Genomic DNA, 230,686 nt, shown 5'->3' with positions numbered 1-230,686 from the left:
GCTCAAGGTGATGTATATGTTATGGCTCCATCCTGTGTGCCCGCTGTACCAGGTGAAGATAATGGCGCTATTTTAGATGGCGATATGTTACATAAGCTACAAGCTAATCCACGTATTTTAGGATTAGGTGAAGTCATGGACTGTTATAGTGTTATCAATAGTGATCCTTACATGATGAAAAAGTTAGATTACTTTAAAGATACAATTATGGATGGACATATTATTGGACTTTCACCAGAGCAAGTAGCAAGTTATCGTTTGGCAGGCATTACTACAAATCATGAATGTATTTCCTACAAAGAAGCAAAAGAGCAAGTTAAAAATGGTATCTATGTATGGATTCGTGAGGGCAGTGCGGCTCATAATCTAGACTCCATTGTGAAAGGGCTCGTAGAAGAGCAAGGGAATACGGAACGTTATGGTTTCTGTACAGATGATAAACATATTGAGGATATTCGTTCAGAAGGCCATATCAGCTATAATATTCGTCGTTCTATTGAACTGGGACTGACACCAATCCAAGCTTATAAAATGGCCTCCACTCATCCGGCATCATGCTACGGTTTGAAACATTTAGGCGCTATTGCACCCGGCTATAGTGCTAATCTTGTAATTCTTAATGATGAACAACGCGTAGATATTCACGAGGTGTTTTATAAAGGAAAAATGATTGAACGTGTTCTCGTAAGAGAAGAGAAGGTTGTACCAGCTGAATTACTGCATACGATTAATATAGGTACTTTCACAAAGAATAAATTAGATGTTTTTGTTGAAGGTCCGCAAGCGATTATTAATATCGTACCTGGGCAAATAGTTACACAAAAAACTGTTGAAGAGGTTCCTGTTGAAAATGGACTGTTCAAGCCTAATGCTGAGTACAATAAAATTACTTGTATCGAGCGGTATAAAGCATCTGGTAGAAATGGTATTGGTATTTTGAAAGGCTTCAATTTAAAAAATGGTGCTATTGCGTCATCCTTTGCACATGATTCACATAATCTGATTGTTGTTGGCGACAACGATGCAGATATGATGGTTGCTATTGAGCGTATTCGCGAAATTGGCGGCGGATATGTCATTGCTAGTAAAGGCAAAGTAGTAGAGGAACTAGCTCTTGAAGTAATGGGCTTAATCACAAATCGACCTCACGAAGAAGTAGATGCAAAAGTAGCTAAGATGAAAGATATTGCTTACGGTATGGGCGTGCCGAAAGGCCTAGATCCTTTTATTAATTTGAGTTTCCTTGCATTAACTGTAATTCCAGAAATTAGAATCACTACTACAGGTGTGATGGAGTTCTAGTGTTAAGTTTAATGAAAAGCTAATATAAAAAGGGGCTGTAACAGAATGTGGTTTTACCACATTCTAGTTGCAGTCCCTTTTGCTTTTATCCTTGAAACAGGATGAGTTTATTTAATTATAGCAAGCCTTGATTTTCCATCATATCTTTAATATCAAGTATGGTAGATTTACATACTACATCATAATCTAATGAACCAAGGAAGTCTGCAAATTTAGTGTCATCTTCATTTTTACAGTTTCCATATGGAATTTTACCAAATTTTTGATATGGCTCTAGAATGCGATTTCGTCTGTGCTTCCACGTATTATAATAAGGACCTTTGAATTTAGTCATAAAACCATTGCTATCGACTAATACAAAGCCTTCAGATTCATGGCATGAATTTAGTTCCTCATTTATAATGTCTTGGAGCTCATCCATGGTAGAAATTTGTTGAACTGTTTTAACAATGGAAATCAAGTCAGTGTCATATTTTTGTAAAATTGTATATAGTTCAGCTAATTTTTCTCTAGAGAATGGGACATCTATATGCTTACCATTTACGTCTAGAGTATTTTGAATCATATCAAGCACATAGAGATGGTCTTGGTCGTATTTAATGATATGAGTATCCTCTTGACTGATGACTTCAAATATCATGGAGCAGTTATTACGTGCTAATAAATCTTTGATTTTTGCTTGTAGATTTTCAGGTAATCTATGGAATAGTTTTTTAAATAAATCCACATGTATACCCTCTGTTGTAGATTTAGAGGCAAATACTAATTCTTCGTTGATAACGCCAAGAATAGCAAGGTAACCATTTTCTTTAGTTCTAATTTCAACTGGGAAAGAAAGAGTATTAGCTAGATTATCTAACTCTGTTTCTGGGCGTTCACCAAGATTAAAGAATTTATTATAACTACGTAATTTCACATCTCCTGTAATTCGATCCACAAATAATCCACGAGCGTGTACTGTACTTTCATTCCATAATCGCTTATGGAATACACGAGAGGTAAAGTTCAAGGAATATAGGTTAGGGAAACACTGTTTTACTTTTACTAATTTTGAATTGCCAATAATATTAATATCTTCATTTTGTGTGAAGATGATGTGTTGTGTCATATTTTGGAATTCATGGCGCATATAATCTTTATCATATACATCGTTTTTTATTCCATTTTTTGTGAAAGTATTTGCAGTGATATCGATGTATTTTAGTTCTCCACCAAATTCTACTTCTCCTTCCAAACAGAAGGAGTACTTTCCATCTGGAACACCACGATGACCGTGAATTTGAATGAAGTCCTGACACATGCCTTGTTCGTAATTAGTATCGTAAATATTAGCGATATTTGTTTCGTAAGCTCCAAAACCATTAATAAATGTTGAGGTGGCTATGAAGGTCATATTAGGCACATAGGAGATACCACCATGGGAAACTAAATATTTTTTGCTATGAAAGCTAAAAGGATAACATTGACGAAGTGATTTATAAAAGAGTCGCAGTTCTCGTTGAAGTGATTCCACTTCTTTTTTCGTCATATCCTTTACGATAGGTGCTACCACATCTTTTATAAAGCGTTTAGAACGATCTAAATTTGTATGAAATGCAAAGTTTGCAATATGTCGCTCGTGATTGCCTTCTAACATAATTGTATTAGGGAATGCGCTGAGACGCATCATTTCGTACATCATTTCTTTGTTTTCAATACCGCGTTCTAAATAGTCACCGCAGAAGATGTATAATGTTTTTTCATCCCATGGTGTAATAGTTTGTTGTAATGCGGTGTAGCAACCGTGAATATCACCGATAACACGCACTCGATCATATCTATTTGTTAGATTAACCGTAAAGTAATTGTTGATTTCATCAATAGAGTTAATTTTTTTACAAAACTTTGGTAATGTACTTGTTTTAATCATTTTGTACATACGATGAATGACTTGCTCTGGCACTCGTTTGTAATCGACGCGAGCCGCATTACGGGCCAAGCAATCCTCTAAGGATGTATCTGGTTCATAGTAATATACAGTATATTTATATTTGTTAAGCAATTCTTTGTAAGCATTAACAGCTTTAGATGTAGTGTGGGTAGCATCTAAGACGACAAAGTCGCCATTGATCATTCGTTTTTCTAAACAATCTAGTAGGAGCTTCCATGCTGGACCATTATCCTCTTGTGAAATATACCAGCCATTCTCACCAAGGGAAGGGCTACGTAAAAGCATACGGAAATGATCGGCTTCAAGGGTGTAAGCCTCAAGATTGTTATCACGAATCCACTGAGACTTACCACTAGCAGGAGCACCACGCATTAATAATAGTGTTCTCATAGTAATAGTCCTCTAATCTGCCCATAGGGCGTAATAATATATCTGTATAACAAACGAAAAATATTTTATGATTAAATAGAAAAGGCCATAAAAAAAACAGTCTCAACGGATCCCCGAGAGACTGTCTTGCTTGCTTTTAAAATTATAAAGCGTTTACTTTAGCTGCAAGATTAGATTTTTTGCGAGCTGCAGTGTTTTTATGAAGTACACCTTTGGAGGCTGCTTTATCAATTACGCTAGTAGCATGAACAAGTGCTTGTTTTGCTTCTTCTACTGCGCCTGCTTGAACAGCTTCAACGGTTTTACGAGCTGCTGTACGAATTTGAGATTTTACAGCGGCATTTTTCGCACGACGTTCAGCATCCGTTTTTACGCTTCTAATACTGGATTTAATGTTTGGCAATTGAGTCACCTCCTTAAAAATCGTTTCTTATACCTGAATGATTATATCATACCAAATATTGATACGCAAGGACTTTTCAGCCCAATATTTTCCTTAATGACATGATTTATAAAACATATTCTACTGTTTATTTATGAAAGCATATATGTGGTTTTTAAAATTAAATTAATCATTCATTTTATAGTGTAACAATATATTAATTTTTATTTATGAAAGTTAAAAGGGTCCTTATGTTATAATGAAGAATAGAATTAAGTGAGGTGTCTTATGAAAAAATTAATGATTATAGATGGCAGCAGTTTGTTATTTCGCGCATTTTTTGCATTACCACCGTTGAAATCCGCTTTAGGAACACCAACGAATGCAGTATATGGCTTCTTAACGATGCTCATTAAATTGTATGAAGAAATTAATCCTGACTATATTGCCGTAGCTTTTGATAAAGGTCGTCAAACATTCCGTACTGAAATGTATAGTGAATATAAAGGAAATCGTCCAGATGCACCTGAGGATTTGCGTCCACAATTTACTTTAATTCAAGATGTATTAAAAGCATTGGGTATTTGTGTCATCGAAGAAGAAGGCTTTGAAGGGGATGATATTCTTGGATCTTTAAGTAAAAAGTTTGGAGCCCCTGAAATGGCTGTCCAAATTATTACAGGTGACCGCGATAATTTACAGCTTGTAACAGAACATAGTCATGTGTTCTTAACTAAAAAAGGTATTTCTGATATGTTAGAAGTTACTCTAGATAATATGGAGGAGCTTTATGGTTATGGTCCTGATAAGGTTATCGAAATGAAGGCGCTTATGGGTGACTCTTCCGATAATATTCCAGGTGTACCAGGCGTAGGTGAGAAAACAGCGCTTAAATTAATTACCGAATATGGCAATCTTGAATCTGTATACGAACATATTGAAGACATTTCTGGTAAGAAATTAAAAGAGCGTCTCGTAGAGAATAAAGAGTTAGCCTTTTTATCTCGTGAATTAGCAACAATAAAAACAGATATGGAGTTATCTTATAAAGTAGAAGATTTTGTACAAAACTTCCATACCTCTGAAGTACAGCCTTTATTTGAAACTTTAGGCTTCACTAAATTAACACCTCGCATTGTTCAAGTAATGGGGGGCGAGGAAGCAGCTTTTGGAGATCCAGGCTCATTATTTGCACCACAAGAGGAGATTTCCTTAGATGATTTAGCAGATGCTAAAGTATTAACAGCCGACTTCTATAAAGATAAAACGGTAGCAGTACATGTTATATTAGATGGAAAAACACCATTTAGAACGGTAACGAATACGTATCTATCTAATGGTGATACTATTGTAAAAACAGACGATACTAAAGCTGTTTTAGCTGTTTTACAAGGTGCTAAAGCCATCGTTACAACTCAGACCAAGGAGATTATCGAAGCCTTTGGTGCAGATGTGCCAGCTGAGATTTCTTTATTTAATGCTGATAAAACTGCTCGTGTTCACGATATGTCTCTCATTGCGTATTTATTAGATCCTACGCGTACTAATCATGGATATCTATATCTAACTGAGCGCTTCTCTGTACCTAGCATTGCTAGCGGTAGTGTAGATGTAGAATGCGTATCCATGGTGAAAGCATTACTCGCCATGAACGAAGCAGCTTGTGAATCTGCTCGTCGTGAAGAGTTATGGTCTTTATATGAAACGATTGAGTTGCCTTTGATTCATACTTTAGTAGTGATGGAAAAGAATGGTATCTATATCGATACAGAGAAGTTAGCGGAAACAACAACTCGTTTTAAAGAGGAACTAGCCCAAGTACAACAAGAGATTTATGAATTAGCTGGAGAAAATTTCAATATCAATTCACCTAAACAATTGGGTGTAATCTTGTTTGAAAAGATGAACTTGCCAATCATCAAGAAAACTAAGACCGGCTATTCTACAGATGCGGAAGTACTGGATATGCTTCGTCACGAAAGTCCGATTGTTGAAAAAATCTTGGCATACCGTTCTGTTGCTAAATTAGTATCTACCTATTGTGAAGGTTTGGCAGTTCTTATCAATGATAAGACTCGTCGTATTCATACGACTTTCAATCAAATGGTTACGGCTACAGGTCGACTTAGCTCATCTGATCCGAACTTGCAAAATATTCCTGTTCGTACCGAAAAAGGCCGTGAAATTCGTGCCTTATTCTATCCGGGTGCTGGATATGATACATTGGTGAGTGCCGATTACTCCCAAATTGAGTTGCGCATTTTAGCCCATTTATCTGGCGATGAAGCATTGATTAAAGCCTTCGTAGAAGGCAAGGATATTCACCGCTTTACTGCGGCAGAGGTGCTTGGTAAAGCTCAAGATGATGTAACTAGCGAAGAACGTTCTCATGCGAAGGCTATTAACTTCGGTATTATTTACGGTATTTCTGACTTTGGTTTATCTCGTGACCTTGGTATTACACGTGGTGAAGCTAAAAATTATATTGATCTTTATTTTAGCCGTTACCCTAAGGTTAAAGAGTATATGGATCGAATGGTTCAAGAGGCTCATGAAACAGGGAAGGTTCACACTATGTTTGGTCGTCAACGCGAGTTACCTGATATTAATAGTCGTAACTTTAACCGTCGTTCTTTTGCTGAACGGACCGCAATGAATACGCCAATTCAAGGCACTGCCGCAGATATTATTAAGTTAGCCATGAACCAAGTGGAGCAAAAATTAGAAGAACAAAACTTTAAGTCTCGACTTTTATTACAAGTACATGACGAACTAGTGCTTGAAGTAGTGAACTCTGAATTAGAAGCTATAGAAGAATTATTGCGTAGTACAATGCAATCTGTTGTAGAGCTACAAGTACCTCTTATTGTAGACGTACATCATGCAGAAAACTGGGCATTAGTAAAGTAATATGTGTTTATAATTAATAGAAGGTATATATGTTTAAAATTGGCTTAACTGGTGGCATTGCATCTGGCAAAAGTACAGTTCTTACATATTTTAAGGATAAAGGTATACCATATATCGATGCTGATATTGTGGCTCGTGAAGTTGTAGAGCCTGGTACAAAAGGGCTAGAAGCAATTGTAGCTGCATTTGGAACCGATGTATTGCACGATGATAGGACATTAAACCGAGAAGCATTAGGGGCTATTATCTTTCACAATGAAAAAAAACGCCAACAACTGAATGGTTGTTTAAAAGAGCATATTCAAAATCGAATCATGGAGCTCACAGCTCATTATGAGGCACTACATACACCAGTTTTACTATATGACATTCCCTTACTTATCGAAGGAGAGTGGTATACCATGATGGACGAGGTGTGGCTCGTATATGTGAATGAGTCAACTCAAATTGAGCGCTTAATGAATCGCAATGGATTTACCAAAAAGGATGCATTGGCTCGTATTAAGAGTCAAATGCGTCTTGATGACAAACGGACTTATGCGGATGTAATCATTGATAATAATGGTACACCTCTGGATTTAAAGGAACAATTAGATACCATCTGGAATGAGCGTATCGAATCAGCTCTATAAGAAAATTGATAATTGCCATTTTATGTGTCAAATTTGGTATATAAATAATAGTAATAAATGGTATAATAAGCCCATAAAACTTAGCATGATATTAGTTTAGCATTTGTTATATGTTAGATTTTGATGACTATTTTCAGTTTGTATGTAGAAAGGGGGATATATGAAACGTGCAACGGCAACGGCACTATCCTGTGTCGTACTAGGATGGTTTTATTTTACATATCTAGATGACCATTTCGCGCGTCAAATCGCGTATCCCTTTAACTATAAAGAGGAAGTTATAGCCGCAGCTGAGAAAGAGCAGGTACCTCCGTCTTTGGTGGCCAGTGTTATCTTAGCTGAAAGCAAGTATAAAAACACAGCGGAGTCTGAAACTGGTGCGCTTGGATTGATGCAACTCATGCCAGATACAGCTCGTTGGGTGGCACAACAAGTTGGGCATGGCAATTATACAGATCGTCAATTAAAAGAACCTACTATAAATATTGAGCTAGGTACTTGGTACCTAGGTCATTTGCTGAAGGAGTTTAATGGGGATCAAGTACTAGCATTAGCTGCTTATAATGCTGGTCGTGGTCATGTAGAATCGTGGATTCACGAAAATAACTGGAATGGAATGGTTGATACGATTCCGTTTCCTGAGACTCGTAGCTATGTAAAAGCAGTCTTACAGTATCAAGAAAGATATGAGGCATTATATGGAAACGATTATTGAAGCTTGTAAAGCCTTAGACTATTCCTGGTTGCCTCAATCTATTGAAGGCTTTACACTAGTTACCTCTACTGAAAGTGACTATACAAAGTTAGCTAATCGTATTAGTGCTGGTGAAGACGTATTGAAGGTACCTATTTTCCACTATCAAAACGATTTGGGATGGCGTTGGTCTGCCTTATATGATAAAGAGGTAGAGGACTATACAGTACATATAGAAATGCCACTATTTTCCTTTGTGGACATTTCTTTTGTGCGAGCCGATTTAGAGACTTTTTGGACAGGGCTACAAGAACGATGTGTAAAAGGGTTAACCAATATGTTAATAGAACCTGCTAATAACTTTACCTTTACTTATCGTCGCCGAGGGATTCCTGAATGGGACTTCTCACAAGTTATGCCTGAAGAGTTAGAAGGTTTTGTACGCGATATTGATCCAGCCCATGCGATTCGCATGATTAATGGGTCTTTTATCATCGGCGAATACCGTAAGATGGATGAGTGTACAGGCTTACTATTGTATTATAATGAATTGCGTGATGAATACTTTGCGGAACTTCGTTATAAAAGCTATCCAGAAATTGACCATCATTTAGATGCAAAAAATCTAGATGATTTAGCAGTGCTATTGCGTGAGCATTTAGGTGCGATACTAAAAGGCTTGAATGAGCGCGTTGATTAAAGTTTGGATAGATTTAATTATGCTATTTTTTGTCATTTTTTGTTTTTATAGAATGACTTATGTGGGATTGGTTTCTTTAATGCCCATTAGAAAGCGTAGAATTTGTATATACATAGTAAATGTGATATACTAAATATGACTTTTATATAAATCTTTTAAAAGAGTGGGCTTATGTCCACTCTTTCATTTATGATTAGCTCAATTTTAGAGTATTTAGAATCAAGAGATATATACAAGATGTAGTAACTAAGGAGGCGATGGCTATGAAAAGAGAAGCAGTGGAGGCGTTTGTATCCTCTGTAGTTGAAGGTATTATAGCCGGCACCAATATGGAACTCGTCGATGTAGACTTTGTACGTGAACGGGATTGGTATTTACGTGTCTACCTTGATAAACCAGGTGGTGTAGATTTGGATGACTGTCAGTTGGTGAGCGAAAAATTAAGTGCTGTCCTCGACGAAAAGGATCCAATTACGGAAAACTATTTATTGGAGGTATCTTCTCCCGGTCTTGATCGAGTTCTTAAGAAAGACAAGGACTTAGTTCGCTATAATGGCCGTGATGTAGATATTCAGTTGTTTAAGGCTATTAATGGCAGTAAACAATTTACTGGTGCATTACAAGGTTTTACAGACACAACTATCGAATTTACTATCAATGGTGAAAGCATGACATTTGAACGTTCTACCATTGCACAAATTCGATTACATCTTGATTTTTAATATATGGAGGCATACGAGTGAGTCAAGAATTAATTCAAGCGGTAATGGTGCTTACAAAGCAAAAAGGTTTTGCTCCTGAGGTTATTTTTGAATCCTTAGAGGCTGCATTGTTGCAAGCATATCGCAAAGAACCAACATCTAACCCAGATGCGTACGTTGTGATTGACCGCGAAACAGGCGTTTATAAAGTAATGGCTAAAAAACAAGTTGTGGAAACTGTTGAATTACCTGAAACAGAAATCAGCTTGTTGGACGCTCGCAAAAAAGATAAACGTTTTGAGATTGGTGATGTAGTAGAAGTAGATGTAACTCCTGCCAACTTTGGCCGTAGTGCTGCCCATACTGCTAAACAAATGCTCATTCAACGTTTAAAAGAGGCTGAGCGGAGTGTAGTATACGAAGAGTATTACAGCCGTGAAGGAGACATCATCACTGGCGTTATTACTCGCGTTGAAGGTAAAAATGTATTTATCAATCTTGGTAAAACGGAAGCGATTTTGCCTCCAACTGAGCAAATTGTTACTGAAACATACCGTGAAGGAGATCGTATTAAATGCTATATCGTAGAGGTTAAGAAAACTACGAAAGGCCCTCAAATTATGATTTCTCGCACACATCCAGGTTTATTGAAACGTCTATTTGAGCTAGAGGTTCCAGAAATCTTTGAAGGCGTAGTAGAGCTTAAGTCTGTAGCTCGTGAGCCGGGGATGCGTTCTAAAATCGCTGTATATAGTCGTGATGAAAATATTGATCCTGTAGGTGCTTGCGTAGGTCCTAAAGGGCAACGTGTACAACATATTGTTGATGAATTACACGATGAAAAAATAGACATTGTAAAATGGGATGAAGATCCAGCAATTTACATTGCTAACTCCTTAAGCCCTGCGAAGGTTGTATCGGTAGATGTAAGCGAAGAAGAAAAATCTTCATATGTAGTAGTACCTGATTACCAATTATCTTTAGCTATTGGTAAGGCTGGTCAAAATGCTCGTTTGGCGGCTAAGTTGACTAACTGGAAAATCGATATTAAAAGTGAAACTCAAGCTGCTGAAGAACCTTTTACAGGTTTCGGCAATGCTGAGGATGGTGAATAGTCATGAAACCAAAATCCCAACCTATGCGTACTTGCGTAGGATGTGGTGAACCTAAGGCAAAACGAGAATTGATTCGCTTAGCCTTGAGTCCTGACGGCAATATCACTATTGATCGCAGCGGTAAAGCACCAGGACGTGGAGCTTATTTATGTGAATCCATGTCATGTTTTGAGCAGGCCTATAAGGCAAAACGATTAGAACGGTCCTTAAAGCATAGCGTATCTAAAGAGATATATGAAGCGTTACAACGTGATTTACAAGAGAATGAGTAATCACTGATATACATGAATGAAGATAAAATTTTAAATCTCTTAGGCTTAGCGCAACGAGCAGGAAAAGTTATTTCTGGTGATTTTATCGTAGAAAAAGCTATAAAGAGAAAGGAACCGAAATTAGTACTTCTCGCTAGTGATTGTGCAGCCAATAATGAAAAGAAATATACTCAATTAGCAGAAACCCATCACATTCCACTTCACAGTATTGCCGATAAAGAGGCTTTAGGCACGGCCATTGGTAAGGAAGTTCGGGTAGTAGTCGCCGTACTAGATGATGGATTTGCAAAGGCATTACTTAAAGAGATTGATCGATAATAAGGGGGTATGTAGATGTCCAAAAAACGCGTTCATGAAATCGCCAAAGAGTTCGGCGTTGAAAGTAAGCAGGTCATTTCTATCTTGCAACAACATAATATTAATGTTACTAAAGCAGTTAATTCTGTAGATGATTCAGGTTATGAAATTGTAAAAAAACAATTAGGTAAAAAATTTGAAGCTCCTAAAGTAGCACAAAAAAAAGAAAAAAAGGTAGAATCGAAATCTGCTCCAACTGCAGCTCATAAACAAGAAGCTGCATCACATAAACAACAGCATTCAAATCGTTCTAACGAACAGAAAAAAGATAAACACAAACAAGCTGGTCAAAAACAAGACGATCAATCTAAACAAAAGGACCATAAAAAAGGCAATGTCCGTCATGTACAAATCTCTGAGCCTACACGCAAATCCGATGGTAAGCAACATGGTGGAGACCGTGCTAACAATCGCCCTAATAATACCCGCAATAATGATAACCGTAATAACGGTCGTTCTAATGATGTGCGTAACAATGACAGTCGAAACAACGATAATCGTAATAGCGACAACCGCAATAACGATAATCGCAATTCTAATAATGATCGCCGTAACAAGAAAAATAAAAAAGGTGGTAATAATCGCCCCCAATCCTTGTTATCTACATCTATGCAAAAAAAGAAAAATCGCGTAAAACATCGTAACGAGCAGTACCTACAACAAAAAGCAGAAGCTGAACGTAAAGCTGAAGCAGCAATTGCTACAGAAATTGAATTGAGCGGGCCTCTAACTGTTAAAGACTTAGCTGAAAAAATGGGTCGCGAAGTATCTGAAATCATCAAAAAATTGATGCTTTTAGGTGTTATGGCCAGCATTAACCAAGAGGTTGATGTAGATACAGCTACTATCGTGGCTGAAGAGTTCGGTGTAACTGTAACTGAAGTAGAACCTGAAGAAGACCCTACAGATGTTATTGAAATTGAAGATGCACCAGAAACATTAAAACCACGACCTCCTGTAGTAACTATCATGGGTCACGTTGACCATGGTAAAACATCCTTGTTGGACGTAATTCGTCAAACTAATGTAACAGCTGGCGAAGCTGGTGGTATCACTCAACATATTGGTGCGTACCAAGTTCGCTACAAGGATAATAAAATCACATTCCTTGATACACCAGGTCATGAAGCATTTACTGCTATGCGTCTACGCGGTGCGAAATCTACGGATATTGCAGTTCTTGTAGTCGCTGCCGACGACGGTGTAATGCCGCAAACTATCGAGGCTATTAATCATGCGAAGTCTGCAGATGTACCTATTATTGTAGCCATCAACAAAATGGATAAACCAGGTGCTAACCCAGATCATGTTAAACAACAATTGTCTGAACATGGCCTTTTACCAGAAGAATGGGGCGGCGATGTCATCATGGTTCCTGTATCTGCTAAACAAAAACAAGGTATTGAAGACTTACTTGAAAATATTTTGCTTGTAGCAGAAGTTATGGAATTGAAAGCGAACCCTAACCGTAAGGCATATGGCGTAGTTATCGAGGCTCAACTTGATAAAGGTCGTGGTGCTGTATGTACTGTCTTGGTACAAAAAGGTTCTCTTCGTGTAGGTGATACAGTACTTGCTGGTACTGCATACGGTAAAGTACGTGCCATGACAAATGAGCGCGGTGAAAAAGTAAAAGTTGCTCGTCCGTCTATGCCGGTAGAAATTTTGGGCTTCTCCGAAGTTCCACAAGCCGGTGAAATTATAAATGGTATGGATGACAACGAAGCACGTGCAATTGCTGAAAAACGTATTGCTAAGCAACGGGTTCAAGAATTGCAAGCTACACATAAAGTTACATTAGATGATATTTTCAACCAAATTCAACAAGGCGAGTTGAAGGATCTTAATATTATCATCAAAGCCGATGTTCAAGGTTCTGTAGAAGCATTGCGTCAATCGTTAGAAGGCATCAAAAATCCTGAGGTTCGTATTGTTATTGTTCATGCTGCAGTAGGTGCTATTAATGAATCGGATATCATGTTGGCATCTGCATCTAATGCGATTGTAATGGGCTTTAATGTACGCCCTGATGCTAATGTTCGACGTGCAGCGGAACAAGAAAAGGTTGACTTGCGTACATATCGTGTAATTTATGATGCTATCAATGACGTTGAATCTGCTATGCGCGGTATGTTGGCGCCTCAATTTAAAGAGGTTGTCGTAGGTCGTGCAGAAGTGCGTCAGGTTATTTCCACACCAAAGGCTATTGTAGCTGGCTCTTATGTAACAGAAGGTCGTATTACTAACGACTCTGAAGTTCGTTTAATTCGTGACGGCATCGTTGTATTTGAAGGTAAGGTTGATTCTTTACGTCGATTTAAAGATGAAGTTAAGGAAGTTAAAACATCCTTTGAATGTGGTATCTCCTTAGAAGGATACCGCGACATCAAGGAAGGCGACGTTATTGAAGCTTACTTGATGGAAGAAATTGCACCTCAATTATAGGAGGTTTATATGAGTGATGTTCGTGTCAGAAAATTACAAGAATTTATCAAACAAGAGGTAAGTCAAATGTTGATGCGCGGATTGAAAGATCCGCGTATCGGCTTCACTACTATTACCGATGTTCATGTAACAGGTGATTTACGTGAAGCTACGATTTATGTCTCCTTGTTTGGTTCCGATAAGGAAAAAGAAGATACCCTTATCGCATTAAAGCATGCGGCTGGACATATTCGTACCGAGCTTGGAAAGGTACTTAAATTGCGACATATTCCTTCTATCACATTTGATAAGGATACGTCCTTGGACTATAGCATGCATATTGAATCCCTTTTGAACGAAATTAAAAAGGACGAAGAAACAAATTAAAACAGAGGATACAGAACATGAGTAAGATTACTATTAATCAATTACATATGGCTCTGTGTGAAGCTAATTCTATTATGCTAACCGTCCATGTTAGACCTGATGGCGATGCTATCGGATCCATGGTTGCCTTTTACGAAGCCCTTGTGGGGCAAGGTAAAACTGTATATATGGTAGTAGATGATGTAGTTCCTGAGAAGTACTCATTCTTACGGTATACGGACCACATCCATGATGTCGCCTATTTTGAAACTAATCCAGTTGATATTGATATGCTAATGGTTTTGGATGCTAGCACGTATGAGCGAATTGGCAAAGTAGGTGCACTCTGGAGTGCACCTATTTTTAATATAGACCACCATATTTCTAATACGGAATTTGCGGATTATCTATATTTAAAGCCTGACTTTGCTGCTACTGGTGAAATTGTTACCGACTTATGTACAAAATGGAATTGGCCTATCACTGAGTCTATGGGTATCGCGTTATATATGGCGATAGCTACGGACTGCGGTTTCTTTAAGTTTAGTAATACTACGGCGAATACCCTTGAGATGGCTGCTAAATGTGTAGCTGCAGGGGCTAGACCAAATGTTATTTCTGAAACCATTGAAGCCGTATCTGCCAGTCGCTTAGAATTAACAAAACAAGTTATGCAAACTATCGAGTTTCATAAAAATAATACAGTGGCCACTATCGAGCTAAATCGTGATGCCATGAACATTCTTGGCGATGATACAGATGGTTTTGTAGACATTATTAGAAATGTTGATACTGTAGATGTGGCAATTTTATTAAAAGCAGAAGCTGATAATAGAACACGTGTAAGTTTACGTTCTAAAGGTATTGATGTGAACGCTGTAGCAAGCCATTTTGGTGGAGGTGGTCACATTCGTGCTGCTGGGTGTACTATTAATTTGCCGTTACAAGAAGCAAAACAGGCTCTCATTGAGGTGATTTAACAATGGATGGCATTTTATCATTTTTAAAACCTCCTGGTATTACGAGCCATGATGCCGTTGCTATTTGTCGTCGTATTCTAAAGGAAAAGCGCATTGGTCATAGCGGTACATTAGATCCTATGGCTTATGGTGTATTGCCTGTGTTTCTTGGCAAGGCTACGCGCCTTATAGAATACACCGAGGATTTTGATAAAACCTATGTAGCAGAATGTAAATTGGGTACTTTTACAGATACTGAAGATAGCTCAGGACAACCTGTATTGCCAGATAATGATATGCTATTGCGAGATGGTATTGTATTGAATCGAGCTATTCAATCTACAGAAATCTCAGCAACTATGGTTAAACCAGGCTTTGAAGAATTGGTTAGTATTTTGAAAAAATTTGCTGGCGTTCAGGACCAAAGACCGTCTAAGTATTCTGCCATTAAAGTAAATGGTATTCGAGCTTATGAATATGCTCGTAAAGGTATTCCTGTGGAGCTACCATTACGCCAAATTCATATTAAAAATATTGAGCTCATTGCTTATGGATTCCCTTTTTTCACGATTCGTGTGACATGCTCAGGGGGGACTTATATTCGCTCATTATTACGCGATATTTGTATTGCTTTAGGTATACCTGGTACGATGACTTCTTTGGCACGTACTCAAGTAGGGCCTTTTGACATCGGTTCCGCTAAGATGGCTGAAGAGATAATGCTACATGGTGAAAGCCTCTTGTTACCAACGGATGCGGCGGTTTCTCATCTTTCAAAAGTGACTGTAAATAGTGTACAATTAAGGATGATGGTGCAAGGGAAGGAATTACCTATTGAAAGGGAATTTTCTTTTACCGAACCAGATAATTTTTATAGAGCCTATGGACCTCTTGGTTTCATAGGTATTATGAAACGAACAAACCACTCATTAAAGGTGGAAAAAAATATTTTTATTGAAGGATAAGTATGAAGCAAATACATTCGTTTGATGAACTACGTCAAATCAAAGATACAAAAGTATATGCCCTTGGTACCTTTGATGGCATTCATCGAGGTCATCAACGAGTTATACGTAAGGCTGTTGAAGAGGCTACATCAGTCAATGGCGTAAGTATCATCATTACCTTTGAACATCATCCGTTGACTATATTACATCCAGAACGAGTACCTAAACGGGTGATTCAAGAAGAGATTATGGATACTGTGCTAGGAGAGCTCAAAGTTGACTATATTTTACGGTTACCTATGACTGAAGCATTATTAAAAATGACTGCAGATGAATTCTTACATGTTCTCTGCAATGATATGAATGTGGAAGCTATTGTAATTGGTGAAAACTTTACATTTGGTGCAAAGGGGCTGGGCAATCCAGAATATATGAAAAAAGTGGTAGCGGATAAGAATATACGAGTTCTTGTACAGCCTTTATTGCCATGTGATGGTCGTAGTACACCTATTTCTAGTACAGAAATTAGAAAGGCTATTCATGAAGGACGTTTAGAGGATGCAAATCATTGGCTAGGTAGGCCATTCCAGTTTAAAGGAACTGTGATTAAAGGTGATCAACGGGGACGCACATTAGGATTTCCAACATTAAATCTATTACTTCCTAATGAAATGGCTACACCTCCAGATGGAGTCTATGCTAATCGTGTATGTATTGGTGGTATTTGGTATGATGGGGTAGGCAATATTGGAGATAATCCAACCTTTAGAAATCAGTACCATAGATGTGAAGTACACGTTTTTAACTTTGACCAGGATATATATGGAAAAGAAGTGATTGTACAGTTCATTTCTTATATTAGAGGAGAAGTTAAATTTAATAACTTACAAGACCTTATCGATCAAATGAAGGTAGATGAAGAACAGGCTCTAGCTATTTTAGCTAATGCATAAAAAGGGGGTTCTCATGGATATTAAAGAAGCTCGAAAACAGATAGATAGTATTGATTCTGTATTAGTTACGGAGTTTGAAAAGCGACTCACATTGATTAAAGAAATTGGTAAATATAAGGATGAACATCATTTACCACTTATTGATGAAGAACGGGACGAAAGTATCATTGCTTTACATACTCAAAATTGTAAAGATAAAGTTTTAGCACCTTATGTTGAAAATTATATAAAAACCGTCGTTTCTATGAGTAATGAGTTCTTAAAAGAACACATGCATAAGCATATTTTTCTCATTGGTATGCCTGGCGCAGGTAAGACTACTGTTGGTAAGGTTCTAGCTAAAGAGTTGGGGCGAGATTTTTTTGACTTAGACCAAACGATTCAAGACAAAGTGGGTAAATCTGTTCAAAATATCTATATTTACGATGGTAAAGATGCTTTCAGTGAATATGAATATGCTACAATTAAAGAATTAATTCATAATAAACCATCTGTCATTGCTACAGGTGGCGGTACGGTTACCTATAATAAAACTGTTAAATTGATGCGCAATAATGGTCTTGTTGTATTTGTTAACCGCGATGTAAATCATATTTTAGATGATTTGGATCTAGAGATTCGTCCGCTTGTAAAAGAAAGTATCGAATATATTTTTAATGTATATGAAGAACGATATCCTTTATATGAAAAAGTAGCACATATTAAAATTGGTAACGAAGGCAGTATTACCGATGCAGTGCAAGAAATTATTGAAGCCTTGCCGAATACGGAGAAATAATGGACGCCATACGAGGATTTGTATACCGAACTATATATGAGAATACACAACGTACATATTGCGTGTTTATCCTAAAAGATTATAATGAGGAATACATTACTTGTACTGGCAAATTTGAGTCTCCTAAAGAAGGGGAAGACATCGAAGTACGGGGCCGCTATGTAGAACATGAAAAGTACGGCCGCCAATTTGATGCGAGCAGTGTTGAAAAGTTAAAACCTGATAATATGGGTGCTGCCAAGACTTATTTGTTGAATCTAGGAATAAAAGGTTTTGGTGAAAAATCCGTAGAGAAGGTACTAGAGTATTTCGGTATTCGTATTTTAGAAATTTTACGGGAAGAACGTCCAGAAGAGATTAAGGATGTTCCAGGTCTCCGAAAGAGTGTTAAGGATGAATTATTTAATACCTTACTTGGTGAAGGTATTTTATCCGATTTAAATCATTTTTTTGAAAGTCATCACATTTCATCGAAATGGAGTCGCATTGTATATACCTATTATGGTGTGCAGTCAGTTGCAGTTATAGAGGATAATCCTTATACATTATTACGTGTAGCACCGGATATGCTCTTTGGTACGGCCGATACACTAGCAGAACATCTTGGTATTAATGGTAGTGATACACGCCGTTTAGAGGCTGGTTTAGAATGGATTCTACGTAGTTTAGATAATCAAGGTCATACATGTTTACCAGTAGACCAACTTATCGGTCGACTTGACGATTTATTACAAACTGATGTAGATGATATTGCGAACTTTATTGAAAGTTTGCTGGAACAAGGTGCACTGTATAGTACGTATTATGAAGACATCTTATATATCTATCCGCCAGAGATGTATGTTTCTGAAGTGGAAGGGGTCCACTATACTCGTGAGTTTCTATTACAAGCTGATCCAATAGCATTAGATATTTCTAGTTTTATTGAAAAGTTTGAACGAGACAACTATATTACCTTTGGTGATGCTCAAAAAGAAGCTATACAGCTCTCATTTTTTGAAAAGTTTTCTCTTATAACGGGTGGTCCTGGTACAGGTAAAACAACTATCATCAAGGCGCTAGTAAAAGGTTTCCAACTCGGTGGATTGGGGCGCATTATACTTTGTGCTCCTACGGGACGTGCTGCAAAGCGTCTGACCGAGGCCACTGAGTTTGAAGCTACTACAATTCATCGTCTATTGGTACCTGTTCAAGGTAGTGACTCCTATGACTTTACAAAGAATGAAGATGATCCTCTAGATATAGATGTCATTATCATCGATGAAGCATCTATGCTTAATGTGCGTTTATTCTATTCTTTGATGGCTGCTATTCCAAAGGAAGCCCATGTCATTATTGTGGGTGACGTAGATCAATTACCACCTATAGGTGCTGGGTTCGTATTAAAAGATTTATTAGATAGTGATTGTGTGCCCTATACACGACTTAATCAGATTTATCGTCAAAGCTCTGGTAATACTATCGTTGAAAGTGCTTACGCAATTAACCGTGGTGAAATGCCTAACCTGAAAGGTGTGAGCGAAGAGTTTTCTTTTATTCCTGTTAAATCTTATGATATGATGATGAAAGCCATCATTGATGTATATAAACGTGAACAAGAGACGATAGAGGATGAATTAGATATTCAAATTATTTCTCCTATGCGCCGTGGTGAAGCAGGTAGTACATTGATATCACAATATGTACAACAAGCTGTAAACCCTCCAGACAGCTATAAGGGAGAAGTTCGTGTCAATGGCATTACGTATCGCGTTGGGGATAAGGTTATTCAAATTCTCAATGATTATGAGTTAGAAGTGTTTAATGGCGAAATTGGCGTTATCTATGCTATTACGCGGACCGATATTTGTATTCGATTTATCCATAAAGAGGTTCGTCTACCTATCGATGAAGCACATATGATTATGCCTGCTTATGCTATTACAGTTCATAAGAGTCAAGGTAGTGAGTACGGTGTAGTTATTATTCCATTTGTTCCACGTTATGGTGGCATGTTACAACGTAATTTGTTGTATACTGCTGTTACACGGGCAAAGCGTAAAGTAATCATCGTTGGTACTACGAGCGCAGTTGAACGTGCTGTGCGTACTGTTAATGCCGATGAACGTTACACATTGTTTAAAGAACGACTACAAGGGAGATGTGATTCGTAATGAGTCTTTGGGATTTCCTATTTCCACCTGTATGCCCTCACTGTGGTGCACCTGTGGCAACACAAGGGGATTGGTGTAAAGCTTGTTTTACAGATTTATTACATATTCGTCATATACCACATAAATTTTTACACTATGTAGATGATGTATGTGTGTTGGCCGAATATCGTGGTGGTCTAAAGTCTATGATTTACGATGTAAAATTTAATGAAAAAAAGGAGCAGTCCAAAGGGGCCGCTCCTTTTTTAGTATCGTACAACTTTTACATGAAATATAATGAGTCTAACATTGTGAACAGTAATTGTAAAATTATGTATGATTATATTGTTCCCGTACCATCTAGCGAAAAGAAAAAAGCTAAGAGAGGATATAATCAAGTAGATTTATTCTTTCTTGAATGGGCTCATTCTTTATGGGAGATAGATAGAAAAAATTTTAAATGGTTAGATTGTATATACAAGTTTGATACTTCTCGAGATATGTGGGGATTAACAAATAAAGAAAGACATCAAAATATTGATGATGCTTTTGTTATACGCGCCGATTACAAGGATATTGATTTGACAAATAAGAATATTTTAATCGTAGATGATATATATACTACAGGTGCTACAATTGAAGCCGTAGCAAAAGTCTTGCAAAAGCATAACGCTTTACGCGTTGATGCCCTTACGCTAGCTAGTGGTAGTTTCTAATCTTTACTATTAAATGTAGGAATATAATATTTGATTTTATAGTAGCATTATAAAATGTATTCATATCAAATTATGGCGATAATGTTTCTAAAAGAAATAGTTAACTTAGTATATAAAAAAGCGTTCACCTGAAGGTGAACGCTTAATTAACATATTAGCCAAGCACATCAATAAATGCTTTAACTACATCAGGATCAAAGAGGGAGCCAGATGCACTAAAGAGTTCTTCTTTTGCTTTAGCTTTTGTTTTTGCCCAAAATTCAGTAGAAGGATTAACTGTTGTATCATAGTAATCTGCTACAGCAATAATTCGAGCTCCTAACGGAATATTGGCACCACGTAAATGTTTGGGATAACCAGAACCATCCCATTTTTCATGATGATAACGAATATAAGGTAAAATTTGTTGGCAGCAAGGATAGTTTTCAATCATATTGGCACCACTTGCAGCATGTTGTTTATACTTAGACATTTCTTGCTTATTAAGATATGGAGATTTTTGGATTAATGCATTAGGAACCATTAATAGACCCACGTCATGAAGTAGAGCTGCGTGACGAATCTGTTCAATTTCATTTAATGGTAAACCCATTTTAGCTGCGATGCTAACAGCATAGTTTGAAACCTGAATAGAATGTGTATAGAGATGATAGCTTTTCATTTGTATCATCTGTAAAAGTTGTGCGCTTATGGCTTCTAAACTGTCTTTCTCCAGTTCATACAAACCTGATGGTTGCATCAATGATAACATAAACATAATAAACCCCTCTAACTAACAAACTGAACATATGGTACAACCCCTCGTACTTATGTTCATATCGTACAACTTTAGGCCGTTCTAATTTAACAGTATAAAAATTATACACCATAAATAATTTTTTGTGTATGATACGTATGTTCTTACAAATATGTTGTATTCATATTTGGCATACAAAAAATAATTGACAATTTAAGAATCCACTAGATATGGTACTTAAAAAATGTGATTTTAGAAATATTAAAATATTATGAAGAATATTTTAGGTTTTCTATTCCAATTTTCTATACATCAACAAATAGGGGTTGCAAAATTTATTCTCATTGTTCTAAGAATTATGCGATAGTATGTTTGGTAAAAAAATTATGTTTGGCTACTTAACTATATAATCAAAAATTTTTAAAATAATAGTAAAACTAGACATGAATACTGTTATTCTTTATAATACGTCTATACGGGTCTGTGGTTGAAAGTCGAGGCTAGTCGCAGGCAAAACGATCCACATAAGCAGCCCAAAGGGTTGTGAGCATGGTGCGGCTTAGGTGTAAGTCCTGCCGATAAAATCGAGAGAGGTAGTAGTGGGGAGTCTTGGACTTATGAGCGAACCTTCCAGCAGGCGAGTGTGGGGGCAAAGACCAGGTCAGCCGTATAGGGGCACATGAGGCTTTTCTCATGTGCTTTTTTTATACAGTTGTATATTATAAAATCTATAGAAAACCACTAACTATGGGAAAGTTTTTATACATAACTGTAATATTTATACAAATAATGTATAAACTTAAAATATAAATATAGCGATTTTGCGATTGTATCTAAAATTATATACAAAATTATTGACATAATTATACTTAATCTATATACTATTATAAAGTAGTAGTAAGTTAAATAATGAGGTTGATAATATGTTAAATAGCAAAGTAAAAAAAATAATTCTTGGCGGTTGTATGTTAGTGATGGCTGCTTCTTTAGTTGGTGGATGTGGTTCTTCTAATCAACCTACATCTAATAAACTTGTCGTTGGCACTAATGCTACATTTGTTCCATTTGAGTTTAAAGATGAAAAAACTCAAGATTATACAGGTTTTGATATTGAATTGATTCGTGCGATCGGTAAGCGTATTAATAAAGATGTAGAGCTAAAAAATGTAGCTTTTGATGCTTTGATTCCAGCTTTGAACACACATGATATTGATGTTGCTGCATCTGGTATGACTATTACAAAAGCGAGAAGTGAAAAAGTATTATTTTCTTCTCCTTATTATGAAAATGCCTTAGCAGTGGTATATAAAGATGGAACGGCTGTGAATTCTCTTGATGACTTAAAGGGTAAAAAAATTGCAGCCCAATTAGGTACTACTGGTGCAGATTTAGCTCATAAAATTGAAGGTACTACTGTAAAAGAATTTGACCATAGTAATGAAGCTTTGTTAGAATTACAAAATGGTGGAGTAGATGCAACTGTAATCGATTTACCTGTAGCTCAATATTACAGTACTAAGCATCCTGACCAACATATGAAATTTATGGCATATCCAAATACTAAAGAATATTTGGGCTTAGCAATTAATAAGGATAACAAAGCATTGCAAGAAGAAATCAATAAAGCAATTGCTGATATGAAGGCTGATGGGGAATTTAATACATTATATAAAAAATGGTTTAATGTAGATGCACCTGCTGATATGCCAGTAGTTTTAGAATTTAAATAATAGGAGAGATTATGAGTTTTAATTGGGGGTTAATTGCGGATAATTTACCGCTCTTGCTACAAGGTGCTCTAGTGACTGTAGAAATTACAGCCATGTCTGTAGGTTGTGGTTTTTTTATCGGTCTTTTAGTATCTTTAGCAAATTTATCTAAATTTAGATTAGTTAGATTGCTTGCAAAATGTTATGTAGATATCATTCGTGGTACACCATTACTGGTGCAAATTTTCCTAATCTATTTTGCCTTGCCTATGATTACAGGTCAACGGATTGATCCATATATTGCGGCTGTTACCGCATGTAGTATTAACTCTGGTGCTTATGTATCTGAAATTTTCCGTGCTGGTATTCAATCTATTGATAAAGGTCAAATGGAGGCCGGTCGTTCTCTTGGTTTAACTTGGGGACAAACCATGCGTTACATCATTATGCCTCAAGCTTTTAAAGCAATTATTCCTCCGTTAGGGAACGAATTTATTGCCATGTTGAAAGATTCCTCTTTAGTTTCTGTTATCGGTTTCGAGGAGTTGACACGTCGTGGTCAATTAATCATTGCTAAAACCTATGCATCCTTTGAAATCTGGGGTACGGTTGCTGTGATTTACCTTATTATGACAGTGACTATCTCACAATTAGTTGGATATCTTGAAAGGAAATATAGCATTAAATGATTAAATTAGAAAATGTACATAAATCTTTTGGTAAAAATGAAGTACTAAAAGGTATTAATTTACATATTGAACAAGGTCAAGTTGTTGTAATCATCGGTCCTTCTGGTTCTGGTAAAAGTACGGTACTGCGCACTATGAACTACTTGGAGGAACCTACATCTGGTAAGGTTATCGTAGATGGCATGGATCTTTCTGATAAGAAAAAGTTAAATGACGTTCGTGCTGAAGTAGGAATGGTTTTCCAAAACTTTAATTTGTTCCCACATATGACGGTTATGGAAAACCTTACCTTAGCACAAACTAAGGTTCGTAAAACATCTATGGAAGAGGCTAAGAAGATAGGTCAAGCTTTACTTGATCGAGTAGGTTTGGCGGATAAAGCCAACGCATACCCTGATTCTTTGTCAGGGGGTCAAAAGCAGCGTGTTGCTATTGCTCGCGCTTTAGCTATGAAACCAAAAGTAATGCTTTTTGATGAACCTACTTCAGCTCTTGATCCTGAAATGGTTAGTGAAGTGCTAGATGTTATGAAGTCTTTAGCTGAGGAAGGTATGACGATGGTCATCGTTACTCATGAAATGGGCTTTGCGAAAAAGGTAGCGGATAGAGTGTTATTTGTTGATGGTGGATTGATTTTAGAAGATAATACACCTGAACGCGTATTTGATGCACCTACCAATGAAAGAACAAAATCATTCTTAGATAAAATTTTGTTAGATTAAATAATATAATTATAGGAAGCAAATTCTAGAATTAGAAATTGCTTCCTGTTTTTTTACATTAAATTTAACCTATCTATTTATATTATATATGTATAGCTTAATATCTATTAATATATTTGATAACCTTTAGAGTGAATTTATTAATTATAAAGAGTTTGTATAAAGATTTACAGGGTAGATTAATCTGAAAAACACGATTATTGCTATAAATATTTGTGATATAACAATAATTTATACAGTCATTTTTAAAAACAATAATTTTTAATTCACATATTTTTATGATTATAAAAATATACAATTAATTTATAGGGCTTATATAATTATTTATGACATGTATAGATATAGGGATTTTTGAGATTTACAGCAAATGATATTCTTATTTCTAGTGTTTGTATATTCATTAAAAATGTAAATATTGTTGTTTGATATTTTATACATGCTGTGTTATGATACACATATAGAGCAAGACAGTAAGACAATATATATATTTTTAGGAGGATGTTACCATGTTAGGTAAAGTAAAATGGTTCAGCGCAGAAAAAGGTTATGGTTTTATTGAACGTGAAGACGGTAGCGATGTATTTGTACACTACTCTGCAATCCAAGACGAAGGTTTCAAATCTTTGACTGAAGGTCAAAATGTAGAATTTGAGATTGTTGATGGAAACCGTGGACCTCAAGCCGCTAACGTTGTTAAAGCGTAACTACATACCAAAAAAATTATAAAAACAATATATAATTGGACCCCGATAGTATATACTATCGGGGTTTTTTGATTTTCTATATACATTTTATACATAATTCTACAAAAAATATAAAATTTTTAGATAAAAAAGAAGGAGTTTTACAGTTAGATGTAGAAATACTAAATATAACACGAGAGATAAGGTTATATAATACCACACACTCGCATCTCGTGGATGATTTTTAGAAAGGGTGTTGACTTATGAAAGTAGCAATTAGAGGAAAAAACATTGAAGTGACAGATGCCTTAAGAGCATATATCGAAAAAAGATTGAGTAAATTGACTCGTTACTTCGATGATGAGTTAGATGCACAAGCGGTTTTATCCGTTGTAAAAGATAAATCTACAATTGAACTTACATGTTTTGTTGATAAAATCGTTCTTCGTGGTGTGGAAACTAACGATGATATGTACGCAGCTATTGATTTAGTAGTAGATAAAATTGTTCGTCAAATCCATAAATATAAAACTCGTTTAGCTAAACGTTTCAAAAAACAAGAAGCTTTCCATCCTGAAGCTTTGGCAGCTCCTGTGGAAGAAGAAACTATTGAAGTTGTAAAACGCAAACACTTTGTTGTGCGCCCTATGGATGTTGAGGAAGCGATTTTACAAATGAATCTTATTGGTCACGATTTCTTTATGTTCTTTAATGCTGAAACTGAAGCGATGAACGTTGTTTATCGTAGACATGATGGTTTCTATGGTTTGATCGAGCCAGAACTTCAATAATATATAATGTCGGCTGAACTTAATCCTAACTCCTTTCTACTTTAAATCAGCCGATTATTATATTAAGGTGGATGACTTAAAATAGTCATCCACCTTTTTTGCAAAAATAATACTATAAATAATCTTGAAATGCCTTGAATTCTTTGACTATTCAAGGCTTTTTCGTTATAATAAGTTAGATAAAATAATGTAAGATGTCCCGTAGAGGAGTGATTTGTTTGTTAAGCTTTTTACAAAGGCTATTAGGCAATAATAACGCAAAAGAAATTAAAAAAATGCGTGCTATTGCAGATCATATTAATGAAATTGAACCTAATTATATTAAATTAAGTGATGCTAACTTAGTGGCAAAAACTGATGAGTTTAAACGTCGTTTACAAAAAGGGGAAACGTTAGACGACCTATTGCCAGAAGCATTCGCTGTAGTTCGTGAAGCATCTAAACGCGTTTTAGGCATGCGTCATTTCGATGTACAGTTAATGGGGGGCATTTGCCTGCATAATGGTAATATCGCGGAGATGCGTACTGGTGAAGGTAAAACATTAGTAGCTACATTGCCTGTATATTTGAATGCATTGACCGGTAAGGGTGTACACGTTGTAACAGTAAATGATTATTTGGCGACTCGTGATAGCGAGCAAATGGGACGTTTATATAATTTCTTAGGACTTTCCACGGGTCTTATTGTGGCTAATCTTGACTTTAATCAACGTAAAGAAGCCTATGCGTGTGATATTACATATGGTACAAATAATGAGTTTGGTTTTGACTATTTACGGGATAACATGGTAACCGATGTTGTTCAAATGGTACAACGACCATTGAATTATGCCATTGTGGATGAAGTAGACTCCATTCTTATTGATGAAGCAAGAACACCATTAATTATCTCAGGCCCTGGTCAACGTTCCACTGATAATTATTATAAATTGGCTAAAATTGTTCCTCACCTTATAAAAGATGAAGACTATGTTATCGATGAAAAACAAAAAACTATTGCCCCTACAGATTCTGGTATCGCAAAGGTTGAAAAAATGCTTGGCGTTGAAAACCTATATGATGCAGAAAATATCGAGTTGAATCATTTGCTTGGTGCTTCTTTACGTGCTTATGCTATGATGCATCGTGATACTGATTATGTGGTTAAAGATGGTGAAGTTGTTATCGTCGATGAGTTTACGGGCCGTTTGATGTTTGGACGCCGTTATTCTGATGGTTTGCATCAGGCTATTGAGGCTAAAGAAGGTTTGAAAGTTGAACGCGAAAGCCAAACTTTAGCATCTGTCACATTCCAGAACTATTTCCGTATGTATGATAAATTAGCAGGTATGACAGGTACTGCTAAAACAGAAGAAAAAGAATTTATCGATATTTATGGATTAGAGGTTATACCAATTCCACCGAATAAGCCTTTAATCCGGATGGATTTGCCAGATCAGATTTTTAAAACTAAAGCTGCTAAATATCGTGCCGTAGTACGTAATGCAGTAGAACGGCATCAAATAGGGCAACCTATTTTGATTGGTACTACATCTATTACACAGTCTGAAGAACTTTCAGATATGTTGTTGCGTGCAGATGTACCTCATAAAGTATTGAATGCTAAACATCATGAACAAGAAGCAGAAATCGTTGCAGCTGCTGGCCAAATGGGAATGGTAACAATCGCTACTAATATGGCTGGTCGCGGTACAGATATTACTCTTGGTGAAGGTGTGCCAGAACTAGGTGGTTTAGCAATTTTGGGGACAGAACGCCATGAAAGCCGACGTATTGATAATCAATTACGCGGACGTGCTGGTCGTCAAGGGGATCCTGGTTCTTCTCAATTCTTCTTATCATTAGAAGATGACTTAATGCGTATCTTTGGTGCTGACAATATTACAGGTATCATGGATAAACTTGGTATGGAAGAGGATGAACCTATCGAGCATTCTTTGATTACTAAATCTATTGAACGTGCTCAAAAGAAAGTAGAGGATCATAACTATAATATTCGTAAATATGTACTTGAGTATGATGATGTTATGAATCAACAACGTGAAGTATTATACGAACAACGACGCCGTATTTTACGTAACGAATCCTTGCGTGAAACAATTAATGAAATGATTGACAAGCTTGTTACCGAATCTGTAGATGCTTATGCTGATGAAAAGCTCTATCCAGAAGAATGGGATTATGAAGGTCTCTATAAACATTTAAGTCAATATTTCTTAACAGAAGAGATTATGTCTTCTCAAGATATGGAAGAATATAGTCGTCAAGACTTATTAGAACGCTTATTAGAAATTGCTCATGAAGAGTATCAAGATCGCGTTGATATGCTTGGAGAGGCTATGTTTAGTCAACTTGAAAAGGCGATTATGTTGCGCGTTGTTGATAATAAATGGATGGAACATTTGGATAATATGGATATGTTACGAGAAGGTATTGGCCTTCGTGCATATGGTCAAAAGAATCCGTTGGTAGAATATAAGTTTGAAGCTTTTGATATGTTCCAAAACATGATTGCAGCTATTCAAGATGAGACAATCATGGCATTATACAAAATTCGTGCACAATTGATTCAAGAAATCGAAGAACCAGTTGATCACTTAGAAGGTGCACAATCCCATCATGAAGATGTGTTGGAGCCACAAAACATAGATTAAGATTTGTGAATGGCACGTTGCTCAAAGGGATTTCCACTGGGCAACGGCCATTTTTCTATTTTGTTAAGGTAATAGTTTATTGATGTAATAGACTAATTAACTAAAGGTGGTGAACATAAATTGTTAGAAGATCTAAAACCGATTATTTCTAATTTAGAAGAACGTATTTATGGGATGAGGGATTCACTTTAACATCGCTCAAAAGGAAGACCGAATATTTACACTTGATGTACAGATGAGTGATCCTACATTTTGGGATAATCCAGATAAAGCTCGTGAGATTTCTCAAGAGGCCACACAATTAAAAAATGCTGTAGAAAGCTATAAGCAACTTGTTAGTGATATTGAAGATGCTAATGTGATGCTTGAAATGGCTATAGATGAAGATGATCTCTCCATGGAGAGTGAAATCAAGGAATATGTTAAGCAAATAGAAGAAACCTTGGAAAAGCAAGAAGTACTTTTATTGTTAAGTGGTGAATATGATGCAAATAATGCTATTTTAACATTTCATGCCGGTGCTGGTGGGACTGAGGCACAAGATTGGTGTTCTATGTTAATTCGCATGTACTTGCGCTGGGCTGAAAAATCTGGCTTTTCCATCGAGTTAATGGATGAACAACCTGGTGATGAAGCAGGAATAAAATCTGCTACATTCCTTGTTAAAGGTGAAAATGCCTTTGGTTACTTGAAGTCTGAGAAAGGTGTACATCGTCTCGTTCGTATTTCACCATTTGATGCTGCGGCTCGACGTCACACATCATTTGCTGCTGTCGATGTAATGCCTGAAATCGATGATACTGTGGAAATTAATATCGATATGAAAGACGTTCAAGTTGATACATATCGTGCTAGTGGCGCTGGTGGTCAGCATATTAATAAAACCGATTCTGCTGTTCGCATGACACATAAGCCGACAGGTATTGTAGTACAATGCCAAACACAACGTTCTCAAATGCAGAATAGAGAACAAGCTTTACGTTTGTTACGGGCGAAACTATTTGAGTTAGAGCTCGAAAAGCAAGCTGAACTTAAAGAACAGATTGGAGGTACCTACCAAGCAATTGAGTGGGGTAGTCAAATTCGTTCCTATGTATTCCATCCATATAATCTTGTTAAGGATCATCGTACTAGTGTAGAAACTGGTAATGTTCAAGCTGTTATGGATGGCAACTTAGACCCATTTATCGAAGGTTTCTTAAAAAAAGAGGCTAACTTAACAATTTAGGAGATACTATGAAAAAGTTTTTACTATTCCTATTAGTGCTAATTATTGCTCTTGTAGTGGCATCCCAATTTTTATTACCATCTTTTATTGGCTCTCGTATTGAAAGTCAATTAAATGAAACATTGAAACCAACGGCTCAAACAGTAAATGTTGAGGCTCAACCTGCTTTCAAAATTTTATATGGTGAGGTGGATCGTGTTTATGGCACTTTGGAGAATATTAAACTGGGTAAATTGAATTTTGCTAGCTTCCGATATGATGCTAAACAAATTCTTGTTAATCCAATTTCTTTATTAGCTAGTCAACAAATTGATATCGTTAGTGTTGGGACTGCTAGTATTGATGGGACTATTAATAAAGCTGATTTAGCGACTTTCTTAAGTAATGAAGCAGGTAGTGATATTCAAGACGTACAAGTTGACATTAGTAAAGATAATATCAGCCTAACCGGTAAAATGAATGTAGGCATGGTGTTTAAAGGAGATGTTAAATTAGATGGGAATTTAGAATTAAAGGGCAATACATTATTGTTTTCACCTAAAAAGTTCACCATAAATGGTGCTACAATTCCTGGTATGACATCTAATGTGTTAGAAAGTACTCAAATTTATGACTTCAACAATTTTCCAATTCCTGTAAAAGCGGAAAGTTTGACTGTTGATAATGGTGAAATTCTCATTAAAGTTAAACCTGTACTCAACTAGAAAGGATTTGTCGTGAATCATCGGAACACACAAAAAAGTAAGTACTCATGGATTCTTATACTTTGTATTATTATAGGTCTTTTATCTTCCTTATACTTAGTATTTGAACGCCATCAGATTGAGAAATCTCAAAATCATATTGAAAATATTGTAGACTATGATGCAGTTTTACGAGCCAGCGCCTTTGAAAAGCGTAGTCAACAAGAAGCTTTTGATGCATTACGTAATGCTGGTGTGACTGCTTTTGCTATTTATGATCGCACGTTAGAAAAAGCAAAAGATGCGGGCCAAGTTAAAGTATTAAGCTCTGAAGAGATGGACTCTGTTCGTGTTAATGGCGCTGCGATTAAACCTGGGGCGACTTATGTGGCATTAATTTCAGGTAAAGAAGGTTATTATAAAGAAATTCGAGAGGATTTATACCACCGTATTGGCAAGGACAAGGTGAAAGAGCTTAATACAAGTATTGGTCCTGTTCTTGAATTGTATGGTGCAACAGCAGATAGCTATGCAAAGATGAATCTTGGTATTTCAAAGTTGCAAGCACAAGAGGTTGCAGATCGTGGTTTCAATGTTATCGTTCGTCCAACAAACTATAGAAACATAACATCTGAAGATATTCAATATGTATTTAAACGACTTGAAGGCATTCCTCATGTAACAGGGATGATTTTTGCTGGTAAAGAAGCTCTAGGTGCACCTAATTTAACGGATGAAACATTAGCATTACTAAATAAAAACCATATTACACTAGTTGGTATCGAAGCTGTAAATCAGTTGCAGTATGAGCCACAACAAGGTTTCTTGGAAATGGCGGCCAAAAATAATTATAGTGTAGGTCGTGTGTATACTATCGCTAAAGAGGAGTTAAAGAAAATTACCCCTGAAGAAGCGGCACAACGCTTTTACATTAGTGATATAGAACGAAATATTCGTTTTAACTTGTTTCCGATGTATGAAACAGGTATAAATAATGAAACTGTTTTACAGACTACAATCAACTATATTAATATAGCTACAGAGAAATTGGCTGTAAAAGGTTATGAATTTGGTCCAGCGGATATTTATCCTGCTTATACACCAAATCCATTATTAGTAGTTATTACAATGATCGGGGCTATCGCACTTTTTGTATATGTTCTACAAATGATGCTACCAATGTCTAAGCATACGCAACTTGTGGCCTTTTTTGGCATTTCTTTGGCATCCATTGTTGTATTTATTCTTACAAGTGGTACCTTAATTACTCAAATATGGGCTCTATCTAGTGCTATTATGGCTCCTGTAGGTGCTATGATACGCTTGATGGAAGAGTGGCGCCGTTATGATGGTGCACGTCCATTAGGTGCCATTAAGTCTACTATTCTTGCCTTATTATACCTTGTAATTGCTGCATTATTTGCTGCTATTGGCGGTATGTATATCGCATCTTTATTGGGCAATACGAAATTCTTTATGGAGTTTGCTCTCTTTAGAGGTGTTAAGTTGACCTTTGTTCTGCCAATTATTTTAGTTATTATTGCGTACCTTCAACGATTCCCATTGTGGAACGGCCGCATGATTAATTCCAAAGAAGAAGCGAAAACATTTGTAGTGGAATTCTTAACTATGGATGTTAAATTATATGTATTCTTTATAATAGCAGCACTTGGTGGCGCAGTATGGGTATTTGTTGGCCGTAGTGGACACACTGCAGGTGTTCCTGTACCAGGCTTTGAACTTATGCTACGTCGTTTTCTTGAAAATGCAATGTATGCGAGACCGCGTGAAAAAGAGTTCATTATTGGTCATCCTGCTTTAATGTTAGCTACCTTTGCGTTCATGCGTAAGTGGCCTACAGTAATTCATTTCTTATTAACTCTAGCTGGTGTTATTGGCATTGCTTCAATGGTTGAAACCTTCTGTCATCTTAGAACGCCAGTGTTCATGTCCATCATGCGTGGTTATGATGGTTTGTTAATTGGCGCCCTTTTTGGAGTGCTTCTTATCATCGCAGTACGGTTTATGATGTACGTAACACAATGGTTCCAAGCTAGGGAGGTTGACCATGAGTAATATTGTTATCTCTGGTTATTATGGCTTTGGTAATGCTGGTGATGAGGCTATGCTTTGTGCTATTATCGATGCTATTCGTAAAGAAGAGGCTGACGCACATATTACTGTAATTTCTGGTAATCCTAAAGAGACTAGTAAAAAGCATAATATTAATGCTGTAGGTACATTCTCTGCATTGGGTATCTTAAAAGCAATTGCTCATTCGGATCTTGTTATTAGTGGTGGTGGTAGTTTATTACAAGATGCTACTAGTATTCGCAATACTTACTATTACTTAAGTATTATGGCGCTAGCAAAGTTGCTTGGGAAAAAAGTAATGCTATACTCCCAAGGTATTGGTCCTTTAAATCGTTCATCAACACGTCGTGCCGTTGGATTTGTATTGCGTTTTGTAGATACTATTACAGTTAGAGATTCTATTTCAAAGGATGAACTAGTTTCTTTGGGAATTGAAGATGTAGAAGTTACTGCAGATGCGGTATTGGCCATGCAACCAGCAGATCTTTCAATTGGCTCTCATATTCTGAAAGGGTATATATCTAAAATATCTGAAGCAGATGAACAACGTAAACGAATTGGTGTGGCGGTTCGTAGTTGGAAAGAGGATACAGAGTATAGAGAATCCTTAGCTAATGTATTGAGCAGATTACAAGAACAAGATAATGTGGAAATTATCTTTATCCCTATGTCACATCCTGAGGATACAAAAGAGGCTAAGATCATTGCCAGCTATATGCCGAATGGCGCTATTGTGCTAGAAGGTCCGTTCTCTACAGAGCAACAAGTGTCATTATCTGGAAATGTGGACCTCATGATTGGTATACGTCTTCACGCTTTAGTTTTTAGTTCTTTAATGGGAAAACCAGTTATTGGTATTTCCTATGATCCTAAAATTACAAGCTTTTTACATATGATTGGTCAAGAGCCTATTGGCACAATGACTCATTTGCGTGAAGAAGCCTTATATCAATGGTGTCATAAATTGTTGAATTCTCGTGAGGAGTATCAAGCATCTTATGATCGCATTGAATCATTGCGTGTAGATTCCCAACGCAATGCAGAAATTGCTATTTCATTACTTAAAGATTATTAATATATTGGATTTTATCCAGAAAGTGAGGTCTCTATGGCTACATTAACACAAGATGTTAAACAATTAGTTCAAGAGAAGGCAAAAGCTATTCGCGTTGGTATTGTACAGTCTGTAACGGCAGCGAAATCCGGTCACCCAGGTGGTTCATTATCCATCGCCGATGTGATGGCCTTGTTGTACTATGTTGAGATGAATGTAGATCCAGCAAATCCAAAAGCTCCTAATAGAGATCGTTTTGTCCTTTCTAAAGGTCATGCAGCGCCTGCACTATACGCTACATTGGCTGAAAAAGGTTATTTCCCTAAAGAAGAACTCTTGAACTTACGTAAAATTAATCATATGTTACAAGGCCATCCTGATATGAAACACACACCAGGTGTAGATATGTCTACAGGTTCTTTAGGACAAGGCATTTCTGCAGCTTGTGGTATGGCATTGGCAGGCAAAATTGATAATGCAGATTACCGTGTATACTCTATTCTTGGTGATGGTGAGCTTGAAGAAGGTCAAGTGTGGGAAGCTGCAATGTTTGCTGGTTTTTATAAACTGAATAATTTGACAGCTTTTGTCGATTTTAACGGTCTTCAAATTGATGGTGATATTACTAAAGTTCTTTCTCCATTACCAATTCCAGAAAAGTTCAAAGCTTTCAATTGGAATGTTATTGAAGTTAATGGTCATGACCTTGATGAGCTTCATAATGCTATTGAAACTGCGAAAGCTTTTACAGAAGGCCCAACATGTATTATCATGCATACTGTAAAGGGTAAAGGCGTTGAAGAGATGGAAGGTCAAGCAGGCTGGCATGGTAAAGCACCAAGTGAAGAGCAAGGTGTAGCCTTTGTTAATGAAATTATGGGGGTGCAATAATGGGTAAAGCAACACGTGAAGCATATGGTAATGCGCTAGCTCGCATTGGTAAAGAGAATACTAATATTATCGTACTAGATGCGGATTTATCCAAATCTACCAAAACAGACACATTTAAAGCTGTGTGCCCAGAACGTTTCTTTAACGTAGGTATTGCAGAGCAAAACTTGATTTCTGTTGGTGCTGGACTTGCAGCGGCAGGTAAGATACCATTTGTATCATCTTTCTCCATGTTTGCTACAGGACGTGCATTTGAACAAATTCGCAATGCTGTATGCTATCCTAAATTAAACGTGAAAGTATGTGCTACACATGCGGGCATTACTGTTGGTGAGGATGGTGCAACGCACCAAAGTTTAGAGGATATTTCCTGTATGCGTACATTGCCAAATATGACTGTAGTGGTACCTGCTGATGAGCGTGAAACAGAGGCTGTTATCGAATGGGCTGCATCTTATAACGGCCCAGTATACGTTCGTTTGGGGCGTGCTGGTGTAGATGATGTAACAACAGAAGGCTACTCATTTGTGCCAGGTAAATCTACTATTTTGGTAGATGGTTCTGATGCTACAATTATTGCTTGTGGTGCATTAGTTGGACCTGCTGTAGAGGCATCTAAAACTTTATCTGAATCTAATATATCTGCACGTGTTATTAATATGGCATCTATTAAACCTATTGATGCTGAAGCAATTATAAAAGCCGCTGCGGAAACTGGTGCTATCGTTACAGCTGAAGAACATAATATTATTGGTGGCCTCGGTTCTGCTGTATCTGAAGTAGTAGTATCTAATAAGCCTGTACCTATGGAATTCGTTGGTGTCCAAGATACATTTGGGGAGAGTGGAACACCAAAAGAACTAATGGCAAAGTATGGCTTAACTGCCAATGATATTGTAGAAGCCGTAAAACGTGTAATCGCTCGTAAATAATCAAAGGGGATCCCATGATTGAATTTAAGAATGTTAGTAAAGTCTATGATAATGGTTCTGTTGCATTAGACGATGTGTGTTTAACCATTAACGATGGTGAATTTGTTCTCGTTTGTGGTCACAGTGGTGCAGGGAAATCAACATTATTTAAGTTATTAACGCATGAGGTAGTGCCAGATGCTGGTACTGTCATTGTTGATGACTTTGATGTTACGCGTATGAAGCGCAGTAAAATTCCTAAATTGCGGAGAAAGCTTGGCGTTGTATTCCAAGACTTCCGATTATTGCCTAATAAAACGGTAGCAGAGAATATTGCTTTTGCTCTTGAAGTTATTGAAGAAAAACCAAAAATCATTAAAGAAAAGGTGAGTCATGTATTAGACCTTGTTGGTTTATCTGAGAAGGCTAATGACTTACCAGAGGATCTTTCTGGCGGGGAACAACAACGTGTTGCTATTGCGCGTGCAATTGTTAATCGCCCAACAGTATTAATTGCTGATGAACCTACTGGTAACCTTGATCCTGATACTAGTAAGGATATTGTTGAATTGTTTAAGCATATTAACAATTTCGGCACTACCGTTATTATGGTTACCCATAATATGGATCTTGTTTCATACTTGAATAAACGCGTTATTCGTTTAAAAGACGGCCGTGTTCAAAGTGATAATATGAGAGGTGCAGAAATTAATGAAGCCTAGAACGATAAAATACTATTTTAAAGAAGCACTGAAGTCTATGAAACGTAATGGACTTATGACATTAGCGTCCATTTCTACAGTGGCTTTATCCTTATTTATGCTCGGTGTATTCCTTTGTGGTGTCATTAATTTGAATAACATGGCATCTAGTCTAGAAAATCAAGTACAGTTAAGTATTTACTTAAAGGATGGTTTAACAACTGATCAAATTATGGCAGTAGGAAAGCAAATTAAGGCTATACCTAACTTAAAGCATTTAGAATTTGTTAATAAAGAGCAAGCTATGAAGGAGTTCAAAGAACGCCTTGGTGATCAGCAACAATTGGTGAATGCTTTAGGTGATGTAAATCCGTTGCCTAACTCGTATGTGTTAACCTTTGATAATCCTAGCGATGTAAAAGCAACTGCAAAATTAGCTACGACATTCCAAGGCGTAGAAAGTACACATTATGGTCAAGATATTGTAGAAGAGCTTTTCCGCATTACGCAAGTAATTCGTATTGGTGGGATTGTATTGATTGCTTTCCTAGCAGCTGCAACACTATTCATCATTTCAAATACAATTCGGTTGACTGTATTCGCACGTCGTAAAGAAATTGCAATCATGAAATATGTAGGTGCTACTAATGGATTTATTCGTTGGCCATTTTTGATTGAAGGGATGTTGTTAGGCTTAATTGGTGCTATCATTGCCGTTCTTTGCGTTGGTGAATTTTATCACTTCATCACACTGGAAGTTTCTGAATCATTAGCATTCTTCCCTTTAGTACCAATGTTCCCATTCTTCTATGATGTAGCCCTTTATATCTTAGGTGGCGGCATAGTAGTAGGTGCTATTGGTAGTACTATTTCTTTGAAACAATACATGAAGGTGTAATGTTTATGAATAATAGTATATTTAAATCTCGCTTCGTAGCGGCAATTTTGACTGGTATAGTGGTATTGGGAACACCATTATACATCGTTGCAGAGGACGAAGATTTAACAAATCAACTTGATTCAATTCAACAACAAGTTAATCAACAAAATGCTAAAAAGGCAGATGCTGAAACTGTTATAGTCAGTGTATCCGAACAGTTACGTCAAATCGAAGAACAATTACGTCAGGCTCAGCAACAATTGGATTCTATTCAACAACAACGTATATCTGTTGAAAATGATATTACAGTGAATGAAAAATTACTTGCTGAAGCACAAAAGCGACTAGAAGCGCGAGAAGTCGTATTTTATAAGCGTGTACGTGATATTTATATTAACGGTCGTTTAAGTTACTTAGATGTAGTTATTGGATCTAAAGATTTTACAGACTTTGCTAATCGTTTAGAAATTTTAAAACGAATTATTGATTCTGATATTAAATTAATTGAGGAAATCAAAAAAGAGCGCGCTGAAATAGCGGCTCGAAAGCAAGCACTAGAACAGTCTCGTGCAAAACTAGTTGAGATTGAAAAAGCAGCTGCGGCAAAACGAGCTGAAATAGAGCAAAAGAAGAAAGAACGTGAGGTAGTTCTTCAAAAGGCTCAAAATGATCGTGCTACAGCAATGCAAGCAGTAGAAGAATTAAATGCATCTTCTGCACAGATTACAGCGTTATTGAAAGCACGTCAAGCAGAGCGTGCCGCTGCTCGTGCTGCGGCAGCGGCTCAACAATCTTCACCAACTTACTCTTGGGTACAAGGGTCTGGTCAACTTGGGTGGCCTGTAAGTGGTGAAATTACCTCTCCATATGGCTATCGTACACATCCGATTTGGGGCACTACAATTTATCATTCTGGCATTGATATTGGTGTTGATGAAGGTACACCTGTTCATGCTGCAGATGGTGGTACTGTTGCTTGGTCGGGTTGGATGGGTGGCTATGGTTATGCCGTAGTTATCGATCATGGTAATGGCATGTCTACTCTTTATGGACATAATTCTGAACTTGCTGTCTCTGAAGGGCAAGATGTGGGTAAGGGTCAAGTTATTGCCTATGCTGGTAGCACAGGCAATAGTACAGGGCCACATGTACATTTTGAAGTTCGTATAAGTGGGGATCCTGTGGATCCTATGGGATATTTATAATATGAAATTTGATACACGTACGGTGTTATGGAGTCTATTGAAATATATAGGCTCTGGCATCGTTATTATGTGGCTTACATTTTGGTACCTTTCCGGTTCATTCTGGGGTCTGCCAAGATTATTTATAGCCTATTATACTGCGAGTCAAGTTTTTATGACACCTATGGCTAAAAGTACCCTTTATGATGGTATGCTAAAGGGGTTAATTGACTCTTTGGGAGAACCGCATAGTGTTTATTTAAATGCAGAAGAATATAAGTCCATGAAAATGCAAACATCTGCAACATATGCTGGTGTCGGTATGGTCCTTGGTACTGATGATAAAGGTCTATATGCTGTTAGCGTTATGGAAGACCAACCAGCTTTCAAAGCTGGAATTAAACCTGGAGACCACATTATTGCTATCGATGGACAATCTACTACTGAAATTCCGGTAGAGGAAGCATCTTCTCGTATTCGTGGCGAAGCAGGTACTACTGTAGCTCTTGATATTGAGCGTAATGGTGAAAAGTTGCATTTTGATATCACTCGTGAATCCATTGTTTTGCCTACTGTTAAAAGTAAAATGCTAACTAGCACAGTTGGGTATATTCGTATTAGTCAGTTTGCAGAAAATACCGCAGAAGATTTTGCCACTCAATATAAAGAGCTTCAATCTCAAGGTATGAAGGCCCTTGTCTTGGACTTACGAGATAATCCAGGCGGTTTATTATCTACTACTGAAAAGATATCTAACTATATTATGCCTCCAGGTACACTCGTAACAGTACAAAATCGATCAGGTAAAAAGGATACTTATAAGTCAGATGGACCTGATGTAGCTATGCCATTGGTTGTTTTAGTTAATAAGGGCTCTGCTAGTGCATCAGAAATCATAGCAGGCGCTGTTCAAGATCGTAAATTAGGCACTATCGTAGGTACTAATACATATGGTAAAGGTACCGTTCAAACTATTTTCCCTAGTTTAGATGATGAAGGAATTAAAGTAACTATTGCTAAGTACCACACGCCAAGTGATCGTGTTATTGATGGAACAGGTATTAAACCTGATGTAGAAATCGATTTACCAAAAGGTGTACATCCATCTAGTACATTAGATGATATTCAAATTAAAAAGGCATTAGAGCTATTACAGCAATAATGCATAGGAGTTAAATTATGTTTATAGATAGAGCGCGTGTCTTTGTTAAAGCTGGTGACGGTGGGGATGGTATGTCCAGCTTCCGTCGAGAAAAATACGTGCCAAATGGCGGCCCTAGTGGTGGTGATGGTGGTAAAGGTGCGGATGTTGTTTTTAAAGCTGACAAGAATATTAATACGCTTGTAGACTTTAGATATAAACGTCAGTTTAAGGCACCAGCTGGCGGTAATGGTGAAAGCTCTAATAAGCACGGTCGAGGTTCCGATCCTCTTATCATTCCAGTTCCATTGGGTACAGTAATTAAAGATGAGGAAACAGGAAAAATCTTTTGCGACCTTGTTAACGATGGCGATACCTTTGTTATTGCCAAAGGTGGTCGTGGCGGCCGTGGCAATGCTCGATTCCAAACTAGTGCTAACCGTGCACCAACCTTTGCAGAAAAGGGTGAACCTGGTGAAGAATTCTGGTTACAATTAGAGCTTAAAGTATTAGCTGATGTAGGTTTATTAGGTTATCCATCTGTTGGTAAATCTAGTATTTTGCGAAAAGTATCTAAAGCTCAACCAGAGGTGGCAGCATATCACTTTACTACACTAACACCAGTACTCGGGGTAGTTACAATTTCTGGAGATCGTAGCTTTGTTTTGGCCGATATTCCGGGCCTTATTGAAGGGGCTAGTGAAGGTGTAGGTTTAGGTCACAATTTTCTACGTCATGTTGAACGTACGAATATTTTAATTCATGTTTTAGATGTATCTGGTATGGAAGGCCGAGACCCTAAGGTCGACTTTGATGCGATTAATGAAGAGTTACGTAAATACTCTGAAAAATTGGCTAATAAGAAACAAATTGTAGCTCTCAATAAGATCGATATGGTCTTTGATGACACGACGATTCCCGAAAGGAAAAAATATTTTGAAGACAAAGGCTATGAAGTATTTCTCATTAACGCCTTAAGTGGTGAAGGTTTGTCAGAGCTTATGGAACGAGCTTACTACTATGTAGAAAACTACGAACCAGAGCCTGAAGCAAATGATGATACAGTTGTATACGAAGCAAAACAAGATGTAGAATTTGTCATTACTCGCGGTGATGATGCTGCTTTCTACATTACTGGTAAACGTATTGAACGATTAGTAGCTATGACAAATCTTGACGATGATCAATCTCTTCGTAGATTCCAACGCATTTGGCGCTTTATGGAGCTTGATGCAAAATTGAAGGAAAAAGGTTGTAAAGACGGTGATGAAGTTGTAATCGGCGATCAGCGCTTTACTTTCCAAGAGTAGGAGTAATAATGACAGGAAAACAAAAACGGTATTTACGTTCATTGGCGGCTACAATACCACCAGTTGTCCAAATTGGTAAAAATGGTTTAGAGGATAGTGTTATAGATAGTGCTCGTGCAGCGATTACAGCACGTGAACTTATTAAGGTTAAATTACATAATAATAGTCCTGAAGATAAGACAATTTTTCAAGACTTAGCAGATATGCTTGGCGCTGAATTAGTTCAAGTGATTGGCTTTAATGGTGTTTTATATAAAGCTAAAAAAGAACCTAAAATCATTTTGCCAAAATAATTTTATAATCTAGTAAATCATAAAAATCTGTATACATCGTAGTTAAGAATTTCAACCTTAGGAGGTTAGTCTATGCGCAGCGCTATCGTTAATGCAAAACGAATTGTAGTCAAAGTTGGTAGCAGTACGCTTTGTTACACTAACGGACATTTAAATTTGGAGCGTATTGAAAGATTAGTGCGCCAATTATCAGATTTGGCTAACCAAGGTAAAGAGATTATTCTTGTTTCCTCTGGTGCTACTGGTGCAGGTCTTGCCCCTTTAGGCTTTAAAGAAAAGCCTAGAGATCTCGTATTAAAACAAGCAGCTGCTGCAGTAGGTCAAGGTATTCTCATTCATATGTACGAGCGCATGTTCCGAGAATATGGTCGCACCGTAGGGCAAATTCTTTTAACGAAAGAGGATAGTACTGGACGACATAGTTATCTTAACTTGCGTAATACATTACATACTTTATTGCAACTTAACGTTATTCCTATTATTAATGAAAATGACGTGGTTGCTATCGAAGAATTTAAAATCGGTGATAACGATACATTATCTGCTACTGTTGCAGGTATTGTAGATGCAGATTTACTTATCATTTTGTCAGATATTGAAGGCTTATATACAGCTAACCCAGCCACCAATCCAGATGCTACTTTGATAGAAACTGTTTCTGAAATTAACGATGAAACCTATGCTATTGCAGGTGGTGCTGGTTCTAATATGGGAACGGGGGGTATGTATACAAAAATTAAAGCTGCTCATATGGCAACAAATTCTGGTGTACCAATGGTTATCACCTCAGGTGAAGTAGAGGATTCTGTTCGTCGTGTATGTAAGGGTGAACAAATTGGGACACTCTTTGAAGCCCATGATGCAAGTTTATCTGGTAAACATCATTGGTTGGCTTTTGGTAAACGATTAAAAGGATCCATTACGATTGATGACGGGTGTGCTCGCGCTGTTTTAGATAAGGGTGCTAGCATTCTGCCCGCTGGTATTATTGAAGTAGAGGGGACTTTTGGACCTGGTGATACAATTTCCATTTATCATGATCATAAGGAAATTGGTCGTGGACTTATTAATTATAGTATTGATGATATGAAGGCGATTAAAGGTCACAATACAAATGATATAGCCGAGATTCTGGGTATTAATACGACCTATGATGAGGCTGTACATCGTAATAATCTAGTTTTATTACACTGAGGAAATCCTATGAACCAGTATGAAAAAATTTGTAAAGATATGGGCCAGAGAGCTAAAACGGCATCTTTTGAATTAGCCCAACTCGACCAAGAAACTTTAGATTCTGCATTGTTAGCAATTGCTGATGCTGTAGAAGCACAAACAGATGAAATTATGGCGGCTAATGAGTTAGACCTAGAAAAATCTGTTGACTATAATTTACCTCGAACTATGATAGATCGATTGGCTTTGACACCTAGTCGCATTGCTCAAATGGCAGAAGGGGTGCGTCAAGTGGCTGCTCTTGAAAGTCCTGTAGGTTCCATTATAGAAACAATCACTCGGCCTAATGGTTTGATTATTGAAAAGCGATCAGTACCTTTTGGTGTTATTGGTATCATCTTTGAAGCCCGTCCAAATGTAACCATAGATGCAGGTGTTCTTTGTTTAAAGACGGCAAATGCTACAATTTTACGAGGTGGTAAGGAGGCATTTCACACGAATCAAATCATCGTGTCTATCATGCGGGATACCTTAGAGTCGTTAGGTATTAATGGTGACTCTATTCAACTCGTTGAGGTGCTTGATCGAGATCTGGTTGGAGTACTTTTACAACAACGGGAATATATTGATGTAATCATTCCACGTGGGGGTGCTGGACTTATTCGTCGTGTTGTAGAAGATAGTAGCATTCCTGTTATTGAAACTGGCAGCGGTGTATGTCATACCTTTGTTGATGAATTTGCTGATTTAGAGATGGCTTTAGAAATTGCAGTCAATGCTAAAGTTCAACGTCCATCTGTATGTAACTCTATGGAAACCTTACTAGTTCATCAAGCTGTGGCTAGAGAGTTTTTACCACGCCTTAATATAGCACTACTAGAATATGGTGTTCGTATTCATGGTGATGAGGCTGTAGCTCAATATATGGAGAATACAATTCCTTTAACAGAAGAGTCTTTCAGCACAGAATACAATGATATGGATTTAAATGTGCGTATCGTTGAAAATCTTGAAGAAGCTATTGATCATGTGAATCGGTATACTACACATCACTCTGAGGCTATTATCACAGATGAACCTATGCGTGCTAATGTATTTATGAATTTAGTAGATTGCTCTACTGTGTATCATAATGCATCTACACGTTTTACAGATGGCTTTGAGTTTGGTTTTGGTGCTGAGATTGGCATTAGTACACAAAAACTCCATGCTCGAGGCCCTATGGGGTTACAAGCTTTAACATCTTATAAATATTTTGTATTTGGGGAAGGCCAAGTACGGACGTGAAGAAACTATATTATTTTATAAGGGCATACTTCAGATATCTTCAAACACCTAAGGGCCGATATGAATGGATATCCTATGGAAAGGCATTGCTCTTATTCATCATTATTTGTGTCATTGTCATTAAGGGAGTGACCGCATTATGGTAGAAAAACGTCGCATAGGTATAATTGGTGGAACATTTAATCCCATTCATTTAGGTCATCTCATGATCGCAGAGGTGGCTTGTGAAAGTTTTAATTTAGAAAAAGTTATCTTTGTACCTGCTCGTATTCCACCGCATAAGCAACATGATGTGATTGATAGTCATCATCGGTATGCTATGACGGCGGCCGCAGTTTCAGATAATCCAAATTTTGAAATTTCTGATGTAGAGATGCTCCGAGAAGGTCCTTCGTATACCGTAGATACGATTCAATATTTTAAAAAACTATATGGTCCTACTGTTGAATTTTATTTTATTGCAGGGACTGATACTATTCGTGCATTACCGACTTGGAAATTTATAGATGAACTTATAGATGAGGTTCATTTTATTGGAGCTACTAGGCCAGATGGATCAAGTGCTATTGATTCTACTTTGGATGAGTTAGGATCTAAAGCACGTGAAAAAATACATGTTATGGAAGTGCCTGAAATGAAATTGTCTGCTACGTATTTACGAGAGCGCTTACGGTCTGGAAAGACAGTTCGTTATATGTTGCCTAAATGTGTAGTAGATTATATAGAAGAAAACCATATATATGGGAAGGAATAAATGATGTTATCGTTTGATGAAATACAACATAGGGTAAGCCAATGGATGGGGAAAAAACGTTTTAAGCATACCCTGGGTGTTGTTGAATCTGCAACTCAGTTGGCTAAACTTTATAATGTTGATGTAGAAAAAGCACGATTAGCGGCATTACTACATGATTGTGCTAAAGAAATGCCTTTGAAAGAGATGCAAGATTTGGTGAAGGAGAATAATTACAAAGCTGATGAAGAATTATTAGCCAATGGTAATCTTTTACATGGATTAGCAGGTATGATTCGAGCTAAACTTGAGTTTTCTATAACCGATTCAGAAATTTTAGAAGCTATTCGTGTTCATACAACTGGTAAGGTAGGGATGTCCACATTAGATAAAGTTATATTCTTAGCAGATTATATTGAACCCAATCGTCATTTCCCAGGTGTTGATGAACTTCGAAAGGTAGCTAAAGAAAATCTCGATAGAGCTGTATTGCTTGGTTTTGACAATACTATTAATCACCTTATTGAGCAACATCTTTCTATTTATCCTTTGACCATTCTTGGTCGTAATGATGTATTAAAATCTTGTAAATAATGGAGTTTTTATATGGACGAGCGTGAACGAGCAAGAGCTCGCCGACGTAGAAAAAGACGTCAACAAAAGTCATCTGTAAAGTGGCCTAGAGTCATTTTGGCTATTGTTGTAGTTTTGTCTCTGGTCGGTGGGATAGGATATGGCATATATAGTGGCGTATCATATGCATATAGAGCAATTGTAGGAACTACTGAAGTTACTGAAGCTGTGATAGATAGTGGAAATAAACAGGACGTAAATACTGTATCAGTAGAGCAAAAAGGTTTAGATAAACCTCTATATATTTTGGTTATTGGCACTGATGACAATAATCCTAGCCAAGGTGATAGCTTATTCCTATTATCTGTAAATCTTGATCAAAAAACTTTGGATGTTATCGGCATTCCAAGTAATAGTAAAATCGATAATCGTGACCAAACAGATGCGACCATGTTAAATGGTATTTACGAAAAAGGTGGTATTGAGCTTACTAAAGCTGTTATTGAGGATATGTTCCATATTTCAATACCATACTACGTGGTAGTTAATCAAGATGCTTTCAAGAAAACTAATGATGTGTTAGGGAATCAACAAATTTATGTAGAGCAACCGATGGAACATGTTGATGCAGAAGGCAATAAGGATATTGATTTACGACGTGGTTATCAAACATTAGATAGTAATAATGCCTTAGCATATTTACGATATTCTGATCCTAAACACGATACCTTTACTCGTGTGCAACGACAAGAGCGATTCTTAAAGTTGTGGGTGGAACAAGAGCATAATGCATTTTTCTTAACAAACGCATGGCATATTTGGCGTATTTGGGATCATTATGATAGTAATATTTCTACTTTAGATGCTATTAAGTTGGTATACAATGCGAGCAAAATTAATAAGGAAGAGATCCACTTCTATATTCTTCCTGGTGAAAAAGAGCTTATAGGTGAAACGACTTATTGGAAGGTAAACCCTACGGAAGCTCAACGTTTAGTGGGTATTACAATGGGTAATTTACCAGCTAATGAAATGACGCAATTTATATCTGCACCAACAAATAGTATGTCGAAAGTTGCACCTGAATCGGAACATAATGGTGGCACTATTACAAAGCCCACAGAACCAGGTGAGGAGAGCGGTAGTAAGCGATAAGATAAGAGGCAATATAATGAAAAAGAAAGAAGATATTAAACAAATCGTATTAGAACTTGCACAAGTTGCATTTGATAAAAAGGGCAGAGATATTGAAATTCTTGATTTAGAAGGTATTTCAATGTTAGGTGATTATTTTTTGATTGCTAGTGCAAATAATAGCAGGCAATCTCAAAGCATTGCTGATGAAATGGAAGATAAAGCAGCTGAATTAGGTATAACAGTACAGCATAGAGAAGGTTATCGTGAAGGTGAATGGATCTTATTGGATTTTGGCGATATAATTTGTCATGTCTTTGGTGGTGATGAATTGCGTGAATTCTACGGTTTAGAAGAATTGTGGAATGACGCTGGTCGAGTTCCATTTGAAGGAGTATAATATGGCTACAGAATTGTTGGAAAATACAATTGCCACATTGAAAGTATTGCGTACTAGTGACCAAGGTGCTTTTCTAGATGGTCAAACAGGCAATACAAATGATGATATTTTGCTTCATAAAGATCAACAAACTTCACCAGTTACTATAGGAGATGAGGTAGAAGTATTTTTATATCGCGATCCAAAGGGGCGTTTAACTGCTTCTATGCGTTTACCAGCTATGAAGGTTGGCCAAATTGGTTATGTTGAGGTCATCAATACGACAAATTTTGGTTGCTTCGTTGAGGTTGGCACAGAACGTGGTATCTTTATGCCTCATGCTGAGATGCGTGGTCGCCCTCAGGTAGGGGAAAAGGTATGGGTTCGTCTATATACTGATAAATCTGGCCGTTTTGCGGTCTCCATGGATGTAGATGATGAAATGCGTCGTGCCTCTAAAGCTGCTACTGAAGCTACGGTTGGTCAACTTGTAAAAGGTGCTATCTATAACTTAACGAGTGATGGGGCATTTTTTATCACTCCTGAGCGTTGGATTGCCTTTTTACATCGTTCTGAAATGACGAGAAAGTTAAAAGTAGGGGAAATGATTGAAGGTCGTATTACTTTCAAACGCGATGATGGTCGTGTCAATGTATCTATGCGCCCTACAAAGGAAAAAGCTCTTGTTTCAGATGGTGATATTATTATGGAATATCTTTTAAATCGCGGTGGAAAGATGCCATATAGTGATGAGTCTTCAGCGATGTTGATTAAAGATAAGTTCAATATTAGTAAGGCTGCGTTCAAACGTGCCTTAGGGCATTTAATGAAAGAGAAAAAAATTGTTCAGGAGGATGGTTGGACATTGCTTACCGACATAGGTCGCCAATGGACACCTCTTGTTAGTGATGAGTCCCAAGATGAGGAATAAAGACGATGAAAATTGTCATTGTAGGCGCTGGTAAGGTTGGTTATTCATTAGCACAACGTCTTGTTCAAGACGATCATGATGTATATGTTATCGATCGCTCACCAGAACGCATTCATAATCTTGAAAATACATTAGATGTTAGCCTAGTTTTAGGGAATGGCAGTGATGTTCAATTATTGAATGAAATCGATATGTCTGATGTTGGTATGTTTATTGCTGTTACTGATTCAGATGAGGTTAATATGCTATCCTGTTCGGTAGCTAAAATAAAAGGTGTGCCTACAACTATTGCACGCGTTCGTGATAATAGTGTGGCGGAACATATGGATGAGGAGATACGAGCTCAATTAGGTGTTGATCTTTTCATCAATCCTGAAATGGTTACAGCTCAAGAGTTACTACAAATTTTAGAAACACCATCAGCTATAGATGTTGAGGAGTTCGGTCAGGGTGCTGTGCGCCTTATGGAATTCAAATTGAATAATGAATTTCCTCTATTAGAACAGCCACTAAAAGAAATTCGCTTTCCTGAAGGTGTTCTATTAGTTGGTATTTTGCGCTATGGTGAAATGATTATTCCGCATGGTGAAAGTCGCTTACAGGCTGATGATAGTGTATTTTTCCTAGGTTTGAAAGAGTCCGTTTCTGAAGTGGAGAAACTTTGGTTCCATAATTATAATACATTCTATAAACGGGCTGTAATCATTGGGGCAGGTCTCTTAGGTCGTAACTTAACTGTATTACTAGAAAAAGCTGGTTTTTCTGTGAAGGTTATTGAAAAAGATTTTGACCGTTGTGAGAAACTGGCAAATCAAGTGGATAAAGCCATGGTTATCAATGGGGATGGTACTGATTTTGATTTGCTCGAAGCTGAGGAAATTGCTGATAGCGATGTAATTATTGCTCTAACAGATGATGATAAACTTAACTTACTTGTAGCACTTGTAGGGAAGCATATGGGCATCCCAAAAACCGTTGTTCGTGTGGGACGGCCAGAATATATTATGCTGATGGAGCAAGTAGGTATTGATGTAGTATTTTCTCCACGTTTATTAACTGCAAGTCAAATTTTGCGCTTTGTACGAAGTGGAGAAGGGGTTGTATCTATTTCCACCTTTGAAGGTGGTAAAGCCGAATCTATCGAAATTGAAATTACCAATGAATCACCTGTAGCAGGTAAACAATTGAAAGATATTCGTTTACCTGGGAAGGCCTTAGTAGGTGTAATTTTACGGGAAAATGAAGCTATCGTACCTCGTGGTAATACTCAAATTTTAGATGGTGATCATATCGTTCTCTTTACATTACCTGAATCGGTAAGCAAATTGCTTAAATATCTTACTTAGTAAGGAGGGGCTATGCGAATTCAAATCGTTATGTCCTTAGTGGGTCGACTACTCTATATATTTGGGGTTTTTACTTTAATCCCTTTTATATATAGTGTCGTATTTGAAACTGCATATTGGTCATTCCTTATAACCACAAGCCTTTCTTTAGTTTTGGGGACGCTTTTATCTTATTACGGTTGTGAAAGTCAAAGCTTTAGTATTCGTGATGGGTTCTTAGTTGTATCCTCTACTTGGATATTTACGGTTATTTTGGGGGCTTTACCTTTTTTGGGGAGTGGCATATTGACTAATGTTTTTGATGCTTTATTTGAAGCCACTTCGGGTATTACTGCAACTGGTGCAACTATTATTTATAGTGTTGATACGTTACCAAACACATTTGTATTGTGGCGAGGTCTTATGCACTGGGTTGGAGGGATGGGGATCATCGTCCTTATCTTATCATTTTTAAAGAATTTAGGAGCAGATGCAGCACATTTCTTTAATGCAGAGGCATCTGTACCAAAGCCTGGTGTTGTAATGCCGCGTATTCAATCAATGGCCACCAAGCTTTGGCAGTTGTATATTGCCTTTACTGCTCTTTGCTTTCTTATGCTGTGGGCTGGCGGCATTGAACCTTTTGATGCGTTAAACTATGCCTTTTCTATTATTGCCACGGGTGGATTTGCACCGACATCAGCAGGGGCTTTTATTTATGAACAAAGTAATTATATTTGTTTCGTATTTATATTCTTTATGTTTCTTGCTGGTGGCAATTTCTCTGTGTATTACAATGCACTTCAAAAAGGAATTCGCGTTTTAATTAATGATTTTGAAACACGTATGTACTGGCTTGTAGTGTTTATTGGTATTGCCATTGTATCAATATCTCTAGCATTACAATCTAGCTATTCTAGTCCTTTAGAGATTGTTAGAAATGCTGCCTTTAATTTAGTTTCGCTTCAAACTGGTAGTGGTTTTGCTATTAGTGATTATGATTTGTGGCCTGCTGCAGCACAGATGATGTTATTTATTTGTACATTTTTTGGTGGTTGTAGTGGTTCTACAACGGGCGGTGTAAAAATTATACGACTTATTATTTTGATTAAGAGTTCTATAATTTATCTGCGAAAATCAATTCATCCTGATATGGTTCAAGTAGTACGTATTAATGGCAAACCGATGCCTACTAAATGGATCCAGATGACACAGCAATTTTTATTTTTATATTTAATGATTTATGTGGTATCTGTTTTTCTAATGACTTGTACTGGTCTTAATACATATGATTCTATGCAAGTGGTTACGGCCTTTCTTAGCAATGTAGGACTAGGGTTTGGTGGCTTTGGTCCTACTGATTCCTTTAATGTTATGCCGGATACTGCTAAATGTATTGCTATTGTAGACATGTTACTAGGTCGTTTGGAGTTATTTACGATTTTAGTTATGCTTCACCCTCAGTTTTGGGAAGGGTATTTTATTAAAAAAGAGGTTCCTAAACGATATCGTATTCTATAGGAGGGCGGGAACTATATGGAAGTTATAAAACGTCCTCTAGGGCTTTATAAAGCAAATTGTTATGTACTTATCAAAGAGGGAAAATCTATAATCATTGATCCGGGCTTTCATTGTAACCACATTATTGATATGGTTGCGGATTCTGAACCTATAGCAGTTTTATTGACACATGGTCATTGTGATCATGTGTCAGCCTTGGATGAAGTATGTACACATTATAATATTCCCGCTTATTTACATCCTTTAGATCAAGAATTGTTACAGTTAATTCGACGGAGACCAAGTGTATATAAGAAAAAAATGTATACACATTGTAATGATTTAGTAGAGGGGCAATTACAGTTAGATCCTTTTAATATAATAGTTCATCATACACCTGGGCATAGTGCTGGATCGGTTTGTTTAGAAATTGAAGACCATCTATTTACTGGTGATACTTTATTTAAACAAAATGTGGGAAATACAGATAATTATAACAGTAATCCAGCTGATTTGATTAAGAGTTTGAATCATCTTTTAACTTTGTCTAAGGAGTTAATTGTTGAGCCTGGACATAGGGAATCTACTATATTAAAACATGAGGAAGAATTTATTAAAAATATTGTAGTATAGTGTTGACAAAAGTCCTGATAACCGATATACTAAGCAAGTACTTTGGTTACGGCCCCGTGGTGTAGCGGTTAACATGTCGCCCTGTCACGGCGAAGATCGTCAGTTCAAATCTGATCGGGGTCGCCATTTATGCCTCGGTAGCTCAGTTGGTAGAGCAACGGACTGAAAATCCGTGTGTCGACAGTTCGATTCTGTCCTGAGGCACCATTTATATGCGGGAATAGCTCAGCGGTAGAGCACCGCCTTGCCAAGGCGGGGGTCGCGAGTTCGAATCTCGTTTCCCGCTCCAATTTTATATGGCGGCATAGCCAAGCGGTAAGGCAGAGGTCTGCAAAACCTTTATTCCCCAGTTCGATTCTGGGTGCCGCCTCCACAATCGTTACCCATGCCGGGGTGGCGGAACAGGCAGACGCAACGGACTTAAAATCCGTCGGTTGGAAACAACCGTACCGGTTCGATTCCGGTCCTCGGCACCAATTAAGACTAACTTTGGGTTAGTCTTTTTTCTTATATACAATTAAAACGATTTGTGAAAATTATTACTATAAGTTACGTATAAATATATAAGAGATAGATAAATCTATGAATAAGAAACCTAAGTTATTGATTAGTGAATGCCTATTTGGTGTACCCTGTCGATATGATGGCAAAGACAATTATATAGAAACGATAGAGGCTCTAAAGGAATATTATGAATTAGTACCAGTATGTCCGGAAGTATTAGGGGGACTTAGTACGCCTCGTGATCCTGCGGAGCGTCAGGGTAAACGTATATGTACTGTTAATGGAGCTGATGTTACAGATGAGTTTGTAAGAGGTGCTCAATTAACAGTTGATATTGCACTAAAATATGGTTGCAAGCAAGCTTTGATGAAGGCGAAAAGTCCTAGCTGTGGATATAAGTGCATTTATGATGGAACTTTTACTAGAACATTGAAAAATGGTCATGGATGTACTGTAGAGGCTCTATTAGAAAAGAATATAAGAATTTATACGGAAAATGATATAGAGCTTTTGCTTGCAGAAAAAAAGAGATGAGTTAAACTCATCTCTTTTTGGTTATATTAAGTTGTTTTACTATTAAAATAACTTAATACAATAGAAAAATAATGGCTACAATATCAATTAAAGACTACTTGTTTGTATTAACAGGATCATTTGCTAATGGTTGTTCACCAAGTAATGTAGTTAAGTTATGTAGATTAAATCGATATTGAGCATTACTAAAATCTCGTGTTGCATCATATCGTTGACTTGGAGCATGCATGAGACCAACTAATGTATCGTATAGCAAATCATTAGTAAAGAATTGATGCTCGTGTTTTGCAAGTACCTCAGCAGTCTGTGGATAGGTTGAGCGATATTGTGGAGATAGGTATACCCAGAATGGAATATGTGTCATAACAAAATCAAATGTATCAGGGTTATGCGATTTGTCTAAACTTTCACCGTGATCGGAGAAATACACCATGGCTTGTAAGTTTAATTTGTCTTTGCCATAATTGTAAATTTGTTGTAATAACCAGTCTGTGTATAATTGGCTGTTAGCATATGCTTCTTGACCATCAGGATACGGACCTTGTTTCCACTTGCTAAATTCATGAGGGTAACGATCATTGTAGTAAATATGACTACCCATAATATGTATAACGATAAAGTTGTTCTTGGTAGGATCTACAGTTTCTAATAATGGCAATAGAGCTTCATCATATCGATCTGAGAATGCATAAGATTCATGGGCCCATTTTGTTGTGTCTGCAGTCTTAGCCATTAATGAAATAGCTGTATCATATTCACCGAATACACCTTGATTGCTAAACCAAGAAGTCGTGTATCCCGCTTTTTTAGCAATATCTAAGATATTGGCTGAATCAAGAAATGGTTTATCATCATATTGATTTCGTTCAGATAGTGCACGCTCCAAGGTTGGTACTGTTTGTACGTACGATGAATAGGCATTATCAAAGAAGACAAAGTCTTTATTGTCCGAACGCATATTGCCTTGCCATGGAGTATCGTCATATGGGAAGTTTGGATTATATACTTTCATATAATCTCGAGAACTAGATTCGCCAATGACTAGAATAATAGTACCAGGTGTTTTGTTCACCGCTGTTTCCTTTGTGTCTAAATTAAAGGAATCAAATACTAAGTGGTGATTATCATTATATTGTTGCATTTGTTTTACATAATCGCCTGCAGCAATCCAGTTCGCCACAATACAGGTTTGAGGGAACAAGAAGAATGGTACATATACTAAAAAAGCTACAAGGGATGCGATGAGCATAGCTGACCGCATAGGACGTGTAGTATTTAAGTTTACTACTGCTTTCATTCCTAAGTTAGACCAGTACAATAAATAAGTCCATAAAATAAGACCAATACTCACTGCTATAAGACCAGGTATACCAGCTGCATTCTTTAAAAAACCAAATGCTTCTTCTGGATTGGTCATATATACGGCTAGCAGACTGGCTGGCGTTAAGCAATGCCAAGTAGTCATGTAATAGCCGATCTGTAAGAATGGTATTAAGCTCAGAATCATGGAAATGATAGCCATGATTAAGGATGTTGTTTTATGGAAGCGATTTGTTTGGTTCAGTAAAAACTGAATGCCTGATAATCCCATGAAAATTAATAAGCCAAATAAAAAATCATTAGCAAATTCATAGAAGTATAATGGCTTCACATAGGACCAATGGAATAAAAGAGGAAAGGTAAGTGCCCATAAGATTCCGACTAGGCCATACCCTAAAAAAGGCCTGTGGAAAACAGTACACCCCATAAAATATTGAAATAAAAAGGTACCTACAATTGTTGGTACAGCTAAAATCGTAATATCCTCTACATCAAGCCCTAAGGTTATGGGCTCATAAATTAAAAATAAGATGATATATAAAACAATACCTATAATACCAAAGCGAAAAATTGGATTTCGCCCAATTTGCCTCACACTCGATGACATAATAAATCCTCTCTAAAAGGAATACACAATAACGTATCTTTTTTTAATATAAAATAATTACAATAATAAAGATAGCAGATGAGTGTAAAAAAAACAATTATTTGAAAGTACTACTATAAATGCTTTATAATTATATAGTTAAAAACATTTTTTCTGAGGATTGGGTTTTATGGGAGATTATAACTACAAGTTGGACGTTTTTGAAGGTCCCCTTGATCTGCTCTTGCATCTCATTGAAAAACATAAAATAGAAATTACCGATATTCCTATCGTTGAAATAACGAGTCAATACTTGGCATATCTAGACAATTGGAACCATTTTGATATTCATTATAGTAGTGAATTTCTTGTTATGGCATCTACCTTATTACAGATTAAATCACGCATGTTATTACCTAAGGCTGAACCTGAGCCCGATGAAGCAGAGGATCCACGTGACGAGTTGGTAGCAAAATTAGTAGAATTTAAGAAAATTAAGGATATTACATCTCTATTAATGGAGCGTACCGCTGTATCTGCGAATATATTTAGTCGTCCTGAAGAAACGAGTGTGCTTGGATTAGATAGTGTATATAATTTGGAACTTTCACAGTTATATCAAATTTTTTATCAAACTATAAAACGAGCTAAAGAGTTGTCAGAAAAAGAGACGATTCGTGAGGTAAAGGTTGAAAAGGATACGTATAGTTTAGAGGACATGATTATATCCTTGTCTAGTCGTATACATCGTGGCGAATGTCTATATTTTAGGGAGTTATTAGTAGCAATTGAAACGAAAAGTGGTATGGTAACCATCTTTATGGCTGTTTTAGAATTGTTAAAACAACAAGTTATGGAAATGCGTTATGAAGATGATGATATTATATTCACTGCTATCTTAGAGCGGGCCGTGTAGAAAGGGGGCTATATGAGCTTACCAACAATGCATTTAGAAGCCGTTTTGTTTTCATCGGCAAAGCCTATATCGATAGATATGTTAGCAGAAGTGTTTGGGCTTTCCACAGAGGAGACACAAAAATATATAGAAGAATTACAATGTGAACTAGAAGAACAGAATCGAGGTATTCGAATACGTATATCTGGAGCCGGTGTTGAATTAGTAAGCGCTGTTGAATGTGCTGATTATGTTGGGCATATTCGTAAAAGAGAAGATAAATTATCTAATGCGGCTATGGAAACATTAGCTGTTATCGCCTATAAGCAGCCTATTACAAAGGCTGAAATCGAAGAGGTGCGCGGTGTAAATAGCGATAAAATTATAAAACAATTATTGACTCGATCTCTTATAGCTGAATTAGGTCATAAGGATACTGTAGGTAGACCGATTCTATATGGCACGACTGATGAATTTTTGAGAAGTGCTGGTGTAGAATCGATAGAAGCCTTACATCAAGAAGTTTCGGAAACAGAAGGGTAGCATGGAACGATTACAAAAATATATTGCCAGTTGTGGTATTGCATCACGGCGTAAGGCAGAAGAACTAATTACAGAAGGTAAAGTACAGGTCAATGGTCGCAAGGTAACCGAATTAGGGGTCAAAATTAATCCACAAAAAGATAAGGTTAAGGTTAATGGCCAATTATTGGCTCAAGAGAAACCAGTATATTATTTGTTAAATAAGCCAAAGGGGGTCATTACATCTGTGTCTGACCCTCAAGGTCGAGAAACGGTTTTAGATTATATAAAAAATGAAACGAAACGAATTTACCCTATTGGTCGTCTCGATTTATATACAGAAGGTTTGTTACTGCTTACGAATGATGGAGAGTTGGCACAAAATCTAACGCATCCATCTAAAGGCGTGGAAAAGACTTATGAAGTTCGTATCAAAGGTCGTGTTCGCGATGATGATTTGCAAATTATTGCAAATGGTGTAGAGCTTGAAGATGGTATAACTGCACCTGCAACAATTGTAGATTTAGGTTTTGATGATCATAATGGTGTACATGAAGTAGAAATTACAATTCATGAAGGTCGTAATCGTCAAGTTCGTCGTATGTTTGAACACTTTGGCTATCGTATTCATAATTTAAAACGCATTGCGTATGCTGGTCTTACTTTAGGTGGTGTGAAACGAGGCGCTTCTCGTCAACTAACAATTCGTGAAGTAAAAGCGCTAAAAGCATTGGGGACAGATAAGGCATGAAGCAAATCATAGTCATTGGCGGTGGTGCGGCAGGTCTAATGGCAGCTGTTATAGCAGGCCGTGAAGGAACACGCGTCATCTTATTGGAAAAAATGAATATGGTTGGCAAGAAAATGGGCATTACCGGTAAAGGTCGCTGTAATATTACGAATAGTGCAGATATGGCCGAATTTATAAAAAATACGCCTGGTAATGGTAAGTTCTTGTACGGTGCCTATGAACGCTTTAGTAATGAAGATCTTCTGGACCTATTGCATAGCTGGGGGTTAAAAACTAAAGTAGAACGTGGTGGACGAGTGTTTCCTGAATCCGATTCTGCATTAGAAGTACGCAATATCTTTATGAAAATCCTAAAAAAGTATAATGTTCAAGTTCATTTAAATGAACCTGTTACATCGATTACTGTACAGGAAAATCGTGTAGTTGGTGTTACAACGGATAAGGAACAATATGCTTGTGATGCTGCTATTATTTGTACTGGTGGTGCATCTTATCCATTGACAGGTTCTACTGGTGATGGTTACGTTTTAGCCGAAAAAGTGGGACATACTATTACTGATATTCGTCCATCCTTAGTCCCTATCGTTACAAACGAAACGTGGGTAAGGGAAATTATGGGGCTTAGTCTTCGTAATGTTGAGGTATCCGTAATTTCTAAAAGTAAGGTACAAGCTAAACAATTTGGGGAAATGATGTTTACTCATTTTGGTCTTACGGGGCCTACAATTTTATCATTAAGTCACATGGTAGGTAAGTTGCTTCGTAAGAAAAATCCTCAAATTACCATTGAAATTAATCTTAAGCCTGCTTTAACTGCAGAAGTATTGGATAAGCGCTTGCAAAAGGATTTTGACTTATATTCTAAAAAACAATTGGCTAATGGGATGAGGGATTTACTACCTGTAAATCTTATTCCCATTGTTATAAAGCTTGCTGAGTTAAATCCGGCTAAACCAATTAATCAAATTACAAAGGAAGAGCGTTTGCGCTTATGTCATGTATTGCAACATATGACAGTAACTGTTAAGGAATTACGACCTGTAGCGGAAGCTATTGTTACAGCAGGTGGTATTTCATTAAAAGAATTTAATCCTAAAACTATGGAGTCTAAATTGATTGGTGGTTTATATGGTGCTGGTGAAGTACTAGACATAGATGCTTTTACAGGAGGCTATAATTTACAAGCTGCCTTTTCCACAGGCTATGTGGCGGCTATGCATGCCGTACACGGTGATGAAGAATAGAGGTTATTATGAACACTAAAAAAATTGCCATTGCTATTGATGGTCCTGCTGGGGCTGGTAAAAGTAGCATTTCTAAAGTAGTGGCCAATGAATTAGGGTATTTATATATCGATACAGGTTCCATGTATCGCGGTGTTACATGGGCAGTTCTTGATAGTCAAATCGATGTTAAGGATCAAGCTGCTGTAGAAGCTTTATTACCTTCTTTAAATTTGACTTTAGAGCCTACTGCAACAGCATGCAAGGTCTATATTAAAGGGAAAGATGTTACATCATTAATTCGCCAGCAGCAAATTAATGATAATGTATCGACTATAGCTTCTTATAAAGGGGTTCGAAAATATTTGGTAGAACGCCAACAAGAGATGGCCGCCGTTGGGGGAGTTATATTAGATGGACGTGATATCGGTTCTGTCGTATTACCTAATGCAGAGCTAAAAATTTATTTAACCGCTTCTGTAGATGCACGTGCAAAACGTAGATGGTTGGAAGTACAAGGTACATCAAACGAGCAAACACTAGACGAAATTAAAAAGAATGTTGTTAGTCGTGATGAAATGGATAAAAATCGTGAAGAGTCTCCACTTGTATGCGTTGAAGATGCAGTGGTTGTAGACTCTAGCGATATGAATTTCGATGAAACTGTGGCATATATATTGAATTTAGTGCAGGAGACAATCAATCATGAATAAATTTTCAACCTGGTTATGGCGTACCGCTTTTTGGCTTCGCTATAAGGTAGGGTATGGACTGAAAGTATATGGTCGTGATAATTTTCCAATGGAAGGACCCGTTATCGTGGTGCCTAATCATTTAAGTAATAATGATCCCCCTATCTGTGGCTATGCTTTGCCTAGACATGTACACTTTATGGCTAAACAAGAATTATTTGTGAATCCTATTTCGCGTTTTTTTTGTACATGGCTTGGTGCATTTCCGTTAAATCGCGGTGCTATTGATAAAGTTGCTATTCGTCATGCCATGGGACTACTTAAAGATAATAAGGTTTTAGGCATATTTGCAGAAGGTAACCGTCAAAAAAGTGGTAAGCTTGGTAAATTTCATGATGGTGCAGCATCAATTGCTCTTAGAACAGCGGTTAGCATAGTGCCTGTTGCTATCATTGGCTCTCACAATATGGAACGTAATAAAGTGGCTTGTATTATTGGTAAACCGATTCCAGTTGAAAAAGCTAAAGCGACTCCAGAAGCGATTCAAAAAGTAAATGATAGTGTTAAAAGTGAAATCCAACGAATGATAGATTCTTATCATAACAATTGTATAGAGGAGACTTTATGGAAATAATTTTGGCTAAAAACCATGGTTTTTGCTATGGTGTAAAACGGGCTGTTGAAATGGCAAATGAAGCTGCAAATAACGATGGTAAAAGCTATACATTAGGTCCTATTATTCATAATCCTCAAGTTGTAGGTCGTCTTGAAGACAAAGGGGTAAGCCCTGTTCAAGAAGTGTCTGATATCGCTGAAGGCACAATGATTATTCGCTCTCATGGTGTAGGACCTGCTATTTACGAAGAGGCAGAAGAAAAAGGATTACATGTTGTGGATGCCACATGTCCACATGTAAAAAAAGCACAGCAAGATGCAAAGTCTGTTATAGATGAAGGTATGACTTTGGTGATTTTGGGAGAAAAAAACCATCCTGAGGTCAAAAGCATTAATTTATGGGCAAATAACGAAGGAATAATCATCGAAGATGAAGAATCCGCCCAAAAACTACAAATTGTGGAAAAAATGGGCGTTGTTGTACAAACAACCTTTTCACAATTCAAATTTAACAGTATAATAGACATATTAGAGAAAAAATCTAAGAATCTTAAGGTTTTCAAAACGATATGCAATGCAACGCAAGAACGACAGAATTCTGCCGTTGATTTAGCACGTAATGTAGATCTTATGATAGTGATAGGCGGTAAGAACAGCGGCAACACAAACCGATTGGCAGAGGTTTGTCGTGACGTTGGATGTACAACGTATCACATTGAAACTTCTACTGAATTACAACTGGAATGGTTTAACCGAGTACAGACGGTAGGAGTAACAGCAGGAGCATCGACTCCCGACTGGATTATTAAGGAGGTCATTGAGACAATGAAAGATTTTGCAGAATTATTAGCAGCCGAAGGTCAAGAAGAATTTAAGAAAGGGAATGTTGTAGAAGGTACAGTAGTTCAAGTCGAAGATGAACGAGCTTATGTATCTTTTGGCTACAAAACTGAAGCCATTTTGAACAGAACTGAAATTTCTTATCCAGCACCAGAATCTGCCAAAGATGTGTTAAAAAATGGTGATGAAATTAAAGCAGTTATCATGAATCACATCAAAGAAGATAATCCTATTTATCTTTCCATGACTCGCTTGGCTAAAGATGAAGATTGGCAATATGTTATCGAAGCACAAGAAAAAGATGAAGCTATCGTATGTAAAGGTATTGATGCTATCCCAGCAGGTTTAGTAGTAACAGTTAAATCCCTTCGTGGTTTCATTCCATTGTCCCAAGGTGATGTTCATTTCGTGAAATCCTTGGACAACTTGGTTGGTACAGAATTTGAAGCTAAAGTACTTGAAATCGATGAAAAGAAAAACCGTTTGGTTCTTTCTCGTCGTGCAGTATTGGAAGTGGAACGTCAAGCTAAATTAGCTGAAGCATTGAAAAATATCAACGTTGGCGAAAACTATAAAGGTATCGTTCGTAAAATCATGCCTTATGGTGCATTCGTAGATATCGGCGGTATTGAAGGTTTACTTCACATTTCCGATATTTCTTGGCAAAAAATCAAAAAAGTGGAAGATGTTCTTTCTGTTGGCCAAGAAATCGAAGTTAAATTACAATCCTTCGACGCTGAAAGCAATAAATTATCCTTGTCCTTAAAAGCTTTATCTAAGAGCCCATGGGACGTTGCTGAAGAAACATTGCATGTTGGCGATGTTATTAACGGCAAAGTTGTTCGTTTAGTAGCTTACGGTGCATTCGTAGCTGTTAATGACGACATCCAAGGTTTACTTCACATTTCTCAAATTACAAAACAACGTAATGCGAAAGTTGAAGATTACTTGAATCGTGGTCAAGAAGTTGAAGTTAAAATCATTTCTCTTAACAAAGATGAAAAGAAATTGGGTTTGGCTTTGACTGAATTGATGGAATCAAAAGAAACTGCAGAAGACGCTGAATAATTCATTGTCTAATAAAAGGCTAGCCAAGGTTTCCTTGGTTAGCCTTTTTGCGTACTTTACTTAGAATATGATAAAATATAGTAATGTATTAGATTAGATAATGAGGTGAAACTATGGCAAAACCATTAGTGGCTGTTGTAGGCCGTCCAAATGTAGGTAAATCTACACTTTTTAATGCCATTGTTAATAAACGTATCTCTATCGTTGAAGATATTCCGGGGGTAACAAGGGACCGTATTTACTTCGATGCAGAGTGGTTAAATCGTGAGTTTACAATGATCGATACTGGTGGTATCGAGTTCATTACTGAAAATAGTCATGTTATTCCTAAGATGATGCGATTACAAGCTGAATTAGCTATTGAAGAAGCGGATGTAATTTTATTTGTCGTCGATGGTAAACAAGGTATTGTACCTGCTGATGAAGAAGTTGCAAATATTCTTAGAGCTAGTGGAAAACCTGTTGTACTCGTAGTTAATAAGATTGATAGTGTAAATCAAGAGCCGAATATTTATGAATTCTACAATCTTGGTTTGGGGGACCCCATTGGCATTTCCGCTAAAAATCTTATGAATTTAGGTGATTTGCTGGATGATACTGTTAAACATTTTCCACCAGTTGGCACTAATGTAGATGATAAAGATACTATTCATGTTGCCGTTATTGGTCGTCCAAATGTAGGTAAATCTTCTTTGACTAATGCATTATTAGGACAAGATCGTGTAATAGTATCTGATGTAGCAGGTACTACTCGAGACTCCATTGATACGTATTGGACTCATGAGGGCCAAAAATTTGTACTTATTGATACGGCGGGAATGCGTCGTAAGTCTAAAATCGAAGAAGCCGTTGAACGATATAGTATTGTCCGCTCTTTGCGATCAGTAGATCGTGCTGATATTGTAGTTCTTGTACTAGATGCTCAAGATGGTGTTACAGAACAAGATAAAAAAATTGCAGGTTATGCTTACGAAGCGGGTAAAGGTGTAGTCATTGTTGTGAATAAATGGGATCTTGTTGAAAAAGATGACAAAACAACATTGCGATTTACTGAAGATATTTATGATGAATTAGGTTTTTTACAGTTTGCACCTATCCTGTTTGCTTCTGCTTTAACTAAGCAACGTATTCACCGTTTAGCTGATATGTTGAAGTTTGTATCTGAACAACAATACCGCCGTGTATCTACTGGGACGTTAAATCAATTATTACAAGATGCACAAACCGTAAATCCTGTACCATCTCGCAATGGTAGAATTCCAAAAATCTATTATATGACGCAAGCTAGTGTTAAGCCGCCTACATTTATTTTATTTGTAAATGAACCAGAGCTAATTCACTTCTCTTATATGCGTTTCTTAGAGAATCGATTGCGTGAGTCCTTTGGTTTTGAAGGAACTCCGATTCGTTTAGTATTACGTGGCAAGAAACGGGATGATGAAGACTAATGGATATTATGATTATTGTATATGCTGTATTATCATATCTTATCGGATCAATTCCTAGTGGATTAATTATAGGTAAGCTTTTCTTTAATACAGACGTACGACAATATGGCTCTAAAAATATTGGCGCTACTAATACATATCGAGTTATCGGACTTAAAGCAGCCTTACCTGTATTTTTATGTGATGCTTTAAAAGGGGCCGCAGGAGTAGTGCTACTCTCACCCTATGGGCCTATGTTTATGATCTTAGGTGGTATTCTTGGGATGATGGGGCACAACTGGTCTGTTTTTCTGGGCTTTAAAGGTGGTCGTGGCGTTGCTACGGGTTTAGGTGTACTTATTGCTCTTTCACCAATAGTAGCATTGATTTGCTTTTTGGTATGGGGTGTTATCGTATATTTCACTAAACTTGTATCTTTAGGCTCTATCATTGCCGCTGCATTAGTACCAGTACTGATGTATTTCACTGGAGAATCCTTCTGGTTTGTTGGCTTTGGCGGATTAGCAGCTTTGTTTGTCATTGTACGTCACTGGGATAATATTAAGCGTCTACTTGCTGGAAACGAGTTAAAAGTAGAGCGCATTAAAAAGGATTAAATAATGAATGTTGTTGTTATCGGCTCTGGTAGTTGGGGGACGGCCCTTGCTATTAAATCCGTTTTAGCTGGAAATACTACAACTATATATTGTCGTCGTCCAGAATTTGCGAATAAACTTGCAAAAGACTTAGAGAATAAAGACTATTTACCAGGTGTAAAACTTCCAGAAGAATTACAATATAGTTCTGATTTAGAGGCTTGTATTAGTAATGCTGAAGTGGTATTAATGGTTACTCCTTCTGTACATGTACGTACCAGTTTAGAGGCTATTAAACCGTATGCTCATAAAAATCAAGCCTATATTCTATGTTCAAAAGGTGTAGAACGAAGCAGTGGGAAACTTTTGACGACTGTGATGAAAGAGGTTTTTGCTACCATAGGGTGTAATTTAGCGGTTTTGTCTGGACCTAATCATGCAGAAGAGATTGGGCGTAATTTGCCTGCTGCCTCTGTGTTGAGTACAGAGAATCTAGAAGTGGCTACAACATTGCAAAAGGCATTATGTAGTCAAAATTTTAGAATTTATGCAAATACTGATATGATTGGTGTTGAACTAGCAGGAGCCACGAAAAACATCATTGCCCTTGCAGCTGGTATTGCAGATGGTTTAGCTTTAGGGGATAATTGTAAGGCTTTACTATTAACACGTGGTCTTCATGAGATGACTCGCTTTGGGGTGGCCTTAGGGGCCCAAAAAGAAACCTATGCTGGTCTTGCTGGTATGGGGGATTTGATTGCTACTTGTATGAGCCCACATGGTCGTAACCGTGCGGCTGGTCAAAAACTAGCCGAGGGTAAGACGATGGATTTTATTGTTAATCATACTAATATGGTTGTAGAAGGATTTTTCGCAACAGAAATTATTTATAAAATGGCTTGTAAACATCAAATTGAAATGCCTATAACGAAGGCTTTATATGAGGTTTTATACGAAAAAAAATCTCCATCCATAGCATTAGCTGAGTTGATGGGGCGTGATATTAAAATTGAAGTATCATAAATAAAAGATACTTTTAATTTGGTTATTTATATACTATAATTAATGAGTATAATCTTGTGAGGGTTGTATGCGAATTATTGGCGGAACTGCTAAGGGACATGCTATAAAAGCACCTAAAGGGTTAGATACTAGGCCTACACTTGATCGTGTTCGTGAAAGTGTATTTAATGTATTAGCAAATAGAGGTATATTTGGTTCTGATATACTAGATATATTTTCTGGCACTGGTGCAGTAGCAATTGAAGCCTTAAGTCGTGGTGCAGCACATGCAGTAGCAGTGGACTTTAAAACGGGAAAACTAATTTTAGAGAATGCTAAACATTGTCGTGTGGATGATCGGTTAGAAATTATTCCGAGGAAACTTTCACAATTAAAAAATTATATAGTAGGGCGACAGTTCGATTATATATTTTCTGACCCGCCATATGAAAATGGATTTATACAAGATACCATAGATTTGGTTGTAAACTATGATTTGTTAAAACCTGAAGGTGTTTTATTATTAGAACATCATAAGGATGAGGTTTTTACCTTACCAGAATTATGGGAATGTATAAAAGAACAGAAATTTGGTTATACGGTAGTTTCCTATTTTGTAAAGACAGCCGAAAGGAGCTAAACCTGTGCGTATAGGTGTATGTCCGGGTAGTTTTGACCCAGTTACTAATGGACATGTTGATATTTTTGAACGGGGCAGCCGATTGGTTGATAAATTAATCATTGCTGTCAGCTCAAATCCGAATAAAAATTCCTTATTTTCTATGGAAGAACGGGTTGAGATGATTCGAAATTCTGTCAAACATATTCCTAATGTTGAAATTGATTGTACAGGTGGCTTGCTCAATGAGTATGTTAAATCCAAGAATGCTACTATTATTATTCGAGGATTACGTGCATTGAGCGACTTTGAATATGAATTTCAGCGCGCATTATTTGCAAAATATTTGGATGATGACATTGAAACAGTATTTATTATGACAAATAACAAATACTCTTTTGTCAGCTCCACGGGTATTCGTGAACTAGCTAAATTTGGTGGTAAGCTAGATGGTCTTGTTCCGGATGATGTTAAGGAAAAACTTGAAGAACGCTTTAATACGGTCCATAATAAATAGGGGTGAATTGTATGAAAACAGAAAAATTATTAGAAGATTTAGAGGTTCTTATTGAATCTAGCAGCCGTATTCCTATGACTACAAAACGTATGGTTGAGGAAGACGAAATTATGCGTATTATTGATTCTATTCAGGAATCCTTACCTTTGGAACTTGAAGAATCTCGTCGTATTGTAGCAGATAAAGATAAAGTGTTAGCTGATGCTCAACGTCAGGCTGAAACTTTGATCGATCAAGCTAAAGACTACATTGCTAAATTGACAGCTGAAAGTGAACTTGTAAAACAAGCTCAAGAACAAGCTAATCAAATTATTAATGCAGCAAATCAATCCTCTGATGAGCTGAAAGCTAGCTCCATTCAATATGCTGGTGATGTTCTTAAATATGTTGAAAACAACTTGGAGAAAACATTGGAAAGCTTGCGTCAAAATCGTGAAAGTTTGAAACAAACCGAACAACGTACAGAAGAAAACCAATAGTTTAAACAAAGGCTAGATATCATATTATATCTAGCCTCTTTTTATATTTTAAAGTCCATAGAAAACTTAAGATAAGTAATATCAAATTTCAGATCAATATGTAAAAAATAATGTGAGCAAAATAATAAGCCAAAAATAAAAGCGAAGGGATACCTTCGCTTTTATCATTCTCTATAGTTTTCTGGCTTTTTAGGCTCCACAATCATAGTTTGATGGGTATTAAAAATAACAAATCCAAAAGGAGATCCAGGTGGCTTTTTGATATTTTTAATGTATGTATAATCTACCGGGACCTTACTAGTATCACGAGCTTTACTAAAGTAGGCTGCATATTGTGCTACTTTAGATAAAATCATATCGTCTGGCTCAATATTAAGTCTCAAAATAAGGTGGGAACCTTGGATATCTTGTGTATGGAACCAAATGTCAGTTGGCTTTGCAAATCGGTGTGTTAAATATTCGTTTTGCTGATTGTTACGACCGATGAATATTTCACCTTCATCAATTGTTAAGTGAATGTAGTTAGATTTACCTAGTTTGTAAGATAATGGTTTTTTTGATTTTTTTATAATGCCTGCATCCATACATTCTTTGCGTATTTCTTCTAAACTTTCACGAGTGGTGGCTAAAGAGATACTGTACAGAATGGATTGTAAGTATGCTAGTTTTGTGGTACTAGCATTGAGTTGGTACTCGCCGCTAACCATACGATTCTTTAGTTTTGTATAAAGCTTATAATACCATTGTGCATTTTCCACAATCGTTAAGTTTGGCTTTAAAGGAATCGTTAAGATTTCGTTTTCTTCGGAAAGAAGATTTTGCAATTCAATAGAAGGCTCATATTGCACTTGAAGGTGTGCATTTATCATTAGAAGATCACCATATAATTTATAGGTTTCCATTTTCTTAGTATCTTCTAATTCATCTTTAATCTTTTGATGGCGACCTTCTTCCTTTTTGATGGCTGCTGTTAAGATTTTTTCTAACTCTTTATCAGCTGTATGAATTGCTTTAGTATTATGAATGGATTTCTCTAAGGCTTCAGAAATAGTGTTATATTCTTTTAATACCTTATAGTTATGTAATAAAATACTTGCGTAAGCTTTTTTATTGTTATCGTTGACTAAAATAAACAAACTTTTGCTATTTTCGAGTTTTACCTTGAGGTCGTACAAGGCTTTAGCAAGTGTATCTAGTTGAGAAGTATCTAAATCAGTTATGATTTCTTCACCACTTAATTTGGAAATATATAAAAGTTCATCCAATAAAGGTTTACCAAAACCGTTAAAGATAGCTCGAATAGATTGCTGCACAGAACCATTACCAAAGGAAGTAAGTAGATTTTTTATTTCATTATTATCAAAGTCCATTAAACTTACGCGATTAGCATTTGGTGGTAAATCATACTGTAGCTTTGGACTAATAGAACGTTCACGGTTCATGAGTGGAGAGACGTGAATTAAAGATTCTAAAATAATACCGTCTTGTACAAAAATACAATTGGAATATTTGCCCATTAATTCAACATAAATATATGTACTCGTAATGGAACCGTCCATTTCAAGTTTATCCGTTTGGATGCACATGATTCGGTCGCCATTGATTTGTTCCACCTTTACAATGCGGCTACCTTCAATATGCTTTCGTAAGAACATACAAAGTGAGCTTGGTTCTTTTGGTAAATCTTGCAGTGGTTGACTAAGATACATTGCTGGTGTAGCACCTACGGTAATGATCAAGTTTTGGTCTTCGTTGAGTGCTCGAATTTTAAATAATAATGTAGTTTTATCTATTTGATATAGTTTTTGTATTTGACCTGTTTGTAATCGCTCGTTTATTTCTTTAGCAAGTACAGACATGGTGAGTCCGTCTAAATTCATAGTACTCCTTTCAAATATATTTAGAAGTATAGTTTAGTATACCATAGTGTACATATAATTCTTAGTATTTAAACACGGATTGTGTAATTCGTGGTACAATAATAAAAACTACTAAGGAGGATGATTTATGAAAAGTATGACCGGTTTTGGTTCTGGCACAGCAACCAAAGATGGTATTACCTGTACTGTAGAAATTAAGTCCGTAAATGCACGCTTCTTGGATCTATTTATTCGTAGTCCAAAACAAATGAATCCTTTTGAAAGTATTATTCGTGGAATGATACAAGATCGCATTACTCGTGGTAAGGTTGAGGTATCAGTTTCTATTCTAGATGCAGGAGAGCGACCTAAAACTTTCACTATTAATAGTGTATTGAGAAAGCAGATACAAGAGTTATTGGTACAAGAGGAGTTCTATGATAACCCCAAAAAGGTACCTTTACAAGCTGTAAATTCGATTTCTAACGAATGGATTCAACAACAAGATACACCAATTGCTGAAGAGGTACTTTCAGATATTGTAAAAGAAGCAACTACTCAAGCATTAGATGCTTTAATAGCAATGCGAACTGCGGAAGGTCAACATATCAATCAGGATTTATTAGAACGTATCGGAACACTTGAATATATAATTACTAAAATAGACACTAATAAAGCTGGTGCTGTAGAAGCATATCGCGAACACATAAAAACTAAGATTCAGGAATATTTAATTTCTTTAGAAGCGAGTATTAGTGAAGATCGTTTTATACAAGAAATTGCTCTATTAGCTGATAAGACGGATATTACGGAAGAGATTGTCCGATTTACCTCTCATGTGGTACAATTAAAAAATACACTTGCAGATACAAATTCAATCGGTCGTAAGATTGATTTTATTTTGCAAGAAATGAATCGTGAGGTAAATACAATCGGCTCCAAAGCAATGGATTCGATTATTACTGAGTTTGTGGTTCAACTTAAATGTGAGTTAGAGAAAATTAGAGAACAAGTACAGAATGTAGAGTAATAGGAGGTCTATGAATGAGTATTCAATTACTGAATATAGGCTTTGGTAATATGGTATCTGCTAACCGTGTTATGGCTATTATTAGTCCTGAATCCGCCCCTATAAAGCGGATGGTTCAAGATGCTAGAGATAAGGGATTGCTCATTGATGCCACATATGGTCGTAAGACACGTGCTGTATTAGTTATGGATAGTGGTCAAATTGTATTATCTGCAATTCAACCTGAAACCGTAGCACATCGACTTGTGCAACATGATGTGGATGTAGATACAGTGGAATCATAGGAGTGCATATGTCAGACAGAGGATTATTAATCGTTATATCCGGGCCATCTGGCGCAGGTAAAGGTACGATTTGTGCGAATATTCGTAAAGAAATGCCTAATTTAGTTTATTCCGTTTCTATGACAACCCGTGCTCCACGTGTGGGTGAAAGGGAAGGAATTAACTATTTCTTCCGCTCTAAAGAGGAATTTGAGTCTTTGCTTAGTGAAGACGCATTCTTAGAATATGCTAAGGTATATGATAATTACTATGGTACTCCAAAACAGCATGTAATGGATTTATTAGATGATGGGAAAAGTGTACTATTAGAAATCGATATTCAAGGCGCTATGCAGGTTAAGGAACGTTTTAGCGATGCTGTATTTATTTACATTGTACCGCCGTCACTATCGGAGTTATCTGAACGTTTACATAATCGTGGCACAGATGCTAAAGAAGTCATTGATAAACGATTGTCATTGGCTTGTTCAGAATTAGCCTTAGCTCATCGTTATGACTATATCGTTGTAAATGATGATTTAGCAGAGGCTTCTGAAAAGGTTGCCTCTATCTTGCGAGCTGAGTCTTGTAAGATTAGTCGTAATAAAGAGCAAATTCAATATATTTATAAACAATATCAAGAGTCTAAGGAGAAGTGATGGTATGATGGTAAAACCTCCATTAAAAAAATTGGAAAGCCAAGTAGATAGCAAATATACATTGGTGACTTTAGCGGCTAAACGCGCTCGCGAATTAACAGATGGCGAACCTTGCTTAGCAGAATCTACACATGCGACTGACAAGCCTGTATCTTTGGCATTTTATGAAATTGCTGAAGGTGAAGTGACATATAAACGCACTAAAGAAGGCATTAAATAAAAAATCAATTCCTTGTATCAATGATACAAGGAATTTTTAAAAGGAGAAGAACATGCGCGGAAAACATATCATTGTCGCAGTATCTGCAGGTATTGCAGCGTATAAGGCAATTGAAGTGGTAAGCAGACTTCGTAAAAAAGGGGCTGAAGTAAAGGTTGTAATGACACAAAATGCAACGCATATTGCGTCACCTTTAACATTTGGTGAAATTAGTGGACATCCTGTAGCTTTAGACATGTTTGAACAAGTTCATCAGTGGGATGTAGAACATATTGCACTGGCCACTTGGGCAGATGCATATGTAGTTGTGCCTGCGACAGCAAATGTGATCGGAAAAATTTATGCAGGCATTGCTGATGATATGTTAACTACAACAATTATGGCCACCACGGCACCTAAGTACCTTTGTCCTGCTATGAATACAGAAATGTATAATAATCTTATTACTCAACGCAATTTAGAAGGATTACGTTCTTTGGGCTACCATATTATGGACCCTGCAGAAGGTTGGTTAGCTTGTGGCATCACTGGTGTAGGACGTTTACCGGAGCCCGAAGCAATTGTGGATTGGCTAGAAGCTAAAATGTGCAGCACCAATGAGCTTGAAGGTACTACTATACTTGTTACAGCTGGCGGAACACAGGAGAGTATTGATCCTGTTCGGTATATTGGAAATCGTTCTAGCGGTAAGATGGGGTATGCCATTGCAGAACAGGCTGCACGCATGGGGGCTAAGGTGATATTAGTAAGTGCTCCCACATCCTTGCCTATACCAAATGGCGTAGACTTTATTTCTGTAGATTCCGCGGTATCTATGCAGGAGGCTGTTGAAGCTCGTTATAATGATGTTAATGTAGTTATTATGGCTGCCGCTGTTTCTGACTTTAGAGTCCTTCATAAAGCAGAGCAAAAAATAAAAAAAATGGAGTCTATGACCATAGAACTTGTAAAAAATCCAGATATTCTACAAGGGTTGGGCTCTAAAAAAAGTCATCAAATTCTTGTTGGTTTTGCGGCAGAAACAGAATATGTAATCAAGTATGGTCAGGATAAAGTGGCTAAAAAAAATCTAGATATGCTTGTAGCCAATGATGTAAGCAAATCGAATGCAGGTTTTAATGTAGATACGAATGAAGGCTATTTTTTATATCCTGATAAAGAGCCTAAAGAAATGCCTAATATGAAAAAATCTGACCTTGCTCGACATATCCTTAGAGAAGTTATTGATTTAGTAGCAAACAGAGCTGACATAAATTAATTCTTGTGTGTGTTGTTTTAAAAAGGGTGTGTTTTTCTTACATGTTTGCTATACAAAAAGCATATTTAGACGGCTCATTAGGAAAAGGAAAATGGAGTAATAATATTATCGCCGGATTGGTCGTAGGGGTTGTGGCTCTGCCTTTAGCAATGGCCTTTGCTATTGCTAGTGGAGTTACACCGCAAGCGGGCATTTATACGGCAATCATTGCAGGTATATTTGTATCCTTGTTTGGTGGCTCCCCTGTTCAGATTGCGGGCCCTACAGGGGCATTTATCGTTCTATTGAGCAGTATCGTTGTCAATTATGGCTTTGAAGGCTTACAAATTGCGACCATGATGGCAGGGATTATTCTCGTTTTAATGAGCGTTGCAAAGTTAGGAACGGTTATACGGTTTATACCCACACCTGTTATTATGGGTTTTACAGCGGGTATTGGTGTTACAATTTGGGTGGGGCAATGGCCATATTTCTTTGGATTTCCACCGTTGCCTTATATGGCTCATTTCCATGAAAAATTATGGGCTATGATTCAGTCCTTACCATACTCTGACTTACCTACATTGGGGATTGCGATCTTAAGCTTAAGTCTACTGTTAGTTTTACCTAAAATCCCATGTATTAATAAAATTCCAGCTCCCATTGTAGCTATGATTGTTGCTACGGTTATTCAAGCCATCTACCAATTTCCTACGGTTTTAACCATTGGTAGTGCATTTGGTGGCATACCTCAAGGTTTGCCAGAATTTTCTGTACCAAAATTGAGTTTTGATAAAATCTTATCCTTAATCGGGCCGGCTTTTACAATTGCCATGCTAGGCGCTATTGAATCCTTATTGTCTGCAGTTGTTGCTGATGGTATAAGTGGAACCAAGCATGAATCTAATACTGAATTATTTGGACAAGGATTAGCTAATATATTTGCGCCATTGTTTGGTGGAATTGCATCAACCGGTGCTATTGCGCGAACTGCCACAAATATTCGACAAGGTGGTAATTCTCCGATGGCAGGTATTGTTCATGCCATTACATTAGGTGCCATTCTTTTATTTTTAGCCCCATATGCAGTGTATATTCCGTTGGCATCTATGGCAGCCATATTATTTGTAGTAGCCTACAATATGAGTGATGTACCACGTTTTATACGAATGCTTATTCTCGCACCTCGTCCAGATCAAATAATATTATTGCTTACCTTTTTCCTGACTATTTTTACGGATTTAGTAGTAGCTGTAAATGTAGGTGTAGTACTTGCAGTGTTGCAGTTTATGCGCAAAATGGTTAATACAATTGATGTGCATGAAGCAAGTAGTGCCGAATTATCAGCTCAGATTAGGCATGAGATTACAATCCATCCAGAAATAATGGTATACACTGTAGATGGCCCATTATTCTTTGGTGCTATAAGTGCATTTGATAGAGCGTTAAACTCTATACATAAAGATCCTAAATATTTAATCATTCGTTTTGTAAAAGTACCATTTGTAGATTTAACGGGTTTACGTATTTTACGAGGTATTATTGAAGAACTTCAAAAAAGAGGCATAGAAGTTTTGCTTAGTGATGTGAGTTACGATATACGTAGAGAGATGTATAAATCTGATTTCTTGGATATTCTGGGCCGTCATCATATGTATCGTCAGTTTGAAAGTGCCCTTCATAAGGCCGAACATGATTTAGCTTTAAAAGAGGCAAGAGAGGTATAATAATGACTTGCTTTCTCACTGTAAATACACTATAATATTTTTGTAACTCATCAAGAGTAGTGGAGGGATAGGCCCTGTGAAGCTACAGCAACCATTCCAAGCGGAAAAGGTGCTAATTCCTATGACAAATGTCGTTAGATGGGAGGGTCTCTCATGAGTGCATGAGAGACTTTTTTTCGTATTAGGAGGATAAAATGGCTGAAAAACATATGTTTTTTACTTCTGAATCTGTTACTGAAGGCCATCCAGATAAAATAGCTGACCAAATTTCTGATGCTGTTTTGGATGCGATTATTGAAAAGGATCCAACTGCTCGTGTGGCTTGTGAAACTTTAGTTACTACTGGTTTAGTTCATGTAGTAGGTGAAATTTCTACTCATACATATGTTGATATTCCTCGCATCGTACGTGATACAATTCGTGAAATTGGTTATACTCGTGCAAAATTTGGTTTTGATTGTGATACTTGTGGTGTACTTGTATCCATCGATGAACAATCTGCGGATATCGCCATGGGCGTTGATGAAGCACTTGAATCAAAAGATGGCAATGGTGAAGTGCTTGATAAAATCGGTGCTGGTGACCAAGGTATGATGTTTGGCTATGCATCTAATGAAACACCTGAACTCATGCCTTTGCCAATTTCCTTGGCACATCGTTTATCTCGTCGACTTACAGAAGTTCGTAAGGATGGGACTTTAACTTACTTACGTCCAGACGGTAAAACTCAAGTTACTGTAGAATATGTTGATGGTAAACCTAAGCGCATTGATACAATTGTTATTTCTACGCAACATAGCCCTGAAGTGACCCAAGAACAAATTAAAGCCGATTTGAAGCGTTATGTAATTGACGCAGCGTTGCCTGCTGAATTCGTTGATGAAAATACTAAATACTTCATCAATCCAACTGGTCGTTTCGTAATTGGAGGCCCTCATGGTGATGCTGGTTTAACTGGCCGTAAAATTATTGTAGATACATACGGTGGTATGGCCCGTCATGGTGGCGGTGCATTTTCTGGTAAGGATCCATCTAAAGTGGACCGTTCTGCAGCATACGCAGCACGTTATGTAGCTAAAAATGTTGTAGCAGCAGGTCTTGCTGATAAATGTGAAGTGCAAGTTGCTTATGCAATTGGGGTTGCTCATCCTGTATCTATTTTAGTTGATACTTTTGGTACAGGTCGCATAGAGGAAACAAAAATTCAAGAGCTTGTTAAAAAACATTTCGACCTTCGTCCAGCAGGAATCATTGAAATGCTTGATTTGTTAAAGCCTCATTATCGCAAAACTGCAGCGTATGGTCACTTTGGTAGAACTGATGTGGATTTACCTTGGGAACGTACAGATAAAGCACAAATTCTAAAAGAAGAAGCTGGCTTATAATACAAAAGGTCTTGGTAGAATTTCTACTGAGACCTTTTATAATAAACGAAAGGAAATAATGTATGCGCGTAGCACAAGTTATAATTAACAGACCAGCCAAACAACTTCATAAACCTTTGAGCTATTTAATGCCTGAAAAGTTTGGTAATGTTTTACCTGGTACGCGCGTACTCATTCCTTTAGGACATAGTCGTGAAGAAGGCATTCTTATTGGTTACGACGAGTTAGTTGAGCCACCAGAGTTCACTTTACGAAATATTGTGCAAGTATTAGATAGTGAACCTTGGTTTACACCGGAAATGATGGATACGGCCCGTCGTCTAAATGAGTATTATTTATTCTCTTATGGCGATGCATTGCGATTGTTTACAGTGAATAAGACATTAAAATCTTACGAGGCACCAAAGGAAGAATGGTTAGTAGTTATGCCAGAATTTTCGGTGGCACAATTTAGTGAACGGAAAAAGAAACAACGAGAATTAGCAAAATACTTACTTGAAGTGGGCGGAGCATCTAAGGCATTACTGCTAGCTAAAGGCTATTCTCGTATGGTCATTAAACAAGTGAGTGAAGCTAAAGGTATTGTCGTTGAAGCTCGTTTTAAAGCCACAAAAACAACATTTGATGAGCTTTTAACAGAAGAAGTTAATATTCCTCTTACTGAAGCTCAACAAGCTGTATATGGACCAATACAAGCTGCAATGAATAGCCATGAACATAAAACCTTTTTACTTCATGGTGTCACTGGTAGTGGTAAGACTCAATTATATTTACGTGCTACAGCAAAATGTATTAGTCAGGATAAGACGGCTATTATTTTAGTACCTGAAATTATATTGACTGATCAAATTGTGAGACGATTTGTAGAAACTTTTGGTGACGAAGTCGTAGTATTTCATAGTAAATTGACGGTACAACAACGGAACAATAATTGGGAGCGTTTGCGCCGTAAGGATAGTCACATTATTATTGGCGCTCGTTCTGCCGTATTTGCGCCAGCTGAGGATATCGGCCTTATTGTGGTCGATGAAGAACATGATCCATCTTATAAACAAGAGGATATGGTTCGATATCATGCACGTAACGTGGCATTGTGGCGTGCTGAGGCACATGGTTGTCCCGTTATTTTAGGTTCTGCTACACCATCTGTTACTTCGTACTATAAAGCTAAGCAAGGGGAGTATCATTTACTAGAGTTGCCAAATCGCATTTTTGAGCAACCTATGCCGAAGGTTACTATAGTAGATATGAAGGAAGAAATTCTTCATGGAAATTACTCCGTTTTTTCTGATGCCATGAGTCGCTTAATTCAACATACATTGGATGAGCATAATCAAATGATTATTCTGTTAAATAGACGCGGTTATAGTACTTTTGTTATGTGCCGGGATTGTGGGGAAACTATTATGTGTCCTCATTGTGATGTAGCTATGGTTTATCACCAAGCTGGTGAAGAATTGCGTTGTCATTATTGTGAACATCATGAACCAATTCCAACTGTTTGTCCCAAATGTAATAGTAAGAGGATTAAGTTTTTTGGTTCAGGCACACAAAAGGTAGAGGAAGAGTTACGTCGTCACTTTAAATCGGCCCGCATTGCTCGTCTTGATCAAGATGTGACAAAAAATAAGCAATTAGCAGAAGATATTTTACATGACTTTGGGGCTCATAAATATGATATTTTGTTGGGAACACAAATGGTATCTAAAGGTCATGACTTTAAAGATGTAACAGCTGTTGGTATTTTAACAGCCGATTCAGTTTTGAATATTCCTGTTTATACAGCTTCAGAACGAACTTTTGATTTACTTACTCAAACCTCTGGACGTGCTGGTAGGGGTGAAAAACCGGGTAGCGTTGTAATACAAACATATAATCCTTTAAATTATGCTATAATAAAGAGTAAGGCTCATGATTATATAGGCTTTTACAATGAAGAAATTAAAAATCGTAAAGCTTTAGGATATCCTCCATTTCGCGAAATGATTCATATGGTAGTGCGTCATCAAGATATGAAAATATTAGAGTCTATAGCAAATCGTATTGTCGATGACTTGGAGTCTTATAAAGGAAATCAGGATATTTTGATTAATGGTCCTTATGAAGCGCCTATAAAAAAAGTGCGCGATATGTATCGTTTAGCTATTATGATTCGCGGTACAGATTTAACAAATTTGAAAGAATATATATATAACTCATGGATTTTCACGCAAGAAGGACTGCTGATTGACGTGGATCCCGTGTAGTGTAGGAGTATCAATGGCTGTATTAGATGTTGTGAAAGCAGGTCATCCCGTTTTAAAACAAGTGGCGGAACCTGTAGAACATGTTAATAAAAAACTTAGAGTCCTTATCGATGATATGGCTGAAACTATGTATAAGACTGAAGGAGTTGGTCTTGCAGCACCTCAAGTGGCTGTAGCTAAACGTATTATCGTTGTAGATGACCAATCTGGTAGTGGTCTTATTGCGCTAATTAACCCTGAAATCACTCATGCTGAAGGTTCTCAAGTTGGACCTGAAGGATGCTTAAGTGTGCCAGGATATTTTGGAGATGTGGAACGATTTAATAAAGTCACCGTTAAAGGTATTGATCCACATAATAAGAAGGTAACTATAAAAGCTGAAGGTTTTTTGGCGCGTATTTTCCAACATGAAATTGATCACTTGGAAGGTCATTTGTTTATTGAAAAAGCAACTAACTTACGATTAATTACTGATCATCCAGAGGAGAAAGAAATTGTCTGATAATAAACAATTACGCATCGTTTTTATGGGGACACCAGACTTTTCTGTGCCTACCTTAGAGGCTTTGATTCAAGCTGGTCATTCTATTGTCGGTGTGTATTGCCAGCCTGATAAACAAAAAGGGCGTGGTAAACAAGTTCAAATGCCCCCTGTAAAAGTAGCTGCTTTAGAGCATGACTTGCCTGTATATCAACCAGTCACTTTGCGTGATGAACAAGTGAGAGCCGAATTAGAAACATTACAACCAGATGTAGTGATTGTTATTGCGTATGGTAAAATTTTACCTCCTTGGCTTATTCGATTGCCGCAATATGGTTGTATTAATGTTCATGCCTCTATTTTACCTAGTTATAGAGGCGCTGCGCCAATTCACTATGCAATTCTTAATGGAGACTCTAAAACGGGTGTTACCATAATGCATATGGATGATGGACTTGATACAGGTGATATCATCGACATTGTGGAGACAGATATTTTACCCGGTGAAACGACAGGACAGTTATTTGAACGTATAGCTGTACTGGGGGGTGAAACTATAGTACCTGTATTAACTCGTTGGGTTAATGGAGAAATTGTGGCTACACCACAAGATGATACAATGGCTACACATACTACTAAGATTACAAAGGAAATGGGGCAGATCGACTGGTCTAAGCCGGCTAATGAAATTGCAAACCTCATTAGAGGACTTAATCCAGCACCTGGATGTTATACATATCTCGATGGAAAACGTTTAAAAGTATGGTCTGGAGAAGTGGTTCCCAGTGATACGACTCACTGTTTGATTGATGTTCATGGTAAACATGTACCAATTGCTATATCAGCCACAACTGTGCCTGGTACAATCGTATCTAAAATAGCCGGTTTAGGTGTATTTTGTGGTGATGGAAATATAATTCTATTGACAGAAGTCCAACCAGAAAATAAAAAACGCATTTCTGCAATTGATTTTATAAATGGTCATCAAATAAAGGAAGGTATCGTTTTTGGGGACTCAATATAAGCAGTACGAAACGTATCCGTTATACTTGTTTTTATCAACTATTACATGTGCTTTGCTCACAGCAGTACTAGCCTTTCTAATGTATATATTAGAACCAGGACTTTTACAATTGCATCCATTTGCATCAATTATAAGTAGTGTAGTTATATCTATACTTATTGCTATTATATGGATTTTGTGCTTATCTTTAATTGTTGCTAGCACAGGTATTATACGGTTACATCCTATTGTTTTAAGACTAGCCAATCAGTTTATTTATGGATTATTTCCATTAACTTTGGCGATTGGTAAGGTGAGAGGGGTTACTAAGGATCAACTCCGCCAGTCTATGATTGATTTAATCAATCATTTAGTAATGTTAGATATGTATACGGTAGATCCAGAACGTATATTATTATTAACTCCTCACTGTTTACAAGAAAGTTCGTGTGTTCATAAGGTTACACATGATGTATATAATTGTAAGCAGTGTGGGCGATGCCAGGTTGGTAATTTGTTGCAAGTGGCTAAGGACTATGGTTGTCAATTTATAGTTGTCACTGGAGGCACCTTAGCGCGGATGAAGGTAAAGGAAGCACGGCCAAAAGCTATTGTAGCAATAGCTTGCGAACGAGATTTAGCAAGTGGAATGGCTGATGTATTTCCCATCCCAGTTATTGGGGTATTAAATGAACGTCCTAATGGGCCATGTTGTAATACAACAGTCGATTCTGAACATGTTCGAGCAGTAGTAGAACAATTGATTGGTAGGAATAGTAATGATAGAGGTAAAGACTAATCAACAACAAAATATTCGATTGCTCGCTGTAAAAGCATTGAGTGAAATTAATCGCAATGGTGCTTATGCAAATATAAAGTTGCAAGAGTATTTACAGAAATATCATCTATCCGATTTAGATCGAAGATTCTTTACTGAACTTGTGTATGGAGTCATTCGTAGAAAAAATTATTTGGATGCTATTATTGTTTTCTTTGCAAAGCGCACCTTAAAGAAACTATCTTCTATGGTTGTGGAAATTCTTAGACTTGGTATTTATCAAATTATCTATATGGATAAGGTTCCTGAAAGTGCGGCTGTTAACGAATCTGTTAAACTCGCCAAAAAGCTAACTAGAGGTTTATCTGGTTTTGTAAATGCTGTTTTACGTTCGGTTTTACGTGAAAGTGATAGCATTTCTATCGGTGAACTAGCTAAGTCCGAAGCTGAAGAAATTTCCTTTATCTACAATCAACCATTATGGCTTGTCAACTTTTGGATAAAAGAAATGGGAAAAGATAAGACCGTAGATCTTTGTTCTTGGTTTAATGAACAACCTCGTTTGACGGCTCGCATAAATACAGTGAAAGTATCTATTGAGGATTGTTTAAAAGAATTAGAAGATTTAGATTGGATTGTAAAACAGGATACATATATTCCTGAAGTAGTTTATATTGATGGACATCAAGGTCATTTAGAAAAAGCCAAACCTGTTTTAGATGGTCATATTACTTTTATGGATAAAGCATCTATGTTAGTAGCCCATGTGGTGGATCCTCAACCAGGAGAGCGTATCTTAGACTGTTGTGCTGCACCAGGTGGCAAGTCTATGCATATGGCAAGTCTTATGAATAATACAGGAGCTATTATGAGTTGTGATATTTACGACCATAAATTAGAACTGATTAATCAAAATGCTGAGCGATTAGGTGTATCTATTATTTCTACTAAGCTTCAAGATGGTCGTTATCTACCTGATAATTGGAAAGAACAATTTGATCGCGTCTTAGTTGATGCTCCTTGTTCTGGTCTAGGTATATTACAAAAGAAATTAGATATGCGTTGGCGTAAAACAGAGTCTTTACTTATTGAGTTGCCGCCGTTACAGCTTGAAATATTAGAAAAAGCTTCTAAAATGGTTAAGGTTAATGGATATTTAGTATATTCCACATGTACTATGAATAGTGGTGAAAATGAAGCTGTTCTAAATAAATTCTTGGCAATTCATAAGAACTTTATCATCGATCCTGTATCATATAAAGGGGCACCACAAGCTATAGATGGTATGATTACAACCTATCCACCGCGAGATCATATGGATGGTTTCTTTATGGCTCGCATGAAACGCTTATCATAATATAAGAAATGGAGCACCATGATAGAATTATTGGGTAAGTCTTTAGAAGAATTACAATCTATCTTTAAGACCCATAATATACAAAAGTTTCGAGCGAAACAGTTATTTGACTATATCTATCATAGATATATTTTTGATTTTGAAGACATGACACAATTTCCGAAAGACTTGCGTCAATGGCTAAATGATAATTGTGTTATTTCTTTACCTACATTAATTACAGAGTCTATTGCCCCTGATGGAAAGACTCGCAAAATTCTTGTAGAGATGACAGATCAAAGTCGTGTGGAAGCAGTTTTGATGGAGCAACACTATGGGTATTCTGTATGTGTTTCCTCTCAAGTGGGGTGTGCTATGGGATGTGTATTCTGTGCTTCTACACAAGGTGGCTTATACAGAGATTTAACAGTCGCTGAGATTATTGGACAAGTTGTCATATTTGGGGCTCTTACTAAAGAGGAAATACATTCTGTTGTCGTTATGGGCGCAGGGGAGCCGTTACAAAATTATGATAATGTATTACAAGCATTACAACTACTACATGATCCTATGATTTGTAATATTAGTTATCGTAAGATGACGATTTCCACTTGTGGTTGGGTTCCTAATATTTATAAATTAGCTGATGAAGGTTTGCCAATAACCTTAGCACTTTCATTACATGCTACAAATAATGAAGTTCGTCGTAGTATTATGCCCGTTGGGGCACGTTATGAATTGACGGAAGTCTTAGATGCGGTAAAATACTATTATAATACGACACAGCGTCGTGTTACCTTTGAGTATATTCTTATAGATTCTGTAAATGCATCTATGGATGAGGCTCATGCTTTGGGGAAAATCTGTAAAGATTTCCCAAATTGTCATGTTAACTTGATCCCAGTTAATGGCAATGAACATATTGAATTATATAAACCATCTATTACGAATATGAATACATTTAAAGACATCGTCAGTTCCTATGGTGTATCAGTAACGGTACGAAAGGAAATGGGCGATGCAATCCAAGCCGCATGTGGGCAGTTAAAGGCTGCTCATGGTCGGAAAAAGGAGAATCATGAATAATTTTGTTGGTTTAAGTAAAATTGGGCTTGTGCGCCAGCGTAACGAGGACCGTTTCTTCATTGATGGCCATATTTGTGCTGTTACTGATGGCATGGGTGGTTATAGCGGTGGTGAAATTGCAAGTACCTATGCTGTAGATGAAATAAAAGAATATTTGTCCTCCCTTGAAACGATAGGTCAACAAGACTTATGTGATGCTATTATTCACGCTAATCAACGTATTGTAAATCGCGTTGCTTGTGAAGAACGTCTTGCTGGTATGGGTACTACCGCTGTAGTTACAGCTATAAATGGTAATCAACTTTACTGGGCAAGTGTTGGTGATAGTCGTTTGTATGTATATAGAGATGGTCATTTACGACAAATTACTACGGATCATTCTATGGTACAAGAATTATTAACAGCTGGAGAGATTACAAAGGATGAAATGCTAAATCACCCTCAACGGAATTTATTAACTCGCGCAGTTGGTGTTGATGAAATCTTAGAGGTTGATAGTGGCGTAGAATCTATTCTTCCCGGTGATCGTATTTTACTTTGCACTGATGGATTAAGTGGCTATGTATCCGATGATGTAATTGCCTCTGCATTACAATCAACGGATGATGATATGTTGGTTATTGAATCATTGATGGAAGCTGTATATGAAGTCGGAGCAGGAGATAATGTGACCATTGTGGTGGGAACAATCTAATCTAGAAATGGAGAAATAATGAGTACTATGAATATAAAAGGCATACTTCTAGATAACCGCTACCGAATTGTTGATAAAATTGGCGTTGGTGGAATGGCTGATGTATACCTTGGAGAAGATACCTTACTAGGTAGACAAGTAGCAATAAAAGTATTGCATGCTAATTTTGCAAATGATGATGAATTTGTGACTCGATTTAAACGAGAAGCACAAGCGGCAGGTAAATTAAATCATCCAAATATTGTAAATATGTATGATGTAGGTTTTGATCAAAATCTACACTACATTGTCATGGAATATGTAGATGGTGAAACCTTAAAAAAATATATAACTCGTCATGGAAGACTGTCCATAGATGAGGCTGTTAAATTTACTATCGCCATAGCTGAAGGCTTAGAACACGCGCATACAATGGGCATTGTTCATTGTGATATAAAGCCACATAATGTTATTATTACCAATACGGGGCGCGTTAAAGTAACTGATTTCGGTATTGCTCGTGCAATAAATGCAACTAACACAGTTATGTATACGAATTCGATTTTGGGTTCAGCACACTATTTATCACCAGAGCAAGCTAGTGGTAAACCGGTAGACGGCAATACAGATATCTATTCATTGGGTGTTGTATTGTATGAAATGCTTACAGGTCGTGTACCATTTGAAGGGGAAACACCAATTGCGGTAGCATTAAAACATGTTCGTGAGAAGGTAGAACCTCCAACACGATATAATCCATCAATTCCTCCGCTTTTAGAAGCTGTTGTTATGAAAGCATTATCTAAAAATCCTGCTGATCGATTTGATTCTATCTCTGATATGATCAGTGATTTGCGATTATCTCAAGGTTTTACGATGGGCAAAACACAACGTCATGAACCATATGACTTTGCTACACAAATGATTCCTGCTGTTGATCCTGAAGCACTTGAAGATCTTAGTACGATTCAAGAAGAACGAAAAGAAGAGGGTAAAAAGAAGAGTATGTTAAGTAAAATTGCATCGATTCCACAAAAATACATCGTTCTAGGTGCTGCTGTCATTTTCTTAGTAGCATTTTTAGGTGCTTTCTTAAGCTACGGTAATTTCTGGAGTAATACAACAGTAGATGTACCTAATGTGGTAGGCAAACAAGTTTCTGTAGCAAAAAATATCTTAGAAGATAAACATTTGCGTGTGTCTACAAGTGAAGTCACAAATCCAGATGTGCCAGCTGGTCAAGTTATTTCTCAAACTCCTGGAGCTGGAGAGAAGGTTAAAGAGCAACGAACAATCCATCTTGTGGTTTCTAAAGGTGTAGGCGATATTACGGTGCCAGATTTAACTGATTTAACTGTGGATCAAGCCCGTCAACGACTTAAAGATTTAGGTTTAGTTGTGGGGAAAATAACACAGCAATCTGTAGATGGTAAAAAAGATGGTGTAATCATTGCTCAGAGTCCTTCCGGAGATTCTAAAGTGTCTAAAGGGACAACAATTGATCTCGTTGTAAATAAAGCGAAGGCTAAGAAAGTCAAAGTACCTAATCTTGTTGGTATGACATTAAAAGATGCTCGTGATACATTGAGTAATATTCAACTAGGTGTAAACCAAGTATCTGGATCTGTGGAAGAAAAATCTGTGGTTATAGAGCAAAGCATTAAAGCTGGCGATGAAATTGACGAAGGCTCCACATTAAATCTTACGACTGAGTTCAAAGATGATAAAAAGAAATCTGATAAAAAAGATGGAAACAGTGGTAATAAAACAACTGGTACTATAGATGTTACTGTACCAGCTGGTTCTAAAAATCAAGAACTTAAAATTGTCGTAAAAGATGATGAAGGTTCCGCAGTAATTTATGATGATACCAATAAACCTGGAGATCGTATTGTTCGAAAAGTGTCCGGTGTAGGTAATGTACGTATTGAGGTATACCTCAATGGTGCATTAGTGCAAGAAACTGCATTATAAGAGGTACTATGATTACAGGCATTGTTGTCAAAAATATGAATGGGTACTTTTATGTACAAGATGATACGGGCACCATTCATGAATGTAAGGTTCGTGGCAGACTTAAGAAAGGTCGTTATAGTTTACTTGTGGGTGACCGCGTTACGATTTCGGAGGATGGGTTCGTTGAATCCATCCATGGACGTCATAATTCGATGGTACGTCCAGCAGTAGCTAATATTGACCAAGTTGTATTAGTTGTGGCTGCCCATGAACCAGATATTAATGAGCTATTACTTAATAAAATGCTCGTTATGATTGAACATGCGGATATACCTATCGTGCTATGTATCAATAAATGTGACCTGATGGATTCAGAGACGGAAACTATGGTTGATCTTTATAAATCAATTGGTTATAAGGTTTTGATGACATCCACATATAATATGACAGGCATCGATGATTTACGTCATGTGCTTCAACATAAGGTAACAGCTTTTGCAGGTCCATCTGGTGTTGGTAAGAGTAGTCTTTTAAATGCAGTAGACCCAAAATTCGCCTTCCAGACTGGGGAGGTAAGTGATAAGATTAAACGTGGCAAACACACCACTCGTCACGCTTCTTTATATAGTTTAGATGCAGATTCTTTTATCATGGATACACCTGGATTTAGTGCTATTGAATTTAATGATGTTTCCCTTGAAAGATTGCCTACATTATTCCCAGAATTTGGTGAATATGTTGATACTTGTAAATTTAGTCCTTGCTATCATGAACATGAACCCATTTGTGGGATTAAAGCTGCTCTAGAAGCTGGTCATATTCATCAAGGACGATATGATGCTTATATGTCTATACGTAATGATATAGAAAGTCAACGAAAGAGGTTTTAATATGATAAAAATTGCACCATCTATGCTTTCCGCAAATTTTGCGGTGTTAAGCGAGGAATTAAAATCTATTGAAGCAGCGGGGGCTGATTTATTACATATCGACATCATGGATGGACACTTTGTTCCTAATCTAACCTTTGGTGCTCCCATTGTGAAAGCCATTCGTCCATATACAAAATTACCATTTGATGTGCATTTGATGGTTACTAATCCTGGTGATTATGTAGAAGAATTTGCAAAAATTGGTGTAGAATATTTTACTTTTCATCAAGAAACTGTACCTCATATGCATCGTTTGATTCAACATATCAAGCAGTGTGGGATGAAGGCTGGTGTAGCATTGAATCCTAGTACACCTGTATCTCTACTAGAAGATGTAGCTGCAGATTTAGATATGATTTTAATTATGTCTGTGAATCCAGGATTTGGAGGACAATCTTTTATTAAGAATGCCATAAAAAAAGTTAAACAAGCTAAGATATTGTTAGAAGAAGTAGACAATTCAACGGCAGTCATTGAGGTGGACGGTGGTATTAACGATATTACTTGTGTACCGATTAAAAGGGCAGGGGCTACAGTTTTAGTTGCTGGTTCTGCAGTATTTGGTGTTGAAGATCGTGCAAGTATGATTGAATCCATTCGCAATAATTAAATAAATATTTTCATAATATTCTATAATTCAAATTTGAACATAAGATCGTACATCAATAAGAAAGAGAATGTATTTAAAATAAGGAGTGAGGAATACTTAAAGAATTCCTCACTCCTTGCTTGCTTTTGCCATGATTTTTTGTTAGAATTATTAGGTATGAAAAATATGCACGTCAGTGGACTTCGGTACTGTGCCTAATTTTGGGTGACCCGAAGGATGAAGCGGCGGAGGTTAATTAACAGGAGGTGCCACAATGGCAGTAGTATCAATGAAACAATTATTAGAGGCTGGTGTACACTTTGGTCATCAGACTAGAAGATGGAACCCTAAAATGGCGAAATTCATCTTCACTGAACGCAATGGTATTTATATCATTGATTTGTCTAAAACAGTTAAAAAAGTAGAAGAAGCTTACAATTTCTTGCGTGAAGTTGCTTCCCAAGGCGAAGTAATCTTGTTCGTAGGTACTAAAAAACAAGCTCAAGAAGCTATTAAAGAAGAAGCTATCCGTGCTAACATGTTCTTCGTTAACGAACGTTGGTTGGGCGGTATGTTGACTAACTTCAAAACAATTGAAACTCGTATTAAACGTTTAAAACAATTGGAAGCTATGGCAGAAGACGGTACTTTCGAAGTATTGCCTAAAAAAGAAGTTATCGGTCTTCGTCATGAAATGGATAAATTGGAAAAATACCTTGGCGGTATCAAAGATATGCCTAAAATGCCAGGTGCTCTTTTCGTAGTAGATCCTAAAAAAGAAAAAATCGCTATTGCAGAAGCTAAAAAATTGGGTATTCCTGTAGTTGCAACAGTTGACACTAACTGCGACCCAGACGAAGTTGATTTCCCAATCCCAGCAAATGATGACGCTATTCGCGCTGTTAAATTGTTGGCTGGTAAAATGGCTGACGCTGTTCTTGAAGGTCGTCAAGGCGAATCCTTTGAAGAAGCATTAGATAACATGGTAGCTGATTCCGCAGAAATGGTTCGAGACGGTAAAGCTTAATCGTTGTCGTATTAGCATTTGAAAGATAAATCTATAACATATATAATTGGGGTAAGGACTATATCCTTACCTTAATTAATACTAGGAGGAACAAAATAATGGCAATTACTGCTGCTTTGGTAAAAGAATTGCGCGACATGACTGGCGCAGGTATGATGGACGCTAAAAAAGCATTGGTTGAAACTGACGGTAATATCGATAAAGCGGTTGACCTTCTTCGTGAAAAAGGTTTGGCTGCGGCAGCTAAAAAAGCTGGTCGTATTGCAGCTGAAGGTGTAGTACAATCCTACATTCATGCTGGTGGTCGTATCGGTGTTTTAGTGGAAGTTAACTGTGAAACTGACTTCGTTGCAAAAACTGATGATTTCCAAAATTTAGCACGCGACATCGCAATGCAAATTGCAGCTGTAAATCCTACATACTTGAACCGTGAAGAAGTTCCTACTGAAGTAATTGAACACGAAAAACAAGTATTATTGGAACAAGCTAAAGTAGAAGCTGAAGAAGACGTTAAAGCTGGTCGTAAACCAAAACCTGAAGCTGTTTTAGAAAAAATGGTTGCAGGTCGTATTGAAAAATTCTATAAAGAAAATTGCCTATTAGAACAAGTATTCATTAAAGATGGCGATAAAACTGTTACAGACATCATTAATGAAAGTATTGCAAAAATCGGTGAAAACATCAACGTACGTCGTTTTGTTCGCTATGGTTTAGGTGAAGGCATTGAAAAACGCCAAGATGACTTCGTAGCAGAAGTAATGGCATCTGTTGGTAAATAATTAATAAACAATAAGAGAACACCGTACAGTGTTCTCTTATTTTGCAATAGAGGAGTAAAAATATGGCAAAAAGAAAGTTTCGACGTATTGTTTTAAAGTTGAGTGGTGAAGCATTAGCAGGTGAACAAGGTTTTGGTATTAATCCTGATGTTGTTGAAGAATTTGCAAAAGAAATTGCTGCTTTAGCAAAATCCACTGATTTAGAAATCGCGATTGTTGTTGGTGGCGGTAACCTATGGAGAGGTTTAGCTGGTAGCAATCAAGGTATGGATCGTGCTACTGCTGACTATATGGGGATGCTAGCAACAGTGATGAACTCCTTAGCATTGCAAGATGCATTAGAGCAAGCTGGTGTAGATACACGTGTTCAAACAGCTATTGAAATGCAAGAAATTGCAGAACCTTATATTCGTCGTCGCGCTATTCGTCATTTAGAAAAAAAACGTATCGTTATCTTCGGTGCTGGCCTTGGTAAACCTTACTTCTCTACAGATACAACAGCTGCATTACGGGCCGCTGAAATTGAAGCCGATGCTATTTTAATGGCAAAGAAATTTGCAGATGGCGTATATGATTCTGACCCTAAGACAAATCCTAATGCTGTTAAATTTGATGAATTAACATATAACGAGATTATCACAAAAGAATTAAAAGTAATGGATGCTACATCTACAACTTTATGTAAAGATAACAATATTCCTATTATTGTATTTAGCATGGATATTCCTGGTAATATTACAAAAGCTGCTAAAGGTGAAGAAATAGGGACCATTGTTCGAGGAGAATAATTCATATGGAAATTAAAGAATTGTTACAACAAGCAGAAGACCGCATGAATAAGTCTATTGAGGCTTTAAAACATGAATTCGCATCTATTCGTACAGGCCGTGCTAGTGTAGCACTACTTGATAAAGTAATGGTTGATTACTATGGAAGTCCATCACCCATTAATCAAGTTGCGAATATCTCCGTGCCTGAACCTCGCATGATTGTGATTGCACCTTGGGATAAAACAATGATTGGTGCTATTGAAAAAGCAATTTTACAATCTGATTTAGGTTTGAACCCTGGTAATGATGGTGCACAAATTCGTTTAAGTATTCCTCAATTAACTGAGGAACGTCGTAAAGAAATCGTTAAAGTAGTTCATAAAAAGGCTGAAGATGCAAAAGTTGCAGTGCGCAACATTCGTCGCGATGTAAATGAAGCATTAAAAAAAGAAGAGAAAGCTAAAACGATTACTGAAGATGATGCTAAAGACGGTTTAGATCAAATCCAAAAGCTTACCGATGCTAAAGTTAAGCAAATCGATGAGTTAAAAGTAGTAAAAGAAAAGGACGTATTAGAAGTATAATGTTTGATTCTAATAGCCTTATTGGAATACCATGGCAGCTTGCAAAGTCTCGTTTGCAGGCTGCCCATATTCCTTTTAAGGTAATGATTGGTGGATCCTTTAATCGCTTCTTTGAAATTTCAGATAAAGGATTTTATGTGGCACGTATTACAAAGGTTGATGAGTGCTTACATATACTACTATATAGACCAATGATTGCCAGCGACTTCGGAAATTCTATCGAGGTAGACTATGCTAAAGAAATTATTTAACCGTAAACGTTCTGATACGCCTGTCATTGATCGTAATATAATTCCACAACATGTTGCTATTATTATGGATGGTAATGGACGATGGGCTAAACGCAGAGGCATGCCGCGCTCCATGGGGCATCGTGCTGGTGCAGATGTATTAAAAGAAATTGTTATGGCCGCAGATGAGATCGGAATTAGAGCTCTTACGGTATATGGTTTCTCCACGGAGAACTGGAAACGTCCTGAACAGGAAGTTTCTTTACTTATGTCTCTCATAAAAGAATACTTAAATAATAATGTTAAGTATATGCATGAACATAATGTACGCATTCGATTTATTGGTTTTATTGGAGGGCTTTCAGAAAACCTACAAAAAATCATTCAAGATGCAGAATTATTAACTCAGAATAATACAGGCCTCACATTACAGTTAGCGATTAACTATGGTGGGCGTGATGAAATAGTTAGAACTATCCGCGACATTGTAAAATCCGTTGCGGATGGCGTTATTACAATGGACAAAATTACTGAAGAATATGTAAGTTCTCAATTATTCACTAAAGAGTTTAGTGATGTAGATTTATTAATTCGTCCTAGTAGTGATTTTAGAATTAGTAATTTTTTGTTATGGCAACTAGCGTATGCTGAATTTTGGTTTACCGATTTGCATTGGCCAGATTTTACTAAGGAAACTTTACTTGAAGCTGTGGCGGCATATCAGAAACGAGAACGCCGATTTGGTGGCTTATGTGATGAGGAATAAAAAATGTTAAAAACACGTGTTATTACCGCTGTTATTGGTTTTATTATTGCCTTAGGGGCCATTACATTTGGTGGATTAGTATATGATGTGCTAATTACACTTTTAGCTTTATTAGGGTGGCGTGAGTTTGTATTACTTGGTAAAGCTAAACGTGTTCGGATATCCATTATATGGGGATATATTAGCATTTTATTGCTAATGATTGCTCTTGCATGTCATCAGTATATTATAGCTATAGCTATTTTAGTATTAAGTTTATTTGCCAATTATATGTTGTGTACATTTGGTGAAAGTAAGTACTCGATGTCTAGTGTATCCTTTAGTGTATTTGGTTTATTATATATTGGTATGGGTATGACTTCATTACTCTTGATTCGTCATGACTCAATTTACATGGATTTATCAATGCCTTTTGAACTATATAACTGGGGCACTATTACACTTTGGTTATTATTGTTTACTACTTGGGCTAGCGATACCTTTGCATACTTTTCAGGTCGAGCTTTTGGTAAACGTAAAATAGTACCATCCATTAGTCCTAATAAAACACTAGAAGGTTTTATTGGTGGATTTATCGGCTGTATCCTTACAGGTGCAGTATTTTCGTATATCGTTGGCATTCCTTGGTGGATGGGAATCCATGTAGGTATGATTAGCGGTATATTAGCACCATTAGGTGATTTGTTTGAATCAAAGATTAAACGACTATGTAATGTAAAAGATTCTGGTACATTATTACCAGGTCATGGCGGTGTATTGGATCGCTTTGATAGTTTATTATTTGCGGCTCCCATTACATTAGTATATATATTGCTATTTTCGTACTAATTTTATAGAGGTACACTTATGAAATACCTAAGTATTATCGGCAGTACTGGCTCAATCGGTACACAGACGCTTGATGTGGTGTCTCAACATCCAGATCAATTCAAGGTGGTTGCCTTAGTGGCACATCATAATATTGACCTCTTAGAACATCAGATTAAAGAATATAAACCTTTGGTGGCTGGTCTTGTAGATGAAGGTGCTTTTAAAGAATTACAAGCACGCTATACAGGTCCTACAAAATTGATAGGTGGTAAGGAAGCCCTCATTGCAGCAGCTACAATTCAAGAAGCAACAATGATTGTTACTGCTATTGTAGGTGCTGCGGGAATTGAGCCTACAGTGGAAGCTATAAAACAAGGGAAGACTATAGGTCTTGCTAATAAAGAAACTCTTGTTGCTGGAGGTTCATTAATTACGGCTTTAGCTAAAGAACATGGCGTGCAAATCCTACCTATCGATAGTGAACATAGTGCTATATTTCAGTGCTTAGAAGGACAGAAACGTGACAATGTTGATTCTTTAATTGTCACTGCTTCTGGTGGACCTTTACGCACATGGGATTCTAGTAAAATTCAAACTGCAACTGCTGCAGATTGTTTGCGACATCCTACCTGGAATATGGGTAATAAAATAACTATAGACTCTGCCTCTTTATTCAATAAAGGCTTAGAGGTAATAGAAGCTCATTGGTTATTTGGTTTTGATTTTGATCATATTGATGTAGTAGTACATCCTCAAAGTATTGTTCATTCTATGATACGTATGAAGGATGGTGCGATATTAGCGCAAATGGGTAATCCAGATATGCGCGAGCCCATTCAATATGCTTTGACGTATCCCAAACGTGAAGTTTTAAGTATGAATCATCTTGATTTTAGTCAAGCACTACAATTGGAGTTTTTACCTCCACGGTATGACGATTTTCCTGCACTTCGACTTGCGTATGAGGTGGGACGTGCTAGTGGATTTAAACCTGCTGTATTTAATGCAGCTAATGAAACGGCAGTATATGCCTTTTTAGAAGATAAAATCGCCTTTGGTGATATTTATAAAGTCGTTACTTCTGTTCTTGAATCTATGGGACCAGAAGATGATTTTACATTAGATAATTTATTATCCATCGATAGATGGGCCCGTGAAAAGGCAACATCGTTGATGTTATAGGAGAATATATGATTACGGCATTAGCCACAATATTTGTATTTGGTTTAATTGTGTTTATTCATGAATTAGGCCATTTTATTACAGCTAAGATGTCAGGTATGCAAGTTGATGAATTTGCTATAGGTTTTGGTCCAGCCATATTTAAAGTACAAAAAGGGGAAACTTTATATTCTATTCGTATAATTCCTCTTGGAGGATTTAATCGTATTGCTGGTATGACACCTGACGAGCCTCTTAATGAGCGCTCCTTTTATAATAAACCTGCGTGGAAAAAATTTATTGTTATTTCTGCAGGGGCTGTATTTAACTTTATATTAGCCATTGTACTTTTCTTTGGCCTAAATGTGACTGTAGGAAATCTTACATATACAAATGAACCTGTAATTGGTAACATTATTGCGGGTAGTTCTGCAGAACAGGCTCATTTAGAAGCTAACGATAGAATTATTACGATTGATGGTAAAAAAATTAGTACTTGGGATGATATTCGTCCTAGCTTACAAGGCACAGCAAACCATGGTGTAACTGTTGTTGTAGAGCGTGAAGGACAAACTATAGAGACTACGGTAATACCTAAAATGGAACAAGATAGTCCTAAGATTGGTATCTACCCTAGCTTTACTCGTGAAACTTATAGTATTGGTGAATCTTTGAGCCTTGCTGTTAGTCGGACGGGGCAAACTATTGTTGCTATGGTCAGTGGGATTTACGATATGATTCGTGGCACACAAGCAGCCGAATTATCTGGTCCAGTAGGAATTTCCCAAATGGCAGGTACTATTGCACAATCAGGATTTGCACCACTATTAAGTTTTGCTGCATTCCTTAGTATTAACTTAGGGGTTATTAATCTTTTACCATTACCTGTTTTAGATGGTGGTCACTTGATTATTATCTTGGCGGAAGCTATAACAGGCCGTAGATTACCTGCTAAAGCTCTTATGTATATACAAATGGTTGGGGTTGCCTTAATGGTAGCATTATTCTTATATGTAACAACGCAGGATATTTTCCGTTTACTATAAGACAGATGGGAGATTACAATGATTGTACGTAAACCAACAAATGGTATCTATGTAGGTACAGTTAAAATCGGCGATTATGCACCGGTAAGTATTCAATCTATGATTACTACGGATCCAGTACATACAGAGAAGGCAATTGCAGAAATTAATCATTTAGCAGAGGCTGGTTGTGAACTGGTTCGTGTCGCCGTTCCTACAATGGCATCTGCAAAGGCTTTAAAGGCTGTTAGAGCGGGCATTTCAATTCCTTTGATCGCCGATATTCACTTTGATTATAGATTAGCTTTAGAAGCTATTGAAAATAATGTTGATGGATTGCGCATTAATCCAGGAAATATTGGTGGTGAAGATAAGGTTTTAGCCGTTATTGAAAAGGCAAAACCTAAACAAATCCCAATTCGCATTGGTGTTAATGCAGGCTCTTTACCAAAGCATATTCTCGATGCTCATGGAGGACATCCTACAGCGGATGGTATGGTTGAAACAGCTTTAGAACACGTAAGAATTTTAGAAAAACTCGATTATCGTCAAATGAAATTATCCATTAAAGCAACGGAAGTACCTCTAATGGTGGAAGCATATCGTAAGTTATCTGATAAGATTCCTTATCCGTTACATTTAGGTGTAACAGAAGCTGGTACTATTAAACAAGGCACTATTAAATCTGCTATGGGGATTGGTGCATTATTGCTCGATGGCATTGGTGATACATTACGGGTATCCTTAACTGGAGATCCAATTCACGAAATTGAAGTAGGTAGAAGTATTTTAAGTAGCTTAGGATTAAGAAATTTTGGGGCCACTATGATATCTTGTCCTACATGTGGTCGTTGCCAAGTAAATTTATTTGATATGGCTGGTATTGTAGAAGAACGTCTAGCATCCATAAAAGCGCCTATTAAGGTTGCCGTTATGGGGTGTGTTGTAAATGGTCCAGGGGAAGCGCGTGAGGCCGACTTTGGTATTGCTGGTGGTGATGGTCAAGGTATTATTTTCCGTAAAGGGAAAGTTATTAAGACTGTACCAGAAGCTGAATTAGTAGATACATTGTTTAGAGAAATTGACCAATATTTAGAAAATTTAGATGAGGAGTCTTTATGTTAGCCACTAAATTATATGCACCTACATTGCGTGAGGTTCCATCTGACGCTGATGTAGTAAGCCAACAGCTTATGCTTCGCGCTGGTTTTATGCGTAAAACTGCAAATGGTTTATATAGTTTTTTACCATTGGGTTGGAAAAGTATTAAAAAGATTGAAGCTATTGTACGTGAAGAAATGGATCGTGCTAGTGCTCAAGAAATTATGATGCCAATTTTACAGCCTGCAGAAATTTGGAAAGAGTCTGGCCGTTGGAAGGCATATGGCGCAGAAATGATGCGTATCAATGATCGTCATGATAATGAGTTTTGTCTAGGACCAACACATGAAGAGATGATTACAACCCTCGTTAAAAATGAGATTAACTCATATCGTCAATTACCAGTCAACTTATATCAAATTCAAAGTAAATTCCGTGATGAGCGCCGTCCACGTTATGGCTTGATGCGTAGCCGTGAATTCATTATGAAAGATGCTTATTCTTTTGATGTAGATGAAGCGGGTTTAGATGAATCCTATAAATCTATGTACGATGCATATACACGTATTTTTACACGTTGTGGTCTTACATTCCGCCCAGTAGAGGCTGATAGTGGTGCAATCGGTGGTAGTGGTACGCATGAATTCATGGCCATTGCTGAAGCTGGTGAAGCAGATATCGTATATTGTACTAAATGCGATTACGCTGCCAATATCGAAATTGGTAAGCCTGGCATCATAAAACAGGATGAAGAAGTTCTTCAAGAGTTATCCGTTGTAGATACTCCTAATGCTAGCACTATTGAAGCTGTTGCGGAAATGCTAAACTTACCACTACATAAAACTATTAAAGCTGTAGTGTTCTCTATTGATGGTAAAGTGGTATTAGCCATTGTTCGTGGTGACCATGAAGTAAATGAAGTCGCTGTACAACATGCCGTACTTGGCTCTGTAGAGCCTGAGATGGCTACCCCTGAAGAATTGGAAAAAGTAGGTTTAACAGCTGGCTTTATCAGTCCTGTAGGATTACAACAAACAGATGAATTTGCTATCGTTGTTGATGAATCTGTTATGGAAACTTACAATGTTTGTGGTGGTGCTAATAAAAAAGATGCTCATTATGTTAATATCAATCCAAAACGGGATTTTAATGTAGAAGACATTATTGTTGCTCCAATTCGTTTGATCACGAAGGACGATGTGTGTCCTAAATGTGGTAGCGCTCTAGAACATGCTAAAGGCATCGAAGTGGGTCAAGTATTTAAATTGGGTACAAAGTATTCTGAAGCATTACAAGCTACATTCTTAGATCAAAATGGTCGTCCTAATCCAATGATTATGGGTTGCTATGGTATCGGTGTATCTCGTACACTAGCTGCTGCTATTGAGCAATATCACGATGAAAATGGTATTATTTGGCCACGTTCTATTGCTCCATTTGAAGCAGTTATTGTCCCAATTAATGCAAAAGACGAAGCATTAATGGCTACTAGTCAAACTATTTATACTGCATTACAAAATGCTGGTGTAGATGTATTGTTAGATGATCGTAAAGATCGTGCAGGTGTTAAGTTCAAAGATGCTGATTTGATTGGTTATCCACTTCGCATTACAGTAAGTAAAAATACTCTTGAGAATAACGAAGTAGAAATTCAAATCCGTAAGTCTGGAGAAGCTCTTCCATGTGCTATTGATTCTGTAGCTGATAAAGTAACAGAATTGCTTCAAGACTTATAATAGAATTGCGATTCTAGTGAAAGTTCATTAGGGTCGCAATTTTTCTTTCTAAACTTGAATTAATAGATTAAATAAGTCATAATTAAATGATAGAATATTTGGAATGGAGGTGCTATATGCTTGTAGATTTTCATATGCATTCCATCTTTTCAGATGGTGTTGAAACACCTAAAGATCTATTGCAACATGCCATAGACTGTAATGTATCTATGATGGCTTTAACCGATCATGATGAAATAGACGGTCTTCAAGCATTGCGTGTTGCTCAAAAAGAGTTGGATCCTAATGAATCTATTAAAATCGTAAATGGCTGTGAATTTAGTGCTGATTATAAAGATAAGTCAATTCATATTTTAGGATATTGTTTTGATGAAAATAATAAAGATTTAATCGATTTTATTACGTTTTTTAAAGGAAAACGTGAAGAACGTATCGATGAAATTATTCGTCGTTGTAACAATGAAGGATATTATATTACAAAAGAAGAGCTCATTAAACAATTTCCTGATACTAAAGCTTATGGTCGCCCACATATTGGTAAACTTTTAATTGATGGTGGTTATGCCAAGGATATTAATGATGTATTTAAAGGTATTCTTCGAAAAAATAGTCCTTGCTATGTTCCTAAGGTAAAAGTAGAGGTTCCTTATATTATTGATATTATACATAAAGCTGGAGGACTTGCTGTTATGGCTCATCCTAAATTGGTTACCAGTGATGAATATGTGTTGGAAATGTTAGATTATGATTTTGATGGTATGGAGGTATATCACTCAAAGCATAATGATGATGATGTGGAGCGATATAAAGAATTCGCTAAAAAGCATAAGCTATTTATTACTGGTGGTTCTGATTACCATGGTATTGTAGGCAAGAAACCTGATAGATTTGGTGATTACTTAGTATCTGGTAAGGATGTATCAGAATTTATTAGTTTGTTATAAATGACGAGGTAGGCTATGGAAGTCGTTGCATTTGTTGGTAGTAGTGGCACAGGTAAAAGTCATCGTGCCCTCGTAGTTGCTCATGAAAATAAAATTGAATGTATCATCGATGATGGTATTTTGATTCATGATAATAAAATTGTAGCTGGCTTTTCTGCAAAAAAAGAGTCTAGTCGTTTAAAAGCTGTTCGTCGTGCTATTTTTCAAGACGAAGTACAAGTTAAATCCGTACGAGAACAATTAGATAAGATTAAACCTAATAAGCTTATGATTATCGGCACTTCTGATAATATGGTTAAGAAGATTACTAAAGCTTTAGGCTTACAAGAACCTGATCGATATATTCGTATAGAAGATGTTGCAACACCTAAGGAAATTGAAAAGGCACAACATGCACGTCTTAAAGAGGGTAAACATATAATTCCTGTGCCGACTATGGAATTAAAGCCACATTTTAGGGGGTATTTGATCGATCCAATCAAAACCATGTGGCGCCGCAGGACTTTGAAAAAACAAGATCAAGATACCTTAGGTCAAATTGGTTCTGAAGGATTTGAACGTTCTGTTGTACGTCCTGCTTTTAGCTACTATGGTCGACTCACTTTTGACGATGAAGTAATTATTAAATTGATTAGAAATGGGTTAAAAAAAGTAGCTGGTGTCGATGAGACCAGTATAATTTCTTTTAAAAAAAGCGACAAAGGTCAAAACGGTCTTGTTGTTGATATGGCTGTAGTTATTGAACATGGATATCCTGTTAAACCGTTGATGCAACAGGTACAAAAATCTGTTCGCAATGAAATTGAATATATTACCGGCATGTCTATTGAACGCATGTCCATTAAAGTTAAGAATATTATTGAAACAAAACGTAAGATTGTTAAAGTGTAGGAGTTAGAATGAAGTCTTATTATATTTACACCTATGGTTGTCAAATGAATACTGCCGACTCTGAGCGATTATCGCATCAGCTGGAATCTGTTGGGTATATACCAACAGAGAATGTTGAAACTGCAGATTTAATTCTGCTAAATACTTGTGCAGTGCGTGAAAATGCAGAAACTAAAGTTTATGGGCGTATAGGTGAGCTAAAAAGACTAAAACGTAATAATAAAAACTTGATTATCGCCGTCACAGGATGTATGGCTCAAAAAAATCAAGCAGAAATGTTTAAACGAGCTCCTCATATTGATATTGTATTAGGCACTCATAATATTCAACATATTAACGAGATGATTGAAGAAGTACAACATGGACATACGCATCAAATCAGCGTAGATATGGATAACACTGTATTACCTGAATTAGAGGCAAAACCAAATGGCTCTTTTTATGCATGGGTACCTATTATGAATGGCTGTAATAAATTTTGCACCTATTGTATTGTTCCCCATGTACGTGGTAGAGAGATTAGCCGACCTGTAGAGGCCATTGTTAAAGAGGTTACAGACCTAGGGGTTAAAGGATTTAAAGAGATCACTTTATTGGGGCAAAATGTAAACTCTTATGGCCTAGATTTTAAAGATGGTACAGATTTTGGTACATTAGTTGATGCTCTTGATGGTATTCCTGGTATAGAACGTATTCGCTATATGACAAGTCATCCTCAAGATATGAGTAAGTCTATGATTGATGCTCTTGGTAGGTCATCCAATATTGTGACGCATTTACATTTACCTATTCAATCTGGTTCCAATCGTATTTTAAAGAAAATGAATCGTCATTACACGGTAGAGCATTATAAAGAATTGCTTTCTTATTGCCGTGAAAAAATAAAAGATGTGGTGGTGACTACGGATATCATCGTAGGTTTCCCAGGAGAAACTGAGGAAGATTTTCAAGCTACATTACAATTATTAAAAGATGTGCGTTATGACATGGCGTATACGTTCATTTACTCTAAGCGATCTGGAACGCCAGCAGCAACTATGGATGATCAAATTCCAGAAGAGATTAAGCGCGTTCGCTTACAAACATTGATGGATGTACAAAATGAAATCTCTTATGAATTAAATAAACCTATGGAAGGACAAGTATTTGATATTATTGTAGAGGGACCAAGTCCTCGTGATGAAGATATGTGGTTCGGTCGTACATCTGGTAATAAAATGGTTTTATTCCCTAAGGATGACTCCCTATCAATTGGTCAAACTGTACCAGCTCATATCGATAAAGCTCAAACATGGGTTTGTTATGGTAGTATTTTAAAATAAACTATTAGAATCAAAAAAGAACTCGTCACTATTATGTTAACTCTAAGGTTAGATTTTTTATCTAAAATTAGTTTGCTAAACATGTGGTGGCGATGTTCTTTTTTACCATAGATGCTGATTAGAAATCATATGTGTTATAATAATAGAATAATATAAAAGTTGTATTTTGAAGACATTCATAGGTATGAACACCATTTACATTTTGTATTTTTACAAAGAAGGTGTAACTATGAAACTTGATTTAAACGCTGTAGGCGAAACGGCATTATTGACACTATATGCGAGAGCGAAAGATTACGAGTCTGAACAATCCGTTTTGAAGGATAAAAAATCCTTGGAGATTATAAATCAGATTGAGTATGATTTTGATCAATTTAAAGATGTTAAGATGTCCTATTATGGCATTTTAGGACGGGCTAAAGTTATCGATAATGAGATACGAAAGTTTATATCTCTTTATCCAGATTGTATCGTCGTATCATTAGGTGCCGGTTTAGATACTATGTTTTATCGAGTCGACAACGGTTATATTGATTGGTATAATATCGATTTTGCCGGAGTGATTGAGGCACGTTCACAATTTTTTGAGCCTCATGAACGAGTACATAACGTAGTGAGCTCTATAACTGATGAATTGTGGACTAAAAATATTGAGATAAATGGCCGAAAACTATTGCTTGTTAGTGAAGGGGTAGTTATGTATCTTACACTGGATGAAATGAAGCAATTCTTAGGCTTACTGACTGATTCTTTTGAAGAATTTACCTTATATCTTGATATGATTTCTCCTTACGTGGCAAAACGTAGTAAACAACATGATATGCTCAGTAAAATGGATGTTACTTTTCAATGGGGAACTAAGGATGGTCATGAAATTGTAATTATGAATCCTAAACTTAAACAAACTGGACTGATTAATTTTACAAGAAGTATGTTGTCCTTAGCGCCTATTGTTTATAAATTGTTGTATCCGTTCATATATTTGTTCAATAACCGCATGGGTATATACGAATATAAGCGGAATCTGTGTTATGACTCATAATATATGAGGTGAATATGAGTAAAAAGCAAACACCTATGATGGAGCAGTATTTAGATATTAAATCTAGATACTCTGAAGAATTACTGTTCTTTCGCTTAGGTGACTTTTATGAATTATTTAATGATGATGCTTTAGTTGCATCTCGTGAACTTAATATTACCTTAACAGGTCGACCTACAGGAGATGAGGAACGCACACCGATGTGTGGCGTTCCTTTTCATGCTGCTGAAAGCTACATTGAAACGCTCATTAAAAAGGGGTATAAGGTTGCTATTTGTGAGCAATTAGAGGATCCAAAAGCGGTAAAGGGCATCGTTAAGCGCGATGTTATAAAAGTCATTACACCGGGGACGGTGATGACGGAGAATGGCAACGATGCAAGGTCAAATAACTTTTTATCATTATTTTATATGGTAAAAGATGCGTGGATTCTTGTGTTTTCCGATGTATCTACAGGCGAAGTTATTTGGCATCGCATTACAAATTGTGAAAAACGCAGTGATATGTACGATGCACTTAGCATGTATCGACCAAGTGAAATCATATTGCCTGAAGGAACGATATTACCGCAAGATATTCGAGATTTTATTGAAAACCAATTTAGTAATGTCGTATTTTCTCCTTTTTCTACCTACTATACACAGCGTGAAGTATCTGAAAAAGCTGTCACTCATTTTGGTGATTTAGGCCTTATGGAAGAGGACGTATGGGAAGCTTTAGGTTATATGCTTTTATATTTAGAAGATATAATTAAGTCTGAAATTTCTCATATCAACTATGTACATCAATTAAGTGTAGGTAATCGCCTCATTCTTGATACATCTTCTTTGCGTCACCTTGAAATTACTCACAATTTACGTGATGGTGGTCAAAAAGGTACTTTACTTGATGTGCTAGATCGTACGTTGACACCAATGGGGGCACGCCTTTTAAAACAATGGCTTGAAAGCCCGTTAACTGATGTAAATCAAATTCAACGTCGCCAAGCGGCCGTGGCAGAACTCATTACACGCGGTGCTGAACGCTCTCATATTCAAAGCTTTTTAGATTGTATTTACGATTTTGAACGTATCGTTGGCCGTGTTGAAACTGGATCTGTATCTCCAAGAGATTTAACAGCTCTTCGTGAGTCATTAGCAGTTTTACCGGATATTAAGAATGTATTAAGTACATGTTCAAGTCTAGCTTTAACGTCGATTAATGAACGCATTCATGATCATAAAGATATTTATGACTTATTATGTCGTGCTATTGCAGAGCAACCAGCGTTGACATTAAAAGATGGTCGAGTTATTAAAGATGGCTTTAATGCTGATTTAGATGAGCTACGTTCTTTAGCGACTAATAGCGAGCAATGGCTCGCCAAGATGGAAGCGGATATTAAAGAAGCTACAGGGCTTTCAAAAATTAAGACTGGTTACAATAAAGTGTTTGGTTACTATTTTGAGGTATCACATAGTAAATCAGAACAAGTGCCAGACTATTTCATTCGAAAACAAACCTTGGCCAATGCTGAGCGTTATATTACGCCTGAGTTAAAAGAGTTTGAAATAAAAATTCTCAGTGCGAAAGATAAAATCATTGCTTTGGAGCACGAACTATATCAACAATTACGCAATGATATCAAACTCGTTATTAAAGAAGTACAAGAAACGGCTCGTGCCCTTGCAGACCTTGATGTATTATGCTCATTAGCATTAGTTGGATACGAAGAAAATTATATTTGTCCAACTATTGTAATGAATGGTCAAATCAATATTCGCGATGGTCGCCATCCGGTTATTGAAAAGTTTTTAAAACGAGAGGTATTCGTACCAAATGATATTGTTCTAAATCATGATGATGAGGAATTCTTACTCATTACAGGTCCTAATATGGCAGGTAAATCTACTTACATGCGTCAAGCGGCTATCTTAATGATTATGGCACAGATTGGATCGTTTATCCCTGCTCGTGAAGCGTCTATCTCCCCTGTGGATCGTATTTTTACACGTGTCGGTGCTAGCGACGATATTTCTACTGGTCAAAGCACGTTCATGGTAGAAATGAAAGAGGTAGCGTATATTTTAGAAAATGCTACTCATAATAGCTTAATTATTCTCGATGAAATTGGTCGGGGTACGAGTACCTTTGATGGTTTGAGTATCGCACAAGCCGTAGTGGAACATATTTGTAAGCACATTCATAGCAAGACTTTATTTGCAACGCACTACCATGAATTGATTTGCTTAGAAGAAAGCTATAGTAAATTAAAAAATTATACCGTTGCAGTTAAAGAAAAAGGGAAGGATGTTGCTTTCTTGCGACGCATCATTAAAGGTGGTGCAGATCGCAGTTATGGTATCCATGTTGCTAGACTTGCGGGCCTACCTAACTCTGTATTAAAACGAGCTGAAGTGATTTTGGAATCTTTAGAAGACCAAAGTCATGATGCAAGTGACTTAAATAATCGTGTTATGGTCGCTCAACCTATTAATGTGGTAAAACCAGCTGTTAAGCAAGTTAGTGACTCTCCACTAGACAATTTATTTACCCATTCCGTAGTAGATAGCTTACTGGAAGTCGATGTAATGAGTATGACTCCAATTGAAGCATTAAATAAATTATATGAACTACAAGAGGAGGCTCGTAAAGGAGGTGGGAAATAATGGCAACCATTCACGTATTGGATGAAACGACAATCAATAAGATAGCTGCCGGTGAAGTCGTTGAACGTCCCGCATCAGTTATTAAAGAGCTCATTGAAAACTCTATTGATGCGTCTGCAACCAATATAGAGATTGAAATTGGTGATGGTGGTGTGGCCTATATGCGTATTACCGATAATGGCATTGGTATGACGGAAGAGGATGCTCGTTTAGCAATTTTGCGTCATGCCACCTCTAAAATACAACAGGTAGAGGATTTATTTGATATTGCTTCTCTCGGTTTCCGTGGTGAGGCCTTGGCTAGTATTGCCTCTGTATCTCATTTCTCTTTGACTACTCGTAAAGCAGACTCTGACTTGGGGACTCGTATTACTGTTGATGGCGGCACTTTTACCGATTGTATTCCTTATGGTGCAGCACCTGGTACAACTATCGAAATTAAAGATTTATTTTATAATACGCCGGCTCGTCGTAAATTTTTAAAGACGGAGCGTACAGAAGCCTCTAAAATTCAAGATATTGTAGGGAAATTAGCTCTAAGTAATCCACATATTTCTTTTAAGCTTATCATCGATGATCGGGTAGCTATTATTACACCAGGAAATGGCGATATTAGTGATACTGTAGCTGCGCTATATGGATATAAAACTAAAGATGATATTTTTACTGTTGCCTATGAAAGTGATTCTATCTATATCGATGGAGTAGTGAGTAAGCCTACACTTCTTAAGAGTACAAGGATATGGCAAACTATTATCGTCAATAATCGAGTGATTTCTGATAAAACCATAATGAAGGCTATCGATAATGCATACCATGCACTATTACCGAAAAATGGTCATCCTTTGGTGGTACTAAATATTACTGTGCCTGCGAGAATGGTTGATATAAACGTACACCCTCGCAAGAGTGAAGTTAAATTCTCAGATGATAAGATTATATTTAAAGCCGTATATCACGGTATCTTAAATGCTTTAAATAATCCACTCCATGAGAGATACGAACGAGAGTCATCATCTTATATGACTGGTACAGTTGATAATATATCCGATAAATATGGTAATGATATTGCTAGTAATAGTGATAGTAATATTAAGAATTTTAGTTCTAATAGTACATCCTTAGCTGATAATACTACTTATGATTCTTATCAAACACCTACTGTTGTACACGATTCGATGCAGTCTGCTGAACATATAGCAACAGCTATAGATTATGATAAGGTTTTTGGTGAACGCCGTACAAAAGGCTATGAAGTTTTGCGCGATGAAACTTCACAGTTTGTGGAGAACCTTAAAACTAAGGGGTATACACCACCTGCACCTAAGGCTACTTATGAACAATCCTCTTTCGTGGATGAAAGTTTTGAAGCTGTTCCTACTGCATACACTAGTTATACTACGGAAGATGTAGAAAAGTTTAAATCCTTGTCTCACGATATTCGTAACGAAGAGATAGAAGGTCGTACAATTCAAAACTCGGGCTTTTTACCAATGGGGCAAGTTGCATCTTGTTATATATTAGCTAAAAAAGGTGATGATCTATATATCATAGACCAACATGCCGCACATGAGCGTGTGCGTTATGATAAGTTGTGTAAGTCTTCTGAATCGATTCCTATGCAATCTATTTTGGTTCCTCAGTATAGTGAGGCCACAGATGATGAAATGAATTTAGTAGAGGACGAACGAGAAACATTACTCGATCTTGGCTTTGATGTAGAATTGGGTGGTCCTACTAAGATAAAACTTGTGGGAGCCCCTGTAGATTTGGTAGAGTCAAAAGCATTTGAAATTCTCCAATATGTATTTTCATACTTGCATGATCATCAACAGCCTACTAAGGCTCAATTACGACATGAAATGTTAGCCTATGCATCTTGTAGAGGGGCCATCAAGGCAGGTCATAATTTAAATATGTATCAAATGACTACCTTAATTGAGGACTTATTTAGTACCGAAAAACCATATGTATGTCCTCATGGTCGTCCTACGATCATCAAATTTACGCCTGATGAATTAGGTAAATTATTCTTACGGTCTTAATATGAATATATTAACTACAGCTCAAAAATCTAATGAGGCCATTCAAGAGGAAGCCAAAGCGTTGGCTTCCTCTATGCATATGACCTATATAAAAAGAGGAAAATTATCTATACCAGCATTATTTAATGCTTATCCATGTGATTTTATTGCTGTTCTTTCTGGTAATGGCTTAACTATTCATTTTCCTGATAATCAGCAACATAGCTTTCATTTATCCATGGCTCAATTACGTATACTACGTTTGCAACGTGGAGAAGGAGATCATTTAATTAATGCTGTTCAGACAATACTAAGTACTAATGAAATAACTGATAAAGAAGAATTTTCGTTTCTTGATTGTACAATTGGTCTTGGTAGTGACAGTATCGTGGTGAGCTATGCTTTTCCTCAGGCTAAAATAAAAGGCCTAGAAGGTTCTTTACCTATATGGCTTGCCACATCTTATGGTTTAGCTCATTATTTGCATAATGTGAAAAGTGTGACGGACGCATTACGTCGTATTGAGGTAAGTTATGATACCTTTGAAAATTATGTACCTAATCTACCAGATGAAAGTGTAGATATTATTTATTTTGACCCCATGTTTGAGGTCCCTGTAGAGGATAGTCCTCAATTTAAACCACTTCGTGGATATACTGTGGAAAGTCATATTGATGATAAAATTATGGAGGAAGCTATGCGTGTTGCCTCTTATGGTGTTATCATTAAAGAACGACCATTTAGTTCTGTTTTTCAGAAATATCCACCTCATAAATGGGTAGGAGGAAAATATAGCCGCATAGGCTATGGTGTATATATGAAGGAGTTATTGTGAATCCCTTAATTACCATCGTTGGACCTACTGCGGTAGGCAAAACAGATCTTACCTTGGACCTAGCAGAACAGCTGCATGCTGAGGTTATTTCTGGTGATGCTTATCAGGTTTATAAACAACTTAATATTGGTACCGCTAAACCATCGGTGGATGAACTTAATCGGGTGAAACATCATCTCATCGATATACTGGAACCAAATGATTCATATTCGGTATCTATTTTTCAAGATCAAGCTAAAGAAATAATTGCAAGATTAAAAGATAGAAATATTCTTCCTATTCTGTCTGGTGGTACAGGCCTGTATGTCCAATCATTATTGGAGAACTACAACTTTAATGATGTTAAACCTGACGAATATTTGCGAGCAGAACTCGATGAGCTCTATAGTACAAAAGGTATTGAAGGCTTACGAAACTATGCTTTCACATTAGGTAAAGAGCATAATATAGAGATACAATATAGCGATAAACATCGTTTGTATCGAGCTATTGAGATATTGCATCATGGTGATGTAGATTCGTTGCGAAATCAGACAAAAAATGGTGTATCCTATAAAGGACCTGTTATCGGTCTCATAAGAGATCGTGATAAATTATATGAACGTATTAATTTACGCGTTGATATGATGTTTGATGCAGGTTTGATTGAAGAGGTGGAACAACTCATAAAATCTGGAGTGAATCCAGATTGCCAAGCTTTTAAAGGTATTGGCTATAAAGAGGTTGTAGACTATATAAATGGCAATATGACATTAGATGAGTGTCGTGACTTAATTAAGAAGAATACACGTCATTTTGCTAAGCGCCAAATTACATGGTATAAACGTATGCCATATATAGAATGGATACATATTGATAGCAATACATCTAAAGATTTTATATTTAATAAAGCTATGGATTTAATCCGTAGAGAAGGATTAGCATGACATTAGAAGAAATACGCAGTAAAGCCCTAGAAATGGCTGAACCAGAATTTAAGAAATTTGAACCTATTGCATTGGCCAATACAAAAAAAGTATTAGAAGCCTTTAAGGAATGCCAAGTATCTGATTATCATTTCACTGGTACTACTGGTTATGGATATAACGACGTAGGGCGTGAAAAATTAGATGAAGTATTTGCCTATGTATTTAAAGGTGAAAAGGCTATCGTTCGTCCTCATTTTGTTTCTGGTACACATGCGTTAGCTACTACATTAATTTCTTTGATGGGAAATGGCTCTAAAGGGACAGAGTTTATCTATGCCGTAGGGGCTCCTTATGATACAATGCAATCCGTTATCGGTGCCGCTCGTGAAGTACGTGGTTCTTTAGTAGAAAAAGGCTTTACCTATACTGAGGTTCCATTGAAAGATAATACCTATGATGTTGAAGCTATTGCTAACGCTGTTAACGATAATACGCGGGTAGTAGTGATTCAACGGTCTCGAGGCTATAGCACACGTGAACCTTTATCTATTGCAGATGTTAAGGTTATTGTAGATGCTGTAAAAGCTAAAAACTCTAAAACGATTTGTTTCGTAGATAATTGTTACGGTGAATTTACAGAGCTGCAAGAACCATTAGAAGCTGGTGCTGATATTATGGCTGGCTCTCTCATTAAAAATGCAGGTGGCGGTTTAGCACCAACTGGTGGTTATATTGTTGGTAGAGAAAACCTTGTAGAGGATGCAGCATATCAATTGACAGCTCCTGGACTTGGCGATCATATGGGTTCATATGCTCCTGGTTATCGCTTGTTCTTCCAAGGTTTATTTATGGCACCTCACGTAGTATTACAAGCTCTTAAAGGTGCTGTATATACGGCTGCTGTAGGTGAGTTACTAGGCTATGATGTATTCCCTAAGGTAAATGCTGATCGCTATGATTTGATTCAAGCCATTAATCTGAAAAATGGGGAAGAAATGGAGCATTTCTGTGTAGGTATGCAAGCCTATTCTCCTGTAGATGCTCACGTACATCCTATTCCTGGGGATATGCCTGGGTACGAAGATAAAATCATCATGGCTGGTGGTACCTTTGTACAAGGTTCCTCTATTGAACTCAGTGCCGATGGTCCTATACGTCCACCATATACAATTTTCATGCAGGGTGGCCTAGTATTTGAACATTCCATGCTTGGTATTTTAGGAGCTGCTGAAGAACTATTAAAACATAGATAATATTTAGAATCTCTTTCTTTTGTGAAAGGGATTCTTTTTATTTCAAATCTTTTCAATATACCTATTTCTAGGCTATAATATAAGTTGCTATAATTTTATAGCAATACTACTCGGACTTTTACACCGAACTAGTGTTTTACACGTCAGGCTTTCACCCTGATTAGTTTTATGATCAAGAGATCATTAAAAGGAGAAAGTATGGAAAAAGTTATCGCTGTAGCTATGAGTGGCGGCGTAGACAGTTCTTTAACTGCTGCAATGCTATTAAAACAAGGCTATAAAGTATTTGGTATTACCCTATGGTTATGGGTGAGTGGTACGCCCTATGATGAGGTGCCTCTTGCCGTAACTGATGCTAAGAAGATGTGTGATTTTCTTGGTATCGAGCATCATGTTATCGATGCTCGTGATGTATTCTACGAAAACGTAGTAGATTACTTTGTAAAAGAATATGCCTATGGTCGTACGCCAAATCCTTGTGTATTTTGTAACAAGAACATCAAGTTTGACTTGATGCTCAATCGTGCTCTTGAATTAGGTGCCACACATATGGTAACTGGTCATTATGCACAAGTAAATTATAATGAAGAAACAGGTCTATATGAGTTACATAAAGGTGTTGATCCTACAAAAGACCAAAGTTATGTTATGTACAATATGAACCAACGTATTTTGAGTCATCTTATGTTTCCATTAGGTGGTCAATGTAAGACTGAAACACGTAAATTAGCTGCTGAATATGATTTGCCAGTCGCTAAAAAACCAGATAGCGTAGATATTTGTTTCTTGCCTCATGGGAATTATCAAAAGCTAGTGGTAGAAGAAATGAAGGGTAAGCCAGAGTCTGGTAATATCGTTACCGAAGATGGTGAGGTATTAGGTAAGCACAACGGCTTATTTAATTATACGATTGGTCAACGTAAAGGCCTTGGTATTGCTTATAAACACCCTTTATATGTTATTGGATTTAATGGGGATCGTAATGAGGTCATCGTGGGTCCTAATGAACGTCTCTTTACAAATCGTATGATTTGTAAGTTCTATAACTTCTTAGATGATACAATTCATAAGGAATTGAAGGCAGAAGGAAAAATTCGCTATGCAGCTAACCCTTCTCCTTGCACAGCACGTATTTTAGATGACGATACAATGGAGGTTATTTTTGAAGAACCACAACGGGCTATTACCCCAGGTCAGTCTGTAGCCTTTTATAATGGCACTCAATTATTGGGAGGTGCTGTTATCGATCGCGTATGTTAGAAAGGAGAATGCAAGTTCTTTGAACTTGTTTACATAGTATGTCAACGAAAAAGATTCGAAACTTCTGTATTATAGCTCATATCGACCATGGTAAATCAACCATCGCTGATAGATTAATTGAATATACTGGTACATTACAAAAACGTGAAATGGAGGCTCAAGTTTTGGACTCCATGGACCTTGAACGTGAACGCGGCATTACTATTAAAGCGCAATCTGTTCGTATTTTGTATAAAGCGCAAGACGGTGAAGAATATATTTTGAATCTCATCGATACTCCAGGCCACGTCGATTTCAGCTATGAAGTATCTCGTTCTCTTGCAGCCTGTGAAGGGGCATTACTCGTAGTCGATGCTGCACAAGGTGTGGAAGCACAAACGTTGGCAAATGTATATCTCGCTTTAGAACATGATCTTGAAATCATTCCTGTTATTAACAAGATTGATTTGCCGTCAGCAGATCCTGATCGCGTTAAACAAGAAATTGAAGATATTATTGGTTTAGACGCATCTGATGCTGTATTATGCTCTGCCAAATCAGGTATCGGTATTCCTGATATTTTAGAAGCTATTGTAAATAAAGTTCCTGCACCACCAGATAAATCTGATGAGCCAACAAGAGCTTTGATTTTTGATAGCCGTTTTGACGCGTATAAAGGTGCTATTGCTTATGTCCGCGTAAAAGAAGGGTCTATAAAAGCAAAAGATACAATTCGCATGATGCATGATAAAAAGGACTTTGATGTTACAGAACTCGGTATTTTTACTCCCAATCTTGTACCTGTGCAAGAATTACAATGTGGCTCAGTAGGTTGTATTGCAGCTAGCATCAAAAATGTAAAAGATTGCCATGTAGGCGATACTGTAACATTAGCTAATAATCCTGCAACTGAGCCATTGCCTGGTTATCGTAAGGCTGTATCTATGGTGTACTGTGGCCTTTACCCAACAGAGTCTAAAGACTATGAAAACCTTCGAGATGCATTAGAAAAGTTACAGCTTAATGATGCTGCCTTAGAATATGAAGCAGAAACATCATTGGCATTGGGCTTTGGTTTCCGTTGTGGGTTTCTCGGCCTTTTGCATATGGACGTAATTCAAGAACGTTTAGAACGTGAATATAACTTGACGCTTATTACGACGGCTCCATCTGTAAATTACAAAGTGTACAAAACAAATGGGGAAATGCTCGAAGTCGATAATCCTGCTAAATTACCACCTCCAACGGAAATTGACTATATCGAAGAGCCTTATGTAAAGGCTACAACAATTGTACCTAAAGATTTTGTTGGTACTATTATGGAGTTGTCCCAAGATAAACGCGGTGAATATCAATCTATGGAATATTTGGATGAAACACGCGTATCTGTCGTTTATCACTTGCCATTGAGTGAAATCATTTATGATTACTTTGATAAATTAAAATCCGCTACAAAGGGTTATGCATCCCTTGACTACGAATTGATTGGATATAAACAATCTCCAATGGTTAAGATGGATATTCTCTTAAATGGAGATCCTGTGGATGCATTGTCCATTATTGTACACAAAGACCGTGCAGCTACACGTGGTCGTGCATTAGCTGAGAAATTGAAAGAATTGATTCCTCGTCAAATGTTTGAAATTCCTATTCAAGCGGCGGTAGGTACAAAAATTGTGGCTCGTGAAACTGTAAAAGCTTGGCGTAAGGATGTTTTGGCAAAATGTTACGGTGGCGATATCTCTCGTAAGCGTAAATTACTTGAAAAACAAAAAGCCGGTAAGAAACGCATGAAGTCTGTCGGTTCCGTAGAGATTCCACAAGAAGCATTCATGGCGATTCTCAAGGTTGAGGACTAATAAAATGAAAACAGATTCTGATATTCTGAATCTGTCTACACTGAGGGATATGGGGCTATATGTCCATATCCCTTTTTGTAAACAGAAATGTATGTATTGTGATTTTCCTGCTTACCAAAATTTACAAGATTATTACGAAACCTATGTATATGCTTTAGTTCAAGAAATCGATTTATGGGTCTCTGAACATCCAGAGTCTACATCTAAAGCTATTGATACAATTTATTTTGGTGGAGGTACGCCTACAGAATTATCGATTCAACAACTACAGATGATTCTTGATAAAATCAAAAATACTTTTACAATTATTGACGATTGTCATATGACTATTGAATCGAATCCTGGGGAAGTAAATTTACATTATTTAACGAAATTAGTTAAGCTTGGTTTTAATCGTATTAGCTTTGGTGTTCAAACATTTGACGATAAGGCACTTACCATGCTTCATCGCAGTCACAACGGGGAACAGGCAAAACAAGCCGTTTATGGTGCTAAAGAGGCGGGCTTTGCTGATATTAATATTGATTTGATTTATGGATTACCAAGACAATCCTTAGACGATATTAAACGTAATTTAGCAGTCGTAGAAGAGTTGCCTATTAATCATATTTCTACTTATGGATTACAAGTAGAAGTGGGGACCTATTTATATCATTTAGTACAAAAGAACCTTATTTCTATTCCTAGTGAAACCATTGATGAATCCATGTATGACATGATGATGGACGGATTAAAAGATTTAGGCTTTGAACGATATGAGATTTCAAATTTCGCCAAGGCTAATTCCTATAGTCGTCATAATTTAAAATATTGGCACTATATAGATTATTTAGGCTTTGGTGCTGGTGCTCATTCCTTCTATGACGGAGTACGCCGTAGTAATAATCGTAATGTAATGCCCTATATACAATCTGTTGACAGATATATTATGCCTACTATCGATACGGAGACGATTACTTTAGAACGAGCTCAAGAGGATTTTTGTTTTTTAGCTCTTCGCACTAAATGGGGCCTTGATAAGCAAAAATTCGAAGATAAATTTGGCGTATCTATCCATGATTTGTTTGCTACTACTTTAGAGGATTTAGTTAGTAAAGGTCTATTAGAGTATCAAAATGCAAGTTATCATTTAACCGCTGAAGGTGCCAAGCATGGGAACTATGTATTTAGTCAATTTATTCGTGAGTAATTTCTCACAGTTTCTCAAAATCTAATATGTTAGTATAAATAGGATGATGGTGAATAAGCATGCTAGATTTGAGGAGGAGCGATGAAGACATCTGTAATATTACACGGTTTACATAATGAATTTACTTTAGATCAAATGAAAGCATGCATAGAACTTGCTGAAAAATATGGTGGATCCTTCCGTCATGTTGTAACAGGTATACAAATTACAGGTATTGAAAAAGATGATAAGGAACAGTTTATTTCTGAATTGCCTGATGGCGTGACCACTGTTATTCATAGAGGTGTTAATTCCTTAATTGCTTGTGTAGGTAAAGGCCATTGTAAAAATGGACAAATGGAAACTAAAGAATTGGCTGATTATGTAGAGAGAAAACATTACGGCCGAAAAACCTCTCACAAGTGCAAAATCGGCATCAGTGGATGTGGACGTAACTGCCCAGATGCAATGGTAAAAGATATTGCCTTTATCGGTACATCTCAAGGTTTTATGTTGGCTGTTGGTGGTAATACAGGCATGAGACCTGAAGCAGGAAAAATTTTAGCAAGAAAACTAACTATTGAGCAATCTAAAAAAGCTGTAGATATTTTGATTGATTGGTATGCTAAATATGGTGAACCTCGTGAACGTATGGGGAAACTGTTAGAGCGTCTCGGCAATCCATTAGAAGGGGTAGAACTATAAATCAATTAGTACATTTTAGTTCTAATTGATTTATAGTTTATAGTCCGTAAATTCTTGGGCCAAAAAAGTATTTTAACTAAGAGTTTATTGACAACTAAATTATTATATATAAACACTTATACTATTTTAGGTTTTAATAATATAAATTTTATTAGACCAATATATTCTAATATTGAAATTTTAGGATATGACATAAACGTAGATAGTATAAGTGTTTTCTTATTGTTGCACTTTGATTTTTTGACCAATTAATTAAAAATATTGAATTGTCTTTTTGACTAAATAGATATTATTTGACTTTTCAAGGATTTTTCTGCTTGACATTTTTTTTGAATATGATAATATTATACATGCGATTAGCACTCAAAGTTCATGAGTGCTAACAAGAGGTGTCATTATGGATGAAAGAAAACAGCGCATCTTGCGAGTCATAATTGAAGACTATGTTAAGTCCGCAGAACCTGTAGGATCTCGAACGATTGCTAAAAATTATGATCTTGGCATCAGTCCTGCTACGGTGCGGAACGAAATGTCCGATTTAGAGGAATTAGGCTATTTAGAGCAACCTCATACATCGGCTGGACGTATTCCTTCAGCTAAGGGCTATCGCTTATATGTTGATTCTATGCTGAGTCGACAACCTGTTCCATTACAGGATGCTGAAAAAATTGAAATGTTATGGAAACGTTCCAATGGATCAACGAGTGAACTCTTTCTAAATATGGCTAAACTACTTTCACAGGTAAGTCATAGCATGAGTTTATTCTTGGCACCAGCCCATGATAGAGCATTAATCAAATACATTCATGTATTACCGCTAGATAGTCATCAAGCCATTATGGTAGTTATTACTGAAACAGGAGCACTCGATAATGAGTTGATGTACTTTGGTGAAAGTGTTTCACCAGAGCTTTTACAAAGTCTAGCCATACAATTTAGCAATGCACTACAGAATGTAAGTATTGGTCATGTAACGGCTGAGGCTTTAGGATCTATATTGGTCCATATGGAAGGACCGCAGGGAATTTTATTAATCCTTTCGGAGACATTATTACGAGCTATTAATAAACGTAAGTTGTTCTATTCGGTAGGTACCACAGAGTTGTTAAATCAACCAGAGTTTAAGTCTGTTGAGAAGGTACAACCCTTGCTTTCCTTAGTGGAAGAACAAAATCAATTAGGACAGTTATTAAAAGATGATTCTCCAACACCTGTTAAGGTCAAGATTGGTATTGAGAATGAAACTGAAGCGCTACATTCAATGAGTGTGGTACAAGCTGATTTTACGAATCAAGATCAGCCTATCGGAACTCTTGCTATTCTTGGTCCAACGCGGATGGAATACGGACGTATCATCGGCATGTTGTCCCATATGAAACATATAATGGAAACTATGGTAAAAGAACAAAACAGAAAGGGCAAATAATGGCTGAAGAACAAGACATTAAACAAGAAACAGTGGAGGAAACAGAGGATACTACGAATGTAGAGGAACCAACTGTTGAAAAAACTGAAGAAGCTGTGGCTGATGCTGCTCAAGTGTTAGAAGAACTTAAAGCCGACTTTGATAATCGCTATAAACGGTTACAAGCGGACTTTGAAAATTTCAAACGTCGTACTAACCAGGAAAAAGAGCAACTTGCTGGATATGTAAAAGGGGATGTATTAACGGACCTTCTTCCTGTATTGGATAACTTTGAACGGGCCGTTCAAAGTCCTGCAGAAGGGGAAGCAAAAGTATTCCTCGATGGATTCATTATGATTCATCAAAATTTGATGGCTATGTTATCTAAACATGGTTTAGCTGTTATTGAAGCTATGGGTCAACCATTTGATCCAAATTTCCATCAAGCGATTATGCGTGTACCGTCAGATGAATATGAATCCGATACGGTGTGTGAAGTTTTGCAAACTGGCTATACTGTTGATGGTCGTTGTATACGTCCAGCAATGGTAAAAGTTGTTGAATAGATTATAAAGTTTTAGGAGGTATATATTATGGCAAAGGTAATTGGTATTGATTTAGGGACAACAAACTCTTGTGTTGCTGTTATGGAAGGCGGCGAACCTACGGTTATTACAAATCAAGAAGGTGCACGTACAACTCCTTCCGTTGTTGGGTTTGCAAAAAATGGAGAACGTTTAGTTGGTCAATTGGCTAAACGTCAAGCTGTATCTAACCCAAAAAATACAATCATTTCTATTAAACGTCACATGGGTACAGACTACAAAGTAACTGTAGAAGGTAAATCTTATACTCCTCAAGAAATTTCTGCAATGATTCTTCAAAAAATCAAAGCTGATGCAGAAGCTTACTTGGGCGAACCTGTAAAACAAGCTGTTATTACAGTTCCTGCATACTTTACAGATGCTCAACGTCAAGCTACAAAAGACGCAGGTGCCATTGCAGGTCTTGAAGTACTTCGTATCATCAACGAACCTACAGCAGCTGCTCTTGCATATGGTGTAGATAAAGATGAAGATGGTAAAGTTCTTGTATTTGACCTTGGTGGTGGTACATTCGACGTATCTATCCTTGAACTTGGTGACGGTGTATTTGAAGTATTAGCAACATCTGGTAATAACCACCTTGGTGGGGATGACTTCGACCAACGCATTATGAACTACCTTATTGAAGAGTTCAAAAAAGAAACTGGTATCGATTTATCCAATGATAAATTAGCTGATCAACGTTTAAAAGAAGCTGCTGAAAAAGCAAAAATTGAATTGTCTGGCGTAGCTAGCACAAATATCAACTTGCCATTTATCACAGCTGATGCTACTGGTCCTAAACATTTGGATGTAACATTGACTCGTGCTAAATTTGAAGAATTAACTGCTGATTTGGTACAAGCTACTATAGAACCTACTCGTAAAGCTATGAGTGATGCTGGTTTATCTGCATCCGATATCGATAAAGTATTGTTAGTTGGTGGTTCTAGTCGTATCCCAGCTGTACAAGAAGCTATTAAAAAAGTATTGGGTAAGGAACCAACAAAAAACGTTAACCCTGATGAATGTGTAGCTATCGGTGCTGCTATTCAAGGTGGCGTATTAGTAGGTGAAGTAAAAGACGTATTGTTACTTGACGTAACTCCATTGTCTCTTGGTATCGAAACAATGGGCGGTGTATTCACACGTATTATTGATCGTAATACTACAATTCCTACATCTAAATCTCAAGTATTCTCCACTGCAGCAGATAATCAACCATCTGTAGATATTCATGTATTGCAAGGTGAACGTGAGTTCGCAGCAGATAATAAAACATTGGGTCGTTTCAACTTGGATGGTATCCCAGCTGCTCCTCGTGGGGTTCCTCAAATCGAAGTAACATTTGACATCGATGCTAATGGTATCGTACATGTAAAAGCTAAAGATTTAGGTACTCAAAAGGAACAAAAGATTACTATTACTTCTTCTAGCGGCTTGAAAGAAGAAGAAATTGATCGCATGGTTAAAGAAGCTGAAGCTCATGCAGCGGAAGATAAAGCTAGAAAAGAAGAATTAGATATTAAAAATAATGCGGACTCCCTAGTATATCAAGCTGAGAAAGCATTGAAAGACCTTGAAGGTAAAGGCGACGCTTCTTTGATGAAAGAAGTAGAAGAAGCGAAAGATAAATTGAAAAAATCTATCGAAGCTGGCAATATCGAAGATATCAAAAAAGATAGTGAAGCTTTGGAACAACCATTACATAAATTAGCAGAACAAATGTATGCAGCAGCTCAACAAGCTCAACAAGCAGCTGGCGGTGCTGAACAAGGTCAACAACAAACAAAAGCTGATGACAATGTTGTTGATGCTGATTACACAGTAGTGGATGATGACAAGAAATAAGAAGGGTTGGTAACGAATGGCACGAGATTATTATGACATCCTAGGGGTTAGTAAAAATGCCTCTCAAGATGAAATCAAAAAAGCCTTCCGTAAAAAGGCACGCCAATACCACCCAGATGTAAATAAAGATAATCCAAAGGAAGCGGAAGCAAAGTTTAAAGAAGCTAACGAAGCTTATGAAGTCTTGTCTGATGAAACTAAAAAAGCTCAATATGACCAATTCGGCCACGACGCCTTCAAACAAGGAGGCGGCGCTGGTGCCGGTGGTTTCCAAGGCGGCTTTGGCGGTTTCGGTGGTCAAGCTGGAGGCTTTGGTGATATCTTTGGCGACATTTTTGGTGGCATGTTTGGTGGTGGACGCCAACAACAAGGCCCTCAAAAAGGTAATGACTTGCGTGAAGATATCGATATTTCCTTTGAAGATGCAGCCTTTGGTAAATCTATGGAAATTGAAGTGCATCGTCATGAAGAATGTGATCACTGTCATGGTACTGGTGGTGAACCAGGCTCTCGTGTCGATACTTGTCCAAACTGTCATGGTTCTGGTCAAGAAGCGGTTATTCAAAATACTCCATTTGGACGTATGCAGTCCGTTCGCACTTGTTCCCGCTGTCATGGTACGGGTAAAAGCATTGAAAAACCTTGCTCTAAATGCCGTGGTACTGGCGAAATGTTGGCTAAACGGAAGATTTCCATTAAAATTCCAGCTGGTGTAGATAGCGGATCTCGTTTACGTGTAGCCAATGAAGGGGAACCTGGTATTTTAGGCGGTCCTAAAGGGGATCTCTATGTATATATCTTTGTTCGTCCTCACAAGGAATTTGAACGAAATGGTAATGACGTTATTAGCCGTGTAAATATTAGCTTTGCTCAAGCTGCTCTTGGTGCGACTATACAAGTTAACACTTTAGATGGTAAAGTAGAGTTAAAGATTCCGGAAGGTACTCAAACGGGAACGGCATTCCGCGTAAAGGGCAAAGGTATACCATATTTGCGTAACCCTAACCAAAGGGGTGACCAACACATTGTGGTAACCGTCCAAACGCCTAAGAAGTTGACAGACACTCAACGTGAGCTATTGTTACGCTTTGCAAATGAAAGTAATGAAGATGTAAATAACTTACAAGTGAGCAAAAGTCTCTTTGAAAAAATCAAGGACTGTTTGACTAAATGAACAGCTCATGTGAAGGAATGGTTTGTTCCATCACATTCCCTATAAAGGAGCATATATGCAATGGATAGAAGTATCCATTGTCTGTGAAAGAGTAGCCACCGATGAGGTGACTACTCTTTTTGACGATTATGCAGACAATGGAATTATAGAAGAAGATGTTGAAAATCAGCCTAATTTAATAAAATTAACTATGTATGCTGATATATCACTCGATATGAATATGATTAAGGCGGATTTAGTAAAACGGCTTACTGAGGCCAATATCAAGGTTATATCAATAGATACAGATATTCTTGATGAGTCAACTTGGTTAAACTCTTGGCAACAGTATATTGAACCTACAGAAATTTTACCTAACTTAATCATTAAACCAGCATGGCAGGAATACAATAATGTAGATAATAAAATTATTATTGAAATTGATTCAGATATTTCCTTTGGTACCGGGTCTCATGAGACGACACGGACTTGTGCAGAGCTATTAAAATCCTATAGTAAATCTATGGATCTTGATACAGTTACTTGTTTGGATATTGGTACTGGCACAGGTATTCTTTTATTAGTAGCAGCCCATTTAGGTATTAAAAATTTAGTTGGTATAGATATAGAAGAGTATGCTGCAAATCAAGCTAGAATTAACTGTGAGAATAATCATGTATCTGCTGAAATCATTTGTGGTAATTTGGATAGTGATTTCAATGGTACTGCCCAATTAATTTTAGCTAATCTAACAGTGGATCCCCTTAAAATACTATTACCTCAAATTGGTAAGAAACTGGATGATAGGGGCATTTTGATTATTAGTGGCATTATTGATGATCGTTATGATGAAATCATGCCATATATTGAGGCTCATTGGCATATTATTGAGGAGCGCGTTGAAGGGCCTTGGCATACGTTTGCGCTAGAAAAACGATGAAAAAAATATTTATTCCTACACCATTAGATGAAATAATAGAATTACCAAAAGATGTGACCCATCATGTACTACATGTATTTCGCCATAATATGGAGAAGCCTATAACTGTAACCGGCAGCGATAACCGTTGTGGTATATATCAAATTACAGCAGAAGTAGATGGTAAAGCGCAAGCAAAACTGATTGAATATGTAGATGCAAATCTAGCATCGTATCGTACTATTCTTGTTCAATCATTATTAAAAGGTGAAAAGCTAGAATGGGTGTTACAAAAGGCGACGGAGTTAAATGTGGATACAATTTATCTTGTGCCCACAGTTAACTGCGTAGCTAAATATGATGAAAAAAAGCTTCAATCAAAAGTAAATCGTTGGGAAAAAATAATGCTAGAAGCAGCTCAACAATGTGGACGAAATCACTTGCCTACACTCGTAGTAGGAGAGACGCTTTTACAAGCATTAGACATTGAATCTGATGCGTTGAAATTGGTAGCCTATGAAAATGAAGCAGGGCAGACTATCAAAGATGTACTTAAAACTTTACATTCCGATAAGTCTGTAACTGATGTTTTAATTTGTATAGGTCCTGAAGGGGGCTATCAAGAGAAGGAAATCAATGCTATTATAAAATATGGTGGAAAATCAGTATCGCTGGGAAATACAATTTTACGGGCTGAAACTGCTGCTATTGGATCGTTAGCGATGATTCAATATGAATTAGAATTATAAATAAAATACGAATAGAGAGGTGTAATGAAAACCGTTGCTTTTACAACCTTAGGGTGTCGCGTAAACCAATATGATACAGAGGCCATGAAAGGTTTATTTTTACAAAATAATTACGAAGCGGTAGACTTCGATGAAAAAGCTGATATATATGTAATTAATACCTGTTCTGTAACGAATATGGGGGAAAAGAAATCCCGTCAATTAATCCGCAAGGCGAAACGTCAAAATGAAGATGCCTATGTTATTGTAACTGGTTGTTATGCTCAGCTTGATCCAGATGCGATTGCCGCTATAGATGGTGTTAATCTCGTTATTGGTACCAATAATCGTTCTAAAATTGTTGAATTAGTAGAGCAATTAGAATCTACAGAACGACAAATTAATGCTGTTCGGGATATCATGAAGGAATCTAACTTCGAGGAAATGCCGTTATATGGTAATGAATCTGACAAAGCTCGTGCGTTCATGAAAATTCAAGAAGGTTGTAATAACTATTGCGCCTTTTGTATCATTCCTTATACTCGAGGAAAGTTAAAATCTCGTAAAGTTGATGATATTGTACAAGAGGCAAAACGTTTAGTAGATCATGGATTCCATGAAATCGTATTAACTGGTATACATTTGGGTAATTACGGTGTCGAATTACCAGGTCGTCCAACATTAGCTGATGTGGTAAAAGCTTTATTAGAGATTCCTAATTTATACCGCATTCGTTTCGGATCCATTGAATCCGTAGAGGTTTCTGATGAGTTAGTAGAATTAATGGCTACGAATAAACGTGTTTGTCCACATTTACATTTACCGTTACAAGCAGGTTCTGACCATGTATTAAAGTTGATGAAACGCCATTATACATTACAAGAATATAAAGATTTAATTACAAGTTTACGTTCTCGTATTAAAGATTTATCAATTACAACTGATATTATTGCTGGTTTCCCTCAAGAAACTGATGAAGACTTCGAAGAAACATTGAATACAGTACGTGAAATTGGATTTTCGCACATTCATGCTTTCCCATACTCCATTCGTGAGGGTACACCTGCAGCCACCATGGCGGATCAAGTACCAGAAGCTGTTAAGAAAACTCGTGTAGCACTTTTAAATGGTCTTAGCCAATCTGGTTATGAACGATACGCAAAATCACGCATTGGTAAGCATGGTGAGATTCTCATCGAAAAGGAAGAGAATGGATACTACATGGGCTTAACAAATGAATATATAAATGGTAAAGTTAAGTCAGATGGGACACGTAAAATTGGTGATCTCGTTGGTGGAACTGTTGTAGGTTTAGAAGATAATTATTTAATTATTGAGTAAGGAGTTAGATTATGAGTGACTGCATTTTTTGCAAAATTATCAATGGTGAAATTCCGTCTAAAAAAGTGTTAGAAAATGATAAATTCTATGCTTTTCATGATATTCAACCTGTAAAAAAAGTTCATGTATTAATCGTACCTAAAAATCACGTGTCTAATATTGCACATCTTAATGAAAAGAATGCAGATTATGTTGAAGGGTTACTGCCATTTGTTCGTGATGTAGCAAAAGAGCTTGGTATCTCTAAAGATGGTTATCGCTTGATCTTTAATACTGGCGGAAAAGCCGGTCAAACTGTATTCCATATGCATGCACACCTTTTAGGTGGAGAAGAAATGGGCTGGCCAGAAGCCTAATTTTGAGTATTATGTATTCTTTTTATAATACTCATTAAAAAACCTATAAAATATACTTGAAAATATTGACAACATCTATACCTATACATATAATATTATATGTGCGTATGTAAATTATCAGCACTTCCCGAGATTATTTTTGGAGGGAGGGATATAGATGTCTGAAATCAAAGTCGGTAAAAACGAAACGCTTGAAAGTGCTCTTCGTCGATTTAAACGCTCCTGCCAAAAAGCGGGTGTTTTGTCTGAAGTAAGAAAACGCGAACACTATGAAAAACCAAGCGTAAAAAGAAAGAAAAAATCTGAAGCAGCAAGAAAACGCAAATTCAGAGCATAAGATGATTACCCTAATTCTGCCTTTTCATGGCTTTATGAAATCCAGAATTAGGGTTTCTTTATTATATACATAAGGAGGAAATATGAGTTTAAAAGATCAATTAAAGGAAGATATGAAAGCAGCTATGAAAGCTCGTGAAGAAGGTAAAACAGCGTTATCTGTAATTCGTATGGTCAATAGTGCCATAAAAAATACAGAAATCAATGACAAAATTGAGTTAGATGATGCTGGCATTCTTGGCATTTTAGCTAAGGAAATGAAAACTCGTCAAGATTCCTTAACAGAATTTGAAAAAGCAGGCCGTGAGGACTTAATTAGTCATGTAAAAGAAGAAATGGCTGTATTACAAAAATATTTACCAGAGCAATTGAAAGAAGATGAAATTCGTATAATTGTACAAGAAGCCATTGCTGCATGTGGTGATAACGTAAATATGGGTAATGTTATGAAACATGTAATGCCAAAAACAAAAGGGCGTGCAGATGGTAAGATTGTTAATAACATTGTTAAAGAATTACTTGGATAATATAAATAGATATCAACGACTATTTTATATATACTAATTGATTTATAGTTTATAGTAATAGGTGTGTTAGATGTAACTTTAAGAGCATAATGAAATTCTATAGAAAGTTATTGACATATATTTTCAACATATGATAATATGAACTCAATAAAATAATTGGTCAACGAAGACTCCACTTTAGATATATAGATTTATATATTTATTTGTTGGAGTCTTTTTCTTTTAGGAGGAACAAATATGTCGACAACTAACGAATTATTATATTACATTCCGGCGGGTCAATATGGGAAAGAAGGCGTTCTTGCATTATTAGAACAACATCCTGAAATCAAGTTCGTATCTCTTGTAGGTATTGACTTAGCAGGTAATGATACTGATGAAAAGATTCCTATGTCAGCATTCTTCGATGACTACGAATCTTTCTTTGAAGGTCGTGCTGTTCAAACAGATGGTTCCTCTGTAGTACTTACAAATATTGCTACATTAAATAATGCTCGTGTAGATATGTGGGGCGATCCAAGTGTAAACTGGTTTGTTGATTACAACTACGAAAATATTGATCCTGTTACAGGATTACCAACTGGTACACTTCGTATTCCTGCATTCTTGATGCATAACTATCGCTATGTAGATTCTCGTTCTATTTTAAAACGCAGCTGCGACTATGTACGTGCTGAATTATTGGCTTTGATTAAAGAACATGGTTTACCTGGTATGCCGCATGTGAAAGCTGATGAAGTTGTAGATATCATTTTCACATCTGCAACAGAACTAGAATTCTGGGTAAAAACTCCATCTAGAACAGTTACCAAAAAAGAATTATCCGTATCCCAAAAATTACAAGAACAATACTGGCAACGTACTCATGGTACAGTTCGCACTGCATTAGAACAAGCTGTTGAACGTCTTGATAGATATGGTATGGTTGCTGAAATGGGTCATAAAGAAGTAGGTGGCGTTAAAGCTAAACTTGATGAAGATGGTCATGAAGCAGTTGTATTAGAACAATTAGAAATCGACTGGAAATTCTCAAATAATCCATTACAAACAGCAGATAATGAATTACAAGCTCGTATCATTGTTCGTGAAGTATTCCGTGAAAATGGTCTTGATGTAACATTTAATGCAAAACCAATAATTGGTGTAGCTGGTTCTGGTGAACATACTCATTTTGGTGTTATGGCTAAATTAAAATCTGGTAAAGTTGTTAACTTATTTAGCCCAGAAGATATGCGTAAAGAATCTGCTAGCTCTTTAGGCATTGGTGCAATTATGGGACTTTTAAAACACTATGAAGCCATTAATCCATTCATCAGCTCTACAACAGATTCTTTAAACCGTTTAAAACCTGGGTTTGAAGCGCCAGTATGTATTGTTACATCTTTAGGTACTGATCCATCTGAACCTAGCCGTAACCGTACAATCCTTTGCGGTTTAATTCGAGATATCGATAATCCTATGGCGACACGTTATGAATTGCGTTCTCCAAATCCTTACACTAATACATATACTGCTTTAGCATTGATCTTTATCTCTGCATTTGATGGTATGAAATATGCCATTACATCTGGTAAAACACAAGCTCAATTGGAAGCAGAGCTTTCCAAAGAAGTAGGTGAAACATCTGATTATCTTGCTACAAATCGTGCATACCGTACTGAAAAAGATGTGTTTGATGATTTCACACAAGAAGAACGTAATCAAATGTTTGGTGTTGCTCCAGCTACTGTATGGGAAAACATAAAGGGTTACCAAAATAATCCTGAATTAGTAGAAACATTGGCTCAAGGCAATGCATTTGCTAAAGATTTAATGGACTCTTTTATTGCCTCCATTCTTAAACGTTGGAAACTAGTATTGGCTAATCGCTTAATTCCAAATAATTTGGATACAGTTCGTAGCATGGTTGCAATTCATACTGATAGCCGAAATAGTGTGGATGATAAACGCTTTGCAGAAGTTAATGACTTACGTTTCTACCTTGCGAAAGATAGTGATGATCGTAAATCCTTATTCACTCGTTTAATTGATGCACTTAATGATGGTGAATATGATTTAGCATCCCAATTACAAATCGAAATGAATGATAAAATGGAAGAATTAGAAGCTAAATACGCTAACTACGCTAAAAATATCTTCTAAGATGCTAGTTGATAGTGTTAAAACGTAAAAGTTTTAAAATAAAAGAGACTCTACTAATATGTAGAGTCTCTTTTATGCTATTAGGATTTGTTATTAAGAAATTTTTCTACTAGTACTAGGCAACAAACTAGAACTAAAATGGAAATAGACCATAATAACATATTTAAAGCTGATTCATGATCGATAATTAGTAAACGAACAATGGCGGTAATACCAATATATAAGAAGAAATCGAGAGGAAAATGGAAATTATTCTTAAAGTACTTAATTATGAGTGCAATAAATTCAAAGTAAAGAAAGAAGGTAATTATCTCTTCAATCAATAAAGAATAAGTACTATAGCCTTGAATATTGGCCCATGCAATAAAACCAAAATTTACTAGACTATTGATTAAAGCAATGCATAAACCAATGCCAACACCAATAAGTGCAATATTTTTAATGGTTAATATAAGCTGAGAAATACGAATCCACATACATACTCCAATTAAAATAATAAATTACTATAGGACATATAAAAAGACCGTACACCGTACGGTCTTTTTACCTTTATATTAAGCTATTAGCAAAAATCTTAAGATTAGATATCAGCTTTAATAGCTTCTAATGCAGCATCGAAGTTAACTGCTTGAGTTACTTCAGGTACATATTCAACATAAGTTACTTTGTTATCTTTGTTGATTACTACAACGCCACGAGTTAAAAGACGAAGCTCTTCAATCAAGAAACCATAGTTTTCACCGAAGGAAGCATCTTTGTGGTCAGACAAAGTAACAACTTTATCTACGCCTGCAGCACCACACCAACGTTTTTGAGCGAATGGTAAGTCCATAGAAATTGTCAATACGACTACATCTTCGGAAAGTGCTGTTGCATCTTGGTTGAACCAACGAGTTTGAGCATCACAAACACCTGTATCAAGGGAAGGAACAACGGAGATAACTTTTACTTTACCTTCGAAGTCTTTTAAAGTTTTAGCTTGCAAGTCATTGCTCAATACAGTGAAGTCTGGAGCTTGTTGACCTACTTTAATTTCTGGGCCAACTAATGTGATAGGGCCACCTGCAAATGTTACTACGCCAGTACGTTTTTCCATGTTGTATTCCTCCTAAGAGTTTTAATTCTAATTATGTAAAATATAATTTCTTTATATGCATAGTATAACATTTACATTGCCATAAGTAAACTAAAAAATTCGATATAGTATTAATTAAAAAGATGTTTACGATTGATTACTGTAAAAATTTAAAGAGGCCATTTAACTAATATTAATATTGATGAAATAGAACTGCTACTGTAATACTGTAATAAAATATTTAATCTAACTGTTATACGTATAGGTGTATTAATGTATCATAAAAAATGTGTATACTATAAAGAGAAAAGTTAACGTAATAAAATTTGTTGATTTAGCTTTTACAGTATTGATTTAAATTCATTTACAATATAATGATACTAGTAATTATATAGGCAATGATTTTGATTAGACTTAATAGGATATGTTAGAGAGGACCTATGAAACCAATAGATTTATTTATGCAGTTTTTCCGGCGTGAAGGCTGGATCTATGCCATTGGCTTAACTATGTTGATGGCAATTGACGTTTCTTTTTTATTTGTTCCTCAATTTATTGGTAATGCTATAGATACATTGAGCAATAATAAGGAAGGGTTAGTCACTTATATTTTTTATTTCATTTTATTATTTATTATTATCACTATTTTAAAAGTTATCTCACGCAGAACCCTATTAGGCTCTATTCGTCGCATGGAGTATCTTTTTCGTGAGATTTTGTGTAGTAAAGCATTACAAGTAAAAACAACGTACTATGAGGCTAATGGACCTGGTAAGGTTATGGCGCTCATGACTAACGATGTAACATCGCTACGTGTTGCCCTTGGTCTAGGTGTAATGATTATAGTGGATATTATTTTCTATTCCATTGTGGGCTCCATAATTTTAATTCAAAAGATTAATACTGTATTAGCTTTTAAAATTATGACACCTGTATTCTTAATTATTGTGGCTATATTTGTACTAGGCAGAAAGCTACGTATTAAACAACGTAGTGCACAAGCTACTTATAGCGATTTAACAGAGTTTGGACAAGAGTTATTTCAAGGGATGGATGTTATTCGCGCTTTTAATCGTGAAAGCATTATCTCTAATTCTTTTGAAAAAATAAATAAACTTAATTATAAGAAGAATATGGATGTTGCACTACTAGATGCAATATTAACACCGTTGACAAGAATTGCACCCTTTATTTGTATCAGTATTAGTATTTTTATTTGTGGACATTTAGCTGTAGAAGGCAAAATGACTATAGGCGAATTTGTTACTATTAATTCATTCATAATGTTAATTGTGGGACCTTTAATAGGCTTTGGTGGCCTTATTTCTATTGTACAAAAAGGTCTTGCTTCTTTAGATCGTATTATGGATTTTTTACATTTGCCTACAGAAACAATAGATGATACAGATGAAGTATTGCCGCTTGAGGATATTCATATTCGATACTTAGATTTTACTTATGAAAACTCTAAAGGGCATGCATTATCTCAGTTGACAACGACAATACCAAAAGGTTCTTTTATCGGTTTAGTTGGTAAACCCGGTTCTGGCAAAAGTACATTGTTTAAATTGCTTATCGGATTACAAGAGTGTCCGGAAAAATCTATTTATTTTGGCAGTCAAGATTTAGCTACTGTTTCTTTATCAAAGCTTAGAAACTCAATTGCTTATGTGCCGACACAATCTTACCTATTAAGTACGACCATTGCTGATAATATTAAATTTGGTAAAGCTTTATCCATGCATGAAACTGTAGAGGTGGCAGCACAAAAGGCAGATTTATATAGAGATTTAGGCGATTTGTTAAACGATGATTTACATGAGCTTGCTGAAGAAGGTCATGATTTATCAGGTGGACAGAAGCAGCGAATCAATATGGCTCGCGGCTTTTATAAAAATGCGCCATATGTATTACTAGATGATTGTTTTTCCGCTTTAGATGCAGTAACAGTTACAACCATATTAAATTCATTACATAATGTAAAAGATCAGACGATTCTATGTATTTCACAACGATTAGAGGTTGTAGAGAAAGCAGATAAAATACTAGTATTTGATGAGGGGCGTATCGTAGAAGAAGGTACTCATGAGGAATTATTAGCTAACAATGGTTTATACCGTACCTTATATGAAGCGCAGAATGGAGGGGGCCATCATGAAGAAGCGTGATCTAAGAAATGACTGGGCTCTATTCTCCTATATAACTGGCTACATTAAGCCTTATTTAGGTATTCTATTTTTAGCAACGGTTGCGCTCGCAGGAAATTTAGTACTATTACTTTTACGCCCATATTTAACTAAGCAAGTTATCGATCTTGGATTTGCCACTAATGATATCGCTGTTATTGAATACTATGCTTTAATGTATGGCTTTACTATCATTGGTAGTGTATTATTTATCTTTGTAGAGAATTACTTTTTAAAAAGTTTTGGTCAAAAAATTATCTATAATATTCGTAGTATTATATTCCAAAAGATTCTTAATAAACCACATGATGAGTTCTATAAGTTGCCAATTGGGAATTGGGTAACTCGCATTACTAATGATGTAGAGTCATTACGTACATTATATACAGATGTAATTCTGAATTTGGCAAGTAGCGGTTTAATGATTATTGGTATATTAGGATTTATGTATGCCATTAATGTACCTTTAGCAATAATCATGACAATTTTACTACCTATAATGGGTGGAATTATTTGGGTGTTTCAAAAGTTTTCTCGCAAAGCATTCCGTCAGGTAAGACGTTCTGTAGCTGCTTCTAATGCAAGCATCAAGGAACTGTTAAATTATATTGTAATCGTAAAATCCTATGGTGGCGAAAGAGCAATTGAGGAACGTTATAATACTGTTAATAAAGGTTTCTTAGAAGCAGGTCTTTTTGAGGTTACCACATTTTCTATTTTTAGACCGCTCGTAGATGGTCTATTCTTTGTTGCGTTAATTGTTATTTTTACAACTACGAATTTAATAGACTCCGTAGCTGATGCTGGTACAGTATTTGCCTTTATACAATATATGGACCGATTCTTCCAACCATTAAAGGAAATTGCAGATAAATATAACTCTCTACAAAGCGCATTAGCTGGTGCTGAAAGATTAGTTCCCTTATTAGAGGAAGAAGAGCGTCAGATGGCTAATGAAGTTCCTGATGAATTTAAATATATAGAGACCATTGAATTCGAGCATGTATGGTTTTCCTATGAAAATAACGACGTTTATGCGCTAGAGGACTTTACATTCACTATTAAAGCTGGAGAATTCATAGGTATTGTAGGGCCTTCTGGTAGTGGTAAATCAACACTTTTATCATTGTTGATGGGAATCTATAAACCAACAAGAGGGGCTATCTATATTAACGGTATAAATATTGCCCAATATGATAGTTCTGTACTTCGTCATTTAATGGGATATGTTTTTCAGCAAGCTTATCTATTTAAGGGTTCCATTAGAGATAATTTAACACTTTTTGATACATCAATTTCTAATGAGGATATGGTCAATGCAGCAAAACAAGTTAACTTGCATTCTATGATTGAACACCTTCCGGAAGGGTATGACACACCGGTTGGTTATTTAGGCTCCTTATTATCTGATGGGCAAAAGCAATTATTGGCTTTTGGCCGTACCTTGATTAAAAAAACACCTATTCTATTGTTAGATGAAGCAACGGCTAACATTGATAGTCATACGGAGAAGCAAATTCAAGCAAGTATTGAAAATATTCGAGGTAGTAAAACAATCGTAAGTATTGCTCATCGCCTTTCAACAGTTAAAGATGCCAATAAAATAGTGTATATGGAATATGGTAAAATAATAGAAATAGGATCTTTTGATGAACTTATCAACTTAAAAGGGGCCTTTTATAATCTCTGGAATAATCAACACAGTGGGAGTTAGTATGGAATATATCCAATCTAAAGATAATAAGACCATTAAGCGAATTATCTCTTTAGGGCAGCGTAAAAATCGCCAAAAATATGGAGAGTACATTGTTGAAGGTATTCGATCTATTCGAGATATTGCAGCTATGGGGGCAGTAAAAACAATTGTTATACGTGAATCTAAAGCGCAAGATAAACATGTATTAGATTTATTAGACTTAGATACTGTTCAATTTGTACCTAAATTTATTGCACAAGATCCAATATTTGATAAGGTGGATAATACCGTAAATGGACAAGGTGTAGTTGCTATTGTATCAAAACCAAAATACGATATGGAAAGCATTCACATTGATGATGGTTTATATATTACATTAGATGGAGTTCAAGATCCTGGCAATCTAGGTACCATAATTCGTACAGCAGTTGCAGCAGGTGTAAAAGGTATATTTTTGATGAAAGGAACTGTGGATCCTTTTAATGACAAGACAGTGCGCAGTACTATGAGCGCCTTACATAAAATACCTTTATATGAGGATATTACCTTATCTCTGTTACATGATATGGTAACTGAGTCTAATATGACTACCTATGTAACTGCTTTAGAACATTCCAATCCTTATCATACTGTACGTTATGCTAAGCGAACTATGCTAGTATTAGGAAACGAAGGGAATGGCGTAACACCAGAGGTTATGAATCTATGTACAAATCGTATTATGATTCCTATGTATGGTGATATGGAATCCTTAAATGTAAGCGTAGCTGCTGCATTATGTATGTATAAAGTACAAGAACAATTGATGCCTTAGTATATATGATAAAAATTTATGACCTTATAAAAAGTCCTCTACTAGTATACAAGTAGAGGGCTTTTGTATTGATTTTTTAGTTGTGTATTTGGTACAATAACATATATCCTTTGTGGGAGAACAAAGTTCTCCCTTTTTTTCATGAAAAGGAAGATAACTATGTCCAAATTAATTGTAAATGCAGACGATTTTGGCCTTCATAGTGCAGTTAATGCTGGTATTATTGATGGTCATCGTAGGGGTATTATTACCAGTACCTCTTTAATGGCAGGAGGAGAAGCTTTTACAGAAGCCGTAAGTATGGCAAAACAGAACCCTAAGTTGGGCATTGGTATTCATATTACCTTGGTAGGTGGGGTGAAACCAGTATGTGATCCATCAGAAGTTTCATCACTTCTCACACCAGAAGGTGTATTTCCAGAGAACTATGTAGAATTTATTAAACGTATTTACTCTGGCAAAATCAATTATAGTGAATTACGTAAAGAGATTCATGGACAAATAGCTCAAATAATGGATACCGGCTTAAGGGTAACTCATATTGATGGACATCAACATATGCATGTTCTACCAACGGTATTGCCAATTGTGATTGAACAGGCAAAATCCTTTGGTATACATGCTATACGTATACCCGATGAGTCTACTGGTTTTATGAATTATATGTATTCCCCAATTCGATTTCTTGGTAAAGTTGGTTTATCAACGGTTGCGGCTAATGCGCGACCAATCATACGAAATAATTGTATGACTACAACCCAATATTTTTGGGGCATGGTAAATGGAGGCCATATAAATCAGAAATCTCTAATGGGTATCCTAAAAGCGGTAAATAAACATTCTGGTACCCATGAATTGATGGTTCACCCAGGTAGTAATAGTAGTATTCTTAGTAAGCTTTATAATTGGGGTTATCATTGGGAAGATGAGTTGCAAGCACTCTGTTCCAGTCATACGCGATTATATATAAGTCAACATGATATAGAGCTCATTAATTATGGAGACTTGGTATGAGTAAAATGATGAAGAGAGGCATCTTTATGTTTCTCTTGTTGTTGGCTGTATCAATTGGTATCATTTACTATACTATTGATTTAGATGCATTGAAAGCCATATCATCTTTTAATAGTATTTCCTTATTATTAGCTGTAGTTGCTTTAGTATCAGGTATGTATTTTGATGGATTACGACTTCAAAGGCTCGTAAAAATTGGTGGTTACAAGTTATCGATACGAGCAGTGCTACGAGTTATTTTTAGTAATTATTTTATGGCTATGTTGACACCTGGAGCTAGCGGGGGGGCTGTCGCGCAAGTACTGGTGTTGAGAAGTTATGGCGTACCTATATCTAAAGGTACACCGATTGTATTAATACGTACCGTATTTTCCATTATGTTTTTGGTCATTATGCTGCCATTAGTATTCTTACGAGATGCTATTGAAATTCCATATATCTCTCGTGATATGCTTTTGATTTTTGCCGTGCTTGCTGTTATAGCGGCCTTAGTGGGAACTTATATATTACAGACTAAATATATGCGTCAATTTGTCTATAATCTAGCACAACGATTTAAAGCACATAACACTAAAGATTGGCTTTCTAAATTAGAAACATTAAATCAAGGTCTTGGTTTACTTTATAAACAACCTGTCCAATCTTTAATAGTTTTTATTGAATCTGGTTTGAGTTTATTATGCTTATATTGTATTGCACCCGCTTTAATGTATGCTTTCACACCAGATATTTCTATTATCGATATTTTAGATCGCATGATTTTATTAAATCTTATTTTGTATTTTGCACCAACCCCAGGGGGAACAGGCATTGCAGAAGGTCTATTTGTAGTATTATTTAGTGCCTTTGTACCTAATGGAACAGTGGGCATCATCGCTGTAGGATGGCGTGTTGTGGCTGAATATATGCCATTCTTCATCGGTATGTATGCAGTATTAACATTATATGGACGACAATTCGTTGCCCAAGAAACTTCAAGAGAACAATAAGGGAGTGTGCTCTATGTCTAAACCAAAAAAAGATAAATTTTATCTGGTTCAAGAAGATATTTTACCAGAGGCTATAAAAAAGACGATAAAAGTAAAAGAAATTCTAAAACTAGGTGAGGTTAAAACAATTAACGAAGCAGTTGAAAAAATGGATTTAAGTCGATCTGCGTATTATAAATACAAGGATTATGTTTTTCCATTTTTTGAAATTGCTCAAGGGAAAATTGTTAGTATTTATGTTTCTATGTCAAATGAATCTGGTATGTTATCAAGCGTTTTGAAAGCCATTGCTGAACGTAACGGTAGTATTTTAACGATTAATCAAGATATTCCATTACAAGGCATTGCGAATAGTAGTATTTCTTTTGAAACCAAGGATTTACAAGGTTCATTAGAAGATTTATTGCTAGATATTCGCTCTATGAAGGGTATTATCAAGGTAGAGATTTTAGGCCAAGCATAGGCTAATTAAGAGAGTAGGACGATTATGACCACTATAAAAATTGCTTTATTAGGTTTTGGTACTGTTGCACAAGGTACTTTTAACTTATTGCAAGACAATGCTGAATTAATTAAAAATCGTACAGGTGTCAATGTTGAAATTTCAAAAATTTATGTACGAAATCCAGAAAAATATAGTCATATTACATTACCAGAAACAGCTAAATATGTAACTGATATTGATGAAGTGTTAAAAGACGATTCCATCCAAATGGTAGTGGAATTGATGGGTGGTACAAACTTTGCAAAAGATTGCGTAGAAGGAGCCTTAAAAGCTAAGAAGAATGTGGTAACTGCAAATAAAGATTTACTAGCAGAAGCTGGTCCATACTTATTAGACTTAGCGAGTAAAAATGGGGTAGATCTACGTTTTGAAGCATCTGTTCTAGGTGGTATTCCTATAATCCGCACATTATATGAATCGTTAGCCGGTAATCGTATTACTGAAATCATTGGTATTATGAATGGTACTACAAACTTTATTTTGACTAAAATGTCTGAAGAAGGTTTAAGCTACCAAGATGTATTGAAAGAAGCACAAGATTTAGGATATGCAGAGGCAGATCCTACAGCTGATGTAGAAGGACTTGATGCAGCTCGTAAATTGGCAATCCTTGCATCTATTAGCTTTAACCGTCGTATTTTCTTTGAAGATGTAACTGTAGAAGGTATTACTTGTATTGATACTGAAGATATAAAATTTGGAAAAGAGTTTGGTTACAATATTAAATTATTAGGTATTGCTAAAGAAACTGCTCAAGGATTATCTCTAAATGTATATCCTGCATTTATTCCTACGACACACCCATTAGCATCTGTTCGAGGATCCTACAATGCAATTTATGTTAAGGGCAATGGTATCGATGATGTCATGCTATATGGTCGTGGTGCAGGTAGCTTACCGACAGGTAGTTCTGTAGTATCTGACATAATGGAAGTGGCAAAGAATGTCTCTTATAATGAAACAGGGCGTTTGAAACCGTTCTATTATGATCAAAAAGATATTTATTCTCCAGGTAAAATCCAATCTAGCTACTACTTGCGCTTAGCAGTGGATAATAAAACAGGTGTTCTAGCAAAAATCTCTGCAAAATTAGCAGAACAAAAAATTTCTGTTTTATCCATCGTTCAACGAAATATGAATCCAGAAACTGCAGTTCTTGCTATTGTTACATCTAAATGCCCAAGATCTTATATTTTAAATCTTATAGACTCTTTTAATAGCTTGCGCTCCGTTAAGGCTGTTAATAGTGTTATTCGTATTATGGAAGCTTAATTATGAATACTGTTCGTGTACAAGTACCTGCCACTAGTGCAAACTGTGGTCCAGGTTTTGATTGCTTAGGATTAGCACTAAATCTTTATAATATATTCAGCTTTACACCAGATGAAAATGCTACAGAATATACATATACTTTTGAAGGTTTTGGTGCGGATATTTTACGCGCTGAAGATCCTAAAAAGAATCTAATTGGTTTCGCTATGGATCAAGTTTTTGCTACTGCTCAAGAACCAATTCGATATGGTCATATAACTTCTGAAACCTTGATTCCTCCCTCTCGTGGACTAGGTAGTAGTAGTACGGCTATAGTAGGGGGACTTTTACTGGCGAACGCATTAGTAAAGCATCCACTTTTAAAAGAAGAGTTACTAGTTATAGCAAATCGTATGGAAGGTCATCCAGATAATGTAGCGCCAGCTATTTACGGAAATTTATGTTGTGCTACAGGTTTAAAAAATAAGGTACTAAACACGGTCATTTCTATTCCTCCGGAGCTACATTTTGCTGTTGTAGTACCAGAAGTCATGGTATCTACTGAGTATGCTCGTTCTGTGCTACCAAATCATATTCCATTCAAAGAAGCTGTACAAAATGTAAGTCATGCTTCATTATTTGTAACAAGCTTAATTACGCATCAATTAAGTAATTTATCTGTTGCCTTAGATGACAACTTGCATGTACCTTATCGTAAGACATTGATTCCTCATTGTGATGAAGTTTTTGAAGCCGCAAAAGTTGCTGGAGCTTACGGTGCTACTATCAGTGGATCGGGTTCTACTCTAATTGCATATGTTGATAAAGCTCATGTACAAGAGGTAGCAAAGGCTATGGGGGCTGTATTCACAGCAAATGAGATTGAAAATAAAATATATTGCTTAGAAGCTGATACAACTGGAGCGTTAATTATATAGTTTATGGTATAATTATAGTGTTAGGCATAGTCCATAACAATAATTGGAGGAAACTATGAACAATATAAAAACAACACTTTTGTTAGCTACGCTAACGGCCATTTTAGTGGTTATTGGTGATATGATTGGCGGCAGAAGCGGTATGATTATGATGTTTGTCATATCCATGGGTATGAATTTTATGTCTTATTGGTACAGCGATAAAATCGTTTTAGCCCAATACAATGCTCAACCTGTTACTGCACAGTCTAATCCAAAACTATATGCAATGGTAGAGAAATTGACTAAAAATGGTAATTTACCAATGCCAAAGGTTTATATCATTCCCAGTGAAGTACCGAATGCATTTGCAACAGGTAGAAATCCTAGTCATGCAGCAGTTGCTGTTACAGAAGGTATCCAACGTCTATTAACTGATGAAGAATTAGAAGGTGTGCTTGCACATGAATTAACACATGTTAAGAATCGAGATACATTGATTAGTACAATTGCAGCTATGATGGCTGGTGCTATTTCTATGATAGCCAATATACTTCAATTCACTGCCATATTTGGGCGCTCCGATGATCGAGAAGGCACTAACCCTTTGGCGCTTCTTGGTACGATCATTATTGCACCTATCGCAGCTGGTCTTATTCAGATGAGTATTTCCCGTACTCGTGAGTTTTTAGCTGATGAGGGAGGCGGAGATATGTGTCGCAACCCATTAGCACTGGCTTCTGCACTTGCAAAAATTGACTACTACTCTAAACATGGTGCATTGCCTAATGCAAGTAATGCTACAGCCCATATGTTTATTATTAACCCTATGATGGGAATTGGTGAAAGCTTGAGCAATCTTTTTAGTACACATCCTCGCACGGAAGAACGTATTCAAAAGTTAAAGAAACAAGCTATGAATCCAAAGTATAAAGAAAAGGTAATATTATAATTAGTATCTACTGGAGGGTATCATGCAAGAAACATTAGTTTTAATTAAACCAGATGCAGTTAAACGTCAATTAAGTGGTGAAATCCTTAGCCGTTATGAACGTAAAGGCCTTGTTATTAAAGCATTAAAACTCTTACAAGTACCTCGTGAATTAGCGGAAGAACACTATGCAGAACATAAGGAAAAGCCATTCTTTGGTGAATTAGTTGATTTTATTACATCAGGCCCAGTTCTTGCTTTTGTGTTAGCTGGTGAGAACGCAATTGTATCCGTACGTGCTTTAAACGGAGCAACAAATCCTGTAGATGCTGCCCCTGGTAGTATTCGTGGTGACTATGCCCTAACAATGGATGCTAACGTAGTACATGCTTCTGATTCTCCAGAAGCTGCTGCTCGTGAAATTCATCTTTGGTTCCCTGAATACAAATAATCTCAAGGTTGGGATCATTTAGCTTTTATTTCTACATCCATGTATATCTATAGGAGGTAATCATATGGCAAGTAGTGTTTATACAAAAACAGGTGATGCTGGTACAACTGGTTTATACACGGGAGAACGTGTACAGAAATCATCTTTACGCGTAGAAGCTTATGGTACAATCGATGAATTACAAGCTTTTTTAGGATTGGCTCGCGCTTATGCTGAAAATCCACGTGTTGCTGCTGAATTATACGATATTGAGCGAAACTTATGGACATTAATGGCTGATATTGCAAGTTTAAATACTGCTCCGGTAATTACTGAGCAATATGTAAAGCATTTAGAAAAAGTTATTGATCGCTTTGATGCAAAGTTAGAACCTTTATCTAGTTTTGTCATTCCCGGTGAAAAACAATCTTCTGCTTATTTACATGTAGCTAGAACGATTACTCGACGTGCGGAACGCGCTTTATGGCGAGTATTAGACGCTGGTGAAAGTGTTCACGAATCTAATTTAAAATACTTAAATCGTCTATCCGACCTTTGCTTTATCTTGTGTCGTGTAGAGGAAGAACTTGGAGCTGAATAAACAAAAAAAGCTATGTATTTTACATAGCTTTTTGCTCGTTATAGACCTATTGTGAAATTGTTTGGTTTAAAACATCTTGAGGGCTAGGATAGTAAAAGAAGATATGAGGAATTTCATAACGGAATTTTTCTCTTAATAAATTGGCTAATGTTGTTTCAAAGTTTATAATTTTATCAGCGCCGAAATCAAAGTCTTCAACTAATACTAATAGTTGTGCTTCAACTTGCGGTGCATTTTCAGGTAAAGCTTCTGGTGGTAGAGGAACATTCACTACTACTCGTGCAGTACCAATATATTTACCTTGTCCGTCATCGATGGCAACACGATATGTATTATCCCATAGCGTAGCCATCATTTTTAGTTTCATATTCATAATTTCCATAGTATCGCTCCTTTGTTATACTTATAATGATACTGAAATTATAAATTCTTGTATAGGTGCATTATGAAATCACAAATTATATTGTGTTCCGGTGGGGCACGCAGTGGAAAAAGTGAATTTGCTGAACGTTTAGCATTGGCTACAAAGGGGCCAAAAGCTTATGTAGCTACGGGCCAAGCTTTTGATGAGGAAATGGTGGATCGCATCAAAAAACATCAAGAGCGACGAGGAAAAATATGGAATAATTTTGAAGTACCTTTACATTTAGCTGATGAATGGGAAAATATCAGTCAATCAGCAGATGTAATTCTTATAGATTGTTTAACCATGTTCACTACCAATCACATGATGGCTTATGGCTCCATTCGTGGTCAAGAAGATGCTAATAGATTAGAACAGACAATACTTTCAGAATTAGACACTTTATTAGACTCGATACAATCATGTGAAGGTAAAACAGTTATATTTGTGACCAATGAAATTGGGTTAGGTATTGTGCCGGATAATAAACTGGCTAGATATTTTAGAGATATTGCTGGTCGTGTGAATCGAGCAGTAGCTTCTGTTGCAGATAAACTCTATTTAACAATTAGTGGTGTTACCATTGAATTGAAATCACAGGAGGTTCATATAAATGGCTAAGAAAATCATGTTTCAAGGAACGAGTTCTAATGTAGGTAAAAGTATTCTTTGTACTGCATTATGCCGTATTTTTTATAGAAAAGGTTTTAAGACCGTTCCTTTTAAAGCACAAAATATGGCCCTCAATTCTTATGTGACAAAATGGGGCGATGAAATTGGCCGTGCTCAAGTCGCTCAAGCCGAAGCCGCTGGTATTGATCCAATTGTTCAAATGAATCCTGTGTTATTAAAACCTACAGGAAATCAATCGTCTCAAGTTGTATTGATGGGGAAACCTGTTGGCGTATATAGTGCCAAAGAATATCATACAAAATATTCACTAACCGCTTTAGATAAGGTTAAAGAATCTATTGATTTCTTAGACTCAAATTTTGATATGATGGTTATCGAAGGTGCCGGTAGTCCTGCAGAAGTTAACTTAAAAGCAAATGATATTGTAAATATGCGTATTGCCAAGATGACTCAAGCTCCAGTTTTTCTCATTGCAGATATTGACCGAGGTGGTGCTATTGCGTCCATTGTTGGTACCTTAGAATTATTAGAACCAGAAGAACGCGATCTTATTAAAGGTATCGTTATCAATAAATTCCGTGGTGATATCAAACTATTAGAACCAGCTCTTACATTTATTGAAGAAAAAACAGGTAAAAAAGTGGTAGGTGTTATTCCTGCCATTGAGAACCTCGATATTGATGAAGAAGATTCTGTTGCATTAGAGAACAAACGCAATAGTGGTACTAAAGATATTCAGGTCGTAGTTATGCAAACACCTAAAATCTCTAATTTTACAGACTTTGATGCACTTAATTATGAGCCAGATGTATCTGTCCGTTTTGTAGGCCCTGGAGATGTTATCGGTACGCCAGATTTAATTATATTACCTGGTTCTAAAAATACATTGGCTGACTTAACATATTTACGTGATACAGGCTTTGCTGATGAAATCAAAAAATTGGCTGCTCAAGGTACACCTATTATCGGTGTTTGTGGCGGTAACCAAATGTTAGGTAAAACTATTTATGATCCGCATCATATGGAAGGTGATATCGAGGAAATTGAAGGACTTGGCCTTGTTGAATCCTCCACGACTATGAAGGCTCAAAAAACTACCCATCAAGTACAATTCAATGTATCTAATTTACAGTTTTTAAATGGTACTTTCAGGGGTGAAAAATTAGTAGGCTATGAAATTCATATGGGGGATACTACGCCACTAGCAGATTCGGTGTCTCGTTGCTTTACAATTACAAGTCGCAGTGAAGAGGCTGTCAATGTTATTGATGGTTTTATTGATGGTAATCATCAAGTAATGGGTACATATATTCACGGTGTATTTGATAATGACGAGTTTAGACGTTTTATTATCAATCAATTACGTGAACGCAAGGGATTACAACCATTAGATGTAGTATTCCATTATTTTGACCATAAAAATGCGGCATATAATCGCTTAGCTGATATTGTGGAGGAACATCTAGATATGGATTATATTATGTCTACCTTGGGATAGTAGAGGAGATATATGGAACATTTAGCAATTTTTCACTGGTTTTCAAAGTATAACTTTGTGTGCATACCAGTTTTAGCATTTTTATTGGATTTAATTATTGGAGATCCCAATAGTAAATATCATCCAGTGGCCATTATTGGACGTATAATATCTTTTTTTGAAGCCGTTCTTTATAAAGACACTGATAATGATACGAAGAAATTGTGGTACGGTGGTATTGCAGTAGGTTTAATTCTTATATCGGTATATATCATAGTATCTTTATTGTTATGGCTAGGTGGAGTAGTAGACGAATGGGTATACTATGCTTTCGAAGTAGTGATCCTCTACATTGCCATTTCTCCACGTTCATTGGCTGGCGCAGGTTTTACCATTAGTCAGTTAATAAAACAAGGTAATATTGTAGATGCTCGCAAACGTTTATCATGGATTGTGGGACGAGATACGGAAGACTTAGATGAAAGCGAAATCACTCGGGCTACAGTAGAAACGATTGCGGAAAATACGGTAGATGGTATTATTGCACCTTTTTTCTTTTTTATTATCGGTGGCCCTATGGGGGCTATTCTTTATAGAACTGCTAATACTATGGATTCTATGTTAGGCTATAAGAATCAAAAGTACTTGTACTTTGGTCGCGTAGCTGCACGCTTTGATGACATATTAAATTGGATTCCTGCCCGAATTACCTTTGTATTATTTGTAATTTCTGCATTCTTTTTACGCTTTGATGCTAAAAAGGCAATAGAAATCGGTTTACGTGATGCAAAAAAACATCCTAGTCCTAATGGGGGGTATGCAGAAGCACCTGTGGCAGGGGCCTTACATATCCGTTTAGGTGGTTACAATCAGTATTTCAAAAAAATGACCTTCCGTGAATATATGGGGGATCCTATTGAAAAGCTAAACCGTAACCATATTACTCGAACAATTTATATGATGTATGTTACGACTATACTAATGGTTATCATTAGTACAGTCATTACCTATGGGATGAATGTATAATGACACCTTTTTTTATAGCACTACAATTTTTAACGCGTTTAAAAATTGTAAATCAAACTGAATGGTCTGTAGAGGACTTTGGTAAATCTGTTGTAGCCTTTCCTTATGTGGGCCTTATTATTGGTCTCATATTAGCTATATTATATGGCGTATTATCGCCATTTATTCCGATTATGCCATTGATGTTAATTATCGTTGTGGCTGAGTTTTTAATAACTGGTGGCCTTCATGCTGATGGTTTGATGGATACAAGCGATGGTTTGTTTTCCGGCCGTGAAAGAGAACGTAAACTAGAAATCATGAAAGATAGTCGTATAGGCTCCTTTGGAGTTGTTGCTTTTGTATTTGTTACACTTTTGAAATGGCAATTATTAGCTTCGATTCCATCGGCTGAATTTATACCTATGGCACTCATTATGATGCCTTTAATGAGCCGTTGGTCTATGGTTTTTAGTATTCGATCCTATCCATATGCTAGAGAACAGGGGATGGGGGCAGCATTTGCTAATTTAGCACCTAAACATGTTATTACTTATAACACCATATCTACGTTCTTTATGCCTATTCTATTACTATTAATCGGTTTAGTATTATATACACTTTTATATGGTGCTTATGCAATTTTATCAGCACCTGATGTAGGATATTTGGTAGGATTAGGTGTGTTAGTATATGCTACTATAGGTATTTTCCAAATCAATATTGTTAGCATGATTATTACGTATATTATTAACCGATTATTAAACCGCTATATTGTAAAAGCGTTAGGTGGCACTACTGGTGATACATATGGATTTGTTGTGGAAGTAACTGAAGTATTATTGATACTGGTATATAGCATAATTTTATCTATACTATCAGCTACGGTAGTTAATAATCCAACTATGTTCTAACTCTAAATTTTTGATTTTCAAAGTTTTAATATTTTTAGAACGTATACTTTATTTGATGTGAAAGGAGTTTAATGTGACCTATTATGTAAGAGCCCCAGGTACATGTGGGGAATTTCTACAAGGTTCTATTGATGGTCAGTCATTTTTAGTGACATGTCCAATTAATCGATACTCCTACGCATTGAGTAATGTAATACAACCTTTTTCTAAAGAATTTTGTGCACTTCAACCAAAATCGGCACAAGCTCGTAAATTAGTACAAGAGTTGGTCCAAGAAAAAAAGAAAAATCAAATTTGCCCGCCTGTGTATGTAAGATCCGATATTCTACAAGGAAAAGGCATGGCTTCAAGTTCGGCAGATATTTCTGTAACAGCTATGGCTACAGCTTTGGCCATGGACTATGATTTATCATTAAAAGAACTTGAGCAAATTTGTCTATCTGTAGAGCCTACAGATGCCTCTTTTTATCAAGGTGTAACTCAGTTTGATTATATTAAAGGGACTATCTCTAAGCCATTAGGTATGTGCCCACCTTTAAAAATCCTCGTTTTTGACGAAGGCGGTAGCATTGATACAGTTAGCTTTAATAAACAAGCAGATTTACAAAATAAAATTTTAGAAAAAGAATCTATTATACAAGAATCCTTTGATTTGTTTAAACAGGGGCTTACAACGCATGATATAAAACTCATTGGCCAAGCTGCTACATTGAGTGCTTTTGGCAATCAGCGTATTTTATATAAACCTAATTTATATGACTTTCACGATGTAGGTAATTCTTATAATAGTGTGGGAACAATCATTGCTCATAGCGGAACCATTATGGGACTATTATTCCCCGTTGATTATGGTCGTATTGATGATTGTAAGAATGAGATTTTGCGTAAATTGCCACAATTAACCTATGTAGATACGGTTGAAACTACGAATGAAGGATTAACTTATATCAAACGATAAAGTATTTCATAGAAAGAGAATAGTATGTCTAAAATACATGGGGGCAATATTTTTCAGTTTGCCCATGAACAACGAATTGAACCATACGAGGTTATTGACTTTAGTGCTAATATCAATCCACTAGGCCCTAGCCAACGTGGCTTATCTGCATTAGAATCTCAATTGCGATATATATCACATTATCCGGATGCTACAAATGATGATATATTAAATGCCATTGCTGATATCTATGGTATGAATAAAAATCAAATTGTAGTTGGTAATGGAGCGGCAGAGCTATTATATGCAATTTGTCGGTTACCTGGCTATACGGGCGCTTTTGTTCCCGCACCAGGTTTTTCTGAATATAAAGCAGCTTTAGAAGCAAGTAGAATTCCAGTACGCGATATTTATTATAGACCACGGGAAGATGAACATGGAAAACCTTATTTTGAGGTTCCTTATTTAGCATTAGAAACTTTTGCAGCTGAGTTAAAGGGGCAAGATGGTCGTATTATTGTATTTCTAGGTAATCCCAATAATCCAGATGGTACGTTACTTGATAAGAATCATATTCGTACTATTGCAAGCATGCTGAAAGATGCTAATAGTTTACTTGTTATAGATGAGTCCTTTATCGATTTTGTTGGTAACGACACATTACAAGATAATGAATACTCCATGCGCTCCCTAGTTAACGAGTTTGATAATATTATCGTGGTTCATTCTTTTACAAAATTCTATGCCGTGCCAGGGCTACGAATTGGTGCTGCTTTCAGCAATCCTCTTATCATTGAGCAACTAAATAGTTTTATTCCAACTTGGTCTGTTAATACATTAGCTCAATCCTATACAGAGGCGGCTTTGAATGATGTAGAGTATGTGAAACGAACAAAACAAGTATTACATGAAGAGCAACTTTTTATGTATAACTCATTAGATACTATAGATGGTATTACTATATATCCGCCTTCAGCTAATTTTATGTTGTTCCACATTGAACAAGAAGGAATAACAGCAGAGTCGATTAATGAAGCGCTTAAAAAATATAATATGATTGTTCGCAACTGTGATTCTTATATGGGATTAAATAATCAATGGGTTCGCGTTGCAATAAAAGATCATGATACTAATGTTAAGTTAGTAGAAAAATTAACAGATATTTTGAAAGTATAGGAAGACTATGAAGACATTGTATATTGTGCGCCATGGTGAAACTGATTGGAACAAAATGGGAAAATACCAAGGCATCACAGATGTTCCACTTAATGAAAATGGTTTAAATCAAGCAAAGGCATGTGGTCAGGCTCTTAAAGATGTTAAATTTGATCGCATATTATCTAGTGATTTGAGTCGTGCTTTAGTTACAGCTGAAGTCATTCGCGGTGAACGTACTACTCCTATTACAGTAGATAAACGCTTACGAGAACTTAATTTTGGCGATTGGGAAGCTATGTTATTTTCAGATATCGAAGATCGTTGGCCTGGTTTGATAGATGAAATGTATTTGCGACCACATCTAGTTAAGGTTCCTAATGGTGAAAGCTTTAAGAATTTACAAGACCGTGCATGGGCAGGTCTAGAGGAATTCATCAATGTTAATAATGAGGAGGAAACACTTCTCATTGCTTGTCATGGTGGGACTATACGAACATTATTGTGTAAATTATTAGATATTTCCATTAGTCATTGTTGGAATTTTAGTCAAGGTAATACAGCAATTAATCGTATATTCTATAATGGCATGGGAGAATTTGATCATAATATTTTAAACTTGCTCAATGATACAGCACACGTAGATGTATTACAAGGTCATGCATAATGCGACTAGATAAATTATTAGCCAATAAAGCTTATGGTAGTCGAAAAGAAGTCCATCAACTCATAAAGGATAGAAGAGTTACCATCAATGGCAGTATAACAACGAAAAAAGATACTCACATTGATATTGATGTTGATATAGTTGCTGTTGATGGTAAGGTTGTTAGTACTACTCAACTATATTATGTAAAATTTCATAAGCCAAAGGGCTATGTTACAGCGGTAGAAGATTCTAATCACCCTGTTGTTATGGATTTACTCCCTCTAGAATTCATAAAAATGGGAGTTGTTCCAGTAGGCAGATTAGACAAGGATACAGAAGGACTTTTATTATTAACTAATGATGGTGTGTGGGGACACTCTATCATCAATGGTAATAAACATGTGCCTAAAGTTTATTACGTAGAATTTGAAGGAACGCTATCTGATGAAGGTATACAACGTATTAAAGAGGGAATTCTTCTTGGAGATGGTACGCAATGTAAACCGGCAGAAATTGAATTTGTATCGTTACATTCAGTACATGTAACGATTGAAGAAGGCAAGTATCATCAAGTTAAGCGCATGATTGGTGCTGCAGGTGGTACTGTAACATATTTGAAACGTCTTACGATTGGTCATATTGATTTAAGTGGCATTGAAGAGGTTGGTTCTGCAATGGAATTGACCGTTGAACAGATAGAGGGCTTTAAAAAATAGCATAAAATTCTATTCAATATAGGTATTTTATGGTAAGATTAATTGTACTTTATAGACTAGGAGCAAGATTATGAATGGATTAAATCTGCTACAACAGTATATTAAAGAGCAAGAATTAACAGGCGTCATTTTAATAAGCCCTATAAATCTACATTATTTTGCAGGCTTTACTGGTACTACAGGCTTTGCTATCATTACTCAAGATAAAGCCTTTATGATTACTGATTTCAGATATACTGAACAAGCAACAAAACAATGTGAAGGGTACACAGTTATTCAATATGAAACAACTGTTATGGATACTCTTGTAGATATATTCAATGAACATCATATTCACGAAGGTTTATTCGGTATAGAAGGCAAACAAATGCCTGTGGATACGTATGAAACTTTATGTGATACATTAGATGAACGCTTTAAGTTTACATCTATCAATTTTGCAAAACTACGTGCGGTTAAGCGTGAAGACGAATTAGACTTATTGCGTAAAGCTGCTAAAATTGGTGATGATGCTTTTGCTGCCTTGCTACCACAACTAAAGGTAGGGATGACAGAAAACGAAGCGCGCATTATATTAGAATCAGAAATGTTAAAACGTGGATCAGAGGAACCTTCCTTTGCAACCATTGTTGCTTCTGGTAATCGTTCTAGTATGCCTCATGGTGTAGCCAGTGATAAGGTCATTGAAGCAGGTGATTTTGTTACCTTTGACTTTGGTGCGGTATATAAGGGTTATCATTCTGATATGACTAGAACTATTGTAATGGGGCCTGCCTCTGAATTACAAAAGAAGCTGTATGGTATAGTTTTAGAAGCACAAAAACGTGGCGTAGCTGCAGTTCGGGCTGGTATTACTGGTAAAGAACTTGATGCAGTTTGTCGTGATTATATTAAAGAACATGGATATACCAAGGAATTTAATCATGGTACTGGACATGGCGTAGGTCTTGAGATTCACGAAGAACCAGTAGCCAATACTAAATCCGATACGGTATTTACAGAAAATATGATCATTACGGTAGAACCTGGCATTTATATAACAGGTACTATCGGATTGAGAATAGAGGATAGTGTCATCGTCAAATCTGACGGCTATGAGGTGTTGACACATAGTCCAAAAGAGTTAATTGAAATAGGTATTTAGAAGGAGAAGAGTTAGATGATTTCCAGTAATGATTTTCGTCCAGGTGTAACCGTTGAAATTGACGGTAATGTATGGCAAGTAGTTGATTTTCAACACGTTAAACCAGGTAAAGGTGCTGCATTCGTACGTACTAAAATGAAAAACTTGCAAACTGGTTCTGTAGTTGAGCGTACATTTAATGCAGGTGAAAAAGTGCCTAAAGCACATGTTGATCGTCGTCGTATGCAATACTTATATGAATCTGATGGCTCTTATACATTCATGGATAACGAAACTTATGATCAAGTTGAACTTACCCTTGAACAATTAGGTGATTCTAAAAACTTCCTTCTTGAAAATATGGAAGTATCCATCATGTTCTTCCAAGGTATCGTAATCGGTATCGATTTACCTGTAGCTGTTGAACTTCGCGTAGTTGAAACAGATCCTGGTATCCGTGGCGATACTGCAACTGGTGGTAATAAACCAGCCGTATTAGAAACAGGCTACACTGTAAAAGTACCTCTCTTCATTGAAGTAGATGATGTACTTCGTATTGATACTCGTACAGGACAATACATCGAACGTGCCTAATACTCATTGATATGTATTGGGGCAAGATCTTTTCAAGGAATCTTATTCCCCATATATCGTAACATTTGCATTGTAAGCACTTGTCGTCTATGTAATTATATATAGGGACAGGTGCTTTTTTTGAAAGAGGCCAGTATGACCAAGAAAAATACTGAACTAGAGTCGGGTAAGATTAAGATTAATGATGATGTATATGCTACAATTGTAACAATGACAGCGCTTGACACAAAGGGAATTCATCATATGAGTTCCACCTTTAATGATGGCGTTAACACTTTTTTTAGACGTAAATCCGATCATGAAGGTGTTAAGATATCCTTTAACGATGAAGGAGCAATATCAGTTACACTATATGTGTGCATTCAGTATGGATATCGTATTCCTGATGTTGTTTTACGTCTACAAGAGCGCATTAAAACTGCTTTAGTCTCTTATACAGAAATTGAGGTTCAAACTATTGATGTAGTTGTACAAGACATTATTTTTGATGATTTAGTAACACCTCAACAGCCATAGGAGGTATCTCTATGAGTTCAGATAATCAATTAAATTATGGTTTAGACACGGATACCATTGATATTGCAGATTCTGTCATCATTGATGTAGCAACAAAAACTTTAGGAACCATTCCTGGTATTCATTCTTTAAGCCCACGCTTTTACGATGAGTTGGTAGAGGGTATTACCCATGCTTTTGGTCAGCGTAGCTTACCTGGTATCAATGTAAAGCATCGTAAAGGTTTTATTGAAATTAACATTTATATTAAAGCATTGTATGGATATAATCTCATTGAATTATCGAAACAATTGCAATTAGAAATCAAACAAACCTTAAAAAATATGCTAGATCTTGATCATATTAAGGTTGATGTACATATTGAAGGTATTGTAAAAGAAAAGGAGCCAGTTTTACATGGTAACTAAGCGAAATCGGCGAGAGGCTCGTCAATACGCATTCCAAATGTTATATGCCAATGAATTTCATACTGATCAAAATGATGTTCAATTTCCCGAAGGAAACATTCATAAAGCAATGGATAAAGCATATGCAAATAGTATTATAGAGGGTGTACTATCAAATGTTGAAGCAATTGATGCTACATTACAGCCATTCTGTAAATCTCGTAAAGTAGCAAATTTAGATAAGGTGGATCGTTCTATCTTACGTATTGCTGTTTGGGAAATGACCAATAAAGTGAAACCTTTAGAGCCATCTATTGCTATTAATGAAGCCATTCAATTAGCTAAAGAGTTTGGCTCTGATGCATCTTATAAATTAATTAATGCAATCTTAGACGCATATAATAAGAGTAAATAATGAAACGATATTACTTAGGCCTTGATACGAGTTGTTACACTACAAGTTGTGCCATTGTAGATAGCGACTTTCACATAGTAGGGGAAGCACGTAAAATCTTAGAGGTAAAACTAGGTGAGCGAGGACTACAACAATCAAATATGGTCTTTCAGCATACAAAGGCATTGCCTAAGTTAATGTCAGAGTTGCCTCAGGTACCAATTAGCGGTATAGGTGTTAGTGGCTTTCCGCGCCGTGAAGAACGCTCTTATATGCCTGCCTTTATGGTCGGGTTAGGACAGGGGCAAACCTTGAGTCATCTTATGAATGTGCCTTTACATATTTTTGCACATCAAGAAAATCATATATTAGCTGCACTGAGAGATTTAGCACATATCCCGACGGATCCATTTTTGGCATTACATCTGTCAGGTGGTACTACAGAGCTAGTATATTGTCATTATCAAGGTGAAGGAATTTTTGAATCTCAGATTGTTGGCGGTTCTAAAGATTTGCAAGGTGGACAATATGTTGATCGCATAGGTGTCGCGTTGGGTTTACCATTTCCTGCAGGTAAACATTTAGAGGCATTAGCATTACAAACTACAGAATATGAACCATTGCCATCATCTGTAAAAGACGGATGGATTAGCTTTGCCGGTCCTTGTAGTGCTGCTATGCGGCGTATAAATAACGCTATGAGTGATATAGATAAATCTAAGTTAGCTAGAGCTGTTTTTACTTCCATTGGAAATGCTCTAGAAAAAATGATTACTTATCATACTAAAGAGAAATCTGTACGTGCACTCATTGCTGTAGGTGGTGTGATGAGCAATAGTTTACTTCGTAAGCGGATGGAAACCTATTGTAAACGAAATCATCTCCAATTACATGTAGCACAGCCACAATTCTCTGTTGATAATGCCACAGGTAATGCTTTTGGTGCTGCTTATTTACAAAAATCTAGAGGATAATCGTGAATGTATTAACCATTACACAATTAAACAATCTCATAAAACGTACTTTAGATCGTGAATATCTATTAAAGAATGTATATGTAAGTGGTACCATTATTAATGCAAAACGTCATAATAGTGGTCATATGTATTTTTCTTTAAAAGATGAGGAATCTGCTATTGATGTGACAATGTGGTCTAGTACAGTCATACAAAAGGGACTAGCTAATGCCATTCAAAATGGTTTATTAGTAACTGTAAAAGCATCTGTTAACTTTTACAATAAAATGGGCCGTTTAAATCTCATTGCATCAGATATGCAGATAGGTGCTAAAAGTCCGTTACAGCTTGAATTTGATGCTCTAAAACGAGAGTTAACTGCTTTGGGGTACTTTGATGATAGCCATAAAGTAGGTTTACCCTATATGGCGAGTTGCATTGGTATTGTTACATCCCAATCTGGTGCTGTATTACATGATATTCTACATGTTAGTAAACAACGCAATCCACTAGTTCAATTTAAATTGTTTTCCGTTCCTGTACAAGGTAGTACCGCAGGCCCAATTATAGCAAAAGGAATTGCTACGGCAGATGCTGATCCAGATATTGATGTCATCATCGTTGGTCGTGGTGGTGGATCTATGGAGGACTTGTGGTGTTTCAATGATAGAGCTGTTGTAGAGGCAATTTATAATGCTCATACACCGATTATTTCGGCGGTAGGTCATGAAACAGATTACACCTTATGTGATTATGTAGCTGATGTACGTGGTGCTACGCCTAGCCATGCTGCAGAAATGGCAGTACTTCCAATTACTACATTACAAGATCAGTTGACAGAAAAAGAAGAGTATTTACACGAATATATACGCTATACACTACAACAAAAACGTACAGATTTAACATTGCTCTTTAATCGAAAACTTGGCATTCCAGCTCTGCAATTTTTACATAAGCAAAAATCACACTTACAAGAGCTTTCACAAACTCTAACTAATGCAACTAAAGAACGATGTAATGCAGAGAGACATAACTTAGCATTATTGGCACAACAGTTAGAGTCACTAAATCCATTACAAATGATGATTAAAGGTTTTGCAAAGGTTGAGCATGATAACAAACCTATTACATCGGTTGCCCAATTACAACCAAATGACGATATACGAGTTACACTAGCTGATGGTTATATTACTGCTACGGTAAAGGAGGCGCACAAGGATGGCCACATCACTAAAAAGTTATGAGAAAAAATATAAGGCCTTAGAAGATATTGTTAAGCAATTAGATGATGGGGATATGACCATTTCTGAGCTTTTATCACAATATAAAAAGGGCTTAACTTTGGTAAAAGAATGTGCTGAAATGCTCGATTCTGTTGAAGATGAAGTACAACAAATTATCGAAGAAGTCCGCATCAGCGAATAAGGAGATTCTATGTTCAAAGATTATTTAGCATCTAGCAAACAAAATATTGAACAATGGTTAGGCGAAGTACTTAATAGCCCAAATCAAGAATTTGAACAACTTTATGAATCTATGAATTACAGTTTAATGCAAGGTGGCAAACGAATACGACCTATTTTAACTAAGGCTGTGTTGGAAATGCTTCATAAAGAGCCAGCTGATTATAAGGAATTTCTATGTGCTATGGAGTGTATCCATACGTATTCATTAGTTCATGATGATTTACCAGCTATGGATAATGATGATTATCGCAGAGGTAATTTGACCAATCACAAAGTATACGGTGAGGGACTTGCTATTTTAGCCGGTGATGGGTTATTAACATATGCCTTTCAATTGATGACTTCAAATACAGTTGCTAGTGCACAGCAAAAACTAGATGCTATACAATGTGTTGCTACTGCTGCTGGTCCAGAAGGTATGGTTGGGGGACAAGCCTTTGATTTACTCAGTGAAGATAAACATATTCCTTTAGAAGAATTAAAGGTTTTACATACTGGTAAAACAGGTGCACTATTTAACGCTTCTGTAGAATTAGGTCTTATTCTTGGAAGTGCTAATAATACTACGCGAACAGCCCTTATGGAATATTCTAATTGCCTGGGATTATTATTCCAAATTACTGATGATATTTTAGATGTAACCGGTACTATTGAAGAATTAGGAAAAACACCCGGTAGTGATATTCGCCAACATAAATCTACCTATGTATCTTTACTAGGTTTAGAGCAAGCAAAACATCAAGCCTACTTAGTAGGTAGCCAAGCTCATGATGCGTTAAACTTGGTTTCTTATGATACAACTATACTATCAGCATTAATTGATTATCTTTTAGAACGTACGAATTAATAGGTATTACCTGTAGAAGGTATAAACAATGATTGATATATTACCACAAATAGCACATAATTATATCGCACAAGCTGCATTTTGGGGCTGGTTTACGGCTCAAGCTATCAAATTTGTATGGCAACTCTTAAGACATGGTAAATTCCGACCAGAGCGCCTTGTTGGATCTGGTGGTTTTCCAAGTTCACATACATCATTTGTAATTGCTACAACAACAGCGATTTACCTTAAAAATGGTGTAACGGATCTATTTATATTATCCTTAGTATTTTCAATTGTTGTTATGTATGATGCGTCTGGTGTACGATTAGAGGCAGGACGACAAGCTCAAATACTTAATCAAATTGTAGATTATTTTACCAAAAAGAATATACCTGTTGTCATTACACGTAAAGAAGCATTAAAAGAGTTGTTGGGACATACACCTATCGAAGTATTTGGTGGTTTAATTCTCGGTATTTTCGTGGCCTTTATTCAGTTTTATTGTATTTATCATGGTGTAATATGAGCAATAAAGAACGATTAGATATACTCCTCGTTAATCGAGGGCTTTTTGAAAGTAGAGAAAAAGCAAAAGCAGCTATTATGGCGGGCCTTATATTTATGGATACTATGCGCATAGATAAAGCAGGCACCAAGATTCCTGCGGATGCTAATATTATTGTAAAAGGCAATACTCTACCTTATGTAAGCCGTGGAGGACTTAAATTAGAAAAGGCTATTCAAACTTACCCTATCGATTTACATGGGGCTGTGATGATTGATATAGGAGCTAGTACAGGTGGTTTTACAGATTGCGCATTACAAAACGGTGCGTCTAAGGTCTTTGCCATCGATGTAGGATATAATCAATTAGCTTGGAAATTACGCCAAGATTCACGTGTAATTAATATGGAGAAACAAAATATCCGTACTGTTACTGCTGAACAAATAGGTGAACTTGTTGATTTTATTTCTATTGATGTAGCATTTATTTCTTTAGACAAAGTTTTACCAGTAGCTACTAATTTATTAAAAGATACGGGCTCACTTGTGGCCTTAATAAAACCACAATTTGAGGCTGGTAAAGAAAATGTTGGTAAGGGCGGTATAGTGCGAGATAGTGAAATCCATAAAGAAGTTTTACATCGTATTTTACACGTTGCGTATGATTGTGGATTGTATACACATGGCTTAACTTTCTCACCAATTAAAGGTATGGAAGGTAATATAGAGTTTTTAGGTTATTTTAAAAAGTACGAAGAAGGGGCCTTAACCATTGATGATACTTTGATTGATACAGTGGTTGCAGAAGCCCATTCATTATAGGAGATTACTATGCGTATCGGATTCTTTCCCAATATGGGGAAAAGCAATATTATGGCAGTTCTAAAAATGGCTGCACATATTTGTAAAGATGAAGGTATCGAAGTATTTTTGCCAGATGATCTCGAATCAGATGCACCTGCACGAGTACTTAAGATTCCTGAAACTCATATTTTAAGTCGCCCAGAAATCTTCAAACAAATCGATATTGCCTTTAGTTTTGGTGGTGATGGTACCATCATCCATCTTGCAAGACAAATTTATCCATATAATGTACCTGTTTGTGGTATTAATCTTGGCGAACTAGGTTTTTTAAATCAAATTGAAATTCATCAAATGCAAAGTCATATTAAACGTATTGCTAATGGTGATTATAATATTGAAAAGCGTGGACATTTATATGCTTATATAGAACGTCATGAGGGTAAAGAGGAAGAACTAGTTCCTATCATTAACGAAATTGTTATCACTCGTGCTGAGCCTGCTAAAATGGCTCGAATTAATATGTCCATAAATAATCAACACACGCAAATGTATCCATCGGATGGTTTAATTATTTCCTCTGCTACAGGTTCTACCGGCTATAATCTATCGGCTGGTGGTCCAATCATGAAACCAGATAATCGATCAATCATTGTCACCCCAGTAGCACCACATTTAATTCAAGGTGTAAGCCTTGTTTTGGAGGAACATGATACGATTCAAATTACAATGCCGGAAAGAGAACCACAATTACATATTTGTATTGATGGTACATTTGACTATACTTTTACAAATAAAGAAACCTTACATATAAGTTCTAACCCTGTATATTGTTTATTTGTACGATTCAAGGATCAATGTTTCTTTGGTACTCTATTTAAAAAGTTAGCATCTCGTCGAGATGAATTGTTATAACCAAATCTCAAGTGGGGTGGTTTTGTGATTAACATTAACAATGCTGTTCAATTCCAACATTTAATCTGGGATCGATGCATGGAAAATGCCAAAGTGGTAGTAGATGCTACATGTGGTAATGGCCATGATCTTTTATACCTTTCTAAACGGGCACAAAAAGCATGCCATCTATATGGAATTGATATTCAAATGAAAGCTATTAAAACTAGCAAGGAGCTTTTACAATCAAATGATATTGCGCCAGAAGTAAGTTTAACGTTTATTCATGACTCTCATGATTTGGCGGTAGCTCATCAATTAAAAGATGAAGTTATTGATTTAATGATTTTTAACCTCGGATATTTACCTGGAGGAGATCACCAAGTTGTAACAAAACCGCACCAAACCATTGATGCCATAAATGAAGGTTTACAAAAACTTTCCAAGTCTGGAGTTATTACAATAGTTGCTTACCCTGGAACAACAGAGGGATTTGAAGAAATGCAGTCTCTTAAATCGTATTTATCAGATTTAGATCAGAAAATATATAATGTATGTCATTGGCATCCGATGAACCAAATACATAATCCACCTGAGTTATTTATATTGCAAAAACGATAAAACGAAATATATCTTTATTCATTATGAATAAAACTCATACTCAGTTAGTAAAACCCCCTTTATAGGGGATTTTAATTATACATGTATATTTTTCTATTTTTAAATTATTAATTCCCTATAAATAGATGAACCTTATGAGCTATGAATTTGTACGTTATCAATATATAGAATATTAACAATATTTTAAATATTAATATAATATGCATAAGACGTATAATATATGCGATTTATACCATATATTAATTATGAATATATGGTATAATATTATCAGAAAGATACTATTCTCTTTTATGTGCAAGGTTTAAAAAAGGGAGTTCAAAATGAAACGCTATCGCTATAACAAAATTAAAGAGATCGTGCAGTCCAAGGCGATTGAAACACAAGAGGAATTAGCTGCGGCTTTACTAGAAGAAGGTATTGAAGTTACACAAGCTACAGTTTCTCGTGATATTAAGGAATTAATGTTAATCAAAATTCCTACAGGCGATGGACATTATCGTTATGCATTATCTCCAGAGGAAAATGTAGTTTTATCTCGTAGCCGTATTAACCGACTATTCCAAGATTCTTTGATTAAGGTTGATCACAGTTTAAACCAAGTTGTATTACATACAATCCCTGGTTCTGCTCAATCTGTAGCATTTTCTATCGACCATGCAAAATGGACTGAAATTATTGGTACATTAGCAGGGGACGATACTATTTTGTTAATTGCAAAATCCGAAGCTGAAGTTCCAGCAATTTTAGCGAAAATTCAAGATTTAATGAAGGACTAATAATATGTTAACGCAAATGAGCATTCGCAACTTTGCGTTGATTGAGCAAATGAATATTTCATTTAATGATGGCATTACTATCTTTACCGGCGAAACTGGGGCAGGGAAATCCATTCTTATGGATGCCTTTAGTATCCTATTAGGAGAACGCGCAAGTAGCGAGTTTATTCGTCACGGTAAAGATAGTTTTGTTATTGATGGAATATTTGATATTGCTAATCACCAAAGTATTCAAGACCTATTAGAGTCTAAAAATATCATGATAGAAGAAGGCCAGTTAATTCTATCTAGATCTTTTAATCGTAATGGCAAATCTAGTATATTGGCTAATGATCAACCAATACCTTTAAAAGCTTTAAAGGAGATTGGTCAATACTTAGCAGATATTCACGGACAATATAGCAACCAACGTTTACTAGACACTGATATACATCATGAATATTTAGATACTTTTAATAAAGAAGGAAAAGAAGCCTATAAAGCTTATACTGATGCGTATAAAATTTATAAGCAAGCAAAACAAGATGTAGATCATTTACAAGAGAATATGTCTGAGCGAGCCCGGGAGCTTGATATGCTTAGATACCAAATCGACGAAATTGAAGATGCTGGTCTGAGTGTTGGTGAAGATGTAACTATTGCTGAAGAACTTAAGCGTCTAGACAGTTTTGAACATATCGATAAGGTATTAGGTTCTTGTTATGATGCCTTTTATAATGGACGTCAACCATTACTTGATACGATTAACTCGATTAAGGTAGAGGTTAATGATCTAGTAAAATATGACAGTGAGTTAAAAGAAGTCTCAGAAATGGTGGACTCTGCTTATTTCCAACTAGAAGAAGCTGCACAGTCTTTAGATCGTTACAGGGATACTATCAGCTACGATGAAGAACGTTATAAGTATTGCCAAGACAGAGATACCACAATTTATAGCTTAAAGAAAAAATATGGTGAAACCGTAGAAGATATTCTAGCATACGAAGAAAAGGCGCAATCTCGTTTAGAAGAACTAGAAGGCCTTGTATTTGCTCAAGATGAATTAGAAACACGTTTTGAAGAAGCAAAAAGGGTAGCAGAAGAAGCGTTAACAGTTTTACACGAGGTACGTCAAAAAAATGCAAAAGAGATTGCTACGGCCTTACATCAAGAATTAGTGGATCTAGGGATGCCCAAAGGGGATATTCAATTTCATATTGAAGAGGGAACTGAATTATCCTCATTAGGTGCAAAGTCTATTGAAATGTTATTCTCCGCAAATAAAGGGGAACAGTTATTACCTCTACATAAAGTAGCATCTGGCGGTGAGTTAGCTCGCATTGCATTAGCCTTTAAATCAGTATTCCGCAGTGACGCTTTTAAAACGATGGTATTTGATGAAATTGACGTTGGTATCAGCGGTGATATAGCACTTAAGGTGGCAGAAAAAATACTTAATTTATCTAGAACAAATCAAGTATTTTGTATTACCCATTTGCCTCAAACTGCAAGTATTGCGAAACAACACTATCATCTATCTAAAATCGAGGAAGATGATCGTACAATCTCTACATTAGTAGTCTTAAATGAGGAAGAACGAGTAACACAAATCGCGTCTATGATGTCTGGTAAGGGAATGTCTGCTACAGCACTTGCGGCGGCGAAAGAACTTATTGACCATTTTAATTGACTAATATCGCATAATTACTTATACTAATAGTATTAAATGAATATGTTGATAGAGGTGCGAGTATTAAGAGTAATCATGAGGAGTAGGCATGCATTGATCCATGATAAAAGGGATGCTTGCCGAAGTTCGATGATTGCGACTCATCGTTCTGGTTGTCTATTTAATAGATAGACAACTGTCATCAATCTTGTATTGGTGGAGTGCTATCATTGAGCTTTTCGTAAGAGTATATATAGCTATATAATCTATAAGGCCAGTGGATGCATCCACTGGCTTTTTTGGAGGTATATATGATTCGAGTAATGGTAAATGGCGCTGGCGGCAAAATGGGTCGTGAAGTGGTCAAAGCAGTACATAACGATCCTGATTTAACTTTAGTTGGTGGTATTGATCCGACTAAGGCAGGGGAAGATGTAGGCTCTGTAGCAGGAATCGAACAATTAGGTATCAAGATGAATGCCTCCATCGATGAGGTATTAGATACAAATAAACCTGATGTGATTGTAGATTTTACTAATCCTGCAGTTATTTATGAAAATGCGAAGAAAATGTTATCCACTGGGATTCATTTAGTCATCGGTACTACAGGATTGACCGCAGAACAACGTGATGAACTTGATACAATAGGTCGTTCCAATCAAGCGAATTGCTTAGTGGCGCCAAACTTTTCTCTTGGGGCAGTAATGATGATGAAAGTGTCTGCAGAGCTCGCTCCATATTTTCCTAATGTAGAAATTATAGAATTACATCATAATCACAAATACGATGCGCCTTCTGGCACAGCTATTTTAACAGCTAAATTGATTAATGATGCTAAACAAGCTGCTAAGGTAACTGCTGATGAGGATTTAACTCGTGAAAGCTTACCAGGTGCTCGTGGTGCTAAGGTTGACGATGTAACAATTCATAGTGTACGCCTTCCAGGTTATGTGGCTCATCAAGAAGTATTATTTGGTGGTTATGATGAAACATTAACCATACGTCATGATAGCTTAAGCCGTTTATCTTTTATGCCAGGCGTAGTATTAGCATGTAAAAAAATTACTTCTAAAACTGGCTTAACATACGGTTTAGAACATTATTTATAATTTTTGTGCAAGGAGATGTATCAATGAAAAAACCTAATGTTGCTATTCTAGGTGCTACTGGTGCAGTAGGTGCTGAATTTATTACACTTATTGAAGAACGTAACTTTCCTTATGAAAACTTAAAACTATTAGCTTCCGCTCGTTCTGCAGGTACAGAACTTACTGTGAATGGTAAAACATATATTGTAGAAGAAGCAAAACCTGAATCTTTTGATAATATTGATATTGCGCTATTTGCAGGTGGCTCTATATCTAAAACATTAGCGCCTGAAGCCGCTAAACGCGGTGCTATTGTAATTGATAACTCTAGTGCATTCCGTATGGATCCTGAAGTTCCACTCGTAGTACCAGAAGTTAACCCAGAAGATATTTTGAAACATAAAGGTATCATTGCAAATCCCAACTGCTCTACAATTATCATGAGTTTAGGATTAAAACCTCTTCATGATCTCTCTCCAATTAAACGTGTAGTTGTAAGTACATACCAAGCTGTATCTGGGGCAGGTAAAGAAGGTATTGAAGAACTTGAAAATCAAGTAAAACAATATACTGCAGGCGAAGAAATGACAGCAAATCTGTTGCCAACTGGCTCTGCTCCTAAACACTATCCTGTAGCATTCAACTTATTGCCACAAATTGATGTGTTCTTAGAAAATGATTATACTAAAGAAGAAATGAAGATGGTTTACGAAACGCAAAAAATTCTTCATGACGAAACTATTCAAGTAGTTCCAACTACAGTTCGTGTTCCTGTATATCGCTCTCATTCTGAATCTGTCTTGGTAGAAACAGCAGAACCTGTATCTGTAGAGGCTTTCAAGGCGGCATGTGAAAAATTCCCTGGTTTACAAGTTAAAGATAATCCTGCTGAACAAATTTACCCTATGCCATTGTATACATCTAATCAAAACGACTGTGAAATAGGTCGTATTCGTAAAGACTTATACAATGACAACGGTATGAACTTCTGGATTGTAGGGGACCAAATTCGTAAAGGTGCAGCTCTTAATGCGTTGCAAATTGCTGAGTACTTGGTGGAAAAACAAGCATTTTAATCTATCAAGGGGAGGATATATATGAAAACCTTTGGTCGAGTGTTAACAGCTATGGTGACATCCTTTAATAGTGATGGATCTGTAAATATTGAAAATTGTATAGATATCGCCAATTATCTGTTAGATAATGGCTCTGATGGTCTTGTAGTTTGTGGTACAACGGGTGAAAACCCAACTATGTCTAGAGACGAAAAATTAGCTCTATTTAATGCGATTGCAAAAGAATGTGGACATAAAGGTTCGATTATTGCCAATGTAGGCAGTAACGATACAAAAGCTTCTGCAGACTTTGTAAAGGAAGTCTCTAAAATCGATGGTATCGATGGTTTGCTAGTTGTAGTACCTTATTACAATAAACCTAACCAACAAGGCCAATATTTGCATTTTAAAACTATTGCAGAAGCTACTACATTGCCAATTATGGTGTATAATGTACCAAGTCGTGTGGGGACAGGTATTTTCCCAACTACCTTAGTTCAATTACATAACGAATATCCACATATTTGTGCTATCAAAGAGGCAAGTGGTAATTTAATGATTGCTTCTGAAATTAAGCGTTTAATGCCTGGAGATGATTTCATGGTATATAGTGGGGACGATGGTCTTACATTACCGATGTTATCTATTGGAGGATGTGGAGTCGTATCTGTAGTATCTCATATAGCAGGCAAAGATATGAATGCAATGATTCAAGCTTATGAATTTGGCCATAACTACGAAGCGATTCGTATTCATCAAGCTTTATCAGAAATTATAAAAGCGATGTTCATTACCACAAATCCGATTCCTATTAAATATGCAGCCCGTAAAATTGGCTTACCTGTGGGAAAATTTAATTTACCAATGTGTGAACCGACGTCTGATGAAGCAGCATATATTGATAAAGCATTAGCAGAATATCTAAAATAAAATATCAGTATAAAATAAAAACCAGTAACTACATTGTAGCTACTGGTTTTTATTTTATACTACAATCTTACTGTTATTTTTGATTAGAGTGACATTATTTGTATTATATTAATTGTATTTTAATGTAAAAATTTATAATTATGGTATAATTTCTCTGGAGATAGTATTTTTAACTATACTCTAGTCTACTGTTAATTCATGATAAACAGACAAATTGTGAAAGTTCGAACCGACCAATATGGCGGGTACATTTAAAACACAAGGAGTTTAGCATGATACTAACAATGTTAAAAGGTAAAATTCACAGAGCTACTGTGACACAAGCAGAGCTTGATTATGTAGGGAGCATTACAATTGATACAGATTTATTGAATGCATCCGGAATACGAGAATATGAACAAGTTCAAATTGTAAATATCAATAATGGAGCACGTTTTAGTACATATACTATTGCCGGAGAAGCAGGTAGTGGTGTTATATGTTTAAATGGTGCTGCTGCACGACATGTGCAAGTACATGATAAGATAATTATCATGTGTTATGCACAGCTTGATGAAAGCGAAGTTGAGAGCCATAATCCTCTCGTTGTATTTGTAGATAATAGTAATAAGATAAGTCATATAAAAAACTATGAGAAACATGGTTTATTAGTTGATCAAAAATAATTGTCATTGATCGAATTACAGTAGACTGTATAGGACTATCTTCGTATTTACAATATAACGGAGGAATATAATGGAAGTTATAACAACTATCGAAAATGTACGGAATACAGTAAATAGCTGGAGAAAAGAAGGTTATACAATTGGTTATGTACCAACCATGGGATTCTTACATGAAGGACATGCTGCATTAATAGATCAAGCTAGAAAAAATAACGATAAGGTCATTGTCTCTATATTTGTAAATCCTATTCAATTTGGAGAAAATGAAGACTTAAGTACTTACCCTCGTGATATTAATAGCGATAAAAAGTTATGTGAATCACATGGTGTCGATCTTATTTTTGCTCCAAATCCGGAGGAAATGTACCAAGATAAAAAGGCATTTGTAAACATTGCGGATTTATCTGATACATTGTGTGGTATTCGCAGACCAATTCACTTTAAAGGCGTTTGCACTGTGGTGGCAAAATTCTTTAATATTACTCAACCAACAAATGCGTATTTTGGTGAAAAAGATGCACAGCAATTAGCCATTATACGTAAAATGGTCTTTGATTTAAATTTTCCTGTCAATATTATTGGTGTTCCCATTGTTCGTGAAAAAGATGGTTTAGCAAAATCTTCTCGTAATACATATTTGTCTAGTGAAGAACGGAAAGCTGCAACCATATTGTATAAAGCTATTCAATTGGGAAAACAAACTATACAATATGGTTGCCCTGCTAAATGTATCATTGATACTATGACAGACACTATACAAACCGAACCACTTGCTAAAATAGATTATATTTCAGTTGTTGATGCTAAGACTATGCAACCTATACAAGAGGTTACTGCTCCAGTATTAGTGGCTATGGCCATATATATTGGCCCTACACGACTTATTGATAACTTCTCATACGATCCAAATTAAGGAGAGAAGTTATGAATCATTTACTTACACTCAATAACGTCCTTTCCAAATACTTGATTTTTATAATCCTAGGCTTTTCATGTATTGCCTATATAGTACCAGAATACTTTACTTGGGCAATCGCTTATACACCTTTTTTACTTGGTATAGCCATGTTTGGAATGGGGCTTACTATTAAGTTTGAAAGCTTATGTAGTATCCTTAGGCATCCAAAAGATATTTGTATTGGTGTACTTGCACAATATACGATAATGCCTCTATTAGCTTGGGGAATTTGCCATATATTTACCTTATCACCGGATATTGTTATTGGTGTAATATTAGTAGGTTGTTGTCCCGGTGGAACAGCCAGTAATGTTATAACCTATATTGCCAATGGTGATGTCCCTTTATCTGTAGGAATGACAATTACTTCAACATTAATAGCTCCCATAGTTACACCATTATTAATCTTATATATCGGTGGCGCATGGGTAGATGTTCAAGTACTACCTATGATGATTACTATGGTAAAAGTTATTATTGTGCCAATCTTATTGGGCGCAGTAATCCAATATGTATGTAAATCACATATCAATACTTTAACCAGCATTAGTCCAATCTTTTCAATGATTGCTATTATACTGTTAATAGCAGCCATTATTGCTATTAACAAAGAGAAACTATTGATTTCTGGGCTTGAAACACTTATTGTTGTTGGTATACATAATATACTAGGTCTACTACTAGGATTAGGTGTAGGAGCACTGCTTAAATTAAGATATGATAAAACTACAGCGCTAGCAATAGAGGTAGGAATGCAAAATAGTGGTTTAGCCGTAACATTGGCAGCAACAAATTTTGCATTAAATCCATTAGCAACGCTAGTAGGGGCTATTTTTAGTGTATGGCATAATATATCAGGTGCTATTTTTGCTACTCTACGGAGAGAAAATAGTTTACATTAAAAATAAACTTTATACATGCAACAAAAAAAACGGCAACAATATGTTGCCGTTTTTTTTGTTGCTTATATTCTATCCCGTACAAGACCGATTACAAGGCCCTCAATATGACAATCATCTACAATGATTGGAGCAAAATCATCATTTTCAGGTTGTAAACGAATATGACCATTTTCTTTATAAAAACGTTTTACGGTAGCCTCATCATCAATGCGAGCAACAACAACATCACCGTTATTAGCAGTATTTTGATGGCGCACGATGAGCATATCACCTTCATACATACCGATATTCATCATAGATTCGCCTTGAACACGAAGCAAGAAACAATCGGAATCACCAGTCAATTGAACTGGCAATGTAAGCGTGGACTCTAGGTTTTCTACTGCAGTAATAGGCATACCTGCTTGTACAGTGCCGATAAGAGGTACTTGTTTAAGTCCAGCCCCTAAAAACTCAAAGTTATCAGAGCTAGACGTTTCATTACCGGCTACTGAAATAGAAGGTTTAGTATCTTCTAATACAGTAATAGCACGATTTTTATTGGGATCACGTTTAATATAACCAAATTTTTCTAAAGTATTTAAGTGAGATTGAACGGTGGAAGTAGAACTTAGCCCTACATGTGTACAGATTTCACGAACTGTAGGACAACGATATTCATTATGTAATGAATCTTTTATAAATTCTAATATACGGCGCTGTTTTGTATTGATATCTGTAGCAGGGCGTCTCACGATAAACCTCCAAAGCCAATCTAATGTAAAAATAATGTTAACATTTCTATGCGTAAAAAATAACTCATATCATACTATATAATAAAAACATAAGGTATTTATTTAACTTATATCCCTATTATAGGAAATTTTGAAAGTTTTTGCAAACATTTGTTCTTAAACACTTGACCGAACATTCGTTCGTGTGCTATTATAAACATGTAAACAAACAAATGTTCTCAGATATTATGTTCGATGTAAATGTGAGGTATGAGATGAAAAATATATTGATGATGGTAGGAATGTGCTTAACAGTATTATTTGGTTATAATATGTCAAATCCTACAACAGAGGTAAATACACATAATATACGTGAAGTAAAGGTTCAAGCAGGCGATACAATGTGGGATATTGCAGCACGTACAGCTCATAAAGATATGGATGTTCGTGAAATGGTATATGCCATGAAGGAACTCAACAATATTAGCGATTCTGGTGCTCTTGTACCTGGTACAGTTTTAAAGGTACCAGCAAAGAAATCTGATAGTCCAGTTAGAGCTTTGGACTATATGGCTCAAAACTAAATATATATGGGTTAATCCCACGCAAAAAAGCAGCTACTCTAACAGAGATAGCTGCTTTTTGTTATCTAATGTATGTTATTAAACGATTTATAATTATTGTCTAAATCAACTGATTTATGATTGTTATCTAAATCGCTTTTCAAAAATTGTAGAGATAGGATTATCTACAAACTTATTTGCTTCATTGATATAACGACGAACCATATTTACACTATGATGACGTGTTTGTCGCATAATATTACGTTCTTCAACACCATAAGCTGCTGCAGTCGTTGCAAAGCCATGACGTAAACTATGAGCGCCATACATAGTCGGATCTAAACCAATAAGAGAAATATATTTTTTTACGATTTCTGCAATCATCTTATCGGATATAGCTGTTTTACGTAAAGACATATTTTTTGTAAACCCTCTAAATACAGGTCCCTCAGTAATACCAGAAGCACGTAACCATTGTTGTAAGGCTCGTACTGCATCTAACGGAGAACCAGATAAATGTGGGATAGCTACCACTGCACCCTGACCTTCTTGATCGGCCTTAGAGGATGCTACAAAGATTTCAACACCTTGTGGTGAAAATTGAAGATTTTCTACTGTAATAGCTGCAATCTCACTGCGCCGGAAAGCACCCATAAAGCCAATCAAAAGAATAGCTTTATCGCGCAATAATTGAAGTTCCGGCACGTCTAGCTTATTCATACAGTCTATAATATCTTCAATATCTTCTAACAAAACTGGGGTTTTTCCTTGTTGGAATGTTCCTTTTAATCGTCTAATACCACGTAAGGCCTGTTTAACGATAGGAGCCATACATGGATTATCTCTTTGGCCAGAAGCATTAAAATTTTCAGATATAGCACTAATACGACGTGAAATTGTATTTGCTTTTGCATAATCTGCTAGATCGTTAATATAATTTACTATTGTTTCTGGTGTAGCTGGAAAATAAGATACCTTTTGATAAGTACACCAATCTACGAAATCGTCCCAATCCGATTCGTAAGCATCAACAGTATTCTCAGCCTTAGATAACAATATGCTTTGTTTTGCTTTCATAGACAACTTTGTACTATTCATAAGCGCATCATTATTGCGCAAATAAAAATGTTTTTGTTGTTTCTTAGACTCTGACATAATTCACCCTTACCTATAAAATATCAATATAATTGTACCATAGATTAGATCTTTATATGCTATAATTAGAGAATATAATAACTTATTCGGGAGCGTTTACGAATACATGACGAAGAAATACATATTAGTAGGAACAGTACTTGTTCTTTTGGGTACAAGTGGTTGCTCATACATTCCAACAGAAAATATTTCTTATGGTGTATATTATAATGATACAGATCTATCAAATACACCAAAGAACGAATTACAAGCACGTTTACAAGAGGTGAATGATAAGATACCTCAGACTATATCTATCGATATGGGAAATAATAAAAAACAACAAGCCACATATCATGATTTAGGTATTCAATTCGATACAGAGGCTATGGTAAAAGCTATTTCCACATACGGCTATGAGGATGATATGTGGACAGTATTGTCACATAGATTTAATGGTTTATTTTATGGTCATCATTTTAAACCACAATATAAGTTAGACGAAGTAAAGGGTAAAACATATCTCACTGAGTTAGCAAAAACAATAGATACGCCTGGTCATGATGCATTTCTTACTGTTGAAAATGGACAAGTAGTAATACATCCGGCGAAAGAAGGCAAGCGTATTGATATTGATGCCACCCTCAAAAAGCTAAAAGATGATTTACAGACTGGCGATAGTATAAACTCTCTTTCCATGGTATTTACTACGCAGAATACGGTAAAAGTTACCGATGCTGATTTAAAACCATTAAATACAGTATTGGCATCCTTCACAACGGAATTTGATCCTAGCAATGAAAGCAGAACACATAATATCCAATTAGCTTCTGATAAGATAAATGGTACACTCATTAAGCCCGGCGAACAATTCTCTTTTAACGATGTTGTAGGAGAACGTACTGCAGAAGCTGGCTATGATGATGCGCCCGTTATGATTGATGGCAAATTAGTTCCTGGTATCGGTGGTGGTATTTGCCAAGTAAGTTCCACTATATTCAATACAGCTTTATTATCTGGGATGAATATTATTGAACGTACACCTCACTTTGAACCAGTTGGATATATTCAAGCTGGCAGAGATGCTACAGTAGCTTGGGGCTATTTAGATTTTAAGTTTAGAAATCCGTACCAACATTCTATTTATATCTTAAGTGTTATGAATAATGGTACGTTAACTATTTACATTATAGGTACAGCTGAAGATAAACCAAAAAATGTATCTATCTCTGTAGGCGATTATGGTGAGATTCCAAATAAAACAATAACTAAGGTAGATCCATCTTTAAAAGAAAAAGAGGTACAAGAGGGCCATGTAGGCTTAAAAATGAATACGTATAGAACCATTACATATGGTAACTGGGTTACTCAAACTGATTTCTTTGAGTCTATATATGACCCTGTAGATACGATTATTACAATGCCTGCAACACCTGAAGCGCCACCTAAGAAAACAGATAAAAAGAAATCATAACTATAGCTTTTATGAAATATAGCCTAAACTATTGACCATTGTATATAAATAGTTTAGGCTATTATTTGGGCTGTAAATGAGAAATCATTATATACGTAAATAAATTAGTATAGATTAATTATTAAAATAAAAAGCATAATAAGACATTCTCAATAATTATCATTTAGGAAAAAGTAGACTAGAAGAGGAATTTATGGACACAATTTTACAATTTGATCACTCTTTAATCTTCTATGTACATGAACATTTTGTATATAGTTTTTTAACACCAATTATGGCATTTATTTCAAAAATTACAAGTAATGGCGCATTATGGATTATAATAGCTTTATTATTAATGCTACAAAAAAAATATCGTGTTTTAGGCGTGGCGATTATTATTGCTTTAGGATTTGTTTTTATAATTGGCGACCAAGGTTTAAAACCAAATGTAGCTAGATTAAGACCATTTGTTGATTTTCCAAATGTAACGGTACCGTTGGAATCTGCACTACCAAAAGCTACAAGCTATTCATTCCCATCAGGTCATAGCTTTGGTTCATTCGCATCAGCCATGACTATTTACCTAGGCTTAGGCCAAATAGCACCTCAGAAGCGATATTTAGGGATTTTAGCATTGTTAGGTTCAATAGTAGTAGCATTCTCTAGAGTTTACTTATTTGCACATTATCCAACAGATGTATTAACAGGTTTAGTATTAGGAATCATCGTAGGATTCATTGCCTGGAAGTTAGCAAGAATCGGCTGGAACTGGTGGAATAACCGCCATAATGATGTAGAATACGAACCATACACATTTAAACGTAAATAAGCAAAAAACTATATAACACAAGGGATTGGGCCATTTAGGCCCAATTTTTGGCATTAAATTACTTCCGATAATATATCGTTATCGGAAGTAATTTATATTAAAAACAAAAACTAGCCTATAAGTCTATAAGCTAGTTTATTTTAGTTAATCATAATAATCAGTAAAAAATTAATTATTTATCATATGAATCTATTTCTTTTATATATTCCGCTAACTCAGGTTCATCAATAGTAACTTTATCAAACTTAGGTTCAATAATTATATTACCGTTATAATCCATTAGGCCATATTTCCCTTTAGATTTATAAACAAATAAAGCTTTATAAAATGATGTTATATCGTCATCATAATGTGGTAATTTAAATAATTTATAACCTGAGTTTGTATCAATTACATATTTTATTTTATCATAAGTTGCTGTAGTAACTTTATTTAATACATAATTAGGCTTTGATGTATCTATACTATCAAAAACATCAGCATAAAATACACCTGAACTAGCATTAAAAATACTATTACCATATGAATCTTTCAAAATAAAGCTACGATCACTTAATCTTTCATAAGAATAGTTATTCGTAGCAACTATAGTTTGATCTAATGAGTCTACAATACCATACCTATTATTTTCATCAGTCACAACAAAGTACTTAAACCCTTTACCTAAATGTTTTATAGATTTATATTTAGGAGGAATAACGATTATATTATCCTTTGTCTTCATACCATATAAAGTATTACCTTTATCATTTACTTCTGAAAATAAATCATAAACATCTGATGGAGCTCTACTATAAAAATTCTCATCAGAATATGAATCACCTCCCGCACCATCATTATTACGTATTTCTATATAATCATTTCTGTTAATAAGGTCTATAGCTTCATCAACACTAAGTAAAACACCATTTTCTGTAAGATATTTTGTATAATCATCTATAGTATATAATTTATAAAGATATTTTTTATCTTTTCTAGACCAATATTTGGTAATACTCTCTTTGATACTTCTAATAGGACTATCAATAATTGGATTGCCGCTTACTCTATTATATACATACCAATATTCTCCTTTTTTACCTAATATTATAGTATCACTTAAATCATCATAATCAGTAATCACATCATTAATAGCATATGTACCATCTAAGTTTAATAATTTAAAGCCCCCATTAGTGAAAGCTTTAGCAAATTTATAATAGAACTCATATTCATACCCTACTGGTAAATAGGCTAGTTCAACTAAATTTACATATCGTTTTTGACCATTTTCATAAAATGATCCATATACATAGTTATTATTATATCCTTTTATATACTCCACATGTAAGTTATCATATGGGCCCAATATCCATTGTCCTTTTTCATCAACAATGGTATTGCCAGTTTGGGATTCTAATGTAATATATTCTTTTGCAGCTATTATATTACATGCAACCAATGCTATTGCAAAGCTTAATATAAACTTTCTCATAAAGCACTCCATTACACAACACATCAATAGTTGATTTCATATTAACATATTTATATTCTTTAAATAAACTATACTTTTCATATTCTTAATTATTCTATATGCCAATAAAGTATTATTATTACATAAAATTTATATTGAATTTTCTAGAATTAGATTGTAAAATAGTAATATAAATTATCTAATTTACTCATACTCTTATGGAGGAATTTTATGTGCTGGTGTGATATTGTAAGTAAAGCCAAAATTGGCGGTTTAAAACATTTAGGAAATGGCATGGAGAGTTCTTTAAGATTTCTTGCTGAAATGGTTGTTGGTTTAAGTATTATTCGCGTGTTAGTTAACTGGGTTTTTGGTATCTAATTTCTCAGATGAATATGAACATATTAATAGGCGCTTAGTTATCTAAGCGCCTTATTTTTATATTTTTTGATTTATAAAATTGGTTCCTTAACTACACCCAGTATATTATTCATATGCTTCACTGCAATCAATGTATTCCATAATAATTTGGCAGATCTGACCATCTTTATCAAATGCCCAGTATACTGGATATAAACCATCGCCAAATCCAGATTGAATCATCGGTACGGTCAATTTTGTATCAGGAATTGTAAAGTTAATCCAATCTCCTTTAGAACGTTGGTATTGTGGATATGCCATAGCATTTAATTGGAATAAATCACTATAATAGTCATCGTATATATTTTTTTCAGGGTAGTTTATATGCCATTGTTCATAAAACTTATTATATATTTCAATTGTTTGTGCATCTACAATTGTAGCTAAACCTGAATCTACAGGAAATCCAATATAGGTATCTCCATCATCTAAATCGGTTAAGTCTTCAGTTCCTTTTAATGCTAATTCATAGTATACAGGTTCATTGCCACTAAAAACAACTCGACTAGCTACATAACGATATTCATTTGGTTCCATTTCGATTATCTTAGTCTCTAACAGATACGTACCTGGTGTTACCTGTCTAAGATATGTATCTGGTTTGCTTGGCAATGTTACTAGAGGATCACAACACGTAATATAACCTGTTGGAAAATTTACCGTCCACATAGGTAATGTGTGTAACGGAAATCCTTTTAACTCTTTTCGGTTAAATAAATCATGATATGGTACGGTAGGTTTTAATTTACCTTCAGAACCTAATCGGTTAAAGGTTTGAATCCATTCGCTAGTTAATTTAGATTGTTCCATATTACTCCTCGGCTTCGTATTTACAATGAATATATTCGCCTTCTAATACTTCATAGGCTGCGGTTTTACGAATAATTTGCTTCACTAATGTATCTAGTTTTGAACCATTAGAATAGTCTGCAGGTGCATAATAACGGATACGATGATGACGCATCATCTTATATACCTTTTCTTTATCTTTCTTAAATGGATCATATACACCTATAGAATGACCCCCATTAGCGTTCACAAGACTCATACAAGGAATATCTGTATCGCTATCTCCAATATAAATCATGTTACGGAACGGCACACGTTGATTTTCAGGCTTAATGTAATCATTAACACCAGTATCATTAATATCGAGAATTCCTTTTTGAATACGGAACAAAAATTGCGTCTTATTCGTATAGTTAATGGCTTGTGCGGGCCAAACAGCTACACCTTTATCATCGAACATAAATGCACTGGCATAGATTTTGGTAAAAGCCCCCTCTTTTGCCATTTCAGTGCCTTCGATCATTTCTTTTAAGCCAGACGAAATAATATAATGTTCAATCTTAACGCCTTGTTCTAAGCCATATTGACGAATGCGTTCAAACCAAGTCCGTACCCCTTCGTATAATTCTACTTGATTGCCGTATTCCATGAGCTTATCTTTTGTTACATAGAAATGGCCTACTGCTTCTTGAATCATTTTGTACATATAGGCTAAGTTATTATCCATATCATGTTTTTTAGCCAATTGATTTGATTCATGCCAAAATTGTTTGATTTGCTCTTCGTTATAGCCTACCGATTGAATGAATCCTTGTGCCTGCATATCGTCAGGGGTTAATGTCTTATCAAAGTCGTAACACATTGCTAACACGGGCATAGATGAGTCAGATGATTGTAAATTATCTTTACTATCTTTCTTATACGTTATCATAAATGCACCTCCTTTTAAACTAAACAAAAAATATATTTACACTCTCTTATATTCCTGAGATACCTGCTTGACAACCCCTTTGGTATCTATTTTACACGATAAGTCAATTCATTTAATTTAATAATTCCTCGTAATTCTCTCTAAAATAAGCTATCCTGTGTTACAGTTTCTTTTACAATCCAGCTCTTTTCCGTACTTTCTTTGATAATTTCTCTTTTTGAAAGTCTTCCAATAAGTAAGCTAGAATTTGGGTCATGATGTAAACGATTATATCGAACCACCGCTTGATTAGTATTAGCATAACAATAACGGCAAAAGTGGCTACAGCTATCATAGGCTCCAATATCACCATGTAAATAACAATTACATTCTGGTCGTGCTGGCGCGCGTTTAGGTGCTTTTAATTTTATATTCCAGGCCCTTTCATAACAATCTAAGGTTAAACACCCTTCTGTATCAGCACCAAGCTTTTTAAAGATATCCCCTTCTCCACAGGTTTTAAGATTCATATGATTGGAATGAGCTATGGAAACAAATTCTTTAATGATCTTAGTTTGAACATCTAAACTTGGTCTATATCCTTCTGGAAAATTCTGAGCCACCTTATCAAATATATCTAAAAAGCTAACAACAACTGTATCTGTATAACTTTTAAGGGCTTGAGCCATTTTGTAAAAGCTTTCACAATGAAAATCAACGGTATATTCATTGGTTAAAATGATAGGATCATAGCGCCACACCATAGATTGAGAATTAAGCTGTTTAGAAATATGTTTAAATCCTTCTATAACAGACGTATAAGTTGGCACGTAGGGTTCAATATCAGTTCCATAAGGCGTTATAGTCATATGCCAGTATTGTCTGTAATCAACAATTTCATTTAGTAGTGGAATAAACGGTAAAGGATTCTTTGTACAGAATGCAATCCCATCTACCACCTCTTGATTAATTGGATACCGTGTCACCTGTAGGGGATTATAAGGGTTACGAACATCTACAAAACCTTCACGTATACGATTGATTAGCCATTGCCCATAAAAAGCAGGAATATCTGTACGTTGCCCAGTCTGTAATATCATAGCCCCTGCCCTTTCAGTAAAATAAAAACATAGGAGTATTATATCATATCTAATAGTAAGTATTTATGGAGTTAATGTGATTTTTGCTGTATAGTTCATTATTATTTTATGGTACTATACATACTATAGAATATGAGGAGAACTAAATTATGAATGATATTTTTGAACGCAACCATCCTATGAAGGATGATAAAGAATTTATTACATCCTATTGGGCAGATCGAGCTCACGATTTTGGCGCTTTACGTGCAAAAGAATTGGAAAGTCCCAAACTAAAATTATGGAGAGAAGAATTAACTAGTCATATATTTGATTCTGATAGATCTTTACGAATATTAGATATTGGATGTGGAGCCGGCTTTTTTAGTATTATACTATCTCAACTTGGTCATACAGTGCATGGCATTGATATTACACCTAATATGATAGATGAGGCAAATCAACTAGCAGAGTCCCTCGATTGTGATGCAACCTTTTCTGTGATGGATGCAGAGAATCTAGGATTTGATACTAATACCTTTGATATCGTTGTGGCCAGAAATGTAACGTGGAATTTACCCCATCCTGACAAAGCCTATGCCGAATGGTTTCGCGTCATTCGCCCAGGCGGTTTGATTTTAAACTATGATGCGGAACATGCTCGTAATCATCATAATGTACCACAATCTGTTCATCATGCCCATGAACATGTAAGCAACGAATTAAAAGAACGATGTCACACCATTTATCATATGCTCGACATTTCGTCTTATACACGACCTCAATGGGATAAAGAACTACTTACTAAATTAGGTGCTAGTTCTGTTACCATTGATCTAACTGTAGGTCCGCGCCTTTACAATGAGGAAGACGAGTTTTATATTCCTGTCCCCATGTTCTTGGTGAAAGCAATTAAATAAATCTATATAATATATAACACAAAACCCACTCTATGATTATCATGAGTGGGTTTTGTGTTTAGATTAACTGCTAATTACTAAAATATACCTGAGCTTTATCAATCTCTGCCCGTAGTTTTTCTTCATCAATTGTAAGCAGTTCTTTGTCTTTCATAAGAACTTTACCACCCACAATTGTAGTATTTACATCGGAGCTATTAGCAGAGTATACAAGAGCTGCTAAATCATTGTAACGAGGCATCCAGTGCATACCAGATACATCATATAGCACGATATCTGCACGATAGCCTTTATCTAATACACCAAGATCTGTATATCCCAATGCTTTTGCACCTTCTACAGTGCCCATGTTCCATGCGGCTTGAGCAGGAATAGCCTTTGGATCATAAAGACGTGCTTTATGTAATGTTGCTGCAAGACGTACTTCTTCAAGCATATCCGCGTTATTATTAGAAGCGGAGCCATCTGTACCAAGACCAACCGTAATACCTTTGGCAATCATTTCAGGTACTGGTGCAATACCACTAGCTAATTTTAAATTAGATTGTGGGTTATGAGCTACGGCTACATTATTTTCAGACATAATAGCCATATCTTCGTCTGTCACATGAACGCAGTGTGCGGCTAAGGTAGTATTCCAGAATAAACCTAAATCATGCATATGAGCAATTGGTGTCTTACCAGTAGCTTTCATAACATTCTCCACTTCTCCTATTGTTTCGGACAAGTGCATATGAATACCACAATTTAATTCATGAGATAAGGCAATCACCTTTTCCATATAATCATCAGGGCAAGTATATGGTGCATGTGGTCCAAGCAATACTTTGATGCGGTCATTATCAAAGCCATTCCAAGTGCGGAATAAGTCAGCATTTTCAACTAATGCTTGATCTGCTGTTGGAGAAACACCTGCTAATCCACGAGATAATACAGATCGAATGCCAGTTTCTTTTACCACCTCAGCTGTAGTATTCATAAAGAAATACATGTCGCTAAAAGTTGTGGTACCAGTGCGTAGCATTTCAGCAATGCCAAGTTGTGTGCCGTACCGTACATAATCGTCGTTTAACTTTGCTTCTGTGGGCCAAATAGCCGTTTCAAGCCATTCCATAAGCTCAAGATCATCTGCATAGTTTCTAAAAAGGCCCATCGCAATATGGGTATGTGTATTTATAAGACCTGGCGCAGCCAATTGGCCTTTACCTTCTAACACTTCTTTAGCAGAATCTTTTACTTTTGTAGCTTCACTATCGTTTAAAATAGCTGTAATATAACCATTTTTGATTTCAATGGCATGATTTTTTAGAACACCCTCATCGGTGAGGACGTCTACATGAGTAATCAATAAATCAGACATAGTCTTCCCTCATAGGTATAACCGAGCCATAATAGCTCGGTTATATTAGTTTAATTTGAAAGCTAGTAATAGTTTAGATACAAAATCTTTTCCAAAAACCATTATATTTCAATACGTATTAGTTTACTTTTGTAAGGTAGTCGATTTGCTCTTGTGTTAAAGAGTCTAAATCATAACCCATGGAATTCAATTTAAGTTTAGCAATTTCCACATCTAATTCATGCGGTAATACATATACTTTCGAATCCATTTCTTTGCCATTTTTTAAGATATGCTCTGCAGCAAGAGCTTGCATAGCAAAGGACAAGTCCATGATTTCTGCAGGATGACCATCACCAGCTGCAAGGTTTACCAAGCGACCTTCAGCCAATACATAGAGTTTACGGCCATCAGCCATGGTATAACCTTCGATATTTTGACGAACGCGCTCGTGGCTTACAGCAAGGTCTGTAAGGTCAGAAACATTCACTTCGCAATCAAAGTGACCAGCATTACACAAGATAGCTTTATCTTTCATCACTTCGTAATGTTCTTTTACGATAACATCTTTACAACCTGTTACAGTACAGAAGATATCGCCCACTTTAGCAGCTTCAATCATAGGCAATACTTTAAAGCCATCAAATACAGCCTCAACTGCTTTAATTGGATCTACTTCAGTTACATATACGTGGGCACCAAGGCCTTTTGCTCGCATAGCAACGCCTTTACCGCACCAACCGTAACCAGCAACGACAACGTTTTTACCTGTTACAGTCAAGTTTGTAGTACGCATGATGCCATCCCAAACGGACTGGCCTGTACCATAGCGATTATCAAAAAGATATTTACAGTAAGAGTCGTTTACTGCAATCATAGGGAATGTTAATTGTTTAGCATTCTCTAATGCATATAAACGATGTACGCCTGTCGTAGTTTCTTCGCTACCACCGATAAGACGTTCTTTAGCGTCTTGGCGTGTAGTATGTAACAAGTTTACTAGGTCACCACCGTCATCAATGATGATATGTGGTTTGTGATCAAGTGCTTTATGAAGGAAATCAAAATATTCTTCATCTGTGCAATCATACCAAGCATATACAGTAATACCCATATCTACAAGACCTGCAGCTACATCGTCTTGTGTAGACAACGGATTGGAGCCCGTTACAATTACATCTGCACCACCGCGTTTTAATACAGTCGCGAGGTATGCTGTTTTTGCTTCCAAGTGGACACTAACAACAATTGTTTGGCCTTTGAAAGTTTGTTCTGCTTCAAAACGGTCACCTAATGTGTTTAATGTAGGCATAAAGTTAGAAACCCAATCAATTTTTTTGCGACCTTCTGTTGCTAAATTTATGTCTCTAATTAAAGATTGCATAATATCTCCTTTTACTCATACAAGTAGATACAATAAAATAAATAGTTGATAGTAAATCTACTTAGATTTATTGATACTATATAATTTTGTTAATATCATTGTAGATACTTAATTATATAGATAATATATTTCTTATATATAGAATGCTTAATAAGCTAATCATTAAGATAATAGACTATTTAGATTCTACAATCTGGCGTAGCTTATCGATTGACTCTTCATAATTTGGAGTCAATACTCCCTCTTCGGTGATAATCGCTGTTACAAGTTCATGAGGTGTTACATCAAATGCAGGATTAAGTACATCAATACCACTAGGGGCTGTTTGAACACCGTGTAAAGCAGTTACTTCATCATCGTTGCGCATCTCAATAGGAATATCTCCACCATTTTCCAGAGTAAAGTCAAATGTACTATAAGGAGCGGCTACATAGAACGGAATATTGTGGAATTTAGCTAGTACAGCCACACCATAGGTACCAATTTTATTGGCTACATCCCCTTTTGTAGTGATGCGGTCAGCACCGACGATAACGGCATCAATTAACCCATGTTGCATCGCATAGGCTGCCATATTATCTGTTTCAAGAGTAATAGGAATACCATCCTCGTGAAGTTCAAAGGCTGTAAGTCGAGCACCTTGTAATAATGGACGTGTTTCATCAGCATACACGCGTTCCAATTGTCCATTTCCATGTAATTTACGAACAACACCAAGTGCTGTTCCTAGACCACCTGTAGCTAGTGCACCAGCATTACAATGAGTTAAGATGCGAATATTCTTTTTACCTTCAAATAATGTAGCCCCTGCTTCGGCCATACGTCTATTCAAAGACACATCTTCTTCGTGAATGATAATAGCCTCTTTTGTAATGAGGTCTACTACTTCACTCATTGAGGACATACTGTCAACATTGGTTTTCACAAGAGAAATGACACGATCTACAGCCCAAGCTAAGTTGATTGCTGTAGGGCGAGTTTCTTTTAATGTCTCACCAAACTCATATAAGCTTGTAAGTTGTTCACTAAATGGCACCTCTAAACGTCCTGCTTCCATAGCAGCTAAAATGAGACCATAACTAGCAGCTACGCCAATAGCAGGTGCACCACGAACGCGAAGCATTTTAATAGCTTCGGCAACTTGGCGCCAATCTGTACAGTGAACGTATGTAATTTCAGTAGGCAATTTAGTTTGATCTAATAGTACCAGCGTATCTTTACGCCATTCAATATTAATCATAACTTCTCCTTCGATGGACTCTTGTGTATCATTATGAATTGATTATAGTTTAAAACCACCATATTCATGCATGCGATTATGAGCATCATAACGAGCATCCACATCGATTGCATCAATAGCACCTAAAATAAGAGATTTAAGTTGAGCCGCCATGTCAGCCATCATTTCTACTACTTCCGCATGTGTCAAAGCAGATTCAGAAATACCTGCTGCATAGTTGGTAATCATAGAAATCGTAGCATATGCCATTTCAGCTTCATTAGCAAGGTTTACTTCTGGTACATTAGTCATACCTACTGTATCGCCACCAAGCATGTGGAACATTTTGATTTCTGCAGGAGTCTCAAAACGAGGGCCTTCAGTACATACATAGGTACCGCCATTGTGTATCGTAAGGCCTTGTTCCGTACCTACCTTTTGAAGAATATTACGTAATTCAGGGCAGTATGGATTTGTTACATCAAGATGTGCCACTGGACGGTCCCCGCCTTCATAAAACGTAGTGATGCGGTTCTTTGTGAAATCTAAGAATTGATCAGTCAACACAAAATGACCTGGCTTAAAGTTCTCATTTAAAGAACCTACTGCTGTCGTGGAGATAATAAATGTAACACCTAGTTTTTTGAGGCCCCAAATATTAGCACGATAGTTAATTTTGTGTGGAGGAATTGTATGATCTTTGCCGTGACGAGCTACAAAGATTACAGTTTTCCCATGGTATGTACCTTGTACATAATCTATTTCACCATATGGTGTCATTAAGGATTCTTCATGAATATTTTCAAAGATGGACGGATCATAAACACCAGTACCACCAATTACGCCAATTGCACTCATTGTGACCTCCTATTATTAATAACTCTATCTTTTATTTTCTCATAGAATAGAAAAACAGGCTATAGGAAAAACCTAGTAGCCTGTATTTTTTCTACATATTATAAAGTTTTTATTGAATTGGACCTTTTGAAGTGAACATATTTTGTAACTCTTCACGTGTGAAATGATATTTTTCATTACAATAATGGCAAACAAGCTCTGTTACGTCATCTTCCAAAATAGCATTCTTATCTTCTTCACGTAATGTCATTAGCACACTGGCAAAGCGATCACGACCACAACGACATTGGAAATGAATTGGTTCATTATATACTTGATTCACAGTTAAACCATCGAGAACGCGTTCCATAAGACCTTTACCATCTGGATTTGCTTTCAAATATTCTGTAATAGGACCAAGTTCATTAATATTCTTTTCTACTTGTGCTAATGCTTCATCTGTAGCATCCGGTAAGGCTTGTACGATAAAACCTCCAGCTACAACTATATGGTAATCTGGATCTACTAATACACCTAAACTAATCGTTGACGGTACTTGTTCAGATGCATATAAATAATATGCCAAATCCTCTGCTACTTCACCACTTTGAATCGGGCTTGTAGAAGTATAGTCTTGCGCCAATTGTGTAAATCGCGTAACTTGTACTTCCCCATTATGACCTACGGCAGCACCAACATCAAGCTTACCAGCATGCTTTAAAGGTACATCTACATGTGGCTCGTCTACATAGCCTCGAACCGTATTATCAGAGAATGCATCTACATGAACTACACCTAGTGGACCATCACCTTTGATACGAAGACTTACGTTTTCATGGTTTTTAAAATCACCAGCTAATAAAATAGCTCCCGTCATAGCACGACCTAAAGCAGCTGTTGCTACAGGCCATAAATCATGACGTACACGAGCTGTTTCAACTGTATCGGTTGTTACAGCTAAAGACATACGAACCCCTTCTCGGGTTGTAAAACGTTTTATATAATCCATTCTATCATTCCTTATTTCTACTTATTTTATATAAGATATTATATTTATATTGCTTATATAGTATATCATGTCAAATATTTAACTTTCAATAATAGAGAATATATGTTCGTCTAGTCTGATTTAAAGTTAAAAGAACATATTTTCGATGATATAAAAACACCCAGTACCATGAGATACTGAGTGTTATATATACAGTTCTTAGATTTGATCGATAAGGTTAACCATTTCGATTGCACCCATAGCACAATCATAACCTTTATTACCCGCTTTTGTACCAGCGCGTTCGATAGCTTGCTCGATGTTTTCAGTAGTCACTACACCAAACATAACTGGAATACCAGTTTCTAATGAAACGTGGGCAATGCCTTTTGCTACTTCATTACATACATAATCATAATGAGTAGTAGAACCACGAATAACTGCACCTACACAAATAACTGCATCATAACGACCAGATAAGGCAGCTTTTTTAGCAATCAATGGAATTTCATAAGCACCGGGAACCCAGATTACTGTAATGTCCTCTTGTTTAACGTCATGACGCAATAAGCAGTCTTCTGCTCCACCAATTAATTTCGACGTGATGAATTCATTAAAACGAGAACCAATAATAGCAAATTTCTTACCAGAACCTAACAAATTACCTTCTTGAACTACCATTATGATGACCTCCTATATTCCGTACATAGATTTTCTATGTGTGATAAAAACATTCTAAATTGAAGATAGACCATTATTAGTCTTCTAACATATGACCCATTTTTTCTTCTTTTGTTTTCAAATAGCCTGCATTAAATTTATTTGCTGCAATAATAAGTGGTACACGACTAGTCACATTAATTCCCCAATGTTCTAAGCCATGACGTTTTTCTGGATTGTTAGTTAATAAGCGAATACTATTAATACCTAAAAAGCGTATAATTTGTGCCGCCAAAGAATATTCACGCATATCTGCAGGGAAACCTAATTGCTCATTCGCCTCTACTGTATCAAGGCCTTGTTCTTGTAATGCATAGGCTTTAATTTTATTAGTCAGCCCAATACCTCGGCCCTCTTGACGCATGTATACTACAACGCCTTTGCCTTCTTTTTCAATAGCACGCAACGCATTGTCTAATTGTTCGCCACAATCACAGCGCTTAGAACCAAATACATCGCCTGTTAAACATTCAGAGTGAATACGTACAAGCACATCGCTACAATCTTGAACATTGCCCTTTACGATAGCTAAATGCTCTTTATGATCTAATTCATTTTTAAATACAAAGATATTAAAATCACCAAATTTAGTAGGCAACTTAGAACAAGCACCAAGCTCAACCATATCTTCATGTTGTTTACGATATTCTATAAGTTCTGCTACAGAAGCAATTTTCAAGTCATGCTCCTTAGCAAATTTCATAAGATCTGGCAAACGGGCCATATCGCCATCGTCTTTAGTAATTTCACAAATAACGGCAGCCTCTTGCAACCCTGCTAGGCGACAAAGGTCGATAGATGCCTCAGTATGACCTTGACGTACCAATACGCCTCCCTCTTTATATACAAGTGGAAATACGTGACCTGGACGACGGAAATCTTGAGGTTTCGCATTAGGATCTAATAGTTTTTGAATTGTAAAAGCACGCTCTGCAGGAGATACGCCTGTTGTAGTATCTACATGATCCACAGTCACAGTAAAAGCAGTTTCATGGTTATCAGTATTTTTGGTAACCATTGCAGGAATGCCGAGTTTTTCTAACGCTTCGCGGCGCATAGGCGTACATACGATACCGCGAGCGTATTTAACCATGAAGTTAATGTTTTCTTGCGTCGCAAACTCTGCAGCAATGATAAGATCACCTTCGTTTTCACGGCTTTCATCATCAACGATAATAACAGGTTTACCAGTTTTAAGGTCTTGTAAGACTTCATTAATAGAATGTAATTGTTCGCTCATAGGAACGCTCCTTACTTATATAAATCCATTCTCTACTAAGAGGGATTGCATAGATTTTTTAGGCTTTTCTTCGGTAGGTTCACTACCAAGATTCATAAAATGACGAATATATCGTCCAGCAATATCCGTTTCTAAATTGACCTCTGTTCCAATATGAGTAAAACCTAAAATAGTTTCACTCAAAGTGTGAGGAATGATAGAGACGGAAAAACTACTTTCTGTTCGTCGCATAATTGTGAGGCTAATTCCATCGATGGTAATGGAGCCCTTATAGATAACATAATCCATAACGGATTTAGGAGCCTCTACGGTAAAGATAATAGCATTATCCGTTTGTTCACGGTTAATGATGCGGCCTGTACCATCTACATGGCCCGCCACAATATGCCCACCAAATCTACCATTCGCAAGCATAGCTCGCTCTAAATTGACTGGTTGATGAACTTTCAAATTAGTAAAAGTAGTCATCTTAATAGACTCTGGCATTACATCGGCAGTAAACACGCCATTACCAATTGTAGTAGCCGTCAAGCATACACCATTAACAGCTACAGAGTCACCGATGTTTAGATCACTAAAAATTTTATTTCCCCGTATCGTTATAGCTAAGGATTTAGGGCCCTTTTTAATGCTTTCTACACGGCCAATTTCTTCAACAATTCCCGTGAACATAAGCGCCCCTCCTCCCTTGACGATACGCTTCAATGCGAATGTTATTATCTAATACTTTAGTCTTGGTAAAAATTAATTGCGGCGAAGCCTCTAAACTTTCAAAACCTCGGCCACCTACAGCTGGTGTAGCATCGTTACCACCAATAATAGTATTTCCAATATATGTTACGACCTTATCAAAGTTCATCGTTTCCACAAAAGAACTGATAATTGCGGATCCACCTTCAACAAGAATAGATGTGTAACCTAGTTCACCTAGTTTCGTAAGAATATCATCGATAGATAATTTCTTAATATCAATCACAATGTCTGTGCTCTTGCTTTTACGAGTAGAAATAGATTCTACTACCGTAACAATGGCACCTACGTTTTCTAAAGCCTGAATTCGCTCTTTTGGACAACCTTTAGATACAAAGATATGCACCTTGCGATTTTCTACGTCAAAAACCTGACTGTTAGTTGGCGTTCTACCTAGACTATCCAATATGATTACATCTGGCTGATGAACTGGAATAGGCTCCTTTAGGACAGCTGTATCCAATACAGCCTCACATAGTTCGGTATCATTGAGACGACAATTTAACTGTGGATTATCTGCTAAAATTGTACCAATCCCAACGAGCATGGCATCATGAGTGGCACGCAACACATGTCCATCGCGACGAGAGGACTCATTTGTAATCCATTGAGATTGACCTGTGAACGTAGCAATTTTACCATCTAATGACATAGCACTCTTAATAGTTACAAAAGGCTTACCTGTCTGTATATAGGTAAAGAAATGCTCATTTAGTTCAGCACATTCATCACTACATACGGGGCAAACAACCTCTATACCAGCTTCACGGAGTAACTCCATTCCCTTTCCAGAAATTAGTGGATTTGGATCTGTACTACCTACTATTACTTTAGCTATGCCAGCCTCAATGATACGAAGCGCACAAGGTGGTGTTTTTCCATAATGAGAACATGGCTCTAATGTTACGTATAAAGTAGCACCTTTGGCATTATCACCTGCTTGATTTAGTGCATGCACCTCAGCATGAGCTGTACCAGCTTTATGGTGATAACCTTCACCGATTATTGTATTATCTTTTACCACAACAGCACCAACCAAAGGATTTGGTGAGGTGTGACCTGTGGCTAATTTTGCCAGTTCAATGGCGCGCTTCATATATACTACGTCATCCACCATATCACCTCAATAAAAAAAGGACTATTACATAGTCCTTGGGTCATCATAAATGCGCACAACAAATGTGCCTCGTCTTTTCTCATCCAGACTCTACTGTCGGTATCGGAATTGCACCGATTCATACCAAAAAGGTTCGCGGACTTTACCGCCGGTAAGGAATTTCACCTATCCCCAAAGACTTATCTATTTTGTTTATGAATTAATAGTAACACTTTTATTAATGTTATGCAAGAATAATAGTTTTGTATTGAGAAAGAATATTAAATAATTTAGTTAAAATATAATTTTTAGAACACAAATACTAGAACAATATAAATAATAATAATATATATTTACTTTTAATATAAACATATATAAACTATGTATACAGTAAATAGTAACTTTTATCACATAATTACAAGTTAAACAAGTCTAATATAATATATATGGTTTGAATAACCATATTTTAATGATAGTAATTATTAAATATAGGTGATAATATGGCAAAAAAACGAATTTCTGATGTACTTATAGAAGTCTTAGCCAATGCGGGCATTGAACGCATTTACGGTATCACTGGAGATAGTCTAAACTCTGTAAATGATAGTTTACGCCGCAATGGTAAAATTGCTTTTGAACATGTACGACATGAAGAAACAGCAGCCTTTGCTGCCGGTGCAGAAGCATCCCTAACTCATAAACTAACTGTATGTGCTGGTAGCTCTGGTCCTGGCAACTTACACTTGATTAATGGTCTCTTCGACTGTCATCGCAATCGTGTTCCAGTATTGGCTATTGCTTCTCACATTCCTCAATCTGAAGTAGGTTTGAACTATTTCCAAGAAACACATCCAGAAAATCTATTCAAAGAATGTTCTTGTTTCTGCGAACTTGTATCCAATCCTAAACAAATGCCGGAAATTCTATTCCGTGCTATGAACGCTGCTGTTGGTAACCAAGATGTTGCAGTTATCGTTCTTCCTGGGGACGTTGCCGTTATGGAAATGGAAATTGACGAATTACCTGTATGGACCCCACCTCGTTTACCTCATATCGTTCCACAACGAGAAGATATTGAAGAAATGGCTGCTCATTTAGAAACAGGCAAACGTATTACCCTATTCTGTGGTGCCGGCTGTGAAGGTGCCCATGACGAAGTGGTAGAATTAGCAAAACGCTTGCAAGCACCGGTTGTACATGCTTTCAGAGGTAAAGAATGGGTTGAATGGGATAATCCATATGATGTAGGTATGACTGGCCTATTAGGCTATACATCTGGCTACCGTGCTATTGAACAATGTGATACATTGGTAATGCTTGGTACAGACTTCCCTTACCGTCCATTTTATCCAGAAAATGCGAAAGTAATACAAGTAGATAGAGATCCTAGCGCTTTAGGTCGTCGCGTACCTCTTACACAAGGTATCATTGGTACTGTAAAAGATACGTTAAAAGAATTATTACCTCTTGTAGGCCAACGTGGTGATACTGAATTTATCGACACAGTGCGTAAAGCGTACACTAAATTTAGAGGTGATTTAGATAGTTATGCCGTTGCCGAGCCAGATGGTGTAGCAATTCACCCTCAATACTTCGTAAATCGCCTCAATAAACTAGCAGCAGAAGACGCGATCTTTACCTTTGACGTAGGGACTCCAGTTATTTGGACTGCTCGCCATCTAAAAACAAATGGTAAACGCCGTATTTTAGGATCCTTTAGCCACGGCTCCATGGCTAATGCTATGATGCATGCTATTGGCGCTCAAAATGCTTGTCCAAATCGTCAAGTCATCTCCCTCTCTGGTGATGGTGGCTTTACAATGATGATGGGCGAAATGTTAACATTAAAACAACTTAACTTACCTGTTAAAATCTTTGTATTCAATAACGAAGAACTTAGCTTTATCGCTATGGAAATGAAGGCTTCTGGCTATCTAGACTACGCTACAGACTTTGTAAATCCAGATTTCGGTAAACTTGCTGAAGCTGCTGGTATCAAAGGTGTGAGCATTCATAACTCTAGCGAAGTTGATGAAAAAATCATGGAAGCCCTTAACCATAATGGCCCAGTCATCGTTAACGTTCGCGTAGATAAACAAGAACTTGCTATGCCTCCTAAAATTGCATATCAACAAGCTAAAGGCTTTAGCAAATATTTAATCAATGCAATCCTTGATGGCCGTGGTACAGAGCTTAAAGAAATGGCCAAAACAAACTGGATGAAATATAAATCCTTATACTAATATTGCAAAATTTACAAAATCTGCCAAAATAAATAAACTGCAAAACTTTCAAAAAGAGGTGTCATCATTCGATGATACCTCTTTTATTGCATAATTTTAATCATATACTGTTATAAAACCTTCAGTCCAGCCCCTTAAATTGAGAGTAATCGTATCAATTCCTAAACAATCTAAACCATATACTTTAAATATATCCCAGGTTTTATACCACTTTAATGCTTTCTCTGCATATTCTAAAGTGCTAAATAAACCTATGTATCCAGAACTGGAATAATATGGATTTATATCGTAATCATACCAAACACCATAAATTTTATTATTTATTATTTCATAACTAACTTGATTACTTATATGAGAACAATCATTTAAATAGTGAGTTTTTATGGAAAAGGAATCATCATTTAACTTAGAAAATCCAGACAATATTTTAGATTCAACTAGAGCCTCTTCAGCTAATGATATATCAGAAAAAAATCCCAAGCTAAAATATTCTGTATAAGGTAGCTCTTCATTCTTTTTATAGTGTGCTAAAGCTTCATATATTGGAACTCTCATAATTCACCAACTCGATTCAATATACATATAACACATTAACTATTTCTATCTATAATAATCGTCCTCATAATCGTCTTTATACCGTATCGCATCGACCTCTGATGGAGATAGTACATTCCCCTCTTCATCTACATATTCCATGAATTCGTTAATGTATACACATGGAATATCTGATTCTTCTAATTCAATAGTATCTTCAGGTTCAATCTCCCAAAATTCTATCTCATCAGCATGATTTTGAAGTTGCTCAATCATATTTCAACACTCCCTAGTATCAAAGACATATCTTAAATATATTGTAGCAAATTACATAAAAATAAGCACTATATCCACATTTGAGATATAGTGCTTACTTTGTATTTAAATCTTATCTTGTATTTTATTATGCTCCAAATAGTGACATTTGTTCGTCTTCAGGAAGTTCACCACAGCATTTGAGGTCTTTCATAAGATCAATGATGGTATTTGATACTTTACAACGGCGTTGTAAGTCTTTTAGAGATGTAAATGGACGTTCATTTCTTTCCTCGACGATAGCATCAGCCACTGTTTCACCAAGTGAATCAATAGCTAAGAATGGTGGCAATAAAGATCCATCCTTAATGCTAAAGCGTCTAGCTTCAGAATGTTGAATGTCTACATTAATAAAACGATAGCCTCGTTGATACATTTCCATAGATACTTCAAGGGCACTCATAAGGTCCTTGTCTTTTGGACTAGCCGCCCGATCTAGAGCCTTAATACGGTTAAACTCTGTCAATTGTGTTTTGAGGTCCCCCGTCATAATTCGTAAATCAAAGGCCTTTGCGCGAATGGAGAAATATGCTGCATAGAATGCCAATGGATGGTATACCTTAAACCATGCAATACGGAAGGCCATCATTACATAGGCTACCGCATGGGCTCTTGGGAATAAATAGGAAATCTTTTTACAAGACTCAATAAACCATTCAGGAATATTATTTTCGCGCATTTCTGCTTCAAATTCCGTTGTAGCTTGACCTTGTTTATTTCGTTTTTCAATCCCCTTCCCTTTACGTACGTTTTCCATAACGAAGAAGCTGTGCTTTCTATCCATACCACGATGGATTAAGAAATTCATTACGTCGTCACGGGTAGAAATAGCTTCGTTCAACTTACAAGTTCCATTTTTAATAAGGTCTTGCGCATTATCGAGCCATACATTCGTACCATGAGAGAAACCAGAGATACGTACTAAGTCAGAGAAGGTTTTCGGACGAGAGTCTTCCAACATGCCCCGTACAAACTTCGTACCACATTCTGGTACGGCCAAGCTGGCTACCTGGTCACCTTGCAATTGTTCAGGTGTTAAACCAATCCCCTCTGTAGAGGAAAACAAGCTCAATGTCTTTGGATCATCAAATGGTATTGTCTTAGCATCGATACCTGTCAAATCCTCTAGCATACGAATAATTGTGGGATCATCATGGCCCAGAATATCAAGCTTAGTCATACGACCTTCAATGGAGTGATAATCAAAGTGTGTCGTTAATACGCCACTTTCCTTTTTATTCGCTGGATGTTGTATGGGCGTAAAATGATGCACATCCATATCTCGAGGACATACCATAATACCACCAGGGTGTTGTCCCGTAGTATTCTTTACATTTGTAAAGCCTTTCGCTAAATGTTCAAAGAATCCATTGCGGGCTTGTATATCTCGAATTTCGGCGTATTTTTTAACATAACCAAAAGCAGTTTTATCAGCAATTGTACCGATTGTGCCTGCTTTAAATACATTGTCACGGCCAAATAATTCTTCCGTATATTTGTGAGCTTTTGCTTGGTAATCACCGGAGAAGTTAAGGTCAATATCTGGAACCTTGTCACCTTCAAAACCAAGAAAGATAGCAAATGGAATATCGTGACCATTTGTTTGTAACGCATGACCACACTTAGGACAATCTTTACGAGGCAAGTCAAAGCCCCCTGCATATTCACCCTTTTCAAAAAATTCAGAGTATTTACAATGAGGGCATACATAATGTGGAGGTAGTGGATTTACCTCTGTAATCTCAGACATGGTCGCTGCAAAGGAAGATCCTACGGAACCACGAGAACCTACGAGATACCCATCATCAAGAGATTTTTTTACCAATTTATGAGCGATATAATACAATACACCATAACCATTGGAGATAATACAATCTAGTTCATAGTCGAGACGCTCTTGTACTACACGTGGCAATGGATCACCGTAAATAGCCTTCGCATTTTTATAGCACATTTCTGTGAAAGCTTCGTCAGCACCTTCAATCTTAGGTGAGTAGGTCCCATCAGGAACTGGTTTAATATCTTCAATGCTGTCGTTGATAGCACGTGTATTGGTAACGACTACTTCGTATCGCTTCTCTTCGTTTAAGTAAGGAAATGATGCAAGCATTTCATCTGTAGTACGTAAATGTAAATCTGGTTGTTCGTCTGCATCTGGATATCCACATGCAGTTAGCATGATTTCACGATATATTTTCTCTTCTGGTGTCAAATAATGAACGTCACAAGTAGCACATACAGGTTTATTCAAGGCTTCCCCTAATTCGATAACGGTCTTATTCATATCAATGAGGGCTTGCTCATCTGGCATGAGACCTTTACGAACCAAAAACATATTGTTAGTATGTGGCTGAATTTCAAGATAATCGTAGAAGGATGCTATTTCCAAAAGCTCTTCTTTTGTAGCTCCACGAACAATAGACTGCATAAGTTCCCCTGCTTCACAAGCAGAACCGATGATAATACCTTCACGATGTTCTTCAATAACGGAACGAGGCAAACGAGGACGAACCTTGTAATGTTCAAGGTGAGAAATAGAAATCATTTTATATAAATTACGCAAGCCAACCATATTTTTAGCTAATAAAATAATATGATAGCGTTTGTCTTTTTCCTTCTTCTTCTTTTTATCTAGTACAAGCTCCTCATCTTTTGTTACCGTTTCATCTTCGATAAGGTAACCTTCTACACCATAGATAACCTTAACACCTAACTCTTTACCAAGGGCTTGCGCTTCAGGAAAGGCTTGTACAACACCATGGTCAGTAATGGCAACCGCAGGATGACCCCATTTTTTAACTGTTTTAAATAAATCCTTAACAGATACGAGAGCATCTTTATCACTCATCTTAGTATGTAAATGAAGCTCTACACGAGAATCTGGACGATTTTCAGTTCGCTCTACACTTGTAGTTTCCACTGCTTCAATACTGCGAATCGATAAGATATAATCTTTATCAAAACGATCGTCAAAGTTGACACTACCTTGTACACGAACGCGTTGTAAGCCTTTTAATTGTTTAAGTAGCGCATCCCCTTCTTCAGGGCTATTCGTAAACTTGATAAATTTAATGCTATTTGTATCATCTACAATGCTGCCATTAACGATACTTTTACCAGTCTTAGTATCACGTTTATCTAAACCTACAAAGACACCTTCAAAAATTACACTAGGTGTATCTACGGTGCCCATGATTTTAGCGGTGACCCCTTCAATTTTTGGCCCTAAAATCATGCCTTCATCAGTGGGAGCATCCTTTGGTGTACGACGAGGATATTTACTATCCCCTTCACCACTTTTAGCAGTAGCTTTTGTAGTACTTTTAGGTGCAAAACCTTTATTTACTTTAGGCATACTACTCACTGAAGCAACAATATCATTACTACTAGATGCCGCAGCCGTTTGATTCGAACGAGATACAACAACCGGGCTATTATTAAAATAGCCTAATTCAACAGCCTCTACGAATGGGGCGAAATCATCTTCGTCAACATCATCATATTCATCTTGTTGATCATAACCTGCAAAAGACTTGCCTTTAGGTACTTGTTTTTTAGCCTCTTCAGCTTCACGTTGTGCTTCAGCCGCTTCAATCCATTCACCAGCACCACAGCCACCACCATAATAATAGGTATCTAAACCTTCACCTGTTTCCGTATCCACTTTCCAAGCAAAACAGCAAGCTGTATCAGTATTGGTTGGAATATCATCAAAAGAAATATTCTTTTCCTTGTACCATGCAGACAATCTGTCTCGTAAACTAAGCAATGTAGAAAATGCGGAGTCTGCAGCTTGAATCGTCACATGTTGGCTATGACAGTTCACATAGAAAGATGATTTCTTATTCTGTTTTGGTACAACACGATAACGTACTTTCATTTTTATCCTTTATACCCACAATAGGTAATACATAAATCTCTAAATCGCCAAATATCGCCCTTGCTGCTACGGCTATCTAATATAATCTCATAAAGCCCTTTTAATAAAGCTCGTAGAGCCTTAATTGAAATTCTTGGACTCGCCTCGTAAGCTAGCTTAATCGGATATGATTTAAATGATGAATCATGATCCTTACATAAGTTTTGTATGGCTTGAACAGACATACCCGCTTGACGACATTCGCTAACTAGCAACTGTAAACGTAATTGCCCCTCAATATAGCTCATAGCACGGTCTAATTCTTTATAGCCGAACATAAATGGAAATAGTTCAAGTAATGTATCGATATCTCTTTTTAATAGAGCCTCTTTAAAAGTAAAAATGTTTTTGGCTCCATAGTCACTACCGTTTTCTTCGAGAAATTCTTTGGTAATAACCTTTTCCCCAGTAATCTGTAAAAAATATCGGTCAAACTCAGTTCTCATAAAAGAAACAGGTACCTCTTGCCACAAATCAATAAGATGGGCTACATATTCCTGTGCATCAGGCGTCATTTTAAAGCCGTTGGACGTACAGTACTGACGTATCCACATCACGAGGTCTGCCCCTTCAAGACGCTTACATTGATGATTTGGTATTTTTTCTAAAATCTCTTTATTCTGCTTAATACGTTTATCAATCATATCATGATAAATCAAAACGATAGGATTATCTCCATTATATTCCATGAGGAGTTCATACAATGGAACCCAAGCATCACTATTTTTGCCACTTTTACGAATGATGGGCAAATTAACTAAACAGAATACCTTTTGATCGCCAAAAAGTGAATCTTCACATAGTTTTTCGCTTATTTTTTGTGGGCCCGCCTCATCATCTAATACAGTCACTGGAAGGTCTGGATAGGCACTTAAAAATTTACGTTTTTCTTCTTCAATTAATTGTGGTTCGTCACCATAGATGAGTTGAATATGTGCCATGTTCCCTCCTTTCACAGATAGATATCTTTAATAAAGCTGTATCCCATTATATACATATGTTCTGATGATGGATCCACATCGCGTAAAGCACCGTGAGGACTACTAAACAAAACAGTACTACGCGGTGAAATACGATCAATTTCATGCATTACACTAAATCGACTCGTTATAAATAAAACATTAGCCTCATCATTTAATTTTAGATTTTTTTCTCTACTTTGTCCATTATATACGACTATTTGGTTCATACCATTTTTATATATTACCCTTGCCGAACCGTTACTGTGAAAGTACTTAACTTTTACCATTCTAGGATTAATGCCATATGCCCTAATAGTTTGATTAATTAGTCTTTCATTAGGTATAGTTTTAATATAATCTGGTGCATCGATTAATAGATATGCTCCTCTATGGTTTGGGTCTATGCAAAGTAACACATTACACTGTTTCATAGGAATGTAATGGATTAACGTATTCTTGTGATGATGAGTCACATAGTATGAAACACCATAGGTTGCAACCATGCATAATAAGGACATCACTACATATACAGTATACTCCTTCTTATGTGTCAAAAAGTACGTAAACAGACCTAGTAAAGTATAATATACATAAACACAATAAAGATGCATCATACCAAGCCAAAGTAAACTACCACTACGCCCTAAGACATGATTTAAATATAACGATATGCGTAATAGTGCATCTACCAGAGACCATAGAAACGATATAGACATTACATAGCTAATAACAGTGCTTATAAAGATTAAAATGATGGATATATCTAATATAGGTGCTACTATGCAAGCTGCTAACAAACTAGCAATACTAATATAGTGAAAGTAATACAGCTGTAGCGGCAAGATGAGCAACTGTGCTGACACACATAACACAAGGGGTGTTTTAATCCATTTTGGTAGCCATTGTATCCGTTCATATAGTACCTTCCCCCATATAAGTAAGCCATAGGTTGCACCAAAGGATAGTTGAAAGCTTACATCAAACAAAGAAAAAGGATCATATACAAGACATAGAATAGCGCATATACATAAAGCCTGTTTAGCTTGATATAATCGTCCTTTTACATAAGCCATGCACATGAGTATACTCATCATCGTTGCACGTATAACTGGTGCCTCTCCACCAACGATACAGCAATATGTACAAGCTACTAATATACCTAAAATTAAGCATGTGCGCTTCCGTAATTTAACGAGTCTTCCTAAACCGTAAATTAAGGCTAATAGCAGTGCAATATGTGAGCCAGAGATAGATAAAATGTGGATGAGACCCGTATAAGCAAAATCTTTTATTCGCTCTTCCCCTAGCTCACTATAATGACCACCCAAGCATAAGGCTTGTGCTAATACCTTTTGTGGGCCATCTAGATTACTAGCAATATTTTTTTCAATAGATTCTCGTATTTGACCACATAAATATAAACTTTTTCCATATAGTTTTTCAGAAAATGTTTCTTTAAAGTGGAATGCTTGTAAATCTTTATTAGTAGCAGATCGATATACACCATCATAGATTCGACCTCTTGTATTAGAGCTCATATATCTACCTCTAAGATTAATGCGTCCTTCCTCTTCGATGAGAAATAAACTTTTTGGTGTACCTTCAATTATTGCTTGATCCCCTAGCCGTATTGAATACTTTGTAGTAGATACCTTTGAGTAAATCTGTAATCGCCCCTGTGCCTTAATATAGTCATTTTTAGCAGTATCTTTATAGGGATGTAATCCATGTAACTCTACATTATATTTGTAATATTCCTGTTTATCGATAGTTACTAGTTCAGGATATGATACGACAGTGCCAAAATATTCTCCTTCTTGCTGTAAATAGAAAGATGTATAGCTGTTATAGTTAATAATTCGTAAGTCTGTTTGATAATAGGATAAACCAACTAAAACAAAGACTAAGATGATTAACTTGCTAAGTGAATGCCATCTTTCAGACGATTGTAATGCTTTGAAAATACCCACAACTATAATAGCTAACCCAATAGCAAAGATGTAGTGCATCTGCATAAGTACAGGATAATACTGACCATAGCCTAATATTGTACCCATAATTATAGAACCCAATATAGTATGTGCCCATTGACTATGGGTTAAAACCTTAGTGTTCCAATTAACATCATTTGCATCAAAGAAGGGTTCATCATTCTTGCTATCTTGATGACTAAATTGTAATTTTGTCTTTAATCTTCTTAAATACTCCGTCACCAATGCCCTTCACCCCCTTAATACCTTCAATGGATGTAAAGGGACCCTTTTGCGAACGATATTCTTCAATTCTCTTTGCCATAGCTGGGCCAATACCTGGTAATGAATCTAATTCCTTTGCAGTTGCCGTATTGATATTAATCTTGTTACCGCGCAATAAAACCTCTGGATTACCGTGAAAGTTAAATACTATATGGATATGATCTCCCGCATTTACTGGTTTTGCCATATTGACTGATTCTATATCAGCATAAGGTAGTAGCCCACCTGCAAGCTTTACCATATCTCCATAAGTAGCTGAATTTTCATATTCATACAATCCTGGTGATACAACAGCACCTGTAATATACGCAATTGGTTTATTGGGCAATTGTTCTACATTTGATATAGAAGAATTTCCATCTATTGCCCCTTCAGCTAGGACAGAATCGCTTTCATCTGTTATAATAGGCCATAGGAAATAAATTCCTACTAAAATACATAGGATTAATATAATTATCGTATACGGCTTCAATTTACTTTTCATAATGCACCTCCTACTAAAGGATTTTCCAATATAAAAGTAAACTCCTACCGTTGACTCTATTGGTCACACAAGCAGGAGTTTTATAATTGATGTCGAATATAAGGAGACTCAATGAATCAAAATACATTAAGAAAATATGCCCGTACATTATTACAATACGGCGTAAATTTACAACAAGATCAAACTTTAGTTATTTCTGTTGATGTGGAAAATAAAGACTTTGCAGTTATCGTTACAGAAGAAGCCTATCAATTGGGGGCTAAAGAGGTTGTCCTCAACTGGCGCTGTTCACCTATTGCACGTCAACGTTTAATGCATGCCAAAGAAACAGTCTTAGAAAAACCTGCTAACTGGATTCCTGAATTCTATAAGCAATATATCGATGATAAAGCGGCATTCTTATCTTTAATTAGTGCCAACCCTAAAGCCCTTGCTGGCATCCCGACAGAACGTATTTCTTTACATTCTCGTAATTTAAACAAAGCCTTATCCTTCTATCACACAGCTATTATGAATTCGTCTGTTACTTGGTGCGTTGCTTCTGTGCCAACTGTCTTATGGGCAGATTTACTCGGTTATGAAGGTACCGATGAAGAAAAAATTGACCAATTGTGGGCAACTTTGCTTAAACTTTGTCGCATCGAAGGCATTGAGGCAAAGGATACATACCGTCACCACATGGCTAAATTACGCCATCGTCGCGAAGCAATTAATAAACTAGACTTAAAAGCATTGCGTTACACTTGTGAAAATGGTACTGACCTCTTACTAGAATTACCAGAAGGTCATATTTGGCAAGGCGGTGAAGAAGCGTCTAAAGATGGTACTATCTTCAATGCTAATATTCCTACCGAAGAAATTTTCTCTGCACCACAGTACAATGGTGTAAACGGCATTGTATATAGCACAAAACCTTTAATTTACCATGGCAATACGATTTCTTATTTCTCCTTCACTTTCAAAGAAGGTAAAATTGTAGAGTACACTGCCAAAGAAGGTTATGAAGTACTAAAAGAATTAGTTGAGACAGATGAAGGCTCACACTACCTTGGCGAAGTTGCATTAGTTGATCATTTTAGTCCAATCAGCCAATCTAATCAAATCTTCTATGAAACATTATTCGATGAAAATGCATCATGCCATCTAGCAATTGGAGCCTCTTACCCTACATGCCTCAAAAACAGTGATGGTTTATCTGACGACGAATTAAAAGAACGTGGTTTGAACCACTCTTTAACACATGTAGACTTTATGATTGGTCATGAACATATGAATATCAAAGGCTATACACGTGATGGCCAAGAAGTAGACATCATGATCGATGGTCGCTTACAAGTATAAACATAAATAAAAGATAACGAAATCCCCCATATACAACTGTATATAGGGGATTTTAAAAGCAATTAAATTTTTATTACATTACAATGTGATATTCAAAGTGCGGCCTGTAGGCTTGTATTCAATAATTTCTACACCTGCGGTTTTTAACATTCGTTTAGAAGCTTTTACCTCTTTCGTATCCTTATATAGGTCATCACGATAGATAACGGCCTTAATACCACTTTGAATAATGGCTTTCGCACATTCATTACAAGGGAAAAGTGTTACATATATTTTAGAACCTTCTAAAGAACCGCCCCGATAATTAAGTATGGCATTCAGTTCACTATGAACGGTATAAAAGTATTTATTATCATCCGCCGTATCGCGTTCCCATGTGAAATCATCATCACTACAATTTAATGGCATCCCATTATAGCCAATAGACAATATTTTATTATCATTGCTCACAATACAGGCACCTACTTGTGTGTTGGGATCTTTAGAACGCTGTGCCGCTAAAATGGCAACACCCATGAAGTATTCATCCCAGGAAATATAATCGTTACGTTTTGCCATAGTTACCTCTCTTAAAAATAAGCCCCCATCTACCTATGTAGTTGGGGGCTTACATTATTAACCAAAAATATCATCATTTATATTTATTTAACAACGATATTTACAAGTTTACCTGGTACATAAATAACTTTTACAATGTTTTTACCTTCTGTAAACTCTTGAACACGGCTAGACTCTTTAGCCATTGTTTCTAATTCTTCTTTCGTAATATTTACGGAAACAGTAAGTTTATCGCGAACTTTACCATTTACTTGCAATACTACTTCTACTTCATCTACTACAAGCGCAGCTTCTTCGTATACAGGCCAATTTTCAGTATGAATGGATGTAGCTTCACCCAATTCATGCCATAACTCTTCTGTAATATGAGGAACGAATGGCGCTAAAAGAAGCAATAAGGAACGAGTCAATTCATTTGCTAATGCGCTATTGATAGTCTCTGCTTTGTCCTTATGAGCGTACATAGCATTCACAAGTTCCATGATTGCAGAAATTGCTGTATTAAAGTTGAAATTATTATCTAAGTCTTCCGTAACCTTTTTGATGACACGGTGTAACTCACGACGTAATCCGAATTCGTCTTTTGTAAGTTCACCGGTTACATTCTTCTTAGCTTCTTCGTTATACGCATCAATGATACGCCATACACGACCTAAGAAACGGTAAGAGCCTTCAACACCTTGATCAGACCAATCAAGGTCACGATCGACAGGAGCCGCGAATAGAATAAACAAACGAGCAGTATCTGCACCATAGGTATTGATGATTTCTTCTGGAGAAACTACATTACCTTTAGATTTAGACATTTTGCTGCCTTCTTTAAGAACCATACCTTGCGTCAATAAGCCTCGGAATGGTTCGTTAGCTTCGATAAGACCTAAGTCGTGAATAACTTTCACAAAAAATCGAGAGTACAACAAGTGCAAGATAGCATGTTCAATACCACCGATATATTGGTCTACATTCATCCAGTAGTTAGCGATTTTTTTATCGAATGGAGCTTGATCGTTTTTAGCATCTGCATAGCGCAAGAAATACCAAGAAGAATCGATAAATGTATCCATTGTATCTGTTTCACGACGTGCAGGGCCACCACACTTAGGACATGTAGTATTTAGGAAGCTTTCAGATGTAGCTAATGGAGATACGGCACCAGATTCAAATTTAACATTCTCTGGCAAGCGTACTGGCAACTCTTCTTCAGGAACGAGTTGTTCACCACATTTTTCACAATATACTACAGGAATTGGCACGCCCCAGTAACGTTGACGAGAAATCAACCAGTCACGAAGGCGGAAGTTTACTTTACCTTCACCAATACCGCGTTCATTAAGAGCAGCTGTAATATTTTTACGAGCCTCTGCAGATGTTTGGCCGTTATAATCGCCAGAGTTAACTAGAATGCCATCTTCATGGTACCATTCTTGCCATTTTTCAAGGCTATATTCTTCGCCTTCACAAGCTACAACCTGTTTAATTGGCAAATCGTATTTATGAGCAAATTCCCAGTCACGTTCATCATGTGCAGGAGAACCCATTACAGCGCCTGTACCGTAGTCTACTAATACATAGTTAGCAATCCAAACCGGTACTTGTTCGCCAGACATAGGGTTTACTGCATAAGAGCCTGTGAACATACCTTCTTTAGGTGCCTCTGTAGATGTACGGTCGATATCGCTCATATTCCGCATACGTGTAATAAAAGCTTCTAATTCAGCTTTATTAGGAGCGTTTTCAATAATGCGTTCTACATATGGATGTTCAGGAGCCAGTACTACATAGCTTACGCCATAAATTGTATCTACACGGGTCGTATACACAGATACACGTTCATTAATAGACGGTACTTCAAAGGAAAACTCCGTACCTTCTGAGCGGCCAATCCAATTCTTTTGCATCAATTTAACGCGTTGTGGCCAGTGATCAAGAGTATCCAAATCAGTTAACAAGCGATCTGCATATTCAGTGATGCGCAAGAACCATTGAGACAAGTCTTTTTTCTCAACTGGGTTATCACAGCGCCAGCAAGCACCATCGATGACTTGTTCGTTTGCCAATACAGTATGACAAGTTTCACACCAGTTTACTTTAGCTTCTTTTTTGTACGCTAAGCCTTTTTTATAAAATTGTTGGAAGAACCATTGAGTCCATTTATAGTAATCTTCTTTGCAAGTCGCTACTTCACGGTCCCAATCGTAGGACAAACCAAGAGCTTTTTGTTGTAATTTCATGTTCTCGATATTATCAAGAGTCCATGTTTTAGGTGCAATACCATGTTTGATAGCCGCATTTTCAGCAGGCATACCAAAGGAGTCCCAGCCCATTGGATGCAACACGTTGAAGCCCTTCATTTTTTTGAAACGAGCTACTACGTCACCGATGGAATAGTTACGCACGTGACCCATGTGTAAGTTACCAGATGGGTACGGGAACATTTCTAATACATAGTATTTTTCTTTAGATTCATCATATTCTGTTTTAAATGTATGGTTATCTTCCCAATACTGTTGCCACTTTTTTTCAATATCTTGGGCTACATACTTTTCGTTCATGTAGGGGCCTCCTCATATGGTCAACCTCATAGGTTGCCATTTTATAATTAATATTTTTATTTTACTACGTACTGTAAAAGCAGTCAAACACTAGCGTTTTACGACTTGAATAGTTTTTATTAAATCATTTTTAGGGCTTGTATTTTGATCAGAACTATGACTAGTATATAAATCATTTTGCTCTTTAACAGTTTGTTTATTGTGTTCTTTTCTAGCTTTAGCCTCTTCTTCTAAGCGTTTTTTCTCAGCTTTTACTTTTTCAACTTCTTCTTTTGCTTTGCGTTTAGCAGCTTCTTTCTCTTCTTTAGCTTTCCGTTTTGCTTCCGCTTTAGCTGCTTTTTCTTTTTCTTTTTCTTCTAAGCGTAATTTGTATTGTTCAAGCTTTGTTAATGGTTTAGCTTCTTGAACTACAGGTTCAGGAACAACTGCTGTAGGAGATTTAGGAATACCACGTCCTAAGTCTTTTTCTTGAATCATAGTAATCGTAGAAATATCTTCAAACCCTTTACGCCATGCTGCAAACCCACCAAGGTGTAATTCTTTTACCAGATCAAGTTTTAAGCCTAACGATGTATTATCTTCAAACCAAATACGATCTGAACCAGAAGCTGTTGGAATAGATAAATAGTATAACTTTAATCGATCGTCCCAAGTCATTTTATCTCTGTAATTAGCAAAGTAATTACTTGTATTCTTCATAGCCAATGTTTCGCTTTTTGCATAACCATTCGTTTCATGCCATAAGCGCATATAGAATGGTACGCCTAATATTAACTTTTGAGAAGGAACTTCAGATAGCATTCTTTCTGTATGGCTACGGACCCAAGGATAACTTGCAACAGGACCTGCAGTAGTACTCTTAGCCCAAGTTTCGTCATACGCCATAAGAACTACATAATCTACTGTATCTGCCAAAGCTTTACGGTTATACACTAATGACCATTCTGGACTATCAGAATAGCCAGTCACATCGATAGAAGTTTTAATATTATACTGATGTAAATGATTAGACAAATATGCTACAAATGTTGTTAAACGATCACGATCAGCATAATTAATGTTTTCAAAGTCAAAGTTATAACCATCAAACCCATATATATAGGCATATTGAACAAGGTTATGAGCAAATTTCTTCCATACCGATTGATCCGACAAAATACCACTTGTAAAATTAGAGTCAAACCGATTAGTAATTAACGGCCAAATATGATAGCCTTTATCCTTATACGCTTTCACATAATCAATATTTACATTTGAACTTGCTTCTAAACCTAAGCTATGCAATTTAAACCAACTTGGAGAAATAATATTATCACCACTCGTATTGAGTTTTGCCTGATACGGAATTCCCTCTGTTGTCCATGGATCAAAAGCCCAAGCCAATGGTGTTTGCAATGTATAAGGTGCTTTCACCGTAGATGCTTCTGGTGCAGGTCCTAAAATAAGTTGACCATTATTTTTTGTATAACTAACACCCAGCATAGCTGGCTCAGACTCAATATCTACATAGGATATACCATCTTTTTTGGTAATGGGCAATTTAACAGGTTCACCTACGGCTGCAGGATTTAAAATAACCGTATCACCTTGTAATTCACTTTGTGGAACATATACTGTATATGCTGTTTTATATTGATTTGCTTCGTAATGACGTGTAGTAGTGGCTAAAAATTGATCTAATGGTACCAATACCTCTGCTTGTACGATTGTACTAAATAATGCAGACATTACTAAAGCTGTTAATGATTTTATAATAGTAGATTTACGAATCATGTACTCTCCTAATTCTAGGTCCCATACTGGGATACAATACCAATCTCTATATTATACCATATTATATATAGTTCATCTCTTTTCTTGCATGAAGGATATATGTAATTTATAATTTAATTTATGTACTAATAAAAAATTATCACATAAGGAGTTTTGTATGCATCAATATTTATTTTTCATAGGGGACTTCCCTATTAGAGCCTATGGTACCATGTTAGCTTTGGCTATCATTTGTGGTGCCTCTGTTGCCTATGTACTTTTGAAAAAGGATGGCCGCGGTTGGCATGAACACATCATCGACTTTTCCATTACTGTAGCCGTAGCTGGTCTCATCGGTGCTCGTCTATGGGACGTATTCTTCTTTGATTGGGATTATTACGGTAATCATTTATTAGAAATTCCCTTTGTTTGGCAAGGAGGTATGGCCATTCAAGGTGGCGTGGTACTAGGCACAATTGCTGGCTATTGGTATCTTCGTAAAAACAAAATTGACTTTTGGGCTTTTGCCGATTTATTTGCCCCTGCATTGATTTTAGCTCAATCGGTAGGCCGTATGGCAAACCTTTTAAACGGTGATGCTTTCGGTCATCCTACGGGTGGTAATTATGGTATTATCTATCCTGAAAGTACCCTTGCCTATCGCACCTACGGTAATCAGCCGCTTTGGCCTGCCGAAGTATGGGAAGGTCAAATTGATATTCTCATCTTTGTAGCCCTTCTATTATTTGGATCTTTCAAACATGCTAAGGGCCAAGTGTTCGTACTATATGCCATTCTCTATTCTACGGCTCGCTTCTTCTTAGAGTTCTTACGTGGCGATTACGTAAACTTAACGCTAGGTTTAAAATCTGCTCAAATGACGAGTTTAATAGCCATCATTGTAGGTATCTGTGTATTCATTTATCTAGGCTATCTTGAAAAGAAAAATCAAGCTGTTATAGTGGCTACAGAATCAACAACAAAAACTAAAAAACGTAAATAATAAATACAAAAATACTTAACAAAAAAGTCCTACACTCATGGGTTTTACCTATGAATGTAGGACTTTTACTATTTTTTGAAATAAAACTATTTCTTAAAAGGCTATTTCTTATAAATTTTCTTTAGCTTTTAGAGCATCCAGTTCTTCTAAAGCACGATTTGCAATCAGTGCATTTTTTTCTTTTTTCTTGCGTACTTTTTGAGGCCATGGATCCATGATGCCAAAGTTGACATTCATCGGTTGGAAGTTAGAGCCTTCGTAGTTAGAAATATAGTGACTAAGGGAACCGATAGCCGTCGTCTTAGGAAATTCAATAAATGGTTGTTCCTCTAAGTAACGGTCTACTTGTAGGCCTACCATTAGACCACTAGCAGCAGATTCTAAATAACCTTCAACTCCAGTCATTTGACCAGCAAAGAATAAACGCGGTTCCTTTTTAAGCTGGAATGCATGATTCAATAACTCAGGAGAATTGATATACGTATTGCGATGCATAACACCATAACGAATAAAATCGGCATTTTCAAGGCCTGGAATCATACCGAATACACGCTTTTGCTCGCCCCATTTTAAATGAGTTTGAAAGCCTACCAAATTAAACATGGTACCTTCTTTATTCTCCTTACGCAATTGCACAACTGCATAAGATTCCTCATCGGTGCGTTTATCCACTAAGCCCACAGGCTTTAAGGGCCCATAACGCAATGTATCTTCCCCACGGCTCGCCATAATTTCTACGGGCATACAGCCTTCAAAGTAGATTTCCTTTTCAAAATCTTTTGGTTGTACGGCTTCAGCCGTTGTAAGCTCATGCCAGAACGCTTTATATTCTTCTTCGGTCATAGGACAGTTAAGATAATCCGCATCGCCCTTATCATAACGTGAGGCAGCAAAAACTTTATCATAGTTTAAGGATTCAGCCGTTACAATAGGTGCAGCAGCATCGTAGAAGTAAAAGCCTGTTTCACCAGTTAAGGCCTTAATCTTATCTCCTAATGCTTCAGATGTAAGCGGACCAGATGCAAAAATAACAGTTGCTTCTGTAGGAAGTTCAGTGACCTCTTCTAGATGAACTGTAATATTAGGATGACCTTTTACTTTTTTCGTCACCATTTCACTAAATAAATGACGATCAACGGCTAAAGCACCACCTGCAGGAACAGCAGTTGCATCAGCACATTCCATAATGATGGAACCGAGACGACGCATTTCTTCTTTCAAAAGACCTACCGCATTTTCAATATTACCAGCGCGCAACGAGTTACTACATACGAGCTCTGCAAATTGATCTGTTTGGTGCGCAGGAGAACTCTTAACAGGACGCATTTCATATAAGTCTACATGAATGCCTCGGTTAGCAAGCTGCCAAGCTGCTTCGGATCCTGCAAGGCCTGCACCAATAACGATAACATTTTTATGATTCAATTGTAGTTTCCTCTTTTTTAGCTTTGCTAGACTTTTTAGATTCTTTTACAGTTTCTTCACTAGCTTCGCTTTTTTTCTTTCTTGTTTTCTTTGGTGGCCTAGTAGGACAAGTTTCATTGGAACAGAACTTTTTAACTGTACCATTTTTATATGTCTTTTCAACCATTATAGAACCACATGTTTCACAGAAATCATGAGTTGGCTTATCCCATAATGTAAAGTCGCATTGTGGGTATCGATTACAGCCATAGAAAATACGCCCACGACGAGACTTGCGTTCTACGATTTCCCCTTCTTTACATTTAGGACATGTTACACCAGTTCCTACTGTAATAGGTTTAGTATTTTTACATTCCGGGAAGTTAGAACATGCTAAGAACTTACCGTAGCGACCAAATTTATATACCATTGGGCTATTGCAAAGTTCACAGATTTCATCACTTTCCATAGATGCAATTTCAATGCGGTCTACGTCACTTGCATCTTCTAGCTCTTGCGCAAAGACCTCGTAGAAATCAGATAATACTTTTACATACGTATCCTTGCCAGACGCAATAGCATCTAGTTCTTCTTCTAGATCACGGGTAAAGCCAGTATTGATGATTTTTTCAAAGTATGCAATCAAGAAGTCTACCACCACAAAGCCTAGCTCTGTAGGCACGAATTGTTTATTCGTATTTTCCACATAGTTACGGCTTACGATAGTATCTAGAATTGGTGCGTATGTACTAGGACGACCAATACCAAGTTCTTCTAATGTCTTGATGAGACTCGCCTCGGAGTAACGTGGAGGTGGTTGCGTAAAATGTTGTTCTGGCAACACCTCTACCGTATGGGCAACATCATTCTTTTTTAAAGCTGGTAATTGAGGTACATCCTCTTTTTTTGCATCTTCATAAACGGTACTGAAACCTGGGAAAATAACACGAGAGCCAGTCGCTTTAAATGTATAGTCATCTTTTACATTCAACTCTATCGTTGTGGATTCATTTAGTTGCGGCGCCATTTGGCTAGCCATAAAACGATTCCAAATCAACGTATATAGCTTAAGTTCATCACGACTCAAGAATGGTTCCACCATTTTAGGTGTTAACTCGAGAGATGTAGGACGAATAGCCTCATGCGCATCTTGTGCAGAACCCTTAGAGCCGTACACATTTGGTTTAGACGGATAATAGTCTTCCCCATAATTGCGAAGAATAAAGTCCTTAGCCATAGCTTGCATCTCTTTAGAGATACGCGTAGAGTCTGTACGCATATATGTAATCAAACCTACGTGGCCATAGGAGCCAATTTCTAAACCTTCATATAAATGTTGAGCAATCATCATCGTACGCTTAGCACCAAAGTTCAATTTACGCACACCATCTTGTTGCAAGGTAGATGTTGTAAATGGAGGTGCCGCTTTACGAGAACGCTTGCGCTTTTCAATATTAGTCACTACTGCATCTTCATTGCCAATAGCATCAACTATGGCTTGTGCATCACTTTCAGTAGTAATATCGATTTTTTCACCTTTAATATGGGTTAATTCCGCTGTGAAAGCCTCTTTTTTAGGCGTTTCAAAATTGCCTTCAATAGTCCAATATTCTTGTGGCACGAAAGCTTGAATTTCTCGCTCTCTTTCACAGATAAGTCGAACTGCAACGGATTGCACACGACCTGCACTGAGGCCTTTACAAACCTTTTTCCATAATAAAGGACTCAATTTATAGCCTACGATACGGTCTAATACACGGCGTGCTTGTTGAGCATCTACCATGTTCATATCGATAGTACGTGGAGAACCCAATGCTTCTGCTACCGCATTTTTAGTAATCTCATTGAACGTAATACGGCATGTAGATGTAGGATCTACATTTAGAATGTACGCTAAATGCCAAGAAATAGCTTCCCCTTCGCGGTCAGGGTCAGTTGCGAGCAATACGGCACTGCTTTCATCAGCATAAGAAACTAGTTCATCAATAACCTTTTTACGTGTTACCAAATTACTATAGCGCGGCGTGAAATCATGCTCTATATCGATGCCCATTTGAGATTTAGGCAAATCTCGTAAATGTCCCATACTCGCTTTTACAACGTAGTTGGGACCTAAGAATTTTTCAATTGTTTTAGATTTAGCAGGAGACTCTACGATTACCAATACTTTGCCATCCGGATTATATACGCGAGGTTCGCGTTGCTCCGGTGGCACTGAAGTTTGTAGTACAGATTTATCCCGTACAATCCCCATTGGAGTAAGGGCTTCCTTAGCTACCTTACGCTTTATCGTAGTACTTTCTTTCTTAGTATTTTTCTTTTTTGTGTCTTTACTAGTACTAGCTGCTTTCGGCTCGCCAATAACGATAGATCGTTTAATGGACAAATATATCACTCCTAGTCATATTAATATAACCTCTCGGCGGATGATTCTCTATAGCCCCTTCCATTTCTAACTCTAGTAATAAGGGCTGTAGTTGTTGTAATGGAATACGAGTAGCTTTCAAAATATCACTAACCGTAATACATCGATCATGAGGTATTTCACTCAATATTACACTCCTATCCACATTAAAGCTTAACATAGAGCACCCTTTTCTATCAACACTTTGACTATGATTCCCTATTTGAACGCTATCTTTTACACCTTTATTTTCATTATTCCTTGTTGGTAAAAATTTTTGTTCACTAGAAAAATATTCCCGCAATGTTAAATGATATTGTTCAACTATATCCTCATACCCTGTAAGTACATATGCACCATTTCTCATTAGAAATTTATTTCCATCAGCCGTATGGTCTAATAGATTACATGGTACCACAAATACATCTCGACCTTCACTAACCGCCATATCTGCAGTAATCAAAGAACCACTACTGGACTTGGCCTCCACTACGATAACACCTCTGCATAATCCACTAATAATACGATTCCGTGCTGGGAAATGTTTTGCGGACGGCGGTGTACCCGGCGGGTATTCGGATAGAAGTAACCCATTATTTTGTAACATACGATCAAATAATTTTGCATTTTCTTGAGGATAGGTAATATCTAAACCACATCCCATAACAATGATTCCATACCCCTGACTAGCTAGAAGGCCTTCATGACCATGTGTATCAATACCTCGTGCGCCTCCACTGACAATAATAGTGCTGTATTTACTGAGCTCTTTACCAAGCATTCTCGCCACATTGCGTCCATATAATGAACAGCGCCGTGCCCCTACAAGAGCAATCCGATTTAGCCGTTTATCTAAAAGTGCTCTATTACCTCGCATAAACAATATAGCCGGTGGATTATAAATATGGTTCAAAATAGATGGAAAATCTTTATCTAAAAAGGTAGTAACATCCATCTTATATTCGTCTATTTTATGAATTATATAATCTAACTTTTCATCCTTAGCCGATGATGCTATAGCACGTTTATCAGCGGTAGAAATATGTGTATAAGGCTTTAAATTTTCAACCTTCTTAACGGCTTGCCAAGCATCATAAGGGGATCCAAAATCCTCTATAAATCGCCTTACATATGTGGCTCCAACATTGTATAAGCTTTGTAATCCTGCAATATAAATATTGTCATCGTATCTAATCATATAAACACCTAGTAATTCTTTCTATGTATATAAGCCTTAGTTTTATATAGAATTAAACAACTATTTTTGGCAAATAAACAACTACTAAATTTATAAGATAATTACTTTATTTGCCAGTTCTAAATAACATTGCTTCAGAAATATGATGTGGTTCTACTTTTGGATTTTCTTCTAAATCAGCAATTGTACGAGCCACCTTTAATATGCGATCAAAAGCTCGCCCACTTAAATGAAAATGGTCAAATATATTGCCTAAAACACTCCAGGCCTTATCTGTAATATTGCATAGTTCACTAATTGCCTTATGAGGAACTGCTCCATTCGAATTAAAATCAAAACCTTCAAATCGTTTTTGCTGCATAGCAGTAGCCATGATGACTTGTTGTCTCATACTTTCACTCGTCATATTTGAAGATGATGTATCTAACAGCTGTTCAAGGGTCGGTCTCTCAACGGGAATATGTAAATCTATACGGTCCATAATCGGCCCTGATAACCGTTGCTGGTAGTTTTTAACCATCGTTTCTGTACAGACACATTCCTTATGGGGATCATGGTAATAACCACAAGGACAAGGATTTGCCGCAAGAATACAAATAAAATTAGCTGGATATATATAATTTCCTTGAGACCGATTTATAGTAATAGTCCTAGACTCTAGTGGCTGTCGTAATGCATCGATTACTTGACGTTGAAACTCAGGTGCCTCATCCATAAATAATACGCCTCCATGAGCTAGTGTTACCTCTCCAGGGCGCCCCTGTATCCCTCCACCGACCATACTAGCCAAAGTTGCCGTATGATGAGGATGTCTAAAAGGTCTAGATGTAACTAGCCCATTATCTCCTAGTAAACCTATTACATCTTGTATACGACTCACTTCTACGATTTCATTCCAAGTCATAGGAGGCAATATGGTCGGCAATCGTTCGGCCATCATCGTTTTACCCCCACCTGGAGGTCCTATCATAATACAATGATGATGACCTGCAGCACTGATGAGCATGGCTCGTTTTCCTAACTCTTGACCTTGTACATCGCCAAAATCAACTGTATATGTTTGATTAGATTTTATAGTTGTACTTTCATCCGTAACAGACAAATCAACACAATGATTACTAATTGTTGTTACGTGCTGTTTATTGATTATATCTAGATTTTTATTGGTTCCCGTTAATGGCATAGATTCTAGAGACTCTAGTGACTCTAGAATTGATTCATTAATATTATGATGATTTACATGTTCTGTTTTGATACTTATTTGTTTATTTTTATCAACTGCCTTTAGCTTAACTTGCTCCTCTAGAATAGTAATAATTTCTTGTAGTGAAGATCCACCATATATAATTAAACTAGGAATAGCCTGCAACACTTTACCATTTTCAATACTCGTATAAATTTTTGAATAGTTAGCATCTAATCCTGCTAGCGACATAGCTAAAGTCCCAAAGGTTGGTAATAGCGAACCATCTAACGCTAATTCTCCCATAAACAGACTCTTATCAAATAAAGCCGAAATCTTTGCTTTACGCCCCTTTATCTGTCCTGATGCAAGCAGAATCCCTAAAGCAATCGCTAAGTCGAGTCCAGCGCTACTTTTACGAATTGTGGCAGGTGCTAAATTGACTACGATACGTCTCATTGGAAATTCGTAGCCACTATTTTTAATGGCCGCTCGCACTCGTTCACGAGCCTCTTTAACCGATTGATTAGGTAGACCAACGATATCAAAAACCGGCAAACCTTGTGATATATCGACCTCTACAGTAATGATGCATCCATCAATGCCGTGCAAGGTGGCTCCATATAATTTTGCGTACATAAACTGACCTCACTAAAAGCACTGTGGTAAATAATGAATAGAACTTTGAAAGTCTTCGTGTAAATACACCTCTATTACATCAAAGGATATTTCCTTCCAACGGCGCTTTTTTTGATTTAGATCATATAGAAACAACATGGCAGCTCGTTTAATATGCTTTTGTTTTTTCTTGGTAACTGCCTCACGTGCTAGTCCATGTTGCATACCTCGGCGAGCTTTAATTTCAATAAAATGATAGACTAAATCACGTTTAGCAATGATGTCAATTTCTCCTAACCGCGTTCGATAATTTGTATCTACTACTGTAAGTCCTATTTTTTCAATATAGTTAGTGGCTACTCGTTCTCCCCATTTGCCCAGTTCTTTTGAATCGAGTTCATTAAATGCTTTACCAGTACTAATCGTTTTCATATATACCTCCTAATAAGGTGTATCTGCAACAATAACTCATAGAATTTTAATATCTACACTATATTAATCTTTCAACAGGTAATACTTACTTGTAGAGTAAGATACGTAAGATGTAAAAGTAAATACAAAAGAGGTTCCTAATAGTCACATAGGTGACTATTAGGAACCTCTTTACAGTTATGAACTATATGCAATTTATAATGTGATAATACGAATAAAACTAATACAACTATAGGACTTAACTTGATAGTCTAATTATAAAATAAATTTATTATCCATAATAAATACTTAGAAATTACTTAGGTTTAACCCAACGAACGATAGATTTAATAGGTTCAAAGCTCTTTCGATGTAGTGGTGTTACCCCTTGTTGCTCGATAGCTTCTTTATGTAATTCCGTATAGTAACCTTTATGAATACCAAAGCCATAGCCAGGGAACTCATCATCAAGACTCTTCATATATCGATCTCGCGTAACCTTTGCAATGATGGATGCAGCAGCAATATTAGCGCTTTTGCTATCACCTTTAATGATGGATTCAACGGGAATCCTCAAATCAGGCAATTTCATAGCATCGGCTACTACTGCTTCAGCTGGTACGCTGAGCGTACGAATAGCCTCATACATCGCTTGTCGCGTTGCTTCATAAATATTGAGTTCATCAATCTTTTCTGGGCCGTAGGAAATACAGCTAACAGCAACGGCTTCGTCCATGATGATATCATAGAGCGCTTCACGCTTTTCTTCGGTTAGTTTTTTAGAGTCATTAAGGCCTGGAATTAATGTCATAGGTGGCAAGATAACAGCAGCTACCGTGACAGGCCCCGCAATAGGACCACGCCCCACTTCATCAACACCAGCCACATGATAGATACCTTGATCATAGAACATGCCTTCATAGTCATACATACCCATAAGACGTTGCTGTTCTTTTAACTCTTTTTCTTGACGCTTAATATAAGAAGCAGCCAATTTCTGTACAGAACTACGAGTATCCTCTTGAGCAAAAGACAAAATCTCTAAGGCTTGTTCAGTTTCAAAGAGAGCTTTAATATCTGCTACTTTTAACTTAGAAAATACATCCTTATCCATTATGACTCTCCTCACCATCTGCAGGGTAGTACGGTTCTTCATCAACTTGATCGAGAGTAATTGTACCTAACTTAGTATTGCGGTAGTCTTGCAAGATAATACGGCGAGCCTTGTCAAAATCTACAATGCCACCGCTTACAAGACAACCTCGACGACGTCCGATGCTTTCAAGAATCGTATCAACATCGGTCATCTCTTCTTCTTTTAATTTATAACGTTCCACCAAAATATTAGGCGTATTAGTCAGTAAATGATTTAATAGCTGTTTCATTACATGCTCTAAATCGTAAACATCATCAGAAACGGCACCCGTCATAGCGAGACGAGCCGCTGCACGTTGGTCCTCTAATTTAGGCCATAATACACCTGGTGTATCAAGCAATTCAAGGTTTTTACCGATTTTAACCCATTGTTGACCACGTGTATGACCAGCTTTGTTAGCTGTACGCGTTGCTGCAGAGCCAGCTAAGGAGTTAATCAACGTAGATTTACCAACGTTAGGAATCCCTAAGATGATGGTACGTACAGAACGACTACGAATACCTTTTGCGACCCAACGGTCAATTATAGGCTTGCTCAAACGCTCTACAGTAGATATTAACTTCTTATTACCCTTGCCAGACTTAGAATCGATAGCCAATACAGTGATACCTTGTTTAGTAAAGAATTCAGTCCATTCCTTTGTGGCTTTAGGATCTGCTAAATCTACTTTATTTAACAGTACGATATGAGGTTTCTGACCAATGAGTTCAGTAATTACAGGGTTCGCACTAGAACGTGGAATACGAGCATCTAGTAACTCGATAACTACGTCTACCTTTTTGATATACTCAGTAATCATACGTGTGGCTTTCGCCATATGTCCAGGGAACCAATGTACGATAGGTGAATCTGCCATAGTATTTCCTTTCTACATACTTATATACATCTCTTAGAAATACTTAATCTATTAGAGATACTTAGTATGTTTTATCTTTATATGTATATTTTATATTTATATGTATCTTTTAGAGCTCTATATTCCTTTATTATAACTCTTTAATTCATAGAATAATAAAATAGACCTATTCATATCTAATTTTAGCAAAAATAAAAGGCTGCCGACGGCAGCCTTTTATGAACATTAGCGTTTTTCGCGAATACGAGCAGCTTTACCAGTAAGGTTACGTAAGTAGTACAATTTAGCACGACGAACAACACCACGGCGCATAACTTCGATTTTAGCTAAACGTGGGCTATGAAGTGGGAATGTACGTTCTACACCTACACCGGATGCAATACGACGAACTGTAAAAGTTTCGCGTACGCCACCGTTTTGACGTTTAATTACCAAACCTTCGAACACTTGGATACGTTCACGAGTACCTTCCACTACTTTTACGTGTACACGAACTGTGTCACCAGCACGGAATGTAGGGATGTCTGTACGAAGTTGTTCTTGTTCAAGTACGTTAATAATGTTCATTGTTTCCTCCTGTTTGCAGACATTCAATACCTACACCTTATAGGCAGCGGACTGTCTCAAATTAACAGAACTATATTAACACAAATCACATACTGTTAGCAAGTATTTTCTATATAATTTTGAGAATTACATTATTTACCCGAAATAGGTCGTTTTAGCTTACCTAATAAACGATATAACTCCTCTTGTTCCTCAGCAGATAAATCGGAAAATAAGACATTTAAAAATTGATCGTACGAATGTAGTAATGATTTACCTAACCGTCTCCCCTCATCGGTTAAAGCAACTACAGATATACGTTTATCCATAAAATCGATATGCTTTGTAACATATCCTAGTTCAATGAGAATATCCGTCTGCTCCGACACAGTAGCGGGGCGCATGTTTAGCGTATCCACCAACTGCTTCTGAGATGCCCCCTGAGAACGCATATATAATTCAATAATAATTCTATCACGAGACTTTTCTTTGCCACTTGGCACCTTACATAAGGCTTTATATAATTCATCATGATTCATAATTTTAATCTCCTCATACAACTTTGTATATTATAAGGTATTCGCCATAGTCTTTAAAAATCCTGCATATAATCTGTATATTCTTCGTAAAAGCAAGAAGAGGTACCAAAAGGTACCTCTTCGTTCATATATTACTGTAAATGTTTTATATATCTCTTATCAAACATATTATTTCAATGCACTAATATCGCCAATAATAGCCATTACATTGTATGCCAAGCGAACAAGTTGTAAACGGTTAGCTTTAATAGCTTCATCTTTATCCATAACCATTACATCTTCAAAGAATTGGTTAATTGTTGGCACAAGTGTTGCTGGAACTGCTACTACAGCTGCGTAGTCGCCAGCTTCCCATGCTGCAAGACTTGCTTCAGATGCTTTAGAAGCGGCTTCGAACAATGCTTTTTCAGCATCTTCTTTCAACAAGTCGCTATTAACACCAGTATATTCCACATCTTTTACAAGATTGTACATACGAGTATAGGCTTGAACAAGCTCAACATTTTCATCGATGCGATTTGCTAACAATGCGTTTACAAGACCTTCTGCATCAGCAACGGACAATTCATTGTTGGACAACAACAAGTCGATCACATGATGAGGAACTTCGCGATCAAGGAAGATATTTTTCAAACGAAGTGTGAAGAACTCTTCAACTTGGTTAAGCAATTCCTCTTGTTTATCAGTAGCTACATTCAATAACTCCATAGATGCTTTGAAAATTGGACGCAAGCTGATATTCCATTCGCTACCAAGCAAGATGTTCAAGATACCAATTGTTTGACGACGCAAAGCATATGGATCTTGAGAGCCTGTAGGGATTAAGCCACGGCTGAAAGTAGCAACGATATTATCTACTTTATCGATTATGGACAATACTTTACCTGCTTCAGTTTGAGGCAATACATCACCTGCAAAACGTGGTAAATATTGTTCAAAAATAGCTTCTGCTACCTCAGGAGATTCACCATCAAGTAAAGCGTACTCTTTACCCATCACACCTTGTAATTCAGTGAACTCTGTAACCATACCTGTAGTAAGGTCAGTTTTAGCAAGCTCTGTAGCGCGTTCCAATACAACAGCTGCATCTTCGTGCAAGCCACATTCTTCACCAAATACACGGCCCAATTTAAGTAAACGTTCAGTTTTATCTGCTAAGTTACCAAGACCTTCTTGGAATACAATTTTAGTTAAGCCATCTTGACGGTCAATAAGAGGTTTCTTGCGGTCTTCGTTAAAGAAGAATTTAGCATCATCTAGGCGAGCGCGCAATACGCGTTCATTACCAGCTTGAACTACTTCGATGGAATGGTCAGAACCATTGCGCACTGTTAAAAACATTGGCAACAATTTACCGTCTTGACCAACCAATGGGAAATAACGTTGATGATCTTTCATTGGTGTAATGATAGCTGCATCAGGAAGTGCCAAGTAGGACTCTTCAAAGCCACCGCACAATGCTGTAGGCCATTCAACAAGGTAGTTAATTTCTTCTAACAAATCATCATCCCAAACGATGGATGCATTTTTAGAAGCTGCCATATCATGTAATTGTTTGGAGATCAATTCACGACGTGCGTCTTGATCAACCATAACAAAGTTTTCTTTTAATATATCTACATAGGAAGCTGCATTTTTGATATTGATTTCATCAGCACCTAAGAAGCGATGACCACGTGTTACATTACCAGATTTTACAGTAGCAAATTCTACAGGAATTACTTCTTCATCAAGTAATGCTACAAGCCAACGTACTGGACGTACAAATTTAGCATCTAGGTTGCCCCAATGCATGGATTTAGGGAAGTTAAGACCTGTAATCAATTGTGGCAACATATCTGTGACGATATCTTTTGCTGGTACGCCTGCAGTTTTAGTTTCAGCATAAATATAGCCGTCTTCTACAACGAGGTCAGCTACATCAAGACCTTTACCACGAGCAAAGCCGATAGCAGCTTTTGTTGCATTACCGTCAGCATCATATGCGATGGATGCAGAAGGACCTTTATGACGTTCGCTGATTTCAGCAGATGTGTCAGCAAGACCTTTCACGATAAGCGCCAAACGACGTGGTGTGCCGTATGTTGCGATGCTTTCAAAAGGAAGATGGGCATCATTTAATTTTGTTTCAGCCAATTGTTTCAATTGACCTAAGATATTTGGCATAAAGCCGGCAGGAATTTCTTCTGCACCGATTTCAAATAATAAATCCTTTGCCATCTTATTTATCTCCTTTCAAAAGTGGGAAACCTAATTCTTCGCGTTTAGCAAGGTATTGTTGTGCACAAATACGAGCTAATGCACGTACGCGGCCAATAAAAGCAGTACGTTCGCTGATGGAAATAGCACCACGGGAATCAAGCAAGTTGAATGTGTGGGAACATTTCAATACATAGTCGTAAGCTGGTAATACATAACCAGCTGCACAAACGCGTTTTGCTTCTGCTTCGTACATATCAAACAATTTAAAAAGCATATCTGTATCAGCTAATTCAAAGTTATAAACGGATTGTTCAACTTCGTTAGCATGCCAAACGTCACCATATGTAACATTTTCATTCCATTTAAGGTCATAAACGTTTTCTACGCCTTGAATGTACATAGCCAAACGTTCTAAACCGTATGTAATTTCTACAGAAACTGGTTTACAGTCGATGGAACCAACTTGTTGGAAATATGTGAACTGAGTTACTTCCATACCGTCGAGCCATACTTCCCAACCAAGGCCCCAAGCGCCCAATGTTGGAGATTCCCAGTTATCCTCTACGAAACGGATATCGTGATCTTCAGCATGAATACCAAGAGTTGCCAAGGATTGTAAGTACAATTCTTGGATATTATCTGGAGATGGTTTCACGATAACTTGGAATTGATGATGTTGGAACAAACGGTTAGGGTTATCTCCATAACGACCGTCTGCTGGACGACGAGAAGGCTCTACATAACATACAGACCATGGTTCAGGACCAATAGCGTGTAAGAATGTAGCAGGGTTCATTGTACCTGCGCCCTTTTCGATGTCATATGGATTTTGAACGATACAACCTTGATCGCTCCAGAATTTTTGTAAATTTAAAATAATCTCTTGAAATGTCATTGCTGCCTCCACTTTACACAACCGACATAAAATCAACCATTTCGTTACAAACAAAAAAGTCCCTGTAACGAAAAACGTTACAGGGACGAGTATACCCGCGGTTCCACCCTATTTGGCTTGCGCCCTCTTTTTTTCTATGTTGGCCTTTACTAACAGATATCTGCGTTCCTGCCAATGCTCTACAGCGCCTTCAACCAAATGTGAGCTTACACCATCCTCACTCGCTAGAGAGGTTTACTACTCTGCTTCATCGCATATATTATACACAATATTGTAGCAATATAGAGGGAAGAATGTCAATCTTAATATACATTTAATTGTATACCTACAAGTTATAAAAAATTATAACACACTATCTAATATATTTTAATGTAATATAGTCCATAAAAGAAACACAATTCCAATTATGTATATATAATTTTCATTACGTCCGTCTTTATATGTACTAGTTCCTTTTTTTTGTATATTTCTAATGAAATCTTTAAAGAAATGAAATACCAAGACTGCACCTAAAGGATAAAAGTAATTATATCCTGAATGAAAAAATATATAATAAATAAGAAAAACAATTTCTAAACTAATACTTATAAGAATCATCATCTTATACAGAATAGGAAAATTCATATTATTAACCCATTCTTGTTGTTTATCAGTCAGATTTTTATGCATTATATTCTTATAGTATGCTCGTAAATCCCAACCTAGAATACATATTATAATAAAAGAAATATAATCAAGATTACTTAACATCTTTTTCTCTTTTCTCCTTCTCTTGCTTTAATTCATCTTTTCCTTTTTCGACACGAATACCTTCAATAAGATTAACTCCAATCCCAAATCTTCCGGCAGTTACAGCATATCGTCCACCACTTCCTATTAGAGCTAACTTTTCACCAGCAGATACAGTCTCACCGACCCAAAAGGCCTCCTTATCTAAATCATTTGCAGCTTTAAATAAATCAGGATATTTATAAAACTCCTTATAGTTATCTTGAACATTATTTATTAAAACAAAAGTATTAGCACTATGTCCACCCACTTCACGCCCCATACCAAGAATAATACCTTTGCTATATGGTCGTACATATTGTGGTACCATTTTATTGGCTATATGTTCCCCAGTAATCTCTCCAACTTTACTATAAGCAATACCACTGACAGTTGACCTCATACTTTTCTCTGCATGATTTTTAAATTCAGGGGATGATAGATAATCAGCCCATCTTAGTACCCTATCAGTCGAGGTAGCGTCTGTACTAGCTTGATATGCCAAACTATTTTCTATTGCGGCATCAACTATAGCATATTTTGTATTCTTTGAAAATCCATTCTCTCCTGCAATAGTATATATATCTTTACCTTCATGATTGTTGTAACTAACGGTAATCTTATCATCATTCCATTTTAAGTTATCTAATCTCTCTCTTGTAATATTATTTAAGCTTATATTATTTTTAAAATTTTTATAACCAATATTAGATAGAGGGTTCCCAGTATTACTGTTTATTATACGTGAATTTACAGGATCAAAAATAGCTGTAGCGCTTGGGTCCCTAAGCATATCTAAATCTCCAGTTGTAATATTTAAACGTTCAAATGAAGTTCCATCAAGCTTTCCTATTTTTGCAAAATTATTTTCTGGTATAACAAGATGCCAATTTGGTGAACCATCGGAACCTCTATATAAGGTTACTCCATATTTATTTATACCATATACTAAATTACCAGTACCGACCTCAGTAAAAATGGCACGATTAAATTCATCATAACCACCTAGATCATTCACTTTTATTCCACCAAATTCATACGTATTAGTTTTAATATATTGTTGTTTTTCATTATCCCATACACTAATTTGACCAGTTTGATTGTCTATATCAGGTGGAAGGTTATATAATTTATAATCCTCTGATTTTAAAACAACCGGTGATGGTAAATTACTTGATTCAGTTAAACCTGGTCCCGGAGGAATTATATCATCCATAGGTACACTTGGATCAGAAATACCTGCCCGATATGAACTAGGAGGGATTACATCATTCATTGGTATACTAGGATTAGAAACTCTATCACTAAATGAAACTGGCTTCGTTGTAACTTGATCAAGTGCACTCGGGTTACCAACATAAGGGCTAAACTCTGTAATAGTTTCTCCAGATGTTGTTTTTACAGCTATTCTGGACGTACCAACACCTACTCGAAACAATGCACCAGCATAATTCCATTTTGTTCCATATTGAGCCTCTGTAGCCCCAGTAATCGGAGATTTACCAAACCCATGATTTACTAGGGCCCCTAAACTTGCACTTAGCCATTGGGCTACAGCAGGATTAGATTTAGCAATTTTTTGAATTTCACCAATCAAGGCTTCATTTGTTGCACCAGCATAGAAGCCACTACCTGTAGGGTTTCCTGCTATACGTGCAGATGTTTCAGCAACTACTGCATGCGCTAATGCTTTTGCAGCTTTTCCTTCTTTTGTTTTAGGCTCCCAATAATGAAGTTGCTCAAATGCATCTTTAGCAAATAATCGTGCTAATTCTTGCCGTTCTTCAACCTTTTTCTTATCAAAAATAGTATCAAGTTTATTTAGACTATTTTTAGTATCTTTGGAAATCTTATTAATATCAATATTAGATGATTCTGTTCTTATTGTACCATTAGCAATAACAGATTTTGTAGTACTTTCAGCTGATTTTTCCGAATCTGGCAATAGTTTTGGCAACAAACCTAAAGAGTTATATACAGCATCTTTACCTGCTTGACTTAAATTTTTAAAGCCAGATACAGATGTATAACTTAAACCTGTATTACTAGATTTATATTCAGCTTTATTTTTAATATCTTTAACTGTTAAAGAATTCGTTGATAATTTATTCTTGTCTGCCTTTGCCTTACTATCAATAACAGCACCTTCTAATTTAGTATTTCCTTTAGTTGTGATATCAAAGCCTTCAGCACCAGCATATAATCCAGCTTGCTCAGTAACACTAGCATAATCACTAGTCATTTTACCTTTTAAATATTCTGCAGATACCCCACCTAATTGTGTACCATTTGTAGATATGCTAAATCCTATATTATTCTTTTCGCCTCTATAGGTTTCACTATCTTGCAAGCTTTTAATAGTTAAATTACCACCTATTTGAGATTGAATAGATTCACCATATACTTTTGATCCCACAATATTAGTATCAGCACCAGAGTTTGTAATTACTTTATTGCCTTGAACAACCGTTCCCGAATGAGTCGTTTTAACTGTAGTACCATTTTCATTTGCTTTATTATAATTAGCATCAATACCTAGTAAGCCACCACCATTAACACTAATGTTAGCACCAATTGACCAGCCTTTGCTATCATATTTATCAGTTATAGTAGTTGTATTTGTTCCAGCTTGTAGGGAGAGATTTCTACTTGCATCCAATTTAACAAATTCTCCTCGAATGGTTTCCCCAATAGCCAGTATATCTCCTGAATCAATCGTAGTTGGTTTTGTAACTAATTTAATTCCATTATCAGATAATATATGCCCTCCTGCATACTTACTACTATCTAATCTTGATTCGCTTCTACTTTTACTAGAGCCAACACTTACATGAATATTAGCTAATCCATCTTTTTTTGCCCGTTTATTTTCTTTGTATTGCTTTTGATCCCCATTTATGTCATTTAAGTCATTGTAACCTTTTGCTTTTTCATAACTTGCTTCTTCAGCTAATCTTTTTCTTTCTTTTTCTAATGCCTTTCTAGTTTTATCGGTTAATTTATTATTTTGTAAAAGACTATCAATTTCTTTTACTTTTTGTTCTTTAAGTATTCCAGACGCTATTGATTTTTGTGCTTCATCTCGTACAAAATCAGGAGTAAAGTTTTTATACTCTTGAATCTTACTATAACCTTTTTTAAGTTCCTTACCAGCTTCAAGAGATTCTAAAGTTCCTAAGCGTTTATCATCATGACTATTAGCCTTACGTTGTAATCCACGTGCAGTAGTCAACGCTGATGCAATAGAGCCACCTAAGCTAACAGTTAAACCCGATTGTTTCTCTTCATGCACCTGCTTCGATGCTACAGTGTCATGTTTACCATCAAGAGTAATATCAGAACCACTAACTTCAATATCATCTTTACCAATTATATCAGTACTAGTGAGATGTGCTTTATTATTAGCATCAATACTAATTTTTCCATTCGTAGAACCAATCAATGTATTTACATTAGTTTTAGAATTTCCTTCTAATGTATCAGTCACTTTTTTACTACCAATAGTAAAGCCTATACCAGCACCCATTAATCCAGATTTTTTACTATATTGATATACATCATCACGTTGTGTTTCTTCACCTGAATCTGTACGCACGTCATTACCCGCAGATACGGATACATCTTTTGTTCCTAAAATATTAGAACCTGTTACCGAAACATTATGATTAGCTTTCACATTAATCGTATCGCCACCAATCGTTGAAGATAAAACACCTGTGTGCTCATGATCTGTACGTATGATATTAGTTGTACGTGATAGTAAACTTTTCTCTTTGTATTTTAGACCATATTCATCACGACTATAGCTTTTCCCATTAGTGATAGTAACATCATTTCCAGCTTCAACTGATGTTAAGCCATGTTCACTATTAACAATACCATTACGGATGTTTACATCATTTCCTGCACGTAAAGTAACATTGCTATCACTTAAAATAGCAGTACCTAATTCTGTACGGCGGTCAGTACGATTATAATTATCATTATTAACAGTCATATCCTTTTTAGCGGATAATGCCTCTGTTGTTAAATTAATATTCTGCCCAGCCTCAATCGTTGCTTTAGAATTATCTCCAGTATGAACAATAGCACCTTTAAGATTAACATCTCGTTTAGCAGATAAAACCAAATCGCCTTTTTCTCCTACACCTATAGTTCCTTGGCGACCAACAATATCGTGATGTTGTAATCTATCTACATGAGCACCTACATTAATATCACGACCAGCATTAATATTAACCTGTTTCTCACCATGAATATTACCTGTATTTATTACGTCTTGAGATGCCTTAATAGTCACTTTACGTCCATCTATACGGCCTATATTTTCTATATCATGAGCCCCTAATACAATTGTATCTGCAGTCATAATGCCTTGATTTAGAATATCTGTATTAGTATTGCTAACGATAGTTTTGCCACTTATAATCCCCCCCATTGCATCCATAAATTTAGCAGTCTGTTTGGCTAAATACACTTTAGGATACAAAACTTGTTGCACTTTTCCATCTACATTAACGGTTTTAGTTTCCAACCAAACCATATCTGTTGTTATAGCTTCCATTTGTTCTTTAGATAAAGCAATTCCTGGAGCTAATTTAAAAGCTTTACCAAAGGCTATACCAGCCTCTAACAACGCTTTATATTCAGCCTCATTATCTGTATAACCTTCTAAATACTGTTTACCTGTAGCCGATACAATTTGCTCATTAATAAGTTGTTGTTCATAGAATCCATCACCTAAGCGTTTGAATCTTCTTTCAGGATTATTTGCCAAGGCATCAATCATAAATTGAGAGGATAAAAAATTCTTTCGATTAGTAAAAGCAGGGTCAGTCTCTATCAAAGCATTAGCCGTAATATCAGGATGAATTTGATATAGTGCCTCTGTTGGTAACGATAAACCATCTATGGTTTGACTTGCTTTACCTTTGCCCCCACCCAGACCATATGGATCTAAACTATCATTGACCTTTGCAATAGTAGCTTTGGATACTTTATCTTCAGCGTGCTCTTTTAGAGTACCAATTGGTTTTACATTTTCTTCAGTAATCGACGGTGTCATAAAGACTTCAGGATCCCATCGTCTACGTCTTTTCCTTCCAATATGATGACTTTTGTGAACACTCTTTGTATAACTCTCTTGAGTAGTGCCAGTAACAAAAGTCTTATCACTAATTGTATCGGATATATTTTGTATAGCCCCCTGTGTCTGAATAACACCACCAGAAAGCACTTTACTATTATCATTACGCAGAATACCAGTAGTTACAATATCACCACCGCTACTAATCAAGCCCGGATCATCAATGGTAACCACTTTATGGGTATTTTCTGTTTCAGTTCGAATAATCGTAAATTTATGTACACGATTTTCATCCTTATCCATCTCTTTGTTATAGGCTTCATCTTCAGCAGTCTTAACAGGTTTTACATGAGGTGTTCCATATCCGCTTGTATCATCAGCATATGGGAATTCAGACTTGTCAAATACTTGTCCTTCTAACTTATGGTTTAGATCATTAACTTTTAATTTATCTGGATTTTTAGTAATACTATCTGAAAGACGCTTGGTTCCTAACGCAACATTATTATTTTCTACTGTAGGAGTATCTAGTTTAATAGACTTTGTCGCTTTAATGGTCGCCCCTTTATTATGAATACCATCTTTAGCAATAAGGTCCATAGTTCCACTACTATAAATGAGACCTTTACCAGTATTATCTATTGTATCTGAAGTTATATTAACGTGATTACGACCCGCAATTACACCAGACTTATGAGAATCTAGTTCTGTCTTAAGAGCAGTAACTTTCTCTTGTACATCATCATACGCTTTTGTTAAATCATTAATCCGTTGGCGATGTGCGTCTAACTCAGACTTGGTCTTATATTTAGATATATCAGCATTCCATTCAGCATCAAGTTCATTTTTTGCCTTTTCTAGCTCTTTACCAGCTTTATGATAGCGTTCTTCTATTTCACTATTAGTATGATTTGTAACTATATTAGCTTTAATAGCTACTGTATCACCATAAATACGTCCACCTTCATGATTATCTATAGATTTAGCATTTATAGTTGTAGTATTTCCAGAGTTGATAAGACCATTATTGTTTACCTTTTCTTGACTATGTACAGTTGTAGAGGAATCACCTTGAACCACGCCATTTGAATGAATTGCTATACTTTGTCCATCTAAAATAGTATTGCCATTACTTGTAACACCACCATCAACTATAATTTGACCATCACTAGTAATATTAGAGGCTTGTGTAGAACTTACTACACCTTTAACATTTACACCAAGACCAGTGTTGGTACCTTTCAGAGTAATAGAGTTTGCATACATACCACCAATAGCAGAGACATCTAAGCCAATATTATTAGAATTACTAATCTTTTGTGTGTCTAATGTATTAGCATCTATTTTATTCTTACCAGTGCGAGCTTCAATCGAATTTGCCCAAACTCCAGCATTTACACTTGCTGCTTCTGTTAAAACTTGTAGCGAGTTAGCATCTTTGGCATTTAGACCGTTTCTATTAATAGCAACAGTTCCTCGCTCTACACGATATGAGTTTAGATTTCCTGCTGAATCATATTCAGGTTTACCTGTAGTTAATACTGCTCGATCTGTATTGATAAATCCACCACCATCTACAGTAATACCATTAGGATTTGCTATAACTACGGAAGCTTTGTGACCTGCTACCTCAATAAACCCGTTCATATTAGTTGCATTGTGTGAAGTAACCTCGTTAACAATGACATTGGCAGAGCCACGCATCATATTAGCATTACCAGGTACATAACCACCAAGCTTAGTATTAGACATTTGGTAAGAGTTATTAAGAATTACACCATTTTGTGGTACGTTAAAGTTAGTATAATCATTTCTAGATACTCCACCAGCACTAGGGCCAACGACATTTACTAATGTGACACCGTTAGCAGCTTGTCCGATCATGGCTTGTCTTTCATGTGGCGCATTTCGATCTACCTCTATAGGATTTTCTGCATATACAAACGGTACGACTAAAGGATCAACGATCATTAAACCCATAGTAAGCCATACTGCTATTTTATATTGTAATCGTTTTTGTTTCATATTTACTCTCTCAATTAATACGTATACTATATTAGAACCGCACACCTGCTTGGAAACCTGCGGTTATAGAATCAGTTTTGTAACCACTTGGTTTAAATAAAGGAGCTCCAACAAATACATCATAGAATAATCCAGATTTAAATTGCCCTCTCATCCCAAGACTAGTTCCAACAATAAATTTTCCTGTTAATACCTCCGTACTTGGACCATATACGGCGCCAAAATCAATATCAGCATAAACACTTGATTTCCATTTAGGGATGTAACTAGCAACCTCATTACGCATATACCAGCCACTTTCAGCCATTAGTGTATTTTCACCATCAAATCCTTGTACAGTATATCGATTACCAAGGCTAATCATATCTCTAGAGAATAAACGTTTATCCCCTAATGTCCATTGTCCATGGAAAGATGTAGTGATACTTGCTGGTCTATGTCCCCATATACGTGGAATTTGATAATCCACATCTACTAAAAATTGTGTAAATCGAGTGCTAGGTGCTCCATTACCATATTCAGGTTGTGAACCAAACCAACCAACCCCTTGTTTAATAGCCACTCTAGAATATAACGTGTTTTGCTTAATATATCTTCGTTCTGATATACCTACTTCTAAAGAAGCTGTATTAGCACGTTGTACAGCAATTTCTACATCATTAATATAGTTTTTAGCATTACGCTTGCTGATAATAATATCCCAACTACGTTTAGTCGTTCGATCTCGATGAAATACATGATTCCACGAACCTCTTACAGTTTTGGCATGACTAGAACTAATAAATGGAGTAGCCATAGAATTAATCGTTTGATGATATTTCATATCACTATAGGAAATACTAAAGGTATCCTTTCCTCTAGGTATTGAATAAGAAATAGTATGGTTTCGACTACCTTTTCGTTCACCATCTTGAGCAGCATCTCGATTAATACTTAAATTTAATGAATCATTAGCATTAAATACCCTATCAATTCCAATTGCAGCCGTCCACTGTAGTTTACCAGTATCTTTTAGTCCAGAATCATCTATGGATATCATTCCATGAATTGGTGGTTTTTTAGTAGTTTCAAGTACAATATTCGTAGCTAACGGTTTTGTTCCTGGCTCAAGCTCAACAGACACATTTTGAGAACCAATTCGCTTCATTTGCTCTATACCCTGTTCTATATTTCGAATATTAAGGATATCCCCTTCACGAATAGGAAATGCATTTTGCCATGGCAATGGTTGTGCATACGTTTTATATAAGACTGACTCTACGCGACCAAGTTGTAAATTAAATTGTAGATTACCTGAAGCTAATGATTGGGATGGAATGCCAATCCGAGACGTGACGTATCCATGTTCTATAAGTGCAGTATTTAAGTTAGTAGATAATCTATTTACATCTTCAACTGTAAGTTTACGATTTACAAATGGTTTAATTGTTTTACGTAGAAACGTAAACTCGTTAGGCACATCTAATTGTATCTTCTTTTTTTGTGCTTCATAATATAATGGACCTTTAATTAATCGTACACTTGCTGCAGAACTATTATCCACAAATGTTGTCTGATCCATAGTAGTATCCATCATATTACTATATGTTAATTCTGCAGACTGACTAATAGGTTCTTCAACAACACGGATATGAGATACAAAAAAAGATGGCTCTACATGTGCTGGCTGTTGTGCCGGTACTGTATAACCATCTTGTGATGTTAAAGAACCAGATGGAAAATCTATTCCACCTGTTTGTACTGTAATTCGTCCCTCTCCAAGCCGCGCCTCTCTCGCTAGTTGTTGTTCTCTCGCTCTATCTAGTTGTTCTTGAGTATCAATAGGTTTAGCACCAAAAATATGTATTGGTACCATACACACTAAACTTAGACAGAATAATAATTCTCTCTTTTTCATATTTCTCCTTTTGTAATAAAATATAAGCCTATTTTTATATTTTATTATGTTTTTATTTTAATAGTCAATAGAGAGTTTAAACTGTAAAACCACCTATCAAAGATAATCAATTTATCTTCAATAGGTGGTTTATTTTATTCACCCTTAGCAATACGGTCTAAGAGTTCAATATAGCTTTGTTTGTTTAATGCTGGTGTAAAGTTGTCTAATACATCTTTAGCGCCTGCTGCGTCATCGTATAGTAAGTCTACGATTGTCATAGCTAATGCTTGTGCTGTTTTGATGTATGCCACATCAGGTACAGAAATTTCATATTCTGCGCTGTGCAGTACACCATTAATACAGCCAACCCAAGGATGGATAACCGGCATCAAGTGAGATACGTCGCCCATATCAGTACTTGCTGTCATATGTGCTCCTTGGAATACATTTTCTTCACCAAATAGTGGATTAGAGTTTTGTCGTAACATTTCGTTCATACGCTCATCGTTGCGCATAGGCAAGTAACCTGGTAAATCCTTAATTACACAAGTTGCTCCTACTGCATCGCCACCAGCCTTTAAGGCGCGGTTTACACGGCGGTTGCCATCTACGATAGCTTCAATATTAGAGGCACGTACATAGCTTTCAACTTGAACATAATCAGGTACACAGTTTACCAATGTACCGCCTTGATTAATGATGGGATGGAATCTAAAATAATCGCTTTCTTTGAAAGTTTCACGAATAGAGTTAACCCCCATAACGCCCATCAAAGCAGCATTAAGAGCATTGATCCCTTCATGCGGTGCTTGAGCGGCATGAGCTACCTTGCCGTGATAATCAATCAGCTTAGATACAAAACCATTGGATGTACTGCCAAGCCCCATTTCACCAGCTGGTGTTTTGGCGGTCTCCACATGCATTTGCATAGCCATATCGATATCATCGAAAGCACCTTCATAGATAAGCTGTTGCTTACCGCCCATATATTTCAGTTTTCCTTGTTCACGCAATTTATTGCGGTAATCAATTTCAATCATTTCCTCTGCTGGAACAGCAAATAATACGACATCACCAGCTAGCTCATTCATCACCGCTTGTAAGCCCATAGCGACAGCAAACATATTGGTAATTTGTACATTATGACCACAGCAATGAGCAGCCCCTGTTAAATCATCAGCGCGAGGATGGCGAGGACAGAGAATGGCATCTAATTCTCCCACCATTGCAACCGTATATTTACTATCTCGGCCCTTCATTCTACCTTTTACACCTGTCAATGCATGCCCTGTAGTATAAGAGATGCCAAGTTCATCAAACATAGCTTGAACCTTTTTAGATGTTTTTACCTCTTTAAAACCTAGTTCAGGTTCAGCCATAATAGATTCAGCCAATTCTCGTAAACGCGGTTGTGCATCAACAATAGCTTTACAAACACGTTGTTTTACTTCTTCCTTTGTTATACGGCTCATACTATCTCCTTTATAAAATCGACCGTATAAAATACGGTCGATCATGTCATCATGATGTATAGATATCTTCTAAAATATAAATCTATAATTATATCTTAACATAGTTTAGACATCTAACATTATGATTTAGTATTAAATTAAACCTTCTAAATGAAGTACTAATTGTGCTAATGCTGTTGCACAAATGAAAGTACCTGCTGTTACAGCTAGTGCAACAGGAATAATACGCCAAGATAATCGACGGAATGCACCAAGGTCTTTACCTAAGGATAAACCTGCATAAGCAAGTACAGGTGTTGTCGTTGCAAGGAATGTAACTTGGCTAGTTTTAGCAATAATCCATTCTTGGCCAGGCATACCTGGTAAGGATGCAATAACACCAACTAAAGATACCCAGAATACCATAGGCAATTTATTAGCATATGGCAAATTAGAGAGCAAAGCACCAATTGTAGCAAGTGCTGCCAAGATAGCTACGCCAATTAAACTATCGCTAAATAGATGTTTACCATCCATTACATTACCTACTGCAGTGATGATAGCAGCGATACAAATAACGATGACAAATTGTGTTAATTTTTCACTTTTACTCATGATGTGCTGCCTCCTCTGCTAAATCTTGTTCACGTGTACGACCTGTAAAGAAATTGTATGTTTTTTCCATGACTGGTAAAGAAACAAATAGACCAAAGTATACGCCTAGAACAGTAGTCAACAAGTTTGCAGCCCCAGCAAGCGCCATAATTTGTTGTTCATAATCTGGATATACTGCAATGATTGGAGCTGTAGCGGCAGCCATCATACTAGCACTACCTACGCCAGCGCCCATAGCTAATGCCAATGGATGGAACCAACCAGATTGTGCCAACATACCAGCCAATACGGAGGACCACATAGCACCGATAAGAACGCCACAGATGTACATGCCCATAACACCACGGCCCTCTGGAGAGCTAAAACCGAATTTGTCGATAATAATCGCTACATTCGGTTCACGGTCTACAGAGTAACATGCACCTACTGCTTCGCGACGCATACCTACTAATAAAGCTACAGGTAAACCGAATACAATAGTACCAAAGAAATGACCAAGCTCTTGTAATAACAATGCCCAGCCAGCACTTGTAAGAATACCAAGATTTGGACCAATACCAAGTCCTACTTTTACCATCAAGATCATAACGGCAATACCGATATAATCGGCAGATTTTTCCATCTGTTTAATCGTAAGAATTTTAAACTTAGGAATAGAAATTAATAAACCTAGAATCAATGTGTACAATAATGGCAACAATACAACAGGACCTAGTTTTTTTATGCCTATAAATTCAGCGACTACAGTTAGTACGAGCGCTAGAAAATGTATTTTGAGATTTCCCAAAAGCTGCATAATGACCTCCTATAAAAACATATAATATAACATTGTTATATTATAAATAATTGTTATTAAAAGTGTCAACTACAGATGTACATATGTCTATTAGTATTATATTTTTTCATATGTAACCATAAATATAGAAAAAGCACCAATACTATGATTGATGCTTTTCACATTAAATTATAGAGTTTAAAAACTTAACGCTTTGTAATGGCTTACCTATTTCTTGCTCACAATAAGAGAATAAAAGCTTCTCAAATTCCTTCCATATTGTTTTCGGAAGTTCTAAAGGCGTATCTTCACCCCACTGGTAAGCGAGAATCTGAGGTAATGCGGCTTTCACAGAACGAGAAATGCTAAGATTTGTTGTTTCTTTCACCTGCATCCAGAATGGATCGATACCATCTTGATGAGTAAAAGCATTAGCACTTGGCACAACCCCTGCGAGGGATAATAATTGCCATCCAAGCATTATCGTTCCCAATTGTACATTGCGACGTCGAATTTGCTCGGAGTAATTTACTACCGTATCAAAGACCTTACGATCTACGTCATACATGGCAAATAACTCTTGAATGAGCTCACTCGCTACCGCTGCATAAGCAATATTATCGAGGTTTACATCTAAGGACTCCACCACATAGGAGCCATCAATTTGCGTAACATTAACATATTCCCCATCAGGTACGACTGTAATATACATGGCACTAAATGGACGTAAATAGGAACTGTTACGCATCGTCATCATTCGCTTATGTGGAATCGATGCTTTAATAAGTCCCAAGCTAGGCGTAATAAACGTAAATACGGAATACAACTTATACTTTTTTCGACTTATGACGATGGCTGGCGTATTAAAACCACCATTAAGCTTCTTCATTTTCTTCTTCCGTTGGTTCCTCTACTGGTATAGGTGTTACTTTAATGCGAGAAATACGATAGCCTTGCATTTGCGTAACTTCAAAGGTATAGCCATGAGCATCCACCGTATCACCTACGATTGGTGTACGTTCTAATAAACCAAAGACATAGCCCCCGATCGTATCAGAGTCAGAATTATCAATTTCAATATTCATAATCTCTTCTACTTCATCTACAAGGACCTTGCCATCAAACTCGAAGGAACCATCTGCATAGGACATCGTAGCCGGTAAATGAGGCTCATGCTCGTCTTGAATATCACCAACTAATTCTTCAATAATATCTTCTAAGCCTACGAGACCAACCATACCACCATATTCATCTACTACAACGGCTAGATAAATACGGCGCGTTCTCATATATTGCAACAAGGTAGATAATTTCATTACTTCTGGAACAGTAAGGATATCTCGTTTAATATTGCGCAAATCTTTACGGGCTTGATTAGGGCGTTCCATTAAATCTTTAATATGAACAAGGCCAATAATGTGATCCTTATCCTCTACACAGAGTGGATAACGTGTATGTACTTTAGAGCGGATAACCTTCATCGCTTCATCGTAACCATCTTCTACGAATACGCAGTCTACGTCTTGACGAGGCACCATAACCTCTTTCGCCATGCGATCTACGAAGTTAAAGACATTATCGATTAACTCAGACTCTACTTGGTCCAGTTGCCCTTCCTCGTGGCTTCGAGAAATCATCATGCGAATTTCTTCTTCTGAGTACACAAGATCAAGCTCTGTTAAATATTTTGTTTTGTAAAAGCCTAAAATAACATTGGAGATTTTACTAGCAATCCAAATAAATGGATACACCAATTTACCTGCAGCCACGACGATACGGCTATAGGTATTTACATATTTTGTAGGGAAGGATAAGCCCAATGCTTTAGGTACAATTTCACCGAAAATTAGGACGATTAAGCTAATAAATAGTAATAGAATAATATCTAACACTAAATGCATCCAAGTACTATGAATATTAAGAACCGCCACTATACGATCAACAATATTATCGAATACAAAAGTACCTGTGCCTGCAAGGGCCAAAATAAAGAATAGAATCAAAAACTGTGTAGTATTTAAAAAATACTCAGGATTTTGATAAAGCTTTAATAAAAATTCTCTATCCTTCTCCAAGAGGATATCCATATCCTCTACATGTTCTTTACGAAGGCGTGCAAAGGAGAACTTTGCAACCACAAAAAAGTTAATTAAAAAAATACATAACAGACCAAACCCTATGGGTAACAGGCCATCTACACTATCCATCTTTATTCCTTTCATATGAATATGGAAACACTTATTTCTTTTTATTATATCAAATTATTTTCTATAACCAAGTTCAGATAACATACCAGATTTATTTCGCCAATCTTTTTTTACTTTAACCCAAAGGTCCAAGTACACCTTTGTAGCTAATAGCTTTTGAATGTCTGAGCGCGCTTCAGCGCCAAGTTGTTTTAACAAAGCACCTTTTTTACCGATGATAATGCCCTTTTGAGAGTCTCTTTCACAGTAGATTGTAGCGCGGATATAGGTAGTACCATCATCACGTGTTTTCATTTCATCTACGTCTACAGCGATAGCATGAGGAATCTCATCTCGTGTAGCTAACAAGATTTTTTCACGAACGATATCGGAAATAATAAGACGTTCCGGTTGATCCGTAATCATATCCTCTGGGAAATATTGTGGACCTTCCGGCAATGTTTCTTCTAGAACCTTAAGAATTTCAGATAAGTTCTCTTTATCTTTTGCAGAAATAGGAATTACACCTGCAAATGGATATGCATCTTGATAAGAAACAACTGCTTCTAAAAGCTCTTCTTTTTTGAGTGTATCAATTTTGTTGACCACTAAAAATACGGGAACTTTTACTCGTTTTAATTGTTCAATAATGAAGTTATCCCCAGGGCCACGTTTTTCATTGCCTGCTACGACAAATAAAACGGCTTCCGTTTCTTTTAAGGACTCGATAGCAGCATCTACCATGAATTCGCCTAACTTGTGCTTAGGTTTATGCACACCAGGTGTATCCATAAATACGATTTGTTTGGATTCATCCGTATATACGCAGATAATACGGTTACGCGTTGTTTGAGCCTTATCGGATACGATAGCAATCTTATCGCCAATAAGAGCGTTGATTAAGGTAGATTTACCCACATTAGGGCGCCCTACAACGGCAACAAAGCCTGATTTAAAATATTCGTTCTTATTCATTATATGGTGCATCCTCCCGCACATAACCGAGATTACCTAGGATAAATTCTTCCTCTGTGCGCATCTCTTTTTTATCTTCGGCATTCATATGGTCATAGCCTAAGATATGCAAACAACTATGAGTCGTTAAGTACGCCAATTCGCGTTCAAAACTATGTCCATATTCAATAGCCTGTTCACGAGTGCGCTCTAAAGAAATAATCATATCACCAAGTAAGTGATGTTCCTCTTCACTGCCTTCATAATCATCCCCTTCATTAAGGGCAAAGGACAATACATCGGTAGGTCTATCAATACCGCGATATTCCTTATTAAGTTTGTGAATCTTAGCATTATCGCAGAGTAAAATACTTATTTCATCTTCTTCAAGACCATATACGCGACTCACTTCATCACAGACCTTGCGTATAACAGCCTCAATATTCGAATTCTCTTGAATTCCTTCATCATAGCTAATGTTTATATACATGCTTATCCTTTCGATACACTCTCTTTAGATGCTGCGTTAGTTTCTGCAGTCTCACCAGCTAATTTACGTTCATGATACTGATCGTAAGCTTTTACAATACGGCCTACTAAATCATGACGAACAACGTCTTGATCACTAAAGTAAACCATATTAATACCAGGCACATGACGCAATACCTTTTCAGCTTCTCCGAGACCAGATACGACACGTGGAGGCAAGTCGATTTGTGTCTTATCACCATTGACTACCATTTTAGAGTTGTTACCTAGACGTGTTAAGAACATCTTCATCTGTTCTGCCGTCGTATTTTGAGCCTCATCGAGAATGACGAAGGCATTTTCCAATGTACGGCCACGCATATACGCTAGTGGTGCTACCTCGATAGTACCACGTTCCATAAAGCGTTGTACTTGCTCGATACCAAACATTTCATGTAATGCATCATAAAGAGGTCTCAAATATGGATCAACCTTGTCCTGTAATTCACCAGGTAGGAAGCCTAACCGTTCACCTGCCTCTACAGCAGGGCGTGTCAAAATAATTTTATCTACATTGCGGTTTTTTAAATAGAATGCAGCTAAAGCTACTGCTAGGAATGTTTTACCTGTACCAGCAGGACCAATACCAAAAGTAATAGTATTTTTTCGGATACTATCTACATAGTATTTTTGACCTTCCGTTTTAGGCGTAATATTTTTACCGCGCATATTAACGGATAAAGTATCCTCAAACATAGTATGTACGGCATCAGCTTTACCATTAGCCACGAGTTTGGCTGCAATACGCACTTGAGACTCAGTTATGGTACTACCTTCACGGTAAAGAAATACTAGTTCTTCTAAAGTACGATAAAGAGCTTCTACTTGTTTTTCATTCCCCTTTATAACTACCGTATCACCACGTGCCACTACATCTGCAGAGATGACTTCAAGCATCATATGCAGATATCGATTATGTTGACCTAGTATGGATTGTGCTAGGTCATATGTAGGAAATGTAAATACTTGTTCGCTCATACAACCTCCTAATCTATAAATTTACGAACTGCTTTACCATTTAGGTAATCACAGAGATCACCTTGATGAGCATCTAGTTCGTCTAGTTTATCATCAATTAAATCTTGTACGCGCCACCAACCCATGGACCAGTTTGTAAAAAGCGTATTATCTTCAGGCGCTCTCCCTACAAGACGCTGTAAAACAATGTCAGGGTGTAAATGACGTACAAAATTAACAACCCGGTCAGCATATTCTTCAGCACTGATTAAGGTGAACTGACCTTCTTGATACCACTTGGCCATCAATGTATTTTTTACAATATACAAAGCATGCAGTTTCACTTGATCAACACCGAGTGCAGATAAAATACGAGCCCCTTCGATTGTATCCTTCATTGTATCCCATGGTAAATTAACTATCATATGAGTAGTTATGTTAAATCCATATCGCTTAATCCGTAATACGGCATCAATAAACTGGGCTAAATCATGACCACGATTAATTTTCTCTAATGTATCATAGTTAACCGTTTGAAGACCTAGCTCAATATAGATATCCTTATGAAAGCGATCCCTAATATCAGCTAATATTTCAAGATATTCATCAGCAATACAATCGGGTCTTGTTGCAATAGCAATGCCCACGGCTTCATCGATACAACCTTGTTCAATATAGCTTTTAAAATCATCAAGATTCAAGTAGGTATTACTAAAGTTTTGGTAATAAGGGATGAACTTCTTTGCTTTATATTTAGGGCCTATGTGAGCAATATTTTCCTCTAATTGCATGCGCACCGTCATCCAGGCAGGACGATTTTCGTAGCCCGCGCCAATTTCACCACAAAAGGTACAGCCTCCAACACCAGCCGAACCATCTCTGTTAGGACAGGTCAAGGGTAGTGCTACAGGTAATTTATAAACCTTTTCCCCATATGTTTCTTTATAATATTTAGATACCATGCGGTATCGTTTTGGTCTCGTTGTATCGGTCATAACACTCCTATTAAACTAACCAATCATCGCTTATTATGTAATATTTCAACTATCATAAATTCTCTAATCTTTTGATTATAAAAAATTAGATAAACTATTTTTATATTACTAACAAGCCTCTATTTCAGGACGTATAAAAGGTTTTACCTCTTTATTTACGTCGATTACAACTGTAAAAGGTACATTTGGTACATTCTCTATACCTAATACTTTAGCCGTGTCCTTAGACATAGGCATTTCTACATATTGTTGACGAATTTTGCGCCACTCTTTAAATGTATAATTAGGAATATACTGAGATGCAATTTTTTCATTGCGCCAGAATGCTTCCCCTTCTTGTAAAAGTTCTTTTGTCTGCTTCGGTAAACCAACAGCTTCACTGCGAACCTTACCGCGATAGCTAACGAGTGTATCATATTGTAATAATTCGGCAGCCACTGTATCGCCTTTAGCTAAGAAGAAATTGTACAAGAACTCAATTTGGTCAATATCTTTTAAATTAATCTTATGATTACCCGCATCGAGCCAAGCCTGTGTCATATCACAGAAATAGGAAAAGGCATCTTTTTTTATCTCCACTTTAGATGGATCGTACTTTTTCATAGGTGGTACATGATTAGTTTCTGTATTTTCCCCAGTTATAGATGTATCAGTATGTTCTTTTATAAGCTTACTACCAATATAGCCAAACACAGTTCTAAATCGTTCACTATTATAAAAGCGTTCAAAGACATCTTCAAAGTGTTTTAAGAAGCGTATATCTCTATAAGGAAGCACGTGAGTACTTAATACCTCATATGGCGCTAAGGGATCACTAATGTATTGATACTCTTCCATACGGCGTACACCAGAACCCTTTAACAGTTTTAAAAAACCAATTTGTAACGCATGTGGCTGTAAACTAAAAAGATCATTAAAGGATAATCCAAATCGTTGTTTATTCTCGTAAGGCAGGCCTACAATTAAATCCATGTGCACATGAGTTCGGCCTGCTTCAATAATAGGACGAATAGCCTTTTGAATATACGGCCAATCATTATATCGATTAATAGCATCCAAGGTTTTCTTATGTGTACTTTGAACCCCTACCTCAATTTGAATACGGCCTGGTGGTGTTTCACAGAGAATATTTGTCTCCCATTTCGTCATTAGCTCTGGTTCCATTTCTAGATGGAAATTCGTCTCCGTATCAGCATCACGCATGAATTCCATCATAGGTCGATGATGATGTGGCGCACAGTTAAAAGTTCTATCAACAAATTTAACTTGTTTTACCTTATGATCGATAAACCACTGTAGTTCTTTAAAAGTTCTTTCCTGCGGGAAAAAGCGAACTGTATTTTTATTGCCAGATAAACAGTACTGACAAGAGAATGGGCACCCTCGAGAG

The 230,686-nt window shown here is 36.5% G+C and carries 214 protein-coding genes, 5 tRNA genes and 3 riboswitches (2 of these 222 cut by a window edge); of the genes, 164 read left to right on the top strand and 55 right to left on the bottom strand.

Translation table 11 applies throughout. From position 1 onward, the window contains the following. A protein-coding gene (gene ade / locus E7A03_RS02685; RefSeq protein ID WP_278469404.1) for an adenine deaminase crosses the window boundary here: on the top strand, window positions 1-1,302 show its 3' portion. 372 nt of this gene lie to the left of the window's left edge; 1,302 of the gene's 1,674 nt are visible here — the last part of the coding sequence; its start codon lies off the left edge, out of view; it ends in the stop codon at window positions 1,300-1,302. Window positions 1,303-1,417: 115 nt separating this feature from the next. Here ade and E7A03_RS02680 read toward each other — a convergent pair whose 3' ends face one another. After that, window positions 1,418-3,622: an RNA ligase gene (locus E7A03_RS02680; protein ID WP_316073646.1), complete on the bottom strand. Its 2,205-nt coding sequence runs from the start codon at window positions 3,620-3,622 to the stop codon at window positions 1,418-1,420. Window positions 3,623-3,764: 142 nt separating this feature from the next. After that, window positions 3,765-4,025 carry a 30S ribosomal protein S20 gene (rpsT, locus tag E7A03_RS02675; RefSeq protein WP_004692998.1) on the bottom strand — a complete coding sequence of 87 codons (261 nt, stop codon included), beginning with the start codon at window positions 4,023-4,025 and terminating at the stop codon, window positions 3,765-3,767. A 267-nt stretch (window positions 4,026-4,292) separates the two neighbouring features. Between rpsT and polA the strand changes: the two genes are divergently transcribed. The 16 genes from polA to E7A03_RS02595 all read left to right on the top strand — a co-directional run bounded on the left by polA (window position 4,293) and on the right by E7A03_RS02595 (window position 20,660). Continuing rightward, on the top strand, window positions 4,293-6,914 hold the full coding sequence (gene polA / locus E7A03_RS02670) for a DNA polymerase I (protein ID WP_316073645.1): 2,622 nt from the start codon (window positions 4,293-4,295) through the stop codon (window positions 6,912-6,914). Between the two features lie 29 nt (window positions 6,915-6,943). Next, window positions 6,944-7,546 (top strand): dephospho-CoA kinase, encoded by a 603-nt coding sequence (coaE, locus tag E7A03_RS02665; RefSeq protein WP_077708365.1) that lies wholly within the window; start codon window positions 6,944-6,946, stop codon window positions 7,544-7,546. A gap of 160 nt (window positions 7,547-7,706) precedes the next feature. Further along, a complete protein-coding gene (locus tag E7A03_RS02660) occupies window positions 7,707-8,261 on the top strand; it encodes a lytic transglycosylase domain-containing protein (RefSeq protein WP_012864253.1) in 555 nt (184 codons plus the stop codon). Beyond that, window positions 8,245-8,940: a hypothetical protein gene (locus E7A03_RS02655; RefSeq protein WP_316073644.1), complete on the top strand. Its 696-nt coding sequence runs from the start codon at window positions 8,245-8,247 to the stop codon at window positions 8,938-8,940. Before E7A03_RS02660 ends, E7A03_RS02655 begins: the two co-directional genes overlap by 17 nt. A gap of 263 nt (window positions 8,941-9,203) precedes the next feature. Beyond that, window positions 9,204-9,662: a ribosome maturation factor RimP gene (locus E7A03_RS02650; protein WP_316073643.1), complete on the top strand. Its 459-nt coding sequence runs from the start codon at window positions 9,204-9,206 to the stop codon at window positions 9,660-9,662. Window positions 9,663-9,679: 17 nt separating this feature from the next. Beyond that, window positions 9,680-10,756, top strand: coding sequence for a transcription termination factor NusA (gene nusA, locus E7A03_RS02645; protein ID WP_012864256.1), 1,077 nt, complete (start codon window positions 9,680-9,682; stop codon window positions 10,754-10,756). Between the two features lie 2 nt (window positions 10,757-10,758). Beyond that, window positions 10,759-11,028: an RNase P modulator RnpM gene (gene rnpM, locus E7A03_RS02640; RefSeq protein WP_021148062.1), complete on the top strand. Its 270-nt coding sequence runs from the start codon at window positions 10,759-10,761 to the stop codon at window positions 11,026-11,028. Between the two features lie 12 nt (window positions 11,029-11,040). Continuing rightward, a complete protein-coding gene (locus E7A03_RS02635; RefSeq protein ID WP_012864258.1) occupies window positions 11,041-11,346 on the top strand; it encodes a L7Ae/L30e/S12e/Gadd45 family ribosomal protein in 306 nt (101 codons plus the stop codon). A gap of 15 nt (window positions 11,347-11,361) precedes the next feature. After that, the gene (infB, locus tag E7A03_RS02630; RefSeq protein WP_316073642.1) at window positions 11,362-13,830 is read left to right on the top strand and encodes a translation initiation factor IF-2; all 2,469 of its coding nucleotides are present in this window, start codon (window positions 11,362-11,364) and stop codon (window positions 13,828-13,830) included. Between the two features lie 9 nt (window positions 13,831-13,839). Next, entirely contained in the window at window positions 13,840-14,196 is a 357-nt protein-coding gene (gene rbfA, locus E7A03_RS02625; protein WP_008600771.1) for a 30S ribosome-binding factor RbfA, read from the top strand. Between the two features lie 17 nt (window positions 14,197-14,213). After that, complete coding sequence (locus E7A03_RS02620) at window positions 14,214-15,155, top strand: DHH family phosphoesterase (protein ID WP_316073641.1); 942 nt, start codon at window positions 14,214-14,216, stop codon at window positions 15,153-15,155. A 2-nt stretch (window positions 15,156-15,157) separates the two neighbouring features. Beyond that, on the top strand, window positions 15,158-16,099 hold the full coding sequence (locus E7A03_RS02615) for a tRNA pseudouridine synthase B (protein WP_316073640.1): 942 nt from the start codon (window positions 15,158-15,160) through the stop codon (window positions 16,097-16,099). A 2-nt stretch (window positions 16,100-16,101) separates the two neighbouring features. Then, a complete protein-coding gene (locus E7A03_RS02610; protein ID WP_315306770.1) occupies window positions 16,102-17,034 on the top strand; it encodes a bifunctional riboflavin kinase/FAD synthetase in 933 nt (310 codons plus the stop codon). A 13-nt stretch (window positions 17,035-17,047) separates the two neighbouring features. Beyond that, window positions 17,048-17,812: a shikimate kinase gene (locus E7A03_RS02605; protein ID WP_012864264.1), complete on the top strand. Its 765-nt coding sequence runs from the start codon at window positions 17,048-17,050 to the stop codon at window positions 17,810-17,812. Continuing rightward, window positions 17,812-19,965 carry an SF1B family DNA helicase RecD2 gene (gene recD2 / locus E7A03_RS02600; protein ID WP_316073639.1) on the top strand — a complete coding sequence of 718 codons (2,154 nt, stop codon included), beginning with the start codon at window positions 17,812-17,814 and terminating at the stop codon, window positions 19,963-19,965. The genes E7A03_RS02605 and recD2 overlap by 1 nt, the downstream gene beginning before the upstream one ends. Further along, entirely contained in the window at window positions 19,965-20,660 is a 696-nt protein-coding gene (locus tag E7A03_RS02595; RefSeq protein ID WP_012864266.1) for a ComF family protein, read from the top strand. The genes recD2 and E7A03_RS02595 overlap by 1 nt, the downstream gene beginning before the upstream one ends. A 154-nt stretch (window positions 20,661-20,814) precedes the next feature. Here the strand turns inward: E7A03_RS02595 and E7A03_RS02590 are convergent, their stop codons facing one another. Further along, on the bottom strand, window positions 20,815-21,417 hold the full coding sequence (locus E7A03_RS02590) for an HD-GYP domain-containing protein (RefSeq protein WP_004693025.1): 603 nt from the start codon (window positions 21,415-21,417) through the stop codon (window positions 20,815-20,817). 902 nt (window positions 21,418-22,319) lie between these two features. On the opposite strand from E7A03_RS02590, the gene E7A03_RS02585 reads away from it, so the two are divergent. From E7A03_RS02585 to E7A03_RS02420, 34 genes are all read left to right on the top strand, one after another. After that, window positions 22,320-23,126 (top strand): basic amino acid ABC transporter substrate-binding protein, encoded by an 807-nt coding sequence (locus E7A03_RS02585; protein ID WP_077708373.1) that lies wholly within the window; start codon window positions 22,320-22,322, stop codon window positions 23,124-23,126. An 11-nt stretch (window positions 23,127-23,137) separates the two neighbouring features. Further along, on the top strand, window positions 23,138-23,794 hold the full coding sequence (locus E7A03_RS02580; RefSeq protein ID WP_004693053.1) for an amino acid ABC transporter permease: 657 nt from the start codon (window positions 23,138-23,140) through the stop codon (window positions 23,792-23,794). Then, window positions 23,791-24,516 carry an amino acid ABC transporter ATP-binding protein gene (locus tag E7A03_RS02575; protein WP_012864269.1) on the top strand — a complete coding sequence of 242 codons (726 nt, stop codon included), beginning with the start codon at window positions 23,791-23,793 and terminating at the stop codon, window positions 24,514-24,516. The genes E7A03_RS02580 and E7A03_RS02575 overlap by 4 nt, the downstream gene beginning before the upstream one ends. Window positions 24,517-25,022: 506 nt before the next feature. Beyond that, complete coding sequence (locus E7A03_RS02570; protein ID WP_004693056.1) at window positions 25,023-25,220, top strand: cold shock domain-containing protein; 198 nt, start codon at window positions 25,023-25,025, stop codon at window positions 25,218-25,220. Between the two features lie 242 nt (window positions 25,221-25,462). Continuing rightward, the gene (hpf, locus tag E7A03_RS02565) at window positions 25,463-25,990 is read left to right on the top strand and encodes a ribosome hibernation-promoting factor, HPF/YfiA family (protein WP_012864270.1); all 528 of its coding nucleotides are present in this window, start codon (window positions 25,463-25,465) and stop codon (window positions 25,988-25,990) included. Window positions 25,991-26,208: 218 nt separating this feature from the next. Next, entirely contained in the window at window positions 26,209-28,644 is a 2,436-nt protein-coding gene (gene secA, locus E7A03_RS02560; RefSeq protein WP_316073638.1) for a preprotein translocase subunit SecA, read from the top strand. Window positions 28,645-28,764: 120 nt separating this feature from the next. Next, a protein-coding gene (gene prfB / locus E7A03_RS02555) for a peptide chain release factor 2 (protein WP_012864272.1) occupies window positions 28,765-29,872 on the top strand; the annotation gives its coding sequence in 2 pieces (ribosomal slippage) (window positions 28,765-28,821 and window positions 28,823-29,872; 1,107 coding nt in all). A gap of 8 nt (window positions 29,873-29,880) precedes the next feature. Next, the gene (locus tag E7A03_RS02550) at window positions 29,881-30,576 is read left to right on the top strand and encodes an LmeA family phospholipid-binding protein (RefSeq protein WP_012864273.1); all 696 of its coding nucleotides are present in this window, start codon (window positions 29,881-29,883) and stop codon (window positions 30,574-30,576) included. 12 nt (window positions 30,577-30,588) lie between these two features. Next, the gene (locus E7A03_RS02545) at window positions 30,589-32,631 is read left to right on the top strand and encodes a DUF5693 family protein (protein WP_316073636.1); all 2,043 of its coding nucleotides are present in this window, start codon (window positions 30,589-30,591) and stop codon (window positions 32,629-32,631) included. Then, complete coding sequence (gene csaB / locus E7A03_RS02540) at window positions 32,624-33,724, top strand: polysaccharide pyruvyl transferase CsaB (protein WP_004693157.1); 1,101 nt, start codon at window positions 32,624-32,626, stop codon at window positions 33,722-33,724. Before E7A03_RS02545 ends, csaB begins: the two co-directional genes overlap by 8 nt. Window positions 33,725-33,757: 33 nt before the next feature. Then, window positions 33,758-34,594 (top strand): transketolase, encoded by an 837-nt coding sequence (locus E7A03_RS02535; RefSeq protein ID WP_012864276.1) that lies wholly within the window; start codon window positions 33,758-33,760, stop codon window positions 34,592-34,594. After that, a complete protein-coding gene (locus tag E7A03_RS02530) occupies window positions 34,594-35,526 on the top strand; it encodes a transketolase family protein (RefSeq protein ID WP_156697507.1) in 933 nt (310 codons plus the stop codon). Before E7A03_RS02535 ends, E7A03_RS02530 begins: the two co-directional genes overlap by 1 nt. A 14-nt stretch (window positions 35,527-35,540) precedes the next feature. Beyond that, window positions 35,541-36,227: a cell division ATP-binding protein FtsE gene (gene ftsE / locus E7A03_RS02525; RefSeq protein WP_004693165.1), complete on the top strand. Its 687-nt coding sequence runs from the start codon at window positions 35,541-35,543 to the stop codon at window positions 36,225-36,227. After that, window positions 36,217-37,104, top strand: coding sequence for a permease-like cell division protein FtsX (gene ftsX / locus E7A03_RS02520; protein WP_012864279.1), 888 nt, complete (start codon window positions 36,217-36,219; stop codon window positions 37,102-37,104). Before ftsE ends, ftsX begins: the two co-directional genes overlap by 11 nt. A 5-nt stretch (window positions 37,105-37,109) precedes the next feature. Then, entirely contained in the window at window positions 37,110-38,291 is a 1,182-nt protein-coding gene (locus tag E7A03_RS02515) for a murein hydrolase activator EnvC family protein (RefSeq protein ID WP_391595538.1), read from the top strand. Between the two features lies 1 nt (window position 38,292). Continuing rightward, window positions 38,293-39,432 (top strand): S41 family peptidase, encoded by a 1,140-nt coding sequence (locus tag E7A03_RS02510; protein WP_012864281.1) that lies wholly within the window; start codon window positions 38,293-38,295, stop codon window positions 39,430-39,432. A 17-nt stretch (window positions 39,433-39,449) separates the two neighbouring features. Next, window positions 39,450-40,721, top strand: a complete 1,272-nt coding sequence (obgE, locus tag E7A03_RS02505) for a GTPase ObgE (RefSeq protein ID WP_316073633.1) — start codon at window positions 39,450-39,452, stop codon at window positions 40,719-40,721. 8 nt (window positions 40,722-40,729) lie between these two features. Further along, window positions 40,730-41,014, top strand: coding sequence for a ribosome assembly RNA-binding protein YhbY (yhbY, locus tag E7A03_RS02500; RefSeq protein ID WP_004693176.1), 285 nt, complete (start codon window positions 40,730-40,732; stop codon window positions 41,012-41,014). A gap of 72 nt (window positions 41,015-41,086) precedes the next feature. Further along, window positions 41,087-42,208 carry a glutamate 5-kinase gene (proB, locus tag E7A03_RS02495; RefSeq protein WP_004693178.1) on the top strand — a complete coding sequence of 374 codons (1,122 nt, stop codon included), beginning with the start codon at window positions 41,087-41,089 and terminating at the stop codon, window positions 42,206-42,208. 9 nt (window positions 42,209-42,217) lie between these two features. Beyond that, window positions 42,218-43,477: a glutamate-5-semialdehyde dehydrogenase gene (locus E7A03_RS02490; RefSeq protein WP_278471475.1), complete on the top strand. Its 1,260-nt coding sequence runs from the start codon at window positions 42,218-42,220 to the stop codon at window positions 43,475-43,477. A 139-nt stretch (window positions 43,478-43,616) separates the two neighbouring features. Beyond that, on the top strand, window positions 43,617-44,231 hold the full coding sequence (gene nadD, locus E7A03_RS02485; RefSeq protein WP_278604413.1) for a nicotinate-nucleotide adenylyltransferase: 615 nt from the start codon (window positions 43,617-43,619) through the stop codon (window positions 44,229-44,231). Between the two features lie 3 nt (window positions 44,232-44,234). Further along, window positions 44,235-44,804 (top strand): bis(5'-nucleosyl)-tetraphosphatase (symmetrical) YqeK, encoded by a 570-nt coding sequence (gene yqeK, locus E7A03_RS02480; protein ID WP_118091476.1) that lies wholly within the window; start codon window positions 44,235-44,237, stop codon window positions 44,802-44,804. A gap of 12 nt (window positions 44,805-44,816) precedes the next feature. Then, on the top strand, window positions 44,817-45,938 hold the full coding sequence (locus E7A03_RS02475) for an LCP family protein (RefSeq protein WP_316073632.1): 1,122 nt from the start codon (window positions 44,817-44,819) through the stop codon (window positions 45,936-45,938). Between the two features lie 16 nt (window positions 45,939-45,954). After that, window positions 45,955-46,317 (top strand): ribosome silencing factor, encoded by a 363-nt coding sequence (gene rsfS, locus E7A03_RS02470; protein WP_316073631.1) that lies wholly within the window; start codon window positions 45,955-45,957, stop codon window positions 46,315-46,317. Window position 46,318: 1 nt separating this feature from the next. Further along, a complete protein-coding gene (locus tag E7A03_RS02465) occupies window positions 46,319-47,227 on the top strand; it encodes a CvfB family protein (RefSeq protein WP_004697457.1) in 909 nt (302 codons plus the stop codon). 5 nt (window positions 47,228-47,232) lie between these two features. Beyond that, complete coding sequence (gene trkA, locus E7A03_RS02460) at window positions 47,233-48,573, top strand: Trk system potassium transporter TrkA (protein ID WP_004697013.1); 1,341 nt, start codon at window positions 47,233-47,235, stop codon at window positions 48,571-48,573. A gap of 12 nt (window positions 48,574-48,585) precedes the next feature. Further along, window positions 48,586-50,073: a TrkH family potassium uptake protein gene (locus E7A03_RS02455; protein ID WP_004697205.1), complete on the top strand. Its 1,488-nt coding sequence runs from the start codon at window positions 48,586-48,588 to the stop codon at window positions 50,071-50,073. A 15-nt stretch (window positions 50,074-50,088) separates the two neighbouring features. Then, on the top strand, window positions 50,089-50,685 hold the full coding sequence (locus tag E7A03_RS02450) for an MBL fold metallo-hydrolase (protein WP_278457533.1): 597 nt from the start codon (window positions 50,089-50,091) through the stop codon (window positions 50,683-50,685). Window positions 50,686-50,735: 50 nt separating this feature from the next. After that, window positions 50,736-50,811: transfer RNA gene (locus E7A03_RS02445), tRNA-Asp, on the top strand. A 5-nt stretch (window positions 50,812-50,816) separates the two neighbouring features. Further along, window positions 50,817-50,892: transfer RNA gene (locus tag E7A03_RS02440), tRNA-Phe, on the top strand. Between the two features lie 7 nt (window positions 50,893-50,899). After that, window positions 50,900-50,974 (top strand) — tRNA-Gly (locus tag E7A03_RS02435). 9 nt (window positions 50,975-50,983) lie between these two features. After that, a tRNA-Cys gene (locus E7A03_RS02430) sits at window positions 50,984-51,058 on the top strand. Window positions 51,059-51,072: 14 nt separating this feature from the next. Then, a tRNA-Leu gene (locus tag E7A03_RS02425) sits at window positions 51,073-51,161 on the top strand. Window positions 51,162-51,267: 106 nt separating this feature from the next. Beyond that, on the top strand, window positions 51,268-51,723 hold the full coding sequence (locus E7A03_RS02420; protein WP_004697220.1) for a 2-thiouracil desulfurase family protein: 456 nt from the start codon (window positions 51,268-51,270) through the stop codon (window positions 51,721-51,723). A gap of 94 nt (window positions 51,724-51,817) precedes the next feature. On the opposite strand, the gene E7A03_RS02415 is transcribed toward E7A03_RS02420, so the two are convergent. Continuing rightward, on the bottom strand, window positions 51,818-53,650 hold the full coding sequence (locus E7A03_RS02415; protein ID WP_316073630.1) for a phosphoethanolamine transferase: 1,833 nt from the start codon (window positions 53,648-53,650) through the stop codon (window positions 51,818-51,820). A gap of 169 nt (window positions 53,651-53,819) precedes the next feature. Here E7A03_RS02415 and E7A03_RS02410 point away from each other — a divergent pair, with 169 nt between their 5' ends. The 13 genes from E7A03_RS02410 (at window position 53,820) to E7A03_RS02350 (ending at window position 64,875) form a co-directional block, all read left to right on the top strand. Continuing rightward, window positions 53,820-54,545, top strand: a complete 726-nt coding sequence (locus E7A03_RS02410) for a segregation and condensation protein A (protein ID WP_287525397.1) — start codon at window positions 53,820-53,822, stop codon at window positions 54,543-54,545. A gap of 12 nt (window positions 54,546-54,557) precedes the next feature. Next, entirely contained in the window at window positions 54,558-55,067 is a 510-nt protein-coding gene (scpB, locus tag E7A03_RS02405; RefSeq protein WP_012864293.1) for an SMC-Scp complex subunit ScpB, read from the top strand. Window position 55,068: 1 nt separating this feature from the next. Then, entirely contained in the window at window positions 55,069-55,797 is a 729-nt protein-coding gene (locus E7A03_RS02400) for a pseudouridine synthase (protein ID WP_004697430.1), read from the top strand. Then, on the top strand, window positions 55,794-57,041 hold the full coding sequence (locus E7A03_RS02395; RefSeq protein WP_316073629.1) for a BaiN/RdsA family NAD(P)/FAD-dependent oxidoreductase: 1,248 nt from the start codon (window positions 55,794-55,796) through the stop codon (window positions 57,039-57,041). The genes E7A03_RS02400 and E7A03_RS02395 overlap by 4 nt, the downstream gene beginning before the upstream one ends. An 8-nt stretch (window positions 57,042-57,049) precedes the next feature. Continuing rightward, a complete protein-coding gene (cmk, locus tag E7A03_RS02390) occupies window positions 57,050-57,733 on the top strand; it encodes a (d)CMP kinase (RefSeq protein ID WP_105086519.1) in 684 nt (227 codons plus the stop codon). Further along, window positions 57,726-58,346: a lysophospholipid acyltransferase family protein gene (locus tag E7A03_RS02385; RefSeq protein WP_004697382.1), complete on the top strand. Its 621-nt coding sequence runs from the start codon at window positions 57,726-57,728 to the stop codon at window positions 58,344-58,346. Before cmk ends, E7A03_RS02385 begins: the two co-directional genes overlap by 8 nt. After that, the gene (locus E7A03_RS02380) at window positions 58,337-60,235 is read left to right on the top strand and encodes a bifunctional 4-hydroxy-3-methylbut-2-enyl diphosphate reductase/30S ribosomal protein S1 (protein WP_205112390.1); all 1,899 of its coding nucleotides are present in this window, start codon (window positions 58,337-58,339) and stop codon (window positions 60,233-60,235) included. Before E7A03_RS02385 ends, E7A03_RS02380 begins: the two co-directional genes overlap by 10 nt. A 113-nt stretch (window positions 60,236-60,348) precedes the next feature. Next, entirely contained in the window at window positions 60,349-61,683 is a 1,335-nt protein-coding gene (gene der, locus E7A03_RS02375; protein WP_316073628.1) for a ribosome biogenesis GTPase Der, read from the top strand. Beyond that, window positions 61,683-62,279, top strand: coding sequence for a glycerol-3-phosphate 1-O-acyltransferase PlsY (plsY, locus tag E7A03_RS02370; RefSeq protein WP_004696947.1), 597 nt, complete (start codon window positions 61,683-61,685; stop codon window positions 62,277-62,279). Before der ends, plsY begins: the two co-directional genes overlap by 1 nt. Before the next feature lie 3 nt (window positions 62,280-62,282). Beyond that, the gene (locus E7A03_RS02365) at window positions 62,283-63,281 is read left to right on the top strand and encodes an NAD(P)H-dependent glycerol-3-phosphate dehydrogenase (protein ID WP_316073627.1); all 999 of its coding nucleotides are present in this window, start codon (window positions 62,283-62,285) and stop codon (window positions 63,279-63,281) included. A gap of 67 nt (window positions 63,282-63,348) precedes the next feature. Next, window positions 63,349-63,900, top strand: coding sequence for a 16S rRNA (guanine(966)-N(2))-methyltransferase RsmD (gene rsmD / locus E7A03_RS02360; RefSeq protein WP_316073626.1), 552 nt, complete (start codon window positions 63,349-63,351; stop codon window positions 63,898-63,900). 4 nt (window positions 63,901-63,904) lie between these two features. Next, window positions 63,905-64,396 (top strand): pantetheine-phosphate adenylyltransferase, encoded by a 492-nt coding sequence (gene coaD, locus E7A03_RS02355; RefSeq protein WP_004693226.1) that lies wholly within the window; start codon window positions 63,905-63,907, stop codon window positions 64,394-64,396. Between the two features lie 11 nt (window positions 64,397-64,407). After that, window positions 64,408-64,875: a hypothetical protein gene (locus tag E7A03_RS02350; protein WP_004693228.1), complete on the top strand. Its 468-nt coding sequence runs from the start codon at window positions 64,408-64,410 to the stop codon at window positions 64,873-64,875. 164 nt (window positions 64,876-65,039) lie between these two features. Here E7A03_RS02350 and E7A03_RS02345 read toward each other — a convergent pair whose 3' ends face one another. Beyond that, window positions 65,040-66,755 (bottom strand): Rqc2 family fibronectin-binding protein, encoded by a 1,716-nt coding sequence (locus E7A03_RS02345; protein ID WP_316073625.1) that lies wholly within the window; start codon window positions 66,753-66,755, stop codon window positions 65,040-65,042. 127 nt (window positions 66,756-66,882) lie between these two features. Between E7A03_RS02345 and E7A03_RS02340 the strand changes: the two genes are divergently transcribed. From E7A03_RS02340 to E7A03_RS02085, 52 genes are all read left to right on the top strand, one after another. Continuing rightward, entirely contained in the window at window positions 66,883-67,764 is an 882-nt protein-coding gene (locus E7A03_RS02340; protein ID WP_012864304.1) for a YicC/YloC family endoribonuclease, read from the top strand. 14 nt (window positions 67,765-67,778) lie between these two features. Beyond that, window positions 67,779-68,048, top strand: a complete 270-nt coding sequence (gene remA, locus E7A03_RS02335) for an extracellular matrix/biofilm regulator RemA (protein ID WP_004695657.1) — start codon at window positions 67,779-67,781, stop codon at window positions 68,046-68,048. 8 nt (window positions 68,049-68,056) lie between these two features. Beyond that, window positions 68,057-68,686, top strand: a complete 630-nt coding sequence (gene gmk, locus E7A03_RS02330) for a guanylate kinase (protein ID WP_012864305.1) — start codon at window positions 68,057-68,059, stop codon at window positions 68,684-68,686. Window positions 68,687-68,690: 4 nt separating this feature from the next. Beyond that, window positions 68,691-68,906 carry a DNA-directed RNA polymerase subunit omega gene (gene rpoZ, locus E7A03_RS02325; protein WP_004695660.1) on the top strand — a complete coding sequence of 72 codons (216 nt, stop codon included), beginning with the start codon at window positions 68,691-68,693 and terminating at the stop codon, window positions 68,904-68,906. A gap of 52 nt (window positions 68,907-68,958) precedes the next feature. Beyond that, a complete protein-coding gene (coaBC, locus tag E7A03_RS02320; protein WP_316073624.1) occupies window positions 68,959-70,164 on the top strand; it encodes a bifunctional phosphopantothenoylcysteine decarboxylase/phosphopantothenate--cysteine ligase CoaBC in 1,206 nt (401 codons plus the stop codon). 41 nt (window positions 70,165-70,205) lie between these two features. Further along, a complete protein-coding gene (locus tag E7A03_RS02315; RefSeq protein ID WP_316073623.1) occupies window positions 70,206-71,870 on the top strand; it encodes a SulP family inorganic anion transporter in 1,665 nt (554 codons plus the stop codon). 44 nt (window positions 71,871-71,914) lie between these two features. Further along, window positions 71,915-72,015, top strand: a riboswitch (SAM riboswitch). Window positions 72,016-72,064: 49 nt separating this feature from the next. Then, complete coding sequence (gene metK, locus E7A03_RS02310) at window positions 72,065-73,255, top strand: methionine adenosyltransferase (RefSeq protein WP_004695665.1); 1,191 nt, start codon at window positions 72,065-72,067, stop codon at window positions 73,253-73,255. A 62-nt stretch (window positions 73,256-73,317) separates the two neighbouring features. Further along, window positions 73,318-75,501: a replication restart helicase PriA gene (gene priA / locus E7A03_RS02305; RefSeq protein WP_287525417.1), complete on the top strand. Its 2,184-nt coding sequence runs from the start codon at window positions 73,318-73,320 to the stop codon at window positions 75,499-75,501. A 13-nt stretch (window positions 75,502-75,514) separates the two neighbouring features. After that, window positions 75,515-76,003, top strand: a complete 489-nt coding sequence (def, locus tag E7A03_RS02300; RefSeq protein WP_012864309.1) for a peptide deformylase — start codon at window positions 75,515-75,517, stop codon at window positions 76,001-76,003. Then, window positions 75,996-77,006, top strand: coding sequence for a methionyl-tRNA formyltransferase (fmt, locus tag E7A03_RS02295; RefSeq protein ID WP_287508933.1), 1,011 nt, complete (start codon window positions 75,996-75,998; stop codon window positions 77,004-77,006). Before def ends, fmt begins: the two co-directional genes overlap by 8 nt. Next, on the top strand, window positions 76,990-77,784 hold the full coding sequence (locus tag E7A03_RS02290) for a DUF116 domain-containing protein (protein ID WP_316073622.1): 795 nt from the start codon (window positions 76,990-76,992) through the stop codon (window positions 77,782-77,784). Before fmt ends, E7A03_RS02290 begins: the two co-directional genes overlap by 17 nt. Continuing rightward, a complete protein-coding gene (gene rsmB, locus E7A03_RS02285) occupies window positions 77,765-79,120 on the top strand; it encodes a 16S rRNA (cytosine(967)-C(5))-methyltransferase RsmB (RefSeq protein WP_316073621.1) in 1,356 nt (451 codons plus the stop codon). Before E7A03_RS02290 ends, rsmB begins: the two co-directional genes overlap by 20 nt. A gap of 18 nt (window positions 79,121-79,138) precedes the next feature. Beyond that, a complete protein-coding gene (gene rlmN / locus E7A03_RS02280; RefSeq protein WP_101928242.1) occupies window positions 79,139-80,185 on the top strand; it encodes a dual-specificity RNA methyltransferase RlmN in 1,047 nt (348 codons plus the stop codon). Next, the gene (locus E7A03_RS02275) at window positions 80,178-80,879 is read left to right on the top strand and encodes a Stp1/IreP family PP2C-type Ser/Thr phosphatase (RefSeq protein WP_004697417.1); all 702 of its coding nucleotides are present in this window, start codon (window positions 80,178-80,180) and stop codon (window positions 80,877-80,879) included. Before rlmN ends, E7A03_RS02275 begins: the two co-directional genes overlap by 8 nt. 27 nt (window positions 80,880-80,906) lie before the next feature. Continuing rightward, complete coding sequence (gene pknB, locus E7A03_RS02270) at window positions 80,907-82,832, top strand: Stk1 family PASTA domain-containing Ser/Thr kinase (RefSeq protein WP_042466902.1); 1,926 nt, start codon at window positions 80,907-80,909, stop codon at window positions 82,830-82,832. 8 nt (window positions 82,833-82,840) lie between these two features. Further along, the gene (gene rsgA, locus E7A03_RS02265; protein ID WP_012864314.1) at window positions 82,841-83,704 is read left to right on the top strand and encodes a ribosome small subunit-dependent GTPase A; all 864 of its coding nucleotides are present in this window, start codon (window positions 82,841-82,843) and stop codon (window positions 83,702-83,704) included. A gap of 1 nt (window position 83,705) precedes the next feature. Further along, window positions 83,706-84,356, top strand: coding sequence for a ribulose-phosphate 3-epimerase (gene rpe, locus E7A03_RS02260; RefSeq protein WP_012864315.1), 651 nt, complete (start codon window positions 83,706-83,708; stop codon window positions 84,354-84,356). A gap of 253 nt (window positions 84,357-84,609) precedes the next feature. Continuing rightward, complete coding sequence (gene rpsB, locus E7A03_RS02255; protein ID WP_004695687.1) at window positions 84,610-85,362, top strand: 30S ribosomal protein S2; 753 nt, start codon at window positions 84,610-84,612, stop codon at window positions 85,360-85,362. Window positions 85,363-85,460: 98 nt separating this feature from the next. Next, a complete protein-coding gene (gene tsf / locus E7A03_RS02250) occupies window positions 85,461-86,141 on the top strand; it encodes a translation elongation factor Ts (RefSeq protein WP_004695689.1) in 681 nt (226 codons plus the stop codon). 62 nt (window positions 86,142-86,203) lie between these two features. Beyond that, on the top strand, window positions 86,204-86,929 hold the full coding sequence (gene pyrH / locus E7A03_RS02245; RefSeq protein WP_008713845.1) for a UMP kinase: 726 nt from the start codon (window positions 86,204-86,206) through the stop codon (window positions 86,927-86,929). Between the two features lie 5 nt (window positions 86,930-86,934). After that, entirely contained in the window at window positions 86,935-87,495 is a 561-nt protein-coding gene (gene frr, locus E7A03_RS02240) for a ribosome recycling factor (RefSeq protein ID WP_008713847.1), read from the top strand. Beyond that, complete coding sequence (locus E7A03_RS02235) at window positions 87,495-87,746, top strand: hypothetical protein (protein ID WP_004697100.1); 252 nt, start codon at window positions 87,495-87,497, stop codon at window positions 87,744-87,746. The genes frr and E7A03_RS02235 overlap by 1 nt, the downstream gene beginning before the upstream one ends. Continuing rightward, a complete protein-coding gene (locus E7A03_RS02230) occupies window positions 87,727-88,491 on the top strand; it encodes an isoprenyl transferase (RefSeq protein WP_008713849.1) in 765 nt (254 codons plus the stop codon). Before E7A03_RS02235 ends, E7A03_RS02230 begins: the two co-directional genes overlap by 20 nt. 3 nt (window positions 88,492-88,494) lie before the next feature. Then, window positions 88,495-89,319, top strand: a complete 825-nt coding sequence (locus tag E7A03_RS02225; protein ID WP_012864317.1) for a phosphatidate cytidylyltransferase — start codon at window positions 88,495-88,497, stop codon at window positions 89,317-89,319. 18 nt (window positions 89,320-89,337) lie between these two features. Continuing rightward, window positions 89,338-90,483, top strand: a complete 1,146-nt coding sequence (locus E7A03_RS02220) for a 1-deoxy-D-xylulose-5-phosphate reductoisomerase (protein ID WP_316073620.1) — start codon at window positions 89,338-89,340, stop codon at window positions 90,481-90,483. An 8-nt stretch (window positions 90,484-90,491) separates the two neighbouring features. Beyond that, the gene (gene rseP, locus E7A03_RS02215; protein ID WP_008600853.1) at window positions 90,492-91,508 is read left to right on the top strand and encodes an RIP metalloprotease RseP; all 1,017 of its coding nucleotides are present in this window, start codon (window positions 90,492-90,494) and stop codon (window positions 91,506-91,508) included. A gap of 18 nt (window positions 91,509-91,526) precedes the next feature. Beyond that, on the top strand, window positions 91,527-92,612 hold the full coding sequence (gene ispG / locus E7A03_RS02210; protein ID WP_004695704.1) for a flavodoxin-dependent (E)-4-hydroxy-3-methylbut-2-enyl-diphosphate synthase: 1,086 nt from the start codon (window positions 91,527-91,529) through the stop codon (window positions 92,610-92,612). Beyond that, on the top strand, window positions 92,606-94,324 hold the full coding sequence (locus tag E7A03_RS02205; protein ID WP_287508924.1) for a proline--tRNA ligase: 1,719 nt from the start codon (window positions 92,606-92,608) through the stop codon (window positions 94,322-94,324). Before ispG ends, E7A03_RS02205 begins: the two co-directional genes overlap by 7 nt. A 116-nt stretch (window positions 94,325-94,440) precedes the next feature. Beyond that, window positions 94,441-95,268, top strand: coding sequence for a PHP domain-containing protein (locus tag E7A03_RS02200; RefSeq protein WP_012864320.1), 828 nt, complete (start codon window positions 94,441-94,443; stop codon window positions 95,266-95,268). 15 nt (window positions 95,269-95,283) lie between these two features. Next, window positions 95,284-96,159 (top strand): Asp23/Gls24 family envelope stress response protein, encoded by an 876-nt coding sequence (locus tag E7A03_RS02195; protein WP_004695710.1) that lies wholly within the window; start codon window positions 95,284-95,286, stop codon window positions 96,157-96,159. A gap of 8 nt (window positions 96,160-96,167) precedes the next feature. After that, on the top strand, window positions 96,168-97,481 hold the full coding sequence (miaB, locus tag E7A03_RS02190) for a tRNA (N6-isopentenyl adenosine(37)-C2)-methylthiotransferase MiaB (protein ID WP_287508921.1): 1,314 nt from the start codon (window positions 96,168-96,170) through the stop codon (window positions 97,479-97,481). Window positions 97,482-97,710: 229 nt separating this feature from the next. Then, window positions 97,711-98,523: a class I SAM-dependent methyltransferase gene (locus E7A03_RS02185; RefSeq protein WP_287508919.1), complete on the top strand. Its 813-nt coding sequence runs from the start codon at window positions 97,711-97,713 to the stop codon at window positions 98,521-98,523. Window positions 98,524-98,537: 14 nt separating this feature from the next. After that, entirely contained in the window at window positions 98,538-101,171 is a 2,634-nt protein-coding gene (gene mutS, locus E7A03_RS02180) for a DNA mismatch repair protein MutS (RefSeq protein ID WP_316059632.1), read from the top strand. Beyond that, window positions 101,171-103,216 (top strand): DNA mismatch repair endonuclease MutL, encoded by a 2,046-nt coding sequence (gene mutL / locus E7A03_RS02175; RefSeq protein WP_287508915.1) that lies wholly within the window; start codon window positions 101,171-101,173, stop codon window positions 103,214-103,216. The genes mutS and mutL overlap by 1 nt, the downstream gene beginning before the upstream one ends. A 1-nt stretch (window position 103,217) precedes the next feature. Then, window positions 103,218-104,030, top strand: coding sequence for a class I SAM-dependent methyltransferase (locus tag E7A03_RS02170; RefSeq protein ID WP_287508913.1), 813 nt, complete (start codon window positions 103,218-103,220; stop codon window positions 104,028-104,030). After that, entirely contained in the window at window positions 104,027-104,956 is a 930-nt protein-coding gene (miaA, locus tag E7A03_RS02165; RefSeq protein ID WP_287508911.1) for a tRNA (adenosine(37)-N6)-dimethylallyltransferase MiaA, read from the top strand. The genes E7A03_RS02170 and miaA overlap by 4 nt, the downstream gene beginning before the upstream one ends. Next, on the top strand, window positions 104,953-106,191 hold the full coding sequence (locus tag E7A03_RS02160) for a methionine gamma-lyase family protein (protein WP_008713866.1): 1,239 nt from the start codon (window positions 104,953-104,955) through the stop codon (window positions 106,189-106,191). Before miaA ends, E7A03_RS02160 begins: the two co-directional genes overlap by 4 nt. A 198-nt stretch (window positions 106,192-106,389) precedes the next feature. Beyond that, window positions 106,390-107,451, top strand: coding sequence for a tRNA 2-thiouridine(34) synthase MnmA (mnmA, locus tag E7A03_RS02155; protein WP_004695727.1), 1,062 nt, complete (start codon window positions 106,390-106,392; stop codon window positions 107,449-107,451). 38 nt (window positions 107,452-107,489) lie between these two features. After that, entirely contained in the window at window positions 107,490-109,289 is a 1,800-nt protein-coding gene (gene lepA, locus E7A03_RS02150) for a translation elongation factor 4 (protein WP_004695729.1), read from the top strand. 4 nt (window positions 109,290-109,293) lie between these two features. Next, window positions 109,294-110,478 (top strand): radical SAM family heme chaperone HemW, encoded by a 1,185-nt coding sequence (gene hemW / locus E7A03_RS02145; protein ID WP_215675679.1) that lies wholly within the window; start codon window positions 109,294-109,296, stop codon window positions 110,476-110,478. An 81-nt stretch (window positions 110,479-110,559) separates the two neighbouring features. Then, on the top strand, window positions 110,560-111,162 hold the full coding sequence (locus E7A03_RS02140; RefSeq protein WP_024061690.1) for a nitrite/sulfite reductase domain-containing protein: 603 nt from the start codon (window positions 110,560-110,562) through the stop codon (window positions 111,160-111,162). A 397-nt stretch (window positions 111,163-111,559) separates the two neighbouring features. Further along, window positions 111,560-112,588: a heat-inducible transcriptional repressor HrcA gene (gene hrcA / locus E7A03_RS02135; protein WP_101928258.1), complete on the top strand. Its 1,029-nt coding sequence runs from the start codon at window positions 111,560-111,562 to the stop codon at window positions 112,586-112,588. Then, complete coding sequence (gene grpE, locus E7A03_RS02130; protein WP_024061688.1) at window positions 112,588-113,133, top strand: nucleotide exchange factor GrpE; 546 nt, start codon at window positions 112,588-112,590, stop codon at window positions 113,131-113,133. The genes hrcA and grpE overlap by 1 nt, the downstream gene beginning before the upstream one ends. A 27-nt stretch (window positions 113,134-113,160) precedes the next feature. Then, on the top strand, window positions 113,161-115,002 hold the full coding sequence (gene dnaK / locus E7A03_RS02125) for a molecular chaperone DnaK (protein ID WP_316073619.1): 1,842 nt from the start codon (window positions 113,161-113,163) through the stop codon (window positions 115,000-115,002). Window positions 115,003-115,018: 16 nt separating this feature from the next. Next, entirely contained in the window at window positions 115,019-116,176 is a 1,158-nt protein-coding gene (gene dnaJ / locus E7A03_RS02120) for a molecular chaperone DnaJ (RefSeq protein WP_004695739.1), read from the top strand. Window positions 116,177-116,231: 55 nt separating this feature from the next. Beyond that, a complete protein-coding gene (locus E7A03_RS02115; protein ID WP_287508900.1) occupies window positions 116,232-117,095 on the top strand; it encodes a 50S ribosomal protein L11 methyltransferase in 864 nt (287 codons plus the stop codon). After that, the gene (locus tag E7A03_RS02110) at window positions 117,092-117,823 is read left to right on the top strand and encodes an RsmE family RNA methyltransferase (protein WP_287508898.1); all 732 of its coding nucleotides are present in this window, start codon (window positions 117,092-117,094) and stop codon (window positions 117,821-117,823) included. The genes E7A03_RS02115 and E7A03_RS02110 overlap by 4 nt, the downstream gene beginning before the upstream one ends. Before the next feature lie 24 nt (window positions 117,824-117,847). Beyond that, window positions 117,848-119,143: a tRNA (N(6)-L-threonylcarbamoyladenosine(37)-C(2))-methylthiotransferase MtaB gene (gene mtaB, locus E7A03_RS02105; RefSeq protein ID WP_316073618.1), complete on the top strand. Its 1,296-nt coding sequence runs from the start codon at window positions 117,848-117,850 to the stop codon at window positions 119,141-119,143. An 11-nt stretch (window positions 119,144-119,154) separates the two neighbouring features. Continuing rightward, window positions 119,155-119,499 (top strand): histidine triad nucleotide-binding protein, encoded by a 345-nt coding sequence (locus tag E7A03_RS02100; protein ID WP_012864334.1) that lies wholly within the window; start codon window positions 119,155-119,157, stop codon window positions 119,497-119,499. A gap of 157 nt (window positions 119,500-119,656) precedes the next feature. Beyond that, the gene (rpsU, locus tag E7A03_RS02095) at window positions 119,657-119,836 is read left to right on the top strand and encodes a 30S ribosomal protein S21 (RefSeq protein WP_004695751.1); all 180 of its coding nucleotides are present in this window, start codon (window positions 119,657-119,659) and stop codon (window positions 119,834-119,836) included. An 82-nt stretch (window positions 119,837-119,918) separates the two neighbouring features. Continuing rightward, window positions 119,919-120,362: a GatB/YqeY domain-containing protein gene (locus E7A03_RS02090; RefSeq protein WP_287507401.1), complete on the top strand. Its 444-nt coding sequence runs from the start codon at window positions 119,919-119,921 to the stop codon at window positions 120,360-120,362. A 237-nt stretch (window positions 120,363-120,599) separates the two neighbouring features. Continuing rightward, a complete protein-coding gene (locus tag E7A03_RS02085; RefSeq protein WP_004695754.1) occupies window positions 120,600-122,504 on the top strand; it encodes a type I glutamate--ammonia ligase in 1,905 nt (634 codons plus the stop codon). Window positions 122,505-122,584: 80 nt separating this feature from the next. Here E7A03_RS02085 and E7A03_RS02080 read toward each other — a convergent pair whose 3' ends face one another. Continuing rightward, window positions 122,585-122,980: a phosphate-starvation-inducible protein PsiE gene (locus E7A03_RS02080; RefSeq protein WP_077708394.1), complete on the bottom strand. Its 396-nt coding sequence runs from the start codon at window positions 122,978-122,980 to the stop codon at window positions 122,585-122,587. A gap of 104 nt (window positions 122,981-123,084) precedes the next feature. Next, a complete protein-coding gene (tpx, locus tag E7A03_RS02075; RefSeq protein ID WP_004695758.1) occupies window positions 123,085-123,600 on the bottom strand; it encodes a thiol peroxidase in 516 nt (171 codons plus the stop codon). A 419-nt stretch (window positions 123,601-124,019) separates the two neighbouring features. Here tpx and E7A03_RS02070 point away from each other — a divergent pair, with 419 nt between their 5' ends. The 11 genes from E7A03_RS02070 to E7A03_RS02020 all read left to right on the top strand — a co-directional run bounded on the left by E7A03_RS02070 (window position 124,020) and on the right by E7A03_RS02020 (window position 134,913). Then, complete coding sequence (locus tag E7A03_RS02070) at window positions 124,020-125,747, top strand: ABC transporter ATP-binding protein (protein WP_287507399.1); 1,728 nt, start codon at window positions 124,020-124,022, stop codon at window positions 125,745-125,747. Beyond that, the gene (locus E7A03_RS02065) at window positions 125,734-127,479 is read left to right on the top strand and encodes an ABC transporter ATP-binding protein (RefSeq protein WP_270278747.1); all 1,746 of its coding nucleotides are present in this window, start codon (window positions 125,734-125,736) and stop codon (window positions 127,477-127,479) included. Before E7A03_RS02070 ends, E7A03_RS02065 begins: the two co-directional genes overlap by 14 nt. 1 nt (window position 127,480) lies before the next feature. Continuing rightward, window positions 127,481-128,275, top strand: a complete 795-nt coding sequence (locus E7A03_RS02060; RefSeq protein WP_024061681.1) for a TrmH family RNA methyltransferase — start codon at window positions 127,481-127,483, stop codon at window positions 128,273-128,275. A gap of 159 nt (window positions 128,276-128,434) precedes the next feature. After that, the gene (locus E7A03_RS02055; RefSeq protein ID WP_004695765.1) at window positions 128,435-129,289 is read left to right on the top strand and encodes a ChbG/HpnK family deacetylase; all 855 of its coding nucleotides are present in this window, start codon (window positions 128,435-128,437) and stop codon (window positions 129,287-129,289) included. Then, on the top strand, window positions 129,286-130,278 hold the full coding sequence (locus tag E7A03_RS02050) for a lysylphosphatidylglycerol synthase transmembrane domain-containing protein (protein ID WP_195394793.1): 993 nt from the start codon (window positions 129,286-129,288) through the stop codon (window positions 130,276-130,278). The genes E7A03_RS02055 and E7A03_RS02050 overlap by 4 nt, the downstream gene beginning before the upstream one ends. A 13-nt stretch (window positions 130,279-130,291) precedes the next feature. Continuing rightward, a complete protein-coding gene (locus tag E7A03_RS02045; RefSeq protein WP_004695770.1) occupies window positions 130,292-130,741 on the top strand; it encodes an ACT domain-containing protein in 450 nt (149 codons plus the stop codon). 24 nt (window positions 130,742-130,765) lie between these two features. Continuing rightward, window positions 130,766-132,055, top strand: a complete 1,290-nt coding sequence (locus E7A03_RS02040) for a homoserine dehydrogenase (RefSeq protein WP_316059631.1) — start codon at window positions 130,766-130,768, stop codon at window positions 132,053-132,055. Between the two features lie 2 nt (window positions 132,056-132,057). Beyond that, complete coding sequence (gene thrB, locus E7A03_RS02035; RefSeq protein WP_221740994.1) at window positions 132,058-132,972, top strand: homoserine kinase; 915 nt, start codon at window positions 132,058-132,060, stop codon at window positions 132,970-132,972. Window positions 132,973-133,027: 55 nt separating this feature from the next. After that, the gene (htpX, locus tag E7A03_RS02030) at window positions 133,028-133,903 is read left to right on the top strand and encodes a zinc metalloprotease HtpX (protein ID WP_004695776.1); all 876 of its coding nucleotides are present in this window, start codon (window positions 133,028-133,030) and stop codon (window positions 133,901-133,903) included. 22 nt (window positions 133,904-133,925) lie between these two features. Further along, the gene (ndk, locus tag E7A03_RS02025) at window positions 133,926-134,333 is read left to right on the top strand and encodes a nucleoside-diphosphate kinase (RefSeq protein WP_004695778.1); all 408 of its coding nucleotides are present in this window, start codon (window positions 133,926-133,928) and stop codon (window positions 134,331-134,333) included. Window positions 134,334-134,397: 64 nt separating this feature from the next. Next, window positions 134,398-134,913, top strand: coding sequence for a cob(I)yrinic acid a,c-diamide adenosyltransferase (locus tag E7A03_RS02020; protein ID WP_004695779.1), 516 nt, complete (start codon window positions 134,398-134,400; stop codon window positions 134,911-134,913). Window positions 134,914-134,959: 46 nt separating this feature from the next. On the opposite strand, the gene E7A03_RS02015 is transcribed toward E7A03_RS02020, so the two are convergent. Further along, window positions 134,960-135,295 carry a hypothetical protein gene (locus E7A03_RS02015; protein ID WP_004695781.1) on the bottom strand — a complete coding sequence of 112 codons (336 nt, stop codon included), beginning with the start codon at window positions 135,293-135,295 and terminating at the stop codon, window positions 134,960-134,962. A 63-nt stretch (window positions 135,296-135,358) separates the two neighbouring features. Between E7A03_RS02015 and cobU the strand changes: the two genes are divergently transcribed. The 29 genes from cobU (at window position 135,359) to E7A03_RS01870 (ending at window position 159,908) form a co-directional block, all read left to right on the top strand. After that, window positions 135,359-135,937: a bifunctional adenosylcobinamide kinase/adenosylcobinamide-phosphate guanylyltransferase gene (gene cobU, locus E7A03_RS02010; RefSeq protein WP_004695782.1), complete on the top strand. Its 579-nt coding sequence runs from the start codon at window positions 135,359-135,361 to the stop codon at window positions 135,935-135,937. Further along, window positions 135,930-137,447 (top strand): cobyric acid synthase, encoded by a 1,518-nt coding sequence (locus E7A03_RS02005; protein WP_004695784.1) that lies wholly within the window; start codon window positions 135,930-135,932, stop codon window positions 137,445-137,447. Before cobU ends, E7A03_RS02005 begins: the two co-directional genes overlap by 8 nt. A 12-nt stretch (window positions 137,448-137,459) precedes the next feature. Further along, window positions 137,460-138,452, top strand: a complete 993-nt coding sequence (cbiB, locus tag E7A03_RS02000) for an adenosylcobinamide-phosphate synthase CbiB (protein WP_004695785.1) — start codon at window positions 137,460-137,462, stop codon at window positions 138,450-138,452. After that, complete coding sequence (cobS, locus tag E7A03_RS01995; RefSeq protein WP_004695787.1) at window positions 138,452-139,345, top strand: adenosylcobinamide-GDP ribazoletransferase; 894 nt, start codon at window positions 138,452-138,454, stop codon at window positions 139,343-139,345. Before cbiB ends, cobS begins: the two co-directional genes overlap by 1 nt. A gap of 73 nt (window positions 139,346-139,418) precedes the next feature. Further along, complete coding sequence (locus E7A03_RS01990) at window positions 139,419-140,303, top strand: GHMP family kinase ATP-binding protein (protein ID WP_004695788.1); 885 nt, start codon at window positions 139,419-139,421, stop codon at window positions 140,301-140,303. A 24-nt stretch (window positions 140,304-140,327) separates the two neighbouring features. Further along, window positions 140,328-141,458, top strand: coding sequence for a pyridoxal phosphate-dependent aminotransferase (locus E7A03_RS01985; RefSeq protein ID WP_021148138.1), 1,131 nt, complete (start codon window positions 140,328-140,330; stop codon window positions 141,456-141,458). A 7-nt stretch (window positions 141,459-141,465) separates the two neighbouring features. After that, window positions 141,466-142,104, top strand: a complete 639-nt coding sequence (gene cobC, locus E7A03_RS01980) for an alpha-ribazole phosphatase (protein ID WP_004697091.1) — start codon at window positions 141,466-141,468, stop codon at window positions 142,102-142,104. Next, complete coding sequence (locus tag E7A03_RS01975) at window positions 142,104-142,802, top strand: pseudouridine synthase (protein ID WP_021148139.1); 699 nt, start codon at window positions 142,104-142,106, stop codon at window positions 142,800-142,802. Before cobC ends, E7A03_RS01975 begins: the two co-directional genes overlap by 1 nt. Before the next feature lie 70 nt (window positions 142,803-142,872). Further along, window positions 142,873-143,946: a M24 family metallopeptidase gene (locus E7A03_RS01970; RefSeq protein WP_008600917.1), complete on the top strand. Its 1,074-nt coding sequence runs from the start codon at window positions 142,873-142,875 to the stop codon at window positions 143,944-143,946. A 15-nt stretch (window positions 143,947-143,961) separates the two neighbouring features. After that, complete coding sequence (gene efp / locus E7A03_RS01965; protein ID WP_316073617.1) at window positions 143,962-144,519, top strand: elongation factor P; 558 nt, start codon at window positions 143,962-143,964, stop codon at window positions 144,517-144,519. A 135-nt stretch (window positions 144,520-144,654) separates the two neighbouring features. After that, entirely contained in the window at window positions 144,655-145,035 is a 381-nt protein-coding gene (locus E7A03_RS01960; protein WP_004695801.1) for an Asp23/Gls24 family envelope stress response protein, read from the top strand. Between the two features lie 11 nt (window positions 145,036-145,046). Continuing rightward, a complete protein-coding gene (locus tag E7A03_RS01955; protein ID WP_004695803.1) occupies window positions 145,047-145,442 on the top strand; it encodes an Asp23/Gls24 family envelope stress response protein in 396 nt (131 codons plus the stop codon). After that, complete coding sequence (nusB, locus tag E7A03_RS01950; RefSeq protein ID WP_316073616.1) at window positions 145,432-145,836, top strand: transcription antitermination factor NusB; 405 nt, start codon at window positions 145,432-145,434, stop codon at window positions 145,834-145,836. Before E7A03_RS01955 ends, nusB begins: the two co-directional genes overlap by 11 nt. Next, the gene (locus tag E7A03_RS01945; RefSeq protein ID WP_316073615.1) at window positions 145,836-146,789 is read left to right on the top strand and encodes a Kae1-like domain-containing protein; all 954 of its coding nucleotides are present in this window, start codon (window positions 145,836-145,838) and stop codon (window positions 146,787-146,789) included. Before nusB ends, E7A03_RS01945 begins: the two co-directional genes overlap by 1 nt. Window positions 146,790-146,791: 2 nt before the next feature. Continuing rightward, window positions 146,792-148,015 carry an exodeoxyribonuclease VII large subunit gene (gene xseA, locus E7A03_RS01940; protein WP_316073614.1) on the top strand — a complete coding sequence of 408 codons (1,224 nt, stop codon included), beginning with the start codon at window positions 146,792-146,794 and terminating at the stop codon, window positions 148,013-148,015. After that, entirely contained in the window at window positions 147,990-148,196 is a 207-nt protein-coding gene (gene xseB / locus E7A03_RS01935) for an exodeoxyribonuclease VII small subunit (RefSeq protein WP_119562956.1), read from the top strand. Before xseA ends, xseB begins: the two co-directional genes overlap by 26 nt. A 9-nt stretch (window positions 148,197-148,205) precedes the next feature. Then, on the top strand, window positions 148,206-149,084 hold the full coding sequence (locus tag E7A03_RS01930) for a polyprenyl synthetase family protein (RefSeq protein ID WP_316073613.1): 879 nt from the start codon (window positions 148,206-148,208) through the stop codon (window positions 149,082-149,084). Between the two features lie 28 nt (window positions 149,085-149,112). Further along, window positions 149,113-149,592, top strand: coding sequence for a divergent PAP2 family protein (locus tag E7A03_RS01925; protein WP_316073612.1), 480 nt, complete (start codon window positions 149,113-149,115; stop codon window positions 149,590-149,592). Further along, window positions 149,589-150,392, top strand: coding sequence for a TlyA family RNA methyltransferase (locus E7A03_RS01920; RefSeq protein ID WP_316073611.1), 804 nt, complete (start codon window positions 149,589-149,591; stop codon window positions 150,390-150,392). The genes E7A03_RS01925 and E7A03_RS01920 overlap by 4 nt, the downstream gene beginning before the upstream one ends. A 9-nt stretch (window positions 150,393-150,401) precedes the next feature. Beyond that, window positions 150,402-151,286 carry an NAD(+)/NADH kinase gene (locus E7A03_RS01915; RefSeq protein ID WP_024061669.1) on the top strand — a complete coding sequence of 295 codons (885 nt, stop codon included), beginning with the start codon at window positions 150,402-150,404 and terminating at the stop codon, window positions 151,284-151,286. Between the two features lie 24 nt (window positions 151,287-151,310). After that, window positions 151,311-151,886 (top strand): tRNA 5-(aminomethyl)-2-thiouridylate-methyltransferase MnmM, encoded by a 576-nt coding sequence (gene mnmM, locus E7A03_RS01910; RefSeq protein ID WP_021148148.1) that lies wholly within the window; start codon window positions 151,311-151,313, stop codon window positions 151,884-151,886. A gap of 320 nt (window positions 151,887-152,206) precedes the next feature. Continuing rightward, complete coding sequence (argR, locus tag E7A03_RS01905; protein ID WP_004695825.1) at window positions 152,207-152,662, top strand: arginine repressor; 456 nt, start codon at window positions 152,207-152,209, stop codon at window positions 152,660-152,662. A 4-nt stretch (window positions 152,663-152,666) separates the two neighbouring features. After that, the gene (gene recN, locus E7A03_RS01900) at window positions 152,667-154,331 is read left to right on the top strand and encodes a DNA repair protein RecN (RefSeq protein ID WP_287501874.1); all 1,665 of its coding nucleotides are present in this window, start codon (window positions 152,667-152,669) and stop codon (window positions 154,329-154,331) included. Window positions 154,332-154,372: 41 nt separating this feature from the next. Then, a riboswitch (Lysine riboswitch) is annotated at window positions 154,373-154,545 on the top strand. Window positions 154,546-154,621: 76 nt separating this feature from the next. Then, on the top strand, window positions 154,622-155,419 hold the full coding sequence (gene dapB, locus E7A03_RS01895) for a 4-hydroxy-tetrahydrodipicolinate reductase (protein WP_316059625.1): 798 nt from the start codon (window positions 154,622-154,624) through the stop codon (window positions 155,417-155,419). Between the two features lie 23 nt (window positions 155,420-155,442). After that, entirely contained in the window at window positions 155,443-156,474 is a 1,032-nt protein-coding gene (locus E7A03_RS01890) for an aspartate-semialdehyde dehydrogenase (protein ID WP_021148151.1), read from the top strand. A 21-nt stretch (window positions 156,475-156,495) separates the two neighbouring features. Further along, window positions 156,496-157,383 (top strand): 4-hydroxy-tetrahydrodipicolinate synthase, encoded by an 888-nt coding sequence (dapA, locus tag E7A03_RS01885; protein WP_316059624.1) that lies wholly within the window; start codon window positions 156,496-156,498, stop codon window positions 157,381-157,383. Window positions 157,384-157,655: 272 nt separating this feature from the next. Then, window positions 157,656-158,048 (top strand): aspartate 1-decarboxylase, encoded by a 393-nt coding sequence (gene panD, locus E7A03_RS01880; protein ID WP_120054783.1) that lies wholly within the window; start codon window positions 157,656-157,658, stop codon window positions 158,046-158,048. Window positions 158,049-158,118: 70 nt separating this feature from the next. Continuing rightward, entirely contained in the window at window positions 158,119-158,961 is an 843-nt protein-coding gene (panC, locus tag E7A03_RS01875; RefSeq protein WP_316059623.1) for a pantoate--beta-alanine ligase, read from the top strand. 11 nt (window positions 158,962-158,972) lie between these two features. After that, the gene (locus tag E7A03_RS01870) at window positions 158,973-159,908 is read left to right on the top strand and encodes a bile acid:sodium symporter family protein (RefSeq protein ID WP_287517694.1); all 936 of its coding nucleotides are present in this window, start codon (window positions 158,973-158,975) and stop codon (window positions 159,906-159,908) included. A gap of 62 nt (window positions 159,909-159,970) precedes the next feature. On the opposite strand, the gene lexA is transcribed toward E7A03_RS01870, so the two are convergent. After that, window positions 159,971-160,642, bottom strand: coding sequence for a transcriptional repressor LexA (gene lexA, locus E7A03_RS01865; protein WP_024061662.1), 672 nt, complete (start codon window positions 160,640-160,642; stop codon window positions 159,971-159,973). 254 nt (window positions 160,643-160,896) lie between these two features. On the opposite strand from lexA, the gene E7A03_RS01860 reads away from it, so the two are divergent. Continuing rightward, on the top strand, window positions 160,897-161,205 hold the full coding sequence (locus E7A03_RS01860) for a LysM peptidoglycan-binding domain-containing protein (RefSeq protein ID WP_302010283.1): 309 nt from the start codon (window positions 160,897-160,899) through the stop codon (window positions 161,203-161,205). Between the two features lie 123 nt (window positions 161,206-161,328). On the opposite strand, the gene E7A03_RS01855 is transcribed toward E7A03_RS01860, so the two are convergent. Then, complete coding sequence (locus tag E7A03_RS01855) at window positions 161,329-162,339, bottom strand: site-specific integrase (RefSeq protein ID WP_316059622.1); 1,011 nt, start codon at window positions 162,337-162,339, stop codon at window positions 161,329-161,331. A gap of 106 nt (window positions 162,340-162,445) precedes the next feature. On the opposite strand from E7A03_RS01855, the gene E7A03_RS01850 reads away from it, so the two are divergent. After that, complete coding sequence (locus E7A03_RS01850) at window positions 162,446-163,792, top strand: VanW family protein (RefSeq protein WP_316059621.1); 1,347 nt, start codon at window positions 162,446-162,448, stop codon at window positions 163,790-163,792. A 193-nt stretch (window positions 163,793-163,985) separates the two neighbouring features. Continuing rightward, complete coding sequence (locus tag E7A03_RS01845; RefSeq protein ID WP_287508877.1) at window positions 163,986-164,603, top strand: phosphatase PAP2 family protein; 618 nt, start codon at window positions 163,986-163,988, stop codon at window positions 164,601-164,603. A 172-nt stretch (window positions 164,604-164,775) separates the two neighbouring features. Here the strand turns inward: E7A03_RS01845 and E7A03_RS01840 are convergent, their stop codons facing one another. Further along, window positions 164,776-166,077: a hypothetical protein gene (locus E7A03_RS01840; protein ID WP_101928279.1), complete on the bottom strand. Its 1,302-nt coding sequence runs from the start codon at window positions 166,075-166,077 to the stop codon at window positions 164,776-164,778. 210 nt (window positions 166,078-166,287) lie between these two features. Here E7A03_RS01840 and E7A03_RS01835 point away from each other — a divergent pair, with 210 nt between their 5' ends. Continuing rightward, a complete protein-coding gene (locus tag E7A03_RS01835) occupies window positions 166,288-166,437 on the top strand; it encodes a hypothetical protein (RefSeq protein ID WP_004695850.1) in 150 nt (49 codons plus the stop codon). Window positions 166,438-166,542: 105 nt separating this feature from the next. Here the strand turns inward: E7A03_RS01835 and E7A03_RS01830 are convergent, their stop codons facing one another. From E7A03_RS01830 to E7A03_RS01820, 3 genes are all read right to left on the bottom strand, one after another. After that, window positions 166,543-167,286 carry a DUF4241 domain-containing protein gene (locus tag E7A03_RS01830; RefSeq protein WP_101928280.1) on the bottom strand — a complete coding sequence of 248 codons (744 nt, stop codon included), beginning with the start codon at window positions 167,284-167,286 and terminating at the stop codon, window positions 166,543-166,545. A gap of 1 nt (window position 167,287) precedes the next feature. After that, entirely contained in the window at window positions 167,288-168,196 is a 909-nt protein-coding gene (locus E7A03_RS01825; RefSeq protein WP_012864377.1) for an HAD family hydrolase, read from the bottom strand. A 140-nt stretch (window positions 168,197-168,336) separates the two neighbouring features. Continuing rightward, entirely contained in the window at window positions 168,337-169,275 is a 939-nt protein-coding gene (locus tag E7A03_RS01820; RefSeq protein ID WP_101928281.1) for a DUF1848 domain-containing protein, read from the bottom strand. 149 nt (window positions 169,276-169,424) lie between these two features. Between E7A03_RS01820 and E7A03_RS01815 the strand changes: the two genes are divergently transcribed. After that, on the top strand, window positions 169,425-170,174 hold the full coding sequence (locus tag E7A03_RS01815; protein WP_101928282.1) for a class I SAM-dependent methyltransferase: 750 nt from the start codon (window positions 169,425-169,427) through the stop codon (window positions 170,172-170,174). A gap of 70 nt (window positions 170,175-170,244) precedes the next feature. On the opposite strand, the gene E7A03_RS01810 is transcribed toward E7A03_RS01815, so the two are convergent. From E7A03_RS01810 to ribD, 9 genes are all read right to left on the bottom strand, one after another. Continuing rightward, window positions 170,245-171,534, bottom strand: coding sequence for an amidohydrolase (locus E7A03_RS01810; protein ID WP_287508873.1), 1,290 nt, complete (start codon window positions 171,532-171,534; stop codon window positions 170,245-170,247). Between the two features lie 118 nt (window positions 171,535-171,652). Next, entirely contained in the window at window positions 171,653-172,897 is a 1,245-nt protein-coding gene (locus tag E7A03_RS01805) for an adenosylhomocysteinase (RefSeq protein WP_287508872.1), read from the bottom strand. A 175-nt stretch (window positions 172,898-173,072) separates the two neighbouring features. Beyond that, window positions 173,073-174,137 (bottom strand): S-methyl-5-thioribose-1-phosphate isomerase, encoded by a 1,065-nt coding sequence (gene mtnA / locus E7A03_RS01800; RefSeq protein ID WP_287508870.1) that lies wholly within the window; start codon window positions 174,135-174,137, stop codon window positions 173,073-173,075. Window positions 174,138-174,179: 42 nt separating this feature from the next. Next, complete coding sequence (gene mtnP, locus E7A03_RS01795; RefSeq protein WP_287508868.1) at window positions 174,180-174,974, bottom strand: S-methyl-5'-thioadenosine phosphorylase; 795 nt, start codon at window positions 174,972-174,974, stop codon at window positions 174,180-174,182. 109 nt (window positions 174,975-175,083) lie between these two features. After that, window positions 175,084-175,962, bottom strand: a complete 879-nt coding sequence (gene hslO, locus E7A03_RS01790; RefSeq protein WP_287508866.1) for an Hsp33 family molecular chaperone HslO — start codon at window positions 175,960-175,962, stop codon at window positions 175,084-175,086. Window positions 175,963-176,160: 198 nt separating this feature from the next. Then, on the bottom strand, window positions 176,161-176,622 hold the full coding sequence (ribH, locus tag E7A03_RS01785) for a 6,7-dimethyl-8-ribityllumazine synthase (protein WP_101928287.1): 462 nt from the start codon (window positions 176,620-176,622) through the stop codon (window positions 176,161-176,163). Window positions 176,623-176,698: 76 nt separating this feature from the next. Beyond that, window positions 176,699-177,901: a bifunctional 3,4-dihydroxy-2-butanone-4-phosphate synthase/GTP cyclohydrolase II gene (locus E7A03_RS01780; RefSeq protein ID WP_316059620.1), complete on the bottom strand. Its 1,203-nt coding sequence runs from the start codon at window positions 177,899-177,901 to the stop codon at window positions 176,699-176,701. Between the two features lie 15 nt (window positions 177,902-177,916). Beyond that, the gene (locus E7A03_RS01775) at window positions 177,917-178,573 is read right to left on the bottom strand and encodes a riboflavin synthase (protein WP_287509871.1); all 657 of its coding nucleotides are present in this window, start codon (window positions 178,571-178,573) and stop codon (window positions 177,917-177,919) included. After that, on the bottom strand, window positions 178,554-179,768 hold the full coding sequence (ribD, locus tag E7A03_RS01770; protein WP_287509869.1) for a bifunctional diaminohydroxyphosphoribosylaminopyrimidine deaminase/5-amino-6-(5-phosphoribosylamino)uracil reductase RibD: 1,215 nt from the start codon (window positions 179,766-179,768) through the stop codon (window positions 178,554-178,556). The genes E7A03_RS01775 and ribD overlap by 20 nt, the downstream gene beginning before the upstream one ends. Before the next feature lie 67 nt (window positions 179,769-179,835). Further along, a riboswitch (FMN riboswitch) is annotated at window positions 179,836-179,951 on the bottom strand. A 296-nt stretch (window positions 179,952-180,247) separates the two neighbouring features. Between ribD and poxB the strand changes: the two genes are divergently transcribed. Continuing rightward, the gene (poxB, locus tag E7A03_RS01765) at window positions 180,248-181,990 is read left to right on the top strand and encodes a ubiquinone-dependent pyruvate dehydrogenase (protein WP_024061651.1); all 1,743 of its coding nucleotides are present in this window, start codon (window positions 180,248-180,250) and stop codon (window positions 181,988-181,990) included. A gap of 96 nt (window positions 181,991-182,086) precedes the next feature. On the opposite strand, the gene E7A03_RS01760 is transcribed toward poxB, so the two are convergent. From E7A03_RS01760 to E7A03_RS01735, 6 genes are all read right to left on the bottom strand, one after another. Continuing rightward, complete coding sequence (locus E7A03_RS01760) at window positions 182,087-182,545, bottom strand: hypothetical protein (RefSeq protein ID WP_008713954.1); 459 nt, start codon at window positions 182,543-182,545, stop codon at window positions 182,087-182,089. A 45-nt stretch (window positions 182,546-182,590) separates the two neighbouring features. Beyond that, window positions 182,591-182,800, bottom strand: a complete 210-nt coding sequence (locus tag E7A03_RS01755; protein ID WP_316073609.1) for a hypothetical protein — start codon at window positions 182,798-182,800, stop codon at window positions 182,591-182,593. A 127-nt stretch (window positions 182,801-182,927) separates the two neighbouring features. After that, complete coding sequence (locus E7A03_RS01750) at window positions 182,928-186,719, bottom strand: PolC-type DNA polymerase III (protein ID WP_287509865.1); 3,792 nt, start codon at window positions 186,717-186,719, stop codon at window positions 182,928-182,930. A 2-nt stretch (window positions 186,720-186,721) separates the two neighbouring features. Further along, entirely contained in the window at window positions 186,722-187,699 is a 978-nt protein-coding gene (gene holA / locus E7A03_RS01745; RefSeq protein ID WP_287509863.1) for a DNA polymerase III subunit delta, read from the bottom strand. An 11-nt stretch (window positions 187,700-187,710) separates the two neighbouring features. After that, window positions 187,711-189,933: a ComEC/Rec2 family competence protein gene (locus E7A03_RS01740; protein ID WP_287509861.1), complete on the bottom strand. Its 2,223-nt coding sequence runs from the start codon at window positions 189,931-189,933 to the stop codon at window positions 187,711-187,713. Continuing rightward, a complete protein-coding gene (locus E7A03_RS01735; protein WP_004697355.1) occupies window positions 189,890-190,459 on the bottom strand; it encodes a helix-hairpin-helix domain-containing protein in 570 nt (189 codons plus the stop codon). Before E7A03_RS01735 ends, E7A03_RS01740 begins: the two co-directional genes overlap by 44 nt. A 111-nt stretch (window positions 190,460-190,570) precedes the next feature. Between E7A03_RS01735 and E7A03_RS01730 the strand changes: the two genes are divergently transcribed. Further along, window positions 190,571-191,800: an aminopeptidase gene (locus E7A03_RS01730; RefSeq protein WP_287509859.1), complete on the top strand. Its 1,230-nt coding sequence runs from the start codon at window positions 190,571-190,573 to the stop codon at window positions 191,798-191,800. A 78-nt stretch (window positions 191,801-191,878) separates the two neighbouring features. Here the strand turns inward: E7A03_RS01730 and E7A03_RS01725 are convergent, their stop codons facing one another. From E7A03_RS01725 to E7A03_RS01715, 3 genes are all read right to left on the bottom strand, one after another. Continuing rightward, window positions 191,879-192,358: a deoxycytidylate deaminase gene (locus E7A03_RS01725; protein WP_004697136.1), complete on the bottom strand. Its 480-nt coding sequence runs from the start codon at window positions 192,356-192,358 to the stop codon at window positions 191,879-191,881. An 83-nt stretch (window positions 192,359-192,441) separates the two neighbouring features. Further along, a complete protein-coding gene (gene leuS, locus E7A03_RS01720) occupies window positions 192,442-194,910 on the bottom strand; it encodes a leucine--tRNA ligase (RefSeq protein ID WP_004697073.1) in 2,469 nt (822 codons plus the stop codon). Window positions 194,911-195,000: 90 nt separating this feature from the next. Continuing rightward, entirely contained in the window at window positions 195,001-196,683 is a 1,683-nt protein-coding gene (locus tag E7A03_RS01715) for a glycosyl hydrolase family 18 protein (protein WP_287509856.1), read from the bottom strand. A 157-nt stretch (window positions 196,684-196,840) separates the two neighbouring features. Between E7A03_RS01715 and lgt the strand changes: the two genes are divergently transcribed. Next, a complete protein-coding gene (lgt, locus tag E7A03_RS01710) occupies window positions 196,841-197,665 on the top strand; it encodes a prolipoprotein diacylglyceryl transferase (RefSeq protein WP_008713970.1) in 825 nt (274 codons plus the stop codon). Window positions 197,666-197,773: 108 nt separating this feature from the next. Here the strand turns inward: lgt and trmFO are convergent, their stop codons facing one another. The 23 genes from trmFO to E7A03_RS01595 all read right to left on the bottom strand — a co-directional run. Then, the gene (gene trmFO / locus E7A03_RS01705; protein WP_008713971.1) at window positions 197,774-199,090 is read right to left on the bottom strand and encodes a methylenetetrahydrofolate--tRNA-(uracil(54)-C(5))-methyltransferase (FADH(2)-oxidizing) TrmFO; all 1,317 of its coding nucleotides are present in this window, start codon (window positions 199,088-199,090) and stop codon (window positions 197,774-197,776) included. Then, entirely contained in the window at window positions 199,080-201,455 is a 2,376-nt protein-coding gene (gene topA / locus E7A03_RS01700; protein ID WP_287509854.1) for a type I DNA topoisomerase, read from the bottom strand. Before topA ends, trmFO begins: the two co-directional genes overlap by 11 nt. Next, window positions 201,445-202,671, bottom strand: a complete 1,227-nt coding sequence (dprA, locus tag E7A03_RS01695; RefSeq protein WP_287509852.1) for a DNA-processing protein DprA — start codon at window positions 202,669-202,671, stop codon at window positions 201,445-201,447. The genes topA and dprA overlap by 11 nt, the downstream gene beginning before the upstream one ends. 106 nt (window positions 202,672-202,777) lie before the next feature. Beyond that, window positions 202,778-204,493: a YifB family Mg chelatase-like AAA ATPase gene (locus E7A03_RS01690; protein ID WP_287509850.1), complete on the bottom strand. Its 1,716-nt coding sequence runs from the start codon at window positions 204,491-204,493 to the stop codon at window positions 202,778-202,780. A gap of 12 nt (window positions 204,494-204,505) precedes the next feature. Further along, entirely contained in the window at window positions 204,506-204,904 is a 399-nt protein-coding gene (locus E7A03_RS01685; RefSeq protein ID WP_004695915.1) for a YraN family protein, read from the bottom strand. A 295-nt stretch (window positions 204,905-205,199) separates the two neighbouring features. Then, window positions 205,200-205,997, bottom strand: coding sequence for a ribonuclease HII (locus E7A03_RS01680; protein ID WP_287509725.1), 798 nt, complete (start codon window positions 205,995-205,997; stop codon window positions 205,200-205,202). After that, window positions 205,990-206,895, bottom strand: coding sequence for a ribosome biogenesis GTPase YlqF (gene ylqF / locus E7A03_RS01675; RefSeq protein ID WP_287509723.1), 906 nt, complete (start codon window positions 206,893-206,895; stop codon window positions 205,990-205,992). Before ylqF ends, E7A03_RS01680 begins: the two co-directional genes overlap by 8 nt. A 225-nt stretch (window positions 206,896-207,120) precedes the next feature. After that, window positions 207,121-207,462, bottom strand: a complete 342-nt coding sequence (gene rplS, locus E7A03_RS01670; protein WP_004695921.1) for a 50S ribosomal protein L19 — start codon at window positions 207,460-207,462, stop codon at window positions 207,121-207,123. A 131-nt stretch (window positions 207,463-207,593) separates the two neighbouring features. Beyond that, window positions 207,594-207,980, bottom strand: coding sequence for a MarR family winged helix-turn-helix transcriptional regulator (locus E7A03_RS01665; RefSeq protein ID WP_287509721.1), 387 nt, complete (start codon window positions 207,978-207,980; stop codon window positions 207,594-207,596). 168 nt (window positions 207,981-208,148) lie between these two features. Then, the gene (glyS, locus tag E7A03_RS01660; RefSeq protein WP_287509719.1) at window positions 208,149-210,200 is read right to left on the bottom strand and encodes a glycine--tRNA ligase subunit beta; all 2,052 of its coding nucleotides are present in this window, start codon (window positions 210,198-210,200) and stop codon (window positions 208,149-208,151) included. 1 nt (window position 210,201) lies between these two features. Beyond that, window positions 210,202-211,077, bottom strand: a complete 876-nt coding sequence (gene glyQ / locus E7A03_RS01655) for a glycine--tRNA ligase subunit alpha (RefSeq protein WP_287509717.1) — start codon at window positions 211,075-211,077, stop codon at window positions 210,202-210,204. 739 nt (window positions 211,078-211,816) lie between these two features. After that, entirely contained in the window at window positions 211,817-218,956 is a 7,140-nt protein-coding gene (locus tag E7A03_RS01650; RefSeq protein WP_287509715.1) for a two-partner secretion domain-containing protein, read from the bottom strand. Between the two features lie 31 nt (window positions 218,957-218,987). Continuing rightward, entirely contained in the window at window positions 218,988-220,853 is a 1,866-nt protein-coding gene (locus tag E7A03_RS01645; protein WP_287509713.1) for a ShlB/FhaC/HecB family hemolysin secretion/activation protein, read from the bottom strand. A gap of 134 nt (window positions 220,854-220,987) precedes the next feature. Next, complete coding sequence (locus tag E7A03_RS01640) at window positions 220,988-222,307, bottom strand: amidohydrolase (protein ID WP_287509712.1); 1,320 nt, start codon at window positions 222,305-222,307, stop codon at window positions 220,988-220,990. A gap of 132 nt (window positions 222,308-222,439) precedes the next feature. Beyond that, entirely contained in the window at window positions 222,440-222,901 is a 462-nt protein-coding gene (locus E7A03_RS01635; RefSeq protein ID WP_287509711.1) for a hypothetical protein, read from the bottom strand. Beyond that, window positions 222,894-223,697 (bottom strand): DUF3100 domain-containing protein, encoded by an 804-nt coding sequence (locus E7A03_RS01630; RefSeq protein WP_012864410.1) that lies wholly within the window; start codon window positions 223,695-223,697, stop codon window positions 222,894-222,896. The genes E7A03_RS01635 and E7A03_RS01630 overlap by 8 nt, the downstream gene beginning before the upstream one ends. 163 nt (window positions 223,698-223,860) lie before the next feature. Further along, on the bottom strand, window positions 223,861-224,565 hold the full coding sequence (gene recO / locus E7A03_RS01625) for a DNA repair protein RecO (RefSeq protein WP_287509709.1): 705 nt from the start codon (window positions 224,563-224,565) through the stop codon (window positions 223,861-223,863). After that, on the bottom strand, window positions 224,552-225,883 hold the full coding sequence (locus E7A03_RS01620) for a hemolysin family protein (RefSeq protein ID WP_060918840.1): 1,332 nt from the start codon (window positions 225,881-225,883) through the stop codon (window positions 224,552-224,554). The genes recO and E7A03_RS01620 overlap by 14 nt, the downstream gene beginning before the upstream one ends. A gap of 54 nt (window positions 225,884-225,937) precedes the next feature. Further along, window positions 225,938-226,837 carry a GTPase Era gene (gene era / locus E7A03_RS01615; RefSeq protein ID WP_316073607.1) on the bottom strand — a complete coding sequence of 300 codons (900 nt, stop codon included), beginning with the start codon at window positions 226,835-226,837 and terminating at the stop codon, window positions 225,938-225,940. Beyond that, the gene (gene ybeY, locus E7A03_RS01610; protein ID WP_287509703.1) at window positions 226,830-227,306 is read right to left on the bottom strand and encodes an rRNA maturation RNase YbeY; all 477 of its coding nucleotides are present in this window, start codon (window positions 227,304-227,306) and stop codon (window positions 226,830-226,832) included. The genes era and ybeY overlap by 8 nt, the downstream gene beginning before the upstream one ends. A gap of 2 nt (window positions 227,307-227,308) precedes the next feature. Next, window positions 227,309-228,322 (bottom strand): PhoH family protein, encoded by a 1,014-nt coding sequence (locus E7A03_RS01605; protein WP_287509701.1) that lies wholly within the window; start codon window positions 228,320-228,322, stop codon window positions 227,309-227,311. An 8-nt stretch (window positions 228,323-228,330) separates the two neighbouring features. Beyond that, window positions 228,331-229,296, bottom strand: coding sequence for a tRNA modification radical SAM protein MnmL/YtqA (mnmL, locus tag E7A03_RS01600; RefSeq protein WP_004695956.1), 966 nt, complete (start codon window positions 229,294-229,296; stop codon window positions 228,331-228,333). A 108-nt stretch (window positions 229,297-229,404) separates the two neighbouring features. Then, window positions 229,405-230,686, bottom strand: partial view of a B12-binding domain-containing radical SAM protein gene (locus E7A03_RS01595; RefSeq protein WP_287509698.1) — the 3' portion only. 557 nt of this gene lie beyond the right edge of the window; only the last 1,282 of its 1,839 coding nucleotides appear in the window; its start codon lies off the right edge, out of view; its stop codon occupies window positions 229,405-229,407.

Source organism: Veillonella parvula, assembly GCF_032472435.1.
In the GTDB taxonomy this organism is placed as follows: domain Bacteria; phylum Bacillota; class Negativicutes; order Veillonellales; family Veillonellaceae; genus Veillonella; species Veillonella parvula_N.
Note: the sequence above shows the minus strand (reverse complement) of the source record. Positions and strands in the feature narration are given on the sequence as shown.

Coding starts and splice junctions, on each gene's coding strand:
- lepA (WP_004695729.1), top strand. CDS start 107,490: ATGTCAACGAAAAAGATTCGAAACTTCTGTATTATAGCTCATATCGAC.
- priA (WP_287525417.1), top strand. CDS start 73,318: ATGCGCGTAGCACAAGTTATAATTAACAGACCAGCCAAACAACTTCAT.
- E7A03_RS02635 (WP_012864258.1), top strand. CDS start 11,041: ATGAATGAAGATAAAATTTTAAATCTCTTAGGCTTAGCGCAACGAGCA.
- E7A03_RS02020 (WP_004695779.1), top strand. CDS start 134,398: ATGGCAAGTAGTGTTTATACAAAAACAGGTGATGCTGGTACAACTGGT.
- E7A03_RS02040 (WP_316059631.1), top strand. CDS start 130,766: ATGACCACTATAAAAATTGCTTTATTAGGTTTTGGTACTGTTGCACAA.
- E7A03_RS02475 (WP_316073632.1), top strand. CDS start 44,817: ATGGACGAGCGTGAACGAGCAAGAGCTCGCCGACGTAGAAAAAGACGT.
- E7A03_RS02510 (WP_012864281.1), top strand. CDS start 38,293: ATGAAATTTGATACACGTACGGTGTTATGGAGTCTATTGAAATATATA.
- trkA (WP_004697013.1), top strand. CDS start 47,233: ATGAAAATTGTCATTGTAGGCGCTGGTAAGGTTGGTTATTCATTAGCA.
- rseP (WP_008600853.1), top strand. CDS start 90,492: ATGATTACGGCATTAGCCACAATATTTGTATTTGGTTTAATTGTGTTT.
- E7A03_RS02085 (WP_004695754.1), top strand. CDS start 120,600: ATGTCGACAACTAACGAATTATTATATTACATTCCGGCGGGTCAATAT.
- E7A03_RS01605 (WP_287509701.1), bottom strand. CDS start 228,322: ATGAGCGAACAAGTATTTACATTTCCTACATATGACCTAGCACAATCC.
- rlmN (WP_101928242.1), top strand. CDS start 79,139: ATGATAGAATTATTGGGTAAGTCTTTAGAAGAATTACAATCTATCTTT.
- E7A03_RS01845 (WP_287508877.1), top strand. CDS start 163,986: ATGGACACAATTTTACAATTTGATCACTCTTTAATCTTCTATGTACAT.
- ftsE (WP_004693165.1), top strand. CDS start 35,541: ATGATTGAATTTAAGAATGTTAGTAAAGTCTATGATAATGGTTCTGTT.
- E7A03_RS01840 (WP_101928279.1), bottom strand. CDS start 166,077: ATGAGAAAGTTTATATTAAGCTTTGCAATAGCATTGGTTGCATGTAAT.
- dnaJ (WP_004695739.1), top strand. CDS start 115,019: ATGGCACGAGATTATTATGACATCCTAGGGGTTAGTAAAAATGCCTCT.
- E7A03_RS02680 (WP_316073646.1), bottom strand. CDS start 3,622: ATGAGAACACTATTATTAATGCGTGGTGCTCCTGCTAGTGGTAAGTCT.
- frr (WP_008713847.1), top strand. CDS start 86,935: ATGGAAATTAAAGAATTGTTACAACAAGCAGAAGACCGCATGAATAAG.
- rsgA (WP_012864314.1), top strand. CDS start 82,841: ATGATTACAGGCATTGTTGTCAAAAATATGAATGGGTACTTTTATGTA.
- grpE (WP_024061688.1), top strand. CDS start 112,588: ATGGCTGAAGAACAAGACATTAAACAAGAAACAGTGGAGGAAACAGAG.
- E7A03_RS02140 (WP_024061690.1), top strand. CDS start 110,560: ATGAAGACATCTGTAATATTACACGGTTTACATAATGAATTTACTTTA.
- rsmD (WP_316073626.1), top strand. CDS start 63,349: ATGCGAATTATTGGCGGAACTGCTAAGGGACATGCTATAAAAGCACCT.
- E7A03_RS02015 (WP_004695781.1), bottom strand. CDS start 135,295: ATGGAAATTATGAATATGAAACTAAAAATGATGGCTACGCTATGGGAT.
- E7A03_RS02385 (WP_004697382.1), top strand. CDS start 57,726: ATGAATAAATTTTCAACCTGGTTATGGCGTACCGCTTTTTGGCTTCGC.
- E7A03_RS02620 (WP_316073641.1), top strand. CDS start 14,214: ATGAGTAAGATTACTATTAATCAATTACATATGGCTCTGTGTGAAGCT.
- E7A03_RS02575 (WP_012864269.1), top strand. CDS start 23,791: ATGATTAAATTAGAAAATGTACATAAATCTTTTGGTAAAAATGAAGTA.
- E7A03_RS02195 (WP_004695710.1), top strand. CDS start 95,284: ATGGAAGTCGTTGCATTTGTTGGTAGTAGTGGCACAGGTAAAAGTCAT.
- era (WP_316073607.1), bottom strand. CDS start 226,837: ATGAATAAGAACGAATATTTTAAATCAGGCTTTGTTGCCGTTGTAGGG.
- polA (WP_316073645.1), top strand. CDS start 4,293: ATGAAAAAATTAATGATTATAGATGGCAGCAGTTTGTTATTTCGCGCA.
- E7A03_RS02235 (WP_004697100.1), top strand. CDS start 87,495: ATGTTTGATTCTAATAGCCTTATTGGAATACCATGGCAGCTTGCAAAG.
- infB (WP_316073642.1), top strand. CDS start 11,362: ATGTCCAAAAAACGCGTTCATGAAATCGCCAAAGAGTTCGGCGTTGAA.
- E7A03_RS01960 (WP_004695801.1), top strand. CDS start 144,655: ATGACCAAGAAAAATACTGAACTAGAGTCGGGTAAGATTAAGATTAAT.
- rnpM (WP_021148062.1), top strand. CDS start 10,759: ATGAAACCAAAATCCCAACCTATGCGTACTTGCGTAGGATGTGGTGAA.
- E7A03_RS02100 (WP_012864334.1), top strand. CDS start 119,155: ATGAGTGACTGCATTTTTTGCAAAATTATCAATGGTGAAATTCCGTCT.
- xseB (WP_119562956.1), top strand. CDS start 147,990: ATGGCCACATCACTAAAAAGTTATGAGAAAAAATATAAGGCCTTAGAA.
- mtaB (WP_316073618.1), top strand. CDS start 117,848: ATGAAAACCGTTGCTTTTACAACCTTAGGGTGTCGCGTAAACCAATAT.
- E7A03_RS02455 (WP_004697205.1), top strand. CDS start 48,586: ATGCGAATTCAAATCGTTATGTCCTTAGTGGGTCGACTACTCTATATA.
- E7A03_RS01870 (WP_287517694.1), top strand. CDS start 158,973: ATGAATCATTTACTTACACTCAATAACGTCCTTTCCAAATACTTGATT.
- panD (WP_120054783.1), top strand. CDS start 157,656: ATGATACTAACAATGTTAAAAGGTAAAATTCACAGAGCTACTGTGACA.
- E7A03_RS01640 (WP_287509712.1), bottom strand. CDS start 222,307: ATGAGCCGTATAACAAAGGAAGAAGTAAAACAACGTGTTTGTAAAGCT.
- E7A03_RS02275 (WP_004697417.1), top strand. CDS start 80,178: ATGAATAATTTTGTTGGTTTAAGTAAAATTGGGCTTGTGCGCCAGCGT.
- rsmB (WP_316073621.1), top strand. CDS start 77,765: ATGATAGAGGTAAAGACTAATCAACAACAAAATATTCGATTGCTCGCT.
- E7A03_RS01665 (WP_287509721.1), bottom strand. CDS start 207,980: ATGAATCATGATGAATTATATAAAGCCTTATGTAAGGTGCCAAGTGGC.
- E7A03_RS01835 (WP_004695850.1), top strand. CDS start 166,288: ATGTGCTGGTGTGATATTGTAAGTAAAGCCAAAATTGGCGGTTTAAAA.
- hslO (WP_287508866.1), bottom strand. CDS start 175,962: ATGGATTATATAAAACGTTTTACAACCCGAGAAGGGGTTCGTATGTCT.
- E7A03_RS01750 (WP_287509865.1), bottom strand. CDS start 186,719: ATGAAAGTACGTTATCGTGTTGTACCAAAACAGAATAAGAAATCATCT.
- E7A03_RS02070 (WP_287507399.1), top strand. CDS start 124,020: ATGAAACCAATAGATTTATTTATGCAGTTTTTCCGGCGTGAAGGCTGG.
- E7A03_RS02530 (WP_156697507.1), top strand. CDS start 34,594: ATGGGTAAAGCAACACGTGAAGCATATGGTAATGCGCTAGCTCGCATT.
- poxB (WP_024061651.1), top strand. CDS start 180,248: ATGGCAAAAAAACGAATTTCTGATGTACTTATAGAAGTCTTAGCCAAT.
- glyQ (WP_287509717.1), bottom strand. CDS start 211,077: ATGACATTTCAAGAGATTATTTTAAATTTACAAAAATTCTGGAGCGAT.
- leuS (WP_004697073.1), bottom strand. CDS start 194,910: ATGAACGAAAAGTATGTAGCCCAAGATATTGAAAAAAAGTGGCAACAG.
- E7A03_RS02225 (WP_012864317.1), top strand. CDS start 88,495: ATGTTAAAAACACGTGTTATTACCGCTGTTATTGGTTTTATTATTGCC.
- dprA (WP_287509852.1), bottom strand. CDS start 202,671: ATGATTAGATACGATGACAATATTTATATTGCAGGATTACAAAGCTTA.
- E7A03_RS01690 (WP_287509850.1), bottom strand. CDS start 204,493: ATGTACGCAAAATTATATGGAGCCACCTTGCACGGCATTGATGGATGC.
- E7A03_RS01805 (WP_287508872.1), bottom strand. CDS start 172,897: ATGCAATCTTTAATTAGAGACATAAATTTAGCAACAGAAGGTCGCAAA.
- E7A03_RS01780 (WP_316059620.1), bottom strand. CDS start 177,901: ATGAGCGAACAATTACATTCTATTAATGAAGTCTTACAAGACCTTAAA.
- E7A03_RS02450 (WP_278457533.1), top strand. CDS start 50,089: ATGGAAGTTATAAAACGTCCTCTAGGGCTTTATAAAGCAAATTGTTAT.
- E7A03_RS01735 (WP_004697355.1), bottom strand. CDS start 190,459: ATGAAAAGTAAATTGAAGCCGTATACGATAATTATATTAATCCTATGT.
- E7A03_RS01715 (WP_287509856.1), bottom strand. CDS start 196,683: ATGATTCGTAAATCTACTATTATAAAATCATTAACAGCTTTAGTAATG.
- E7A03_RS01915 (WP_024061669.1), top strand. CDS start 150,402: ATGCGTATCGGATTCTTTCCCAATATGGGGAAAAGCAATATTATGGCA.
- E7A03_RS01825 (WP_012864377.1), bottom strand. CDS start 168,196: ATGATAACGTATAAGAAAGATAGTAAAGATAATTTACAATCATCTGAC.
- E7A03_RS02515 (WP_391595538.1), top strand. CDS start 37,110: ATGAATAATAGTATATTTAAATCTCGCTTCGTAGCGGCAATTTTGACT.
- ybeY (WP_287509703.1), bottom strand. CDS start 227,306: ATGTATATAAACATTAGCTATGATGAAGGAATTCAAGAGAATTCGAAT.
- E7A03_RS01850 (WP_316059621.1), top strand. CDS start 162,446: ATGACGAAGAAATACATATTAGTAGGAACAGTACTTGTTCTTTTGGGT.
- yqeK (WP_118091476.1), top strand. CDS start 44,235: ATGTTATCGTTTGATGAAATACAACATAGGGTAAGCCAATGGATGGGG.
- metK (WP_004695665.1), top strand. CDS start 72,065: ATGGCTGAAAAACATATGTTTTTTACTTCTGAATCTGTTACTGAAGGC.
- recO (WP_287509709.1), bottom strand. CDS start 224,565: ATGAAGAAGCTTAATGGTGGTTTTAATACGCCAGCCATCGTCATAAGT.
- E7A03_RS02345 (WP_316073625.1), bottom strand. CDS start 66,755: ATGAATTTAGACGGACTCACCATGTCTGTACTTGCTAAAGAAATAAAC.
- pknB (WP_042466902.1), top strand. CDS start 80,907: ATGAATATAAAAGGCATACTTCTAGATAACCGCTACCGAATTGTTGAT.
- E7A03_RS02615 (WP_316073640.1), top strand. CDS start 15,158: ATGGATGGCATTTTATCATTTTTAAAACCTCCTGGTATTACGAGCCAT.
- E7A03_RS02110 (WP_287508898.1), top strand. CDS start 117,092: ATGAAAAAAATATTTATTCCTACACCATTAGATGAAATAATAGAATTA.
- E7A03_RS02580 (WP_004693053.1), top strand. CDS start 23,138: ATGAGTTTTAATTGGGGGTTAATTGCGGATAATTTACCGCTCTTGCTA.
- E7A03_RS02005 (WP_004695784.1), top strand. CDS start 135,930: ATGGCTAAGAAAATCATGTTTCAAGGAACGAGTTCTAATGTAGGTAAA.
- E7A03_RS01860 (WP_302010283.1), top strand. CDS start 160,897: ATGAAAAATATATTGATGATGGTAGGAATGTGCTTAACAGTATTATTT.
- tsf (WP_004695689.1), top strand. CDS start 85,461: ATGGCAATTACTGCTGCTTTGGTAAAAGAATTGCGCGACATGACTGGC.
- rplS (WP_004695921.1), bottom strand. CDS start 207,462: ATGAACATTATTAACGTACTTGAACAAGAACAACTTCGTACAGACATC.
- mnmA (WP_004695727.1), top strand. CDS start 106,390: ATGGAAAAAGTTATCGCTGTAGCTATGAGTGGCGGCGTAGACAGTTCT.
- E7A03_RS01955 (WP_004695803.1), top strand. CDS start 145,047: ATGAGTTCAGATAATCAATTAAATTATGGTTTAGACACGGATACCATT.
- E7A03_RS02420 (WP_004697220.1), top strand. CDS start 51,268: ATGAATAAGAAACCTAAGTTATTGATTAGTGAATGCCTATTTGGTGTA.
- E7A03_RS02065 (WP_270278747.1), top strand. CDS start 125,734: ATGAAGAAGCGTGATCTAAGAAATGACTGGGCTCTATTCTCCTATATA.
- E7A03_RS02395 (WP_316073629.1), top strand. CDS start 55,794: ATGAAGCAAATCATAGTCATTGGCGGTGGTGCGGCAGGTCTAATGGCA.
- scpB (WP_012864293.1), top strand. CDS start 54,558: ATGAGCTTACCAACAATGCATTTAGAAGCCGTTTTGTTTTCATCGGCA.
- rsfS (WP_316073631.1), top strand. CDS start 45,955: ATGAAAAAGAAAGAAGATATTAAACAAATCGTATTAGAACTTGCACAA.
- E7A03_RS02590 (WP_004693025.1), bottom strand. CDS start 21,417: ATGTTTATGTTATCATTGATGCAACCATCAGGTTTGTATGAACTGGAG.
- E7A03_RS01975 (WP_021148139.1), top strand. CDS start 142,104: ATGCGACTAGATAAATTATTAGCCAATAAAGCTTATGGTAGTCGAAAA.
- ribH (WP_101928287.1), bottom strand. CDS start 176,622: ATGGTAGTTCAAGAAGGTAATTTGTTAGGTTCTGGTAAGAAATTTGCT.
- nadD (WP_278604413.1), top strand. CDS start 43,617: ATGGTAGAAAAACGTCGCATAGGTATAATTGGTGGAACATTTAATCCC.
- cobC (WP_004697091.1), top strand. CDS start 141,466: ATGAAGACATTGTATATTGTGCGCCATGGTGAAACTGATTGGAACAAA.
- E7A03_RS02595 (WP_012864266.1), top strand. CDS start 19,965: ATGAGTCTTTGGGATTTCCTATTTCCACCTGTATGCCCTCACTGTGGT.
- E7A03_RS01635 (WP_287509711.1), bottom strand. CDS start 222,901: ATGAGTAAAAGTGAAAAATTAACACAATTTGTCATCGTTATTTGTATC.
- coaBC (WP_316073624.1), top strand. CDS start 68,959: ATGCGCGGAAAACATATCATTGTCGCAGTATCTGCAGGTATTGCAGCG.
- panC (WP_316059623.1), top strand. CDS start 158,119: ATGGAAGTTATAACAACTATCGAAAATGTACGGAATACAGTAAATAGC.
- E7A03_RS01645 (WP_287509713.1), bottom strand. CDS start 220,853: ATGAAAAAGAGAGAATTATTATTCTGTCTAAGTTTAGTGTGTATGGTA.
- E7A03_RS02080 (WP_077708394.1), bottom strand. CDS start 122,980: ATGTGGATTCGTATTTCTCAGCTTATATTAACCATTAAAAATATTGCA.
- cmk (WP_105086519.1), top strand. CDS start 57,050: ATGAACACTAAAAAAATTGCCATTGCTATTGATGGTCCTGCTGGGGCT.
- E7A03_RS02340 (WP_012864304.1), top strand. CDS start 66,883: ATGAAAAGTATGACCGGTTTTGGTTCTGGCACAGCAACCAAAGATGGT.
- E7A03_RS02585 (WP_077708373.1), top strand. CDS start 22,320: ATGTTAAATAGCAAAGTAAAAAAAATAATTCTTGGCGGTTGTATGTTA.
- E7A03_RS02400 (WP_004697430.1), top strand. CDS start 55,069: ATGGAACGATTACAAAAATATATTGCCAGTTGTGGTATTGCATCACGG.
- thrB (WP_221740994.1), top strand. CDS start 132,058: ATGAATACTGTTCGTGTACAAGTACCTGCCACTAGTGCAAACTGTGGT.
- glyS (WP_287509719.1), bottom strand. CDS start 210,200: ATGGCAAAGGATTTATTATTTGAAATCGGTGCAGAAGAAATTCCTGCC.
- E7A03_RS01930 (WP_316073613.1), top strand. CDS start 148,206: ATGTTCAAAGATTATTTAGCATCTAGCAAACAAAATATTGAACAATGG.
- E7A03_RS02660 (WP_012864253.1), top strand. CDS start 7,707: ATGAAACGTGCAACGGCAACGGCACTATCCTGTGTCGTACTAGGATGG.
- E7A03_RS02365 (WP_316073627.1), top strand. CDS start 62,283: ATGAATGTTGTTGTTATCGGCTCTGGTAGTTGGGGGACGGCCCTTGCT.
- E7A03_RS02055 (WP_004695765.1), top strand. CDS start 128,435: ATGTCCAAATTAATTGTAAATGCAGACGATTTTGGCCTTCATAGTGCA.
- E7A03_RS02315 (WP_316073623.1), top strand. CDS start 70,206: ATGTTTGCTATACAAAAAGCATATTTAGACGGCTCATTAGGAAAAGGA.
- E7A03_RS02160 (WP_008713866.1), top strand. CDS start 104,953: ATGACATTAGAAGAAATACGCAGTAAAGCCCTAGAAATGGCTGAACCA.
- E7A03_RS02610 (WP_315306770.1), top strand. CDS start 16,102: ATGAAGCAAATACATTCGTTTGATGAACTACGTCAAATCAAAGATACA.
- obgE (WP_316073633.1), top strand. CDS start 39,450: ATGTTTATAGATAGAGCGCGTGTCTTTGTTAAAGCTGGTGACGGTGGG.
- E7A03_RS01760 (WP_008713954.1), bottom strand. CDS start 182,545: ATGAGAGTTCCAATATATGAAGCTTTAGCACACTATAAAAAGAATGAA.
- rpsU (WP_004695751.1), top strand. CDS start 119,657: ATGTCTGAAATCAAAGTCGGTAAAAACGAAACGCTTGAAAGTGCTCTT.
- E7A03_RS01925 (WP_316073612.1), top strand. CDS start 149,113: ATGATTGATATATTACCACAAATAGCACATAATTATATCGCACAAGCT.
- E7A03_RS01830 (WP_101928280.1), bottom strand. CDS start 167,286: ATGGAACAATCTAAATTAACTAGCGAATGGATTCAAACCTTTAACCGA.
- E7A03_RS02115 (WP_287508900.1), top strand. CDS start 116,232: ATGCAATGGATAGAAGTATCCATTGTCTGTGAAAGAGTAGCCACCGAT.
- E7A03_RS02570 (WP_004693056.1), top strand. CDS start 25,023: ATGTTAGGTAAAGTAAAATGGTTCAGCGCAGAAAAAGGTTATGGTTTT.
- hrcA (WP_101928258.1), top strand. CDS start 111,560: ATGGATGAAAGAAAACAGCGCATCTTGCGAGTCATAATTGAAGACTAT.
- rpoZ (WP_004695660.1), top strand. CDS start 68,691: ATGATGGTAAAACCTCCATTAAAAAAATTGGAAAGCCAAGTAGATAGC.
- E7A03_RS02380 (WP_205112390.1), top strand. CDS start 58,337: ATGGAAATAATTTTGGCTAAAAACCATGGTTTTTGCTATGGTGTAAAA.
- E7A03_RS02550 (WP_012864273.1), top strand. CDS start 29,881: ATGAAAAAGTTTTTACTATTCCTATTAGTGCTAATTATTGCTCTTGTA.
- ndk (WP_004695778.1), top strand. CDS start 133,926: ATGCAAGAAACATTAGTTTTAATTAAACCAGATGCAGTTAAACGTCAA.
- E7A03_RS01725 (WP_004697136.1), bottom strand. CDS start 192,358: ATGGCAAAACGTAACGATTATATTTCCTGGGATGAATACTTCATGGGT.
- E7A03_RS02170 (WP_287508913.1), top strand. CDS start 103,218: ATGAATATATTAACTACAGCTCAAAAATCTAATGAGGCCATTCAAGAG.
- proB (WP_004693178.1), top strand. CDS start 41,087: ATGCGCAGCGCTATCGTTAATGCAAAACGAATTGTAGTCAAAGTTGGT.
- ispG (WP_004695704.1), top strand. CDS start 91,527: ATGATTGTACGTAAACCAACAAATGGTATCTATGTAGGTACAGTTAAA.
- E7A03_RS02415 (WP_316073630.1), bottom strand. CDS start 53,650: ATGTCATCGAGTGTGAGGCAAATTGGGCGAAATCCAATTTTTCGCTTT.
- cobS (WP_004695787.1), top strand. CDS start 138,452: ATGACACCTTTTTTTATAGCACTACAATTTTTAACGCGTTTAAAAATT.
- E7A03_RS01945 (WP_316073615.1), top strand. CDS start 145,836: ATGAAACGATATTACTTAGGCCTTGATACGAGTTGTTACACTACAAGT.
- recD2 (WP_316073639.1), top strand. CDS start 17,812: ATGGACGCCATACGAGGATTTGTATACCGAACTATATATGAGAATACA.
- E7A03_RS02535 (WP_012864276.1), top strand. CDS start 33,758: ATGGCTACATTAACACAAGATGTTAAACAATTAGTTCAAGAGAAGGCA.
- ftsX (WP_012864279.1), top strand. CDS start 36,217: ATGAAGCCTAGAACGATAAAATACTATTTTAAAGAAGCACTGAAGTCT.
- E7A03_RS01810 (WP_287508873.1), bottom strand. CDS start 171,534: ATGTCTGATTTATTGATTACTCATGTAGACGTCCTCACCGATGAGGGT.
- E7A03_RS02410 (WP_287525397.1), top strand. CDS start 53,820: ATGGGAGATTATAACTACAAGTTGGACGTTTTTGAAGGTCCCCTTGAT.
- E7A03_RS01630 (WP_012864410.1), bottom strand. CDS start 223,697: ATGCAGCTTTTGGGAAATCTCAAAATACATTTTCTAGCGCTCGTACTA.
- E7A03_RS01680 (WP_287509725.1), bottom strand. CDS start 205,997: ATGGATAAGGATGTATTTTCTAAGTTAAAAGTAGCAGATATTAAAGCT.
- E7A03_RS01685 (WP_004695915.1), bottom strand. CDS start 204,904: ATGAAAACGATTAGTACTGGTAAAGCATTTAATGAACTCGATTCAAAA.
- E7A03_RS01890 (WP_021148151.1), top strand. CDS start 155,443: ATGAAAAAACCTAATGTTGCTATTCTAGGTGCTACTGGTGCAGTAGGT.
- rbfA (WP_008600771.1), top strand. CDS start 13,840: ATGAGTGATGTTCGTGTCAGAAAATTACAAGAATTTATCAAACAAGAG.
- nusB (WP_316073616.1), top strand. CDS start 145,432: ATGGTAACTAAGCGAAATCGGCGAGAGGCTCGTCAATACGCATTCCAA.
- E7A03_RS01730 (WP_287509859.1), top strand. CDS start 190,571: ATGAATCAAAATACATTAAGAAAATATGCCCGTACATTATTACAATAC.
- E7A03_RS01920 (WP_316073611.1), top strand. CDS start 149,589: ATGAGCAATAAAGAACGATTAGATATACTCCTCGTTAATCGAGGGCTT.
- E7A03_RS02650 (WP_316073643.1), top strand. CDS start 9,204: ATGAAAAGAGAAGCAGTGGAGGCGTTTGTATCCTCTGTAGTTGAAGGT.
- E7A03_RS01985 (WP_021148138.1), top strand. CDS start 140,328: ATGTCTAAAATACATGGGGGCAATATTTTTCAGTTTGCCCATGAACAA.
- plsY (WP_004696947.1), top strand. CDS start 61,683: ATGGATATTATGATTATTGTATATGCTGTATTATCATATCTTATCGGA.
- E7A03_RS02465 (WP_004697457.1), top strand. CDS start 46,319: ATGGCTACAGAATTGTTGGAAAATACAATTGCCACATTGAAAGTATTG.
- E7A03_RS02605 (WP_012864264.1), top strand. CDS start 17,048: ATGGATATTAAAGAAGCTCGAAAACAGATAGATAGTATTGATTCTGTA.
- E7A03_RS01970 (WP_008600917.1), top strand. CDS start 142,873: ATGAATGGATTAAATCTGCTACAACAGTATATTAAAGAGCAAGAATTA.
- E7A03_RS02220 (WP_316073620.1), top strand. CDS start 89,338: ATGAAATACCTAAGTATTATCGGCAGTACTGGCTCAATCGGTACACAG.
- mtnP (WP_287508868.1), bottom strand. CDS start 174,974: ATGAGTGCAATTGGCGTAATTGGTGGTACTGGTGTTTATGATCCGTCC.
- E7A03_RS01755 (WP_316073609.1), bottom strand. CDS start 182,800: ATGATTGAGCAACTTCAAAATCATGCTGATGAGATAGAATTTTGGGAG.
- der (WP_316073628.1), top strand. CDS start 60,349: ATGGCAAAACCATTAGTGGCTGTTGTAGGCCGTCCAAATGTAGGTAAA.
- E7A03_RS02205 (WP_287508924.1), top strand. CDS start 92,606: ATGTTAGCCACTAAATTATATGCACCTACATTGCGTGAGGTTCCATCT.
- hpf (WP_012864270.1), top strand. CDS start 25,463: ATGAAAGTAGCAATTAGAGGAAAAAACATTGAAGTGACAGATGCCTTA.
- holA (WP_287509863.1), bottom strand. CDS start 187,699: ATGGCACATATTCAACTCATCTATGGTGACGAACCACAATTAATTGAA.
- recN (WP_287501874.1), top strand. CDS start 152,667: ATGTTAACGCAAATGAGCATTCGCAACTTTGCGTTGATTGAGCAAATG.
- rpsB (WP_004695687.1), top strand. CDS start 84,610: ATGGCAGTAGTATCAATGAAACAATTATTAGAGGCTGGTGTACACTTT.
- E7A03_RS01815 (WP_101928282.1), top strand. CDS start 169,425: ATGAATGATATTTTTGAACGCAACCATCCTATGAAGGATGATAAAGAA.
- mutL (WP_287508915.1), top strand. CDS start 101,171: ATGGCAACCATTCACGTATTGGATGAAACGACAATCAATAAGATAGCT.
- ylqF (WP_287509723.1), bottom strand. CDS start 206,895: ATGGCAGATTCACCTATCGTACATTGGTTCCCTGGACATATGGCGAAA.
- dapB (WP_316059625.1), top strand. CDS start 154,622: ATGATTCGAGTAATGGTAAATGGCGCTGGCGGCAAAATGGGTCGTGAA.
- E7A03_RS02350 (WP_004693228.1), top strand. CDS start 64,408: ATGAAAACAGAAAAATTATTAGAAGATTTAGAGGTTCTTATTGAATCT.
- pyrH (WP_008713845.1), top strand. CDS start 86,204: ATGGCAAAAAGAAAGTTTCGACGTATTGTTTTAAAGTTGAGTGGTGAA.
- cobU (WP_004695782.1), top strand. CDS start 135,359: ATGAAATCACAAATTATATTGTGTTCCGGTGGGGCACGCAGTGGAAAA.
- csaB (WP_004693157.1), top strand. CDS start 32,624: ATGAGTAATATTGTTATCTCTGGTTATTATGGCTTTGGTAATGCTGGT.
- tpx (WP_004695758.1), bottom strand. CDS start 123,600: ATGGAAAAACGTACTGGCGTAGTAACATTTGCAGGTGGCCCTATCACA.
- mtnA (WP_287508870.1), bottom strand. CDS start 174,137: ATGATTAATATTGAATGGCGTAAAGATACGCTGGTACTATTAGATCAA.
- E7A03_RS01650 (WP_287509715.1), bottom strand. CDS start 218,956: ATGAAACAAAAACGATTACAATATAAAATAGCAGTATGGCTTACTATG.
- E7A03_RS02090 (WP_287507401.1), top strand. CDS start 119,919: ATGAGTTTAAAAGATCAATTAAAGGAAGATATGAAAGCAGCTATGAAA.
- E7A03_RS01775 (WP_287509871.1), bottom strand. CDS start 178,573: ATGTTCACGGGAATTGTTGAAGAAATTGGCCGTGTAGAAAGCATTAAA.
- E7A03_RS02655 (WP_316073644.1), top strand. CDS start 8,245: ATGGAAACGATTATTGAAGCTTGTAAAGCCTTAGACTATTCCTGGTTG.
- dapA (WP_316059624.1), top strand. CDS start 156,496: ATGAAAACCTTTGGTCGAGTGTTAACAGCTATGGTGACATCCTTTAAT.
- yhbY (WP_004693176.1), top strand. CDS start 40,730: ATGACAGGAAAACAAAAACGGTATTTACGTTCATTGGCGGCTACAATA.
- E7A03_RS01855 (WP_316059622.1), bottom strand. CDS start 162,339: ATGTCAGAGTCTAAGAAACAACAAAAACATTTTTATTTGCGCAATAAT.
- E7A03_RS02045 (WP_004695770.1), top strand. CDS start 130,292: ATGTCTAAACCAAAAAAAGATAAATTTTATCTGGTTCAAGAAGATATT.
- E7A03_RS02200 (WP_012864320.1), top strand. CDS start 94,441: ATGCTTGTAGATTTTCATATGCATTCCATCTTTTCAGATGGTGTTGAA.
- def (WP_012864309.1), top strand. CDS start 75,515: ATGGCTGTATTAGATGTTGTGAAAGCAGGTCATCCCGTTTTAAAACAA.
- E7A03_RS02060 (WP_024061681.1), top strand. CDS start 127,481: ATGGAATATATCCAATCTAAAGATAATAAGACCATTAAGCGAATTATC.
- miaB (WP_287508921.1), top strand. CDS start 96,168: ATGAAGTCTTATTATATTTACACCTATGGTTGTCAAATGAATACTGCC.
- E7A03_RS02490 (WP_278471475.1), top strand. CDS start 42,218: ATGAACCAGTATGAAAAAATTTGTAAAGATATGGGCCAGAGAGCTAAA.
- ribD (WP_287509869.1), bottom strand. CDS start 179,768: ATGGTGGATGACGTAGTATATATGAAGCGCGCCATTGAACTGGCAAAA.
- cbiB (WP_004695785.1), top strand. CDS start 137,460: ATGGAACATTTAGCAATTTTTCACTGGTTTTCAAAGTATAACTTTGTG.
- htpX (WP_004695776.1), top strand. CDS start 133,028: ATGAACAATATAAAAACAACACTTTTGTTAGCTACGCTAACGGCCATT.
- E7A03_RS02185 (WP_287508919.1), top strand. CDS start 97,711: ATGAAACTTGATTTAAACGCTGTAGGCGAAACGGCATTATTGACACTA.
- coaE (WP_077708365.1), top strand. CDS start 6,944: ATGTTTAAAATTGGCTTAACTGGTGGCATTGCATCTGGCAAAAGTACA.
- efp (WP_316073617.1), top strand. CDS start 143,962: ATGATTTCCAGTAATGATTTTCGTCCAGGTGTAACCGTTGAAATTGAC.
- dnaK (WP_316073619.1), top strand. CDS start 113,161: ATGGCAAAGGTAATTGGTATTGATTTAGGGACAACAAACTCTTGTGTT.
- hemW (WP_215675679.1), top strand. CDS start 109,294: ATGAAAACAGATTCTGATATTCTGAATCTGTCTACACTGAGGGATATG.
- E7A03_RS01820 (WP_101928281.1), bottom strand. CDS start 169,275: ATGATATTACAGACTGGGCAACGTACAGATATTCCTGCTTTTTATGGG.
- E7A03_RS01620 (WP_060918840.1), bottom strand. CDS start 225,883: ATGGATAGTGTAGATGGCCTGTTACCCATAGGGTTTGGTCTGTTATGT.
- E7A03_RS02050 (WP_195394793.1), top strand. CDS start 129,286: ATGAGTAAAATGATGAAGAGAGGCATCTTTATGTTTCTCTTGTTGTTG.
- mnmL (WP_004695956.1), bottom strand. CDS start 229,296: ATGACCGATACAACGAGACCAAAACGATACCGCATGGTATCTAAATAT.
- E7A03_RS02230 (WP_008713849.1), top strand. CDS start 87,727: ATGCTAAAGAAATTATTTAACCGTAAACGTTCTGATACGCCTGTCATT.
- lgt (WP_008713970.1), top strand. CDS start 196,841: ATGCATCAATATTTATTTTTCATAGGGGACTTCCCTATTAGAGCCTAT.
- argR (WP_004695825.1), top strand. CDS start 152,207: ATGAAACGCTATCGCTATAACAAAATTAAAGAGATCGTGCAGTCCAAG.
- rpe (WP_012864315.1), top strand. CDS start 83,706: ATGATAAAAATTGCACCATCTATGCTTTCCGCAAATTTTGCGGTGTTA.
- remA (WP_004695657.1), top strand. CDS start 67,779: ATGAGTATTCAATTACTGAATATAGGCTTTGGTAATATGGTATCTGCT.
- gmk (WP_012864305.1), top strand. CDS start 68,057: ATGTCAGACAGAGGATTATTAATCGTTATATCCGGGCCATCTGGCGCA.
- mutS (WP_316059632.1), top strand. CDS start 98,538: ATGAGTAAAAAGCAAACACCTATGATGGAGCAGTATTTAGATATTAAA.